The organism is Litorimonas sp. (assembly GCA_029936425.1).
Classification (GTDB): domain Bacteria; phylum Pseudomonadota; class Alphaproteobacteria; order Caulobacterales; family Maricaulaceae; genus Litorimonas.
Window position 1 is genome coordinate 115,344 of record JAPYSU010000002.1, and the last position, 193,123, is coordinate 308,466.

Genomic DNA, 193,123 nt, shown 5'->3' on the forward strand with positions numbered 1-193,123 from the left:
TGATAACCCTCATATGAGCGAGTACTCGCCGCGTATGGGTAATGCTGTCTCGCGCTGGATAGGAAGTATGGGGCTCAAACTTGCCGGGTGGAAGCTGGTCGGGCAAATGCCCGATGTCCCGAAATTTGTCATTGTCGGCGTGCCTCATACCTCAAATTGGGATGCAATTGTGGCATCACTTGCTATGCTCGCTTCGGGTTTCAAATATACTTTCCTGATCAAGAAAGAGTGGTTTTTCTGGCCTATGGGGCCGCTTTTCCGAGCCCTGGGAGGTTATCCGGTAGATCGGGGGAAAGGCAATAACGTGGTTGATCAGGTCGTTGCTCTCTTCGAAAGCGAGGAAAAGGTGTGTATCGGGTTTCCTCCGGAAGGCACGCGCTCAAAAGTTGAAAAATATAAATCAGGCTATCTCCGCGCGGCTTACGCCGCCGATGTGCCTGTTTTCATTTGTGCTTTTGACGGGCCCGGGAAACGCGTTGTCCTAGACCGTCTCTTCCCACTGACAGGCAATCTGAAAAAAGACAATATGGCGCTTAAAGCCTATGTCGATGCCAATTGGGTGGGAATTAACCCTGAGCGGCAATAACGGCAAAAGATGAATTCTCCGACCCATTCCCTTCTCGCTCTCGCCTTGCTTTCTAAAAAAGGGCAGACAAAACGAAATTGGGCGGTATTTATCGGTTCGGTTGTTCCGGATTTGGCCATTTACCTCTGGGCGCCCTATCAACGATTTGTAAATGGAGTCTCCGGCGCGGAAATGTGGCGCGAGCTTTATTTCCAGCCGCCAATGCAAAACTTGATCGCATTTTTCAATTCCATTCCAATTTATCTCGCTCTCGCTTTGATCGGCTGGTTATCAAGGGCAAAAACCTTCGGGAAAGTTCTTCTGTTTTTTGCTCTGGCGGCGCTTATTCATATGGCAACGGACATGCCCGTCCATTCGGAAGACGCTTATCGTCATTTCTGGCCGCTTACAGATTGGAGATTTTATTCACCTTTATCCTATTGGGATTTGTCTCATCATGCGGGCTGGGTCAGTGTCTTCGAAGCTATAATTGCGCTTGTCAGTATAATTATTTTGTGGAAGCGTTTTCCAAAGCTCTGGGTAAAACTTCTGCTCAGCATATTGGCTCTGTTCTATATCGCATTTCAAGTCATGATGATTGTAGCGCACCTCCAGATTTCAGGCTAAGCGCCCGCTATGGCATTTATCACTCTAGAAGATTTAGCCGATACCCAAGGCGCATTGCTCGGCGTTGACCCCGGCACGAAAACATTCGGTCTTTCGATCAGTGACCGGACCCGATTAATCTCCACGCCTCTGCTGACAATTCAGCGAACCAAATTTTCCGTAGACGGCGTGTCCCTTTTGAAGATTTTTCACGAGAATGAGTGTGCGGCGCTTGTTGTTGGCTTGCCTATAAATATGGACGGCAGTCGAGGTCCGCGGGCCCAATCCGTTCAGGACTTCTGTATCAACCTCATGAAAGTTGACGATATTCCCATTTTTCTTTGGGATGAACGCCTCTCAACCATGGCAGTCACCCGCACCATGCTCTCCGATGACATGTCCCGCGCCAAACGGGCTAAAAATGTCGATAAAATGGCCTCTGCCTATATTTTACAAGGTGTGCTGGATCGCCTGCGTCGATGAGTTAGACTTTGACTCTTTTTTGAGCGCGCCGTAAGACCACAAAAATCGTGAGAAGGGCTCTATGTCTTTGGCCGCAGACGACACAATTTTGGGACAGGCAACCCGCGACTATCCGTTTACCAAACGGCATTGTCTTTCCGTTTCCGACTTTCACCGCGTTGATATTGAAAACCTGTTGCGCCTGGGCGAGCATTATCTGAATTTGGACGTTCAGAAATCCCCTGACCGATCCGTATTATCTGGCAAAACGCTTATCAATCTGTTTTTTGAAAACTCCACGCGGACGGAAAAAAGTTTTGAATTAGCCGGGAAGCGGCTTGGAGCCGATGTTATCTCCATGCAGGTCGCCAGTTCGTCCATCAAAAAAGGCGAAACGCTTCTCGATACAGCCGCGACCCTTAATGCGATGAATCCTGACCTGCTTGTTATCCGGCACAGCGCTTCCGGCGCCCCGTCTCTCCTCGCGCAAAAAGTGGGCTGCTCTGTCATCAATGCTGGAGATGGAATGCACGCCCATCCTACACAGGCGCTGCTAGATGCCCTCACCCTTCGACAAGCTTTTCCGGAAGGGCTCGACGGTCTGCGTATCGCTATTTGCGGCGACATTCTTCACTCCCGCGTTGCCCGTTCTGATGTGGCCCTGTTCAATATGTTGGGTGCGGAAGTCCGTCTCGTCGGACCGCCAACCCTTGTCCCTCTGGATGCGGATATGTGGGGCGCGGAAGTCTTTCACGATATGGAAACCGGGCTTCAGGGATGCGATGTGGTGATGATGCTTCGATTGCAACTTGAGCGCATGAGCGGGGCCTTCGTCCCGTCCAAACGAGAATATTTTCATTATTACGGACTAGACCGCAAAAAACTGGACTTTGCCAAAGCCAATGCTTTCGTGATGCATCCCGGCCCAATGAACCGCGGCGTCGAAATTAGCTCGGAGATGGCGGATGACCCTGAAGTCAGTTTGATCACACGGCAAGTCGAATCCGGCGTCGCGATGCGAATGGCTATTCTGCACGCCTTGGCAGAAGCCCAGCCGGTGAATAACGGGGCCGTATCATGAGCGCCCTGTCAATTATAAATGCCCGCCTTATAGATCCGGGCTCTGGCCGCGACGAAGAAGGCGGTCTTATCTGTGAAGACGGCAAGATTATAGAATTGGGCGACATCATTCCACGCGGCGACATAGTTGATGCTCGTGGCCACATCTTGGCGCCGGGTTTGATTGATATGAGAGTGCGAACGGGTGAGCCAGGCCTGGAAAATCGGGAAACACTCTTAACTGCGTCCAAGGCGGCCGTCGCGGGCGGCGTGACCTCGATTGTTCTCATGCCTGAAACCGATCCAGTGATAGATGACATTTCCCTAGTGGATTATCTTATCCGCAAAGGGATGGACCTGCCCGTTGATATTCATATTGCCGGGGCCTTAACAAAGAAGCTGGACGGCAAAAGCCTTACTGAAATTGGACTTATGCGAGAAGCAGGCGCCGTACTGTTTTCCAATGGCTCAGAGCCTATCCGAGACGCCCAAACAATGCGCCGCCTCATGTCTTACGCGGCCAATTTTAACGCCCTGATTGCCAATCGGGCTGTCGAGCCCAGCTTGTCAGAGGGAACCGTTGCGCATGAAAGCAATTTGTCTTCTCGTCTCGGATTAAACGCTGCACCAGCCATATCGGAGCGCATCATGGCGGAACGAGACATTGCCTTGGCTGAACTGACGGGCGGGAGGCTTTTAATTGACCTCATTTCCTCCAAAGATGCGCTTGAAGCCGTCAAAACCGCCAAAGCCAAGGATCTGGATGTTTATTCTTCCGTTTCCATCAATCACCTTTGTTTGAACGAAGTGGATATTGGAGATTACCGCAGTTTCGCCAAGCTTGACCCGCCTCTTCGCGAAGAAAGCGACCGTTTAGCGCTTATAGAAGGCGTCAATCGAGGCGAGATCGATGTCATTGTCTCGGATCACGACCCACGGCCAGCTGGCGAAAAACGCCTCCCCTATTCCGAGGCCGCTCCCGGCGCGGTTGGACTGGAACTGTTACTTGCCGCGGGGCTTTCGCAAGTAGCTGAAGGTCATCTGGATTTAATAGCGTTTCTGGCCGCAGTAACATGTCATCCAGCAGAACTGCTGGGACTCGAGACGGGACGGCTCCAACAAGGCGCGCCGGCAAACCTCGTTCTTATCGACGCCAATAAACCCTGGGTCTGTGAAAGTAGCCAATTAAAGAGCCGATCAAAGAATACACCCTTTGACGGAAGGCGTTTGACAGGTCGGGCCGTTAAAACGTTTTATCAGGGACGTGAAGTTTTCAGCCTCTAATCTTTCAAGTTACGAAGAGGTGGCACCGGGCTTCGTAACGCCAGCCTTTTCAAGTTCTTTCGGCATTTGGCCGGTTAGAAAACAGAAAAACATCTTAAAATCACTGATAAATGACCAGAATGGATAGGTGAAAGTCGCAGGCCGGTTCTTCTCGACGGTCGCATGGCTCATCCAGGCAAAGAAATACCCAGCGACAAGCATAAGGGGTAACATCCACCAACGGGCGGTAAATATCGCAAAAACCAAAATTCCAAGTCCGATCGCGGTCCCGACATAATGCCAGCCCCGGGTTGCGGGTTTGGAGTGTTCACGCAAATAAAAGGGCCAAAACTCTGAATATGTCTTAATAGCTTTCATGGGCTTCACTCCTAAAATCAGTTTTTAAGAATAGCACGACTTACGTCACTTGGCTATTCACAGGAAACGAGGTGAATCAAAACTAAACTTTCTGACTTATTTTAAGAAATTCTTTACCTTGGTCATTAATAAAGAAGTTGTCTCCCACGAGACAACCCAATTTTCACCTAATACCTTCGGGAGCCTCTGCGCTCCCTTTTTTTTCGACTACAACACAACAGAGAAGAAATATCAGCTAATGTGATATTTCTCGCATTTTTATCGAAAATCAGACTTGTCTGTTGACCCAATATACTGTTACAGAGCGCGCCTACCGAGACTGGTGATCCGCAATAGCTCAGTTGGTAGAGCAGCTGACTGTTAATCAGCTTGTCGCAGGTTCGAGTCCTGCTTGCGGAGCCATCCTTTCCCCCTCATTCCAAAAATTAACCTTGCGACCAGCAGCGGACGTTTCTGTCATTTCGGGGCGCGGAGCGAACCCGGAAGGCCGAGGGGTTGTGAGCCCTCCCTGCAACTTCGTCATTGCAAGACCCCGTTCTTGCAATCCATCTGCTACCGTTCACAGCGAATAAGAAGGTGGCAATTTTGGTGATATTTGAGGACATGGTGACCCCCTGGACACGTTCAATGAATGGTAAGCTTAGGGAGATGGATTACAAGAACAAGTCTTGTAATGACGGTATTGATTAGAGCATCACCCAAGCGCTCTGTCCCACTGCCCATCTTGGGGTCAGCCTTTGCGTTCGTCCTTGAATAAAATGGACTGCCCGCGTGGTGATCTCCGCGATGGAGACCAAGGGGAATATGTTTTACGCGGCTCTCACCACGCGGCGGCGGTTTATATCGCAGCGGCCTTGTAGCGATCCTCCTGTGTCGGAGGTCGTCCGCAGTCTAAGGTCTCGGTCTCTCTCCGATCGTCTGGAGAAGAGGTTAGAGCCTCGAGCGTCAGGCACGCGCCTTGATAGACCCGGATCCGTCCCCCGCCGTCGCAAGGGCCTCTCAGTCCCACCGTCCGTAACACCAACACGCCACGCTAGCACGCCTGTCCGTGTGTCCGGAACAATTTTGTTTGACCGAAACAGAAATCGATAAAATCGATTTCCGGTTCAATCAAAATTGTCAGAGCCGGGGCAACGCCCCGTCAAAAACAACATCTAAAACATAGCTTGCTTTGGACGGGTGGGGACGCATCTCTGAAAGAAAATTATAAGTCGCTGCAATAATTGGATAATTTAGTGGGCCGAACACCACTTAACTGCGGATTAAGTTTCACGAGGCGAAAAAAGAGTTTCGCCGTGAGCGGCATCCGCCGCGAGGAAGTTCTTTTGGGGATATCTTGTCCCACGCCTAATTTGACACTTTTTCTTCAACTTTCTCATTTTCTTAATCAAAACTAATCGCCCCAACCGATAAAATAGTTCCTTCAAGATTTATTGTTATATTTATCGCCAAGCCATCAAAATTAATGTCCATTTGGACATCGCCATCCTGGTAGATAATTTGATCATCACAAGTAAATTTTGCTTTCTCCAATCCAAACCGATTCACGATTTCTACAATAGCTAAGGCAAGGTGTTTTCCTATAATGTTAGTTTCAACAACGAAGGTCTGACGGCATCTAACTGAGTCAATAATGCCATGTGTAACGCAGAGAGAGAATGCTTCATCTCTACTAGTGAAGGAATGAGTAATTTCTTCACCAGATCTCATACTTAGGTCATTTTCAACGTAGTGCTTTTCAAAAAAATTCGGAAAGTCATCAACCTTCGAATTTAATAAATATGGTCCCACTTTTTTGCCCGGTTTCCACCATGTCATCGTTTTCTAGTCCTAGAGTATTCAACAACTTTTTTAGCTTTATCAGCATTTTTCTTTATATTTTGAACCTTTGCGTTTATTTTTCTTTTTGAAGTCTATCGCACTTTTTACTTGTCAATTTAAGTTACCTATTTTCTTTTCCGCAGCAGTCCGGTTACGGTCGTCGCGCCCCCGTTCAGAGAGCCGGAGACCCCCGTGGGCTGATCACGGTCATGATAAAGTCCATTATTTCAAAACTATGGCACTCTGAAAATGCGCTTATTTTAGCAAAGCCAACCCATATTGCGCCCGGGGATGGAAAACGGGGCTGATTTTGTTGGCTTTTTCAAATAGAAGTTTGGCGAGATCGATTTCATTTTGACTCAACGCTATAAATGCGCCGTCCGTTAGGAAGTCTGCTGCGCGGTCAGACTCGATATTGTCCAGGGCTTTGATATAATCACCCTCAAGCAGCAGAGCCAATCGGTAATTGTTGTTAAATCGAGGCTCTTCAGGGGCAGCGTTTTGCGCACGGAAGAGGAGCGATGCGGCACGTTTCGTATTCCCCTGTTTTAACTCCAGCATTCCAAGATTATTCAAAAAAACGCCAGGGTTTTGACCGAGGGTTTCAGCTTTTCGATAAGCCAGTCTGGCTGCCGAATAGTTACCGTTTTCCACCAGGGTTTTGGCATAGAGATTAAACAATCTGGGATCAGGCGTATTTTCAACCGCCGTTTTCAGAAACGGTTCTCTGGCTTTGGTTTTCATGTTCAAAGCCTCAGCCAGTATCTCAATACGTTTTAAAGCTTTGGACTGAACGGGAGACGCCTCCAAAAGTTCAAGCGCGGCTTCGGGGCGAGACAAGGCAATATAAGTCTCTGCTAGTCCCGTAACGGCGGATTCCAGCGTGGGGTCGTATTTCACAATAAGAGAAAACAAACGAACGGCTTTTTGATAATCCTGAAGTTCATAAAGTTTTTTCGCTTCAATGAGTGTTTGCAAGAGCCCTAACTCATCGGTGGAATTGCTTTCATAGGCTCTGATTTCAGGCGCAGGGTTTCCGATCTCTGATGCGTGAGAGACGGGAAAGGGCGCCATAAGGGCGGCGATTAAGATGAAAATAAACCTCATCATATCAGCCCAAGGATTCCATGAGACGAATGGCAGCCGGTACAAGCAATAGCACCATGATTGTGGGGAAAATAAAGAGTATCAAAGGCACTGTTAATTTTGCGGATAAAGCCATCGCTTTTTCTTCCGCTTTGAGCATTCTTTTCGCCCGCATATCTTCTGAAAAGGTTCGCAGCGCCGCGCCGATAGAGCTGCCCATATCTTCAGCCTGTTTCAGCATAATGGCCAGAGCTTTTGCTTCATCCAAATCAATTCTTTCGGCAAAGTTTACCATTGCTTCATGGCGCAACCGCCCCGCCCTCAACTCGAGGTTCATAATTTCCACGTTTACTTTCAGGGCCGGGTAGCGTTCGCCAATTTCATGACTGACTCTTATCAAGGCCGCATCGAGTCCCAATCCGGCTTCGATACATGCGACGAGTAGGTCCATCATATCCGGAAACCCTTTTCGGCATTGATCCGTGCGTTTTCCTTTCTTCCAGCGTAGAAAATAAACGGGTCCCATCAGACCTGCCAAAGCCACGATTGACGCAATGACAAACACCCCCTGCACTCCAAGTTTTGCAGAAAGAAAGCCCCAGCTTCCCAAAATCAAAAATTGAGGGACAAAAAGGCATATGGCTCGAATTGCTATAAATTTTTTGACGACATTAGGGTCGTAATAGCCCGCTTGGGAAAGTTGAAAGCGTAGTCGCGTAATGTTTTCAGCTTTTGGAAGTGTTAAGTGCCCTCCCAATTGGGTCAAAAGACTATGTTTGGCTTGTCTGACTTGTGGGCCAGATATGTCACTCGACCCTCCGGCGGTTAAGCGGCGCTCAATGCGCTTATTGTGAGATAATGCACTCCGGACAGCAAAAGCAATAAGCGAGAGTGAAATGATAAGAAATCCACTGGCAACTACTATCGTAAAAACATTGAAAGATGTTGAGAAACTCATGACATACACACGTTAAATTTTGAAATTTATCATTTTGCGCATGACCAAATTCCCAATAACCATCCAGATAAAAACGCCCCAGAGAGAATAAGTTAGAATCGGATTGCCTTCGACATCACCGTAAAATTCCGGTGCAAATTGACGGACCCCCAAGAACATCAATAAGGGGGCCGCATTCAGGATAAGCGCCGACATTCGCCCCTCGGCAGACGCCGCTTTAATCTTGAGGCGCATCCGCTGGCGGTCTCGGATTGTCTTGGCGTTAGAAGCCAGCAGTTCCGCAAGGTTACCCCCCGTTTTTTCCTGCAACCGGATCATCGCGGAAAATAATTCAAAATCTTCATGACCCACCCGTTCTGATAAGCGTTGGACGGCGGCCGATATCGTTGAACCAAAAGAAATTTCATCACTTGCTATTCCAAATTCGGATCCGATTGGATCTGGCATCTCCCGGGCGACGAGTGACATCGCAACCGGGACGGGGTGGCCCGCCCCTAAAGAGCGAATAATGACGTCTAGGGCTTCCGGTAACTGAGTGACGGCTTTGTTTCGCCGACGCTTAACAAGGAACTTCAAAATAAAGATTGGAGCAAGAAACCCAAGAAGCAATCCACCCACGGCCCAAATCATTGTTCCTTTTAACACCCAGAATACAGCAAATCCCGCCAGGGCAAGTCCGCCCATAACAATGTAAATGCCAAATCTTCCAAGCGGCAGACCTGACTGAAGAACCAATCGCCCTATCCAGAGCATGAAAACTTTCATTTGATCATCTTCATTCAACCCACGGGAGCGTTTCATTTTAGCCATGACATTAAACTGTGAGTCTTGGCTATTCATTCGCCGTAGTCGTTCATTTGCATGCTTGACTTTGACCGTGGCCTGACGACCGACTCCAATAAAAACCTGGAGCGCTAGAAAACCTGCAAAAAATACAAGACCATAGATCAAGAGTGTGGGTGAAAATGACATCAACCAACACGCTCTTTAATTGTTTTCTCTGTAACAGACCCGGACGGCAGGACACGGGGTTCGAACAATCCGCTTGGCAGGGGAATGTTTCGACACACAATCTCATCCAGACATTGCGGGCGAATACCGGTTGAACGAAATTCTCCAATTACTTCATGTTTTGGGCCCGTGCCGGTACGAGTATAATTAAAGATTTCCTGCATCTGAATAATAGCGCCTTCCATTCCGGTAACTTCGGCAATGGAGGTTATTTTACGTTGTCCATCCGACAATCTCTGCGCTTGCACTATCAACCCTACGGCAGACGCAATCTGGCCGGCGACGGCTTCCGGCGTGATTTTCATATCACCCATCGCCACCATTTGCTCCAGGCGCGTAATCGCATCTCTGGGCGTATTGGCGTGAAGGGTCGCCATAGACCCTTCGTGTCCTGTATTCATGGCTTGGAGCATATCAAAAGCTTCTTCACCTCTGACCTCGCCCAAAATAACTCTGTCGGGGCGCATCCGCAGGGCATTTTTCACCAGACCGCGCTGGCGGATTTCTCCCTTTCCTTCAATATTGGGCGGGCGGGTTTCCATACGGGCCACATGGGGTTGCTGCAGTTGAAGTTCTGCTGCGTCTTCAATCGTAATAAGTCGTTCCTTATGAGAAATTGACTGGCTGAGTGCATTAAGCAATGTGGTCTTCCCAGATCCGGTTCCGCCGGAGATTAATATCGTGACACGCGCTTTACAGGCCGCCCAAAGAAACTGAGCCACCTCATCCGGAATGGCTCCAAATTCCACCAACTTGTCCAGCGTGAGTGGACTTTTTGAGAATTTTCGGATCGAGACAAGAGGGCCGTCAACCGCAATAGGCGCGATGGCGACATTCACCCGGCTACCGTCCAAAAGGCGGGCATCACAAAGGGGCTGACTCTCATCGACACGCCGTCCGACCTGCGCCACAATCCGGTTAATTATCCTGAGAAGGTGAGGCTCCGAAGCAAATTGAACCTCCGACATTTCAAGCTCTCCGCCAACTTCGATATAAACTTGTTGATGGCCATTTATCAAAATATCTGAGATGGATTCATCGGACAAAAGGGGCTCCAATGGCCCTAATCCGGTCATTTCGTCAAAGATGCCATTGGCGAGAACGCTCAATTCTTCCTTGTTAAGTTTAAGCTTTTCTTCCGCTGCCAGAGTTTTGACAATCTCGACAACTTTACTCTTATTCGGCGTTCCGTCTGAATCATCCAGAGAGGCTAAATCAAATTCATCAATTAAACGGCTATGAAGTTTCAGCTTAATGTCAATTAAGGGATCACGAGACTTCTTTTCCGGTTTTGGCTCGACCGTCTTAACCCGTTCCTTGTCTACAGCGTCAGAAACGCCTTCAATCAGGGATTCAGGTCCCAAATCTGATACCGGAGCCTGAAAACTTTTAGGCTGTTCTTGTTTCAAAAATGTTGAAAAACGTCCCATAGTGACCCGATACCTCAAACGAAAAATTCGTGATATCCGTCATAGAACAGAGACTTAAAATTGGCGTTAGCCGATAAGGTTAAGTGCAGTTTAACTAGGCCGTATTTTTCAACTCTTTCACTTCTGCATCTTGGTATATATCAGAGCGGACAAAAATGTCTTCGATCAGTTTCCGGCAGTCCTTTGAATATCGGCTTCCCTTACGTATATGACCCACCGGTTCTCCGCAATTGACCGCCGCGTTCACATTTTGAGGGTCATTACATACAGTCCCGAATACATCACATTGCAGTGCCTTTCTAGCGTCAGGCAAACGTAAATTGCTCCCAAGAGCCCGCCTTTCATATTGGCTCAAAATTATATCACAGGATTTCTTATTTTGTAGCATTTCGCCAATTTGAGTGCGTTTATTTCGAGCAGAATACAGACAGGGAATTGTTGGTTCTGTCAAAAGTCCAACAAAGTCCGACCCTCCCAACGCGGCCAAACTCCATCCCTGCCATTGAACAGGCAGATCAAGAATAATATGAGGGAACATTTCACAAGCTGCTTCCAACAATTTGACAACGGCATAAGGGTTTATTTGAGAGTTCGCGCCAATCATATTGGGGGTCGCCAGGACAGAAATACCGCTTTTGTGAGAAGACATCAGAGAACGGGTCAAGTCGGCATCTATCCTTGTTGTATCCTGAGATAAATCCTCGAGACGCAGGCCTGGCTCAATATCCAGATGATGAATTACGCTTCCGGTTTCAAAGTCTAAATCGATCAGACAGACATGCTCCGAGCCGGTCCGTTCAGATTGGCCGCGCGGCGCAGAGTGATTTTTTGCCAGATGATAAGCCGTTTCTACAGCCAAGCTTGTGGTTCCGCACCCACCCCTTGCTCCCATAAACGTCCAGCATTGAGGCTTTATACTTTCAGATCTCTTTTTAGATAGAACTTTTTCAGCTTTCATACCGCCATCTGAATGCTCTTCAGTATTTAAATCGGTTTGGACATCACAATTCTGAACTTTCTCCTTCTGCCATAAATCACAGGGAGGAATTATCAGCGAGTCTTTTGCCTCTTTGGAATTCTCCTCCTCCCAAACTTCGCGTGGGTCATCTTTTCTTCTAGCAAATATCTTCATAACATCCTCATTCATGTCTCGCTGCGCAAATCTTCACTCATTGCACTTACGCTCACCGGTGGAATCTTTGTAAATCGGCCCGGCAAAAAAGCGTCCAAAAAAACGAAGTTGAAATCTAAATCTTTAATTGTGACGGTAATCAAAGGCGCTGGATGGCCTGGGTCACCTGCATATCCCAGTCCAGATGATATGTATGAAATATCCATATTTTCACGACCTACATTTGGGATAATATCACAGATACCGCGCCTCTCCAGAGTCGTTGGAGCACAGACACCGTCGCCGTCAGGACCAAATATAATATAATCCAAGGCGGCTTGATTAAATTGGCCCCCACTACAACTCGCCGTCTTACCCGAGCAATGCCTCTCATAATAAGGAATCGGATCACCAACCTCCACACCGTTTTCAAGACCAGTCATAGCTCTCAAATCTTCTGCCACAGGATATGATGTAGCCGCTAGCCGAACTCCGAAACGAGCTGACTGCTGTGCAGAATTCCACTGCCAGAAAGCCAGACTACATTCTACGACACCAGCCGTCACAAGTATCAATATTGTGATAATCAAGGACGTCTCTACAGTCACACTGCCTTGTTCTGATTTTTGAAATCGTTTGAAGAGACTCATAGAGCCGCTCCAATCAACCGAGTTTCATATTGACCTGCGACAGACAGATTCCCGCCTGTGATAATTTTAAGAATGCCAATACCCTTATATTCTGTCGCTCCGGATAGATTGACAATCCTGACAGTATCTCCCCCGCGGTAATCCCGCAGGCCATCTGTTTCTGGATTGGGAACGTTCCGATACGTGATGAGAATGTCCGCAGGAGTCATATCTTTGATATAAGGCGAGGCATTGGGGTCAAATTTGCCGCTGATGGCTATTTGTTTTGCGCGGTTCTCTAAAACTTCAGGATTTACCGTTCGGGAAAGGTAATTTCCGGCTGTACCCAAACCTGTTCTCAACTGATGCGTTTGCATCATCAAGATGGATGTATCGACAACGCCGAATCCGATTACAGTCAACATTGGAAATAATAACGCCCCTTCTATCGCGGCAATCCCGTCTTCCTTTTGATAAAATTTAAGCCACAATCTCATTAGCGCGCCAAAGCAATTTGCTCATCAGATTCAGAGTCTTTGCCTTGCCCAACAGGACCAATAATTTCTCCCCAGAGGACATTATCTTTTCCTGACCCCATAGGCTGCGTCAGAAATACTTTTATAAAAGTCTCTACTGGCAGAGGGTCACCCCGGCCGTTCATAGAAAGACCACTCGCCACAGCTGCGCCGCAATTTATCAGTGCCGCTTTAATGACTCTGCGGTCCTCAACCGTCTGGGAAGGCCCAGATTTGTGACATGTCGGCGTTCCCTCCTCTGCCGTACGCGAAAGTGACCCATAGGTTTTGGCGCCAGGGATTTGATCATTGTCAATTTCCCACCGATAAACACTATATCGTGACGGCGGGGTCGAAGGCGTCATGACGTTGCGATCATAATCAATAGAATATCTGACGCCCTCGAGAGTTATGCTCTTCTTGAAATCATGATTGATTTTCATATAGGTAATGAAATCCCAATCTCCATTTCCCATACGCCCATCCGCTTCTGTGCAAGTGCCAGACTCGAAACACTCATCAATCGGCATACCAAAAGCTTCTGAGCTAGGAGACGTAGAACACTCTTTTTTGCCAGCATAGCCTTTTACGACATTCTCCGCGGGGGCGTAGCGGGGATCATTAGCTTTCTTCTTGAAGTTTCCTTCATAAATATCGAAGCGTGTATTAAAGCCTTTACTCGCGGAAGCGATATTTCCGGGACGCAACCGAACGCCCTCGGATTTAGAAAAGCAGGCATTCGTCTTATCTATAGCAAGCGCATCTGTAATTTTACTCGCGCCGCTATTCCCTCCAAAGGGATCCAGATATCCAAAATTTCCCGGCCCATATTGATTGTTACCGCCCCCGTGGCCTTTGAACTTAATGAGACGTCGTTGAAAACTTCGATCATTCATCAATGTGTAGATGGACTCTGACTTTCCTTCCGCAGGATTGCAGAAGAAAATCGGAGCCGTCTTACAAATTCTTTGATCAAAGCCTGCAACTGCTTCTGCCGCCATTTCTACTTTAGTTATTCCGGAAATTAAACTGGGAGGAAATAAAGTTCTGACTGTTTCAGGCTTTATAACAACTTCTACATAACGCGCATCAGACGGATTATTTGTCACATTAGCGCTGGTGATTGATTGATAGTCTTGGGGCGGAAGACTTTTAAGATATCGAATTGTGTCAATCTCAACTAATCCTCTTCCATTTTCAGAAAACCTTTGTTCATTCTTTACAAGATTCTGAATAGCGCGTGTGGCGCGGGACATGCTGTCAGGACGCTGATCTAGTTCTGCCGCGCCTACTCTGGCAAACGTATCTGCGGCAGATTGCAGATCATTATCCATATTTTGTACTCTCGCAATATCAACAGAAAGCGCTCCGGCCCCGATAAGAACGGGAGTCGTGAATGCAGCCCAGACAGTAACCGCGCCTGAAGTCGCTGCGCCGAATGATCCAATAATGTTTTTCAATTTAGCTTTCATATTGACATTCGTTTCTGTGCCAAAAAGTACAAATTGAGATTTTCTCAATAGGGTTACTCTCAGTCTGATTGGAGTTGAACGGGTTTTAATTCTTTAACTTCGCCTTTCTGATAAGCTTCTCTAGCTGCCCGCACTCGCTCACGATCTGCCGGAATATAAGTATCTGATTTAAGTTTTGGGTCGGGCGTAACAGAATGCGCTAGAATGTTTGTGCGATTAGAGCTTCCGAAGTTATCAGTTTGGCCCTCAAGCGCAGAGCGCGGAGTCGAACAAGCCGACAGGATAGAAATCATTACGACAACCGAAAATAAATGTATAAAAAGTTTCATTTTTTGGACCTACTCTAAAACTGTTCCGTAATTTCCCGAGAGTTTCGACAAATCACTGGCCGTTTTATTCCCTTCGATCTGACTTCCCACAAAAGCTCCGAAATCACTTGGCACTGTCATATCGTCTAAAGGCGTTGCCAATTCGCTTATGTCCTTAACCGGTTGGGCCAGATGCGGAGTGACAATGATGACCAGTTCGGTTTCGTCCTGTTGAAACCGGGTGGAACTAAACAGAGCGCCCAGGATAGGTATATCGCCAAGCCAGGGGACTTGTGACCGACTGTTAGAGCTCTCTGATTGCAAAAGACCGGCAATGGCAAAACTCTGACCATTTCGAAGTTCTATAGTCGTATTTGCTCTACGCACCTTGATACCCGGAACTGTCACTTCTGCGATGCGAACAGCCGTCGTTTGATCCAGTTGGCTGACTTCAGGAGCAACTTTCAAATTTATGATCTCATCATCCAGTACAGTGGGAGAGAAAGACAGACTTACACCAAATTTCCGATATTCAATCGCGATTTGTCCCAAATCCCCAGGGATGGGAATCGGAATTTCACCCCCTGCGAGGAAGCTTGCCGTTTCGCCGGACATCGCGACGAGGTTGGGCTCTGCCAAGGTTCGAATAATGCCTTTATCTTCCAAGGCCTCAATACGGGCATCCAAAACGGCGCCCCCAATTCCGCCTCTGAGTATTCCGGATAAAACTGGATTATTAGTTGTCACACTTGTCGCGGCTGCGAAGTCGCCAGGGTCAGGATTAAGTCCGCCCTGCCGACTGGTTAAAAGCCCAACACCCAATTCTTTGATCGCATTTCGACTGGCTTCAACAAACCGAACTTCTAACATCACCTGATGTGAGTCCTTAATGGCCAAACCATTGGTAACACTGTCTGGAGCAAAAGCCTGCGCGATTTTTTCCGCTCTTTTGGAAACGGCGTCCGTAGTTACTTCTCCGGACAAATAAATGCCATTTGCGAGTGGTCTGACTTCAATCCTTTCTCGCGGAAATGATTGGAAGAGAGTCTTTTTCAATCCGGCCAAATCGTGACCCACAGTTACATCTACAATATCAATCAATTGCCGCTCATTGTCATACAGCATAACATTCGTTTTGCCGCCGGACTTGCCCATCACCTGGAAAGATCGATCCGTCAGAACGACGACATCTGCAATGGCCGTATTCGCCACGCGGACTTCTTTGAATGAAGTCTCCGTACGCATCACGATCATGTCGTTCTTCACGACTGATGTAGAGATACGATCTTCATTGACGCTATGGTCCACCCACGATTTTGCAGAGGAAAGAGTCGGCTGAACAAACAGCGCAATAAGGCATGTCGCTAAAAGTGTACGTTTCATCAGCCTAACCCCCTGCCAGATCTGAATATAATTTTGGCTCTTCTTCAGATGCTGACATCAACTTTGGAGCTTCTTTCTTGACACTTAGTTGTTCAATAGTTTCTTCAACATCAGGGCCGTCTCTAAAGATTGTAATTTCCGCGACATCTCTTTTTTTCGGAACAGTGTTTTTTCTGGCAGAGCTCTGGGTACGTGGCAGAGACGCTGATTTGGCCGACATTGGCCCTAAGTCACTAAGTCTTACCCGCTGTGATTTCTCCGGCTGGATTTCGCCGACACCTCTTAGAGAGAGGGAAAGGGTTCCATATTCCATAGCAAGATTGAGAGCCTGACCATCTTCATTCTTGACCTCAAGTGTCACGGTTCTCGCGACATTGGCTTCTGCCGTTTTATTTGATTGATTTTGATCCACACCCAGCACTGAAATGTTTTGCAAGATGATATCGGACACATAATTGGAAGCGGAGGAATTTGACCTTTTATTTGCTGCACTCTCCGGCTCTCTCGTATAAATAACATCTACAATATCCCCAGGCACGACAAATCCAGCCACGCCCGAGACATCGTCAACCCGCACGGCAACAGCTCGGTAACCCGGACGAATGCGGGCCGAGAGACTGGCTTTTCCATTTGGACCAGAGATTTTATGTCCCAAGATAGGCTCATTCAAAGTCAGGGTGGATAACACGACGCGTTCTCCTTGCTCCCCTAAAAGTGTGTCCAAATTTGTAAAAGCGCCATCCGGAACCGAGTCTTTAGGGTATTCGACGAGACGGACAGAATCCGGTGTCAAAACATCACCAAAAGCCAATTCGATATCGGCCACCAAGATTGGCGTTGTCGGGATAGTTTTTACCTGCTGGACAGTTTCAGAACTGGTTTGGCCAAGTTCCTTTTTGACCGCACTGTTAATCCACCCCCGCGCCAGAAAGACGGCTAGAAGCCCGAAGGCGGCAGACGCGCCCAATGTGATAATTGTATTCAGCCTCATATATCTTCCACCCATTCGAGCGCTCGTTACAAACTTCAAGCGAGACTCGAGTGGAGACTAAGGGCGGGAGGGTAAGGTTTCGTCAAGAATCGGGCTTACCAAGTCTTGAAAATACAGGGTTAGTGAAAGCTTAAACTCTTACCTTGCTATGTCTTTGAATTTGTCTGGTTCAAATAACAGAGCGGAATTGATCTGCAACGCCACTGCGAACACTCCGATTTAACTAACACTCTCCGATGAGTTTCGAGGAGAGAATTAGAAACTTATGCTAGTTTAATGCGTTCACTTTCTGAGAGCTGATTACATTCTCTAAGATTCAGTCCCGACAGGAGCTTATAGTGGGCACATTTCGCCAAAATACGATCACAAAACCTATTTTCAATTGGGCGCAAAAGGCCATGCCCCGTTTATCAGAAACGGAGCGGGATGCTTTGAACGCCGGGGATACTTGGTGGGATGCAGAAATTTTTACCGGCAACCCTGATTGGTCAAAACTCCAAGCCACGCCAATTCCTAAACTCACAGATGAAGAACAGGCTTTCATTGACGGGCCGGTCAATGAGCTTTGCGGTCTGATTGATGATTGGAAAATCGTCTGGGAAACAGGCGATATGGAACAAAAAGTCTGGGATTTTCTGCGAGACAATCGCCTGTTCGGCATGATTATTCCCAAGAAATACGGAGGTCTTGAGTTTTCAGCCTTCGCCCATTCGGAAATCGTCAAAAAGATTACCACCCGTTCCACCGTTGCGGCCGTGACAACTATGGTGCCGAACTCACTCGGCCCCGGCGAGCTTTTGATGCAGTTCGGGACGGATGAACAAAAGAACTATTGGCTGCCGCGTCTGGCGGATGGTCGGGAAATCCCCTGTTTTGGGCTCACAAGCCGAGAAGCCGGATCAGATGCAGGTGCCATGGTGGATACAGGTGTCATCTGCAAAGGTGAATACAACGGCAAAGAAGTTCTTGGGATCAGATTAAACTGGCACAAACGCTACATTACACTTGGACCTGTGGCGACAGTTCTCGGACTTGCTTTCAAATGTTATGATCCGGATCATTTGATCGGCGATGAAGAAGACCTTGGAATTTCTGTCGCTCTAGTTCCAACAGATTTACCGGGCGTCGAAATTGGACGTCGTCATCTCCCGGCATTCCAAATGTTTCAAAATGGCCCTAATTGGGGAAAAGATGTTTTCATTCCCTTCGAAAACATTTTGGGGGGTCAGGAAAGACTGGGTCAGGGTTGGGCGATGTTGATGAGCGCTCTTGCCGCCGGACGCGGTATTTCGCTTCCCGCCCTCTCGGCGGCCGGAACAACCCTGACCGCACGAACGTCAGGTGCGTATGCACGAATCCGTGAGCAATTTGGCGTGCCCATCAGTAAATTTGAAGGCATTCAGGAGCCTCTCGCCGCTTTGGCCGCGCGAGCTTATAAGCTAGACGCGGCTCGGCACTTAACCTGCGCCGCGCTTGACGAAGGCCATAAACCATCCGTCATTGCCGCGATTATGAAATATCATATGACTACGGCCCTGCGGGACTCTGTGACCGACGCCATGGACATTCATGGCGGCAAGGCTGTGATTGACGGGCCTCTGAATTATCTCGGCAATCTCTATAGAGCTGTGCCAGTCGCCATTACGGTGGAAGGTGCCAATATCATGACCCGTAGCCTGATGATTTTCGGCCAGGGCGCGATACGCTGCCACCCTCACCTCCTGGATGAAATTCTGGCATTGGAGAATGAAGATAAGGATCAGGCGCTCAAAGATTTCGATAAATCATTCTGGAAACATGTCGGTCATTCTACCAAAACTGTCTTCAGGTCTATTGGCAGAAGCTGGTTTAGCACCGGAACCTCTCCGGATAATGCCGAATTAAAACCCTATTATAAAGCCATGAGCCGATATGCGTCCGCTTTGGCGATTGCCTCTGACATGTCCCTTCTCATTTTAGGCGGAAAACTGAAATTCAAGGAAATGCTGTCAGCCCGATTAGGCGACGTCCTTTCCGAACTTTATATGCTGTCCGCTATATTAAAACGCTGGGAAGATGAAGGACGTCAGCCCGAAGATCTCCCATTAGTTGAATATAATATGCAAACCGGTTTTGTTGTTATCGAGAAGGCTTTGGACGAAGTCTATCAAAACTTCCCGAATAAATTAGTGGCTGGTTTCTTACGGGCGATTACCCTGCCTTTCGGTCGATCCCAAACCGCGCCTTCGGACGACCTAAAACAGACTTGCGCCAAACTCGTGACCACCAAAAACCCGACCCGCGAGAGACTTTCCGAAGGTATGTATCTGTGCGAACATCACAGCAGCGAAGGCATAAACAGATTGGAAAAGGCTTTTGACCTTACGATTGAAGCGGCACCTGCAGAAGCCAAACTCCGCGAAGCCGATATATCCGATCCGAAACAGGCATTAGAAAAATCTATCATATCAAAGTCCGAATTTGATCTTTTAATGCGCACGCGTGAGGCGACTGAAAAAGTGATTGAAGTCGATGATTTTGCAGCGGGCGACTTTGTGCGTTACGGCTGTCCTCCGGAAGAGGGAGAGCCGGAAGAAGCGGTTCGGGATTATCTGAAGCGTACATCTCCCGGGATTGCGAGCGCCGCAGAATGATAGGTAGAGACGTTTATATAGTTGATGGGGCCAGAACACCGTTTTTGAAAGCCCGAGGGGGTCCCGGACCCTTTACGCCTGTTGACTTGGCCGTCCAATGTGGACGCCCTCTCCTTCTCAGGCAATCATTTGCGCCGACTGATTTTGATCAGGTCATACTGGGCTGCGTGAATGTCGTGGCGGACGAGATGAATCCTGCTCGCGTCGCTGCGCTTCGGCTGGGCATGGGTTCTGAAATGGTCGCCTTCACAGTTCAGATAAATTGCGGCTCAGGCATGCAGTCCATTGATACCGCCTATCGATATATTCGCGATGGCGGATCGGATATGATACTGGCGGGCGGAGCCGAAGCTCTTAGCCATGCTCCATTGGTATATCGGCGTGAGGCGGTCGAATGGTTTGGGGCGTTGGCCGGGGCAAAATCCTTAGGCGAACGGCTCAAGCTTTTTACTAAATTGAGACCCTCAATGTTCAAACCAGTGATAGGATTAGAACGCGGCTTAACGGACCCGATCACCTCACTGAACATGGGACAAACCGCTGAAGTGCTGGCGCATTTGTTTGATATTTCCCGCGAGCAGGCAGATGAATACGCCGTTCAAAGCCAGCTTCGTCTCGCAAAGGCTCAGGACGAAGGTTATCTCGACGAGGAGGTGCTTCCCGCTTTTTCACCCAATGGCGATGTATTTGAAACCGATGACGGGGTCAGACCTGATTCCAGCACGGAGAAACTGGCGAAGCTCAAACCTGTCTTTGAGAAACCTTATGGTAAAGTTACTCCCGGTAACAGTTCACAAATCACGGACGGCGCAAGCTGGGTTATTCTTGCCTCCGAAGACGCCGTCAAAAAACATAATTTAAAACCCAGAGCCAAACTAACGGATTCAAACTGGGCTGGGCTTGATCCCAAGATCATGGGACTTGGCCCTGTCATGAGTTCAACTCCGCTCCTCCAAAAACACAAGCTGGGCCTGAAAGATATCGACTTGTGGGAAATCAACGAGGCCTTTGCGGCCCAGGTTCTGGCCTGCCTCGCCGCTTGGCAGGACGAAGACTTCTGCAAAGACGTTCTTGGTCTTAAAAGACCTCTCGGCAAAATTAATAGAGATCAGCTCAATATTGACGGCGGGGCGATAAGCCTCGGCCACCCGGTCGGGACCAGCGGAAACCGCATCGTTCTTCATTTGGTCAACGCGCTTCACCGGACGGGCGGACAGCGCGGCATTGCTACTGAATGTATTGGCGGCGGCCTCGGCGGCGCCATGTTGATAGAGAGGGTTTAGATAATGACGATGCATACTCCTGTGCTCTCCGCACTCCAGTCTCGCGAGATGGAAAAAGGCGGTCTCAATAATTACAAAGACTTCCGTCACTTTCGGATGGGTCAAGATGAAAACAATGTCGCTTGGCTTTTATTCAGCCGTCGGGGTGAATCCGTAAACACTCTGAACCGCGACGTGCTCGAAGATTTATCTTCTGTTCTAGATGAATTACAGAATTCACCTCCTTCGGGTTTGATTATCAGATCAGAAAAACAGAGCGGGTTTTGCGCCGGCGCGGACATTCGGGATTTCCGCGAGGTTGAGTCGCCCGACATAATGATAGACGAGCTGTCTCAAGGTAAAGCTATTCTGGACCGATTGGAGGCCCTCTCCTACCCCACCATAGCTGTCGTGCACGGCCATTGTCTGGGCGGCGGATTTGAGCTGGCCCTCACTTGTGATCACCGCATTGCGGTCGACGGAGCCAAATTCGGCTTTCCGGAAGTCCAACTGGGGCTTCATCCGGGGTTGGACGGCTCTGTGAGACTTACTCGGCTGATTAACCCTATCGAAGCTATGACCTATATGCTCACGGGCAAAACCGCTTATACCCGTAAAGCAAAATCACTCGGCATCGTCCATAAAGTTGTCGAGGAACGCCATGTCAAAGCCTGCGCGCAAGACATCATAAAAAACACGCCGAAATCCGGGACAAATTCGCCTATTGAAGGGTTGATAAAAACTGGTCTTGGACGCTCATTGACCGCTAAAAAAATGCGTTCCCAGACAGAGAAGCAAGCGCCGAAATCACATTATCCTGCCCCTTACGCTCTCATTGATCTCTGGGAAAAACATGGCGATGATAGAGATAAAATGTCAAAAGCCGAAACGCAGTCTTTTGCCAATCTGATGTTTTCCGAGACAGCGCAAAATCTAATCCGTGTATACTTCCTCCGTGAAGCCCTGAAGTCTTCTGGCGAGAGCAAATTAGAGTTTGATCATCTCCACATGATTGGCGCCGGGGCCATGGGCGGAGACATCGCGGCTTGGTCCGCGATACAAGGGCTGAATGTCTCTTTGGCGGATATTGAAAACGCCGCGATTGGCGAGGCCATGAAACGGGCCAAAGCCATGACGCAGAAACGTCATTTGAATTCCATGCAATCGCGAGACGCTTTGGACAGGTTAATACCAGACCCGCAACAAAACGGCGTTCAAAAGGCAGACATCCTTATAGAGGCTGGCCCGGAGATCGAAAAAATTAAAAAACAGATTTACGCTTCTGTCGAACCAGATCTGAAAACTACGGCCGTTCTGGCCACTAATACGTCCAGCCTTCCCCTGGCCGATATTGGACGCTCTCTTAAGAAAAAAGGACGTTTTGCCGGTATCCATTTCTTTAATCCGGTCGCCAGTCTGGATTTAGTCGAAGTCGTGAATTGGAAGGGCGCAAACAAAATCACAATGGATCGCGCCCGCGGCTTTATCGGACAGATTGGCAAACTCCCAGTCGACGTTAAAAGCGCGCCGGGATTTTTGGTCAATCGAGCACTTATGCCTTACATTCTTGAAGCCATCCTAATGCTCAAAGACGGAATTAAAGCCGAAACAATAGACAGGGCCGCCGAAGAGTTTGGTATGCCGGTTGGCCCAATTGAACTGGCTGATCAAGTTGGTCTGGATATTTGCGAACATGTCGGTGATGTTCTTCGCGCGCAGTTGGAAACCCCCGTTGCCGACATTCCTGAGTTTGTTCGGCAGAAGGTGAAAGACGGACATTTGGGTAAAAAAACCGGACAAGGGTTTTACAAATGGAAAAACGGCAAAGCTCAAAAAGAGGAGCCTGGAACCCCGCCTTCTAATGCGCAGGACCGCCTCGTCTTGCCTATGCTCAACGCCTGCGCAACATGCCTTCGCAAAGATATCGTCTCGGATACGGACGCGCTGGATGGCGCTATGATATTTGCAACAGGCTTTGCGCCCTTCCGGGGCGGACCCATGCATTACGCGCAGTCGCGGGGATATGAGGAAATTCACGGGGGTTTGCTCAAACTGGAAAAAACCTATGGCGAACGCTTCAAACCTGACCCCTATTGGCAGGCGTGAGCTCGCGGCAAATGGCTGATAAAACAGCAAAGTTCACAGATGCAGATTTATTAGCCGATAAAATCATAGAGCGTCTCGGCGGTAAAATTGTCATGGCGACCCCTTTGGGTTTGGGCAAAGCCAACCATGTCATCAATGCCATTTACAATAAGGTCCGCAAAAACCCGTCACATTCTCTCAAGATATACACCGCTCTCACCCTGAATACCCCGCAGGCATCATCAGATATGGAGCGCCGTTTCTTGGAGCCCCTTAAGCGGCGACTTTACGACGGATATTGTGAACTTGATTTCGCGCAAGACCTTCACGATGAGAATTTGCCAAGTAATGTTGAGGTCTGTGAATTTTTTCTGGCCGCCGGGCAATGGCTTGGTAATTCGTCCGTGCAGCAAAACTATATAAGCGCAAACTATTCAGACGCCGGGACTTATATTCTTGAAGACGGCATTAATCTGGTTGTCCAATTACTGGCTTCGGAAGAAAACAATTCGAATTATAGCTTGTCCTGTAACCCCGACATTACTCTTGACCTTCTAAAAGCGCGCGAATCAGGAAAATCAGACTTTATCGTCGTCGGTGAGTTGAATGAGAATTTGCCATTTATGCCCGGCGATGCAGAAATATCAGCGCGTGAAATCGACTATCTTCTAAAGGGCGACTGCGAAAGCTCAACGCTTTTCAATATCCCGAAAAGGCCCGTCAATCTTCCTGAATATGCCGCAGGGTTTTACGCCTCAGGCCTCATACCCGATAACGGTACATTGCAGATCGGAATCGGCTCTATTGGAGACGCTGTCGCTTACGCTCTTCTCTTGAGGCAGAATAACAACAAAGATTATCGAAAAATCATGAACGCCTTGCATCGTGACGAGGAATTAGAGCGGCTTCACCTCGACCCGTTTGAAACCGGACTGCACGGGATGAGCGAAATGTTTGTCGATAGCTTTCTGGATCTCATAGAGGGCGGCGTCATAAAACGTGAAGTTGACGGTATTCTCGTGCATGGCGGTTTTTTCGTGGGGCCTTCTTCGCTTTATAATCGGCTTAACAAAATGCCGAGCACTTTGCGTCAAAAAATCAATATGACCCGGGTTCGGTTCATTAATGATGCCCATGAAGGGTTTGAAGAAAAAAAGTCAAATCGTGAAAATGCCCGTTTCATCAATAATGGTATGAAAGCCACTCTACTGGGGGCGGTTGTCTCTGACGGCCTTGAAAATGGCCAGGTTATCAGCGGCGTTGGGGGACAATATGATTTCGTCCGCCAGTCATTTGCTCTGGACGGCGCTCGCTCCCTGATCATGCTGAACGCTCTGCGCGACGGGACGTCCCAGGCAGAGAGCAATATCGTCTGGAGCTATGGTCACATTACCATACCCCGCCATTTGAGAGATATTGTGATAACAGAATACGGTGTGGCAGATTTAAAAGGGGCCAATGATGACGATGTGATCAAGAGAATGATTTCCGTAGCGGACGCGCAGTTCCACGATGACCTTATAAAAACGGCTCAAGAAAACGGAAAATTATCAAAGGGCTTCAACAAACCTGATTTTTGGTCGGAGAATACAAGCCGCCATATTGAGCAAAACCTTGCTCCCTTCCGCGAAAAAGGATTGCTGCCTGAATATCCATTTGGAACCGATTTCACAGCCACAGAGCAAAGGCTCATAAAAGCTTTGGATAAACTCAAACCTATATCGAAATCCAAATCAAAATTGATCAAAACGGCTTGGAGAGGATTCAGAAAAAAGCCCAATAAGGACCAACTCGCGGCAATCAAGAGAATGGGATTGGATAAGCCTCAAAACCTTGACGAACAAATTAAGGCCTATCTGTTACGAGCCGTCCTGTAATGGCCGCGTGAAAAACTATAAATTGCCTTGCAAGATGTCTTTTTCGGCGGCGAGGGCATTTTTGAATACAAAAAATGACAAAACAGCCAGTGGCAATAACATTATCACCTCTCCGCTCATCAAAACAGTTCGCGGCGCATGAAGGGCATCCATTACCATCCACGTCACACCTTCAAGCAATACGCCCGCTTCCAATGTAAGGAAAAGCGTTCCCACCAGAGCATTTAAGTAAATCATTTTGTTATCCATGTTAAAGGAACACGCGTTTTACAGTGTCCAGTAAAAATGTGTGTTGCGTTGGTCTACTTGCAAGTCGCTAGGATAATAAATTTTTTCCTTTTAAGATAAATCTCCAATTTTGAGGCAGCTCTTAAGAGTTTCAAGTCCAACATTTCACTGAAAAAACACCTAATCGTCAGACAAAATTTAAGAACCTCTACAATTCCCATACATAAACGCATGACAGATGCGTCTAAAAGACCGTTCAAACCCGTTGAAACCTCTTCTCAAGAAGCTTACCTAGTCGCGAGATTACTACCGTTTTCAAATTAGGTTCAAATTTGGGCCTGACAGAAAGTCGTTATGGCAATGCTCAAATACCTCAGAATTTCAATTTGTTTGATCCCGCTCATTCTTGGCGCATGCCAAGCCGGCGAAGAGGAAAATGCGGCTGCTCAGTCAAAAACGGCACCCGCGGCAAGCCAAGCTATGACTGTTGAGGCTGTTACAGTTCGCGAACACAACGTCCCCAACATTATTGAACTTCCCGGACGGGTAGAACCCGTTAGGCAAGCAGAAGTGCGGGCGCGAGTAACTGGTATTGTTCAAAAACGTCTCTATGAAGAAGGGACTGACGTTACTGAAGGCCAAGCGCTTTTCAATATTGACCCCAGAGAAGTAAAAGCCAATCTGGCACAAGTCAAAGCCAGTTTGCAACGCGCTGAAGCCACTGCCGCAAATGCGCAAGCCGTCGTGGATCGATTTGAAAACCTTGTGGAATTACAGGCCATCAGCCAACAGGAATATGATTCAGCTGTTGCAGCCTCCCGCGAAGCCGAAGCCAGCGTCATACAAATCAAGGCGCAAATAGATGCAGCGAATTTACAAGTGGGATATACGACGGTACGCGCCCCGATAGCAGGCCGCGCGCGACGCGCCAACGTGACTGAGGGCGCCCTAGTCAGTGCCAGCGAAGCCACACTGATGACTCAAATAGAACAGCTAGACCCAGTCTACGTCACTGTTGCTCAAGCTTCATCTAAAGTTCTCGAAATTCGGCGGGCTATCGCTGACGGCACTATTCAACTTGATGAAAATGGACAGACAAAAGTCGAGCTGTTTTTCGGAGACGGCACCCCCTACTCCGAACCCGGATATGTGGACTTCTTGGATTTCTCTGTAAACGAAACCACCGGAACAGTTAATCTCAGAGCGGAGTTTCCCAATCCAGACAATATTCTGCTCCCGGGGGAATTCGTTCACGCCCGTTTTTATGTAGGCTCGAGAAGAAATGGCCTTTCTGTGCCGCAAAGTGCCGTAAGTATTGCGGAGTCAGGCGCAAGCGTTTTTGTCGTCAACACAGAAGGAAAAGTTGAATCGAAGCCTGTCGATCTCGGCCCTATGGATGGTCAGGACTGGGTGATAGAAAGCGGCCTTTCAGCTGGCGATCAAGTGATAACAAGTAATATTCAGCAACTTCAACCCGGTACGCCCGTTAAAGTAAGTTCCGGATCCAGATCAATGCCTTCATCGCAAGAAACTCCCTCTCAAGCGCCAAATTCCGCTGAAGACGGCAATCCGTGATAATGGGCTTTATAGAAAAGTTGGATTAAGCTGTGCCGCGTTTTTTTATTGACCGACCTATTTTTGCTTGGGTGATTTCGCTCTGTATATTGCTCTCTGGCTTTATTGCTTTGCGCGCACTTCCCGTCGAGCAATACCCTGAAATCGCCCCTCCATCGCTCTCTATTTCAGTGGTTTACCCGGGGGCTGATGCGGAAACCCTTGAACAAAATGTCATCCAGATCATTGAACAGCAGCTCAATGGCGTTGAAGGCTTTCTTTATATGGACTCCTCAAGCCAATCTAACGGGACAGGCTCTATAACACTGACCTTTGAATCCGGTACCGATATTGATATCGCGCAAACCGAAGTTCAAAACCGCCTGGGCACGGTTGAAGCCCGCCTCCCGGAAGATGTTCGCCGTCAGGGCATTCAAGTCCGCCAAGCTAATTCTTCCTTCCTGCAAATCATCGCATTGACGTCTAAGAGCGGTGATTTGAACACGACGGACTTGGGTAATGTTGCCTCCATTCAGGTTATTGATGAATTACGGCGCGTACCCGGCGTGGGCGATGTCACCTTATTTGGCTCGGAATATGCGATGCGCGTCTGGCTCGACCCAGAAAAATTGGCGTCTTACGAACTAACACCGTCAGAGGTTCTCTTCGCGATCAGGGAACAAAACAGCCAGACAGCGGGGGGCTCACTTGGCGCTCTGCCAAATCTGGATCAAACACAAATTACGGCGACGATTATAACGCAGAATAGATTCTCGACCGTCGAACAATTTCAGAAAATTATCCTCAGGGCCGAAACGGGCGGGGCCACGGTTCGATTGGAAGATGTCGCGCGCGTTGAAATAGGCGCTCAAAGCTACGCCACGAGCACCACACTCAATGGTCAACCTATGGCCGGAATGGCCATTCAGCTTGCTACGGGAGCAAATGCCCTCGCAGCAGCCGAGGGCGTGGAAAATCGTATGAAGGAATTGGAAGCCAGTCTTCCTTCGGACGTCGAATGGAAAATCCCTTACGATACAACGCCATTCGTTCGTGTTTCCGTGAAAGAAGTGGTCAAAACTCTTCTTGAGGCCATGGCCTTGGTCTTCCTTGTCATGTTTCTTTTCCTCCAGAGTTGGAGAGCAACTCTTATTCCTACTTTGGTTGTCCCCATCGCGCTTGCCGGGGCTTGTCTGGGATTATGGCTTTTCGGATTTTCCATAAATGTTTTGACGCTGTTCGGTATGGTTTTGGCAATTGGTATCCTCGTCGATGACGCGATCATTGTAATTGAAAATGTCGAAAGGATCATGCGCGAGGAAGGCTTGCCGCCCAAAGAAGCGACTCGGAAAGCTATGGATCAAATTACGGGAGCTATTATCGGGATTACGCTTGTTCTCGTCGCTGTCTTTTTACCCATGGCATTTTTCCCCGGCTCAACTGGAGGAATTTACAAACAATTTTCCGTAACCCTGGCCATTTCAATTCTGTTTTCTGCGCTTATGGCATTAACGCTCACGCCCGCCCTTTGCGCCACATTTTTAAAGCCAATCCCCCAAGAAGACGAATCTGGGGGCGAGCCCAATAAAAATGTTTCAAAATGGAATATCGGGGCCAGATTCTTTGGCGGGTTTAATCGTTGGTTCAAGCGCATGACGGACAGATATGGCCGGGCAACAGACGGGATACTGTCCCGACCTCTTCGCGGTTTTGCCGTATTTTGCGTCCTTGTTGGTTTAGCAGGGTTTCTATTCACCCGGCTGCCAACCGCTTTCCTCCCCGTAGAAGATCAAGGCTACTTAATTACAGCGGTTCAAGCGCCTCCCGGCGCAACGCGTGAAAGAACAGAAGCGACGATTGAGCCCGTTTCTGATTTCTGGCTGAACCAACCCGAAGTTGAGAACTTGGTCGTTGTTCGCGGATTTAGCTTTTTCGGACAAGGTCAAAACAATGCTCTCATGTTTAGTCCGCTCTATGACTGGAAAAAGCGAAAGGATGAAGAAAGCAAAGCTTCGGCATTATTGGGCAGAGCTATGGGCGAATTTTCTCAACTGGATAATGCAATGGTATTTGTTATCCAACCTCCAGCCATTCGATCTTTGGGGAATGCCAGTGGGTTCAGCCTCAAGCTTCAAGATAGAGGCGGACAAGGTAGAGAAGCTCTCACAAATGCGCGAAACCAGTTGTTAGGGCTAATGAGCCAGAGCGACATTATCACAAATGTCCGGCCTGAAGACCAAGCCGCCTCTCCGCAATTACGTGTTAACATAGACCGGGTGCTTGCCCGATCACTTGGCTTGTCTATCTCGGACGTTAACAGCACATTGGCAATTAATTTTGGCTCGGCTTTTGCAAATGAGTTTATCCGGGGCGGACGGTCACTCCAGGTTTATGTCCAGGCTGATGCGCCTCATCGTATGACCGCAGAAGATATTCTCTCCCTACGAGTCCCAAATCAAACTGGAGAACTTGTTCCTTTCAGCACTTTCGCAACAGCAGAATGGACAGCCGGGCCGCCGAGTCTCGCGCGTTATAACGGGTATCCTGCCATGACGATTTCTGGAGAAGCCGCTCCCGGCAAGTCGTCAGGAGCCGCTTTGGACGCCGTTGAGGAAATGGTCGCACAACTTCCCCAAGGTATTGGTTCGGAGTGGACCGGCCTCAGTTTTGAAGAAAAACGTTCAGCCGGTCAGATTGGTGCATTACTCGGCTTATCCGTATTGGTAGTCTTCCTTCTTCTCTCAGCCCTTTATGAGAGCTGGGCCATGCCTATCGCCGTTCTCTTGATTGTTCCCATAGGTGTGTTGGGCGCCGTCATATTCTCAATGCTGAGGGGCTTGTCGGCGGATATTTATTTCAATGTTGGACTGATCACAATTATTGGCCTCGCTGCGAAGAATGCAATCCTCATTGTCGAATTCGCTATCGAAGAAGAGGAAACAGGAAAGTCACCTCTGGAAGCTGTGAGAAGCGCCGCCCGGTTACGACTGCGACCCATTATCATGACTTCCATGGCATTTATTCTCGCTATGGTGCCTTTGGTGATTTCAAGCGGTGCAGGTGCGAATAGCCGTATTGCTGTGGGCACAGGCGTCATGGGCGGCATGATAACAGCAACGGCAATCGGTATTTTCATTATTCCGTTACTTTATCTTTTGATCCGTAAGCATCTGAGCCGAAAAGATCCAACAGCCTCCGGACAAATGGAGACGCATGATAAAAAAGGGAGCGCGTCATGACGCGTTTACTCAGCTCAGTCTCTTTTGCCGTAATTTTGTTATCTGCCTGTTCGCATATACAGCCGGAATACGTTTCTCCTGAGCTCGCGACAGAAGCTTCATATGAAACAAGTCTTCAGCCAGAGGGATCACTGACAGCGAGCCAGATTAATTGGCAGAACTATTTTATTGATGAGCGCCTTCAGCTCTTAATCCGGACAGCTCTCAACAATAACCGTAATCTACAGGCCGCAACGGCGAGGATTGAGCAGGCGCGGGCACGTTTTCGTATACAGGACAGTCGGCGCTTGCCCACTGTTTCTGCAACGGGAAGTGCAACCCGAAGCCGGATTCCGACCGACACAGGCGGGTTTGGCGGCGTTGCAGGCGGAGGACAAAACACCAACACCCCCAGCTCTGTAACGTTTAATAACTTTGATATCGGCGTTGGTGTCGCTTCTTATGAAATTGATTTTTGGGGGCGCCTGAGTAATTTAAGCGAAGCGGCCCGCGCCGAATATCTGGCAACGGAAGCCGCGCAGCGCGCATTCTATATCTCTTTGATTGGGGATGTTGCTTCCTCCTATTTCGACCTAATCGAATCCAGAGCTCAAATTGCTTTGGCCGTAGAGACTATGAGGTCGAGAGAAGAGGGTTTGGAGCTGGCAGAGATCCGTTTGGAATCAGGCATCACGTCTGCTCTGGATTTTCATCAGTCCCAAGCGCTTTTAACGCAAGCGGAACAGGCTTTAAGTAATCAAAAACTTCTAGAGGCGCAAAACCGCAATCAGCTCACAGTCTTAATTGGCGGGAAGCTTCCCCGGGAACTCCCTTCTGGACTTTCACTTGGAGAGCAAACGTCCAACCTCAGAATAGATGCGGGTTTGCCTTCCGACCTTTTGCTATCGCGTCCGGACATAATCTCTGCGGAACAAAGACTTCGGAGTGCAAGCGCAAACATAGCCGTCGCCCGAACCGCCTTTTTCCCGACCATATCTTTGACCGGGTCAGGCGGATTTACATCCAGTGAGCTGGGCGATCTTTTTGATACGGATAGCCTGACTTGGCGCTTTGGCCCTTCTATCAGTCTTCCAATATTCGACGCAGGCGCGCGCAAAGCGGATCTCGCCCTTGCGCGGGCCGTCGAAGAAGAAGCCGTCGCGAATTATGATTTGACGATACAAAACGCATTTCGGGATGTTTCCAACTCCCTTGCCGGCCGACGTTGGCTCGCAGAACTCGTGGATGCGCGCCTGCGCAATGTCGAAGCGCAGGAGCAAATCGCCCGTCTCGCGCAATTACGATATGACGAAGGCGTGGCTAATTATCTTGAAGTGCTCGACGCCGAACGTAACCTCTTTACCGCGCGACAAAGCCTATTACAGGCCCGCCGGATGGAAGATCAAAATTCAGTCTCGCTCTTTATTGCACTTGGCGGCGGATTATCGAATACCCCCTCACCGAACTAAGTCGAAGCCTGTTTCAGGCGAAAACTTCTGAGTTATTTCGGGGCGTCTGACTGTGCTTCTGGCAAAGCGGCTTGGAAAGCCTCTAATGCCTGACAAGTTTTCTCAACGCGAACGAGGTTAGGAAATCGATCCATGTCCACGCCAAAGCGTCGTGCATTATAGATTTGCGGCACAAGGCAGCATTCAAAAAACATCGGCGTGTCAGTATAGAAAAATTTCGTATCGGGGCTCGCCATTTTCTCAAGGCTTTCAAACCCTTTGGCGATCCAGTGAGCGGACCATTTTTTAACGCCCGCATCTTCCTGCCCATGTTCCGCCCGGATATATTTCAAGACCGATAGATTTTGTATGGGTGATATATCTGAAGCAATCACCAAGGACGCTGCTAATATACGAGAGCGTAAAATTGCGTCCTCGGGCATCAGCGGATGATTTGAATGCGTCGCGTCCAGATAGTCCAGAATGGCCAGAGATTGAGTGAGGCGTGTTCCGTCCTCTAATTCCAGAACCGGCAGATAACCTTGAGGGTTACGTTCGGAATGTTCGGATAGGAGCTGTTCGCCTTCCCGGAGATTGACCGGGACATGGCGAACTTCAATTCCTTTTAGGCCCAAAGCAATGCGAACTCGATAGCTCGCAGAGCTGCGCCAATATCCGTAGAGCGTCATCATAGATTAAAGTTCTTTAGTTTAAGCATCCGGGCCTTCATATTTTTCAACGACATTCTCAATGCGTCCAAAAATAGATTTTCCTTCCGCGTCGTTCATCTCAATGCCGACTGTGTCGCCAAAGCGCATGAACGGGGTGATAAATTCGCCTGTCTGGATTTTTTCGATCATCCGGATTTCAGCGATGCAGCTGTAACCGACGCCGCCATCTTCGATTTTCTTGCCTTCGCCGCCTTCAAATTTATTTGAAACCGTACCGGACCCGATAATGGCGCCAGCGCTCAGGTCTCGGGTCTTGGCGGCATGGGCGACAAGTTCTGACATGTTAAAGGTCATATCCTGTTTGACGTTTGCCTTGCCGAACGGCTTGCCGTTGTAATCAACGAGGAGCGGAAGATCGATAGTTCCTTCGCCCCAAGAATCGCCCAATTCATCAGGGGTGACGGCTACCGGTGAGAAAGCACTTGAGGCCTTGCCCTGTACAAAGCCAAAGCCTTTACGAAGCTCATTCGGGATGAGTCCGCGTAAGCTGACATCATTAACGAGCATGATCAGTTTAATGTGCTTTTCAGCGTCTTTAACGGACACGCCCATCGGAACGTCATCTGTGATAACGGTAATTTCCGCTTCCATGTCAATGCCATAAGCCTCATCAGCCGCGACGATAGGATCGCGCGGGCCGATAAAGCTGTCGGAGCCGCCCTGATACATAAGCGGGTCTGAATAAAAGCTTTCCGGCACTTCAGCATCCCGAGCTTTGCGGACAAGCTCGACGTGATTGAGATAGGCTGAGCCATCCATCCAGGTATAGGCGCGCGGCAAAGGTGAGTGACATGCCGTTTGATCGAAATCAAAACTGTCCACCTTTCCGGCATTCAGCATTTCATACCTTGCGGCCAGCTGAGGCGCGTAAAGATCCCAGTCATCAAGCGCGGCCTGAAGGGTCGGGACAATATCACTCGCATCTGCCGCCTTGGACAGATCGCGGGAAACAATAATTAACTGGCCGTCGCGGCCATCTTTAAGGGAAGCGAGTTTCATATCAATCTAGCTTTCGTTTTGAATTTTTTCATGAAGCCACGCCGCGTGACGCGGGGCTTTTTTCGTCTCTGACCATTCGGCCAGCATCTCTGGGGCTACAGTGCGTAGCTTCGTCATTTGTTCCGGCGTGTGAATATTTGCGGCCAGTTCAAGTCGGTGGCCGTTCGGATCAAAGAAATATATCGACTTGAAAATACCGTGATGGGTCGGCCCAAGGACCTCGATGCCTGCGGACTCGAGGCTTTCTTTCGCCTCCAATAAGTCTTCGAGCGTATCGACCCTCAAGGCAATATGCTGCACCCATTCCGGCGTGTTACGGTCTCGATCCATATCGGGCTGTTCCGGGAGTTCGAAAAAAGCCAGAACATTATTGTTTCCCGCATCCATGAAGATGTGCATGTAAGGATCATACGCCCCGGTCGAAGGCACGTGATCTTCGGCTATCGCCAGTTGGAAATCCATATTTAAATGGTTTTGATAAAACTCGACCGTTTCCTTGGCGTCCTTACACCGATAAGCAACGTGATGAAATCCATCTGTCTTGATCGTCATTACGCCCTCGCTTTGGGTTTGGGAGTTGTCTCCAAAACACCTCGTTCGATTTGATCGCGTTCGATTGACTGGAAGAGGGCTTTGAAATTGCCCTCGCCAAATCCTTCATCGCCTTTGCGCTGAATAAATTCAAAGAATACCGGCCCAATTTGAGGCTGAGCAAAGATCTGCAATAACAGGCGCGGATCATTGTCGTCAGTGCTACCGTCGAGAAGCAGCCCCCGGACTTTCAATTCCTCGGCGTTTTCCCCGTGATTAGGCAGGCGCTCATCCAGCATATCGTAATATGTATCCGGCGGAGCTTTCATCAGGTTCACACCCGCATCCCGCAATTTATCGACACAGGCATAAAGATCATCGCAAGACAGAGCGATATGCTGAATGCCTTCGCCGCGATGCTCCAGCAGATATTCTTCGATCTGGCCTTTACCGTCTTCGCCCTCTTCATTGAGCGGGATACGAATTTTGCCATCCGGCGCGGTGAGAGCGCGGGATTTCAGACCCGTATATTCACCTTTAATATCAAAATAGCGGATTTCACGGAAATTGAATAGGCGTTCGTAATATTCCGCCCAGTAATCCATGCGGCCCCGATAAACATTGTGGGTCAGGTGATCGACAACGTTAAAGCCAAAGCCTTTTGGATGTTTATCAACACCCTCTAAATATTCGAAATCAATATCATAAATGGAGAGATCATCTCCGTAACGGTCAATAAAGTATATCAGACCGCCGCCAATACCGCGTATTGCCGGAATGGAAAGTTCCATTGGCCCGACATGTGTGTCCACCGTTTCCGCGCCAAGCTCTATCGCTCGCTCATAGGCCTGTTTCGCGTTTTCAACACGAAAGCCCATACCGCAAGCGGAGGGACCGTGTTCGCGGCAGAAATGCCCGGCGGGAGATTTGTTTTCGTAATTTGTAATCAGGTTAATGTCGCCTTGACGCCATAACTCGACATCTTTGGACCGGTGACGGGCGATTTTGGTAAAGCCCATAGTGGTAAAAATTTTTTCCAAATGGCCTTTTTCGGGCGCAGAAAATTCGATGAATTCAAAACCGTCCAGCCCCATTGGGTTTTCAAAAAGATCAGCCATAACGCTCTCCAATTCTCTTAACATTATTAGTTGCGATAACAACTAACAGTAATTGGTTGCAATTGCAACATCTTTTTTGCATAAAGGGTTTATGTCTGTTGATAAAGATACGCATATCGACCTGGAAAGTTTCTGGCCCTATCAAGTGATTGTTCTGGCGGATCAAATCAGTCGCTACACACTCGAAATTGTGCGATCCGAAGCGAATATCAATCAAAGCCAGTGGCGGGTTTTGGCCGCCATTGCAGATCAGCCCGGGCGAACAGCCGCAGACGTCACGGCCGTCACCCCCATGGATAAAACGATTGTCAGCCGGGCTGTCAGCTCATTGATCGAGCAAGGGCTCGTGAAGAAAACACCAAGCCAAGGCGACAAGAGGCGTTCCACATTAGAGACGACGGCCGCAGGCCTGGAAACCTATTCGACTATCGCAAAAAAATTGGCTGCCACACTTATTCCTTCCGGTGAGGACGCCTCAAAGACCGCCGGGTTTGTAAAGACCTTGAAAGAGTTCAGTTCAAAGATGGATAAAATCAATCAGGCACAATCTTTGCCAAAAGAATGATTTCCACTTTTGCTGTCTGATCGTTTCTCAACAGCTTCGGACAGATTTACCATTGCCCCGGAATTGCGACTCTCCATATACCCTTTCGGAACTTTCGATTCCGAGCAACTGGCATGGCAAAACTCTATTTCAATTTTTCCGCAATGAATGCCGGGAAATCGACGATTTTATTGCAGTCTTCCTATAACTATTTCGAACGCGGCATGCACACCTTGCTGCTGAAACCCATCATCGACAATCGTGAGGACAGCGGAGCCCTGATTACTTCCCGGATTGGCCTAGAAGCAAAGGCTGATACGTTTTGCGAAGAAATTGATCTCGAGAAACACATCCTAAAATCTCATAAGAAAAAGCGGATTGATTGCGTTCTTCTGGACGAAGCCCAGTTTCTAACCCGCGATCAAGTCTGGCAATTGGCCCGCGTGAGCGACGACCACGGCATCCCTATCATGTGCTATGGATTACGGACGGATTTTCAAGGCCGGCTTTTTCCAGGCAGCGCAGCGCTTTTGGCAATTGCGGATGATATCCGGGAAATTCGAACGCTTTGCTGGTGCGGCCGTAAGGCGACCATGAATATGCGGGTGGATGCAAGCGGCGGCGCAGTCACAGAAGGCGAACAGGTCGAAGTGGGCGGTAATGAACGCTATATCACATTATGCCGCCGTCATTGGCGAGAAAAACTCATCAACGCCCCCGCCGCCGCGGCCGAATAATCTCTAGCCATAGGTTGAAAGCTGCTTGACCAGCAGATCAAAAAAGCCGGGCGTGTCCACGTCATAAGCCCAGCGTGCATTTCGCGGAAGATCTGTCGCATACCAGAAATCCACGGCTGTGTGGCCGCGTGTAAGATCTGATTCCGTTTCAACGCGGATATTGCAGGATTTCAGCGTGAATATCTCTGGCTTCAATATATAGGCCATAGTGCAAGGGTCATGGAGCGGCGCGCCGTTTGTTCCGTATTTCTCTGCATCAAACCGCCCATAGTGGGTAAGCAGGCTATACGCTGCATCTGCGACCGGATTACCGATATTCTTGATGCGCTCTAGGACGGCGTCAGAAGACAAAACTTGATGCGTAACATCAAGACCAAACACCACAAGCGGAACGCCGCTCTCAAAAACGATATTGGCCGCATGAGGGTCAACATAAATATTGAATTCGGCGGAAGGGGTGATGTTACCTCCTTCTTTCAAAGCCCCGCCCATCAGAACAATCTCTTTCATTTTTGCGGCAATTTCGGGCTTTTTCTGCAAGGCCTTTGCAACATTTGTGAGCGGTCCTGTCGGGACAAGCGTGACGCTTTTATCCTCTGCGGCCATCAGCGTGTCGATAATAAAATCGACGGCGTTTTGGGACTGAAGCGCCATTTCCGGTTCGGTAATTTCAATGCCTTCCAAACCCTCGCTGCCATGAACTTCTTCAGCGGTCGCGAGTGGGTATTTGAGCGGAGCGTCGCACCCCGCATAAATCGGAATATCCGTTCGCCCCGCCAACTCACAAAGAAGACGCGCATTGCGCTGCGTTTTCTCGAGGCTCGTATTTCCGGCCACAACTGTAATACCAAGTATCTCGTACTCGTCAGTTTTGGGCAGTGCCAAAAATAGATTTATGGCGTCATCCTGTCCCGGGTCACAGTCAATAATAAGGCGTCGCGTCATAAATTTTTCCTTTAGTTTCGTTTGGCCAAAAACGAAATGAACGCCTTGCATAACGATCTTGAATGCAAAAGAGAATAGCCGATAGGCGCTAGGCTCTTGATAGAGGCGCTTTCTTGGCTTAGGCGAACTCAAATTATCTGAATTTGAGTAGTCCCATGGAAAAATTATTTGTCAGCGCGGAAGAGCTATTGAAAGATTCCTTCGAACTAGCCTTGCAAATTTTTGAGAGCGGTTATCGCCCGTCCTTCATCGTCGGAGTTTGGCGCGGCGGCACACCTGTCGGAATTGCCATTCAGGAAGTGCTTGAACTGCTCGGTTGTGACACCGATCATTTTTCCATCCGAACCTCTTCTTACGAAGCGATGGATAAACAATCCAAGACGGTCAAAGTTTACGGTCTTCAGCACCTGGTCGATACAATCAATGTAGACGATCAGCTTTTGATTATTGATGATATCTTCGACAGCGGGCGCAGCGTCGATGCCATCATCAGCAAACTGGAAGAAAAATGCCGCCGCAATACACCGAGCGATATCCGCGTGGCCACCGTGTATTACAAACCGACACGCAATAAAACAGAGCGAACCCCGGATTTCTATTTGCATGAAACGGATGCCTGGACAGTCTTTCCGCATGAGCTTGAAGGCTGCTCCGCGGAAGAGTTGAAAAAAACCAAACCTCTTCCAGACCGTATTTTCGATCTCTTGCCTAAGTCCTAGAGAGTTTCAGAAGCGCTTCGACCTCAGCCCTTGTCGGAGCGGCACTCTGCGCGCCTAACTTGGTTGTTGCCAGAGCGCCAACTGTGCAGGCAAAATTCAACGCATCCATCTTTGTCTGACCTTCAGCTAGAGCGACCGTAAGCGCTGCAGCGAAAGCATCCCCCGCCCCTGTTGTATCGATTACGTCTACCTTCGGCGGTTTGGCCGTTGCGATCAATTCGCCCTGTTTGAATAACTTTGCCCCCTCTCCTCCCAATGTTAGGGCGAGTAGTCCTGGATATCCCTCAAGCTCCGACTGATAAGCAGCATATTCACCTTCATTTACAATGATAAGGTCTGCCCTCTCAAATACCTTTGTGACATCTGGAGTGAACGGAGAAGCGTTCACAGACACAAACCCCTTATAACCCTTCAACCCCGCAAGCAGGGTCGGAACCGGAATTTCAAATTGGCTTAAAACCGCATCTTCAGTGACGGGACTCAAATGATCTGCCGAAAAGGCAGCGTTCGCCCCTGACGCAACGGCAATCTGGTTTTCGCCGTCTTCCGCCACATTGATAAAGGCAACTCCTGTGGCTTCATTGTCTATCGTCGCCACAGATTTCAGGTTTACACCTGCCTTCCTTAAACTCGACAAGGCTTCCTTGGCATAAGGGTCGTCCCCCACAGCCGCTTGCAGGCGGACATTTGCTCCGAGACGCTGTGCGGCGAGTGCGGTATTCGCGCCCTTTCCGCCCGGCGTGGAATGAAACTTCCCCTGAGTGACAGTCTCTCCGGCGCGCGGCAGATGAGCGGTCTGGATCACCATGTCCAGATTAATGGAACCAAGAACGCAAAGTGTAGGGGCAGTCGTCATACCTGTCTTTAGGATATGCAAGCCAACTTCAAAAGCTATTTTAATTTGGGTCGCGCTCGTGCTAGTTCCGATTCCCGCTAAATGACAGGCGGAGAATATAAGTGATCCGTTATGATAAAAATTGAGCCCATCAGCTTTAATCTCTGGAAAAAAGACAAAGAGGCTTTCGCCAAGAAATTTGGGGACTCTTTTCGCGAAACCGGTTTCGCCGTTATTTCGGACCACACCATTCCCGAAGCCGTCATTGATAAAGCGGATGACGCGGCGAGAGACTTTTTCGCCCTGCCTGAGGACGTAAAACGTCAATACGCCGATCCGGAAGACGGGCATCAACGCGGGCATTCCCCTTTCATGACGGAAAATGCCAAAGGTAAATCCCAGGCGGATTTGAAAGAGTTCTGGCATACCGGACGGGCCCTACCCGAAGGATCACCTTACCGGAAAACGATGAAGGACACGCCCTCCGTCAAAGAGCTCGACACTTTCGACGAGGATACTCGCGCGCTTTACGAAGAATTGGATAAATTCGGGGCCGACCTTTTACGGGCCGTTGCGCTCTATCTTGATCTGAAAGAAGACTGGTTTGAAGACAAGATAAATGTTGGAAATTCCATCCTGCGTCTTCTTCATTACCCGCCGCAAACAAAGCCGCAGCCCGAAGGCAGCGTTCGCGCAGGCGCACATGAAGACATCAATCTGATTACGCTTTTACTCGGCGCCGAAGAAGCCGGCCTTCAGGCAAAGCACCGATCCGGAGAGTGGATGGATATAAACGCACCGGAGGGCGCCGTTGTCGTCAATGTCGGTGATATGCTGCAACGTATGACGGCAGGTCTGCTGCCTTCAACGACCCACCGCGTTCTAAACCCCTCCCCCGAACGCGCGAAATTCCCGCGTTATTCCAAACCGTTTTTCCTGCATTTGAATAATGACGCCATGATAACGCCGATTGAGAGCTGTGTTGAGAAAGGCGGAACGGCAGAACCGCCCATTACCGCAGGGGATTACCTGACAGAACGTTTGATAGAGATTGGGCTTATTAAGGCCTAAACCGCCACCAATATTCCCGCTAAGGCCGCACTCATCAAATTGGCGAGCGAGGCCGCAAAGACGGCTTTCACCCCCATTTTCGCTATTTCCGGCATACGGTCGGGAATAAGCGCCCCCAAACCACCCAATAAGATAGCGATCGAACTCAAATTGGCGAATCCACAAAGGGCGAAGGTCAGAATGATGACCGTGCGATCAGAGAGTTGGTCCTGAACATTTACCAAGCTGATATAGGCGATAAACTCATTCAACACGACTTTCTCGCCAAAAATGGCGCCGGCCTGCTGAGCCTCGGCCCAAGGCACATTCAGAGCGTACATAACGGGCGCAAAGATGAGGCCTAAAATACTCTGGACACTCAGGTTTTCTAGTCCAAAGAAACCACCCGCCCATCCTAATAATCCATTGCAAAGCGCAATGAGAGAAACAAAAGCCAGCAACATCGCGCCGATACTTACCGCGAGGGCGACACCATTTTGAGCGCCCACCGCCGCCGCCATAATAACGTTGGAATGTTTAGTTGATCTGCCGAGAGAGAAAATATCTTCTTCTTTTTTGGCTCCCAGTTCGGGCGCTGGGTCAGGCATAATAATTTTCGCCATTAGCAACCCACCAGGCGCAGACATGAAACTCGCCGCGATCAAATATTCGGCGCTAATACCAAGCTGGATATATCCCGCCAGCACCGTACCAGCGATAGAGGCCAGTCCGGACACCATAATCGTGAAAAGCTCAAACCGGTTAATACTGGGAAGATAAGGTTTAAGCGTCAGAGGCGCTTCGGTTTGCCCCACGAAAATATTGGCCACAACATTGAGCGATTCAATCGGTTTGGTTCCGGTCAGAAAATGAATCGCCTTGCCGCCATATTTCACGACCAGCTGCATGAACTTCATATGGTACAATACCTCCATTAACGAGGCGAAGAAAATAACGACCGGAAGAACTCTCACAAGAAAGCTAAAGCCCAGGCTTTCATCCGCCAAGCCGCCGAAAACCATTTCTATTCCGGCCGTTGCATAGCTGAGGAGCGTTGTGACTTTCTCGGACATGGCCTGCAAAACCACTTTCCCGAACGGCACATAAAGCACCAGAACCGCAATCATCACCTGAAGGGCGAAACAGGAGAGTACGATACGTGGGCTGATGGCGCGTTTGTTATTGGACGCTATAAACGCGACAATAAGAATGAGAGCTATACCGAAGAGGCCGAAGGCAGGATGATGCATGAGGTTCGCTTTCTAATCAGCCTAAAGCGCAAGGCTCATCTGAGGGAGAGGATTTGCTTCACTCTCGGGTAGAATATTTACTAAACGGTCAATGAGGCCTGAAAGATCGTTTATGTATTCATCCTGAGTGACAATCTTATTGGCATATTGAGCAGAAGGCGCAACGTAAGTTTGATGAGCGGGCTCAACATCTTGGTGAAACTGCTTATGCACAAACTCCTTTGTTCGCCCCCGCTCTGCGACGTCACGCGCCAGACGGCGCTCAAACCGCGTCTCATAGCTACATTTCATATAGACACTATGATCGATCAAGGGCCGGATCTCTTCTGCATCCAGAAGCAATAGGCCTTCCACGATTATAAAAGGCCGCGGCTTTAACGGCTCTGTCGGATGCCGCCTTTGATGAGTCGTAAAATCGTAATTGGGGAGTTTTACAGCCTTACCCGCTTTCAAAGCCGCGATATCAGACGCCAGCTGTTTGAAGTCCAATGCCTCGGGAACATCGAAATTCGGCAGGTCCTGCTCACTATCGCGTTCTCTTATATCAAAATAATAGTCATCTTGGCGAATGGCGAGGCAGCTTTCGCCGCCCAAGCGATGCTGGAGATGACGGGCCAGAGTCGTTTTACCGGAACAACTTCCACCAGCGATAGCGATTACGAATGACATAAACAGCGATTCTTTATGTTTTAATGACAGCCTCGACGGCGTTAAGGCCCTAAAACGAATCTTAAAAGGATGCGAGTCCTAATTCAGTGACCTTTTAAAAGGAATATATGCCTCTTAATTGTGACTTTTAGGACACACTTTGGAGTCTTTTTAGGCTACTCACAGTAAATCACCCCTCATCACCTGCCATACATGACGAGTCTGTCATAAAAGTGACAACAGCCGCCACTAAGAGCCGCCTCACTTTCAAATGCAATCTCACAAGGTAAAGATTATATCATGAAAAACACTCTTTCATCACTCGGCTTTAATGCCGTTATGAGCGCATCCGCGTTTGCCCTAACGATGGGCTTGGCGGCAACAGCCTCAGCTCAGGTTACGACCTCACAAGTTCAGGGTTATGTGACAACTGAAAACGCATCGCCGATTTCCAACGCAAGTGTAACTCTCTCAAATGCTGCTACAGGTATTGTTCGTACAGTTACTACAGATTCAAGCGGTTCGTTCTCTTTTCGTAACCTCCCTGTCGGTGGTCTCTATAATGTCGCTATCACAGCAGACGGCTTTCAAGGGGAACGAGTAGAAGATGTCGCACTGACACTAGGCGACACAACAGCTCTGAACTTCACTCTTCAAGGCGGCTCCGTAACAGATGAAATCATTGTTGTCGCTCAACGCCAGGTTCTGGCAGATGTTGCGGTTGGTCCATCAGCAAGTTTCGGCCAGGCCACACTCGAAAATGCTCCTGTCATTAATCGTAATTTTACAGATGTTATCCGTATCGATCCCCGAATTTATATTGATGAATCTCGCGGCGACATAAATGCAATTCAGTGTGGTGGTCAAAACCCGCGCTTTAACTCCATCACACTTGATGGAGTTGCCTTGAATGATTCATTTGGCTTGAACTCCAACGGCTTTCCGACAGAGCGTATTCCGTTTTCTTTTGACGCTATCGAGCAAGTTTCCGTAGAGCTCGCACCTTTCGACGTTGAATATGGCGGCTTTACAGCTTGTGCGATTAACTCTGTAACAAAATCCGGTACAAACGAATTCCATGGCGGTGCTTTCATCGATTATACAGATGACGGATTGCGTGCCAGCAAACTTGAAGGTGAGGATATCGACTTTGGAGAATTTGACGAAATCCGTTACGGTGTAAATGTTGGCGGCCCAATCATTAAAGACCGGCTCTTTTTCTTCGGGGCTTATGAAAAACTTGAAGGTGCGAATATCTTCACGAACAACAACATTGGCACTGGCTCATTCCAAGTTTCTCAAGCTCAGCTAGATAGAATTTCACAAATCTCAAACGATATTTATCAGTACGATCCTGGCACAATTATAAATAGCGCCCCCAACGAAGATGAAAAATTTTTGGGGAAATTGAGCTTAAACATCAATAATAAGCACCGTGCAGAAGCTATTTATGCTTATAATAACGGTTTCAACATTGTTCGATCCGACGGAGATAGCGATGAGCTGGAGTTCTCTAATCACCTGTATTCCCGCGGATCAGAACTCAACTCCATCACCGGTGCGGTTTATTCTGACTGGACTCAAAACCTCTCGACAGAACTTCGCGTGGGCTATCTTGAACTAGAAAATGATGTGCGTTCATTAGGTGGGAATGATTTTGGCGAAATTCGCATCGATACAGGCGATGTCAATGTTTATATTGGTGGGGACGATTCCCGTCAGGCAAATAAGCTTACATATGACGTTTGGAACTTCGTTTTCAAAGGTAATTACGCCATGGGCAACCATAATATTAGTTTTGGTGCGGAACGTTCAGATTTAGACGTCTTCAATCTCTTTATTCAGCAAGCTGAAACAGAAATCCGTTTTAACAGCATTGATGATTTCGAGAATGGCTTTGCGGCACAAATCGAATATAATAATGCTCCGTCTCATAACCCAGAAGACGCAGCCGCTGTCTGGGGTTATGCAACGAATACCGTTTATGCCCAAGATGAATATGACTTCGGGAATGGTCTGACCTTAATCGGTGGCTTGCGTTATGATTTTTATACAACGGACGACGCGCCGGAAGAAAATGCTGATTTTGTTGCTGATTATGGTTTCTCAAACTCCACCAACCTCGACGGCGAAGGTCTTGTCCAACCTCGCTTTGGTTTAACTTGGGAAGCAAGTAATAACCTGACAGTCCGTGGCGGTGTTGGCCTCTATTCGGGCGGCAATCCGAATGTCTGGCTGTCAAATAACTTCTCTGCCAATAACGTTCTGCAGTTTGGCGCTAGAGAACGTAATTTCGATCTTTTCTCTTCAACTTATGAAGATGCGGAAGAAGGTGTACCAAATTCAGCTGGTTATGCCATTCCGACAAGTTTGTTTAATGATGTTTCATCGGGAACAGGTCGCAATTTCGAGATCAATTATCTTGATCCCGATTTTAAAATTCCATCCGAATGGAAGTATGCTTTGGGCTTCACTTACAACCCAGATTTCAACACAGGTGAAAACTTGTTTGGTGGCGAATGGCTCTTTAATGCGGACATTCAGTTCTCCAAAAGCCAGAATACTGCCATTGTTCAGCGTGCTGATCTGGTTCAAACGGGGACCGAGACACGGACTTTCACTCTCTCAGACGGCCGCACGGTAACTGGAGAATTCCCAACATTTGATAGCCCGTTAGAAGACGCATTTGTTTTAACGAACAGCGATGTTGGAAACGAAAGCCTGAATATTTCCTTCAGCGCGGCAAAAGATTGGAATAATGGCCATCGAGCGACATTCGGTTATTCCTATTCTGACGCTAAAGATGTTCAACCCATGACAAGCTCTGTAGCTTTCTCGAACTATAACAACCGGGCCTTTACGAACCCGCAAGAACAAGTTCTTTCTACATCTAATTATAATATTAGACATCGTTTCACGGCGACTTATGCTTATGAGAAGGCCTTCTTTGGAGATTACCTCTCCAAGCTGTTCCTATATTCACAGTTCAATGAGGGTCGTCCGTTTAGCCGCGTCTTGGACAACGGAGGTGGTTTTTTTGGATTTACTCCATTTATTGCCGATGCCAACGTTCTCATTCCGGGCACAGAGCGAAACGAATTTACCAGCCCTTGGTGGTTCAAAGCCGACTTGAAACTGGAGCAAGAAATTCCTGGTATCAAAGATGGCCATAATGCATCTGTATTCATGACAATTGATAACCTGACGAACCTCATTGATAGTGATTGGGGAATTCTGGAAGAAGGCAGTTTCCCTCGTACTCTCGTCACCGGACAAGGTGTAAATCGGGTAAATGATGCATCTGCCTACGAAATCCGCTTTGGTGCGTCTTACGATTTCTAGGTTTGTTATCGCTTAGATAAAACGATATGAACGGAGGGCCTCGGTCCTCCGTTTTTTTATTCAGGCCCCTACCTTGTTTCAGGAATAGACATGATTAACACCCGCCGCCAAATTCTATCCGGCCTCAGCGCTCTAAGCCTTTCCGCCTGCGCCACAGCCTCTTCCCCTGCTAAAATGTCTCTTGGGGCGAGCCCGGAAAAAGGACTGAATTATTTGTTCCCTCTTGGCGTGGCTTCCGGCGATCCGGTTTCAGATGGCTTTGTTTTATGGACACGTCTTGCGCCAATGCCCATGGCTGAGGATGGCGGTCTTTCAGTTCCTGTGAATGTGACGTGGCAGGTAGCAGAGGACGAAAACTTCGCTCGCGTCATCAAAGCTGGTCAATCGGTCGCAAATAAACAATGGGCGCATAGCGTCCATGTCGAGGTTCAAGGCCTTCAGCCTTTGAGACAATATTATTACCGTTTCATCGCCAATGGACAAAACAGCCCGACAGGGCGGGCAAAGACTGCGCCTATGTTTGGAGCGCCCGTTGACAAACTCCGTTTTGGCATTGCGTCCTGCCAGCATTATGAACAAGGGTTTTTCAACGCTTATAATGACATGGTCGCCCAAGACCCTGACCTTATTATCCACCTCGGCGATTACATATACGAATCTTCTTGGGGACCACAGGTTAGGCGGCAAGCCACAACAGAAGCGATAAGCCTGACCGATTACCGTCGTCTCCATGCGCAATATAAAACGGATCCCGCTCTTCAGGCGGCCCATGCCCACGCGCCCTGGATATTCATCTGGGACGATCATGAAGTTGTGAATGATTATGCTGACCTGAATGATGAAAACTATATGCCGCTTGAGCAGATGCGGGCCCGCCGGGCGGCCGCCTATAAAGCCTATTATGAGCATATGCCCGTGCGTCTGCGGAGCCGGCCTCACGGCGAGCATATGCGTCTTCACGATTACTTTTACTACGGCAATTTAATGACAATGGCTTTAACCGATGGACGCCAATATCGTGATGACCAAGCCTGCCAAACGCCTGAGGATGGCGGCGCGCAAATGGTGAGCTGCCCAGAGCTAAATGATCCCTCCCGTTCGATGTTTGGCAAAGCCCAGGAACGTTGGCTCATGCCGTCTTTTCTTCGATCTGGAGCAACCTGGGAAGTTTTGGCCCAGCCCACATTATTTTCACGCCTTTATCAAAAAGACCGCGACGGCAATCCGGCGTCTTGGAGTGACGGCTGGGACGGATACAAACCTACTCGTGACATGATAATTCATACCGCAGAACAACGTCGTCCGAAAAACTTTATCTCTATTGGCGGTGATATGCATAGTTGGTGGCAAGCCGACTTAAAGACGGATTACAGCAATCCCGATTCCCAAACAGTTGGCACAGAATTTGTGACCACTTCCGTCACCGCTCACAGCTACGCTTATAACCGATTTACTCAAATGCTGCCGGATAACCCGCATATTCATTTCTTTGACGATCGAAAGCGCGGATACTCGCTTGTCAATGTGACCCCGGAAAACTGGACATTTGAAATGAAAGAAATGACGTCTGTTTATGATCCAAAGGCCGGGGCACAGACGCGCAAGAAATATGTGGTTGAAAGCGGAAATCAAGGCGCAATCGAGGCTTGAATATAGTTTCGAAACAGCCTTTTCATTGACAGAACCATTTACACTCTTTAGGACGCGGAAATTTTATTTGTTACTCAAACTCAGAACTGAGAACAATTCAAACCGCTGAATTAAAGGAAAAATATTTTGAACCAAGTTGGAAGCCCCCCCGAATTTTTTAATGACTTGATGCAGGTAGAGGATATATCCGCTGTCGTAAGCGGGCTGAAAACTCTTTATGACGACGCCATTGCCCAGATAAATAAATCTTTTGGGGAATATGCCAAAACGGGCAAAAGGGAAGCCTCGGCAACGCCGTGTTATCCCTATCTTTTGGTCGAAATTAAAACCCGAAAAAAAGACGGCGTCTCGCCTTATGCCTTTGTTAGCATCCGCGGGGCGGGCTGGTATGGAACGTCCATTACAAACCCCAAAATCTTCGCCGACTATCTGATAGATCAACTCTCCAGCATCGAAGCCGCCTACGAAGTTGATTACTATGTCGGCTATTGCAATCACGCTATCCCGGTCGCCTTTGCGATCGATCCCTCTGCTTTTGAGATGGATAAAGAATATAGCTCCCGTATAGGTGAGTATTTCCCGCTCCCTAATCTCAAGCATATCCATGACGATCTGGCGGATGGGGCTGTTGAACATCCGAGTGATCGCCCCCTTCCTCTAAGCCTCTTCCCGGCTCTTAGAACTGATTACTCACTGCAAAGACTGAGACATTATTCCGGCACGAATCCCGAGCATTTTCAAAAATTTGTTATATTCACCAACTATCAGCGCTATGTGGATGAATTTATCGAACATGCGAAAAAAGTTGTCGGCAAAGGCAATTACACAGGGTTTGCCAGTCCCGGCCAGGGCGTGATCGAAAAGGCGGAAGACTATCGGTCTGACCCAGCCTTTAAGGGCCCGCAAATGCCGGCCTATCACTTGATTGCCGAGAATAATGAAGGCATTACCCTTATCAATATCGGTGTTGGCCCCTCAAATGCGAAGACCATCACAGACCATGTCGCTGTATTACGCTCTCATTGCTGGTTAATGTTGGGTCATTGCGGCGGCCTTCGCCGCACGCAGATTTTGGGCGATTTCGTTTTGGCCCATGCCTATCTGCGGGACGATCAAATCCTGGATGATGTTTTACCTCCCGCTATTCCCCTACCGACCATTGCCGAAGTCCAGATTGCGCTGACCGAAGCGATTTCCAGCGTCATGTCTCTGACGGGACAGATGATGAAGCGCCACGTTCGCACAGGGACAGTGGTGACGACAGATGACCGAAACTGGGAAATGCGCTACGAGAAATTACGCACGCGTCTTAATCAATCCCGTGCGATTGCAATTGATATGGAGAGCGCGACTATCGCCGCCAATGGCTATCGTTACCGCGTCCCTTATGGAACACTTCTCTGCGTCTCCGACAGACCGTTACATGGCGAGATCAAGCTGCCCGGAACAGCCGAGGCCTTTTACCGCAGCCGCGTCGCGCAACATCTGAATATTGGTTTAGAGGCCATGTCTATTCTGAAAGGCGAAGCGCAAAGCGGAACCCTTCATTCGCGTAAACTCAGAAGTTTGGACGATCCTGTCTTTAGATAAATCGGAGCTATTGAATAATGTCATTTCACCGCCTCGGCGCATGCGCCTTACTGCTACTCTCTGCTTGCACAACTATGCCGCAGTCCACGGCGCCTATGCAGTCCTCGGAGCCTATTACAGTACCGGAAACTCAATTTTCAGGAGAACAAGGTAGTTTTGAAATGGGCCGCTTGGCAGTTGAAAACCGGCTTGCTCAACCCAAAGCGCCAAAACGCGCCAAAAACGTTATTTTGTTCGTCGGAGACGGTATGGGCGTCTCCACCGTCACCGCTATTCGCATTCATGCCGGACAGAAACTAGGACAATCTGGGGAAGAACATATTCTCGCTATGGATAGCCTCCCGCATGCAGCTCTGGCAAAAACTTATAACACGAACCAGCAAGTATCTGACTCGGCAGGGACAGCGACCGCTTTTATGACGGGCCAAAAAACCAAAGCGGGAGTCATTAATGTTGCGCCTGAAATATCCAGAAATGATTGCGCGGGCTCACTCGCGGCGCCGCTAGATAATTTTTTATTGCAGGCCGCTGACCAAGGCTACGCGACAGGAGTCGTCTCCACAGCCCGTCTCACTCATGCCACACCTGCGGCGACTTATTCCAATTCCCCCAATCGGGATTGGGAAAGTGTAGAAGACTTGCCTGAAACCGCCAGAGTAGAAGGATGTCTTCCTATTGCGACGCAACTTGAGACAGCCCTCATATCTGGACGCCTCGATATTGCTCTGGGCGGCGGAAAAGGGAAATTCGAATCCGGGATTGAGGAAAGAGTTGGCGGAACTTACGTCGAGAACAAAAACTCGCTCAGCCAGATAAATTCGCAGACGCAACTTCCTTTGCTGGGACTATTCTCAAATAGTCACATGGAGTTCGTCCGGGCCAAGGATGAAACCAATCAAGAGCCTTCACTTGCAGATATGACGGCCAAGGCCATTGATCGGCTTGAAGCTGAAGACAATGGTTATTTCCTGATGGTAGAAAGCGGCCGTATCGACCACGGTCACCATGCTGGCAGAGCTGAATTGGCACTCGATGAAGGTGTTGCATTCGATCAAGCTATTGCCGACACTTTGTCCCGGGTCAATTTATCCGAAACACTCATCATCGTGACAGCGGACCACAGTCATGTGTTCACAATTGCCGGGTACCCGACACGGGGCAATCCAATACTGGATGTTGTAAAAGGTAATAATGAACAGGGCCTGCCAAACGGCGAAAACATACTCGGGACAGACGGACTTCCCTACACAACATTGGGATATCAAAACGGCCCCGGCGCGGTTGAAGGCGTTCGCGATCCCAGCACTCAACCCGGAGAGGTTATCATTCAGAAAGCTGCTATTCCGACAGGCTATGTCAGTAATGGCCAACAACGTCACAGCGAGACACACGCCGGAGAAGATGTGCCTGTTTACGCCATTGGCCCCTCATCGGATCTGGTGTCCGGTGTAATGGAGCAGAATGTGATTTATCACATCATGCGTGAAGCCATGGGTTTCTAAGATATTATATTCAATAAATTTAATGAGATTTCGATGAAGAGAGGCTCAGGCCTCTCTTTTTTAATTTATATATTGAGATCTAGTACCCGGGGCTCAAGCAAACCTATTTTGATTTAACCATCCTTCGAGATTGCGTTCATCTGTCAGTTCATCTCTCTCATCGGCCTTTCGCACCTGGCTTTTTTTCAGCTGCGCCGTGAGCATATCCTGTCGAACCGTTTGAGTTTTCAATTCCAACACTAACTCGGATTTGGAGGCTTCCGCCTGTTGCAACTCTGCGCTGATATCGGACAGACGCTTCAGCTGGGCCCGCTTCCATTGTTCAAAAACCTTTACGTCACTTTGAACGTGGGCTCCCTCCTGAGAGTTATAGAGGGCGATATTTTGCTGTTGTATTTTATGGTGAATTTCTGAAGTTTTATTTGATAAGTCTTTTATATGACGCATCGCCTCGGCAAGGTTTTTCTCGGCCTGCTGTTTCATAATTTTATTTAGCTTTAGAAGTACCTCTATCTTGTCTGTCATCAGTTTTATCCTTTACGCTTCAGACTATCCGCAAAGTGAATAGAGGCGGCCACAGCGGCGTAATGCTCTGGCTTGATAACGTCCCCAACTTCGACGCCGGCATAGATGGAACGCGCGCAGGGCGGATCTGAATAGATTGGAATATCGCATTCCTTGGCTTTTTTTCGGATCCGGAAAGCCAGCTCATCCACGCCTTTGGCCAAGAGGACAGGCACTGTTTTCTGCTCACGTTGCCATTTAAGCGCAACCGCATAATGGGTTGGGTTCACAATAATGACATCGGCCTTGGCAACATCATTTATCATGGTTGCCTGCGAAAGCGCTAAGGCGCGGCGGCGGCGCTCCCCTTTCAAATGCGGATCACCCTCGCTTTCCTTATTCTCGTCCTTTACCTCTTTGAAGGTCATGCGAAGCTTCTTCATATGAGCAAACCATGCATAGGGAAGATCGACCAGTGTTATGAGCCCCATTGCGATAATCATAAAGACAATAAGCTGTAAGGCGGTCTTGTTCATTTCAGGGACAATTAGGGCATGCGGCATGGCGCTCATCCCCGGCAATTCTTTCAGCAAATTATAAAAGAAGAACATCGCGACAGAGGAGATGAAGAGCAGTTTGAAAAACCGTTTCCCAAACTCAACCATGCCCGTCATTCCGTATTTTTGCTTGGCATTTGAAACAGGCGAAATCCGTGACAGTTTTGGTTTAAGCTTAGACGGCGCGACAACAACAGCGCGCTGCAGAACCAAGGAAATAATAATCGCCAGAATAAGCAGCATGAAAATCGGACCCAGAGCCAGAATGGGTTTCCAAAGAAATTCAGAAGCGCCGTTCTGGCCAAAGCGCGCCGTTTTTGAATTCAGAAGAGCGTTTCCCATATCCGCAGGATGTTCGAGCATACTGGACAAGGAAATAAGTGCATTGGACGCAATCGTTTTGCCAAAAATGACAATGGCAATGGCAAGGCCCATATAGAGCATCAACGTATTCGCTTCAGTCGATTGCGGCGTATCGCCTTTCTCTCGGGATTTACGGATTTTGGTTTCCGAAGCATCAAAACTCTTCTCTTCGGCGCCGGACTGTTCGTTTTCACTCATAAGTCCTCCCTAACCCGCAAAGTTGAATGTGACACCATCTGTCTGGAATATACCCAGCCAGAGAGTTAAAATCGTTGTGACGGATACGGCCAAGAGGAGCAGGCCGATTCCGATAATCGCCGGCATACCGACAAAAGAGACGAGCAGTTGCGGCATAGCCCTATTCACGAAACCCAGAAGCAGGTTGTAGATAAAGTTCAAAAGAATAAAGGGAAACGCCAAAGAAAGGCTCCAGCGAAACAGGTTCACAGCTTTGTCTGTTAAGTCATACGCAAAATTATTAAAATCCGGGACGGCACCCAAGGGAAAAACATCATAGGATTTTATGAGTATGGAAAAAGCTTCGATATGAAAATTCAATGTGATGAGGAGCGTTACACCCGCCAGCATAAGAAAGTTACTCAAAGTCGTATTCGGCTCCGTGGCAATACCCTCCCCCAAAGGCTGAGAAATCGACATCGCTTGAGAAATTATATTACCTGTGACCTGAAGCCCAATCGTCATAAGGCGAAGCGCAAACCCAAAGAAAAAACCAAAAACAGCTTCTTTGGAGATCAAAGCCGCAGCGTCTGAAAGCTGAGTTATAGGAACCGGCTGCGTCAGCACGACCGGCAGCATGAGCCATGTCAGTAAAATAGCGACCCCTATCCGAATACGCGGAGAAATTGTTCGTTCTCCGATTGTGGGGACAAGAAACATAAAGACTGACATCCGCGTAAAGATGGCCATGATCGCAAAAAGCGAATCCATGAAAGGCGTTATGACAGCCGTGAAGCCATCCAGAAACTCCATCAGGCTACGCCCATAATGGCAGGACGTTCTGTCGTGCCGATCTCCTCATAGGCGACGACTGGGTTACGTACGCCCTTGGCATTCAAAACCGAGCGGATGAAACGACGGCGTTTGGACGTCGTTGCAATCGCGGCGTAAACGCCCTGTCTGGCAGACTTATCGAGTTCCTTGCGGACGCTACCGGCAAGTCGGTTAAATTCATCCGGCGGCAAGGCCACGTCGCGGCGTCCGCTCTCATCCGTCGTCTCGCTGGCCGTAAACTGGTTTTCCCAATCCGGCCCAATCTGGATCAAAGGCAAGCGACCTTGTGCGTCGCGGAGTTTGGAAACAAATTGATAGCTCATCCGATGACGCACAAAATCCGCTAACTGCTCCGTATTATTCAGAACCGTTTTGCCTTCCGCAATCGTCTCGACGATCAACGGAATATTGCGGATGGAAATACGTTCTTCCAAAAGCAAGCGGCAGACCCCTTGTAACAAATCCAGAGGCACTTTCTCCGGAATGAATTCGTCCAGAATTTTCTTATTAGACTCGGAACGGCCCGGGTCACTGACGTTTTTAAACGTATCAAGTGTTTTCCGAAGCGTGCGGCGTGTCAGGAGCTTGGTAAAGTTATCCTGTATGACTTCCAAGAGATGTGTCGCCAATACTTCAATCGGCGCAATGACGGTCACGCCGAGCATCATCAGCTCGTCTTCATGTTCTTTATCTATCCAGCGCGCCGGGGCCTGGAAGACAGGTTCCTTCGTATTTTCACCAGGAATATGCGGATGTTCTTCCGGATCGATCAATGCCAGCAACTGTTTTGATTTCAAACTTTGCGAGGCGATTTCAGTACCCTGAATTTTTATCTTGTAAACATTTTCGCCCAAGAGCGCGTTATCGGTCAAGCGGATTGACGGCAGAACAAAACCGAATTCCTTGGCCACAAATTTACGAATTTTTTGAACGCGTTGGTCAAATCCGAATTCTTCGTTCATTACATTCGGTACGATATTCGGGGCAAGCTCGACGCTGATTTCGTCGATATCCAAAGCGTCGCCAAGTTTCTGTTCCTCTGGAATTTCAGTAGTGACATCCTCGGAAGTCTCGGGCTTTTCAGCTGCGGCCTTTTCACGAAGATAGGAGAAATATGCGACAACGCCGAGAATTGCAGCGCCGCCCATAAACGGTAAAAAAGGCAATCCTGGGAAGAACGCGAAAATAACCATAATACCTGCGACTGCGCTCAAGGCCGCCGGATATTGGCCGAATTGCTTGAATAGAGCGAAGTCCACAGTGCCTTCCCCGCGCCCTTTGGATAAGAGGAGGCCCGCAGCCACCGAAATGATTACAGCCGGAATTTGGGAAACAAGGCCGTCGCCAACCGTCAAAATGGAATAGTTTTTAATCGCTTCCGAAAAAGAAATATTATGCACGCCGATTCCAATAGCAATACCCGCTATCAAGTTCAGAAGCGTAATCAGGATGCCGGCAATGGCATCCCCTTTCATGAATTTGGAGACACCATCCAGAGAGCCGAGAAAAGCTGTTTCTTCCTGTTCTGTAATTCGTCTTTCTGCCGCTTCGGCGTGAGAAATCGCACCGGCCGAAAGGTCAGCATCAATTGCCATCTGTTTGCCGGGCATAGCGTCGAGGGCAAAACGGGCGCCTACTTCAGCCATGCGGCCCGCACCCTTAGCAATCACCATAAAATTAACAATGACCAGAACGGAAAAGACAATCAGTCCGATAAAGATGTTCCCGCTCATGACGAACATCGCGAAACCTTCAATTACGCCGCCTGCCGCGTCAGGGCCCGTATGACCCTCTCCAATTATGAGTTTTGTTGATGATATGTTGAGGGAGAGCCGCAGAAGCAAAGCCGCCAAAAGTACTGAGGGAAATGAGCTGAAATCCAAAGGCCGCTCAATAAATAGGGTAATTGTAAAAATGAGGATCGCAAATGCAAATGAGGCCGATAACCCGATATCCAATACCCATGACGGCATAGGCAATACCATCATCACAATGATGAACATCAGGCCGATGGATAAAAATACCGTCGGATTTTTTGCTAATTCCCCCAGAGATTTTGGCATATTTAACCGGCGATCACTGGAATGACGAGAGAGTCAAAAAGATGGATACACATTCGGGCCATAAAGCCGGCCGTTGCGATAAAAACGAGGAGCATGGCCCCGAGTTTGGGTACGAAAGTCAGGGTCATTTCCTGAATTGAGGTCAGCGCCTGTAGCAAACCTACCGCCAAACCCACGAGCAAGGCTGTCCCCAAGAGCGGAAGAGACATAAGCGCGGCCGCCCAGAAGAACTCACGCATTATGGATAGTATTTCCGCCTCGCCCATTAGACAGGCATTCTCAATAGCTCTTGATAAGCTTCAACAACGCGGTTTCGGATTGTCACAGCCGTTTCCAAAGCGACCTCAGCATTAGCCATGGCCTGAACCACGGAATGAGCATCTGCTTGTCCGGCTGCCATCGCCTCGGTTGTCTTTTCAACATTCTGGAATACTTCCGCAAAGGCTTTGGCGCTTTCAGCCACACCTTCGCTGGCAGAGCCTTTAGCCTCGGTTCCCATTTCGGCCGGTTTTGCATTCGGCGAAAGGGCTTGTTTGGCAATTTGGTATTGGCGCATCGCGCCGAGAGAGGTCGGTTCCATAATACGCTCCTATTAGTTTCTAAGCAGATCGATTAGGCTGCGATACATTTGAGTGGCCTGGCGAAATGTGGAGAGGTTGGCTTCATAGCTCCGGCCTGCCTCGCGCGCGTCGGCCAGTTCAATCATCATATCTACGTTTGACGACATGACCATGCCCTCGGCATTTGCCATGGGATGACCCGGGTCATAAATTTGCTCCCCCTCGCTTTGATCGAGGGTCACATCTCCAATTTTCACACGTTCCGTCTGATTAACGCGGTCCATCTCGGTCGTGAAGTTGACCAGTTTCCGGTTATAGCCGTTTGTATCTGCGTTGGAGAGGTTTTCACTGGCGATGCGCAAGCGAAACGACTGAACATTCATCCCGCTAGAAGCGGCTGACATTGACTTTGAAATTGAGTTGTCCATCCTGGAGCGTCCTCATTTATACTAAATTTACAGGTTCTTACCGACCGCCATTTTCATCATTGAAAGGGATTTTCGGTAAAGCATCAAAGCAAGGGCGTGATCATTCTGTGTCTCTGCAGATTTCATCATCTGCTCTTCCAGCGAAACAGAGTTCCCATTCGGAGAATAAGCATCCGCTGACGTTGTTTCGGTAACACTAAAGTTTCCGGGGTTAATGGGCTTCGCGCTCATTTGTGCCGCGTGAAAGACCTCGCTGAAAGGCTGTAGGTCTTTGGCTTTATATCCGGGAGTGTCAGAATTCGCGATATTCTCGGCAACAACGGCGTGGCGCTGCGCAGCATGAGACGCCATCGCGGAAACGAGGTTCTGTAGGTTTGTACTCTTCATCATGGCCCGACAATCCTTGTCTATGGTTTACCATGTGTTAATGGCTACACCAGAGAGTTGAACGAGAAGTTAACGAAGACGAACCTTATATTAACTTTATTCACCATAACTGCGAATTATGACTGATCTCGAAGACAGCTTTGACAAAGCGGATATCCCTGCGCCTATGCGCTATTTTGGTCGTGTTGAGAAAATCACAGACCAAAGCGTACATATTAGCGGCCTGAATCACCGCCTCGGACAAGGCGCTCTGATTGAAATTGTAAAGTCAGGCGGCTCGAAAGTCCGCGGAGAGATCATTGCCTTGGAAGGCTCAAGAGCCATGGCATCCTTATACAGCTCTGTGACCGACGTTAAAATCGGTCACAGAGTGGAACATATACAGGCCACCCAACACTACCCTTCCACAGACTGGATTGGGAAGATACTTGATTATGAAGGGCGGTGCATTGACGGAACGTCGCCAATTAGCGGCTCCAGACATGCAAAACTTGATGCTTTGCCGCCCTCTGCCATTCTCAGAAAGGTTTTGGGGCCCAGGCTGAATACGGGCGTCGCGGCACTCGATACATTTTTGCCTCTCTGCCAAGGACAGCGAACCGGGCTATTTGCGGGCTCCGGCGTCGGTAAATCAACGCTTCTTGGAACTATTGCACGGGCCAATAATGCAGATGTCACGATTATCGCCCTTATTGGGGAACGCGGACGCGAAGTCCGTCATTTTGTCGAAAAGGTGATGGGGCCGGAAGGGATGAAAAAGTCTATCGTTTTCGTTGCTACATCAGATATGTCGGCCGCCATAAAGCTCCGAACAGCGCAGCTCGCAATTTCAACTGCAGAATATTTTCGAGACGAAGGAAAACAGGTTCTTTTTCTCTTTGACTCGCTCACCCGTTATGCAGAAGCTCACCGCACCATTGCCCTCAACGCTGGTGAAGTCCCTGCCCTGAAAGCATACCCTCCCTCCACCTTCAGGGCCCTGGCGGCGCTCTGTGAACGATCCGGCCCTGGACTGGATAACAGCGGTGACATCACCGCCGTATTTAGTGTTTTGGTTGCCGGGTCCAACATGGAAGAACCTGTCGCCGATATGGTGCGAGGCATATTGGATGGTCACGTCGTACTGTCACGGGAGATTGCCGAAAGAGGTAGATATCCCGCCTTTGATATCCGCAGAAGTGTTTCACGATCTCTGCCGGACGCCGCCACTCCGGAGGAAAATAAGCTCCTTCAGTCTGGACGGGAATATATTATGCGGTATGAGGAAGCTGAACCCATCCTTCAGGCCGGTCTCTATGTTCATGGGACTGACGAAAAACTGGATAAGGCGATTGCCGCCTATCCTGCCTTGGACAGCTTTATCGGAACAGATGAGACTGTGTCTATTGACGCCGCTTTTGCAAAGCTTGGAAACGCACTCAATCTTGAACCGAAGACTGAAAGCGACACAGCCTCATCTTAACTATTAGCTGGCTTACCCATTAGAGAGAAGTAAGTTAAACAATCCGGAGCTTCCAACGCCCGAATTGGATTGCCCTAAGATAGACAGAGCCGCGAAACCGGGCGTGGATGTAGACGGCCCCGCCTCAATTTGTTTACGCAGAAGAAAATCATTGATTACACGGTCAACAACGTCAGGGTCAGTGAAAACATCTATCGATTTTCCACCAAATTTGCTTTGGGCCTTGTCGGAGAGGATTTCTTTTTGTTTGTCGATGTCAAGCGCTGCAAATTCAGTTGGTAAATTGAACGCGCCTTCAATCACTGTCCTCATCGGCACAGAACCCAGCAAACGAAACCAACCGGCATTTTCGCTTAAGCCCGCTCCCGCGAGGTCCTGTATTTCTCTTTGAAAATTCAATGCGAGCCGCATGGAATCGTCAACATTGCCAACTTCTATTTCGAAATTTTGCCGTTCATATTGCGCGGCAATTCTATTTATATCTGTTTCCGACAAAGATAGTTGACCACCCTCAAAATTGAAGGTTTTGGCCATTTCAATATAATCCGGATTATTCAGACGCCTGGCAAAACTTCTCTGCTCCGTCACGCCTTCATCAAGGATTTTTCGAACAAATGCGCCTTTTGAAATTTCTTCGCCCAGGCCAAATGCGCCCAAAGCCACTTTCAGAATTTTCCGATCCTGCATCAAGTCGTCAAGAGTTTCGACGTTTTGAATATTATTTTTGAAATACTCGATATCCCGTTTGATGTCGGGCGATTTGGAAAATATGTCTTCCTGCCGGTCTAAGGTCCGTTGCAGGAATGACCAACCCGCCAAGCCGCCATTTGGGATGACAGGTGTAAAGGCCACGTGTTAGCCCGCGTGGGCCATTCGAGGTGAAGACTGTTCAACTTCGTCAAATTCTTCTGTAATTTGCGCTGGGTCAGATACAGATCTAAGCATTGCATCCTCAATCGCGAAAAGGGATTTCAAATTGTTCAGTACAGAATAGAAATGCCCTTTGAGGAAAGCAATTTTAGCCTTTTCCAGAGTCTCGCTCAAAGCCGTGCCTTCGAAAACGGCCTCCAGTGCTATAAGGCCGGAGCGCACATCCTCTTCAATTTTCAACGCGTCATTATCGCCTGAAAGAATTAATTGAACGGCGTAATAAACGCGGCGAACGGGAGAATTTACTTCATTTGGGTGAAGGGCATCGCTCACGCGCAGAACATAAACATCATCGTCCGGCAAGCAGATCTGGGATCTTTTTGATCCGTTCATCAATAGAGCACCGTTGACCAGGAATTTTTCGTTTGGTTTAAGGCTGATAACGAGTCCGGACATATCAAGCGACCTCTCTGACAGTTTCGGACTCTTTCTCAGGTCCCTGGATAGCCGTTTTCAAACCTTCGATAATGGCCGTATTTATTTCAATAAGAATTGCCAGACTGGCTTCGCCGCGTAAAATTCGTTGCGTATGGCTCTGCGTAAATTCAGCAAGTGAAATAAGGTTGGTTTTAAGGTCAAGCGCCAACTTATTTTCAGGCGCGACAAGGTCACAAAACAGAATGTTCCAGAGTTTGGCGTTTTCGACGAGCGTCTCGGCCAATTCACTTGTTAATTTTGTGGGATTTTTGTTGGCCTCGGCGCGAAGGCGGGCCGTGATGGAAGAAAAGAGTTGCAGCTCTATATGTTTATCTGACGCAGTCTGTCGCTTTGTTTGACCGTAACCGCGGAGCGCATTTTGTTTCTGATCCATACTCTTAACTTCTCAAATACTTTGGGAATATCAGTGAGCCAAAGCGGAATATCCGCTTTGGCTGGAATTATAGATTGGCTAACCTTACTGGAAGAGGGCCAATAGAGACTGAGGCTGCTGGTTCGCAATTGACAGAGCCTGAACACCAAGCTGCTGCTGAACCTGCAGAGACTGGAGGCGAGCAGACGCTTCTTCAAGGTTGGCGTCTGTCAGGGCGCCGATACCGGACTTCAAGCTGTCAGAAAGTGTCGTAACAAACTCATTTTGGTTATCGATACGACTTTGCTTTGAACCAAAGAAAGCTGTCGCGTCGATGGCTGTCTGAAGTAGACCGTCAATCGCATTAAGAGCCGATGAGGCGCCAGCTGCATCAGAAATATTCAGAGTTGCAAGTGAGGCAAGTCCACCTGCCGCTACGCTAGAGCTGGTAGTAGTAATTGCACCAATGGTGACATCATTTGCATTGGCAGCAGCCGCAGCACTGTTAGTGAAAGTCAGAACTCCACCGGAAACGCCGGTTGTTAAAGTCGAAGACAATCCTGCAGCAGCGATGGCCGTATCAACAGCCGTCTTCAAACCTGCCGCAATAGCGTCTTGGTCGAGACCGGCGGCCGCTTCATAAGCTACATCTTCACCGGCAACGGTGAATTCATAAGTTGTCGCACTTGCCGTTGTTCCATCAGCAATTGTGATTGTCTGTGTTCCGCCGTCTTCTGCAACCGTACCATTTGATAATGTTGCACCTGTGGCATCAGACGCAGCGACTGTTCCGCCGGTAATTGCCGCAGTTGTTGTGAGATCTTGACGGGCAACATCAACAGTACCTGTCGAAACAGTACCGTCATTTGCGCGGTTGAGCGAAGATAAAACAGAAACTACGTCGCCAGCTTTCAAAAGGTTTTGACCGTTGAAGGATGCTGCATCAACAATAGATCCAATTGTCGCAGTGATTTCTGTTAGATCAGTCTGGTATTTGGCTCGATCATTATCTGTAACTGACGCGTCGTTTGCCGCCACAATTGCGCTTTTTGCGCTTTTCAGCAAATCCGTTACCTCGTTGGCCGCATCGCGCGCAACGCCAACTGTCGCTGACCCCAAATTCAAACTATCAGAAAGTTGTGAAAAGCTTTCAACATCTGCCTGCATGACGGTCGCGATAGACCAGATAGCAGCGTTATCTGTTGAAGAATTGATTTTCTTGCCTGTTGAGATTTCGCTCTGAACAGAAGCAAGACTTTTGTTGATACCCCGAAGTGTATCAAGCGCAACCATCGCGCTGTTATTTGTTAAAATACTGGACATAGGTTTTTCCTTTTTTCACCCATTCGGGCTTTACCGTTGGGCATCAGCCCCAATAATTAAGTCCCTCACGGGACACCTAAGTCATCCTTGACAATCTTTCGAACCTATTGGTTTCTAAAAGATAAACTCTCCTGAGTTGCTATTCTGGGATACATGCCAAACCATAATTAAATGTAAATCAGACCAATTTTATTTTTAGGCCCTCAGAGTCTGGTAGATTCACGGTTTTTCCAAATCGGTCATAGGCTCCGACTTTGGCCTCACGATTACGAATGGCATTGATTTGATTGTAAGCGGACTTCACGCTGTTGATCGCAGATTTCATCAGATATTCATTTTCTTTCAAAAGGGATTGCACCCTTTTGAGACTCTGCGCTGTTTTAGAGGCCTGTTGGATAGGCGCGCCATTAGAGAAGACGTTATTAAGTTGCGTCAGACAATCTTGCTTTATGGTGGCTGTTTCTTCTAAAGGCCGAAACTGACCTTTTTTAAGATGAGAATTTTCAAATTCGACTACGCTTCTGAGTTCATGAATAATTTCATCAAGATTTGACATCTAGGTTTCCAGTCTTGTTCATCATTGCATTTTGCATTTTCAATTTTTGGTAAAACTTATCCTGAAGTCCCAAGCCGCCATTATCAGAAAGCTCTTCGGCAAATTTCTCTATATAAAAGTCTGTAAAGGCCGCGACATCTTCTCCGCCGCCTTTCACCAGAGCATCACCTAGTCCTGAAAATTTCAGCATTTGCCCAATAAAGGCGGCTTCAAAGTCCTTGGCAGCTTCTCTAAGTTCCGCCTCTTTCGTACTCTCAGCACTAGCGCTATTTGCCGAAAAACTCGACGGTTCCAGCGTCTGGGTGCGACCTGTTAAAGATAGAGCGGCGAGATCGTTCATAATTTCCTCTAATTTCGGCTTTAATCCATGCTCGTAAATTGTTGGTTAATTATATTTGTTTAGATATGGCTGCATGCAGGCTTTGACACTCAGTCTGTCCCCGGCAGGACGCGGGGATGAAAAATCGGCTTTATCAACTGCTTCGGCAGGGGAGGAAGAGTCGCCTGCCCGGCTTTCTGAAGCCAAGAATTTTGAAAATAGCTTCAAAACAGCTTCTTCTGATAAAGAGGCCTCACCTAAAGGCGCTTCATCGAGAGACGGCACAGAATTAGATCCAAGTCCTGAAACAACTAGAGGCGTGAATTCTGAACAAGGAAAACCTGTAAATGAGGACGTCCCTGAACAGAGTGAAAAGGATACTCTGCTCCCTGTAGCTGTTACTTTGGAATTATCTCGAAATGATAAAGGGACAACCAGCCTATCAAAGGAATTATCTGGAACCGATAAGACGACAACCAGCCCTTCAAAGAGCGGCGAAGTTCCTGGCAAATTGGCTGGGGACCCGGTTCAAATTTTAGACATTACTAAAAGTGACATGTTTTCTGAATCTAAATCAGAAACAACTACGCCTAACATGAATATTTCAGGTGATGAAAAAGGCGTTCCAACGGAAAAATACGTTTCTAAAGAGGTTGCAAATCGTAAATCCGATCAACTCGCTCCGAATACTTTGGAGCTAAAGACATCTAGCGAAGAATTATCGAAAATTGAGAAAACAACCTTAACCGCCGAGGCACGAAGTGGGGAAATTACAAATTCCAAAATGAACGCCCCGCAACAGCTTACTCCCCTTTCTCAGGAAGCAAAAACAACTCTTGAAATTTCTTCCCTTCAGGGAGCGGAAAAAGAAATTTCACCATTTGAATCAGGCGTAAAGGGACAGGGCGCCTCAAGTGAACTTGAAGCCAAGAAAACTTCTACCGAAGTTCAAATTAGAACCGACACTGGAAAACACGCTTCAACCGAAGTTGAAGTAAAAATAGATGGCACAAACAATGCCAAAATAAGCACGATCATTACTCCTGAAGCAGAACAGAAAGAGATCGATGCTTCCGTCCGGAAAGATGTAAGTGAAAAAATAGCTCGGCCAGTAAACGATGTAACGCCTCAAATAAAAGACACTGCCAATTTAGTTGAGGCCGACACAGTGGACGAGCTTATTAAAAAGCAAGTGGACCAAAAGACACTCGGGAAAACGGACTTTCTTAATGTCGCCTTAGACAATCGACCCCCGTCAATGGGGCTTCAAATGTCAACCGGGATGGAAGGCAGCTTCGCTTTGACCTCTCTGACCTCAACTACTCTTTCCTCGACTTTCTCGCCAAGTGTCCAGATGATCTCGGCGACAGCGTCAGCGGCAGCCACGAATTTTAATGCCGTCTCGCAAGCTATTCTTGTTGCGAACGAAACCGCCAAAGGCGTGACGGTACAACTAGATCCTCCGGAAATGGGTCGGGTCTTTATTGATTTTGCTTTTGATACGGATGACAAAGTGAGTGTCGTCGTAAAATCAGATCTCCCCGAGAGCCATTTTATGCTACGCGAACGGAGCGAGCAGTTTCTCAGCATTCTCAAGGAAAACGGGCTGGAAGACGTTAATCTCAGCTTTGAACAGAATGCTCAAAACGGGCAATCAGATTCCAACGAGAAACCAGCCGAAAAGCCGATTTACATTTCGGCTGGCTCTGATGAAGCACGGCCGAACAATTTACCTCTGCAAAATCTCTCCAATGACACCGAGACTTATGAAGGCCTAGACCTTAGATTATAGGATTTAATCATGAATATACCTGACCTTTTTTCTCTAACCACACAAACCAAGCCCTCCTCTATGCTTCGCAAGGGTGGCCCGACAGAACCCCAGATGAACCTGACGCGAAAAATTGAAGGAAACTCGGCACAAAATATCCAGAACAACGGCTCTGAAGTCTCTGATCCGGCTACAACAAATTCGTCATCCGAAGGTGATCTGACGACAGGCTCACAGCAAGCCATTGGAGAAGAATTTGATACCTTTCTGACCTTATTGACGGCACAAATTAAAAACCAAGACCCTCTAGCTCCGCTAGACTCGACACAATTTGTTGAGCAACTTGCCACATTTTCGAATTTGGAATTACAGGCAAAGGGCAATCAGGTTCTGGAAGATATTGCGCAAATGCTCGCGCAGAATTTATACAGCCAATCCCAGACTGAAACGCCCGCTGAAAGCTAGAGAAAAGAAACTTTAGTTTTCACTATCCCTACGGGCAATATCGAGAATAAGAACATTCTCGACTCCGTTTTTAATAATTTTCCGAGATGATCCTAATAGAGTTTCGCGGACAATCTCGAACGTTTTTGGAGATGTCAATTCTTCCGAGAACAAGCCCTGATTTGAAAGTTCCAGTAAGTCTCGCATAAAGGCATCGCGCAATTTAGGTTCCAGATTGAAAACGTCTGCTGAGGCTTCGTTATTCAATTCCAGATTAAAATTCATGATGACCAGGCTTTCAATTCGTTTTTGGTCGACGACCGGAACAACAAATTGTCTTTTGAATTTCAGATAGCTGATTTCACCTGCATAGTCTGAAGTGCCGTGCCCGTCAGAAGATTTCTTGTCCTTATCTTCTTTCTTGTGAGACTTCCCGTCTTCATGCGCGCCCTTGCCATCGTCCTTGGAGCTTTTTTCTGCGGCTTTAGGCGCGTCTCCTCCGGCATTCGCTAAGCCTGCATCCTTTACAACACTTGCCCCTACCGCGCCGCCAATAACGGCAATTATAAGAACAAGCGTTTTTAAAGCAGATTTCAGCATAGTAATCTCTTGAGGAAAAGGGGCTGATAATTCCTAAAAAGGAATTATCTTTTGTAGAAGTTTATTGCCGGCCCGGGGCTTTACAGTGTCGGTTACGTTTCCGCGCCCTCCATAATAAATCCTGGCATCAGCAATTTTGTCATAAGTAATGACGTTCTGACGAGAAATATCCTCAGTCCGAATAAGACCACTCACTTGTAGCTGACGCACCTCACTATTGACCATGATTTGTTGTTGACCCGCGAGTTGTAGATAGCCGTTAGGCTTTACATCGACGACCTGAACCGCGAGGCGTAAAGTGATAGTTTCTTCGCGCTTTATCATGCCGTCACCATTTGTATTACGATCACGTGTAATGTCGACGGCCGGCGTAAGGCTTGCCCCGTCGGGCAGGTTTCTGTTTATTATTTCAGGGAGACCAAAAAACGCACCGACCCCGAAATTGTCGGAGGTCTGTCGGCTATTCGTCTCAGAATTTTTAATCTCAGCTTCGTCTTCAATTTCCACCAAAACGGTCAGAAGGTCTCCGACCTGACTCGCCCGTCTATCGCCAAATAATGATTTGGGACTACTGCTCCAAAGAGAGGTTTCCTGCGGATTTCCTGTACTGATAGCAGGGCGCAATTGCGACTGCGTATTCGGGTCATACTCCGCATAATAAGGCGCTGCAGGTGTCGGTGAAAAGGCAGTATCTATTGGCGGCTCACCGTTGGACGCGCAGCCAGACATAACAAAGGACGCAGCGCCGACAGTTAATGTCAATATTTTAGCGATATATTTCATTTAGCCATCTCCACGACACCGAGGGCAGTAACTCGTCCCTCAACTGCTTGGCGGGAATCCATATTCATGACGCGAACAATTTCGCCCATGGCGCCTTCAGACAAAGCGCGTCCATTTGTTGATATTTCTAAGCGACCAACTCGATAAATCATTGTCACGGGACTGTTTCTTTTGACAAGGACGGGTTCCTGAACATCGCGTTCCCGAATTTCCGTTCCGGTATAAATTGTGCGGATTAATTCCTTTCCGACATATTGATCCAGAACATCTTGAGATGCTTCTGCACCGTCAACATCCACAGAAATGTCCCCGCTGGAAATCATCGTTCCCCGAGAAAGCGTGGAATTTGCGGTGACAGTCGCTGCAAATGCTGGAGAGACCACAATAGGCAAAAGACCGAAAATAGCTCCTAAAACCAACTGTTTCATTTTATCGAATCCTTGTTGTCGCAGAGTACATTTCATCAGCGGCCGTAATGACCTTTGAATTGAGTTCATATCCGCGCTGGGCTTCGATGAGTTCGGAAATTTCCTCAACCACATCCACACCTGAATCTTCAAGATAACCTTGACGCATTGTCCCTACGCCTTCCGTCCCGGGCTCAGCAATAATCGGAGCTCCGGATCCGGCTGTTTCGCGGTAGAGATTACCGCCCATGGCTTCCAAGCCTTTGGCATTTGCAAAGACGGACATGGAAATCCGGCCAATAGACTGTCCTTCGACTGAATTATCAAAAAAGGCGGTAACTTCGCCGTCCAGACTGATTGAAATCTGACGGGCATCGCTTGGAATTGTGATATTATCAGCCAGTTGGTAACCGTCGGAGTTCACGATCAAGCCTTCTGCGTCGCGGTAAAACTTGCCATCGCGTGTATATGCGGACTCGCCGCTTGGCATCGTGATTTCAAAAAATCCGCGTCCCTCAATCGCAAGATCGAGATCGCCGCCCGTTTGGCCTAAAGCCCCCTGGACGATCTCCATTGAAACTGTTGAAGGCCGAACCCCCATACCCATCTGAATACCCGCCGGGACAATCGTGCCCGTCTGCGAACTGACTGAACCTGGCGTGAGATGTTGTTGATAGATTAGGTCTGCAAATTCCGCGACCCTCGGCTGATACGCCGTAGTGCTCATATTGGCGATGTTATTAGAGATAACATCTACGCGGGTTTGTTGCGCCGCCATTCCTGTTGCGGCTATTTTTAGAGCGTTCATCCTGAACCTCCCTTTGTTGCGGCCTGAGATCAGACCTTATGAAACTTGCCTAATCGTTGTTATGGTTTGCTTGACGCGTTCGTCTTCCATTTCCAGAAGCTTTTGCCCCGCATCATAATGACGTTGAACTTCGATCATGCGGGCAATTTCGCTGACCGGCTCAACATTACTATCTTCTAGATATCCCTGAAGGACCCGTCCCGTTTCCATGGGTTCGAACCCGCCTTCTGAAATCCAATTATTTCCGCCCGCTCTGGAGAGTTGGGTTTGATCCGCCGTCACTATTCCAAGCCGGCCAAGTTCTATCCCGCCCGCGCTAATACTACCGTCCGGAGCGATAATAATTTCATCGGCTTCCAAAGGAATTTGAATTTGACCTTCCCCGGCGTCCAATACGGGATTACCGTCCGGATTTATGAGCGTGCCAGCAGCATCCGTCATAAAATGGCCCGCGCGCGTGAGGCGTGTCTGACCATCAACATCAACAAGGAAAAACCCCTCCCCCTGTATGGCTAAATCCAAGCTGCCGCCGGTTGAGCGCATTTCACCATCTGTGAAATTGCTGGCATGTCCTGCCAATCTGCCCATGGAGAGCGAATGCCGCGCCGCATCGGCTGAACCCGCAGATCCTATTGCCGCGACATATTCGGAAAAGACGGCACCTTCTTGCTTATAACCAATTGTGTTGGCATTCGCGATATTATTCGCAATTGCGTTTAACTCTTTCATCAGGCCTGACTGCCTGGAAATATTTACGTAGCTGGCATTATCCATGACTTAAAAACGCCTTTGAAATTTTAATTTGCTCTTCCATATCCGAAAGGTCTTCCGCGAGAGATTTTCTCCACTTTGATCCTTGCAGGTCATTCGCGTCCAAGGTCGGTTTCGCCAATACGTTCAAGATGGAAGATGAGTTATCAGAATTGGACGGCTGAGCTTTCTGATCGGAAGCGCCCGCTTCAGCAATTATATTTTTCTCACGCTCTGACAGCATTAGGGCTTGGGACCAATCTTGTTCAAGCCAAGCCAAATTCAATTCATGAGAGGATTTTTTGCTCTCTAGCGTCATGTCTTTTAAAGCCAGTTTAGCCAGGTCCAAATCAGATGTGACGAGAGCATATTCCATTATTGAATTTTCAAGATCCCGGAGAACCACAGGAGAAGAGCTTTTATATTTTGACGCATCAAAACGTCCTGACTTCATGTCCAGGAGGATACGAGCTTTTTCGAGACTTCCTCTTTGCGCATTATTGAAACGCTCGTCGCTCTGTTGAATCGCCGTAACGAGTTCAGGCATACCAAGCGACAAAGATGCTTCGAGGGCGGTAGACTTCAAGTTCTCCCAGTCGGCCGTTTTTTTAAGAAAATCCGCCTGCCTTAAAAATGTATCCAAAGCCGATGATTGAAGTGCTTTGTTTTCGCTATGTAAATGCGCATCCAATAAAGCTGAAATCTCGCCTTGGGCTTTCTCATACTCTAATGTGCCTTCTTCCAGGAAAGTCTGCGCAGAATAAATAGAGTCATTAAGACGGTTTTGAGCCAACTGCCCGGAAATCAATTGATAGGCCGCTTGTTGCTTTCCTGAAGACTCTTTCAATCGGGCGCTGACATCTTCGAGGTCCGCTTCCAAAGTAGCTCCGAACGCCTTGCCTTGAAGGGACTTCATTTCAGCCAGATAATTTATAGAATTTGCCCGGTAAATACTGTCGCGCTCTGACAGGAAATTGAACTTTCCAACCGCTTTGTCGGGCATTGTATCTTTTTGCATAAGCGCAGAGAGATAGATATAGTCAAAGTCGGATTTGTCATCTTTAGGTAAGATGGTGCCGTCTTCCCGCGCTTTGTTTTCCAGTCTTTCCCATATATATTGCGCAACGTTTCGATGGTTCGACTCAGCCGCAACAATGGCGGAGGTAATCAGAACCCTTTCCTTTAAATTAGGAGGAAAGCCATCAAGCGCATAATATATATTTCTAATATCCGTCATTTTTAGCGGATCAGAAAACTGTGTTGGCGCCTCCAGAAAAGCCCAAAGGGACGCAACTGCACTACAGTCTTTATATTCCGAAAGAACCGGCTCATCAGGGCGAACCTCTGGAAAGGTTATGATTTTTGCCACCTGTTTCAAACGCTGGCCAGCAGCGGAATTCTCGGAATGAAGGATGTCCAAAGCTTCGTCGCCTAGACCAAGCGCTAAATATGCTCTTGCCAAACTTAAGGTACCGCTTGAACCTGTTTCTGGATCAAAATTGGCTTTCGCGTCGGATAAAGCTTCATAAGTTCTGAAATCTTCCAGATCGGAAAAATCCAATAATTCTGCCGTGTCGCAGCTGAACGGCTCTGCTTTCACTTCAGATATTTCCATTACGTCATTTGAAGCAGGTTGCTTTTCTGGTTCAGGCTGAGCTCCAGTCATTCCTGGCTTTCTCCTGACGATCCCTTTCTCTTGCGCGTCTTTCAAAATCGCTGCCAGAGTGTCAGAAGCTGACTCTATGGAATAGTCGGCCTTTCCTTCAGATGGTTCAGCGCCATCCGCCAATACTATCGCACCGCTTAAAACAGAAAAGGAGGCGACCGCGAGCGCGGCCCCTCTGAAAGTTTTACGGGATAGGATATGAGGAGGAGACTCTCTCACTAGGCTGCCACTTTTCTCAACTCTTTCAGCGCCTCTTCCATAGAGGTGAAGCTCGGCCGCTGATGTTTTGGCGCGCTACGCCGCGCCACTTCAATTGCAATTTGCGTTTCGTTTTTGTGAAGGCTTGAAACCAGCACTTCTCTAATGAGCGCATAGAAATAGTGTTCTTGCTCACGAATGGATTTCACCTTTGTCGCGAATGGTCCAACGAGTGAGTAGGCCAGGAAAACGCCCAGAAAAGTTCCTACCAAAGCTCCGCCAATCATACCGCCCAAAACTTCCGGCGGCTTATCAATGGAGGCCATGGTTTTAATCACGCCCAATACAGCGGCAACAATTCCGAGAGCCGGTAAAGCATCGGCCGTATTTTGTAGAGCGTGAGCGCCATGAAGCGCTTCTTCCTTCATGCCTTCCAATTGTTTGTCTAAGAGCTCTTCCACTTGATAAACATCATCAAAATTCATCAACATTGAGCGGATCGTATCGCAGATCAGTTCGACAAATTGAGTGGAAGCCAGAATACGTGGATATTGTTGGAAAAGCGCAGATTCTTGCGGATTTTCGATGTGTTCCTCAACTTTGACCGGGCTCTCTTTAGAGATACGAACCAGTTCGTGCATCAAACAGAGAAGATCTTGATAATCTGATTTTTTCCATTTCGGCCCTTTAAAGACCGCCAGAATGTCTTTTCCGGTTGATTTAATGGTGTGCATGTCATTTCCGCACGCGAAGGCACCAATGGCCGCGCCGCCAATAATCATCATTTCATATGGAAGGGAGTGGAGAATAATTTCAAGCTTACCCCCGGCAAGCATATATCCGCCAAACACACAAATGACAGTTAGTATTATACCGAAGATGGAGCTCATGAATCGGGCTTAACCATGATGTATTACCTATTCTTTAATAATATGGGGATTACGCATTTGACAGAGCTTTGAATTCAGCTGAGCCTAACAAATCACATCGCCCCGAAATTCTGGTGAAATATCTTCGCTGAGTTTGACAGCGCGTCGGGTCTTGTGAATTCCCAGCAATCCGTTCGCTACAGCAAGGCGCTGATCGCGCATCTCAACCTCAAGACTTATATTTTCCAATGATACACCCGGCAGTGGTAAAACCTGTCCTATTTCCAGCCGCGTGCAATCCGCGACAGACATCCGCAAACTATCGAGCACAGCCCTGACGGATGTCACACTTGTATCAATATGCCGTCCTAAATATTTTGCGTTCTCAGGGAGAACGAAATCGTCTGTCGACTTCTGACCAGATTCTAAAGATTTGAGAGTGGTTTTCAGATAAGTGAGCGGCAAAATAACCTGAAACGAAACAATTTGCGTTTCATCATTTTCTTCCAGCCGAGCTTTGAACTCCAATGAAATTCTGGTCCAGGCTTTGTGCTCCTCTGAAAAGGAGAAAGCTGAAAGTTCAATTTCTTCTTTTTGAAACTCCCCAAGGCTCGTGACGTCTAATTGTGGATTCTGAACTTCTGCTTCTGAGCCCTGATGACTCATCATATCAATAAGCTTATTTTTTACAAAGCCGATAAAGGGCTCCATCATGAACAGATCGAGCTCGGACGCCTCGTAATCGTCAACGCCGGAGAAATTGGAAATCTTTCCATCTATTCCGCTTTTATTCAGCAAAGCGGCTAAAGGGGTACTTGCCAGACAGAGACAGCAAATCTCCTTCTCCTCCGGACCAAATCCGGCATATAATCCGCTCTTGGCTAGATTTTCCGTAAACTCGCTCCGCATAAGGGGCTCTACAGAAAAACTTTCTTCCGTCCAGCTCAGCCCGCCTGTCATATCTTCAAGGATACCCAGACAGCCCTTTGTCATCTCTTTCCAGACAAGTGCGATATCCGCCTCGTTCAAGTCAGAGGCAGGTGGCTGCGCTGTCATTTTCTTGCGTAATACGCTCATTTTTCTCTCGGCGCTTAAGTGTTACGCTCCCAAATAAAGGGATAACCCTTGCCATTCCCTTAATTTTTTTAAGTGAATTTTAACCCTGTTTCTTACCCCTAAACTTAGACTTTTTTGTCACATTCCGCTTCAACCTAGGACGGAATCATTCAAATGGACGATGCGGCTCGCCCGATAATCATCAAAAAGAAAAAGGTTTATGCTGCCGAAGGGCATCATGGCGGCGCGTGGAAGGTTGCCTATGCAGATTTTGTAACCGCGATGATGGCCTTCTTCCTGTTGATGTGGCTCCTCAACGCCACAACGGAAGAACAACGCAAAGGCATAGCCGATTATTTTAATCCAAGTATTCCGATTGCCGCTGTTTCAGGTGGCGGATCTGATGCTTTGCAAGGGGATACGATCTTTGCGGACTCATCACTTGCCAAAAACGGAACTGGCTCTGACACTAAAAAACCTGACCCGGAAGCAGATGCCGAAACATCTACTATGGATCAACAGATGGAAGCCCTGAACAAAGCTCTGGCAGCCGAAGAGAATAGTCTGGCAGCGCATATGCAGATGAAGATGAGTCCCGAAGGTCTGGTGATAGAGCTGACCGATCAACGTGAAGACCCTCTTTTCAAATCCGGAAGCGCTAGTCCATCTCCCGTCTTGTCAAAACTGACTAAAATTGTAGCCGATTCCTTCAAAACTGTTGCAAATGAAGTGAAAATAGTGGGCCACACGGACAATTATAGTTTTAGCGGCAGCACGGGATATTCAAATTGGGAGCTCTCTACAGACCGCGCAAATACGGCACGCAGATTGCTTTCCGGGCACGGGTTTCCGCTAGAGCAGATTTCTGAAGTCTCAGGTAAATCCTCTACAGACCCTCTCTCTGATGACCCCTATTCGCCGCAAAATCGGCGAATTTCCATCACTATTCTTAATTAGCTAACGGCAAAGAAGTCAATGTTTATTGGGGCTCTGGCGCCCTACACCTTTTATTAACCGCGTCCGTCTAGCTTTGAAGCACATACATTTACTTCAAGGATTGAACGAATGACTATATCTTCTTCCCTCAATGCAGGGGTCATGGGTCTAAACGTCAATGCGACACGCTTGGCAACGATCTCCGACAATATCGCTAACTCAGCCACATACGGTTACAAAAGAAGCGATGTTGATTTCTCAAGTCTAGTCATCGATCAAGGTCAATCTCGATATTCAGCCGGCGGCGTCCGCGCGACAAACTATAAAGACGTTACCAGCACAGGCTCCCTGATTTCGACTGGACGATCCACCGACATTGCAGTCGACGGAAACGGTATGATCCCCGTCACAAATTTCGCAGGCGTCACACAAAATGGCGGAGAACGCGACTTTATGATGGTCCCGACAGGTGGTTTTTCTCCAGATGAGAATGGCTTTCTGCGCACAACAAGCGGCCTTTTCCTTTTAGGTTGGCCAACGGATGCAAACGGAGCCCCTCAAGGCGCCACTCGGGGTAGCCCAGCTGGCCTTCAGCCCGTCAATACAGCTATCGGACAGTTCAGCGCCGAACCCACACGGAACATCAATTTAGGTGTGAACCTTCCGGCAGACTCCGGCGGAGCTTTAGATCCTTTTGTTCTTCCTATTGATTACTTTGACTCACTCGGCTTAAATCAAGCGCTTGAGCTCTCTTTCGAACCGGATACATCTGCTGGCGCGGCGCCAAATAGCTGGAACGTCTCGGTCACAGACAGCGCTGGTGACCCGGCGACACCGGTCGCAACTTTCGGCGTCACGTTTAATAGTGATACAAATGGCGGCTCAATTGCATCTGTTACGCCTGGGGCGGGCGCAACCTATGACGATGCGACCGGACAGCTTTCCTTTAATGTCGAAGGCGGCCCCATGAATGCGTTTATCGGAACGCCAAACGGCACATCAGGCCTCACACAATTGGGAACAAGCTTCTCACCATATAACGTCACAAAAGACGGCTCTCCAGTTGGCGACCTTCAAAGTGTAGAAGTGACGCCAGGCGGATTTGTTGAAGCTGTATATAATACAGGCTTTCGCCGGACTATATATCAAATTCCTGTCGCTGAAGTGCCAAATCCAAACGGTATGGAAGCCCTTGGCGGTCAAGCTTACACAACCTCTGCAGACAGCGGCGATGTATATTTCTGGGATGCCGGTGACGGTCCTACGGGAACTTATGAAGGCTACGCGCTGATGGAATCCAATACGGATGTTGCTTCAGAACTGACTAGCTTGATTGAGACTCAGCGGGCCTATTCTTCAAATGCTAAGATCATTCAGACGGTTGATGAAATGTTGCAGGAAACAACCAATCTCAAGCGTTAATATTGGCCGTTAGCCAGATCATAAGTCTTCTGGCCGAAAAACTTAACAGGGACGCTTAAATGTCTTTATCGCAAGCTTTATCAAGCGCCAATTCAGGCCTTGCGAGCACGAGCCGGCGCGCGGACGTGTCGGCCTCCAATATCGCCAATGCGTCAACGCCGGGCTATGTCCGGCGTTCTGTTATTACGTCTGAAAATGTCGCCGGAGGCCAAAGCGGCGGCGTATCAATCACGGCCATTGAGCGGTCACAGGATCTAGCTGTCAGCCGGCTTCGGCGCGACGCGGATTCAGCGGCCGGACGGTCTTCCGTCATCGCGCAGGCTTATCAGACATTAAACACTGAACTAGGAAGTCCCAGTGACGGCTACGGTCTCTTCGCAACACTTGAAAATCTTGAGAGCGCTCTGAAAAACCTTGAAGCGACCCCTGAATCTGCAGCCCTGCAAAACGCCGTTTTCTCGGCTGCCAACGAAACAACTCATCACTTTAATGCTTTATCCCATCTTGCGACATCCCTGCGGGAAACAGCAGATAGCAATATAGATAAATCCGTTAGAAAAGTGAACGAATCCCTCTACCGGTTACAGGATATAAATGCCAAATTTGGCTCAATTAATGAGCAAAGTAGTGAAGGCGCGGCCTTAGAGGATGAACGCCAGAGACTGATAGACGGCATCGCCGAAATTCTCCCCATTAAAGATGTTGTCCGAGACAATGGGCAAGTCGACATCCTCACCAGTTCCGGTGTTTATCTGCTGTCCGGTAATGTCAGAGAACTTTCTTTTGAACGCGCGGGTACAATAACAGAAGGAGATCGGCTTGGTGAAGCTGGAAGCCGCCTTTCAGGTTTATTTGTAGGAGAACAAAACCTGACGCCCGGTACAGATGGGCGCCATTCTTTACAATCCGGCAGTCTGGCAGGACAGTTTAACATTCGGGATTCTGTCGCAACAGATTTTTCTGATTCACTAGACGGACTGGCAGCGGATCTGATTTCGCGGTTTTCAAATGACGCTCTCGATCCCACAAAAGCCGCAGGCGCTCCCGGAATCTTCACAGATGGCGGCTTGGCCCATGATCCGGTGAACTTATCCGGAACCGCGGCGCGTCTGAAACTTAACAATGCTATCAACCCGAATGCGGGCGGGGACGTTTCCCGCCTTCGGGATGGTCTAGGCGCAACGAGCCCGGGGAACTCTGGAAACACTGCAATAATTTCCGGTCTGGTTAGCGCGATGACAGATCGTCAAAACGCGCCCGCCGGAACAAATTTGCAGGGTCAGTTCAGCGTTATCGATTCTATAGCAGGCCTAACGTCTCAAATCGGCGAACAAACTCTTCGCCATGACTCTATTAATGCAAGCACCATCGCGCGCCGTGACGTTTTGAGCGATACCGAGCTAAGCAGATCCGCGGTCGATACAGATGCAGAGCTGCAAAACCTATTGATTATTGAGCAAGCCTATGCGGCAAACGCACGTGTTATTCAAACCATCAGCGATATGATTGATCGCTTGATGCAGATTTAGGGCTAGATATGCAGATTAATAGCTATCCAGATCTACTCTCGTTTACCCGCCGCAATCGCACGACTGCGCAAATACGCGAACGCATCCAAACCGCCTCTCAAGAGGCCGTCACAGGCCTCAAATCCGACCTGACCAAAGCAACAGACGGAGATTTGGGACGGGCGCATTTGTTAAAGAAAGCTCAAAGCGACATAGAGCAATCGCAAAACATCAATACGCTTTCCAAGTCACGTCTTTCTCTGATGTCCGGCGCTTTGACGAGCACTCTTGACGTTATTGATAATATCGACAGTCGGGCCATTGTCGCCCTGAATACGGATAATGTGTTCGGCACAGACGCGCTCATCAGTGAAGCCCGCGCAAGTGTTGAAAATATTATGAGTTCTCTCAGTGTGAAACATGGCGAGCGCAATCTGTTTTCGGGCGACAGAACCGATACGGCCACTTTTGGTGACGCAGATGTCTTTCTGTCCGATATTGAAAACCTGATTGCGACAGCGCCAGATACTGGCGCGGCGATAACGGCAATAGATGATTACTTCAGTGACGGCGGCGATTTTGAAACCCGCATCTATCAAGGCGGCGACGGAAAACCCCCTGCCCTTCCCCTTGGCAATGGACGTACAATCGAAGTGCCGGTTTCAGGAAAATCTGAAAGCATAAAAGATGTGCTGAAGGGCCTGGCTATTTTAGCAACGTCTAAAAGCGCTCTTCCTGAAGGTGATAAAGCCTCTTTTGACACGCTCGTGACCAATGGAGCAGCGTCCATTACAAAAGCAACGTCGGGAATCGTGAGACTAAACGGCGAACTCGGAATTTTTGCTCAAAGTCTTGAATCAGCTGCAGAACAGCATGAAAGCGAAGCTCTGGATCTGGCCACCTCTTTCCAAAATCTCTTTGGTAGGGATCAATTTGAAGCGGCGGGCGAGCTCAAACAGCTCCAGGTTCAGCTTGAAGCCTCCTATACCATAACGGCCCGACTTTCTAACCTCACCCTAACAAATTTCTTGTGATATCTATGCGCTCTTTATTTTTATCATGCCTCGGCCTTCTGTTCACTCTGTCGGCTCTAATACCTTTCGAAGCATCAGCATCCGTCAAGATTAAAGACATTGTCGATGTCGAAGGTGTGCGGAGTAATGACCTTGTTGGATATGGGCTTGTCATCGGCCTTGACGGGACAGGTGATACGATCCGGAACTCCCCTTACACCGAAGAAGCGCTCTCCAACCTCTTGGAACGGTTGGGGGTCAATATTCAGGGCAGTGATTTCCGCCCTAATAATGTGGCGGCGGTCTTGGTCACATCCTCCTTGCCGCCCTTCGCCCGGCTCGGCTCTAAAATAGACATTAATGTGTCTTCTATTGGGGATGCGAAAAGCCTGGCCGGCGGAACGCTCGTCATGACGCCTCTCAACGCCGCAGACGGCGAAGTCTACGCGCTCGCTCAAGGCAGCGTCCTCATCAGCGGTTTTCAAGCTGAGGGCGAGAGCGCGTCTATCACGGAAGGCGTCCCAACCTCCGGCACTATCCCCAACGGCGCGCGTATCGAGCGGGAAGTCAATTTTGAATTTGGTAAGATGGAGCGTATCCGCCTTGCCCTTCGCTCACCTGACTTCACAACAGCAGAACGTCTGGAGTCTAAGATCAATACGAGCTTAGGCGGAAAATACGCTCTCCTTCTGGACTCAGGTACAGTCGAACTAGACCTTTCTCAGAGCACGATTTCTCCGGCTCGATTTATGGGCCGAATTGAAAACCTGACCTTGCAACCCGCTCAGAAAGCACGTGTCGTTGTGGATAAACGATCCGGCACAATCGTGTTGGGTCAAGACGTTAAAGTCTCGTCCGTTGCTATTGCGCAGGGTAACTTATCGATTACAATTTCAGAGACGCCGGTTGCCTCACAACCAAATCCCTTCGGGTTCGGTGAGTCCATCGTACTCCCGCGCACGGATATTTCTGTGAGGGACGGAGAGCCTGGAAACATTGCGATTCTGGAAGACAATGTATCTCTCCCAGACCTCGTGGCTGGATTGAACGCTCTGGGCGTTTCCCCCAGAGAAATGATCGATATACTCAAGACGATTAAGACCGCCGGCGCGCTCCACGCTGAGCTTGTCCTTCAATAGCTTGTGAGACGGAAGCTGAGTGCTTCCGCTTCCTGTTTTCTACCTATCAGGAAAATTGAACCCAGAAGAATTATGTTGGGTGTTTAAGCCGCGTCTTCTTCGGCAGGAGCTTTCACCAATACAATTTTTTCAGACCTGTGCAGGCTCGTGACAAAGCTCATGAAGTTATTAATGGCCTTGTCGGACTCTGCAGGCGTCTGCTCTGGAAGAGCTTCTATTTCTTCCTTCATTCTCTCTGCCATACGTTGAGAGATATTTGCCATTAAAAATTCAACGCTTTCAGCTGACTCTGTCCTCCCGGCCTGCAATGCCAAGAGAAGATCGTCTTTCGGAAAGTCTTTAAATATAATCTGAATCGCAGAAGTCGGAAGTCTGACAGGCAGATCTTCAAAGGTCAGCATGCCCTTACGAATAGCTTTCGCTCTTTCTTTGTCGCTGTTTTCCAAGTCTTGAAGTAGTTTATCACGTTTGTCTTTTGACACCATGGAGAGTAGTTCTGCCGTATAATCAATTGCTGCGTCGTTCGTAGGAATCTCAGCCACTTCCAAACAGTTTTTGCGAACCAGTTTCTCTATGGCCCGCTGCGCAAAAGGCGCAACTTCGCGGTTCTCGGACAGGATTTTCACATAGGCAACGGATGTTTCGTCCGGAACAGATGAGAGTATTTCTCCGGCAAGACCAGTTGGAAGCTTAGAGATAATAAACGCCGAAATCTCTGTTTTCTGCTTGAGAAGAAACTCTATTATTTGTTCAACGGGTTTTTCCGCTAAGGCGCCCCAGACGTCACTCTGCGGACCAAGTGATGTTTTCGGCATTGTCGATGCCGACAGCCGTTTCAGCCTGTCTGAATCCAATACCTTCTCGGCCATTTCCAAAGCTCTTTCAGGACCGGCCATCATCGTGTTTTTTCGTCCGTTTATCTTGACCACAAAATCCGCCACGACGGCGAGCATAGCCTCTCTGGGGACTTCGTGCAGCTGTTTAAGAGCCTCAACAAATTTTCGCAGATGCGCGTCAGACAGTTTCTCTGCAATCGGGGCTGCATAATCAGGTCCCATTGACACCAGAATAATGGCGGCTCTTTGCGGCAGGCTCAGATGATCGATTTGGGGCGGCCGTCCATTTCCTTGTCCGCCCGCTCTGGCAGAGTTTGAGGTAGAACTAAAATCTCGCGGCATCACTTCACCTTTTAACATCAGGCGACTCCATATCCTCGTAAAAGGGCTTCAGTCACTTTAAGCCATCCATCGGCCATAACGAAAAATGCCAACTTGAAGGGCAGAGACACCACGGCGGGCGGAACCATCATCATACCCATAGCCATCAGAATGGAGGCAACCAAGAGGTCTATGATAAGAAATGGCATAAAAATAACGAACCCGATTTGAAAGGCCTGTTTGATCTCGGACAGCATGAAAGACGTCACAAGAAGTGGAAGTGGCGCCTCTCCGGAAAGGTCATAATTTCTTTCCGGCATGGTGGCGGCCAGGCGCTCGATTGTGTCCGCCTCTACGCGGGCTTCCATAAAACTCCGAAAGGGTGTCAAAGTTCGATCGATGGCCTGCTGCTCCGTAATCATGCCGTCCATATAGGGCGACAGGCCTTCATCCCAGGACGTCGTAAATACCGGCTCCATCACAAAAAAGGTCAAGAACATCGCCAGACCCATAATCATCATATTGGGCGGAGATTGCTGCAATCCGAGCGCCTGCCGCAGGAAAGAAAAAACGATCACCATAAAGGGAAGACAGGTGATCATCATCGCCAGGCCGGGGGCCAGGCTCAGCACTGTGACAATCAGGAAAAGCTGAATGACGCGCGCATCCAGACCAACCGAGCCATCCTCATTAGGGCTGTTGAGAAGCTCGCCCAAGGCCTCTCCCGCATCCGGCGGGGTTTGAGGCGCGACTTGGCCAACGGCGATAGCAGGAAGCAAGACGAGCACAGCTAGCACCGCCAATAAAACCAGAATTCGTTTTGGCGTTAAATAGCGACGTGCAATCGCAAGTGTCATGAAAGCATGTCTTCGGAAATATCGACGATTTCTGTAATCTTCAACCCAATCTCACCCGTCGCCACATCTGTTTCTATCAATTCCCCGCGCGCGATAACGCGGTTATCAATACAAACATCAACCGGATCGTTTATGGATTTGTCCATTTCCAAAACCGAATCTTTTTTGAGTTTCAAGAGTTCGGCAATCGTCGGCCGCGCTGTGCCAATAACGATTTGAACGGTCACTGGGAGTGCATATATCGATCTTTTATACGTTGCTCCGGCCTGTCCATCCCGGCGTTCCGCCATAGGAATATCTCCGGCGTTTGCAGATTTTGTCTTTTCAAACTCGGCCTGATCTTTTGCTGATTGATTTTTATCGGTCATGAAGCCTCCTGCATGTCTTCATTTTCGCCCAAATCATTGCCTGCAGGGGCTTCTGTTCTGCCAGATGAGCGTTCTACAGTTTTCTTCGGCGCGCACTCTATTCCCAAAAGACCGAGGCAAGTTTGAGCGGTCTTTACCGGGTCAATTTTCGTGACGGAATCACCTCTGAAAAAGTGAACCGCACTTTTGTCCATCTCATTACTTTCAACGAGGGTCAATTCCGGTCCGAATGACTTTTGCAGAAAGGATTTTGCAATCTCGTTGCCCGGATTAAGATTTACAGAGAGACGAAGATCCGTCTGCGACGTCGCTGCTTCGGATATAACGCAATGAATTTCATGACGCAGTATCTCTTGAGACAATTCGGGTAGAAGAGCTTGGAGGCATTGCTTCACGACTTCGCCGTGACTTGTTTCTACATCCCGTGTCATTGCCTTCATTGAAGACTTCAACCCTTCCAAGGCCGTTTCCATGACGCGGATTGTCTGCTCATACATTTCGGATGCTTCGGCTTTTCCGGCTTCAAACCCGTTAGTATAATCAATCTGCCGGGCGGCTCTACTCTGCCCTGAAATAGCGCCCCCGCCGCCCGGGTGGAACTTCGCCATATCCGGATAGATAACAGCCGAATCTTCTTGCGGCGTTATTAAGTCTTCTTGCTTTTTAACAATGGACTGAGCTGAGAAATGGGCCGCCATTAACTGGCCTCCGAGGCGTCAGCGCTTAACCAATTGGCCAACAGGCTGGCCGCATCATCAATTTGTTCGCTGGCTCGGTTATTGAGCATATCAATCGGATCAGAGGAGGACGGCCCCTCAATCCCCAAGGGAGGAGAGTTTGCCGCGATTAAGGCCTGATTCTGGCGGCCATTTTCCAGTCCCGGCGTCTCGCTGTTTAAAGACATAGGTAAAAGGCCCGGCGCCGCCTCTCCGGATGCGCTTTGATCCCGCGTCAGAAGCGGTTTGACCACAAAGAGGCCAAGCACCAAGGCAACAATTCCAAGAATTAAAGATTGTACCGTGCTCCACAAATACTGCTCTTTAAACTGCGCCCAAACACTTGGCTTCGTAATCAGGTCTGTTTCGATGGGACGATCAAAAGGAAGAGACTTCAGCGTCAGCACGTCCCCTCTTTCTTCATTTAGGCCGGAGGCTGCGGCCACAAGATCCGTAAGCGTCGCCATTTCTTCTTCTGACCTAGGCTCCTGCGTGATCGTTCCGTCTTCGGCCACGACTTGCGCATCACTCACTAGGACCGCCACGGTCATACGCTTAACGGCGCCAGGCGTAATTTCCCGGTTTCTGAGGATTTCAGAAACTTCATAGGTAACAGTTTCACTGGTTTCGCTTCGCTCTGACTGGTTGTTGCCGCCGCCAGCAGCGCCTTCAGGCAAATTACTGGCAACTGTAACAGAGCCGCTCGTCCCTTGGCTGGTATCGGCAATTTCTGACGTCGTTTGAGATTTAAGAACGCGGCCTTCAGGATCAAAGCTTCTCTCTGTCAGGCTTTCCCGCGTATGATCGATGTCCAGAGAGACATTAACGCGCGCATTTCCGGCCCCGACGCGGGCTTCCAACATGGATAACAAATTGGCTTTTAGCTTGGCCGCTCTTTCTATCTCCCCATTGCCCGCCATATCAGACTGATCATTGAGCCCCGGCCCGGCAATTAGGCCGCGCATTGTATCCACGACAGCCACGTCTTCGGGGTTGAGGCCGACAATCGCCAGAGCGGTCACATATTGAATAGCTTTTGCTTGTTCGCCATTCAGACCGCTTGAGGTTGACACCGTGACTGACGCTGTGGTCGCTTTTGGGCCTTTACGGAATCCAGTTGCTTTTTGCGTGCCTAAATGAACCCGCGCCGCGCGTATATTTTGCATGGTCAGAATGGTCCTGGCGAGCTCACCCTCTTTGGCCCGCCAGTAAGTCGCGTCAAACATCTCCGTTGACATGGCAAAGCTGTTCATCGTGTCGAAGAGTTCATAGCCGACGACTGATTGTTTGGGCAGACCTTCTCTTGCGAGCTCCAGCCTTAGTGAATCCCTTCGGGTGCTTTCCGTGTAAATGGCATTGCCTCTGACATCATATTTTACGTTAAGATTATCGAGCTTGGCAATCACGTCTCCGGCGTCCGCTGAGTCCAGCCCGGAATAAAGAAGGTCCATTTTTGGCTTGAGGGCAGTCGACATCAACAGGAAAACGAGAGCCAGTGTCGCGAACACGCTCCCTATTGATATTATTTGCTTTTGTAACGGAAGCCCCCGCCACACATTTACGATGTTCATCCTGTTGCCTTGGGAAAAATCCTGTTTACCAAATCGGCGCATCACATGCTTTTTTCAGATATTAACGAATATAATTAACAGACAGTTTACTTCTGTGTGTTTTTTATCAATTTCCAAGACGGTGCATGTAGGAAACGAGCGCGTGGCTGAAAAAAAGACTAAGCAGGAAACGGCAGAAAGTGTCGAAGCGGCAGATGCCGATTCTGCACCGGAGGCTGCTCCCAAGAAAAAGGGTAAACTTCTTGGAGCAATCGTCACGCCCCTTATCTTGGCGGCGACCTCATTTGGCACAGTTTACCTTTTACCGACCAGTGAAAGCACCATTGCCACCGGAGCCCATACTGCAGCCGCGTCAGATATAGCGACTCCGCATGACATGATGCCGACCAATCTTGAAATTGTGGAAATGAATGAATTTGTTGTCTCTATCCGGGATAACAGGAACGTCCTCCGCATGAGGGTTGCCCTGGAAGTTCCAAAGGACATCCGCAGCGAAGTGGAGGCCAATGATTTGCGCCTCAGAGACGCTTATATGGGATATTTAAGAGCCGTCGAGGTTTCAGAACTACAGGATCCGGCGTTTCTCCCGCAATTACGGGCTCAGCTCCTGCGCCGATCCAAGCTGGTTCTAGGGCCGGATAAAGTAGCCGGCGTTTTAATAACTGACTTTTTGATAAGATAGTGGAATTTATGTCTCAGATACCTCTCAATATGGATATGATCCAGGATATTATTCTACTGTTTATTTCGGGTTTGGCCTGTATTTACTGCATCAAACTCAACAGAAAGCTAAAAGGTCTCAGCAATCTTAAAAGCGGTGTGGGCGCCTCTATCGTTTCTTTGACCGAAGCCATTCACAAGACGCATCACGCCGCGCAGAAGGCTCAGGCTTCCACAGAAGATTCCGTCAAGATGTTGAAACAACTTATCGAGAAAGCCGAAACGCTCTCCACACAACTTGAAGCAACAACAATTGATGCAGAGCGGCGCCTTAAATCTGCCCGGTCGCTCGATGCTACTTTGGAAGAAAAAATCACCGTCACTCTGCCCAATAGCGTCATGAAGGCACAAAATACGGCGTCTAGCTTATTAAAAGTTGTCTCTGATATTGAGAGTTACCGAAACGGACTGACAGCTAAGCCCGCGCCAAAAGTCGTGTCTATTGAGGCTCCTCATATGGCACTGGAACAAGACAATGAAACGCCCGCAGCAGAAACAAAACCTTCCAAGTCAGACCCCGTATCCTCTGATTCAGACGTAAATGATCTGACGCCTGAAATGGCGAAATCGTCCATGGAAGAGCTTTTCGATGAAATGGAAGTTTTGGCGGAAAAGGCGGGTTTGAAAAAGACCGGACTTTTATCTCGCCTTAAGCAAGCCCGCTCATGACAAAAAAGATTCTCCCGATAATCTCTGTCAGCTTCGGCGTTATATTTCTAATCCAAGCTGGCAATCTGTCCTTCGCTGCAGCGGATGTAAAAACGGATATTGCCAATGCGAAAACATCTATTTCTGAAAGCACAGCCAGCAGTAAAATCTCCGACGACCTTGAAGACCTCAACAACAGCGAAAAGGTGTGTCTCACCGGCGCTGTCGCCGAAACTTTAATAAAAGAACGCAGCCTGCTCAATGAGCGTCAGGTTGAAATGGCAAAACGCGAAACGGCTCTTAAAGCCCTTGAAACGAAAGTCGAAAAGGATGTTGCCAGCCTGGACGTTACCCAGAAGACAATTCAAGCACAAATAGATAAAATGGAAAAAGTCGCTCAGGACGACATTACGCATTTAGTCGAAATGTATAAAACAATGAAGCCGAAAAAGGCGGCCGAAATCTTTAATAGTATGGACGCAGGGTTCGCGGCGGGATTTCTGCGCGAAATGGACAGCACTCAAGCCGGACTTATTATGTCGGAAATGGGCGCGAGAAAATCTTACGAAATAAGCCTGATAATCGCAAACCGCGGATCGAACTGGCGTTAAATCAGCCTAAACAAATGGCTCCGCTGACACAGTATCAAGCAGCTGAAGCGATATTGTTTCCATTGGCTATCTTTTGCTTGAAACTGGCATATCTATCCTGAAAATTGACCATCTCTATCAAAGCTTCCGTGTCTAGAAACTCAATGCGTTGACGTTTATATTGAATATACCCCGCCTTTTCCAATTCACTCATAACTTTACTAACGGTCACATTGGTTAGACCAAGTGAATCAGCAATATCATATTGAGTTAAAGGCAAAAAAAGACTTTGGCTGTCTTCTTCATCTTTGACAGCAACTTTGCTTTTCAAAAGCAAAAGAAAATAAACAATTTTATGTTTTGCATCCATACGGCTCATGGAGCAGATACGTTCCTGCAGAATGACGTCCTGAAGCCCCATCAGCAAGATAAAATACTCCATCAACTCTGGTGATTTTCGCATAATTTCAAGAAATTCAGTTCGCTCAATCGAGATGAGGCGCGTCGGGCATAATGCTTTTAAGGAACTCGGGGCTTTTCTACCGGAGAGACATTCCAGCCCTATTATATCCGAGGGTGTATAGAAGTTTAAAAGCTGCCGCCCCCCATTCGCCAGTACATTCAGGGAGGCCAACCATCCCTGCTCGACGATATAAACCCGTGTAAACGGATCGCCCGCCTCATAAACAAATTCACCGTCGCCAAAGGAATGACGGTGAATATCTTGAGTGCCTTTATAGTCATTAGGTGCATCAGACAGAACACTATCTATTCGCAGAATATGTTTAGTGAATGCATTGAGCACAAAATTCTCCTTGTTATATAGCTACTTAACCCTTTTTAAGAGAACTTCGTTCCAACCTGACTGCGAAAGTTTACAAGTTTATCTCCGGCTTTCGGTGGAACGCCCAATCGAATGACTTAAAGATATCAGCTGATAATTTCTACATTCGGGAATAATTCGGGTCTGACTGAATCATCCTCCACCTCTAAATATTTGCAAAAGTTCTGAGGCCCGCATATGTGCTAAGTAGCCTCGCGGATGAGAAGGAAAATTATAATGACTGAGGTAGACACGAAAGCGTTTGAGGGACAAAAGCCCGGCACGTCGGGGTTAAGAAAAAAAGTAATTGTTTTTCAGCAGCCCGGTTATCTTGAAAACTTTGTTCAAGCTATTTTTGACTCGGTTCCTGAGCTTAAGGGCGGGACACTGATTCTCGGCGGGGATGGTCGGTTCTATAACGATGTAGCCATACAGGTTATCCTTAGAATCGCGGCGGCCAATGGCGTCTCTCAGACGATAGTGGGGCAAAATGGGCTTTTCTCCACACCGGCTGTTTCTAATTTAATACGTCTTCATAAAGCCGCCGGAGGGATTATTCTTTCCGCCAGCCACAATCCGGGCGGGCCGAAAGGCGATTTTGGCATCAAATTTAACGGCGATAATGGCGGGCCTGCGCCCGAAGCTGTTACAAACGCTATATTTGAGCGAACTCAACACATTGATCGATACAAAATCGCCAATGGGAATGACATTAACCTATCAGATGTGGGGGAAACGCATCTGGAAGAGATGACCGTTAAAATCATAGATCCTGTCGCAGACTATCTGACGATGATGGAGGAATTGTTTGATTTTGACGCCATTAAAAACCTCTTGAATGAAAAGAGAATTTGCTTTGATGCCATGCATGCCGTCACAGGACCTTATGCCAAAGCCATATTTTGCGAGCGACTGGGGTTGCCGGAAGACAGCGTCATAAACGGCGCGCCAAAACCAGATTTCGGGGGCGGTCACCCGGACCCCAACCCGGTCTATGCCAGAGAGCTTTTTGACACGATGTTTTCAGAGAACGCGCCCTTTTTCGGGGCTGCCTCTGACGGGGACGGGGACCGAAATATTGTGCTTGGACCCAATATTTACATCTCCCCCTCGGACAGTCTGGCCGTTCTGGCCGCGAATGCGACAGATGTGCCGGGTTATGAAAACGGCATACCCGGCGTGGCACGTTCCATGCCGACCAGCCGCGCCGTCGATGTCGTCGCCAAGGATTTAGGGATTGAACATTTCGAGACTCCCACAGGATGGAAGTTTTTCGGAAATCTGCTGCAGGCCGGGCGAATTGCGCTTTGCGGAGAAGAAAGCGCCGGGGCCAGCTCTGATCATATCCGCGAAAAGGATGGCCTCTGGGCGATACTTATGTGGCTCAACATTCTGGCATCCCGTCATCAATCCGTCGAAAATGTAATCTCGGATCACTGGCTCACCTATGGCCGTCATTACTACTCTCGCCATGATTATGAGGGGGTCGATAAAGCGCAAGCAGACGCCGTCATATCAGGCCTATCCGAAAAGCTGGAAAGCCTCGTAGGAATGACGTTTCAAGATGAAACTGTCTCAAAAGCGGATAATTTTTCTTATCATGATCCGGTAGATGGCTCGATCTCGCACAATCAAGGCCTTCGGGTCGAATTTGAAAGCGGCAGCCGCTTTGTCATTCGGCTATCCGGCACAGGCACTGTTGGGGCTACGCTCAGGCTCTATCTTGAAAAGTATGAGCCTAAAGATGGCGACCTAAAACAGGACGTGCAAACCGCGCTACAGCCCATCGCCGAGATTGCTGAGGAGATTGCGAAAATCAAATCAACAGTGAAAAGAGAGAAGCCGTCACTTATCACCTGAGTATTCTTTCGAAATCGACTTTGCGTCAGATTATGGCCGTTTTTAAACCTGTGCTTTGATTTGCAATCGCTTTTTTATCTAAGGTCTTGCCTTTTCCCAGAACCATTCGACCCAACATAAATTCCCGAGGCGAATTCACCGCATCGACGGCAAGCAGCTTATCGCCCTTAAAGTAAAAGGCGGCAAATTCGCGAGAGGTGTTAATATCTCCGCGAAGGATGAGATCGTCATAGCCCTCTGACAGTCCGGCAATTTGCAATTTCAAATCAAACTGATCCGACCAAAACCAAGGCAAGCTGTTATAGGGTTTAGGATTGCCGTTTATGTGGTTTGCGACTGTCTTCGCCTGCTCTGTCGCGTTAGGAACAGACTCGAGCCGGACATACCGATCATAAACCGGATTATGATGCCAGGTCACATCTCCGGCGGCATAAATATCAGTATCGGATGTCTGACAAAAAGAATTTACTTCAATGCCATTTCCGACGACTAAGCCTGACATTTCTGCCAGCTCTATATTGGGAATGACACCTATACCGATAATCACCATATCGGCATCGAAATTTTGCTGACAGGACGTGGAAACACTTAACCTGTCATTTGACGACGAAATCTCAGAGGCCACGACGCCGTCGAGAATTTCCACGCCCTCTTCCCGGTGAACTCTTTTATAGAAATGGGAGAGTTCCGGCGCCGTTACGCGTTGCAATACGCGCGGCATAGCTTCCAATAGAGTAACCTCCATCCCCTGTTTCCGAAGTGAAGCTGCCGTTTCGAGGCCAATATAGCCTCCGCCAATTATGACGGCGCGTTTGCCGGGCGCGATTTTGGATTTGATTGCCAGAACATCTTTCGTATCTCGAAGATAATAAACGGCTTTGGAGTCCGCCCCCGGTATCCGCAAATGCCTGACACGCGCCCCCGTCGCCAGCACCAGCTTATCATAGGAAAAAATATCGCCATCATCCGTCAAGACGGATTTATTATCGCGGTTTATAGCGCCGACCCTGACGCCGAGTTTCAACTCAATGTCAGCAGTTTCATACGCCTCACCGGGCCGGATAAGAATGTCTATCAGGTTTTTTTCTCCGGCGAGAAAATCTTTTGATAAAGGCGGACGGTGGTAGGGTAAGGCCTCCTCATCCCCTATCACGGTGATAGCCCCTTCCCAGCCACCTTGACGCAAGGAAACGCAAAGCTGAGCCGCCGCATGGCTCGCCCCGACGATGACGCATGTCTCAGTCATTCATCAGGCTTTATTCATTCGGTTTGCAATGAGGTCATCGACCACGTCCGGATCAGCAAGAGTCGAGGTATCACCTAAACTATCAAATTTATCTTCCGCGATCTTGCGTAAAATCCTCCGCATGATTTTGCCGGAGCGCGTTTTAGGAAGGCCCGGCGCAAACTGGATAAGGTCGGGCGATGCAATCGGGCCGATTTCAGAGCGGACATGTTTGACGAGGTCTTTACGCAGAGCTTCGTTCGTCTCGACACCGGAGACGCAGGTGACATAGGCATAAATCCCCTGCCCTTTAATCTCATGAGGGTAGCCGACCACTGCCGCTTCGGCCACGGCGTCGTGAGAGACGAGCGCGCTTTCCACCTCAGCGGTGCCCATTCGATGGCCGGAGACATTGATGACGTCATCCACCCGGCCTGTAATCCAGTAAAATCCGCCTGCATCTCGTTTACAACCATCACCTGTGAAATAGGTCCCGGGATAGGCCGAAAAATAGGTGTCGATAAAGCGCTGGTGATCGCCGTAAACCGTGCGCATCTGGCCTGGCCAGCTTTCTTTGATAATCAAATTGCCTTCGGCTTCGCCTTCAAGCTCCTTACCTTCCGCATCCACAAGAGCAGGTTCAATCCCAAAAAACGGTAAGGTCGCAGACCCCGGTTTCATCGGCGTGGTTCCCGGCAGCGGCACAATCATGGCACCGCCCGTTTCTGTTTGCCACCACGTATCGACAATTGGGCAGCGCCCCTCGCCAACGGTGTGAAAATACCATTCCCAGGCTTCGGGATTAATTGGCTCGCCCACCGTGCCCAGAACCCTGAGAGAGCTTCGGTCTGTGGCTTTCACCGGACCGTCCCCTTCCCGCATCAAGGCGCGAATAGCCGTCGGCGCCGTATAGAAAAGCGACACTTTATGCTTTTCGCAAACTTGCCAGAAACGCGACGCATCAGGATAGGTCGGAACCCCTTCAAACATCACCGTCGTCGCGCCATTGGCAAGCGGCCCATAGATAATATATGTATGACCTGTCACCCATCCGACATCGGCCGTGCACCAATAGACATCGTCTTCTTTCAAATCAAACACGTGCTCATGGGTCAGAGCCGCCCAAACGAGATAGCCGCCCGTTGTATGGAGCACACCTTTCGGTTTTCCGGTCGATCCCGACGTGTAGAGAATAAAGAGCGGATCTTCGGCATTCATCGGCTCCGGCGCGCAGTCATCGGAAACATTTTTCACCGCCTCATGCAGCCAGACATCGCGGCCCTTGTCCCAGTTCACGTCACCGCCCGTCCGTCGGACACATAAAACCTTAGAGACAGGTTTGCCGGCTTTGGCCGCAATATCGCAAGCGGCGTCGCAATTGGCTTTCAGCGGAATGGATTTAGAGCCTCTCACCCCTTCGTCAGCGGTGATGACAACCGTACTGTCACAATCGGTTATGCGTCCGGCCAAAGCCTCAGGAGAGAAGCCGCCAAAAACCACAGAATGTACCGCCCCGATACGGGCGCAAGCGAGCATGGCAAATCCGGCTTCGGGGATCATCGGCATATAAAGCGTCACCCGGTCGCCCTTTTTCACACCTAAGTCTTTCAGAACATTGGCGAGGCGGCACACCTCCAGATGAGCCTCGCGGTAGGTGAAAGTTTTGCTATCAGACGGCTCATCGCCTTCCCAGATAATGGCTGGCTTATCCCCGCGTGTGGCCAAGTGTCGGTCAAGACAGTTGGCGGTGACATTCAGCACGCCGTCCTCATACCATTTCACGGATAGATCGGCTTTGTCCCAGTTTACGTTTTTGACCTTTGTATAAGGCTCTATCCAGTCCAGACGCTGCCCCATCTCGCCCCAAAAGCTTTCCGGATCTTCAATCGACGCCGCATACATAGACCCGTATTGCTCTGGCCCTATATTGGCTTTTCGACTAAAATCAGTTGGAACGGGATAGGTCTTAACGTCGTCACTCATAAACTTTGTCCTTAACTGTACCGGGGATACGGATGTCATCTACGAGGATCTGGATAGCAAGCGGCGGCGGTGCTGTCACGAGAGACACAATCATGCCGACAGCCAGAGACACCCACATAAAGGCAAAGCCAATACCTTCCGGCGAAATACCGAACCACCATCCGGCCTCCGTCCCGCCCATGAATTTGAAATAACTAATATAAGACACAGTTGAAATCAGACCCGTCAACATCGCTGCAATCGCGCCTTCACGATTCATGCGTTTCCAGAAAATCCCCAAAAAGATGATTGGAAAGAGCGAGGCTGCGGCAATCCCAAAGGCAAAGGCGACCACCTGCGCCACGAAAGGCAGGCTCGACGCAAAGGCCCCGATCAATCCCGCCGCTACAACTGCGGCTGCGGCCGCGATTCTAGCTGCGAGCATTTCCTGTTTCTCGGTCATATCGGGCGTGAGGGTCCGCTTCAAAAGATCATGCGAGACGGCAGAGCTGATGACCATAAGCAAGCCCGCTGCTGTCGAAAGCGCCGCGGCTAAACCGCCGGCCACAACCAGTCCAATAACCCATCCCGGCAGCTCCGCGATTTGCGGATTTGCCAGAACAAAAATATCCCGGTTGGGGTCAACTTCATTCTCTAGGCCGTCCGGTGCATTCGGCCCGCGATACTGCATAATGCCGTCCTGATTTTTATCTTCGAAAGATAAGAGCCCTGTTTTCTCCCAGTCCTTATACCACGCCGGAACCGGCTTCCCGCCTTCGGATATTATTTCTGCCGCGCGCGCTTCGTAATCTTCTCCGTCCTGGATATAGGTCGCTTCATTCACCGTTTCGACAAAATTCATCCGGGCAAAGGCGCCGACAGCCGGCGCGGTGGTATAGAGCAGCGCAATAAAGACAAGCGCCCATCCGGCGGACTTTCGCGCCGCCCGAGCGGATTTGACTGTGAAAAACCTAATTATCACATGTGGTAGCCCGGCTGTGCCGAACATGAGAGCCGCCGTGATACAAAAGATGTCTATTTTGGATTTGGTCGTCGAGGTATATTCTGGAAAGCCGAGATCGGTTAAAACAGTATTGAGTTTTTCGAGCATCGACACATCTGTCCCGACGGCATTGCCGACAAATCCTAATTGCGGCACAGCGTTTCCGGTAATGATCAGCGAAATAAATATCGCCGGAACTGTATAGGCAAATATCATCACGACATATTGTGCGACTTGCGTATAGGTGATGCCTTTCATGCCGCCCCATACGGCATAGACGAACACAATCGCGGATCCGATAAAAATACCAAGATTGAAATCGACGCCGAGGAAGCCGGAGAACGCCACACCGACGCCTTTCATCTGTCCGGCAATATAAGTGAAGCTCACCATAAGAGCACAAATGACGGCAATGACGCGCGCCAGTTTTGAATAATATCTATCTCCGACAAAATCCGGCACGGTAAACTTTCCAAACTCCCGCAAATAGGGCGCGAGCAAAAGCGCCAAGAGGACATAGCCGCCTGTCCATCCCATCAAATAGACAGAGCCGCCATAGCCGAGAAAGGCAATTAATCCGGCCATAGACAAGAAGCTCGCCGCGCTCATCCAGTCCGCGCCCGTGGCCATGCCGTTCAAGGTCGGATGGACATCATGTCCGGCGACATAGAACTCATTGGTCGAGCCGGCCCGCGCCCAAATAGCTATGCCGATATAAATCCCGAAAGTCAGGATAACGAAAAAATAGGTCCAAAGGGTCTGATCCATGATCCTAGCCCTTGATTCCGTATTTCCGCTCCAGCCGTGTCATCTGAATACAGTAAATAATAATCAAGAGAACGAAGATATAAATCGATCCGTTCTGCGCCATCCAAAACCCCAATGGCGCGCCCCCAACGGAAAAATTATCAAGCGCCTCACGGAACAAAATCCCAGCTCCGAATGATACCAGGAACCAGACCAATAAGAGCGTCACAGTGAGCTGTTTTGTGGCGCGCCAATAATGCGCGCGGTTTCTAATCTGTTCGTCACTCATAAAGTTTCCCCTCTGTTTTGGGGAGTTTAGCAAGCGTGAACGAGATGGCTATGAGGAAATTATGTCTTAAGACTATTTATAATCCCGAAGCGAAGATTAGAAGACTTATCTAGTCATGCAGAAGCACGTCATTATGATACGGTACTTTTCCTAATCCGATACTATTCAGAACAGGTTTTTAAGTTGGGTTGATCTCTGGAAATGCGTTGTTCTGAAATCCAGTTACGTGTCTCCGTAACCTGTTGGGCTGAAAGACCGATATATGTTGTAGGGTCTAATAAGTCATCAAGCTGACCTGAGAGCTTAGGGCCAATGAGGTTATCTTCCAGAAGTGCGGCTTTAAACGTTTTATCACTTTCAAGGCTGAGATTTGCGGCATGCCTTACACGTTCTTCGGCCTGATGTCGGGGTATGTCTTCAGCCAGAAAAAATACCAGCCTTTGGGCCATGATCATACCACCCGTTCGTTCCATATTTTCTCTCATCCGTTCGGGGCGGATTTCAAGACGTTGAATGAGTTTATTTACATCCTCCATCATTTCCATTCCGGTTTGCGCCAGACTTTCCAGCGACCGAATAGGACGTGAAGTGTTATCCCTCTCAAAATGGTTCACCATATCTTCAAGTAGGATGTCCGATTGGCCAGAAATTACACGCCCATGATGTATCAACTGTTCTGATAGGCTCGGATTACGTTTATGCGGCATGGTACTACTACCTACAGCTGTTGTTCTGCGCTGTTCATAGACTTCTCCAATATCTGTCATCTGAAGGTGAAATATTTCATTTCCGATATTGGCATAAGACCGAGAGAGAACAGCCAGAATGGCAGCATATTCACCGAATTTGTCACGAGCGGCTCTATCATCGGCAGGAGCCGGTAAGCCCAATCCCAATAGTTCTGAAGTTCGCTTCTCAATTTCGTAACCATCTGGCCCCAGACCCAGATGTGTTCCAACGGCGCCTTTCAGTGTTCCGTGTCCTTTTAGTCTGTCTCGAAGGTCATATAGGCGGTCCATGTTCCTGCGATTGACCCCGGCCCAGCCCGTAACTTTCTTACCAAAAGTTATAGGCAAAGCGTGTTGGCCCAAAGTCCGCCCCATCATAGGCGTGTTTTTATGAGATTCTGCCAGACAGACAAGACTGTCCTCCATTATCAGCATATGGCCAAGGAGAATGTCAATCGTATCTAATAGCTGCAGCGTCAGAACCGTGTCATAAATATCGACTGTGGTGACCCCATTATGAAGCGCATTGGCCGCTTCCGGACTAAGGCTTTTCCGCCAAACATTTAAAAGTGCCACCATACGATGACGGACGAGTTCATATTCATTGGCAATTTCTTCGATAGGCGCATATTTGACATCCGCCTTTCTGGCAATCTCTGCTGCAGCAGAAGCCGAGATGATACCATATTCCGATTGAGCTTGAGCAATAGCGGCCTCAATTTCCATCACAAGGTTATTGCGATTCACATCACCAAAGATATCACCTGCAGGTCGTGTCGGCGGCGTTTTCTCAGTCGTTAAGTCTTGCAACGTCAAAAGAAGTCCTCGGGCCATTGCCGCGCTCAAATCCTTTAACTCTGCACGGTTTATCTCGTCGGCGAATTCTACTGTGATGGCCGGTGCTTTATAAGTCTCAGAAAACCAAGTTTTCGCTGTCGGTAAATCCGGATTATGACTTGCGGATCGCGCGGGAACAGGTTTGTCCCATACGGCGTCTATATTGTTATGCCATCTTCGGGCAAAATTTTCAGGTTTTAAACCTGCATGATCCGGTTGTGTATAAATAACATTCCGGCGCGTCGCGTGAAAATCCAATAAGAGATAGGGCGTTATACCTGCCTTTACCCTTTGTTGGATTTGCCCCCTTACAGCTTGTGTTTCAGGTTGAGAGAACGGACCCCAATCTCGATTTAGATCCAGTCCATTGGCATTGTGTCGCCAATTTCCGTCTTTCACGCCGTCCGGGTTCATTTCCGGGACAATCAAAAATTCGAAATTGTCTAATTCGGTTTTATTCGACGAATTTTCGAACAATGCTGCGAGAAAAGATTTCAATCCTAATCGACCCGGGACTTCCGGTGGATGCTGTCCCCCGGTAATAACAATCAGAGGCGCGTTGGACTTACTGGAGCTTCGGGTCATTGAGACTATCGGTTGGCCGCGTTCCGAACGACCAATTATCTCAAAATCCAAACCATTATCCGTTGCATAGTCGGTCCAGTAAGATGTTTTTTGAGGGATTGGTATGACCTCTTGGGCTGCAATTCGGGTTTGGCCCTTTGGCACGGTAACCGTCAGCACAGCTTTCTGGCCCTCTTCATGTATATTTAGTGATGACTCCGGCAGAGGGTACCAAAGTCCATCAGGGTTCTGCATTTTGGGTTTATATCTATGCTCAGCATTTTCGTAATTCAGAGTAATAGATATTGTTTGTGGAACCTCTGTTTCTAAATCAAAAGCATACCAAGGACTGGGGTTTATAGGTGTGTTTTCTGGCAAGATCTGGATTTCAAAATTATCTTTTTCTAACCTGACACATTGACCCGCACGCGCTCCGTCAAAATCGGTCGTTAGTTTTGGAAAACCATCCTGACAGGATATAATCGGCTGAGCATATAATTGTTCAGCAGGAAAAATGCCTGTCAATAAAATCCCGACGGACAAACATATTTTTTGACGAAGAGGCCTCATGAACCAAAAACAGCTGGGGCTAAATAGAGCGAAACAACGGTCAGGACGGCCACGCCGATTAGGTTTAAGACGATACCCGCTCGCATCATTCGAGGAATAGATACAGAACCTGAGCTGAAAACAATCGCATTTGGCGGGGTTGCGACAGGCAACATAAAGGCGCAACTCGCAGCCAAAGTCACAGGGATAACGAAGACCAACGGATCTTGACCTGTTTCTACGGCAATAGCCGCCATGACCGGCAGGAAGGTCGCCGTCGTCGCCAGGTTGCTGGTTAGTTCTGTTAGGAATATGACCATGGCTGTTATAGCAATAATCAAGATAATAATATTCACGTCACCAAGCGGAACCAAAAGCTCACCAATCCACTGCGTTAATCCTGAACTTGTCATTGCAGTGGCTAAAGCAAGGCCTCCGCCAAAAAGTATCAAAACTCCCCAAGGCAGGCGTTTTGCATCTTCCCACGTCATCAAATTCTCACCATCTTTCCCGCTCGGTATCAAAAATGCGGCAATCGCAGCCGCCATAGCTACTCCACTATCAGTCAGTTCCGACATACCTGTTAGACTAGCTAATGGCTTGCGGAATATCCAGCCGAGAACAAGCGCTGTAAAGATGAGAGCAATCCGGATTTCGGGTTGCGTGATTTTAGACATGTTTCCACTCATAATACCAATTTGCGCTTTGGCCTCTTTAGTAGCTCGGAAATTCACCTTGAAGATAAATCGCGTGAGAGCAAGCCAGGTAAGAGGAAGCATGATCATTGATACAGGGACACCAATGAGCATCCATTTTCGAAAATCAATTTCAATATTATAAGTACTTTGCATGAAGCCGGCCATGAGGGCATTGGGCGGTGTCCCGACAAGAGTCGATATTCCTCCAAGTGTCGCGCCATAGGCAAGGCCAAGTAAAAGGGCCGTCTCAAAATCGGATCTTTCTCTCTCAGCCAGGTTTGGAATAGTGTCACGGATGACGACAATCACTGACATGGCGATAGGCAAAAGCATGAGTGTCGTGGAGGTGTTCGATATCCACATTGAAATGAATGCGCCTGCGGCCATGAAACCTGCAATCAGAGACTTTCCGTTCATTCCAAACATTTTAAATGTCTTAAGTGCTACCCGGCGGTGCAAACCGGATCTTTCGATTGCAATTGCGATAACAAATCCCCCGAAAAATAAATAAATAATCGGGTGCGCGTAACTCGGTGCAGTTTCAGCAATAGGTAAAACTCCCAGTGACGGAAACAAGACAAGAGGCAATAAAGCCGTCACGGCGACTGGGGCGGCTTCTGTTGCCCACCAAATCGCCATGAGAGCAGCCACTGCAGCAGTCATCGTTCCAGCTTCGGGGAGCCCAGCAGGCCTAAGAAAGATATAGATTAATATAGCCGCAACAATTCCGGCAAAGAGCCCAAGGGTTCGGTGACCGGGCAGTAACTTAGTTGAATGTCTCATCGCACCATTTCAATTCTGAGTGAATTGGCTGCTGGTAAATACAAGCAGCCATAAGACTGATTTCAATTTCCTCAGTCTGACTCTTTGTGAAAATCTAACTCTAGAATCTTAGACGCAGTCCAGCCCGATAAGACCGTCCGTTGAAAGAAACAAAATTGGGTAAGTTTCCTTGCCGGTCATTTGTCTCGAACGTTGTCGGTTTCGTACCGTCATCCAGAATATCGTTGGCAGAAAAGAATACAGTTGCCCGGCTGACTTTTCCAATATCCCGGAATGTATATTCCAGATCAAAATCCAAAAATCCTCGGTCCTGAACATATTGAGCAAAACCAAAACTACTGATTTCTTCCAACTGTATGCCCGCATATCGATAGGCTAATGTGGCCTCCCAATTATCATCTTCATAAAAAACTGCCGCATTTCCGGTGACGTCAGGTGAATTGAAGAACTTGAATTCCCGCGTGAGAGTATCCCCTGCATTTGCAAGACCCAACACAACTAAAGCATCCTCCTCGTCCAGAATACCCAGGTCAATATCCGTCTCAGTTCTCTGAACCGTTACATTGCCGGCAAATCCCAAATTGGAAAGGAGGCCCGGTAAATAATCAAATGTATGAAACAGACTAAACTCGGCGCCATATACTTTTGCACGATCGCCATTCGCAGGCTGTCTTAAAATGATATCAGCATCATTACCTGCCAAAAGAGAATCTAGACCCCCCAATTGCTCTATAAAAGCGAGACCTTCCGGAGAAAGCGGGGCGGTTTGCAATGCTTCAACCGGGTCGAAACCCTGACCAACGGCTCCGAGATCTCCTTCCAAAGCAAATGTATTAAAGATGAAGTCATCTATCTCTTTATAAAAGACGGCAAATGCAATCGCGTTAGTATCATCTTTGTACCATTCTGCAGATAAATCGAAGTTTTTCGAATAGGCGTTCTTTAGATCAGGATTACCGATATTATAGCTCAAGCTCACGCCTTCAACATCCGACGCCGTAGCAACATCAGGCGTAACACCATCCAATAATTCTATATTGAAATTCCCGTCTACTTCAGCTGCAAGTAAATCGAAAGTCGGACGGGCAATAGATGTCGTAAATGACGCTCTTAACTTTAACTCATCCGTCATATCATAATTAAATGCGATACGCGGAAGAAATTCAAAATTTTCAGTCTGAGTTATTGCCTGTTCCAAATCTGCATTTGGGGCAAGATCGATAACATCGCCACTTCCCATTTGCGAGAAAATCAGCCCGCTATCAAAAGTAACCGGCGCTGAAAATTGTCCCTCATATTGCTCAACACGAAAGCCACCGATTATATCTAACCGATCAAATGTCCACTTGCTCTGAAGATAAGCTGTATAGAAATCCTCTTCAGCCTCCAATCTGGTAACGTCCCGAAAATCTGATCCGGACTCAAAAAACCCCTGACGAAAAGTTCTTCGGATTTCACGCAACCGGGCAGGATCAAAGATTGGCACTCCGTTCAGACCGATAGCAGCATACGGATTTCCTAGCCTATCATATGTCGCTAAATCCCCGGTAACGACACCTAGATCACCGATCACAGAATTATTGTCGCCTAGACTTCCTCCGGGTTGTCCAGAACGATCAATACCCAGAAATTCACCATTAGGACCAAGAGAATCGTCTACATCAGAGATATCAAGTTCAAGTTGAGTGTATTCTGATTTCTCAAAAACAACTCCGAATTTGATATTTTGCCACGGCTTTTCATTTTGAAAATCATATTGTGCATCAAATCGCCCAGTATAACGCTTGTTTTCTCGCGAATCTTCTATGCTCTCGTCGAAATCATTAATTTCGCCGCATCGGCCGCTGGACTCGTCCGGATTCGTACAAAAGGGATCTATTGCCAATCTGAATACATCCAGATCTTGCGGATTTGGCGCAGGGAAATGAGGCCGGCTGAAATCCAGGGGAACAAAAGTTACCGCATTATCATTTGTTCCACCAGGGACATCGTCAAAGTCATTGGTAAAATCAATGGATAGGACGGGTTCATCCTTGAATGCACGAGAATATCCACCTGTATATTCAAAACTCCATTTGTCGAGTTGAGTCACGCCGCGAAGAAAATAACGCTCTTGAATTTCCCTTGAATCCTCTATCTGACCCTCAAAGGTAACTTCAGGATCAGGGAATGTAGAGGGGGCTATACTTGTACATCTTGTACGATCAAACGGATTTGCGTTTTCGAACGCGGCGTTACTTGCAAATTCGCCGCTCTCGCAACGAATATCACCATTATCAGCATCAAATTCTATATTGGATGTTGTCTGAGTTGTGTCATCTTGAGTATAGCGACCGCCGAGAGTCAGCGATGTATGCGGCGCAACTTGCCACTCCACAGCCCCAGCCAAATTTAGATTTTCTCTTTTTATATCATTATCTTCGAAATTTATTTGCTCATTGGTGAACAGATCCGTTGAAAGGAATCCTTCCGGAACCAAGTCAATCTCACTTTCGTCGATAAATGTTGCAATTCGCCCATCCGGCGCAGTAATTTGGGCTGCATTAACCTGTTCAAGGGTAAATGATGCCGGGTTCGCATAAAGTGTATTTAAATAAGTTTCCCGAAAAGACCCACTCAGATTAACGGCAAAATCATCCGTTAGTTTTTTTGTGAATCCGCCATTTACCCGATAACCCGTATCGTCATTAAAAGTATTATCTCTCACGTCGAAAGAGAGATAAGCCGTTGACCGACGATCCAATGGACCACGGGTACGAATATCAACAACGCCGCCAATTCCTTCTGAGCTATCCTCAGGAAGGGGCGCTTTGGTTACTCTGACAGTTGAAATATTATTGGCTGTGACAATATCCAGGGCCGTACGGCGAAACTCGTCCGCTGTCCCGGTTCTTAATCCATCATACAGTACCGTATTATAACTTGCGTCCAATCCGCGAATAGAAATGAATTGTCCCTGCCCCGTATCATTCTCTCTTTGAAACGAGATACCAGGCGTGCGCGCCAGAGCTTCAGCAATATTCGGATCCGGGAAGCGACCAATATCGTCCGCAGAAAGAACATCTACAATTGACTCAGCGGAGCGTTTTTCGTTCAGTGAGTTGATAATCGAGCTTCTCTGACCTGTGACAATGACCTCATCATCCGAACCTATCTGAGTAGTAGGTGGATTTTGAGATGGCGTTTGAGTTGGCTGCGTATCCTGGGCTAGCGCAGTCACTGCACTAGACAGAGTGATCGTTGAGACCGTTATGGCCAGTAGAAATTTCTTCTGAGTCCGAGTTTGCATATTTCCCTCTCCCTTATAATTTTTTATACTTTATGACCTTATTAAACAGAGTCAATAAAATTATACAAGTGGTTCAGTAATTGTGATATAGTCGTTCCTGAGAAACTTTGTTGATATGAAAGACCATGCCTCTATTACCATTTCGGTAAATGAGCGGATTTAAAGAATGGATACGAAACAAACAAAATCTTTGCAGGCCGCGGAACGGGGAAATAAACGCTCGTTAGTGCTATCTGAAGCCGTGCGTCAATTTAATGACTTAGGGTATTTTGACACCCGCCTGAAAGATGTCGCAGATCACCTCGGCACCACAAAAACCAATATAAGCTACCACTTCAAATCGAAAGAATCGTTACTGTTTGAAGCTTATTCTCTCAGCTGCGACTTTGCAGAGGATAGATTGCGTGCGGCCGCACACGAAACAACGGGTCTGGGTCGAATTCTCACGCTCATGCAGAGCCTCGCTTTAAAATATGCGGCTACTTTAAATGGTCAACATCCTCCACTGGCGGTCCTGAATGATTTACAGGCTCTAAAGGAAAGTGAAGATGTCGAAATTTCCTCCCGCCTCAGGGATTATTGTCGAGGTTTAAGAACTTTTATAAAAGATGGCCAAACGGATGGATCCGTCCAAATTAGTTCAATAAAAAGCACTGTATTCCTTTTGTTAAGCCTTCAGAAATGGATTGATGGCTGGTTGAAATCCATATTACCGGGCCATCATGACATTGCCATTGCGACATTGATGGACTTGCTAAAATATGGTCTGGCTTCTGAGCCAAAAAGGTCACTCCGGACCGCTGACCCTGTTGCCCCTTTTATTGCGCAAAGTGAAAACTTCGCCTTTGATCGCAACGCACGAAATAAAATGAAACTCGAAGCGTTTCTTCGGGTCGGCACACGCCATCTCAATCGTTATGGCTATCGCCAATTATCCATAAATGATATTTGCAGTGAATTAGGGGTCAGTCGAGGTGTTTTCTATTACCACTTTGAAGACAAACAGTCGCTTCTGAAAGATTGCGCCGCGCGATCATTCGGCGTAATTGAAAACAGTCTAAAGGCCCAATCCTCGGGAGCATCCGACTCTCTCGAACATTTACACATGGCTCTCAGCGCCCTCTATACTGGCCATTACTCAGACCTTAACCCCCTCCTGCGCCAATCCGCTCTCGTGTTCCTCGAGGACAAAGACAAAGCCGTTATGAAGGCCAAAACGCGACGGATTACAGCTCTGTTTGCAGAACTGATCGCAAGTGGTGTTGCGGAAGGGAGCATCAGGCACATAGATCTAGATGCGATAGAGACATTGCTCTTTGGAACTATATTTTCCGCGACGGAGCAATCTGCAAAATTGTACGGTTTGGGGAAATCAGAGATCGATGACGAGGGGGCAGAGAGCTTGAGTGCAAGTCAATTTCTCTACCCCCTGTTTTTTGGATTGGCCAAAACTTAAAACAATGAAATCAGCTTTTCAGTGATCTTTAATCTAAAGCTTAAAAAGGTTCAGAGCACCCGAAGTGAAGATCACTACAGGCAGGATATTTAAAACCCTTCAAAACAAGGCTCATGAGTGCAAGACGCGAAAGAACTTCGATCTAACTCTCCCGGTCTCCTGCTAAAAGCAGAAAACCCATAAAGTTTACTTTTCGAGACCAGTGCTATCTCTCAATCTGCCCTGAATTTACAGATAATTAGGCGCATTGAGAATTTGATTCACACTGTTATGTGTTCTCTCGTTGCCCCTGTAGAGATTAAAACTTGGCGCGAACCCCTACCGAATAACGCCTATCGCTCTCAAGAACACGCCAGAGCGTCGTGGTCGTGCCGGTATCGAAAATTTGCTCGCCCGTAAGGTTCACGGCATCAGCAAGTAAGGTGAAAGTCTCATTGATGTCATAGGAAAGCGACGCATCCAATTGCTTGATAGGCTCTCGAAAAGAGTTGCCTTCGGTCGGATCATCTCCGGCCCCGTCCAGAAGGAGGTCGCCGAGCTGACGAACACGGCCGTTCAAGATATCATCAAGGAAGCGGTCACGATAAGTATAGGCCAAACGCAAGCCCAATCCGTCTCTTTCGTAATAACCGGTCACATTGAAAGTATGTTTGGAAATATCTTCCAGGGGGCGGCCATTTGGGTCTTCACTGTCAGAATAGGTGTAGTTCGTGCTAATACCCAACCCGCTGAAAGCGCCGGGAAGGAAAGTAAAGGCTTGCTGATAGCCGAGCTCAAATCCTTTGATCGATCCACTATCTCCATTAATCTGGGTCTGTGTCGGAATCCCGATCTGAGAGTCCGGCGTTACCGCAGGGTCCCGACTTGGATTACCGCCGCGTCCGTCCAGAAAGCAAAGCTCATCCCGACGGTTAGCATTTGAAACAGCCACTAAAGAGGGTGAATTGAGACAGATTTCGGTCTCGTCAAAAAAGGAGGCGACATCTTTGTAGAAAAGAGCCGCTGACAGAAGATTCCCGTCTCCCCAATATTTTTCGACAGAAACATCATATTGAGTTGCGCGGAAAGGCTCTAACTGTGGATTGCCTCGGGTTGCAAACGTACTGTCCTGATTTGCCAATATCGCCGGGCTGAGCTGACCAAAATCCGGACGGCGCATAACTTTTGCAAAGGCCCCGCGAACCAGAAGGTCGGGTTGAACCTCAAATGTCACGTTCAGGCTGGGTAGCCAGTCGTCATAACTGTTGTCCTCTTCGACAGGGGCAAACATGCCCTGGGTCTGGCTAAAGCCTTCCGCCGTCAAATCCGTTTTGACATATCGGACGCCGCCAACGGCCTGCATGGGAACCGCGCCAAACTGCGTTTCGACATTGAATTGAAGGTAAGCCGCTGTCGTTTTTTCGTCAATGACTTGAGTCCGGTCCAGCTGCGGCGCCAATCTGGAATTGGCAAGAGCTTCGAAATTCGTCCCGGCAAGTAAGTCACTGACGATACCCCGCGTCCGGGCGCGATCCTGCACAATGGAAGGGTCGAACATCGTGAAAGTCTCTAGATCAAATGCCGTGTCATTTCCCCGGAACGCATTGAAATCAAAATCCCGAATAGTGCCATCCGGAAATTCGTTCATATAGATAATTCGATCAGCTCCGGTGGCCGCATCCTGAAGACTTGTATGGATATTGGCAACAAACAGCCGATCACGCGTAGATTCAAATTCCCGATTGGCAAAGCGAATGCCGGTTTTAATCGAATCAAGGAAAGAAAATCTGTCAAAAGGTTGTTCAAGCGTTCCGTCCAAACGGAAAGCCGTTTCGCGGTTTTCGATATTGTCTTCACGGTCTTCCAAACGCCGAAGGGCAAAAATATCCCGCCGCAACCAGGTGTTCGGATCTGTCACACGAACAGTCGGCAGGGAGTCATTATCGGTATCGTAAAAAACCTCTCCTTCGAAAAAATTGTTTGCAGACGGATTGGCTGCTTCGGCGACCGGATCAACCGCATAAAACCGCAAGTCGATATAAGGGTTGAACGTATCCGAATTTGCCAGCGTCGCTTCGCTGGAGAGTTTAAATTTATCGGTGAACTGCCACTCAAAACCGAAAGCCCCGCTGAAAGACTCGGTATTGCGAAACCCGGATTCGGTCCGGTTTATGAAACGCACGTCCTGATCCGTAAAGCCGACAATCTGCTGGGTATCGTCAATTCGAAACCCGTCTGCCAATTCTTCCTGCGTATTGATCGGACTGTTATTAATGAGATTGGGGGAAAAAGTTTCATCCGACCCGTCACGCTTTGTATAGGTGCCTTCCAGATAGAAAAACCCTTTATCGGAGGTCGGAGCCCATTGCAGGGATAGATTGCCTGCGATCCGCTCGCGCTGTTCCGTTCCGATAAAAGTCGAGAAATTTCGCGGCACGATCAGATTACTGGCTTCCATCGGGCCCGCCCCGTCTTGGTCCACGGGATTGACCTCGAGGCTGGACCTGTATTCATCCTCGCGCAATTCCCGATCCTGATAGGATAAACTTGCGATAACGCCCAATGTACCGCTGGCTCCAGCATCGAACTTGTCGCCATAGGTCGCGTTCAGAATAGGTCCGATATTTTCGGTTTTATCCGTATATTCAGCTTTGGCCGACAGGGAGAGGACTTGCTCTCTCAAGTTCAGAGGTCTTCGGGTTTTCAGGTTGATCGTGCCCCCTAAAGCGCCTTCAACCATTTCAGGCGTGGGCGATTTAATGACTTCAATCCCCGAGAGAATCTCTGCTGGCACGTCCTGAAAGCTGACACCGTTTCGGCCATCTCCCAAGGTTGATCGACCATTGATCTCCACCCTGTTTTGAGGCAGGCCTCGAATGGAAACACTGTCCCCGACACCAAAATCCCGATTGATTGAAACGCCCGTGACGCGCTGAAGGGCTTCGGCAATATTATTATCGGGTAATTTACCGATATCTTCGGCGACAATCAGATCAACAATGCGCGAATCATTTCGTTTCAAATCGGCCGCCTCTTCCAAACTCTGACGGATACCGGTGGCGACCACTTCATCAACTTCATTGGTTTGCCCCTGGGCCGGCATGGCCAGCGCCATAAGCGAAACCGATAGAAGGGCTTTGGACAGGATATATTTATTAGTCATTGAGAACTCCCCAAGCGGCCGCTTTTTTACAAAGTCATTTCCGCGTTTGATAATGTTTGTCGATATGACAGAAATATGTATATATGTTTGACCAATTAATGCAATATATCTGACCGGATTCTTTTTGGGAAAATTGCAAGATTGTTCTAAATACGTATGAATATGGTGGTTTCTTAGCAAAAATTCCCTATATTTTGGATAAATTGAATATAAATTGCAATAATTTCAGTATTTGTTATACCAAAGACAGTTATTGGTTTGTCCAAATAATGTTTTATTAACAATCAAAATAAAAACTGAAACACTTTAAAAATAACGTAAAATACAGGGGAGACTATATGGCCCGTTCAAGACATTTTTTCTCGGTTCCAGCTTTCATACTGATTTCAGCTCTTTCGGCATGTGAAGATGTGGAGGGAACTGACGCCGTAAATCAAAGTCAGGAAGTCGCCCGTGTCATGTCTGAGACCTCACCGGAAGCTCTGTCCGAATGCGGCGCAGCGACAATCACGTCCGATGACAGAGCGAGAGTTCTCCAGAAGGCGAAGGCCTATCTTGAGGCCCAACCGGAGACGGTGACGGCGAACCGCGCCGAGAGAAGCACGGGCGGCCCAAATGATTTCTATTCCGAGGGGGATTACTGGTGGCCGGTTCCCGGTCAACCGGACGCGCCTTATGAGCAGAGAGACGGTCAGACAAATCCGGATAATTTTGTGGCGCACCGCCTCTCCATGATACGCTTGTCCGATATTTTGGGAAGTCTGGCCTCGGCCTATAAATTGACGGGGGAACAGAAATATGCGGACGCCGCCGCCGAACATCTAAGAGCCTGGTTTGTTACCCCAGAGACCCGGATGAACCCGAATCTTCTTTATGCTCAGGCCATCAAGGGCCGTCATACCGGACGCAGTATCGGTATTATTGATACGCTTCATTTGATTGAGACCGCCCGCAGCGCCAAAGTGCTTGGGGAGGCTGGAGCCCTACCGGAAGACGACTACGCCGCAGTTATAGATTGGTTTGACGCGTATTCGAATTGGATGAACACGCACCCTCACGGTATTGAAGAACGGGAATGGCCAAATAATCACTCTATCGCCTGGTCCCTGCAAATCGCCGCCTTTTCGGATCTGACCGGAAATCAGGCACTGATGGATCATGTCAGAGGCAAATTCAAAAATTGGTATCTGCCGGATATGATGAATAATGAAGGCGGATTTCCGAAAGAACTCGCCCGAACCAAGCCTTATGGATATTCGCTTTTCGTGATCGATTTGATGGGCGGTATTGCTCAAATCGCCTCAACAGAAACAGACAATCTGTGGACCTATACCACGGCGAATGATCATAATATGGAACTAGGTCTCGATTTCATTACGCCCTATATCAAAGACAAATCGGCCTGGCCCTATGCGGAGGACGTGTCTCACTGGGAGGACTGGCCAGTGCGTCATGCGGCTCTTTTATTTGGCGCAAAGGCATTGAAAGATTGTAGCTATTACAAGACTGTCAAAGACTTACCGGCTGATAGCGAAATTTATGAAGTCACGAGAAACTTTCCAATCAGACATCCTATCATTTGGCTCTAGGTAAGAGTGTAAATTTTCATTTCCTTTCCGTACCCTTTCTTTGTTTCAACTGAAACTCGTAGAGCGAAGGTATTGGAGGGATCATATTTAATTGCTCGATGTAAACATCGGGAGCATATTCAATTTCTAGCTCCCGGTTCCCATGCACGCCCAGAAGTCGAGCTTGGACGCCGTCTTGCGGCCCTGTCAGAGTAAACGTCCCCTCACCTCCCCCTTTAACTTCAACGTCAATGTTATAAAATGTGCTAAAACGACCATGAGAGGGCTTCCAATATCCCGCTCCGCCTCCGGACATCAAATTATACTGCTTTGCGTTTTCCGGCACCTCGAATGAGGCACGAATATTGTCGAAGAGATTTTGGTGATTGGCTCCGGAATGTTGATCCAGAATAGCGGCCTTAAGAACATTACTGTCTTTATAGACACTTTTTACAGAGTATGTATTGAAGGATAGCGGATGTTCCGCTTCGTTTTCGATCCGAAGGTTTTCCGCCAAAAGGTTGTAAACACTGCCCATATGAACCGTATAATGAGCATAATGGTCGCCAGATGTGGTCACATTACTAATCGTGACATTACCATTATCATCCGTCAGGATACCGCTATCCGCATTTACAATTTCGACATTTCGTACAAAACTATCGAACAAATTTGTCAGGTAAATGGCATTATACCCTTCTTCGACATGATGGGCGATATTCACTCCATTCGGAAATTCGATCCGTAAGTCTGAAACCGATACATTTTCCAAATGCTCCCAAGGCACAAGTGCGGGTTCCCAGTCAGGATTAGCCTCTAACAGAAGCGGGTCGGATAGCGTGACCTTATTTCCGTCCTTGGACACAATTCGGGTCATCTGTGTCACAAGCGCCCGTCGTGGAAAGTTCCAATGATGGCCGCCCAGTTTTTCAAACCGGCTTGGGTCCCCATACATTTCAGTCAATATCGACCCGTCTTCTCCTTGTCGGTTATACCATTCGACTTTCAACACATCCCCGACATTTACGGCGGCCCCATCAGCCACAGATATAGTGCGCTGTCCGCGCTCACCGCCTGTTACAAGGGTTAGAGGCTCTGGAAAATCGTCATATTTCTCGAGATAAGCTTTGCCGCGCGCGTCAGGTGTTTGCGTCCAGATATATCCCCCTGTCCAGGCATAAAGTGAAAATGGAAGATCAATATTGTTTTCGGGTTCACGTTGGCGTTTATCAAATTCCAACAGATATTCCTGTAATTCCGACATTGCGTCCGGTGTTGGCAGATATTTCATCGGACGGGGGTAAAAAAGCGTTGTTTGATCTCCTTCGCCCTGAAGCGCAAAATTACTCCGCTCGATATATATTATTTCGGAAAGAATGAAGCGACCTGCCGGAAATTTCAAAATTACGTCGCCTTCATGACTATTCGCATCCTCAAGAGCCTTTAAAACAGAGGCGGAATCATCCAGACCATCATCCGGAATTGCGCCATAGTCGGTCACATCAAAAATTTTTCCTGTGACTTCAGGCAGAGGCACATTGCCGTTCTTATAACCTGCATAGGAAAAGTCCGGCAAATAGGCCTCATTCCCCATAACGATTTGCGGTAGAGTTTCGGCCTTTGGAGGTACAAACGCCTCGGACTCGGACGTATCTGTCTGACTTTGCATCTGATCAGCGACAGCAGCGGATGAAACCCCGGCAAACAAAAAGGCTGAAATTCCCAGAAAAATTACGTGTTTCATATAACCTCCTATTTCGGCGGAACAGTGATGTAATACCCCCGGTAATCCTGACTCTGAATGCCAAGTCTGGCCTCTGTTTCACCGGGAACGAAAGTGATGGAAGCCGTTCCGCTCGCCAATTCGCGCGTCTGACTGCCAGTCGGGGTTCCCATATTTTCAATCAGATAGCCGCCGCCATCATGGGTGAAATAGATCCGTTCATTACAGCTTAGGCAACGATTGCCATCTTTATCCTGAGCTTCGGCAAAAATGGTCATGGTGCCATCACCATTCTCAGACGTTGTCAAAACGATGTCCGTCATTTTTCCGGCGGTCTCGGTTTTGTAAATCAACGAATAGGCATGTTTGGCTACGACTTCTCCGTCGGTATCATATCCTTCAACCGCAAGCCGGTTTTGACCTTCCTTAAACTGAACATCCCATGTCAGACCGGAGGCTGGGAATTTATTGATGTCTCTCGTCTTAGAACCGAGAGCCTGGCCGTTCAGCGACAATTCTGCGCTGTCCGTATTACAGAAGACAGAAATTGTTTTCTTTTCGCCTTTTTCCCCGACCCGGTAAGTCCAGCCCGGACTTTCAATCCAGCATGTTGGATCCTTTGCCCAATAGCTGGCAAAGACGTGATAGACATCCTTTTTCTCTCCGCTGCGCGTGACAAGCCCTTTTTGATTAACAAAAGGAAGCGGATTTTCAGGACGGATTGGAGTGCCAAAGTCCTTAAAAGCCCATTGGGCATTTCCGGCAAAATCCGGATCCGTCTCGGAATAGCGTAAATGCCAATCGAACAAATCCACCATATAGGTTTCATCCCAAACTTTCGATTTTGCAACAGACGTTATCCCCGTTTGATTGACCGCTTCCTCAACGCTGCCCTGACTTTCCGGATTCGACGTGCCATACCCACTAAATGGCGCTTCAAGATGGCGCCCTACATGGGACGACCCGCCATATTCCATATGTAGAAAAGCTTCGTTTTCCTTGCGATATTTTTCCACGGCGTCGGCATATTGATTGTACCCGCCGCCATACCATCCTGCCCAAATGGAGGGAGAGTAAACATCTATAACATTCGCGCCTTCTGGAAATTTACGAATGGCTGTCAATCGGTCTGGATCCATCTCTTTTGCAATATCTTCCAGAGCCTGAAGCTCGGCTTTGACTTTAGCCTTATCGCCGCCGCCCTCAACATCGGGAAGCCAATACATTTCATTGCCCAAAGACCAGAAGAAAATAGAGGGTCGGTTATAGTTCTGCTCAATCATGCGGCGGGTCAAATATTGAGTGTTCTTGCGCCATTCTGCGCCGCCGACACCGCCGCGGTTCCACGGCACTTCGTCCCACACGATCAAGCCGAGTTCATCCGCCATGTCATAGACAACTGGATCTTGTGGGTAATGACCGAGACGTACGAAATTCGCGCCCATCTCTTTTATCATCCGCATGTCTTCCATGCGCTGTTCATCTGTCATGGCGGCGCCATAACCCGCATGTCCCTCATGCAAATGCGTCCCGCGCAATAAAAGCCGCTCGCCATTCAGTTTGAAATAACTATTGGGCTCGAATTCAAAAAATCTCAATCCGAACTGGTCTTCATAGCTATCGATAACTGTGCCATCTGCATCGACCATATCAGTTTGGAAACTATAGAGGTTTGGATCCTCCGGTGACCAGAGCGCCGGATCTTCAATCGTAAACTCCAAACCTTCCCCAGAGGCAATTTCCGTCCCATCGGGCGCCATGATTTTTGTATAAAATCCGGCAGGAGAAAAATCTGGCTCTGCATCTGTGAACGTCGAAAGCCTGACCGTCGCGCTCCCCTGCGAAACCTCGGGTGTCTGTACTCTGACCTGCTTCAGAATATTTTCCGGACGGGTTTCTACCCAGACATCCCGTGTCAAACCCCCATATTGGAAAAAGTCTGCTTTTTGAGACGGGACAAGGTTTTTGTCGACGCTGTTGTCCACGCGAACCAGAATTTCATTCTGGCCGGACTTGATTTGATCCGTGACTTCTATATCGAAACTGACATATCCGCCTGTATGGTCTCCGGCCTTGTCCCCATTCACATAGATATCCGCTTTCATCTGTGCAGCCTCGAAGTGAAGGAAATAGCGCTTTCCCTCTTGTGGCGTCATTTCGAGGGTCTTACGATACCAGGATCCATCCCGGCGATATCCGGTCACAACATCCGTTGTGTCAAAGGCATTCCAAGTATGAGGAAGATCGACAGCTTCCCAATCCGTTTTGGACAGAGCCACTTGCGGATCGAGAGCCGCATTTTCGAGATATTGCCAATTTTTGGAGATTTTCTGACGATCAGACGTCACTGCCTCGCTTTCGGAGGCATAGACACCTTGCTGGACTCCTTCGGCGTTCGCGCTGTGGGACTGGCATGCCGAGAGAGAAACACCCAATCCAAGTAAAGATGCGCCTAATAATAATTTAATCTGAGTCATGAAAATATCCTGAAATTAAAGTCTTACCAATTGAACATGGAACCATCTTCCAGACGGTTCACCGGTAAATAAGCCCGTTGGTAGGGGTATTTTGCCGCGAGCTCTTCATTGATGTCCACGCCATGACCGGGTGTGTCACCCGGATAGAGATAGCCATCTTTAAAGCTATAGGCATGCGGGAAAACCTCATCCGTTTTCTCTGTATGACGCATATATTCTTGAATGCCGAAATTATAAATTGCCGTGTCAAGATGCAGGGCGGCCCCCATACAGACGGGTGATAAATCCGTTGCCCCGTGAGATCCCGAGCGAACGTGATGCAAAGCTGCAAATTCAAATATTTTCTTAAGATGCGAAATTCCGCCCGCGTGAACGACGGTCGAGCGAATATAATCTATCAAGCCTTCTTCGATCAGCGTCTTGCAATCCCAAATCGAATTAAAGACTTCACCGACGGCCAGAGGCGTGGTCGTATGTTGACGGATCATCCGAAACGCTTCCTGATTTTCAGCCGCAACCGTATCTTCCAGCCAAAACAGGTTGTAAGGCTCGAGGGATTTCCCGACCTTGGCCGCTTCTTGCGGAGTCAGGCGGTGATGGGCGTCATGGAGCAGATGAATATCGAATCCGAATTTATCCCGTAAAGTTTCAAACAGTTTTGGGACATGATTGATATATTTTGATGTGGACCAGACATTCTCAGTGGGGAGGTTTCCATCCGCTGGTTCGTAATACATCTTGTCTTTGGAGACGCCGTAAGTGGAGGAAAGTCCGGGTATTCCGGTTTGCGCCCGAATGGCTTTATATCCCATCTCCTTATACTTTGCGACTTCGTCAACGGTTTCTTCGATATCGGCTCCATTGGCATGACCATATACCATAACTCCGTTCCGGGACTTTCCTCCAAGGAGTTCATAAAGTGGCATATTAGCGGCCTTGGCCTTAATATCCCACAGGGCTGTATCAATGGCGGCGATGGCCGTCATCGTGACCGCCCCCCGACGCCAGTAACACCCCCGATAGAGATATTGCCAAATGTCCTCGATACGGCCAGCCTCTTTGCCGATAAGCGTCGGGGCAATATGGTCCTCCACATAAGAGGCAACCGCTAACTCGCGGCCATTCAGCGTGGCATCGCCAATGCCGTAAAGACCGGCATCTGTTTCGATTTTGACCGTAACAAAATTCCGATCCGGGCAGGTCACAATGACTTTGATATTAGTAATTTTCATATCGCAGATTGTCCATGATAGTTGGTTTTAAAGTCTGACAAAGGCGGAATGGCCCCCCGCACAGTCACAATATAGGAGGCCAGCCTATTGGCATTGGCCAAGGCATCTTCAGGCGTCCCGCCCTGAAGATAAACAGAAAGAAAACCGGCGTTAAAAGCATCTCCTGCCCCGGTTGTATCGACAACGGTGACAACATCTATGGTTGGCACAGTGTGATTTTCTCCGCCGCAATAGGCGTGAACACGATTAATTCCATCGGTAACAACAATATCGCGCTCGCCATGTTTTTTTAGAATATTGGCGATGATCTCCTCGGACGTCCGGGATTCGAATAAACGCTCATCTTCCGTCCCTGTGAAAATGATATCACTAATTTTATAGGCCGCCCGCGTCCACTTTCGGGCGATTTCTCGATCTTCCCATAAACGGGCGCGATAATTTGGATCGAATGCAATCTTCGCGCCGTTTGCTTTTGCTTTATTGAGGAGGTTGAAAAAACCCTCTCTCTCGCTATCGGACTGAATAGCCAGAGTAATACCCGAAAAATAAATCAAATCAGAATTGGCAATAAGGTCGCTCAACTTCAAATCTGGATGAGACATGAAATGCCGGGCTGCAGATTGTCCCCGCCAATAGGTAAAGCTACGCTCTCCTGCTTCATCGAGCGTGATTGCGTATAGACCCATTGTACCGGTTTTATCTCGAATAAGATAATCGGTTGAAACACCTTCCTCATTTAAAAGATTTTCAAAATCATCGGAAAATGTATCTGAGCCAATCGCCGTGCAAAGAGACGCATTCACTTTCTCGCCCATCAGGCGGTTTAAGTGAATAAGCGTATTATAGACGTCCCCTCCAAAGCCCTGGCTAAGCAACCCTCCATTGGCTGACCGCAGCTCTACCATAGGCTCGCCAAAGCAAACGATATGAAGCAAGTCGTTCATCCTGCAAGGCTTTCCATAGCTTTCTGCACGCCGCTTTCGTCTATGGCCTCACACGACTCAATAATCGCGTCTGTCACGGCGCTATTTTCAAGAATGAATGCCGGAAAAAGACCGTCTATCGAGAGGAAACTTTCAGCATAACGACTAGCTGATAAATAGGGATCGGGAAGTTGGGACGAAATTTGTGTCAGATAACCGTCCGTCGGTAAGTCGTCAGCCTGACGCCTTTTGCGGTTAAATTCAATCCAACCCGCCACAACGAAACACGCCGCTTTCGCAACCTGGTTCTGTTCCGCATAATATTTGATAACCGGGAAAATTCGGGCCGGAATTTTTTGCGATCCATCATGAGAAATTTGTTCGAGCAAATGCCGAATATGCGGGTTTTCAAACCGGGCTTTTGTAGCTTTCCAGTAGTTTTGTAGATCAAGTCCCTTGGGCGGTTCAATTGTCGCTATCGTCTCCGTTTCAATGAGCTTGGAAACGAAATTTGATAAGACCGGATTGCTGATGGCGTCCTCAACGGTTTCTTCCCCCGCCAGCAACCCTAGATAGGTCAAGGTCGAATGAGCGCCATTCAAAATGCGCAGCTTTGTTTTCTCGAAAGCCTGGACATCAGCTGTGATAATCACCCCTGCAGCTTCCCAATCCGGTCGATCCTTTGGAAGATTATCTTCTATTACCCATTGCGCAAATGACTCTCTCTGAACGGGACCTTTATCCAAGAGTCCTATGGCGTCTTCTACAACGGAAATCACTCCCTCATCTGTCGCCGGAGTAATACTATCGACCATCGTATTTGGAAATTTGACAAATTCCGCAATGAAATCGTTTAAAATCGGGTCAATCTCAGAGGCATATTCAATACAGGCTGTCCTGAGTTTATCTCCGTTTTCAGGCAGGTTATCACAGCTTATGATCGTTAAAGGAAGCGAACCTTTTGCATGACGCAGGCGGCACGCTTCAACCAGATACCCTATAGCGGAGCCTGGAGCGTCCGGCGTGCTTAAATCCGCTTTGATGCCAGCGTTTGATTTATCCAGATGACCATCCGGCCCCAAAGCATATCCCTTTTCGGTGATTGTCAGGGTTACAATCTTTGTTTTCTCCGAGGTCAGACGACGAAGCACGGCGGAGGGATCATCTTTGGCGCAAAGCACTTCCCTGACACTCCCGATAATACGGTAGCTGGGAGATTTGTCCTTAATGGCTAATGTATAAAGCCCGTCCTGGGGAGTTAAGCTTTCTGTTGCGCCGCGGCTATTAAGTGATACGCCGCAAATCCCCCAATCGCCCCCGCTTTTAGCGATAGCTTCATCGGTGAAAAAGGCTTGATGCGCGCGGTGGAAAGCCCCCGGACCGATATGAACAATCCCGACACCGACCTTGGATCGATCATAGTCGGGTATAGCGGCATTTGCCTGCTCCAGCGTTTTGTTGGACAAACGCGCCATAATCAGGTGATGTCCTTCATGGGAAGTTTGTAGGCCCGTCGCGCCAGATTATATGTCAAATCGACAATCACCTTTTCAGCGTCGGCCATGGAAATTTTGTGTTCGGCCACTAATCCGCTCAGGAAAACGCAATCCATCCGTCGCGCTACATCATGACGGGCGGGAATAGATAAAAAAGCCCGCGTATCGTCGTTAAAGCCGGCCGTATTGTAAAAACCGGCCGTCTCCGTCACCTGATCGCGAAAACGCATCATCCCTTGCGGGCTGTCATGAAACCACCAGGGCGGCCCAAGTTTGAGGCAGGGGTAGTGGCCCGCCAGCGTTGCCAATTCCCGGGCATAATTGCTCTCATCAAGCGTAAACAAAATAATGCTTAAATCTTTTTCATTGCCGTATTTCGCCAAGAGCGGCTGGAGCGATTGTGTAAAGTCCACACGAAGAGGAATATCAGCCCCTTTATCGGCGCCGAAACGTTCGAACAGTTCGGGATTATGATTACGAAAGCTCCCGGGATGAATTTGCATCGTCATGCCGTCTTCGACGCTCATGCCTGCCATCTCGGTTAGCATTTGCGCCCGAAATAAATCCGCATCCTCCGCTGACGCTTTCCCGGACAGACATTTTGTCAGCAGAGCCTGACAATCCTCCTTGGGCAGATCAGCCGTCCTAGCCGTTGGATGTCCATGATCCGTGGCTGTTGCGCGCCCGACGTCCCGGAAATATTTCCGACGAATTCGCAAGGCCTTCAAATATCCGTCCCAACCGGTCGTGTCGCAGGATGTAAGCTCTGCAAGTTTTTCTAGATTACTGGAAAATTCAGGCTTGGCCGCATCTATCACATCATCCGGACGAAAAGTTGTAATCACCCTGTCTTCATAGCCGCTCCCGACCATTGATTTGTGGTGGCGAAGATCGTCCAGCGCCCCTTCGGTCGTGGCAATGAGATCAATCTTGAACCGATCCAGTAATGCCCGTGGTTTATAGGCATCTGTCTTCAAGGCCTCATCTATGACATCATATATTTGTTGAGCCGTTTCAGAATTAAGGGCTTGATCTATCCCGAAAATTTCATGGATGACGTGGTCAAACCAAATACGTGATGGCGTACCTGTAAACAGGTAGTAATAATCAGCAAATGTTTGCCAGACTTTTCTTGGATCGGTTTCATAATCACCGCTATCTGCCGGCTTCAACCCAAGGGCCTCCATCGAAACCCCTTGGGAGTAAATCATTCTCAGAACATAGTGATCTGGAATAATGAGCAGCTGCGCAGGATTTGGAAAGTTTTCATTCTCTGCAAACCACTTGGGATCCGTATGGCCATGCGGACTCAGAATGGGGAAGTCTTTAACACGCTCATAGAGAGCGCGACAAATCTCCCGCCGCTCCGAATTTACCGGAAACAATCTATCCTTATGCAATCCTGAACTTGCTGACATAACCCCATCATTCTTTAAATTCTTTCTCAGACTATGGCTTACCAAAATAAATTGGACAAGCCAATAATCATAATTTTACTGAAATTGGTCATATTTATTTTTGAAAATTTACCACAAAACCTATCTAGCCTTTTGACATTGGCGTATAAACAGGCCAATTTAAAGGTTCTCTGGAGGAATTTTAATTTGAAAGCCAAGCGCCTATATAAATCTGTGGCAGATGACTTATTGAAAGTCATTGATTCGGGCCGCTATGAACCCGGGGATCGCCTCCCCGCAGAACGTGATCTTGCGGTTGAATATAACGTGAGCCGGCCCACTATGCGCGAAGCCGTCATTGCTCTCGAAATAGCGGGCCGAGTCGAAGTCCGTAAAGGTTCCGGCGTTTACGTTACGGAAAAACCGGAAGCGGATACAAAGTCTCTCGATATGGATGTCGGTCCTTTTGAATTGACCGAAGCTCGTATGCTCATTGAAGGTGAAGCCGCCGGACTTGCCGCGACAATGATAACCAAAGACGAACTGGAAGAGCTGTCCAATATTCTTGAGATGATGAAAAGAGAGAATGAGGCAGAGGTCAATGGAGAGCTCGCAGATAAAGAATTTCATATGCTCATCGCTCGAGCGACCCGGAACTCTGCAATTGAAACAATTATAGAGGATTTGTGGAATCTTCGTGAAAAATCAGAGCTGACCAAAACCATGTATAAAACAGTGCGTCTGGAAGGGGTGAAACCTCGCATTGACGAACATCTCGCAATCTTTGACGCCCTTGAAGCGAATGATCCGGCTCTCGCTCGAGCGGCCATGCGAAGTCATCTATCGCGCGTCATCGATACAATGTTTAAGGCGACAGAAATTGAAGCCGTAGAAGAAGTAAAACGTCGCATGTCCAAAGATCGCCAGCGCTATTCCAAACTTATGAATACGGGCTAGACTGCTCTCGATTTTTTCCGGGTTGCAGGACTATCGAGCCATCCATCCGCCATCGACAGTTAAAATATGTCCGTTGACATAGCTGGACGCAGATGACGCCAGAAAGAGTGCGGCCCCAGCGATATCCTCGGGATCGCCCCATCGCCCGGTAGGAATTCTTGCCAAAATCGCGCTATTTCGTTCTTCATCCGCCCGAAGAGCTGCTGTATTATCAGTCGCAATATAGCCCGGAGCGATGGCATTAACCTGAACATTTTTGGGTGCCCACTCATTTGCCAGAGCTTTTGTTAGCTGCGAAACCCCTCCCTTACTTGCCGCGTAAGCCGGAACAGTAATGCCCCCCTGAAAGCTAAGCAACGAAGCGATGTTGATAATCTTTCCGTGACCCTGATCTATCATTCGGCCGCCTATCCCCCGACAAAACTGAAAAACACCTGTCAGATTGGTATCCAAAACGGCGGACCAGTCTTCATCGGAATATTCACGAGCCGGACTTCGCCGAATTGTCCCGGCATTATTGACCAGAATATCAACCTGGCTCACAAGACTGAATATGTCTTTTATAGCGGTCGCAACCGCCTCTGATGACGATTGATCACATCCCACAACAAAAGCTTTGCGGCCTCGCTCTTCAATTTGCTCTTTTGTATCAAGGGCATTTTGCGCGGTTGAAGCGATGCAGATTATATCAGCTCCTGCCTCCGCCAGGCCAACCGCAATGGCCTGCCCTATACCGCGGCTGGCTCCGGTGACAACGGCTGTTTTACCTGTCAGGTCAAATGAGATTTTAGAGGTCATAATGAACAATACTTATTGGATAAGGCCGAAAGCGCGAGGCAAACCTTCACTCAAAAACGGCACGTAAGTTACCAGAAGAAGCGCGACGATGAGCGCGGCATAAAGCATAACAAGCGGCTTGATCAGCCGCTGAATTGTGGTTCCGGCGACGGCGCATCCTACAAAAAGAACGCTCCCGACCGGAGGCGTACAAAGCCCGATAGAGAGATTTAGGACCAGCATTATGCCAAAGTGAAGTGGAGACATGCCTAGCTCTACCGCAACAGGCAGAAAGATTGGCGTAAAGATAAGAATGGCTGGTGTGATATCCAGAAAAGCCCCCACAACAAGCAAGATTATATTGATGAGTAGCAGAATGATTATCGGGTTATCACTTATCATCAGCAAAGCATCGCTAATCGCCTGCGGAATATTTTCATACGCCAGAACCCACGCCATACCCGTTGACACCCCGATCAATAACAGAACCATAGCGGTGGTCTCGATTGACTTCAGAAAGATATCCGGAAGGTCCTTGAGCTTTATTTCGCGATAGAAGAGCGAAAGCGCGAGCGAATAAATCACGGCGATAGCACTGGCTTCGGTCGCCGTAAAAATACCGGCAATAATTCCCCCGACCACAATCAGGATCATTAAAATACTCGGACCCGCTTCAAAAAGCTTTTTGGCGGCAACTCGCATTGGAAGACGAGCTGCCCGCGGATAATTCTCGCGTTTGGCATATCCCGCCGCAACCACCATAAGCGCCAGCCCAGCAAGAATTCCGGGGAGATATCCCGCCATGAACAACGCCGCGATAGACACGCTCCCGGCGGCAACCGCATAGACAATGAGCACATTACTCGGCGGGATGAGCAATCCGAGAATAGATCCCGTGACCGTGACCGCGGTACTGAAGTTCTTGTCATATCCTTCTTTTTCCATAGTCGGGATCATGAAAGTCCCAATTGCAGATGTCGCCGCGACAGCGGATCCGGAGATTGACCCAAACAGCATACAGGAAAGCGTATTCACCAAGGCCAGTCCGCCTGGCAAAGTGCCGACAATGGCTTTGGCGGCTTCAATCAATCGTTTGGCAATACCGCCCCGCCCCATCAAATATCCGGAAATCACGAAAAATGGAATCGCCAGCAAGGTGAAACTATCCAGCCCCCCTGCAAGACGTTGCGCCATTGTTGTCACTGCCGGATCGAACGGCATGGTCAGCATCAAGGTAGAAACCGAGGCCAATGCGATACTGACGGCAATTGGAACGCCGAGCATGACCAAAAGGAAGAAAAGCCCCAAAAGAACGAGTATGGAAAGCAACATGACTATTTCCCCTCATTTGCAGCAGAAGGGAGCCCGGACGGAATAACTTCACTGGGCTTGTGAATTTCGCCCTTGAAAATAACGTCGCCAATATAGCTGATGGCGTAGATCGACATCAGAACGCCGCTTATGGGAAGGATAGAATAGACATAAGACATTTTTATGCCCAGAGCGGCCGAGGTTTGATTTAATTCATATGTCAAAGACACCAGGCGACCGCCGCCATAAATTAGAATTAAAATTGCAAAAACCAGACAGGATATGAGTGCGAAAAGCTCTGCCGCCAGACGCCTCTTTCCTTCCAGAGGCGTTATCAGAATATCAATTCCAACATGCATCCGATTGCGGAATGTATAAACCGCACCCAACAAACCAAGCCAGATGAGCTGAAAACGGGCAATCTCTTCTGTCAACGAGCTCGGAGCGCGCAAGACATACCGCGAGACAACCTGCCAGGTAACCGTGACAATCATGAAGATGGCAAGTGCAACCAAAAACCAGCGCAAGCCAATATCCAGAATTCTAATAAACCGACTCATGGATTTGCCCTCAGAGCATCTACTTTCTCAATAAGGGGGCCAAGCTCGGTCTTGGCAAAATCGGCTTTGATACCTTTTACCGCCTCGCGAAAAGGGGCTTTGTCAGGATAGATTACCTCGACACCCGCCTCCTTTACTTTTTGCAAAGCTTCTTCGGATGCTTCCGCCCACAATTTCCTCTCGTAAATGACAGATTCGTCCATGGCTTGGCGCAGCCAGCTACGCTCTTGTTCGGACAAGTTATCAAAAACCCGACGAGACATTATCACCAGATCCGGGACCGAAGTATGTTCATCCAAAGTCAGATATTTTGCCGTCTCGTAATGTTTTGAAAGGTAATAGGACGGCAGATTGTTTTCCGCTCCATCGACAATACCTTGTTGAAGAGCGGAATAAAGCTCTCCCCAGGAAATCGGTGTGGCCGCCCCTCCCATCGCTTCTATCATTTGAATCGAAGTCCGGCTGGACATCACCCGAATTTTTTTCGAATCTATACTGGCAGGTGACTCAACCGGAAATTTTGTCGTATAAAAACTCCGGCTCCCCGCATCATAATAGGCAAGCCCCTGAAGTTTTACGTCCCGCAAACTGTTTAAAAGAGTCTCTCCGACATCACCGTTCAGAACGCGCCAAAAATGTTCGCTGTCTTCGAACAGATAGGGAATTGAAAACAATTTCATGGCGGGCGAAAATCCTTCCATGGAAATGGTAGAGACTTTCGTCATGGAGACAGCTCCGATTTGAAGTAGCTCAATTAACTGCCTCTCACTTCCCAGCTGTCCATTTGGATAAATATCCAAGCCCATTTTCCCTGAGGATAACTCGCTGAGCCGCTCTCCCATAAATTCCATGGCAATATGAACGGGATGCGTTTGGTTCAGAGAATGCGCCAATTTGAGACGTTCACCCTCACCGGAAATATTTTTACATCCGGTAAGCCCCAGACCACTTAAGCCCAGTGAAGCCATCAATCCGGCCGTGCAATTCCGTCTGGTTAAAGAAGTCATTGCAACAGTCCCATTTCAGAAAGCGTGAGCATCCCTTCTCCGGCCAGGAGCATAGCCCCCGCACCATAGAACTGTGTTTCGTCGGCAGAGACCTTATCTGGGGCATATCCGACCTGTTGGACCCAGCCAATCATTCCGTCTTCAGTAACGGCACCCTCTAGAGCCATCCAGCCTTTACGGATGGAGGGTAAATATATTTCGTCTTCCAAGACTCCATTTGCCACGCCCCAAGCTAATCCCGCCACAAAGAAGGCGGTCCCGCTGCTTTCTGGAACAGGATAGCTTGAACCTGCCTCAAGGGAAACGGGCCAAAATCCGTCATCGGCCTGAACGGTGATAAGTTTCTCCGCCATATCCCTGTAAAGGTCGAGATATCGGGAGCGGGAAGGATGATCTGCGGGCAGATCATCAAGAATATCCGTAAGGCCGGCGAAAACCCAGCCATTGCCTCGACTCCAGAATATTTTCTCACCCGTCTCTTCGCGGCGCTCAAAAAATCGGCTGTCTCGCAAAAATAAATCGGCTTCTTCGTCAAAAAGATAATCTGTCGTCGCCCAGAACTCTTTATCGGAAAACTCCAGATATTTTGGATCGCCCGTAACTTTACTCAATTTCGTAAAGACTGGCGGTGACATGAAAAGCGCATCTGCCCAGCACCATCTTTTGAGACATTCCTTATAATACCCCTCTTCCGTACCATCAGGCTCGAATTCAAGGGAGACAGTTGATGGGTTTGCGATGATCCGATCCAGAACGTCCTGAGTGGGCTTATACATTTCCGGGTTATCGTAATAATCATAAAGCCGGAGATAATATTGTCCAACCACATGGTCATCCGCGTGGTAATCGCGATCACCGAGTTGATAATTCTGCGCCGCGCCATAATTTTTCAGAAATTCAAGATAAACTTCATTATCGGTTTCCACCGCCCAGTCCGCCAATCCTTTGAGGAAGGCTCCTTGAATCCATCCGCGCTTTTCCAAGCTACGTTCCTGAAAACTCGGAACAAAAGGCTCAAAGCCCGTCATATGTTCTATTTGCCAGTCCGCAACAGCATTGGATGTTTCAATAATAGAGTCTGTTGAGAAAATTTCCGACGTTTGAGGCTCACTGGACGAATCAAAAGGCTCAAGCTCTCTGTTGTTTTCTGGGCTTGCTGTCGAACAGGCGGAAAGCGTAAAGGCCGCAGCTGTGCATAGTAAAAAAGTAGTTGTGACTCCCCGCCAGAACATAAGCTTCCCCAAAATTGTTTTTTAATTGGTCATATATCACTGACACGACAAACTGTATTGGTCAAACAGATTTCATTGCAACATGCAGAAATCTCGGTTAGGTCTGTCACTGGAATATATTCTAACTCGGGAAGACTGGCTCATGATAGCTTTGAAACGACCTTTATTAATGATGTCACTTACAGTTCTTGCCGCTTGCGCGCAAACGCCTGACCCTGAAGAGAAAATTCTTCAAACTGACCGCGTAGCGGCGGATATTGGTGATTTGACCCAAGACGGACAGAGCGTCGCAAAATTGCAAACCCCTCCCGGTTTCAAGCAAGGCGACAAACTGGTGACCTATGAAGGACCTGGCTGGGAGTCAGACAAGGTTGGATTTCGTCTCTATCTGGACAATCGTAACGCTCTGGATATTTTCGGAAAAAAAACAGACGGCCTTATATTAAAAAGTGTCGGACGCGGAGAGGATTACCATGAAATGTCTGATTGGGGGATGGATATTCTCAAGGTCAATAACTCTCTCGGAGCGGGAGGGTTAGGCGTTTATGAAAACGAGACCGTTCGCCAAATCGGTAAAGCCGAGAGCTATTCTGCAGAAATCATTAAAGATTCTCTCACCCAAGCCAGTATTCGCGTAACACACACCCAGTCAGAAGCTTGCGAAAATGATGTCTCGGCCACTTATTCCATTCAGGCAGGTCAACGCCTGTCTCGTATCAATGTCCAAAATAGCTGCGTCTTGCCTTACGCAGCCGGGCTTATAATCCACCCGAACACAAGTTCTATTATCTCAGAAGACACGGGGGCGTGGCGATATAAAGCTCGCTACGGCGTCCAAAGTCTCGTCCCCGATTCTCTCGGTCTTGCGCTATTCTATCGCGCAGAAGATATCACTTTAGCCGGAGCAGATGAGGATGATGACTATATTGTCTTCAAACCCTCTGTCGCGCCGGACTATTTCACAGCCGCCGCCTGGGAACAGGAAAAAGGCGGATTGAAAACAAAACAGGCTTTTACGGAGTGGCTCGAAGAAACTCAGGCAAGACTTAATAAAACTTACCCCTAACTCAAAACGCCGTCTATTTACTGATGGAAATGGAGACCAAAATGGAAATTCGTTATTCAGCTGACATTGTGCGCTATAAAACAATGACCAATAAAGAGCTTCGGGACACATTTGTTGTCAGCACGCTCTGGACTCCGGATGAAGTCCCCTTGGTATATTCCGACATTGATAGGGGCGTGATAGGGTCTGCCGTCCCTGTTTCGAAAACCCTGGAAATCCCGACCCATAAAGATTTAGCGAGCGACTACTTTGCTCAGCGCCGTGAGGTCGGAGTCATTAATATTGGTGGCCACGGCGCCATTGAGGTGGACGGCAAATCCTATGATATGGAGAATCTCGACAGTCTCTACATCGGTCGGGAATCCAAAGGAATAAAGTTTTCAAGTGTGGATGGCAAAAAACCGGCGAAGTTCTATTTTGTCAGTTATCCGGCCCATCTTCGTTATGAGACCCAGCACATCAAAAAGTCTCAAGCCAACCAGATAAAAATGGGCTCTCAGGAAACCAGTAACAAACGGATCATTTTCCAGCCCATTCACCCTTCCATCGTAACAACCTGTCAGATTGTCATGGGCTTTACTATTCTTGAGAGCGGAAACGTGTGGAATACCTTCCCGCCTCATACTCATAAAAGACGCTCAGAATTTTATATGTATTTTGACTTACCAGAAGATCAACGCATTTTCCATTTTATGGGAGAAGCTGACAATATGCGCCCGATGATCATGAAAGCTGGCGAGGTTGCCCTTTCCCCGATCTGGTCCATGCATTGCGGAGCCGGGACCTCGTCCTATACATTTATTTGGTCTATGGGGGGCGAGAATCAGGTTTTTGATGATATGGATCACATCGACCAGACAAAAATTGGATAGTTTGGCCTGACCAATAAGGCGAGGAATCATAATTTTTTCGCCTTATTAAGGACTAATCTGTTGCAAATAAGCGACAGAATTAGAAAATAAGCCTAATTTATGCAAATAATTCACAATTGGTAAGATATATATATTGACATATCTAATTAACTTGGTGACCTTCCACTGAAAAGGTCAGACCAATATACTGCCCTATATAACCAAAATGCTTAACAAGGGGATAAATATGTCAACATTCACTACGCTCAGAAGCTCTTTACTCATAAGTTCAATACTCTCGATTGGCCTCAGCACTCAAGCTTTTGCTCAGGATGAGCCGATTGAGACAGAGCCAGATGAAATCGTTGCCACCGGTGAAATTCAGAGAACCTTTGAACAATCGTTAGAAGTTAAGAAAAACACGACTGCTATTTCCGATGCTCTTATCGGAGGCGAGATTGGTGACCTACCGGATCTATCCATTGCTGAATCTCTGGAACGTATTACAGGCGTGACCTCTGATCGCTTCAAAGGCGGGGCTTCGGAACTCTCAATTCGGGGTCTCGGCGCCTTTCTCGGCTCATCCACAATGAACGGTCGCGAGATCACCACTGGATCTGATGGACGAGACGTGAATTTCGGTCAGTTCCCGTCTGAGCTTGTTAGTGGGGCTCAGGTTTTCAAATCCCAACAAGCCAATTTCATTGAAGGCGGTATCTCCGGCATCATCGAATTGCAGACCCTTCGTCCTTTGGATTACAACAAGAAACGCCTGCAATTGCGTGGACAGTTGGGCTATAGCGAGTATGAGGATCGCGTGGATGACGGTGAGCCCTTCGCCAAACGGCTGACGGGGTCCTATGTTGACCAGTTTGAAACCGGCGCAGGCGATATTGGTATCGCAATTGGCGGGCAAATACGCCGCGATACGGCCGCCGAAGATATCTATACCTCCAGCTCAACTTATAATCCCTGTACAACAATTGAGGGAGAAGAACGGACTGACGGCAACACAAATACCAATAATTGCCGTTACAGAAACGGCAACACGACTGGCGAAATAGCCGGTCCCTCTCCGCTTTATTTCGCGTCCAACCAATATATTTTGCGCGCCATGCAAACCCAGGCGGATCGGGATTCCATCATGGCCAATGTCCAATGGCAACCAAATCCGGCCTGGGATATTAATCTGGACGCGCAATGGTCCAATCGTGACGACCTCGAACTTCGCCACAATCTGGTAATCGCCGATGGTCGTCGGGATATCGTGCCTCTTTCAATATCACCAACAGGTGCTTTGGAGGCCTGGACCGGCGAAACCCGGATCGAGAATCAGTCTGTCTGGCGCAATCGTGTTGAAGAGTATCTCGGATTGGGCGCAAATGTTGAATGGTCCGGCGATCGCCTGACCGTGGCGGCAGATGTCGGTTATTCCAAAACAACCCGGGATCAGGACGAACTGGATATGCGTATCCGCACAAGTGACCGTGTGACATTCATGGCAGATGCCCGGAACGCGACCATACCAAGCTTTACGCTCGATGATGTCTCCGATGTTGAAGAGGATACGGGCCTAACCTTTGATCTGAACAATCACGATATATATGACAATGGGGCTCGCGCCCGCCGCCGGTTGGAAACCAATGATGAGGACGTTCTCGCCTTCCGTCTGGACGCAGATTACGAATTGAGCAGCGGCTTTTTCACCAATCTGAAAACCGGAGTCCGTTTTGCAGACCGGAAACGTATAAATGACGACGGTATAGACACGACTATTTCAGATCTGAACGGCTATGACAGCGCGGAAGTTATTGCAGCCCGCCGCGATAGTTTCCCGGTCGAGGACTTGTTTGAGGGCGCGGAAGCTGGCGCCGGACTGGGAGATAACACCTGGGCAACTTGGAGACCTGAAGAACTCTTTGTCGCATTAACAGGTAGTCGGGATGCAGGCCTGCCTGATGGCTCAACCCTGGATACAAATGACTCTGACGTAGATGAAGTCACCTACGCAATTTACGCGATGGCTGATTTTGCAGGCGAAGCTGTAGGTCTGCCTATCTATGGTAACTTAGGTATTCGAGCGGTTCAGACCGAAATTGATTCACTGGGTGTCAGAAACTCTTTCAATACAGTTATCGACCCTATGACGATGGAAACCATGTTCGTCGCCAATGATGATGCGACGGGCGGCGTAGAATCAAACAGTTTCACCAACATCCTTCCGAGTGCAAATCTGATTTTTGAAGTTCAGGAAGACATGTTGCTAAGATTTGCCGCCTATCGAGCTATTGCTCGTCCGGATGTACGGGATATGTCAGCCGCTCTTGATGTAAATGATGGTGACGAATTCACCGAGTTTGAAGATGCTGTTAGTGCCTCGGGCAATCCCTTCCTGGAGCCACTGGAGTCGACCAACTTCGATATTTCCTATGAGTGGTATAAATCTGATGATACTGCCTTCTCTGCGGCGGTCTATTACAAGACGCTTCAGACCGGACGCGAAAATCAGTTACAGACTATTTCACTTGTCCTTGATGGAACGCCAACGGACGTCTTGATCAGCCGGCCAGTCAATTCAGACGAAGACAGTTCTCTTTTTGGTCTGGAGTTGAGTGTGAATCACAAATTCAACAGCTTGCCAGGCTTCCTGAGCGGTTTTGGCTTCCAAGCTGGGTATAACTACGCCGCTTCAGATTTCAATTTCCCTGATCCGGCTCTGGCACGCGGTATTCCGGTTGCTCCACTTACCGAACCTGCGAATATTCCAGGATATTCAGAGCATACAGGTAATATTACGGGATATTGGGAAAACGACGACATTACCATTCGTGTGGCCTATAAGGGTCGGACACCTTATTTCAAACCTTTCCGGACGAGCCAGAACCGCTTTACGAATTCTCAGGAATTCATTGACTTTTCTGCCTCTTACGATGTGACGGATAATCTCCAGGTTCGGTTTTCTGCCCTGAACCTGACAGATGAGCCAAATCTCTTCTTCCGCCCTACTCGCGACAGCTTGGCTCAAGCTGATTATTCCGGCCGTCGTTTCTTCGCCGGATTACGCGCACGCTTCTAGTCTCTCCCCTAGGGACTAGCCATCGGGCCGGGAGCGACGCGAGTCAAACCCGGCCTTTTTTATGGAGAATTTATGAAACCGCTTATTTTATCTCTCTTTCTAAGTGCTCTGGCAAGCTCGGCTATGGCACAATCTGAAACAACTAAGACAGATCCTGACATTTCGAAGACCTGCTCATCGACATCCTCCGAGACACCGGTTCTTTTCATTTGGGATGCACGTGATTTAGCTTTCACCCGCGAAAAAATCGCCAATGGGAATAAAACTTTGAAGCCCGCTTTTGACGCCCTGATGAAAGAGGCGGACGCGGCTCTCGAAAAGGGTCCTTATTCCGTCATGCACAAAACCAAAACGCCCCCCTCGGGGAACAAGCATGATTATTACAGTATTGGGCCGTATTGGTGGCCCGACCCTAAAAAAAAGGACGGATTGCCGTATAAACGCAAAGACGGCGAAACCAATCCCGAGCGCTATGACGACTCATTTGATAAGGTCCAAATCAGTAATTTCATGGATGATGTAGAAACTCTGTCGCTCGCAGCTTATTTCACCGGCAATAAAGCTTATGCCGAACATGCGGCAAAACTTGTTAAAGCCTGGTTTCTGAATCCCTCCACCCGTATGAATCCCAATTTGAATTTCGCGCAGGCCATTCCTGGAAAAACAGATGGACGCGGAATTGGAATAATCGACAGTTACGGCTTTGTGAAAGTTATCGACTCTATCGGCCTGTTAAATCATGCCGGGACCCTCACCTCGCAGGAAATTGACGCCCTGAAAGAATGGTTTTCAGAATATGCCCTCTGGATGCTTACTAGCGATAATGGAAAAGAAGAACGCGCGGCCACAAATAATCACGGCGTCTATTACGATGCCCAGCTCATGGCCTTTTCGGCCTTTGCCGGTGATATGAAGGCCGTGAAATTCTTTGCCGATGGCATAAAATCATCCCGCATTCCCGGTCAGATAAACAAGAAAGGCCAATTGCCTCTGGAACTCAAGCGAACGCGCCCTTTTCATTATACCGCTTATACATTGAATGCTTTTTTTGACGCTGCAGATGTCGCAGAATGTGTCGGAATAAATATTTGGGATTATGAAACGCCAAAAAGCCAGAGTCTGAAAGACGCGATACTTTATCAGGCTCAATATGCCTATAATTTGCAGGCTTGGCCTTTCAAGGAAATTCGGGATTTAAATCCTCGGGGTCTCTATCATAATCTGTTGCGCGCCGACTATGTCTATGACGAAAACATCATCGACAGCGGCATCGCCTCTCTAGACGGGAAATATGAGTCTGATCCTGCTAATTTGACCTACCCCACTGGTTCAAGACTTCTTCACCCGAACGAATAGAGAAAGTTTGCTAAGAGACCATCAAGGGGAGTTTTGGTGAAATGATTATTGAAAATAAAGTCACCAAACCTCGATTTAGATACTCTTGCATTTTGAAAATCCCCGAAAAATTGGGGATGAATATACTTTCATTGGGTATCTCGGTTTGGACAAATCAATTTATTTGATTTGAAACCACTTGTGACTTTTACGTTCCGACTAATCTCGCAAGGCTTTCAAGTCTGTCGGCTTCTGCTGCGGGTTTGTCCCAGCGAATTCTGTTGATCCGGGGAAAACGCAGGGCGTATCCAGATTTATGGCGCTTGCTTTCTTGCACGGCGTCAAAGGCGACTTCGAACACCAATTCTTTTTCAACCTCCTGAACGGGCCCAAACCGCGCCAGTTTGTGGCTGCGTATCCAATTGTCTATGAGTTTAAGCTCTTCATCCGTGAAGCCAAAATAGGCTTTCCCAACAGGAAGAATCGCGCCGTCATCGTTCCATAACCCAAATGTGTAATCAGAATAAAAGGAAGACCGTTTCCCTGTTCCTCGCCGCGCATACATAAGCACTGCATCAAGCAGAAAGGGATCGCGTTTCCATTTATACCAAGCATGTTTGGGGCGTCCCGAAACATAAGTCGATGAAAGGCTCTTGATCATCAATCCTTCAATTAGGCCGCCCGTGCGAGCCGCTTTCTCCCGAAGGGCGCGCAGGTCCTCTGTGCTGGAAAAGTCCAAGGTTTTCGAAACTTCAAAACGACCTTCTGAGTGCAGTTCGAGCGCACGGATCAGTTTTTTACGGCGTTGCGACAGGGGCAAAGCGCGCAGGGTTTCACCCTCCCATTCAATAATATCATAAGCGATAACATGAGCGGGTAATCTCGACATAAGGTTTTTGGCGGGTTTCTTTTTATTCAGCCGTTTTTGGAGGTCATTAAAGGACCCCACTTCGCCGTCTGGTTTCACGATGAGTTCGCCGTCGATCACCCCTTCGAAATCAACCGCCTCGGCGAGATCAGGAAAGGATCGAGATATATCTTCGCCTTTGCGGGAAAATATTTTTGTCTCTTTCCCATTGCTGGAGATTTGAACGCGAATTCCATCCCATTTCCACTCGGCAATATGGGACTCCGGCTTGATCGCCGCGAGGTCCTTCTCTTCATCAATGGGGTGGGCCAGCATCACCGGCGAAAACGTCACCACATCGCTCATATCGGGAAGCTCGGCTTTACCTTCCAGCCACGCGAAGAGCTCCGTATAAGGAGGCGTTAGTCCGTGCCAGATCGATTCAATAACATCAATGTCGACGCCTTTCATTTTGGCCAAGGTCAATTTTACGGACCGCGCTGACATGCCGATGCGCAAGCCCCGCGTCCCCAATTTTAAAAGCGCCCAGCGCTGCGCCGGCGCCATATTATCCAATAGAGTAATTAGATATTCCCGTATGCCCGCTTTGTCGCGTGATTTGAACTCTTCTATCACCTCATGCAAATCCGGCAGGCGGTTCAGGCGAACAGGCTCGGGCGATTGCGGCCAAGCCAGAGCAACTGTCTCGCTCATTTCGCCGACATAATCACGTGACATATCAAACAAGTACGGATCCATCCGCTCCATCATCAATGTTTTGATAAGATTGCGTTTGAAAAGATCGAAGGACAGGGTTCCGGCGATTGCGGCCAGAGCCCATCCGCGATCCGGGTCAGGCGTCTTGCGCAGATAGTTTGTTAAAATTATCTCTTTCGCCAAATTGGAATTGGTAAAATAGAGATCATCCAATAATTCCGAAAAACGCTCCATTATTCCACGCTCTCATCCCGGCCAATAAGATTCAGGGCCTTGGCGCGAATGCCGCGTTTTTTTAGCTCATACTCCAAGGCCTCAACCCGGCCATGGGTAATCCAGACATCCGGTGCTTTGGTTTCTTCGCAGGTGCGGATGAGATCCCCCCAATCGGCATGGTCGGACACGACGAGCGCCATTTCAGCGCGCTTCTGACGGGCGCGTGCGCGGATTTGCATCCATCCGCTCGCGACCGTCGGAAGCGGATCCGCAAAACGGCGCGACCATCGATCATTGATTTGAGCCGGAGGGCACAGAACAATTTTTCCTTGAAACACATGTTTATCTGCGCGCGGAATATCGCTGACCAAAATCCATTCGCCAAAGTCCTGACCGTAGCTTTCATATAGCTCCGTCAGTCTTTTAAGCGCGCCGTGCAGATAGAACGGCTCTTCATAACCGGCCTGACGCAAGGCTTTCATAACACGCTGGCATTTGCCGAGCGCATAAACGCCAACGATATGGGTGCGATGTGGAAGCGCCCGCATAGAGCGCATCAGTTTTTCAACTTCGACCTCAAGCGGGGGGTGCTGAAATACGGGAAGGGCAAAGGTAGCTTCTGTAATAAAGACATCGCAAGGCACAACCTCAAACGGCGCGCAGGTGGGATCAGGGTGACGTTTATAGTCCCCGGCGGCGACGACCCGCGTGCCATTATATTCAAGCACGGCCTGCGCAGAACCGAGAATATGTCCGGCGCTGGCAAACCATAAGGTGACCCCATTTCCGAGATCGTGTTTCTGGCCGTAGGTGAGCGCTGTCTCCTGCGTCTCCCCTTCAATATAATAACGGGTGTGCATGATTGCGGTTGTCTCGACTGTCGCAAAAATCTCCCCGTGACCTGAGCGCGCATGATCGGCATGACCATGCGTAATAATCGCCCGCTCGACAGCGTCATGCGGGTCAATATAGGCATTTGCGGGGGCGCAATATAGGCCCGCCTCGCGAACCTGCATCCATTGTTCGGCTGAGGCGTTTCCCATATGTAATCTATCTGCTTCCCTGATCTGAATTTATATAGCGCCTAATCTGAATTTATATAGCGAATGAGTATGCAAGACGTTCCCGTAAAATTTGAAAAATGGTTTACAGAACAAAATTGGCATATTCGCGATTATCAACGCGACATGATTGACGCATTTTCCCGGCGCGAAGATACATTATTGATTGCGCCCACGGGCGGCGGGAAAACTCTGGCCGGTTTCCTCCCTAGCCTTATTAACTTGGCCGTCAAAGAAGTTGAGGCAAAACCCAGGCTTCATACACTTTATATTTCCCCGCTAAGGGCGCTTACCAACGACATTCAGCGCAATCTAAACCGACCTGTCGCGGAAATGAATCTGCCAATTAAAATCGGCGTCCGAACCGGTGACACAAAACAATATCAACGGGCGAAACAGCGGAAGTCGCCGCCGGATATATTGCTGACAACGCCGGAAAGCCTCATGCTGCTTTTATCCTATCCGGATGCGGCGGAATATTTTTCAGAATTGAAAACTGTAATTATTGACGAGCTCCATAGCTTCGCCACGAATAAACGCGGTGACTTTACTGCTTTGGCTTTGGCGCGTTTAAAAAGCCTCGCGCCCGACCATATTCGCTTTGGTCTTTCCGCCACGATTGCAGATGCGGACTCAGCGGGAAAATGGTTGGGGCCAACCGGGTCCCCGGCGAAAATCATTGAAGTCACCGGCAGCGCGCCGTCCGTTTTGGAAATCATGACGCCAGAGACGCGCTATCCTCTTGGCGGGCATAATCCGCGCTTTGCCGTCAAAGATATTTACGCGGCCATCCAGACAGCGAAGAGCGCGATAATTTTCGTCAATACCCGCGCGCAAACGGAGCTTTTGTTTCAGGAATTATGGAAAGTAAATACCGGCAATTTGCCGATAGGGTTATATCACGGGTCGCTTTCGCGCGAACGGCGACAGATGACGGAAGCGTCGATTGCTTCCGGACATATCCGCGCCGTGGTGTCGACCTCTGCTTTGGAGATGGGGATTGATTGGGGCGATGTCGATTTAATTTTGCAGGTCGGCGCGCCCAAAGGCGTCAGCCGGCTCTTGCAGCGTATCGGACGGTCAAACCACCGAATGGATGAGCCTTCCAATGCCGTTCTCGTGCCGTGCAATCCGCTCGAAGCTGTCGAATGCGCCGTTGCGATTAACGCGATCCGACTGGGACAACGCGACGGTGAAGACTTTACCGAAGGCGCTATGGACGTCGCGGTGCAATATATTGTGAACCGCGCCTGCGCCGGGAAATTTAAAAAACGGCAAACCCTGAACGAAATCAGGAGCGCCTGGCCCTATCGTAATTTATCCAAATCCGACTTCGATCTTCTTGTGGGTTTTGCTGAGGATGGCGGCTACGCGCTACAGGCATACGACCGTTTTGCGCGTCTGACATCTACATCCCGCGGCTATCAGATTTCGAGCGTTCAACAAGCCCGTCGCCATAGAATGAATATCGGCACAATTGTCGAATACGCAAAATTAAAAGTTCGCCGCTTTCCCAATGTCAAATCCAAAAGAGGGCGCAATATCGGCGAGATCGAAGAGCGCTTTGTCATGGGGCTCACCCCGGGCGACAGATTTATTTTTGCGGGCGAGGTTTTGCGCTATCACGGCGTGCGCGATATGGCGCTCGAAGCCAGTCCGGCCCCTAAACGCCTGCCGCCCAAAGTTCCAGCTTATGCGGGCGGCATGATGCCTCTTTCGACATTTCTTGCCAAGGGCGTTCGCCGCACCTTGTCTGATCCGAAACTGTGGCAGGACCTTCCCGACCAGATCCAAAGCTGGCTGCGCCTACAGTCTGAATTTTCGCAATTGCCGAAATCCAAGGGCGTATTGGTCGAAGGTTTTTTTGACCGCGGCGTCCATGTCATTGTCATTCACAGTTTCGAAGGCCGTAAGGTCAATATGGCATTGGGTTTGCTGATGACCCGCCGTATGGAAACGCGCGGACTGAAACCGCTGACCTATTCCATAACGGATTACGCGCTCACGATCACTTCCATGGAACCAGTTAATGAGGTCGAGAGTCTTATGATCCAAGATATTCTGGATGAAGAATATCAGGCTTGGGTGATAGAAGCGCCCATGGTGAAACGGAGCTTTCGCAAGATCGCGACCATTGCCGGATTAACAGAACAACGTTTGCCCGGCGCCAAACGCACGATGAAACAGGTTACCTTCAGCACCGACCTCATTTACGATGTTCTGCTCAAATATAACCCCGACCATATCTTGCTTCGTATCGCCCGCGAAGAGGCGGAACGCGATTTGCTTGACCTGCACAGACTGCGCGATTGGCTTGCAGACGTCCAAGGCGATGTTAATTACAAGATATTACCCCACGCCTCTCCGCTGGCTATCCCCTCCATGATGCAACTTGGCAAGGAGACAGTTATCGGCGATGCGAAACTCGCCATATTAGAGCAGGCCAGCCATGATAGCCTTGCGAATTCACGTTTAGAGACCGTCAAAAATTATCTAGATGACAAGCAAACAAACCCTTAGAACCCGCGCCGGAGATATTGTCATCGACGCCCGCAAAGTGGCGTTCCTGCCTGAAAGTAAAACCTTGCTCGTGGCGGATATGCATTTCGAGAAAGGGAGCTATCTTCGGCGTTTTGGGCGCTCCATGCTTCCGGCCTTTGACACACATGATACAATTGAAAGATTGTGGGCCGTAGCGCAGGAATATAAGCCGCGCGAAATTATCGCTCTGGGAGATAGTTTTCACGACATTGACGCCTCTGCGCGGCTCTCCCCCAAATCGGCTGAGCGTCTAAACGCATTTAAAGAAGAGATGTGTGAAATCACCTGGATATTGGGCAATCACGACCCTGATATTCCTGACGCCGTCTCGGGCTCGCGCGAGGACCATGTTCAACAAAATAAATTTCTGCTGACCCATCACCCCTATGAGGAACCGAGACAATTTAATATTTGCGGGCATTACCATCCCAAGGCGAAGATTTCCTCCCGCGCCGGTTCCGTCACCGCGCCCTGTTTCGCGATTAGCGAAAGCCGTCTGATTATGCCCTCTTTCGGAACTTACACAGGTGGACTATTTGTCAGTGACCCTGCGTTCGCTAAAGCTATGCCAGATTTAACGAAGGTCGCAATGGTTTATGAAACTCAGCTTTTTTTTGTGGCTGCCGGAGGTTTATAGGAGGTGAGTTTCTTTGATAACTTAAAGCACACACCTTTCTAGTGAAACTTAGATATGTATCCCCTTTTTGAATATTAAATCATGGCTTTCACAATCATCCAAATTCCCATTCCCATCATTGCAAGGTTTTCGGACAGGGAGATGAAACCAAGCGGGACGTTGGCTCCTCCTCCGACGCAAGCACATTTGAGATCACGCTTATCTATATAAACGGCTTTAATGACCGAGACGGCACCAATCGTTCCGATAAAAAGAGCTACTGGCGCAGCAATCAGGCCAAACACGCCGCCCGCCACCATTAAAATAGCGGCAAACGCTTCACCAAAAGGATAAATATAAGCATAACGCACGGCCCGGCGGGCTAGAATATCATAACCCAAAAACATATTGGCAAAGGACTCCAGATCTCGCAATTTCAACATAGCGAGCATGCCCATGGAAAAGGCAATAAACCATTCTAAAGATCGAAGTGTGAAGATATTGCCGAGCGTGGCCCAACTGGCGGCGATAGCGAGAAATGCAGCGACCGCAAACACGACCAAAACTGGTGTGTAAGACTTCTCATCCGGATCTTTTTTCTCATAGCCAAAATAATCGCGCAGGTCATCAAACCCTCCAATGCGCTCCCCGCCAATAAAGGTTTGCGGAGTTGTTTTCACATCGTGCTTTTCCTTGAATTCGTCGGTTTGTTCGCGCGTTTCAAGCCAGTGGTCTTCCACCTCAAACCCTTTGCGCTTGAGCAAATCGACCGTCTTGAGACCGAAGGGGCAAATATGCTTTTCCATCACCATTCGGTAAACGACGGCCTTGCGACCCTCGTGACTTTCTTCAACGACTATTTCTTCAGGAATACTCATTTGTCTCTCCTTTTAAAACGCCCTTATATCTTAAATCTCACCTTCAAACTCAGGTACAGGACGGGCAGTTGCTTCGGTTTGATTCGATGCTTTCCCGTTCTCTTTGATGTCATCGATTAGCCATTCCATTTCTTTAATTTCTCGGCGCTGAGCTTTGATGATGCTGTTGGCCAGTTCACGCACTCGCACATCATCAATTTCAGCCCTTTCGCTCGTCAGGATCGCAATGGAATGATGAGGGATCATGGCTTTCATCCAAGCTTGATCTTGCACCGTCGTTTGACTGCGAACTAGAAATAGAGATGCAGCAAATATCAATGCAGAGCTTCCGAAAATTACCAGATTTACCTTTTTATTCCTATACATGCCCAGCATAAACCCGAGCATAATGATCGCCATCGAGGCTCCCATATAAATCGCCATATAACTACGCGTTTCAGAAAATCGAACATGGCTGAACTCGTAACTATTGAGATACATCAATCCGAACATGACAATCGTAGATGTACCAATCATGGCAAAAAACGTCCCGTAATTGCTTTTGTTTGACTGATTCATGATTACGCCTCTTATAGCTGATTACACAAATTATACCTTACTAGGGTATAATGAGGTTCTCGAAAATAAGTTCCAATTAATGATGGTGACCACCAGGACCTGTTAGAGTGGTTGCGAGTAATATAATAAGAATAACAGCGAGAAATAATATCGCCTCTATTGTCAATGTGCGCCGCAAAGCCGCGCGGCCCTTTTCTGGGACTATTTTCAAAAGTCGCGTCACATGTAGTTTATTTAGAGCGCCCAATCCGAGTAACCCGAGAGCTATTGAAAACTTCGCAAAAAGTAATTGACCGTAAAACGTCGTCCAAATGTCTGAAATCTGCGGGTTAAGACGCCAAAGAAGGTATATTCCAGTGACAAACAGGATCGGAATCATCCAAACGGCTAATCGGCTAAACCGCTCTGTTTTTACCATCACATCAACGTTGGGCAAGGAAGCATGTGGCCAAAGAGAAATAGGGGCAAAAACCCAAAAGCCCGCGATTAAAATATGGGGTATAATCCAGAACGGCAATAAAGGCGCGTCCTCAACAGATTGCGTGTGTCCAGAAAGAGCAAATCCCGCCGAGAGACATAAAACCGATATGGCAATGCCTATATAGCGACTCAATTTATGTTTTATCCAGGCCGAGAAGAGACCTGACAAAGCCCCTATCAGGAAAGCTAAAAATTGCGCGCCATTTGACTGCCAAACCCAATTAAAAGTGTCTGATTTGAAAAAGGCCGACAGCTCGCCTCCAAGCTGTGCATTTGCAAGACCCAGTTTCAGGCTTGCACCAACTATAACGGCTGAAAGAGCAAAATATAGAATTCGCTTTTTGTAATAAATATCCAAGGCAGAATGAATTTGTCCGCCTATAGAAAAAAGGGCTCCGAGATAGAGACTAAATTTGGCGAGAAGCGTAAGAGCTGTAAGCACGGATTAAGGCGACACTCTGAAGTTGACTTTCCCTTTTAAAACATGGCCATCTTTAGAAATAGCTCGCCAAGATAAACTATAGGCCCCTTTCGTCAATCGCGGTAAAGGGACTTTGAAACTCCCCTGCATTGAGGAAGGCTTCTTATACTCAAGTGAAACTTCGTCTCCCTGTTCATTTTTCAACTCCAAAGCAGCCAAGCCAACATCTTGGGCAAATACGAGATCAAATGTTTCCGGAACAGTTTGATAAACTCCACCGTCTTCCAAGCTTGCCGATTCAACCTTCGTATGAGCAAGACTTGATGAGGCCGTCACAAGGCAAATCATGGCAGAAAACATAAATAGGGTTGGTTTAAATTTCATCATGTGGTTCCTAGCGTTTTAATTTATCAAAAAGGTCGACCAATTCCGCCACTTTCTCACGTTGCGCTTCCGGGTTACCGGATTGAATAGCCATATTAACACACCCCTCGGCATGGTCCTTGAGAATCTCACTTTCGGCCCGCGCCATAGCGGATTTAATCGCCTGCATCTGAGTCAGAACATCAATACAATAGCGTTCTTCCTCTAGCATTTTGATAATGCCGCGCACTTGACCTTCTATTCGTTTCAATCGGTTAATCGTTTTTGCAGAGTGGGTTGTCATTTGTTCTTTCAAAAAAAGGGGTTACACAGAATTGTGACTGACAATGCCCTGTAGGGGTATTTGCTTTATTAACCTATCTGCGCTAAGTTACAAGTATGAGAGTCATTTCGACAGTCATATGCATCTTCACGGCGTTCATTTTGATGGCGACGCCTGTTTTGGCATGCTGCTTTACGGGCCATGCCAAAGCTAGCTCTATTAACATCAGCGCTCCTGCTGCAGAAATGCCAGCTTGTCATGATTCTGTGGCTACGCATTCTATGACAAAGACTGGCACAGACCTGTCGCAACAAGAAGTACCGGAAAAGTTTTGCACTTCCTGCGACGATTGCACTATGTCTCCTGTTGAAATGGAGGATATTACTCCAGCCGTTTCAACCAATACAAATATTGATATTTTTGTATTGGCGGTCACAACCCGCTTGCCATTCGGGGCAGATGTAGATTTGCCGGCAAGTACCGGACCTCCATTAGATCCACAATCACTTCCGGTTGATAAACCTCTCTACAAAACTGATATTCTTCACATCTGATCTCCTGACAGACCTGACGTCTCAAGCCTGCGCTTGGGATAATTATATCTGTTTTTATTGGAGACTTCTGGATGTCTATCCGCCCTCAAAACATTACCCCCCGAAGCCATTCGCCTGCCCTTGGCTGTTTAACACGCGTTGTTCGTCAAAATCGATCTCTTTCAAGAGCCTCAGTCGCTCTTGCCGTGACAGCTCTAGGCCTTGTTATGGCGACATCCTATCCGGCGGCCGCACAGGAAATAAATGATAAGGTAGACCTTATCTCTTCAGTGTCTGACCCTATTATTTCCGCAGCAACTTCTTCGAAAATTTCGGCCGAATCCGTGCCCATGAGTTTTGCAGAAGTTGAAAATATACTTTGGCAACACCCTCTTTTGGACTCGTTCTCACTTGGGGCCACGGCTGAACGCTCTCGCGCCGAAGGCGCTCTCGGACTTCCGGATCCAGTTGTTTCGCTACAGATCAATAATGTGCCTTTATTCGACCCTTCTTTTTCAGAATATTTGCCGTCCAATAAAGCTGTGGGCATTCGACAAGCTCTTCCAAGCCGGGATGAACGCAAAGCCAATTCCCTAAAATCACTTCGGAGCGCCGCTGTTATGGAAGGAGAGCGCGAGCAGCAATATGCGAAAATGCGCGGACAGGTTCTCACCTTGCTCATAGCCAAAACGGCAATAGAGGAACGCAGAAATCTCGTAATGATGCGTTCCGCTAAATATGACGAACTTGCTGAGATTATAGATATTGAAATCAATGCGGGTCGGCCCCTGCTTTTTCGACTGGCACAAGTTGATGTCGAAAGGTCGGAAGTCTCGACGAATCTCTCCGATCTCGCAACAGAAGAAGCCGAAATCAATGCAGAATTGGTAAATCTATTAGGTGTCATTCCCCATACGCCTTTACCCGAATTGAATAAAATTCCGCTGACTGGCAATGCTTTACAGTTTCATGGAGTTCGTCTGGCGGATCTCGCCGTCAATGTTTCAGACGCGGAAATTCAAAAAGCTGAAGCTGATTTCAAACCTGATTGGGGCGTAAACCTTACCTATCAACAGCGTGAGTCTGGCCAAGGACCGCGATCTAACTTTGATGGAGAGGATTGGATCTCGGGAGGTGTCACTTTTTCAATTCCTCTTTGGGCTGGGCAACGCCAAGAACCTAATTTGCGCGCCGCAAAAACCGATAAAAACGCGGCCATGGCGCGTCGAACATCTATTGCCAGAAAGCTTCAGTCTGACTGGCTGCGATATGATGCCCGTCAAAAATCCTCACAAGAAAATATTAAAATCTTTGAGGCGAAAATAAAGGCTATTGAGGAAAAGCAGGCGGCACAACTCATAAGTTATGAGTCAGGGGCGGGTGATTATTCCTCCATATTGGATGCTGAAATCGCTGTGCTCATGTTGAGATCCGAAATCGTCAAAGCACAAACCGAGCGCGATCAACTTATCGCAACTATGAACAGTTTATTGGTGACCCCGTCATGACCCTAAAACATAAATTGCTTGTCAGCCTCACTCTCATACTAACAGCCTGCCAAGGCGGCCAGGATGAAAAGGCCCATGATCACGCGGCCATGCAAGCCGGGAAAACCGATATGTCTTCGGCTGAAATGTCTACTGCAGAAACAGGCCAATATACTTGCCCTATGCATCCGCACTATATTTCTTCAGATCCTGACGGTTCCTGCCCAATTTGCGGAATGGATCTCGTCCCTGTTTCCGGCGGAGCTTCTGATAGTGGAGGCATCGCCGTTTCCCCAGAAATGATTCAAACGATGGGTATCCGCACCGTAAAAGTCGGAACATTTGACTTATCAAGTTCTCTTCGGGCTTTTGGCACAGTAGAGCCTAATACACGCCTTGAAACGATGGCCGCCTCTCGTTTGGAAGGTTGGATCGACAACTTAACAGTCAGAGCTGAAGGCGATATTGTTCGAAGGGGGGAGCGCCTCTATTACATTTACGCACCCGATTTGATAGCGGCGCAAAAAGACTTTCTAGCGTCACTTCAAATCGGCAATGAACGCCGCATAGAGTCCGTTCGTCAACGACTAAAGTCCAAAGGCATGCAGCAAAGCCTCATCCGGAGAGTCGAAACTGAAAAAGCAGTCATAGAAAGAATTCCAATCTATTCCGAAAGCGCCGGAGTTGTAACAGAGCTCATGGTCAGGGACGGAGATTACATTAAACCGGGCGACCCTATCATGCGGCTTCAGTCTTACGAGAAAATTTGGGTGGTCGCGTCTGTCCCGGAGTCACAACTCTCCCAAATTTCTGTCGGCCAAGAGGCAGATTTACAATTTGAAAGCGCGCCAGAGGCAAATCAGTCAGCTCTGGTTGACTATATTTACCCAACAATTGACAGCAAAACTCGCACTGCGGATGTGCGCCTGAGTGTCGACAATTCAGAAGGAGTTCTGCGGCCGGGAGCATATGCCAATATTGTTTTCGATAGCGCTGAGTCCGCAATGAAGAGCGAAAAAATGGCCGTTCCGACACAGGCTATTTTATACGACTCTCGCGGCGCACATGTCATCATCGCCTTGGGCGACGGGCGATTTGAATCTCGTGAGATCCGCGTTGGACGGACAACCAACGGCCGCACTGAAATTCTCTCAGGCCTAAAGAGCGGAGAAACTGTCGTGGCAAGTGGTCAGTTTATGCTTGATTCAGAAGCTAATCTTCGAGACGGTTTCTCTAAAGTTTCGGGAACATCCCTCGATTATGATCCGAATACGCCCCTTTCAGACTTACCTATCAATGAGTCCGTATTAAGTCAGATTGATCATATTGTTGACACGGCTTTGTACTTTCACGAAGCCATTATTGACGGATATGAAATTGATCCATATTTTCTTGATCCAACTCTAAAACTTATAAATGATCTTGAAATCCGCTTTCAGGAGTCTCGACTTTCTCCAATCTTGAAGAACGCGGAACAGGCAATTTCCGCGGCGCAAGAGGCAAAATCAGGTCAGGCTCTAGTCAACCAGCTCGCCAGCCTAATGACCGCTCTCGATCCTTGGCTTACGCTCGGCGTGCCGTCTCATTACAACTCCAAGGGACTTGTGTTCTATAGCGACATGAAGACTGGCAGACTTTGGCTTCAGGAGAAAGGGCTCCCAGCCAATCCTTATTCAAATGATATAGCCAATGAAATTGCCTGGCCTGATCCTATGGAAGGCAAAACTCCATGAGCTCCTTTGAACCCGATGATCTGGCTGGCAAAGATCCGTCCAAATCCGCTATTGCCCGTCTGATTGGATGGTCCGTCTCCAATCAATTGATAATTTTAGTCCTTGCTATCACATTAGCCATCGGCGGTTGGTTGTCGCTTAAAAATACGCCGCTGGATGCAGTGCCGGATCTGACGGACACACAGGTCATAATTAAAACCGAGTTTCCCGGACAATCGCCTCAAATCGTCGAGGATTTAGTCACTTATCCTTTGTCGACCAACTTGCTCGGCTTGCCTAAGACCAAGGACGTTCGAGGCTCATCCATGTTCGGAACCAGTTTCGTCTATGTCATTTTTGAAGATAGCGTCGATCCGTATTGGGCCCGGTCCCGCGTTGTCGAAGCCTTGTCCCGACTGGGATCTGAATTACCCGAAAATGCTGTGCCTCAAATAGGTCCAGACGCGACGGGGGTGGGATGGGTTTATCAATACGCCCTTGTCGATAAGAGCGGGAATACTGATCTGGCAGACCTCCGAAGTCTGCAGGACTGGTTCATCAAATTAGAGCTTTCCGGCGTAGAAGGCGTCGCGGAAATTGCGTCCGTCGGCGGGTTTGAGCGAGAGTATCAAGTCCTAATAGATCCGAATAAACTGCGGTCTTATGACATATCCATTGCTGAGCTTGCGCGCCTCATTCGCGCAGCCAGTAGCGAGGTCGGGGGCCGCGTCCTCGAACAAGGCGAAACGGAATACGTCATCCGTTCATCCGGGTATGTGAAAAAAGCGAGCGATCTAGAAAATGTGGTGGTGCTCGCAGAGGGCGGCGCTCCCGTCTTATTGTCCGATGTCGCCCGTATTGTTGAAGGCCCGGCCTTGCGCCGCGGAGTGGTCGAATTAAATGGCGAAGGCGAGACCGTCGCAGGGATTGTGGTCATGCGGGACGGAGAAAACGCCCTGGAAGTAATTGATCGCGTTAAAGAAAAATTGACAGAGCTAGAGCGCGGACTGCCGGAAGGTGTTGAAGTGGTCACCGTCTACGATCGCGCGCCTCTCATTGAAGGCGCCGTCTCCTATCTGGAAGATAAACTAATAGAGGAAGGGATTGTCGTCGCTCTGGTCATTCTCATTTTCTTACTTCATTTTCGCGCCGCTTTTGTTGCCGTCATTACACTCCCTCTCGGCGTATTGGGGGCTTTCGTGATAATGTCGGCTCAAGGCGTTACCGCAAATATCATGTCGCTTGGCGGCATAGCTATTGCGGTCGGAGCCATGGTGGATGCCTCTATTGTTATGGTTGAAAATGGAGTCCGGAAACTTTCGGATATAGAAGGGAAACCAGATGATAAGACCCGCCGCCGTGTTTTGGTGGAAGCAGCCCAAGAAGTCGGCCCTGGCCTGTTCTTCTCACTGCTTATTATTGTCGTCTCTTTCCTCCCGGTTTTTGCGCTGACGGGCGAGAGTTACCGATTATTCTCGCCTTTGGCTTTCACTAAAACCTATGCCATGGCATTCGGGGCCTTGCTTTCTGTAACTCTTATTCCAGTTCTAATGATTTGGCTATTGCGTGGGAAAATGCGCGCCGAATCGACTAATCCGGTCAACCGTTTTTTTGTGTGGATATACAAACCTGTTCTATGGGTAGCCCTTAAATTCAAATGGGTAACAATAGGTGTCACCTTACTCATTTCCTTCAGTGTCATCCTTCCAGCACAGAAGCTGGGAACAGAGTTTATGCCGGCTTTATATGAAGGGGAGCTGCTTTATATGCCCACCACTTTACCGGGGGTCTCAGCGACGAAAATGCGAGAAATCCTGGGCCAAACCAACCGTGTGATTTCAACAGTTCCAGAAGTCGAGTCTGTTTTTGGTAAAGCTGGCCGGGCCGATACGGCGACGGACCCTGCCCCACTCACCATGATTGAAAGCTGGATCAGACTGAAGCCAAAATCTAAATGGCGCGCCAATATGACATCAGATGATATTGTTGATGATCTCAATAGCCGCCTTCAAATGCCGGGGCTTGTTAATAGTTGGGGTTACCCCATCAAAATCCGTATGGATATGGTTTCAACCGGCGTGCGGACTCCCATTGGTATTAAAGTGACAGGAGACGATCTGAAAGAAATTGAAAAAATTGCGCGCGAAATTGAAACTGTTGTAACGGACATTCCTGGCACGCGTTCAGCTTTTGCAGATCGTGTATTAGGGGGGAAATATTTAGAGATATTGCCAGATCGTTCCGAGCTGGCGCGCCGCAATATTGATATGGGCACGTTTCAATCTGTTATTCAAACCGCCCTCGGCGGTCTGGCTCTTGCAGAATCCGTGCAAGGGCGAGAACGCTATAATATTATGTTGCGTTATGAACGGGCTTTCCGGGAAACCGGGGAAGACCTTGAGAACATTCTTATTCCTACACCGACGGGCGCACATATACCGCTGGATGAAGTCGCAGATATATCTTACGCTGAAGGGCCGCCCATGATCCGATCAGAAAATGCGCGACTGACAGGCTGGGTATTTGTCGATATTTCAGGTCGGGATCTTGGAGGCTATGTCTCTGAAGCCAGAGATATTGTTTCTCAAGCCATTACTTTGCCTCCAGGTTATGCAGTAGAATGGTCAGGACAATATGAACAATTACAAAGAGCCAAGGATCGATTGAATATCGCAATTCCCGCTGCAATCGGTCTTATTTTCCTTCTACTCATGCTTCATTTTGGACGCATTGACCGGACACTTATTATTATGCTCTCATTACCCTTTGGACTTATCGGTGGTTTATGGGCTGTTTACCTCGCGGGATATAATTTATCCGTTGCAGTCGCCGTCGGTTTTATCGCTTTGGGGGGCATTGCTGTCGAGACAGCTGTCGTGATGTTGCTCTATATCGATCAGCAGGTTCGAACCGATAAGCCGAAAACAAAATCCGACCTTTTTGACGCTGTCAGTCAGGGTGCCGCCTTGAGGGTTCGGCCAAAACTCATGACGGTTACCACCATCATGGCGGGACTGGCTCCGATATTTATAACCGAAGGGCTCGGATCTGATGTTATGAGGCGCATTGCCCTGCCAATGCTGGGCGGCATGGTATCCACCACAGTTCTGACGCTTATTGTCATTCCTGTGATTTATTTTATCTGGGTTGGACGACACCTCCCAAAACAAAATCTTCTCTCTCATGCAAGCTTAGAAGGAGACAAAGCATGAAACATATTTCCAAACTGGCTATAACCGCTCTCGCCATTCTGCCCCTCGCGTCATGTGGAGGAGAAAATACAGAGAAAACAGAGAAAATGGATCACTCAAACATGACCCATTCAGATTCCGCCAAAATGAACGTGACGAATGAGACAGGCCATACAAAGGGAATCATTATGTCAATCAGTCCAGATGGCAACGTGGCGACCATCAATCATCAAGCAATAGAAAGTGTCGGCATGAACGCGATGACAATGGGTTTCGGCGTTACGTCAGAAGTGGATTTGTCGGAATTCTCCAAAGGCGACAACGTCAGCTTCATGATCAAAAAGGGACGCGATAATAGCTACCGGATTATTGCTATTTGCAATACCGACCTAGAAGGAAATGAGTGTTTGAATTCCATTATGGATCATAACGACCACTAATCATGACGCGCCTTTGGCCAAGGCCAAAGGCTATTGGTATTTTGGGAGGGATATATGAAGACAGCTATATTAAACCGAAACTTGCGGAAACTTCACCTATGGTTTGGGATCGGAATAGGACTGCAACTTGGACTTTGGCTCATATCAGGCCTCTTCATGACAATTTTCCCGATTGATGAAGTGCGGGGCACTCATTTAAGAACAGCCGATGTTCAGCAAAATATTTCATGGAAAGAGGATCTCCTCCCTATCTCCACACTACTTGCGGCCCAAAATAATCAGCCTCACACAATATCTCTGAAAATGATTGCGGGCGACCCGATTTATATTTTGGAGTCGACAGGTCTGAAACAAGTCATTGATGCCAGAACTGGCGCGCCCCGTTTGCCCATTGATGAAACACTCGCAAAACAAATTGCTTCTCGAAATTATGCTGGCGGCGGCGCGGTCAGTGAAACAGCCTTTTTTAAAGACAACGCTCCACGCGAATATGGTGGTCACGGGCCGGTCTGGCGGATTGATTTCAGCAAACCTGATATGGCCAGCTTTTATGTTGAGGCCATGACAGGTGATGTCAAAGCCGTACGCACGGGCCTCTGGCGTGTATTTGATTTCATGTGGGGCCTTCACATTATGGATTGGACCACTCGGGAAAACTTTAATTCCTGGTGGATCAAATCTGTGGCAGGCCTTGCTGTCTTTTTCTTTTTCACCGGCCTAGGACTAGCCATTCTCAGATTAAAGACCTCTCACACGCGACGCCGTAATTCCAAGCGAAGAGCTTAATCGCGATCGCTACATTACCTTGCGCCAAATATCGCTTTCTTTGGACTCAAGGCCCAGGATGCGGCCTCGCGATTGGATATTAATAATCGCATGGGCGCAACACGAGGGAGTTACATGACATGGCCCATATTTTCCGTCATAACAGATATATGAAAGCACATTCCTTCCAGACGGTTTCCGATATTCGAATTGAAAATGGAGGCGCGGCGAAGCTTGATCAATATGTGGACGGGCTTTGCAAAAATAAACGTGTGGCGGTCATCACGGATAAAGGCGTCGCTTCGCTCGGCCTCATGGAGGCTGGTCTCGCCGCGCTCCGAGACGCCGGATATAAGGTCATGGTGTTTGACGACGTTGTGGCAGACCCGCCTGAAGCGGTTGTCCTTAAAGGCGTTGAAGCTGTGAAAGACTTTCAAGCGGGGCTCATTATCGGCTTTGGCGGCGGCAGCCCGATGGATACAGCCAAGGTCATTGCCTATATGGCCGCGCATGACCGTCCTATCAAAGAGGTTTACGGCGTCGGTAAGGCGACGGGGAAACGTCTTCCACTCATGCTTATCCCGACGACCTCCGGCACGGGATCGGAAGTGACCAATGTCGCCATCATCACCACGGGCGAAACGGAGAAAAGCGGTATTGTGGCGGACGCGCTTTATGCTGACCGCGTCTTGCTGGACAGCGCGCTGACGGTGGGCCTTCCGAAATCTATCACGGCGGCGACAGGCATCGACGCGATGGTCCACGCCATTGAAGCTTATACGTCGGTCAAACAAAAGAACCCGATTTCGGACGCGTTAGCGCTCACCGCGCTTGGAAAGCTTCGCAACTCTATCGTTCAGGCCTGTAACCACCCCGATGACCTTGAGGCACGTGAAACCATGCTTATCGGCGCCATGCTCGCCGGGCAGGCCTTTTCCAACGCCCCGGTCGGCGCGGTTCACGCCCTCGCCTATCCGCTCGGCGGTTTCTTCCATGTGCCGCACGGCCTCTCCAATGCGCTCGTTCTGACCGAAGTTCTGAAATATAATCAGTCCAAAGCCGATGAATGGTATGGCGAGATTGCAGGGAGCCTGGGTCTTGGAGCAAAGAGCGGCGCGCTGATTGATGACCTTATTCGGATTAAAAATGAAACGGCCGTGCCTCTCACTCTGACCGAAGTCAACATTCCGGCAGATGCCATCCCGATTATGGCTGAAGACGCAATGACCAAAGACCGCGTTCTTCAGAATAACCCGCGCGCCATGACCTATGACGCCACGGTCAAAATCTACGAGACAATTTTATAATGCGCGCGCATCCGAATAGTCTCTCCGACTACACCCATTTTTTGACTATTCCGACGCGCTGGTCGGATAATGATGTTTACGGCCACATCAATAATGCGGTCTATTATTTATATTTCGACACGGTCGTGAACGACTACCTCATTCAAAAAGGCCTGCTCGATATAGAAACGTCAGATATTATAGGGTTAGTCGTGAAAACAAATTGCGATTATTTTGCGCCCGCCAGTTTTCCGGATGTCATCAAAGCCGGGCTACGGGTTTCGCATATCGGAAATTCCAGCGTGACCTATGAAATCGGCTTGTTTCGAAATGAAGAGGAAGAAGCCTGCGCACAAGGGCAATTCACCCATGTCTATGTCGACAAACGGTTCCGCCGTCCGGTCGAGATTTCGGAGGACATGCGCAACGCTTTGAAAAAAATTAAACTCTAAAGCCGTTACAGTTTTTTGGCGAATTTGGCGCTATGAGGATATTTTCCCGAGAGGAGGAAAAACAGGCCGACAGAGACTATGGCGGTAAGGCCTCCCAGCCCAGTGTGAAGCATTCCGATCGGCACGTTGAAATATCCAAGCCTTACAAAGGTGAAGGCAATTTGCCAAACACCCGCAGAAGCGAGACCAAAATAAGCCCAGACCATACAATGTTGATGAATAACCAGGAAACGTCTACCGCCGGTTTGTTTATATTTACGGATAGCCCAGACACCCGGGATCAGCGTTGCTAAACTTAGAACAGCGAAGGCATGGAATAAGTTTGGTCCGCTGCTCATGTCGTACATGATCAGAGCGCTCCCCGAGACAAATAATAGGCATGTCGCCCAAAGCCGTCCTAACCAGCGATGGGGGCGGTCGCCTTTTCTCCGAATGAGAATAAAGGGTCCTAAAACAAGAGCAAACAAGGCCGCGGCCAAATGCAGACTTCCCCGTATTGTTTCTGTCCAAAATGCCCATTCCCACCAATTATCCATAGTCTGATGTATATAAAATATACTTTGTAAAGCAAACTAATTTTTATATAGGACTGAAATTATGAGAAAACTCATTAATTCATAAAAAAAGCGGCCCAAAGGCCGCTCTTTCATTCTAAAATATCAGATCAATCACCCCGTAAATTGCATGCCCATCCACTGGGCGATCAAAGCCGGTTTTTCGCCGCCTTCGATTTCCACAGTCACGTCATAGGTAATGAGCACCTGACCGGGACGCTTTTCTTCGACTGCCGCGACAACAAAACGGCCGCGGACTTTGGATCCAGAAGGAACAGGAGCAAGGAAACGGACTTTATCAAAGCCGTAATTCACGCCCATTTTGACGCCTTCGAGAGTAATAGAAGCTGTCTCTCCCATTTTGACGAGCATGGACAAGGTCAGGAACCCATGGGCAACCGTCCCGCCAAAAGGCGTCATTTTCGCCATATCCGGATTGATGTGAATGAACTGGTGGTCTTCGGTTACATCTGCGAACTGATTGATGCGGTCCTGCTCAATCTTAAGCCAGTCCGAAACGCCGGATTCTTGGCCGATCATGGCTTTGGCTTCTTCAAGTGAGACTGTTTTCATCGTATTCCCCGTTTCGGTTTTAATTATTTATGACTTAAGAGCCGCCGCGCGTTTCAGGAGCTTCTCGCCCTGCATCCCGCCTTGGGTCATTTCCACCATGTTATCTTCTGAAATGATCTTTGACCAGTTGGCGGCCACGTTTTCTGCCGTTTGTTCGCCTGGCGCAAAGCTCACGCCGTCCGTTTCGAAAACTTTCGTCGCCGCATACCCCCCGGCCCCGGCGACCAGAATAGTGCGGTTGGGCGCGTCGTCACAAACCAGATAGACCAGTCCCTGGCTGACGCTTTCCACATCCAGCATCGCCAGAATTTCCGGCGGCATCAGATCTTCCGTCATACGCGTCGCCGCCACCGGAGACAGCGCATTGACTTTGATATTATATTTCGCGCCCTCAAGGCAAAGCGTCCGCATAAAGCCCGACAGACCCGCTTTGGCCGCGCCGTAATTGGACTGCCCGAAATTACCATACATGCCGGAGCTGCTGGTCGTCATGGCAATACGGCCATATTCGCGCTCCCGCATATGCGCCCAGAGAGCTTTCGTGCAAATGGCAGACCCCATGACATGGACATCCAGAACCGTCCGGAAATCCTCCATCGCCATTTTGGCAAAAGACTTATCCCGTAATATCCCGGCATTATTCACAAGGATATCCACATGGCCGAAATGATCGATCGCTTCGCCGACCATGGCTTCCACTTCGTCCGCTTTGGTCACATTTGCCCCGTTCGCAATAGCGTCGCCGCCGGCGTCTTTGATTTCCTTGGCCACATTTTCAGCCATGGTCGCAGAAGATCCGGAACCATCCACAGCCCCGCCCAAATCATTGACCACAATTTTAACGCCGCGTTTGGCCAGCGCCAGAGCATGGCTTTTGCCCAAACCGCCGCCGGCGCCGGTCACGATCGCAACGCGGTCTTTAAACTCTACTTCGCTCATTATTCATCTCACTACTCTTAATCCAATTTACTTCACATCCCAGCGGAGGGGCTTTCGTTGTGGAGTTTTCTTTCAGCACAAACACTTCTATTGATGGACAATACCCTTGGTCGATCTGTTTCGGATGTTCCCATTGCTTAAACTTTCGCTCGCAAATCATTTTCACGCTATTTTTCGCTGATTCCTTGTCATCGGCTTCGACTGTCATTGAATTCTTAAATCCAAATTCTTCAAGGCGGCCTTTATTATCCAAAAGAAAGTTCCGACCAATTATTTCACAGAGAAACCAAGGCAAAGCGACCAAAGCTCCTTTTAAACAACTTCAAACAATCCAGCCGCGCCCATACCGCCGCCAATACACATGGTGGAGACCACATATTTTGCGCCGCGGCGTTTACCTTCGATGAGGGCGTGGGCAACCATACGCGCGCCGCTCATGCCGTAAGGATGGCCGATAGAAATCGCGCCGCCATTGACGTTCATTTTCTCCGTCGGAATGCCGAGCTTCTTCTGGCAATAAAGAACCTGAACTGCGAAAGCTTCGTTCAACTCCCAAAGATCAATATCCTCCATCTTCAGGCCAGTTTGCTGAAGCAGTTTCGGCACGGCATAAATCGGCCCTATCCCCATTTCATCCGGCTCCAGACCTGCCACCGCCATACCGCGATAAATGCCCAGCGGGGACAAGCCGCGGCGTTCAGCCTCTTTACGCTCCATAAGAACAGAAACAGACGCGCCGTCAGAGAGCTGTGACGCGTTTCCGGCGGTGATTGTTTTGTCAGGGCCACGAACAGGCTTCAAACTTTGCAAGCCTTCCAGCGTCGTTGAAGGCCGGTTACCCTCATCCTTTTCAAGCTTTGTTTCGGATTTGGAGATTTCGCCCGTTTCCTTGTTTTTGACCATCATGGTCGAAGCGAGAGGCACAACCTCATCGTCAAACTTTCCGGCTTCCTGCGCGGCGTGTGTACGCTGCTGAGACAGGAGCGCATATTCATCCATTTCGTCGCGCGTGACGCCGTAGCGCTCTGCCACGATTTCGGCCGTATCAATCATCTGGATATAGGCTTGGGGATGCTTTTCCAAAACAGTGGGGTCGGGCGCAATGCGCATTTCGGGTGTCTGTACCATGGAAATGCTCTCCACACCGCCGCCAATTGTAATGGTCTGATTATCCGCCATAATCTGTTTCGCGGCGACGCCAATCGCCATCATGCCGGAGGAACACTGTCGATCTAGGCTCATGCCCGGAACGGTGACCGGCAAATTGGAAGCGAGAACCGCATTTCGGCCGATTGTGACCTGAACGCCCTGCTGCATAGCGCAGCCCATGATCACGTCTTCCACTTCTGCGCCGTCAACTCCGGCGCGTTTAACGGCTTCGTCGATACAATGCCCTGCAAGAGTTGGAGATGGAGTCGCGTTGAAGGCGCCGCGATAGGCGCGTCCAATTGGGGTTCTGGCGGTAGAAATGAGGACGGCTTCACGCATAATTTTTCCAATCACTGTTTGCAATGTCTTATGGGCGCTTCCCCACGCCCTCTCAACCTCTTTGTAACGTTAGGGATTGAGATGTCTACGTCCCCAAAAATGAACGGGCCTCAACCATTTGTGAAGGTGCAAAAAGGGCCGGATGACCCTTTATTTTTGCACGTAAATACGGTCTAAGGAGGCAAATTCAAACAAGAATGAATAGAAGAAAGGTTCTCTCATGACTGAGGCTTATATTTATGACGCGGTCCGAACGCCGCGCGGCAAAGGGAAATCCGACGGCAGCCTGCACGAAATTACGGCGCTTAATCTGTCTGTTCAGGTTCTCCAGGCCCTGCGCGACCGGAACAATATTGATACCGCTGAAGTCGAAGATGTCGCCTTGGGCTGCGTCTCTCCTGTCGGTGAACAAGGCGCCGTAATCACGCGGACAGCCGTGATGAATGCAGGCTATGCCCAGACAACGGGCGGCATTCAGGTCAACCGTTTCTGCGCCTCAGGTCTGGAAGCTTCAAATATCGCAGCCGCCAAAGTCATGTCCGGCGAATGCGATCTCACCATTGGCGGCGGCGTCGAAAGCATGTCCCGCGTCCCTATGGGATCTGACGGCGGCGCTTGGCCGACTGATCCGGCGTCTGCCTTTCACAATTATTTTGTGCCGCAAGGCGTTTCCGCTGATTTGATTGCGACAAAATACGGGTTCTCCCGTGACGATGTCGATGCCTATGCCGTCGAGAGCCACAAGCGCGCGAAAAAAGCGTGGGATGAAGGCCGGTTCAAGAAATCTATTATGCCGGTTAAAGACGTCATGGGCGTCAATGTTCTTGACCATGATGAGACCATCCGCCCTGAAACAGATATGCAAAGCCTGGGCGCGCTGAACCCGTCCTTCAAAATGATGGGCGAGAATTTCGGCTTTAATGGCGTCGCGATCCAAAAATACCCCGAGGTTGAAAAAATCAACCATGTCCATCACGCTGGCAACTCATCCGGTATCGTCGATGGCGCCGCTGGCCTGTTGATCGGCAATAAAGAAGTCGGTGAGCGCCTGGGGCTTAAACCCCGCGCCCGCATTCGCTCTATGGCCTCTATCGGGTCAGAGCCGACCATCATGCTGACAGGACCGGAATTCGCGGCCAAGAAAGCGCTCAAACGCGCCGGAATGAACGTCAATGACATTGATATTTATGAGCTGAACGAGGCCTTCGCGGCGGTTGTCCTGCGTTTCATGCAGGCCCTCGACATTGATCACAACGATATCAACGTCAATGGCGGCGCGATTGCCATGGGTCACCCCCTTGGCGCCACTGGCGCGATGATCCTCGGCACGATGGTGGACGAGCTTGAGCGGGCCGACAAGGAAACCTCGCTCGTCACGCTCTGCATCGGCGGCGGTATGGGAACAGCCACAATTATCGAGCGCGTTTAATCGCAGCTGACGACAGGAGAATATTATGAGTGAGTATAAGACAATTTCCATGGATCTCGATTCTGACGGAATCCTGACACTGACAATTGATGTGCCGAACCAGGGCATGAATGTCTGGGACGAGCATTTGATGTCCGAATTCCCAGACTTTGTAGAGCGCTTATTGACCGATGATGAGGTCAAAGGCGCGGTCATCTGTTCAGGCCGCGAAAATGCTTTCATGGCCGGCGCAGACCTTCGCATGCTGGAACAGAATTCTGGAAAATTAAACAAAGACTCTTTTGAGCAAGGCATGACGCTCAACCGTCTCTTCCGCCGAATGGAAACAGGCGGCCATACCGTCCGCCAGATGCAGCGAGAAGGCAAAAAGGCCAAACCTGTGGCTGTCGCTGTCGAGGGCCTTGCGCTTGGCGGCGGACTGGAACTGGTTCTGGCCTGTCACCACCGCGTCGTCGCGGACAATCCAAAAATCAAGCTTGGCCTTCCGGAAGTGCTTGTCGGTCTTTTACCGGGCGGCGGCGGAACGCAGCGTACCCCTCGCCTCGTCGGCCTGCAAAATGCAGCGATGATGTGCACACAGGGAAAGAATCTCGACCCGAAAAAAGCTCTCGCTCAAGGCCTCATCAACGAGGTTGTCGAGCCCGGCAAAACGGTTGAGGCCGCGAAAGCCTGGGTCAAAGAAAATGCGAAAGGCGTGCTCCAACCTTGGGACGTTAAAGGCTTTAAAGTCCCGGGCGGCGCAGGTTCTATGAACCCCAAAGCCGTTCAGTTCTTCGTCGCAGCCAATGCCATGGCGCTTAAAGAAAGCAAGAATAACTATCCTGCCATCAAGGCCATCATGTCCTGCCTCTATGAAGGCACAATGGTTCCAATGGATACCGCCATCGCGATTGAGGTGAAATATTTCTGCAAACTTCTGGCTGACCCCGTTGCCAAAAACATGATCCGCACTTTGTTTGTGAACAAGCAAGCGGCTGAAAAAGGCGCGCAGCGACCAGAAGGTATTGAAAAAATCGACATCAAAAAAGTTGGCGTCCTGGGCGCAGGCTTGATGGGGTCGGGCATCGCGCATGTGACCGCCAAGGCCGGCATGGAAGTGATTTCACTTGATCGTTCCATGGAGGAAGCTGAGAAATCCGTCGCCTACACCAAAAAGATTTTGGACAAGAGCGTTTCTCGCGGCCGTATGACCCAGGAAAAGGCTGACGCCTTCCTCGCCCGGATAACGCCAACAGATAATTATGACGATCTGAAAGACGTGGATCTGATTATCGAAGCGGTCTTTGAACGTCCGGACGTCAAAGCCGATGTTATCAAAAAGACGGAAGCCGTAATCGGGAAAGACGTTGTATTCGCGTCAAATACCTCCACCCTCCCCATTGGCGGGTTGGCGGAGAACTCTTCCCGCCCGGATCAGTTTATCGGCATGCATTTCTTCTCCCCCGTCGAGAAAATGCCGCTCCTGGAGATCATCCCGCATGAAGGCACAGGCGATCTCGCTCTGGCCGCCGCGTTTGATTATAATAAGAAAATCCGAAAGACGCCTATCGTCGTGAAAGACGTCCGTGGATTCTTTACCAACCGCGTTTTTCCGCCCTATGCCAATGAGGCCAGCCTGATGGTCACAGAAGGTATCAGCATGGCGCTTATTGAAAATTGCGCCGCGAAGCTAGGCTTGCCAATTGGCCCGCTCGCCGTGACAGATGAAACGACGCTCAAGCTCGGCTATGACATTATGACCTCGACTAAAGAGGAAATGGGCGATGAATATGAGCCGACCGGATCCGAAGAGTTTTACGAAAATATGGTCACAAAATGGGATCGCGCCGGACGCCGCTTCGGAGCAGGGTTCTATGACTATGACGAAGACGGAAAACGTCTGGGCCTCTGGAAGGGCATGAGCGAGCATTACCCTCTGAAGGAAGAGCAACCGTCCGCCGATGAGGTCATGGAGCGTTTGCTGTACGCGCAGCTCATACCGACGGCGGAATGTTACGCTGAAGGCGTCGTGCCGGATCCGCAAAGTGCCGACTTAGGCGCTATCTTCGGATGGGGCTTCCCACCTTATACAGGCGGCCCTCTTTCCTATATCGACACAATCGGTCTGGAGGCCTTTGTCACCACGGCGGATAATCTGGCGCAGCGTCACGGCGCGCGTTTTACGCCGCCGCAAATGTTCCGCGATAAGGCAAAAGCTGGCGAAACGATATATGAGACAAAATCGAAAGCTGGCAAAAAAGCCGCCTAATTTATGTCTTAAATCAAATGACTTAAACGCCTCTTAGGAGGCGTTTTTTTTTATTTAGTGTCTATATCAATTCATGAGTAAAAATCAGCTTTGCTTTATAGCCTCGGCGTCAGCTTTTCGCCCGAAGAATAAAATCACAAATCCCACGATCCAGGACACCCACTTCTCTATAATTTCGGCGATGGGTCCCTCTATATTTGAAAATATGACGGCCGTGAAAAACGCAATAAGGACGGCAAAGAACACAGCGCTACCTTTCACTTTCCAGCCAAGGCATTTAGTTAAAATAGTGGGACCAAAGGCTGCCCCTAAAGCGACCCAACTAAACAAAACGCGTTTAAAAATAGTTTGATCGGCAAAGAGTGTCAGCAGAACGGCAAACACAGCGACCGCCACCATGGCTAATCGGCCAAAAAACAGCGCTCTTTTCGGGTGAGAGTATTTAATTCCAATATCATGAGAGACAGCAGAGGCGGCGGCCAGAAGCAGGCTATCCACCGTCGACATGACAGCCGACAATACGGCTGCCGTAATAATGCCCGCCAATACGGCCGGAAGAAATTCTTTCGCTGCGGCGAAAAACAAAGCTTCTGTACCCGTTTCTATCCCGGTCGCGCGACCAGCAAAGGCAAGGCAGACCAGTCCCGAATAGATTACTACGCCCCACAAAATCGTTATGAGCGCGCCTTGAACGCGTTCTCTATCCGTCCGAACCGACATGATGCGGTTCAATAGTTGTGGCTGCCCAAGCGCGCCTAATCCTGTTCCAAACAATCCCATCGCCAGACCAATGCCGGCCATCCCCACGGCCCCGCCCGTAAAGCTGAAATAACCTTCAGGCTGTGTGGTTTGTAGCGCGTCCATCAAAGAGCCAAGGCCGCCCGCAGCGCTCACAGCGGCAATCGGAACGAGGACGCAAGCCAGCATCATCACGACCGCTTGCAAGGCGTCCGTAATACTGGCGGCTAGGAACCCGCCTAAAAAGCAATAAATCACGATGATGGCCGCCCCCAGCAGAACAGCTTCGGTGACATTCATTCCAAAGACTTCAGTCAGGGCATTTCCTGCGGCCTGAAATTGCGAGGAGATATAAAAAATGAAACAAAATAGGATCATGGCGGCGCAAATAATGCCAATTCTCTTTTTCCAAACCGCCGTCACGTCTGACGTCATGAAATCAACGATTGTTAAATGCCCCTTGGAAGCCGTCTCGGCATTTAATTTTGGCCCCATTACCAGCCAAGTCAGCAAATAACCGCCAAAAATGCCCGGGATAAGCCAGAGCCCGACAATGCCTTGCGTATAGACCACTCCGGTAAACCCAAGGAGAACCCAAGCAGACGATGTTGAGGCTGCGTAAGAAAGCCCCGCCGTCCACGGCCCTAATCCGCCGCCCGCCCCTTTACCTGCGAGGAAGAAATCATCTTCGGAATTTACACGCTTTGACGCCCAAAAACCGACGCCTAACAGGATTACTTTATAAGCAATTAGCGTGATAAGTACGATTGTGGTCGATGACATAATATCCCCTTTCCTCTTTACTAGGCTAATTGGTTTTCGGGTGTCCAGCAAAACGACTTTGCCTTCAGCCCGAAATAGAAGCGGGTAATAAAAAAGACCCGACAGAGCGGGCCTCTTCTGAATTAATTCGATTTTTTCTGGCGGTTTATTTTCGCGCAGCGGCAACAGACTTTTCTATGTCCGGCAATGTAGCGTTGATCAGCGTCTTGTTCATTTCCAGCAAGATTTTGTCATTGACCTCTTTATGCAGAAGCGGTCGAATTTCGCCCAGAGTTTCCGGATCTGCGGCCAGAATAAGATTTTCAAATTTTCCTTTGTGAACATATTCATAAAGTCGCTCCGCGACTTGTTTGGAAAATGTGGCTTCCATCGACTCTTTATCCGAGCGTTCTGCCGGTGACTTTCCGGAGGGACCTTCATCAGCAAGGTTCTGAGGTGTCCAATGATCTTCCATATTCAAATGCGCGCCGTTTTGACGATATAATTTTGCTTCTTCGCCTGTTGCCGTCAAAATTAAAGTGTCCTGCGGTAGATGTAATTCAGTCATTTTGTCTCCTTTTTAATTATGTTAAACTAACGTAAGGGCGTTTCTTTTGTTGCAATAATTCGAAGGAAAGACTCAGGAAAAAACCCTGAACCAAAGTTTTCCCGCCAACTCCTTGCAACATTTTTGATATTTCTCTGATTTTTGGGGATTAATCTGAGGTTATTATGGACGCTGACGTCAAATTTTCGATGAGGACGGGCCAAGTTGGTCGGATTCTCTTAGCACAACCCGCTAAACGAAATGCGCTGAGTGCTGTTATGTGGAAACAGCTTTTGGGCTGCCTGGAAGAAGCGGCTGACACCCCGGCTTTGAAAGTTCTTGTTATTACGGGCGACGGCGAACATTTCGCTGCCGGAGCGGATATCTCAGAGTTCGAAACACTTTATGCAACACCGGAAAGCTCGAAAGCGATTTCTTTTACCATCGCTCAAGCTCTGGAAGCGGTGGCTATTTTCCCTAAGCCGACGATAGCTAAGATCCGCGGGGCTTGCGTTGGCGGAGGCTGCGGTCTCGCAATGGCTTGCGATATCCGTATAGCCGACGGCACGTCACAATTTGCTATTACCCCAGGTAACCTTGGTTTGGTTTATCCTTTTTCTGACATGAAGCGTTTAATTCAAGCGATAGGCATAAGCCGCGCAAAGGATATGCTGTTCTCCGCCCGGACAGTCTTGGCAGAGGAAGCTCTGGAAATGGGTTTGATTAATCGCCTCACCGATCAATATGAGCTGGATCAAGTTGTGCGGGATTATGCGATGTCTATTTCAGACACGTCCGGCGAGTCTCTTTCCATGACCAATAAAATGTTTATGGCATATGAAGCCGGACAAAGAGTGGAATCTCAAAAGACGAAAGATTGGTTTCAGGCCGGCTTTTCGAGTAAGGATTTCAAGGAAGGGTATCAGGCCTTTCTGGAGAAGCGGAAACCTGACTTTTAAAGAGTTCTGCTTGAAATGATTTCGATCTGGCCGGCAGCTTTATTTGTAATCTTTTGCCATGGAAGGCGAAAGGCTCTGAATAAATGAATCGGCCTGTTGCATAAGCTCTTTACGGGTATCTTTGTCCATTTTTTCCAGATTTCGATAGGGCATCGCCAAGCGATTATTATCTTGTAGCTTCTCTTTATTTCGGTCCAGGAAGTGCCAGTAGAGTGAATTATATGGACACGCATTCTCTCCGGTCCGCTCTTTCACATTGTAAGCGCAGCTTTTGCAGTAATCACTCATCCGGTTAATATAGGATCCGCTGCTCGCATAAGGTTTTGATCCCAGTAATCCGCCATCGCCATATTGACTCATGCCCAAAGTATTCGGCAGCTCCACCCATTCAAACGCGTCCAGATAAACTGACAAATACCATTCGTGCACATCATAGGGATCGACCCCAATGAGCAAGGCAAAATTACCTGTAATCATCAATCGCTGAATATGATGGGCGTAAGCATAGTCCAAGGTTTGGGTGATCGTTTGGGAGAGACAATTCATATCCGTCTGTCCCGTCCAGTAGAAATCCGGGAGTTTCAGTTCTGCTTCCAGAAAGTTCTTCGTTTCATATCCCGGCATTTCAAGCCAATAAATGCCGCGCACATATTCGCGCCATCCAATGATTTGGCGGATATAACCTTCGACCGCGTTGATGGGAGCCTTGCCCTCCTTGTAAGCCGCTTCCACACGCTCACAGACTTCCATAGGACTTAATAAACCCGCATTGATATAAGGCGAGACCAGAGAGTGGAACATGAACGGTTGATCCATGACCATGGCGTCCTGATAATCGCCGAATTGAGATAATTGGTTTTTGAGGAAGTAATCCAAGCTCTCAAGCGCCTGGTTCCGTGTCACGGCGTAAAAGAATTCATCCGTATTCCCCATTCGGGAATCAAACACCTCATTCACCATTTGAATGACGTCACGGGTCGTTTCATCCGGTTTGAATCTTATCGGCTCTGGGAAAGCCATTTTATCTTTCGGGGGCTTGCGGTTTTCCTTGTCAAAGTTCCATTTTCCCTCGACAGGTTTATCGCCGTCCATAAGCAGCTCCGTTTTACGGCGCATCTCACGGTAAAAGTGTTCCATGCGAAACGATTTTCGGTCTTTGGCCCAGTCGGAGAACTCGTCCTTTGTGGCAATGAAACGATCATCATGAGTGATTGAAACGGGCACGCCCAAAGCTGACTCCCAGCCCTGAACGTCTTTCAGAACCCGGTAGACAGAGGGTTCGCAGACCCGGATCTGGTCAATATCATGACGAGACAGGGCGCGCTTGACCTCCTTACGAAACGTGCCCTCATTTTCTTTATCCGTCAGTTTAACGTAATCGACGTCCCATCCTTGTTCTCTTAACTCATCAGAAAAATGCCGCATGGCGGAAAACAGAAAGACGAGTTTTGTGCGGTGATGCGGCACGGTTGTCGCCTCATTCATGACTTCCATTATCAAAACCACGCTTTCTTCAGGGTCACTCACGGCAAGAGAAGAAAGGGTATGGGAAAGTTGGTCAGCAAAAACGGGTATCAAAACTTTAGACATATTCTTGCTACGCACGTTTAAAGCCGAAGTGTCAAAATTATCTCGTCATAGGCCCATTTGGTCTTTAAGACACCCACATGAGATCTCTGCCGCCCCTCCCTCAAACTGTTATTGAACCAATTGTTCGTCTGGCCCTATCGGAAGATTTTGGGGTGTCAGGGGATCTGACGGCCAACTTACTGATACCCGAAACAGCCAATGGTCAACTGCTTATGAGAGCGCGGGAGAACGGCGTTATCGCCGGGCTTCAGGCCGCTGCGCTCACCTATGCCCTTGTTGATCCCGAAATGACCTTTACGCCGAAAATTCAGGACGGCGCTTCGGTCAAGGCGGGAGACATCATCGCCAAAATTAAAGGACCCAGCCGAAGTCTTCTTTCCGCCGAACGGGTTGCCTTGAACTTCCTTGGCCGCCTGTCGGGGGTTGCCTCATTAACCCGTCAATATGTTGATCAGGTCAAAGGCACGAATGTCCGCATCGCCGCGACGCGGAAAACCACGCCGGGATTGCGCGCCCTGGAAAAGCAAGCCGTTCTGGCCGGAGGAGGGTTTGCGCACCGCGAGAGCTTGGCCGCCGCTATTATGGTCAAGGATAATCACATTGCATTGGCCGGGGGCGTCGATGCGGCGCTCTCCACGCTCAAAGCCAGAGCCGATCACATGACCCGTATCAGCGTCGAGGTGGATACGCTGGAACAGCTTAGAGCCGTTTTGCCCTATGAGCCGGACGTTATTCTACTGGATAATATGGGCTCTGAGAAATTGCGTGAGGCGGTCAGTCTCGTCTCCTCGTCAAAGCACCGACGCCCAATTCTAGAAGCGTCGGGGGGCGTGAATTTAGAGACTGTGCGGGGGCTGGCAGAAACAGGTATAGACGTTATCTCTGTGGGCGCATTGACCCATTCCGCGCCAAACTTTGACATCGGCATGGATGCCGCTTGATCTCACCCTATTAACGCTGGGCAAAAGAAAAGCGTCTCCAAGGGAAACGCTTTTAAAATCCGTGTGTTTAGAATTCAGACCTAAGTCGGAGGCGCGACGCTCATAGTCGTGCTCTTCTGAACAGGCCTTTCCTGCCATTTGAAGCGATAAAATTTATGAACGCCGATTTGCCCGTTAAAGCGAAGCGAATCTGCCCAATGCGGGTTCACCCAAACCGTATGATAATGTGTCGCCTTATTGGTCAGCTCAGGCGCAGCGCCGGTTATGCTCAGTTTGGCAATCGCTTTTGCGCGGTCCCAAGCTTTTCCTTTCGGAAGGCGCTCATTGGAGCCGTCGCAGGCAAAGCTGAACTGGCAGCCTGTTCTGCGCTCTGCGCCCTGATAAACAACGCCGCAGATCGAATTCGGATAATGTTTGGACGCGACGCGGTTTTGAATAACTTCTGCCACGCCTATTTGTCCGGACCGGGTCTCAGAACGGGCCTCATAATAGACAGCCTCTGAAAGACAGTTAAACTCTTTCATATCATATTTCGCCAATTGACGAATAATAGGCTGTGTTTTTGTAAGAGCTTTAATCGTCGCATTGTCGCGCTGAGCGCCAGTTTGAAGATTTACATTCGTTGTCAGCTCCGTCATTTCAGAGGCAAATGTCTCATTGGCATAGAAGTCAGACGACTCGGCAGATTGCACAACGTCTGTAAAGACATCAGCTTTAATCGCCCATTCCGCAGCAAGACGCTGTGACTCCGCTTTTTGAGCGATAGCCGGAAAAGCCACACTTGCCGCCCCGACCGCAATAACGCCCAAAGACCAGCCCGCAAAGATATATCGTTTCTTAGCCATTGGCGCGCTCAATAAAGGTCTGCGAGAAAAGCCACAACAGTCGGTTCCATGCCCAATGCAGTTTTTTGCGAATATCGACGAAACTGTTGCAATCCGGTCACTCAAAACTACTATATATTGTGTCATATTTCCCCAAATAGCATATCTAGATATAATTTTAAGGTATAATAAGACTTATTTTACCTCTTTTTTCCCGAAATCGACCTAATTTTTTCCACCTAAAGTTCTTTTATACTCTTTTTCAGGTGAGATTCGGTTTTCTTTTTTGCCTGGAAACCGGCTTTAAATTGAAGTCTAAACATGAATTTTCACGGCAGTCTGATTGAGAAATTGTATTCTCTCAGGATATCTCCATAAGTCGGCCCCATGAAAATTGCACTCCTCATTCTGGTCTCGGCCCTTTTTACCGCCGCCATTTCCGGCGTCTTCGGAATGGGCGGCGGTTTAATCTTCATGGGCATCATCGCCACCTTTCTGACGGTTGCCGAAGCCATGGTCGTTCACGGCGCCGTGCAGAGCGTCAGCAATAGCTTCCGCGCCTACCTTCTAAGGGATGGGATATGCTGGAATATTCTCGGATGGCAGCTTCTTGGCGCATTACCTGCTATTCTGCTTTTGGCTATCGCCTCTGTCACGCTCAACAAGGGGCAGCTTTTTCTCGCCCTCGGCCTGCTTCCGCTTCTCCTCTGGCTGCCCAAAGGGTGGCTGCAAGGCGACGCCAAGAAACCGTCAAATGCTGTTCTTTGCGGAGCGATGGTCATGGGTCTGAACCTGACAGCAGGCGTAGCTGGTCCGGCTCTCGATTTCTTTTACGTCAAAACCACCCTGACCCGTCATCAGATCGTGTCGACCAAAGCTGTGACTATGTTTGCGTCCCACATGGTCAAAATTCTCTATTTTGGTCTTCCGCTGGCCGCCAGCGCCGGACTGGGCGGATTGCCGCCTTGGTGGGTCTTCCTCCTCGCTATCCCCGCGGTTATGGCCGGAACCTATATAGGAACGCGCCTGTTAAAACATTTCTCAGATGTCGGCTTTCGATCCATTAGCCGCTATCTCGTCACCTTTATCGGTTTCGTCTATTTGCTGAGAGGTTTATCTCTTTTGGGCTTTCTTTGATTAAGCCACATATAAAGGCTTATCCCGGATAGGGTGACAACCGTCCCTATGCCGTCCCATAAAGAAAAAGGCTCGCCCAATATCACGATCGCGGCGACAATCGTGGCCAAAGGCCCGATCATTCCCATTACGGCGACGGTCTGCGCGCCGATCCGCCCCATGGCGACGTTAATCAAAAAACTCGGCAATATAGTGGAGAAAAACGCAATCGCAGCGCCGAGAAAATAAATTCTCGGCGGCAAGTTCAGAGCCTCGACAATTCCCTCTTGGCTTAGGCTATAGATAACAAAATGAGTCAGGATAGCCGCTCCGGCGCCAATCATGGCAAGACAGGTAAATATCTTGGACCCGACCTTATCAATCAGCCGCTTGGCCAGGAGTTGAAACAATCCAAATAGAACGGCGGCGCATAATAGCAGAGCGCTACCCAAAGGCACATTCAATCCAGTAGCGATATCACCGCCCAGAAAAACAATCCCCAACCCGCTATAGGCGAGGATGATGGCGAGAATTCCGCCTTTGGTTATTCGCCCCCCGAAAAAGAGCGCGCCGAGAATGACCACAAATACGGGATAGGTGAACAGCAGAAGCCGTTCCAATTGCGCCGTAATGTATTTCAGACCTGAAAAATCCAGAAAGGTACAAACATAATATCCCATCACCCCCAAAAGCGCTGCCTGTAGGATGTGTTTGAACGGAATGGCCGCGCCGTCTTTCCGCAGGGAAAAAATCAAAATCCCTATATAAATCGGCAAGGCAAATCCCATTCGCAAAGCCATCAATGTAATTGCGTCCAGATCATTGGCATTTAATCCCCCGGTCGGAAGATAAGCTACCTTGACCAGGATTGCCTTCATGGAAAAGAGCATCGCCCCAAGCGCCGCAAAAACATACCCTGCCTTGGCTTTGTGCAAAGGCTCAGGAGAAGAGCCTCCTATAAGGGGTTGAACCGCTGTTTCCCGCCAAGTGGTTCTCATGTCGAGCGGTCCTTTTTGCGGCGGGACTTGAAAAATGCTTTCAACAGATCTGCCGACTCTTCACCCAATATCCCTGCCTGAGTTTCAGGACGGTGATGACATGTTGGCTGTTCGAAAAAGCGGACGCCGCTTTCAACAGCGCCGCCTTTGATGTCGACTGCGCCGTAAACCACTCGCCCAAGTCGCGCTTGCGATATCGCCCCCGCGCACATCGTACAGGGCTCCAAAGTAACATACAGCGTCAATCCGATGAGGCGGTAATTTCCGGATATTTGAGCCGCCTTTCGTAATGCCAGGATTTCTGCATGGGCTGTAGGGTCGCTTTCTGAAATCGGCGCATTGCCTGATTTCGCAACTATTTCCTGTGTGACAGGGTTGACCAGAACCGCGCCGACAGGCACTTCGCCCCGTAGAGATGAGGCTTGCGCTTCCTCCAGCGCTAGGCGCATATAGTCTTCATCCGTCATAGACGCTTCATCTGCGTCCAAACCCAAATGGTCAAGTCATGCCCGATATGCAAAAAAGAGACCCGTCCAAACCCAAAGTGCAAAGCAAGCCGAAACTTGCCGACAAACCCGGCGACCGGATTGCGAAGTTTCTCGCTAGGGTCGGCGTGGGCTCGCGCCGCGACGTCGAAAGAATGATCGAAGACGGCCGCGTCAAAGTTAACGGCAAAGTCCTGAACACCCCGGCTTTCAAGGTAACAGGCAAAGAAAAAATCCTCGTCGATAACGCCCCTGTCGAGGAACCGGACATTCCGCGTATGTGGAGATATCACAAACCCGACGGCCTGGTGACCTCTCACAAAGACGAACAAGGCCGGCGGACCATGTTTGAGGCCCTGCCCACCGATATGCCGCGCGTTATTTCCGTGGGACGCCTCGATTTGACCTCAGAGGGACTAATCCTGCTCACCAATGACGGCGAGCTTGCCCGCGCGCTGGAGCTCCCCAGCACAGGTTGGTCCCGCCGCTATCGCGCCCGCGCCTATGGTAAGGTGACACAAGAACAATTGGACACCCTCAAAAAAGGCGTTGTCATTGACGGCATTCCCACCGGCGAAATCATTGCCGCGCTGGATCGGCAGCAAGGCGATAATGCGTGGATTAATGTGACGCTTCATGACGGAAAGAACCGCGAGGTTCGCCGCGCACTCGAAACGCTCGACCTGAAAGTGAACCGCCTCATCCGGGTGTCTTTCGGCCCCTATATGCTCGGCGATCTTGGCAAAGGGGCGTGCGAGGAAATCAAAACGCGCGTTTTGCGCGATCAGGTCGGACATCTTATCGACATTCCCGAAGAAAAAACGACAACGCGCAAACCCAAACGCGGAAGTCATGCCAGCGCCAAACGGTTTCAAGAGAAACCGAAAGACGAAAACGCCCCTAAAGGCCGAGGTAAATTCGCCAAAGGCGGCGCAAAACCCGCGTCAAAACCGAAATCCAAACGCCCGGCCAAAAAGGTTGTCGGCAATGCGTATGGTAAGCCCGGCGGGAAAACCTCCGGCAAATATGCGCCCAGGTCTCATGGAAAAAGCGGGCAAGGAAAAGGGAAGACATAATGCGAATAGTCTCGGGATCATTACGGGGGCGAAACATCATAACCCCTGACGGGCGAAAAACTCGCCCGACAAGCGATCAGACCCGGGAATCTATCTTTAATATTCTCACCCACGCCGACTGGGCCCCGCCCTTGGAGGGCGCCATCGTCGCTGATATCTTCGCCGGATCAGGGGCTTTAGGCTTTGAAGCCATCTCTAGAGGCGCCGAATTCTGCCTCTTCGTCGAAACAGAACCCAAAGCCCGCGGCGCGATTCGGGATAATATCGACCAGATGAACCTCTTCGGCTGCACCCGCATCCACCGCCACAATGCTGTGAAACTCAAAATCGCACCAGGAAACCTCCGCGGCCCGTTCACGCACATCTTTATGGATCCGCCTTATAATAAGGGCCTTTGGCGCCCCGTCCTTTCCCGGCTCAAAGAATACGACCTCATCGCCGATAATGGGGTCATCATATTGGAAGACAGCGTCGAGGCCGAAATCGATATCAAAGGCTATGAAGTGCTCGCCGATAAAAGCTGGGGCGCAGCGCGGGTTTTGTTTTTAAAAGAGAGCTGAAGTCAACTCCTCAGCTTCTCTGAAATTTTGGTGAAGCAAAAATTATCAAAACGGTGGAATTATTGACAAATCACATTTCGTGTGTATATAAATACACAATATAAAAGTTCCGTAGGCATTTCGCCCGCTCTTTTTAAAATTGAAAGAGGTGCCAATGGAAAGAAATAGTCGTAAGCTTAAAAAACTTCTTGAAGCAGATGGATGGTATGAAGTTGGCGTTAGAGGCTCTCACGTTCAATTTAAACATTCAACAAAATCTGGACGAGTAACACTCCCTCATCCGAAGAAAGACTTAAAAGCAGGCACAGTCCGGTCAATCTATAAACAAGCAGGATGGCTCTAAGCAAAACCATGTTCTACATCGCTTTAATTCATAAAGACGGAGACTCCGATTACGGCGTTTCTTTTCCTGATTTTCCGGGCTGCATCACAGCAGGAGATACATTTGATCAAGCTATGGCTATGGCTAAAGAAGCTCTAGGCTTTCATGCCGAAGGTATGATTGAAGATGGTGAATCCCTTCCGGCGCCCAGCAGTTATGAAAAAATTAAAGCAGACAAAGCCGGTTTTTGGGCTGAAGACTTAGCCGATGCAGAAATCGCCCGCGTGCCACTTTTAATAAATATTGCCGCACCAAAACGGATCAATATTTCCTTAGATAAAAACTTATTATCCGCCATTGACCAAGCGGCAAAAGAGCAAGGCATGACCCGTAGTGCGTTTCTGGCAAGCGCCGCCTTACAACATCTGGGCTAACTACCCATCCACACCCTTGGCCCAAGTGGTCTGATACAAATCAAACCGCCGATCCCGCAGGTTTCGCACCGTGCCTTCCGCCCTCGCCCAATCCAGATCCGTTAGGTCGAGATTGGCCATAGCGACGGTTTCCACATTTTCCGTGCAGAGCGCGGCCACGCCGTCCCGAGCAAAAGGAAAATCGCAGGGCGTTATGATACAGCTTTCGGCGTAATTTATGTCCATATTCTCAACGCCCGGCAGATTGCCGACATTGCCGGACATGACCACATAGCACTGGTTCTCGATTGCCCGTGCCTGAGCGCAATAACGCACCCGCATATAGCCCTGACGGTTATCCGTACAAAACGGCACAAAAAGAATCCGGGCGCCCTCATCCGCCATACGGCGGGCCAGTTCAGGAAATTCGCTATCGTAACAAATCAACACGCCAATCGGGCCGCAATCCGTGTCAATTGTGCTGACCTCGTCCCCGCCTTTAATGTTCCAATGACGCCGCTCATTCGGTGTCGGGTGGATTTTTTCCTGCGCGTGGACAGACCCGTCCCGCAGGAATACATAAGCGATGTTCTGAATATCGCCGTCATCGGTTTGTGTCGGATGCGACCCGCCAATGATATTGATATTATATCCGACGGCGAGCTTGCGCATTTCTTCGATAAATATCGGCGTGTATTCCGTCAGCTTTTCAATCGACTCTCTGGCCGATAATCGGTGGTCTGCGAGCGCCAGTAAGGGCAGAGTGAACAGTTCAGGAAAGACCACAAAGTCCGTTTTATAAGCCGAGACACTGTCGACGAAAAACTCGACGCTGCCCATAAAATCTTCGAAGCTTTCAACCCGGCGCATTTGCAGCTGCACGGTCGCGACGCGTACCACAGATTTTTGCGCAGTTTCGGAATGCACCGTCTCCCGCGTTTCCGGCATATAGGGGTTGTACCACCGCATGAGAACGGCGTTGCCGCCTGAGGCCGGGTCTTCTGGTAAATAATTTGGAATAATTTGAACAGGCTCGAACCCTTGGCGGAGCTGAAAGTTCACCACGGAATCAATCACCTTCTTGTCTCTAACGGCCGCGATATATTCCATCTGATCCGGAAATTTTTTCTTGCGCTTGCCCCATCCCGGCATGCGTCCGCCAAACATGATGCCTTTTAATTCATAGCTTTCACAGAGAGCTTTACGAGCGTCATAAAGGCGCTCGCCGATGCGAAGACGCCGCCGCGTCGGATCTACGCAAACATCTGTGCCGTAAAGCCAATCGCCATTAGGATTATGCTGGGAGCCATAACCCCCGCCCGTAATTTCCATCCAGCTATGCGGGGTAAGCGCGCGCTTTTCACTGATGATAAAGCTCGCCGCATAACCGACAATTTCGCCCTCGGACTCAACCACGAATTGCCCTTCGGGAAAGTTGGAAATCTGGCCCCGCACTTCGCTGGTCTTATAGGTTTCCATGGTCGGATAGGCTTTCTCGACCAGTTTGATAATGCCTTTGATGTCTTTGAGCGACGCCGTCCGGATGGTCAGCTGCGCGCCTGCTTTGGATTTGGCCAAGGGAGAGTCCTTAAAAATTGGCGATAGATATATCGTCAGTTAAACTAAGTATCGTGTGTACAAAACTTAGCGACGCCCAAACAGTCTTTCAATATCGGCCAGCTTTAATTCCACATAGGTCGGGCGACCATGATTGCATTGGCCGGAGTGCGGAGTTGCCTCCATCTGTCGCAGCAGCGAGTTCATTTCAGATCCATTCAGACGACGACCCGCGCGAACGGAGCCATGGCAGGCCATGGTTCCGCAGACATGTTCGAATTTTTCCTTGAGGCTCAACGCTTCATCATATTCAGAAATATCGTCAGCCAGATCCCGCAACAGGCCCTGAACATCCATTTCGCCGAGTAAGGCCGGGGTTTCCCGTACGGCCACAGCGCCAGTGCCAAAGGGTTCAATATTCAGGCCCATTTCCGCCAGCTCATCCGCGCGTTCCAAAATCCGCGCGGCATCGGTTTCGCCGAGCTCCACAATATCGGGAATGAGCAGGGCTTGCCGCTCCACGCCTTTGCCGCGCATGGCGTCTTTCATCCGTTCATAAACGAGGCGCTCATGAGCGGCGTGTTGATCGACAATGACAATACCATCCAAAGTCTGCGCGACGACATAGGTTTCATGGAGCTGCGCGCGCGCCGCGCCGAGCGGTTTCGCCGTGAGGTCTTCCCCCTGCCCCTGCACGGGATAACCTTGCGGATTATAGGCTTGGGACGGACCATCAAAGGCCTCTCCACTTTCTTCGACCTTGGCGGAAAATCCGTCGACGAGAGGCTGCAAGGCCGGGTCATTCCGATAAGGCGGCTGATAATTGGGCGCGTAACCGCCGCGCTGCGGACTGTAATTACCTTGAAGCGGCATATGGCTCTGCCCGGTCTGAATACGGCCCAAAGCATAGTCGCTCACCGTTGTGCTGGCGCGGTGGCCGGCTTCCTGCAAAGCGTGGCGCAAGGATTTGACGATGAGGCCGCGCACGAGGCCGGGGTTACGGAAGCGCACCTCTGACTTTGCCGGATGAACGTTCACATCAACATGGTCTTGCGGCAGGTCAACATAGAGCGCGACCACAGCATGACGATCCCGCGCAAGGTAATCCTGATACGCGCCGCGCACGGCCCCGTGCAAGAGTTTGTCGCGCACTGGTCGTCCATTGACGAACAGATATTGATGTTGCGAATTTCCGCGAGAAAAGGTGGGAAGACCCGCAAATCCCGTCAGCGCAATATCTTCTCTGATTTGATTAATGGGAACGGCGTTGGCGCTGAAATCCTCGCCCAATATTCCGGCCAGACGCGCCAAACGGCCGTCCATATCGTCACTTTGGCCTGCCAGTTTCAGCGACACTCTTGAGGTCGACCCCAGCGTCATCCCAACATGTGGATTGGCCATGGCCAGACGTTTCACCGTATCCGAAATGGCCATCGCTTCGCTACGTTCGGATTTCAGGAATTTTAGGCGCGCCGGGGTGGCGTAGAACAGATCGCGCACTTCAACCCGTGTGCCGTGCAGGCCGAACCGGGCGGCAGGTTTAGGCGGCATGACCTTGCCGCCTTCGACGCGCAGGTCCCATGCGCTGTCTGAGTCGACCGTCTGGCTCAAAAGGGAGAGCCGCGCGACCGACCCGATGGAAGGTAAAGCCTCGCCGCGAAATCCCATGGTCGAAATATTCAATAGATCCCAATCCCCTTGCGAATTCGGGGAAAGCTTTGAGGTCGCATGACGTTCAACCGCAATAGGAAGTTCTTCGGAACTCATGCCTCGCCCGTCATCAGTAATCGAAATCAATGTCCGGCCACCGTCTTCATAGCGGATATCGACCTGTGTCGCGCTGGCATCAATTGCGTTTTCTACGAGTTCCTTAATCACGCTGGCCGGGCGTTCAATGACCTCGCCCGCCGCAATCCGGTTGACGGTTTCATTAGGTAGGCGGCGAATCGTTATCGGCAGAGCGCTCATTAAAAAAGCCTAGCGACTGCGAGGTCACTAGGCCATGATAAGCAGCAGGTTAAGCTGTGGACACTAAAGCCCAGGCAGTTTTGGTCCGCCGGGGCGTTTGGAAATCTCAACCTGACCACCACCGGTCGCCGCATTCACAGATTCTAGACGCTGGGCCTCACGTTCCGAGTCGAGCGGAACAATTTCGCCTTTATCATTGACCAGTTGGCCGTCTTGCCAAAATAGAATTCGATTTGCGAACCCTTGTGATTTGCGCTCGACAGAATTCTGACCGTCAATTTTTATGCGAATTTCAGGGTCGGCCCGTCCAACATTGGCCTGGCGCATCAAAATCGCTTCACCTTCACTCGGCTCAGCCGCATCAATATCGCCAATAAGCGCTTCGCGGGCAGCGCGCTGAGAATAATTATCCTCGGCTGAGCTTTCCCCGACACGCGGCGGACGCAGATTATATTCCGGCGGTATCACCAATGGGGCTTTGGTCAGAATGTTGAACTCGTTCGGGGCATTCTTACGAAGACCAAGGGCTTTCGATGTCGACGTGCATCCAATCAGGAAAGCCGAAGCGGTCGTTGCGAGAATAATCGGGGCAAAAATGCGGCGCATACTGTCCGTCCTTCATCAATTTTTTTAACGCCATAGCGTCTATCAAGGCATGCGCCAAGTGACCAAAGGTTTATTTCGCAGTTTTTGTCTCATCCCGGGTTAGAAAAGCCCCCGCAAAAAGCATGACCACGCCCACCGTAATGGCGCTGTCGGCAATGTTGAATGCATAATTAAAGCCGATATCACTGAAATCGATAAAATCTGTCACGGCCCCAAAGAAAAATCGATCAATGGCATTTCCCAGAGCGCCGCCAATAACCAGACCCAATCCCCATTGAGATAATCTGTCCCGCGTTTGACCGAGAACCCAGAATAAAAGCCCGCTCATTCCAAAAGCAAAAACCGTCAGAAGCCATCGTTTGAGCGGCGAATCACCCTGCAAAAGTCCCCAGCTTATGCCCTGATTGCAGACCAGAGAAAAATCCATGATGGGGCTGAGATCGAATTTAACCGCCGGCGTTGGATCTATTTCGCATATATTTAGCGGTTTCTCAAAAAAGCGGATGATTAAAAATTTTGTTATTTGGTCAATCAAAATCACGAAAAACGGCAGGAAAACTCCAAACCGCAGCCATATTTGCCCGCGATTATGCGGCAAAGCCTCTTGAGGATCCGATTGGGTCGTAGTTTCTGTCATGAGCGGGCGATTGCCACGAAACCGCAGATTTGGCAATCTCTGACAGGAATTAGAGTAAAAACACGCTGCCAACGCCTGTAATTGTAACCAATCTTTCATTGGCGTAGGGCGATGAACTCGTTAGACAGTTTCTAAAGATTAGACCGCAAAGCTGCTTTAAAAGGCCTCTTTCGGGAAGAACGGGACTTTATTCATGCCAAAACTTCAACCTTCCTCAGTGAAGACAGTTTCACGCTATCTCGGCAGCGTTTGTAGCGCCGCGATGATTTTGGGATGGGGGTCTCTGGCTTTTGCACAGCTCACGATTGAAGATGACCGCACCGAAGCTGTGGATACGGCAACTGCGGGTGAGGATGGCGGCCCGAGTGATGTGACAATTACATCAGATGGTAGCGTTATAGTTGACGATGCCGGCCCGGCTGTCACGCTAAATTCGAATAATGATCTCGTTAATGAAGGCGAAATCCGGATTTCCGATGTCGACGATGCAACCGCTGTTTCTCTTGAAGGCGGCGCGGATAGAAATTTCACGAATAGCGGCACCATTACGGTTGATGAAGATTTCACTGCAGAAGATACGAACGGTGACAATGTGGCCGACAGCCCCCGCGCACAAGGCTCTGGGCGAACGGGCATTCTAATTTCAGGGGCGTCTCCTTTTGAAGGCGATGTTACACTAGACGCCAATTCTAATGTAAATGTCGAAGGCAATGACAGCTACGGCGTAAATATTACAGACAATATGATGACCGCCTCATTAGACGGGAATTTCAGTAATCAAGGCCGAATATCTTTGACAGGCAACAATGGTGCCGGTGTCAATGTCGCAGGCGATGTCACGGGAAATATCACCAATAGTGGCTCTGTGTCAGCGCTCGGCGAAGGGTCCAACGCTTACAATATCAGCGGTGACGTACAGGGCGGATTTGTCAATTCCGGCACGCTGGGGTCCAATGGCTTCCGCCTGACAAGTCGTCCCGGTTTTCAAGGGGCCGGTACAGGCCGCGAAGACCTGACAGCTGAAAATCTTGAAGATGCCGGCTCATCCGTTTCTATTTCCGGAAATATTACAGGCGGAGTTCACTTTGATCTGGTCCGGGAACCTGTTCTGGATGCAGATGGCAATGAAACCGGAGACTTCCAGACAGTTCGGACATCAAACGTCACTCAGTTCGGGAGCGCCCCGGCCGTAGTTATCGACGGAAACGGCGTTCCGATTTCTATTGGCCGCGTCAGCGCCATTACCGACCCGTCAGACGAAAATTTTGATGAATCCCTTCAATTCGCTTTTGTCAATGAAGGCAGCATTACATCTCAGGGGCTGTTTGATGATTTCGACGCCACAGTTCTTTCTATTCGGGATGCTGAACTTGAGGGCGGGCTGAACAATAGTGGCAGCCTGACCGTCTCTGCCTTCAGCGGCACCGGCGCATTTGCAGTCCCCGGCGTTTCCGCAGGTGATGGATATGCGCGCGTTATCGTTCTTGGCGACGGCGCAATTGTCGAACATATCAATAATACTGGCGTTGTGTCGGCAACGGCTTCTGAACCTGCTGACGAAATCTTCGCCGATCAAGCCAATCCAGTTACAACCACCGTTAATCTTCGCGCAACTGCAATTGATATTTCAAACGCAGCCACGACGGGCTCTCTATATAACAGAGGCTCGATTTCTGCTGTCCTCGTTGGACGGTCCGGAGAGGCTTTCGCCATACGCGACGCATCCGGCTCGCTTTCTGATGTCACAAATGAAGGATTGATTTCGGCTGTAGGGCGGACTTCAGACCCGACAGAGGCCACTCCGCTGGACTTCACCCTTGTAGCGATTGATGCGTCTGCCAACACCACTGGTTTTACTTATACACAGCAACTTCGCGAAGATTCCGATCCTGACGATGATATCGATCCCATTGCGCCTAGAACAACCGGAGACATTCGCCTGGGCTCAGGAGATGATCTGATTGTAGCGTCGGCCGGCACAATCGACGGCGATATTGATTTTGGCGGAGGACAAGACACACTTACTCTTTCCGGCGGCTCTGCTTACACAGGTCTTATTGAGACAACCGGAGAAGTCACTTTGAACGTCTCTGACGGAAGCGTTCTCACCTTGACGGAAGGACAGCCACTCTCCGTCGCCGATGCGAGCTTTGATAGCACGTCCTCCTTTATTCCGACCCTCAATGGCGGAACAGGTTTGGCCTCCACTCTTAATGCCAGCGGAACAGTCAGTTTTGCTGAAGGCGCGTCAATTTCGCCGCGCTTTAACAATATTTCGGACAATATCAGTCAGGAATTCACTCTCGCAAATGCAGCCTTGCTGAATATCACCGAAAATACGCTCGCCTCGCTCAATGGCAACACGACTGACTCACAACCCTTCCTTTTTGACTTTGTCTACAGCCTGGACGGCGATAACGCTCTGGTTGTGACGGTTGATCTGCGAGATCCTAACTTGTCCATTGAACAGGGCGGCCTTGGACTGGACTCTGCGCAGGCGGCTGCTTTTGGTCCGGCTCTTGAAGCGTTCGTTGCCAATAGCGAACTCGGGACAGCGATTGCCAACATCACAAATGGCGCTGAATTCAATCAGGCCTATAATCAACTACTTCCTGAATTTTCTGCGGCAGCTCGAGAATTTGTTCTGGCCAATGTAGACGGAGCCACTGGCGCCGTTGGTACTCACCTCGACTCGGCCAGGCGCTCCCCTGACAAACCGGGCGGGGCCTGGATACAGGAATTTGCATATTTTGCGGATCGGGACCTGGCTGGATTATCCGAACAATATCGCGGCGAAGGCTTCGGCTTTACGGGCGGACTGGATACGGCTTTTGGACCTTTCCACGCAGTGGGTATTAATTTCGGGTTTGCCAGCACAGAAATCGAAGATGTCGTCGGGCAGGATGAACCTCTGGACGTCATTACCCTGCAAACCGGACTCTATGCAGGCTATGCTCAGGCCATTGGTCAAGGTGAATTGGGTATCGAACTCTATGCCGGCGGCGGATATAATAAATTCGAACAAGAACGCCGCGTCCTGATCAACAACTTCTTCGGACGAGCCTCTGCCGATTATAGCGGTTACCATTTGAACGGCTCCGCGCGGTTTGGATATGACCTTCCAATCTCTGAAAAATACTGGATACGTCCGGCTGTCTCATTTGATTATCTACGTCTCGACGAAGATGGTTATACCGAGGAAGGGACAGAAGGCGTCGCCCTTGACGTTAGCGGACGTACAACGGACCGCGCCTCCGCCACAGCGATGATGAACTTTGGCGCCCGTTTCCAGGGCAAGAGAACCTGGATCAGGCCCGCCCTTCGCGTGGGTTATCGCTACGCCTTTATCAACGACCCTGCTCTAACAGAATTTGGTTTTGCCGGCTTGAATGGTCAGAGAGCAAGTTTGGATTCTTTCGGATTCCCCGATAGCGGCTTCCTCGTCGGCCTCTCTGTGGCGGCCGGATCGGAATATTCTTCCATCGGCTTTGATCTGGACAGTGATATCCGTGACGGCTTTATCCGTCATACGGGCCGTGTGGTTATTCGTCTGTTATTCTAAACGCGTCTTTCATGGAGCCTCTACGCCATAGCCCCTATCTTTCGGGGCTATGGGAACGCTTAGGCGCCCCAACCGACTCCCTCGAAAACCTTACAAAACAAGCCAACCACGCCGCCTCGGCCGAGGCGTTACAAACTCTCAAAGACAAATTCGCACTGCGCTGGGCGCTGAGCAGTTTTGAAGACGAGACCGGCTTTGATGCTTTGGGAAAATTTCAAAGCCGCTTTGCAGACGCCACAGTAAACGCGGCCCTTCGTCTGGCTTGGGCCGAAACCGCCAAAAGATTCAAATTGAAGTCTCCGGACCCCAGAGGCCTGTTTCTCCTTGGCCTCGGTAAGTTAGGCGGAGATGATCTCAATTTCTCTTCAGATATTGACCTGATAGCCTTTTACGATTCAGGCGTCCTTCCTGTGCCGGAAAGCCTGGGTCAGAATTATGTTGTCAATCACTGCCTGAAAAGCCTGACCCAAATCCTGTTTCCGCGAAACGCGCCGCATCATATCTGGCGAGTGGATTGGCGGCTGCGTCCTGAAAGTTCAGGCTCCGGCCTCGCTCTGTCAACGTCGAAAGCAGAGAAGTTCTATTTCTTCCGGGCTCTGCCTTGGCACCGATTAGCCCTCATGAAAGCCCGCGTCATTGCCGGAGACAAAGAGGTTGGGGACACCTTTTTGGAAAGTCTTGCCCCTTTTATCTGGCGGCAAAACCTTGATTTTCGCGCTCTGGATGATCTCGCCGAGCTCAAATCCCGTATAAATACGGAGCATCCGGGACTAGCGCAGGAACGGCGCTCGCCAGCCCCAATAACGGATGATGCGAGAGGGTTTAACTTAAAGCTCGGCGCGGGCGGCATTCGCGAAATAGAATTTCTGGCAAATGCAAGACAACTCGTCTGGGGCGGCAAACAGGCCGAGCTGCAAACCACGAATACGCGCGCCGCTCTGCAAGAGCTGGCCGAGCTGAACCATCTTAGCCAGGAAGAAGCCGATACGCTGCGGGCGCATTACGCGACATTGCGACAAATCGAAAACACGGTTCAAATACTCCGTAACGAACAAGCTCATAAAATTCCAGAAGCAGAGGAGGATCTAGAGGCTGTTCTCGCGCTGCTGGAATATTCGCATATGTCCGATCTCGACATGGAAATTCTGGCCATTCGAACCTATGTGAACGAGCGCTTCAAAAAATTGTTTCAGGCCGAGACAAGCTCTCCGCGAACGCCTCTTGCGGACTACAAAATAGAATTGAGCCCTGTTGCAAAAGTCATTGCGGAAAGTTGGCTGGACGGCTTTGATGATCACGGCCTGCCGCAATCACTCAAAGGTCGATATCGAAATCTGGGCAAACGTCTCCTGAACCGGATTATACTGAGTATTGCCGATACAAATTTGGCCCTGAGTCGTGTCGATGAATTTCTGCGGTCGATTTCCCGCTCGGCGCAATATTTTGACCTGCTGGAACGACATGAAGGCCTGCTCGACACATTGATAACGCCGCTCCTTCATTCTCCGCATATGACGTCTATCCTGGATCAGTCCCCTCACATCATCGATATTTTTCTGACCCCGCAACAATCACTAGAGGAAAATGCCCAGACCGTCTTGGCAGAACCGGATTATGGCCTGCGCCTGGATCGTTTGCGGCGCTTCGTCAACGAACATATTTTTTCCTACTATCACGGCTTTATGGAGAAGTCGGACAGTCTGGAAACGCTGCAGCAAAACCTGACATTTCTCGCGCAAATTACGTTGGAAACCTCCATCCTGATTGTGAAGGACGAATTGGAACTTGGCGAACTGGATATGATGGTTCTGGGACTTGGCAAGATGGGGACTTCCACCATGGCGCCAAAATCTGATCTGGATCTGGTTTTCATTTTCAGCGACGAGACAGATAGCGAGCTTGCCTCGCAAATCGTGCGCCGCCTCCGGACAACACTGACCACGCCGTTAAAAGAAGGCATCGCTTATGAGCTGGATATGCGTCTGCGTCCGTCAGGTCGAAGCGGCCCGCCCGGCGTAAAATTCTCCAGCTTCAAATCCCATCATTTAGAGCGGGCGCATAGCTGGGAGCATATCGCTCTGGCCCATGCCCGCCCTGTCGCCGGGAGCAAGGCTCTGGGAGAGAAGGTATCCGCCCTATGCAGAGAGATTCTCACAAAAGCCCGGGATGAAACGCAATTTCTGCAGGACGCCCGGATCATGTGGCGGCGCATTGATGAACAGCGGATTATTGAAACCCCGCACGATCAATTTAATTCCAAACTCCGTCCTGGAGGGCTCATGCAAGCGCAATATATTCAGGCCTGCCGGAAGGTTCTTGGACAATCGAGCAATTTCGAATTAGAGAGTGCGATAAAATTCTGGCAGTATCAGCAGGTGTGGGAACGCCTTCTTGGCCTTAAACTGCAACCCTTCGAGAAAGTGGCAGAGCGATTTAAAGGCGGCGTCTTCAAAGAAAATGGCGAGAGCCTGAGCATTTCCGATTATGTGAAGCGTAGCGCCGTGCACGCCCAATTTGTGGAGGAGAATATGAGAGAAATATTCAATAAAATTCCCGCCCCGGAGACTGAAGACGGCCGGCCTGTCCTCTGGTCCTGAACTTAATACACAAACCATCTGTGAAAGCGCTTGCCAGACGGCGCTGAGCCTTCATATTAAATCTGATTCACCGAATGTTCTGACTGAAACTTATGAGCAAATCCAAAGACGATTCCCTATTTGACGGCAAACAAGACGCCGCCAGTAAAAATTATTCCGCCAAGGATATCCAGGTCCTGGAGGGGCTCGAGCCTGTGCGCCTGCGACCGGGGATGTATATTGGCGGCACGGATGATCGGGCGCTGCATCATCTCTTTGCCGAGGTCATTGACAATTCCATGGACGAAGCGGTGGCCGGTCATGCCACAAGAATAGAAGTTGAACTGGAGGCGGATGGGTATCTTTCCATCTCGGATAATGGACGCGGCATTCCCGTGGATCCGCATCCGAAATATCCCAAGAGGTCTGCTCTCGAAGTCATTATGACCGAGCTTCACTCCGGCGGGAAATTCTCCTCCAAAGCCTATGAAACGTCCGGCGGCCTGCACGGGGTCGGCGTCTCTGTCGTCAACGCCTTGTCCGACCATCTGGAAGTTGAAGTGGCGAGAGACAAGCAGCTTTACCGCATGACGTTCCGGCGCGGCAAACCGGACGGGAAAATTGAAAAACTGGGACCCATCAATAACCGCCGAGGCACAAAAGTTCGCTTCCATCCTGATCCGGAGATTTTCGGGGCCAAAGCGCAATTCAAAGCCCCCCGCCTGTTCCGCATGGCCCGCGCAAAAGCTTACCTCGAACCCGGCGTCGAAATTCGCTGGAAATGCGCTGAAGAACTGGTCAAGCAAACCGACGATATTGAGGCCGAAGCGGTTTTTCATTTCCCCGGCGGCTTGGCGGATTTTCTGTCAGAGACCATTGGAAAAAAGGCCACAATTACGTCCGAGCTTTTTGCCGGGCGCGCCAAGAAAAAAGATGGTCATGGACGCGTCGAATGGGCCGTCACCTGGAGCCCTGAAGGCTTTGGCGAGGCTGACAGCTTTATTCGCTCCTATTGTAATACGGTTCCGACTCCCGAAGGCGGCACCCATGTGGCCGGCCTTCGCGCCGCCATTACCAAAGGCCTTCGCGCCTATGCCGATATTGCGGGCATGGGGAAAAAATTCAGCCATGTGCAACCGGATGACGTCATGTTCGGCGCCGGCGCGCTCGTCTCCGTCTTCATTTCCGACCCTGATTTTGTCGGCCAGACCAAAGATCGCCTGTCCAGCTCAGAGGCAACGAAACTTGTCGAAAATGCGATGCGCGATCAGTTTGATCACTATCTTGCCAGTTCCCCCAAAGATGCCAATTTGCTTTTGGAGTGGGCGATTGAACGCGCGGATGAACGCGTCAAACGCCGCAAGGCCCGCGACGTCAAACGCAAATCCGCCACGAAAAAGCTCCGCCTGCCCGGCAAACTCGCAGACTGCTCCCGTAAAGGATCAGATGACACCGAAATCTTTATTGTCGAAGGGGACTCCGCGGGCGGTTCGGCCAAACAGGCACGCTCGCGCGACACGCAGGCTATTCTGCCTCTAAAAGGGAAAATCCTGAACGTTGAATCCGCGACCATGGACAAGATTCAGCGCAATGCCGAAATCACCGATCTCTGTGTCGCTTTAGGAGTCGGTCTCGGCAAAAAGTTTGAAATGGATGACCTCCGTTATGAACGCATCGTCATCATGACTGACGCCGATGTGGACGGCGCGCATATTGCGGCGCTGCTCATCACCTTTTTCTATCGCTATACACCGGGCCTGATCGAGGAAGGCCGCCTGTTTATGGCGATGCCGCCGCTTTATAAAATGAGCGCCGGCGGGACGACCGCCTATGCGATTGACGACGCCCACCGCGAAGAGCTGATGAACACGGTTTTCAAGGGCAAAAGCAAAGTTGATATCGGACGCTTTAAAGGCCTCGGCGAAATGAACCCGAACCAGCTTAAATCCACGACAATGGATCCGAAAACCCGCACACTCGCTCGCATCACGATCGACCCCAGCGCCCTGCCCACAACAGAAGCCCTTGTCGAAACCCTGATGGGCAAACGCGCCGATTTGCGCTTTCAATATATTCAGGATCACGCGCAGTTTATTGAAGAGGTGGATGTCTAAAGCTTACCTCTCCAAGATTGGCCTTGCTAAGAATAGTACTGTCTTTAAAATTATCGTCGATAAGGCAGCTTCAAGGCCCAGTGATGACGTTTTTCAGAATCTTTCTCGCCGTCATATTTATAAGCTTACTTGCTTATACGCTGGTCACTATCAGTCAGCATGGATGGAATCTTCTCCCTATATTTTTCGGCGATATGAAAGCGATGACTTGGCCAGGTCAGTTTAATTTCGACTTTTTCGGCTTTTTGCTTTTATCCGGCCTTTGGGTCAGTTGGCGCAATCACTTCTCCGGCTTAGGACTTGCCCTTGGAGTATTGGCCGTCTTTGGCGGGATGCTATTTCTGTCAGCTTATCTATTTTATCTCAGCTTTAAGGCAGACGATTTAAAGATTTTATTGACTGGGTCCTAACGCCGCAAAGCGTCTTCCATCGCGCTCTCAGGCACCTGACATTCAATCACCCACACATCATAGACGCGGTGATCCAGCGCGCTGATGGCGGGGTCGGAGCCGAACATCCAGCCGGAGAAAATCGTTTTCTGCGCTTCTTCTTCTTCGTCCGAAGCTTCGACAATTTTGCCCTGCCCGTTTAGCTGCGTTTCTTTAATCTGAAGAAAGGCATAGGTTTCAGGAATTTCCGTAGGGGGCTTCTTCTCGCAATGACGAACCGCAATCGTCAGATTGCCATAGTCCAGCGTGTCACCGATTTTTACAGTGTAATCCTTCGTGGTGGCAGTCACTTTATCCAAAGTCCGCAAAACTACGGCGGTGCCAATCAAATTTTCAACTTCGTTCTTATCCGTATCATCTGTGTCTTGCGACAAGGCTGATCCCGCCATGATAAGGGAGAGGCAAAGCGTTAGAGACAGGGAGGCCTTTCTCAACAGGCTCTTTGATAGTCGACTGGACTCAGGCATCCGGCGACCAGGCCTCGTAATCCGCCGCAACCTTCTGGCGGTCTCCGCCGCGGTCCAAACTTCCTTTAGGCTTATAGGCGTGAAGCGTTCCGGTCATATTCGGGATATGCTCTTTTTCCCAGGCGTGAATCTTATATCCGTCTTCTGTCGGCGGGAGTTCGCTGGTATGGGTGAGCCAACCCTGCCAAGCGGCCGGCACGCGGGACGCATCGGCATAGCCGGTATAAGTGACCCAACGGCGTTTACGCCCGTCATAGGTCTCTTTTTTCTCTTCATAATAGATGTTGCCGAAATCATCTTCGCCGATTTTTTCTCCTCGGCGGCCAATCATGAGGTTGGTCCCGAAGGTCGAGCCGTTCCACCACGTAAACAGGCGTTTCAGAAAAGACATTTGCTGTGCTCACTTTATAGCTTGCGTCCAAGACGCGGTCTTTTGCGTCCAGGACGCTTAGGAGGCGTTATGCCCCTGCAGAGCGCCAAGGTAAAGCCGAGATGTGACTGAATTAGGGCCATCCTGCTGTGAAATTATGGTTTGACTGTGATGCGAATATCACAGGAGGCGAGAAACTACAGCACCTTACGACTTATTTAGTCTACCCTAGCCTTTCAGGGCTTTATACGGGCGGGTGATGAAACATTATACCTATATCCTGACCGGTTTGGTCTTTCTTTTCACCACGCCCGCTTTGTCTGCACAGGCGCAGATTCGGGTAGACGCGCGGATGCACGCCTCTTCGGGGTCCTGTTCCCAATGTGATCTATCAAATAAGCGCATGAACGGCGTGAAATTGAAAAACGCCGACTTTACCGGATCTATTTTTAACAATTCCAACCTGTCGGGCGGGCAGATAGACGGCTCGAACCTCACCGGAGCTCATTTCAAGAAAGCGCTTCTATACCGCATCGAAGGTCAGAAGGTGATGATGGATGAGGCGGTTTTCGAAGACGCCACCCTAACAGAGGCAAACGTCACGCAATCCGTTCTGCGTCAGGCAAACCTGCGACGGGCAGACCTGTCCCGCGGTCAGTTCCAGCAAAACGATTTTAGCGGCGCAGATCTGGAAAGCGTCAAAGCCCCTGACGTGAATTTCAAAGGGTCTATCTTTGAAGGGGCCCATCTGGATCATATGAATCTGGACAAAGCCATTCTGGATGAGTCCAAAATGAAAGGCGCAAGTTTTGGCTATGCCCTGATGTCCGAAGTTTCGCTGAAAGGAACCGATCTGTCCGATGCCAAACTCGCAAATGTTCAAGGCTTGAAACAGGAACAACTGGATCCGGCCTGCGGAAATATGAATACGGAGTTACCCAGCGGTCTTTCCATCTCATATTGCGAGGGGTCGCTCGACAAAGTTGCCGAGCACAATCATGACAATGTCGATCCAAAGTTCGTACAGGCGGCCATTCGGCTGGATCGCGCCATTAAAGATGTTGAATTTATTCTGGATGCAACCCCAAAGGAAAATGGCGCCATGCGTAAAAAGCTGGAAAGCATCCATTCCGATTTGGTCAGTTCCAAACGCGTGATCGAAAAATAATTATATAATAGCTTTTGTCATTCCGCGCGAAGTCGCGGAAGTTCGAAAGTAGGGTCTTCATTGGCCGAACTCCTGCGCAAGTATTGCGCAGGATGACAAATCGGCTTGGTTATTTCTGCTCGACCACAGGCACGAGCTTAAGATTCAGCTCTTTCAACTGAGCCGGATCAGCTTCGCCAGGGGCGTTCATCATCAAATCTTGCGCCTGACCGTTCATCGGGAAAAGGATCACGTCGCGAATGGTGTTCACACCCGCGAGCAGCATGACAATACGGTCAACGCCGGGAGCGATCCCGCCATGCGGCGGCGCGCCATATTTAAACGCATTGATCATGCCGGCGAATTTATCTTCGACCACTTCCGGCCCATATCCGGCCATTTCAAAGGCCTTATACATGATTTCCGGTTTATGGTTCCGGATCGCGCCGGAGGATAGCTCCACACCGTTACAGACGATATCATATTGATAGGCCAGAATATCGAGCTGCTTTTCAACCGTATCGGCGGCCTTGAGCACTTCCATTCCGCCTTGCGGCATGGAAAACGGGTTATGCGAGAAATCGACCTTTTTATTATCTTCGTCCCATTCGAACATCGGGAAATCGACAATCCAGCAGAATTTAAATCCGGCCTTTTCATCAATCAGATCAAGGTCAGCGGCAACCTTATTCCGCGCCGCGCCGGCGAGCTTATAAGCGTCGCCTTTCTTGCCGGCAGAGAAGAAAATACCGTCGCCTGCGCCGAGGCCCATTTTTTCGAGGAGCGATTTCAAATGCTCCGGCTCGAAGTTTTTAAGAACAGGATCTTGGGAATCAACGCCGCCGCCCTCTGCCTCTTTCAAGCGGGCATAGCCGAGGCCCGGCGCCTGCATTTCTTTCTTCGCCCATTTATCCAGATTATCAAAGAATTTGCGGGACTGGTTTGCCGCCGCCTGCGGAGCCGGAATCGCGATAACCTTCCCGCCGCCTTTTGTAATCTTGGCAAAAATACCAAAGCCGGTTTTAGACTCGTCCGTGAAGAATTCGGACACATCGGTCAGCTCAAACGGAATACGCAAATCCGGCTTGTCAGAGCCGTATTTCTCCATGGATTCCTTATAGGGAATACGCGGGAACGGGGTCTGAACTTCGCGGCCATCGGCGAATTCTTCGAACACGCCCGCCATGACAGGCTCAATAGCGTTAAACACATCTTCTTGCGTGACAAAGCTCATTTCCACATCAAGCTGATAGAACTCACCCGGTGAGCGGTCCGCGCGCGCGTCTTCGTCGCGGAAACACGGCGCGATCTGGAAATAACGGTCAAAGCCCGCCACCATCAAAAGCTGTTTAAACTGCTGCGGCGCTTGCGGCAGCGCGTAAAATTTGCCCGGGTTCAAACGGGACGGCACGAGAAAATCGCGCGCGCCTTCGGGCGAACTGGCCGTCAGGATCGGCGTCTGGAATTCGGTAAAGCCTTGGTCAATCATGCGGCGACGCAGCGAATTAATCACCTGACCGCGCAGGATAATATTCTTATGCAATGTCTCGCGGCGCAGATCCAGATAGCGGTGCTTCAGACGGATATCTTCGGGATATTCCTGCTCGCCAAACACTGGCAGAGGCAAGGACTCAGCCTGGCTTTCGATATGGAAGGTTGCGGCGCGAAGTTCGACCTCGCCCGTCGGGATTTCAGCGTTTACCGCCTCCTTATCACGCGCCAGAACTTCGCCTGTGATAGTAATAACGGATTCGGACGGGCAACGCTTGGCCGCCTCGTAAAACTCGACATCCGGATAGATAACGACTTGCGTCAGTCCGTAATGGTCGCGCAGGTCAATGAACAAGGCATTGGCATGTTCACGTTTACGGTGAACCCACCCGGAAAGTTTGGCGGTCTCGCCGACATGGGACTGGCGTAATTCACCGCAAGTATGGCTACGGAAAGCGTGCATTTCTGACTCCTCAGCCCGTCTTCAGGGCTCTTGAGGCGCAAGACGGAGAAACGGTCCGCCGCGCCGGGTTAATGTGTGCGGGGACATCGGGAAAATCGGGCGAAAAGTCAAGTAGGCTTGGCGGTTGAGAAAGCTTACTCTTTGCTTTCAATTCTCCTGCATAGAGGAATATATCAATTCTGAATCCGAAAAAATTTTGGCGAGGACATAGCTATCTGTTTGCTCTAGGCTATCTATGACTTGTCTTAAGTTTATTCTTTTTTGTTCAAATTGGTTTTCATTCAAACCGAATCTAGCGGCGAGAATTTTAACATCAATGCGATCCCAGTCATGATACAACAAAATAACTAATTGAGATATATCATCCGAAACATGAAAGCTATCAACGGGACCTGGTGAGACTCCATAAGGGATAATTTGAATTCCAGCCGCTTCAAATGCGTCTTCTAAAATTTCGACTCTTTGTTTGGGACTGTGGTTTGTAATATCCAAGATATACGTATCGCTCGCCACCGTTTTATATTTAAGGGCTGTTTTGTAGCCTAAGCCGTAATAATAAAAGGCTGCAATAACACAAAAAATTATACCTATAATAAGACTAAAAACGAGAGTAAGGCGCCAATTCGTCATGTTATATTTTAAAACCTTACAATTGCCCCCTCGAGTTAGAACAATGCTAAATAAAATTTTACCTTATAGCAGTTTTGATATTTTTTGAAAAACACCCCGGCGCCGAGCTCAAATCAGAACAAGGCGCCGGTAAAGGTTTCTTAATTCAGTCTCTCTGCAATGGCCTTTAATGAATTGCCAAGAGCTGTTTTTTTCTCATTTTCTGCGGCATTTGGACCATCTTTTTCAAGGCTCGCCGCCAGTGATTCAAGCGCTTCCGACAATTCGGCATCACTCTCACCCGAATTCAGTTTAACCCTTGCCTTGTCCAGAGCCGAGGTCATTTCCGTCATCATGTCCGACGACATCATCTCTTCGCGTTCCAGCTGATCGATATAGGCCAGCGCCACTACGGGGTCAGCGGGCCAGGTGACAGAGAATTGCTGTTGCGGGTTAAAGACGCCGCCCTGATTGGCCAGGCTCGCCGCCGCAATCTCGTTTTCGCTCAGATATTCACTGGGCAGGAGAGAGAGGACGTCCAGTCCGCGGGCAATTTCTGTCCCGTATATTTTCCCGTCATACCAATAGGTTGACCAATAGCCGCCCAGCACAAGTTTGTCTTCATGGATAGGCCCGCGGTCAAAATAGGCAATTTCGACCGGGTTGGCTGAGTCCGTGAAATCAATGACGGACAAACCGCCCTGATACCAGGCCTGCGCGAAAATATCGCGGCCCGGAACCGGAATAATGGAGCCGTTATGGGCCACACAGTTTTCTGAGTCCGTTTGCGGAGCGGGCATTTTGTAATAGCCCTTAAACTCCAATTCCCGGTTATTGATGTCGTAAATGGCATCTGCGCCCCAGTCTTTCGGGTCATAGGCCCGGCAACGGGCCCGGCTGCCGCCGCCCCACTCATCGGTGAACAGAACCTTGCTGCCGTCATTATTGAACGTCGCGGAATGCCAATAGGCAAATCCCTTATCCACGACCTCATCTATCCGTGTTGGCTTGAGAGGGTCGGAAATATCAAAGATAATTCCATTCCCTGAGCAAGCCCCGGCCGCGAGATTGGCTTCCGGAAAGACGGTAATGTCGTGGCACTGATTGGTTTGGCGCGTTTCCTGCGTATCCTCCCCGTGATCGCCGCCCTGCCATAGACCGGCCAATCGGCCCGTTTCCGGGTCGGCAAAGACGGCGGGGCTGTCTACGATGCGCGCTTTTGACGGATCCGCCACGGGAATTTCGATAACATCAATTCGGAACAGGGCCGTGCGGTCATCGCCCGGAATATTGCCAATACAACCGGCGAGTTCTTCTTCGTCGCGGACCGAAGACGTCCCGGAATTATAGACGATGATTTTATCTTCATCACTCGTCACGACAGAATGGGTGTGAGAACCGCGACAGGTCTGAACCTGTCCGACCTGAACGGGCGCGGTCCAGTCACTGACATCGAAAATGCGCAGTCCGCGAAAGCGTTCGTCGCTCACATCCTGGTTAATGCCCTGCAGACCGCAATCCACACGGCCCCGGGTTTGCTCGACGGACATGATCAAAAGATCGCCGACAATCGAGACATCCCCCTGCCCGCCCGGACAGACAACGGAACTCAGTAATTTCGGAACGCCGTCGTCCTGAAGTCTATAGGCGTTAAAGCCGTGATAGCTGCCTGCCACCATCACATCGCCTGAAAACGCCATATCGGTATTGGAGAAGCTCAGCAAAGGCGACCGCTCGCCCCATTGTGTATCTTCATTGCTCTGGCCGTTATCCCGGCCTTGTGTCTCATCAGACATATTGGCTTCACCGGACATGTCAGCCTCATCGGACTTTTCCGCCATGTCCACGGAGTCAGACGCCTCTTCAGCCTCTTTTTCTTTTTTGGGCTTTATCGGCGGCAATCCGGACGGGTTTTTCGGATCAAAAAATCCAGCCGGTTTGGGTAAGGAGGCGACGAGTTTCAGATTCATCGACGCCTGTCCCGCATCTTCAAACCCCGGAGATAAGGTCGCGCGCGGATCGGTTGAGAGACTGCCGAGCACGGCGTTCATCCGTTCGATTTCGGCGATCTGATCTGTCCTCACATCGGAAATGAACTCATACAGAACCGGATCATAGGCAGACCCCGGCTGATCGGTGAGGTCATCCACCATGGTGACCGCGCCTTCGTGATGCTCAATCATCAATTCCAGAAAGAGGCGATCAAATTCGGTCGACTCTGCATCCGCCAAAGCTTTCAACTGTTCGGGCGTCGCCATGCCCTCCATCATGCCATGGTCATGCATTGACCCCATCGTGCCATGATCCATTTTGGGCGGCGTGAGTCCCTCGCCCCGGTCACTCAGCCAGCCTTGCATGAACTCGATCTCATCCGCCTGAGAGGCATCAATCCGCCCCGCCACATCGCGCAATTCCTCTTTATTCGTCCGGCCTTCGACCAGCGCCGCCATCTCAACCGCCTGAGCGTGATGAATAATCATATTCTGCATGAACAGAACATCGTCCAGAGAATAGCTCGTATCGGCAATATCAGTGGCTTCCTCGGCGCTGAGCGTGCGGGCGGACTGGCCCGGCGCGCCGGGTTGAACAATAGGGGCGTCCTGCGCCGCGGCAACACTCGCCAGGCTGGTCATCATGACAGTGAGAGACCCAAAAGCGAGGGTCCTGGCGAAAGTGTGAGAAAATGTGGTCAATGAATTGGCTCCTTGAAAATTATTATACGGCGGCCGCCGGTCTTTATTAGAAAAACAGGTTATCAGATAACATTGCACAAGGGAAAGGGGTAACGTGCGAATTTCCTAAGGCGCGGGGGTAGGCCGGTTTACGGGATTAGCGGACATTAAATTCATAGAAAATGTCTAGCTACATTATGTTGAGTAGTTCCAATTTTAACAATCGTAGTTTTGAACACTAAAGCGTATCATTAACCAACGCTTCGATTATTGGACAGTCTGGTGTGTCGCCTTTTCCGCATTCATTCGATATTCTGGTCAATGTATCTTCAAGCAATTGAAGGTCTGAAATCTTTTTTGACACAGAGTTGAGGTGAGTAGTTGTCAAGGCGTGAATGTCGCCACAGGTGTAGTCATTAGCATCGACCATTGACAATAGATTGCGAATTTCTTCTATCGAAAACCCCAATTCACGGGTCCGTAGAATAAATCTCAATCGAGACTGATCGTCTTTTGAATAAACTCTATGTCCGGCCGGAGTTCTGTCCGGCGCATGTAATATCCCGATATTTTCATAGTACCGAATAGTCTCAATATTACATCCTGATAACTTCGCTAACTCACCTCGTTTCATCGCATCTCTCTTTTTTGTGAACGCATAACTGATTTAATCGCTTGAACCTGTAGTTAGTACAGGGCGTACAAAGCTCAAAGCAGAATATTGAAGTGCACTACGCTAGATTTAAAGGTTGCCGATGAACCGTACCAAGCAATTTCGCTCAGAACCGCAACGGTCTATCCGGAGACGCCGGCTGTTTGCTACAGGCGGCGTCGTGGGCGCACTACTCGCCTCGTCCTGCTGTATCGTGCCGCTCATTCTTATCAGCATGGGGGTTTCAGGGGCGTGGATTGGTAACTTCACCGCGCTGGAACCGTACAAACCTATCTTTGTTGGAATCGCGGTTTTGTTTATTGGAGCGGGGTTTTGGCACGTCTATTTCAAGAAAACCGATACCTGCGAAGACGGAAGTTATTGCGCGAAACCCCAATCCTCCCGCCTCACCAAACTTGTATTATGGCTGGCGACCTTCGCAGTAATATTAGCTCTGACCATCGATTATTGGGCCCCCTTATTTTACTAGAAAGGTAATATAATGATTAAAACTCTTTTGATTTTAACGAGCATCGCCGCCTTGGTAGCAGGAGCGGTTGCAGTTAGTAGCGATACACTCATGACCGCGAACGCTCAAACTCAAGTGGTGGCGACAGAGGCCAGTTCATCTTTTGCAATTGATAAAATGACCTGTGCCACATGTCCAATCTCGGTCAAGAAAGCCATGAAACGCGTTGACGGTGTTAAATCAGTGGAAGTCGATTATAAAACCAAAATCGCAACCGTTGTTTATGACCCGTCAAAAACGACGCCCACGGAAATAGCGGCAGCCTCCACTGACGTTGGGTATCCGGCAAATGAAGTGACGAGCTAGAGCATGAAAACTCGCTCATTGCTGGGTGTCGGCCTTATCGGGACGATTGTCGCCGCTCTGTGCTGTTTTACACCCGTCCTTGTCGTGCTCTTCGGCATTGTCGGCTTATCAGCGCTAACTGGCTATATAGATTACGTCCTTTTACCGGCCCTTGCCCTCTTCGTCCTTTTGACGATTTACGCCCTATGGCGACGTCAAAAGAACTCGAATTAATTATATTCTAAAAAGGAAATTACATGTCAGATTGCAGCGCCGTGGGCGAAGAAAATTCGTTTGACCTTATCATTGTCGGGGCCGGTTCCGCAGGGTTCTCTGCTGCCATTACCGCCGCCGAACTGGGGAAAACTGTGGCTGTTATTGGCGGAGGCACGATTGGCGGCACATGCGTTAATGTCGGGTGCGTCCCGTCAAAAACCATGATCCGCGCAGCCGATGTCATGCATGCCAGTTCTGCGGCAAAACGTTTTAACGGGGTCAGCGCAGACGCAAAACTTGATAGCTGGGGGGATGTTATGGCCCATAAAAATAAACTCGTCTTGGAGTTACGTCAGGCCAAATACGCCGATTTATTACCGCAATATGAGACCCTCAAATATATTGAAGGTATGGGAAAACTTGTGAGCGGCGGTGTGGCCGTTGATGGAAAGCTTTATATATCTAACAAAATCATCATCACTACAGGATCACATTCGCATCTTCCGCTTATTCAAGGCATTCAAAACGTCCCGCATTTGGATAGCACGAGCGCACTTGACCTGCCTGAACTACCGAAATCCATGATTGTCATTGGCGCTGGCGTAATTGGTTGTGAGTTAGGACAGATGTTTGCTCGCATGGGAACAAAAGTAACGCTACTCTGTCGGTCAAGGGTTCTCCCGGGTGCAGAACCAGAAATTAGCGAGGCGCTTACCGGATACCTAAGAGATGAAGGCATTCAAGTGCACTGCGGCTCTGTCTATGAATCCATAAAATCCGACGGTGAAATCTGCCTGAGTTATCAATACAAGGGTGAAGTCCGGCAGTTACGTGCGGAGCAAGTTTTACTGGCAACCGGGCGTAAAGCCAATACGGCTGGTCTCGGACTTAAAGAAATAGGCGTTAAATTGGCCAAAAACGGCGGTATCATTGTCGATGATTCCATGCAGAGCAATATCCCTGGAATATATGCAGCGGGCGACGTCACAGGACGAGACGAATATGTCTATATGGCAGCTTATGGAGCCAAGCTCGCAGCGCAAAACGCCATAAATGGGAATACCAAAACATATAATAATAATACGATGTCTGCGGTCGTTTTTACCGATCCAAATTATGCAACTGTCGGCCTTACGGAAGCACAAGCGCGGGCAAAGGGAATAGAAGTTAAAACCTCAACGCTTGATCTCAAACATGTCCCACGGGCTTTGGCCGCGCGTGATACGCGCGGCTTAATCAAACTCATCGCCGACGCGCTTGATGGCAAGTTGCTTGGCGCGCATGTTCTGGCACCTGAAGGCGCTGATACGATACAAACCGCTGCGCTTGCAATAAAAACAGGTATGACTTTCAATGCACTCGGAGAGATGATTTTCCCCTACCTGACCACCGTAGAGGGGTTGAAGCTAGCGGCGCAGACTTTCGATAAGGATGTCACCAAGCTTTCATGCTGTGCGGGTTAATTCAATCTCGGACGAATAAAGGACGATCGTTTGTCATGGGCCAAGGACTTAATGCTATAGAAAAGAGGACGTAAAATGCAAATTCAAAAGTTTGACCTTATTGTTTTGGGCGTTGGTATGGCGGCTGTTAACGCGGCAAATAAATGCGCGTCAGCTGGCTGGAAAGTGGCCGTCATAGATGAGCTGCCTTATGGCGGGACATGTGCATTAAGGGGATGCGATCCCAAAAAAATGTTGAGGCGTGGCGCCGAAATAATTGATGCCGCAACTTTGATGAAAGGCAAAGGGATTGAGGCCGGCAATCTCGCGATTAATTGGTCGGGCCTGCTTGCATTCAAGCGCACTTTCACTGAAAAAATGCCCCCAAAAATAGAATCTGGTCTTGATAAAAAAGGGGTTACCACACTGCACGGAAATGCAAAATTTGTCGCTGAGAACGTCATTGAAATTGACGGCGAAACCCGTTTGGAAGGAAAAAATATACTCATTGCAACAGGTGCGAAGCCTCGGGAAATGAGCATGCCGGGCGCAGAATATCTTACTGAAAGCACTGAGTTCTTAGAATTGGAAATTCTTCCTAAAAAAATCATTTTTGTTGGCGGCGGGTTTATCTCATTTGAGTTCGCCCATATCGCAGCTCGGGCTGGCAGTGATGTTTATATTATCGACCGCGGTGAGCGGCCCCTCAAAGGTTTTGAGGTTGCCCACGTAAATAAATTGCTGAAGCGAAGCGCAGAGGCCAGGATTAATTTTACTCCGCTAGCCAATCTCGTGTCTATAACCCCACAAGGTGACGGGTATTCAGTAGTATTGGATACTGACGGCAAGCAGCGAAGCCATACAGCTGACCTGATCGTGCATGGTGCGGGACGAACTCCCGCTATTGATAACCTTGATTTGGATAAGGCTGGTATAGAGTTCGGCACTCACGGTGTCGCGGTTAATGATTATCTCCAAAGCAAATCCAACCCTGCAGTTTATGCGGCAGGAGATGCCGCCGATACAAAAGGCTTACCCCTTACGCCTGTTGCTGTATTTGAGGGTAAGGTCGCTGCCTCAAATATGATGAGGGGTAATCACATTAAACCCGATTATAATGGTGTGCCAACAGTCGTATTTACAATTCCCGAATTGGCACGCGTTGGGATGACGGAAGAAGAAGCAAAAGCGGCTGGCTATAAGCTTCGGATTGCCACGAACGACACAAGCAACTGGTATTCTAATCTTAGAATAGGAGAAACTTGCGCAGCAACTAAGGTCATTATCGATGATGAAACCGATAAAATATTAGGCGCGCACCTTCTAGGGCCCGAATATGCTGAAATTATCAATTTTTTTAGTCTCGCTATTCGGCTTCAGTTAACGGCGAGTGATTTGAAAAAGATGGTGAGTGCTTATCCGAGCGTCGGCTCTGATTTAGGATCGATGTTGTAATCAGAATGAATATAACGGTATAATTTTTCCAAACTTTAGTTGCTCAAAAATATCGGTTTTAAAATTACTGCAACTAAATGTCCACTTCGGGGATTAAACCGCAAAATTTCTCCCATTGAGAAATGATTTAACCTATTAAAAAGCCCGCCGAGAGGCGGGCTTTTTGTTGTGAATTATCCGAGGCGGTGTCGCCTCGGCGCTTTGCTCACATCAATCCGGTGGATTGATGTCGGGCGTTAAGCGTCTTCTTTCGGATTATCCTCCGGAGACGGGAGGCCCTTGGATTTATCCGGGCCGGACAGGCCCTGCTTGGCGGGCGGGACGATTTTGAAGGTCAGTTTTTCCTTCTTCTTGTCCACGCCGACTTTGACCAGGCCGCCATTTTTCAGCTTGCCGAACAGGATCTCATCCGCGAGCGGCTTTTTGATATGTTCCTGTATGGTGCGGGCCAGAGGGCGGGCGCCGTAGCGCTTGTCATAGCCTTCATTGGCGAGCCAGAGATTGGCCGCTTTGGACAGGTCAAATTCGATCTTGCGGTCGGCGAGTTGCGCCTCGAGCTGAATAACGAATTTGTCCACGACCTTGGCGATATCTTCAGGCGTCAGCGCCGCAAAGGAGACCACAGCGTCAAGGCGGTTACGGAATTCCGGCGTGAAGCGGCGTTTGATCGCCTCTTCCTGCTCGTCTTCCTTCAGACCGCGTCCGAAGCCAATTCCGGCCTTCGCCGCATCCGCTGCGCCGGCATTGGTCGTCATGATGACGATGACATTGCGGAAATCGACCTTGCGGCCATTGGCGTCTGTCAGGAAGCCGTTATCCATCACCTGCAACAGGATATTGTAAATATCCGGATGGGCTTTCTCAATCTCGTCGAGCAGCAAAATGCTGTGCGGGTTCTGGTTTACGGCATCGGTCAGAAGTCCGCCCTGGTCATATCCGACATAGCCGGGAGGCGCCCCGATAAGGCGCGACACGGTATGCCGTTCCATATATTCGGACATGTCAAAACGCAGCAGTTCCAGACCCTGCGTCATGGCAAGCTGTTTGGCGACTTCGGTTTTCCCGACGCCTGTGGGTCCGGCGAACAGATAAGTGCCAATCGGCTTATCGGGTTCGCGCAGTCCGGCGCGGGCGAGTTTGACCGCAGAGGTGACCTGCTCGATCGCCTTATCCTGACCAAAGACCATACGTTTCAGATCCATAGAGAGGGATTTGAGCGCCTTTTCATCATCCCGCGAAATGGATTTCGGCGGAATGCGGGCAATCTTGGCAATGACAGATTCGATTTCCTTGATATCGATCTTTTTCTTGCGCTTGGCCTCTTCAACCAGACGCGTCCGCGCGCCTGCTTCGTCGATAATATCAATTGCCTTATCCGGTAATTTCCGGTCCGTTATATGACGCACAGACAGGTCAACCGCGCCCTGAAGAGCGGCAGCGGTATATTTCACATTGTGAAATTCCTCGAAATAGGACTTCAGCCCCTGAAGGATTTTCACAGCGTCTTCCGGCGTCGGCTCGGACACGTCGATTTTCAGGAAACGGCGGGACAGCGCCCGGTCTTTCTCGAAATGCTGACGATATTCCTTATAGGTCGTGGAGCCCATGCAGCGCAGTTTCCCGCTTTGCAGAGCCGGCTTGAGCAGGTTGGAGGCGTCCATCGCTCCGCCGCTCGTAGCGCCGGCGCCGATGATGGTGTGAATTTCGTCGATGAACAAAACCGCGCCGGGTGTGTCCTGCAATTTGTTCACAACCGCTTTCAGGCGTTCCTCGAAGTCACCGCGATAACGCGTGCCCGCCAGGAGCGCGCCCATATCGAGCGAGTAAATTGTCGCGTCCAGGAGGACATCCGGCACTTCTTCATTGACAATGCGGCGTGCAATACCCTCAGCGATGGCCGTTTTACCTACGCCGGGATCGCCCACGAGAAGCGGGTTGTTCTTGCGGCGGCGGGACAAAACCATGATGCAGCGCTCCACCTCTTCATCGCGGCCGATAAGCGGGTCAATATTGCCCTCTTTCGCCTTTTTATTGAGGTTGACCGTATATTCCTGCAACGGGTCTTTCTGCTTGGCGTCCTCGCCGTCCATCTCTTGCCCAGCGCCCAAAATCGGCTTGGACACATTCGCGTCGCCGTTTTTGGAAATGCCGTGGCTGATATAGTTCACAGCGTCATAGCGCGTCATATCCCGCTCCTGCAGGAAATAGACCGCGTGGGATTCGCGCTCGGCAAACAGAGCCACCAGCGCATTGGCGCCCGTGACTTCTTCGCGGCCCGAAGACTGCACATGTATGACGGCGCGCTGAATCACCCGGTGGAATCCGGCCGTCGGGCGCGCTTCCTCGAAATCGTCCACGACAAGCGAGGCAAGATCTTCATCAAGATATTTCGCAACATCGGTGCGAAGAGGTTCAATATCCACGTCGCACGCCTTGATGACGGCGGCGGCGTCTTTGTCATCCAACAACGCAAGCAGCAAATGCTCCAGCGTGGCCAATTCGTGTTTACGATCCGTGGCCAGCGTCAAGGCGCGGTGAATGGTGTCTTCCAAGACTGGAGAAAATGAAGCCATTTAATTTTCCTTCCTTCTGATAACCAGATTTGGGGAGGGTCAATCCGAAATCAAGGCATATATATGTCGAAGCTGCTTTACGTTTTTGTGAGCCATTTATGCCTCGTGGCTCATTTTAAAGGTCAAACTTTCTCAAGCGTGCACTGCAAAGGGTGCTGATTGCGTTTTGCCGCATCCATGACTTGCGTCACTTTTGTTTCAGCCACTTCGAAAGTATATACGCCGCAGGTTCCCATGCCGGATTGATGGACTTGCAACATAACCTGCGTGGCCTCTTCCTGCGTTTTTTTAAAAATCCCCATCAGGATGGAGACCACAAATTCCATCGGCGTGTAGTCATCATTCATCAAAAGCACGCGATACATGGACGGTTTTTTTGTCTTTGGCCGGACTTTCGTCGCAACGCCGCGTTCTGGCGCGTCGCTGTCGTCGTCATTGCCTGCGCCGTCTTCGGGCCCGGCAAGCCAATAGGGAATCATCTCTGTCATTCCATATAATGTAAGGCGTCTCTGTGAATTTGCAAAGGGCCGGAGTGCGCAAGAGATGGGGATGTTATGGTCTGGCGCGGGCTTCAATCGCCGTCAGTTCGGCCTCTATTTCCTGACGGGAAAGCCATGTGCCTCTGACCATGACGCCAGCGGGTGACTTCAAATTATCAAGATCGTCCAGAGGACTGCTTTCCAGTAAAATCAGATCGGCGCGCATATTCGGGGCTATGGTTCCAAACTGGTCAACGTCTTTGAAATACGCCCCGATGGCAGATGTGCCGCTTCTTAAAATATCCATGTTCTTCAGACCGGCCGCCTCCATAGCGTCAATTTCATGGTGAATGGAAAACCCCGGAACGCTGAAAAGCTGCGGCGCATCTGTTCCAAACAGAATTTCAACGCCCTCCTCTTGAAGAATCTTCAGCAGTTTAAGGCGGTTCTGCTCATGGATTTGCGGATCTCCTTCGGTGAGAAACCCGATCCGGTCGCGCCAGCTCTGGACGACATCAGGTCGAATATATTTTAATTCATCATATTGATTTAGATCGTCCAGACTCCCGGCCCCGATCAGAGTTTTCCAAAGCGCAGAGGTTGGCACCACTCCGACATTTGCATTTTTTGTTTTGCGGGCAATTTCGCGGAAGTCTTCATCGGAAATCAGTTTCGAAAACCCGTCGAGATACGCCATATAACCATCCAGATGGTCCAGCGTTCGTTGCCCGGCGACCAGAGAATGGATCAGTCCAACGTCCTCTGGCACATGGCCTCCAAAATCGATTTCGAGTGCTTTGGCCCGCAAAGCCATGGCGTCATATTCCTCGCGGGTCAGACCGGGATGGACTTTCAGCAAATCCCACCCCTCGGTGACCTGAGATGTGACGGACTTCTCTGCCTCCTCTGGTGATGAAATGCTGTTTCCGTTAAAGCTGGGACCGGCCAGATAAAGCGTCGGAGAGAGGCGCGCGCCGGACTTGGCGTCTTCGCGTAATTGCAACTGCCCCGGCGACCCCAACATGCCCCGAACAGTTGTGACGCCATTGGAAAGATACAGAAAAAGCGTATCATTGACCTGTTGCTCGCCTTGCGACAACGGCGGAATATGGCCGTGCATTTCCCCGAAACCGGGCATAAGGAAACGCCCTTCGCCGTCAATCAGGATTGCGCCGTCGGGAATATCTGTCGTCTCCGCATCTGAAACGCTCAGAATTCTGTCGCCTGAAATTATAACGGTCTGATTGTCCAAAACATTCAGACCGTTGGAGGTCTGGCCATCCATCGGCAGAACGGACACATTCACAAAAGCCGTCACAGCGCCGTCCTGCGCCAGGGCAGAAGGGCCAGACAAAAACAACACCGTCAAAACGCCAAGGCTGATAATATTGAGTAATGACAGGATTGTGCGGCGTAACATTCTGACCCCCGAGTTATAAATTATAATCCAAACTTACCCATTCTGCACCTGAAAACCAGTGACATTTTCTTTAGAGAGTTCGTCAGATTGAGAAAGATCCCCACCTTTCCCTTCAAAAACCCAAGCCCTTTCAACCTCTTATAAAAAAACCAAGAGATAGATCCTCACTTTCCCTTTTGCCCTTATATTCAGAATTGTTCTTTTGCTCATGGACAGGAAGACGTCACCTTCTGGAGTA

The 193,123-nt window shown here is 49.2% G+C and carries 169 protein-coding genes and 1 tRNA gene (1 of these 170 running past the window's edge); 70 read left to right on the forward strand and 100 right to left on the reverse strand.

What is annotated here, in order from left to right; genetic code table 11:
• The 5 genes from ACN0IC_RS02390 to pyrC all read left to right on the forward strand — a co-directional run.
• Positions 1 to 586, forward strand: the 3' portion of a protein-coding gene (locus tag ACN0IC_RS02390; RefSeq protein WP_416877159.1) for a 1-acyl-sn-glycerol-3-phosphate acyltransferase. Its footprint begins 8 nt before the window's first position; only the last 586 of its 594 coding nucleotides appear in the window; the start codon falls outside the window, past its left edge; it ends in the stop codon at positions 584 to 586.
• A 9-nt stretch (positions 587 to 595) separates the two neighbouring features.
• Positions 596 to 1,192, forward strand: coding sequence for a hypothetical protein (locus ACN0IC_RS02395; RefSeq protein WP_416877160.1), 597 nt, complete (start codon positions 596 to 598; stop codon positions 1,190 to 1,192).
• A gap of 9 nt (positions 1,193 to 1,201) precedes the next feature.
• A complete protein-coding gene (gene ruvX / locus ACN0IC_RS02400; protein WP_416877161.1) occupies positions 1,202 to 1,654 on the forward strand; it encodes a Holliday junction resolvase RuvX in 453 nt (150 codons plus the stop codon).
• A 61-nt stretch (positions 1,655 to 1,715) separates the two neighbouring features.
• Entirely contained in the window at positions 1,716 to 2,714 is a 999-nt protein-coding gene (locus ACN0IC_RS02405) for an aspartate carbamoyltransferase catalytic subunit (RefSeq protein ID WP_416877162.1), read from the forward strand.
• Positions 2,711 to 3,976: a dihydroorotase gene (gene pyrC, locus ACN0IC_RS02410; protein ID WP_416877163.1), complete on the forward strand. Its 1,266-nt coding sequence runs from the start codon at positions 2,711 to 2,713 to the stop codon at positions 3,974 to 3,976. Before ACN0IC_RS02405 ends, pyrC begins: the two co-directional genes overlap by 4 nt.
• A 9-nt stretch (positions 3,977 to 3,985) precedes the next feature.
• Here pyrC and ACN0IC_RS02415 read toward each other — a convergent pair whose 3' ends face one another.
• Positions 3,986 to 4,333 (reverse strand): Mpo1-like protein, encoded by a 348-nt coding sequence (locus ACN0IC_RS02415; protein WP_416877164.1) that lies wholly within the window; start codon positions 4,331 to 4,333, stop codon positions 3,986 to 3,988.
• A gap of 326 nt (positions 4,334 to 4,659) precedes the next feature.
• Here ACN0IC_RS02415 and ACN0IC_RS02420 point away from each other — a divergent pair.
• Together ACN0IC_RS02420 and ACN0IC_RS02425 are read left to right on the forward strand one after the other, a co-directional pair.
• Positions 4,660 to 4,735, forward strand: a tRNA-Asn gene (locus ACN0IC_RS02420).
• A 335-nt stretch (positions 4,736 to 5,070) separates the two neighbouring features.
• On the forward strand, positions 5,071 to 5,193 hold the full coding sequence (locus ACN0IC_RS02425; RefSeq protein WP_416877165.1) for a hypothetical protein: 123 nt from the start codon (positions 5,071 to 5,073) through the stop codon (positions 5,191 to 5,193).
• A gap of 523 nt (positions 5,194 to 5,716) precedes the next feature.
• Here ACN0IC_RS02425 and ACN0IC_RS02430 read toward each other — a convergent pair.
• The 12 genes from ACN0IC_RS02430 to cpaB all read right to left on the reverse strand — a co-directional run bounded on the left by ACN0IC_RS02430 (position 5,717) and on the right by cpaB (position 17,048).
• Positions 5,717 to 6,151, reverse strand: coding sequence for a hypothetical protein (locus ACN0IC_RS02430; RefSeq protein ID WP_416877166.1), 435 nt, complete (start codon positions 6,149 to 6,151; stop codon positions 5,717 to 5,719).
• Between the two features lie 258 nt (positions 6,152 to 6,409).
• Positions 6,410 to 7,264 carry a tetratricopeptide repeat protein gene (locus ACN0IC_RS02435; protein ID WP_416877167.1) on the reverse strand — a complete coding sequence of 285 codons (855 nt, stop codon included), beginning with the start codon at positions 7,262 to 7,264 and terminating at the stop codon, positions 6,410 to 6,412.
• Position 7,265: 1 nt separating this feature from the next.
• Positions 7,266 to 8,198, reverse strand: coding sequence for a type II secretion system F family protein (locus tag ACN0IC_RS02440; RefSeq protein WP_416877168.1), 933 nt, complete (start codon positions 8,196 to 8,198; stop codon positions 7,266 to 7,268).
• Between the two features lie 12 nt (positions 8,199 to 8,210).
• Positions 8,211 to 9,170: a type II secretion system F family protein gene (locus tag ACN0IC_RS02445; RefSeq protein ID WP_416877169.1), complete on the reverse strand. Its 960-nt coding sequence runs from the start codon at positions 9,168 to 9,170 to the stop codon at positions 8,211 to 8,213.
• Positions 9,170 to 10,639, reverse strand: coding sequence for a CpaF family protein (locus ACN0IC_RS02450; protein ID WP_416877170.1), 1,470 nt, complete (start codon positions 10,637 to 10,639; stop codon positions 9,170 to 9,172). Before ACN0IC_RS02450 ends, ACN0IC_RS02445 begins: the two co-directional genes overlap by 1 nt.
• A gap of 94 nt (positions 10,640 to 10,733) precedes the next feature.
• Positions 10,734 to 11,771, reverse strand: coding sequence for an AAA family ATPase (locus ACN0IC_RS02455; protein WP_416877171.1), 1,038 nt, complete (start codon positions 11,769 to 11,771; stop codon positions 10,734 to 10,736).
• An 11-nt stretch (positions 11,772 to 11,782) separates the two neighbouring features.
• Complete coding sequence (locus tag ACN0IC_RS02460; protein ID WP_416877172.1) at positions 11,783 to 12,400, reverse strand: TadE/TadG family type IV pilus assembly protein; 618 nt, start codon at positions 12,398 to 12,400, stop codon at positions 11,783 to 11,785.
• Positions 12,397 to 12,876 (reverse strand): TadE/TadG family type IV pilus assembly protein, encoded by a 480-nt coding sequence (locus tag ACN0IC_RS02465; protein WP_416877173.1) that lies wholly within the window; start codon positions 12,874 to 12,876, stop codon positions 12,397 to 12,399. The genes ACN0IC_RS02460 and ACN0IC_RS02465 overlap by 4 nt, the downstream gene beginning before the upstream one ends.
• Positions 12,876 to 14,366, reverse strand: a complete 1,491-nt coding sequence (locus tag ACN0IC_RS02470) for a pilus assembly protein TadG-related protein (protein WP_416877174.1) — start codon at positions 14,364 to 14,366, stop codon at positions 12,876 to 12,878. Before ACN0IC_RS02470 ends, ACN0IC_RS02465 begins: the two co-directional genes overlap by 1 nt.
• 59 nt (positions 14,367 to 14,425) lie before the next feature.
• Positions 14,426 to 14,695, reverse strand: a complete 270-nt coding sequence (locus ACN0IC_RS02475; protein WP_416877175.1) for a hypothetical protein — start codon at positions 14,693 to 14,695, stop codon at positions 14,426 to 14,428.
• A gap of 9 nt (positions 14,696 to 14,704) precedes the next feature.
• A complete protein-coding gene (locus ACN0IC_RS02480; protein WP_416877176.1) occupies positions 14,705 to 16,057 on the reverse strand; it encodes a type II and III secretion system protein family protein in 1,353 nt (450 codons plus the stop codon).
• 4 nt (positions 16,058 to 16,061) lie between these two features.
• A complete protein-coding gene (gene cpaB / locus ACN0IC_RS02485; RefSeq protein ID WP_416877177.1) occupies positions 16,062 to 17,048 on the reverse strand; it encodes a Flp pilus assembly protein CpaB in 987 nt (328 codons plus the stop codon).
• Between the two features lie 335 nt (positions 17,049 to 17,383).
• Here cpaB and ACN0IC_RS02490 point away from each other — a divergent pair, with 335 nt between their 5' ends.
• From ACN0IC_RS02490 to ACN0IC_RS02505, 4 genes are read left to right on the forward strand one after another with little or no spacing between them, the layout of a single operon-like run.
• Entirely contained in the window at positions 17,384 to 19,681 is a 2,298-nt protein-coding gene (locus tag ACN0IC_RS02490; RefSeq protein WP_416877323.1) for an acyl-CoA dehydrogenase, read from the forward strand.
• Positions 19,681 to 20,964: an acetyl-CoA C-acetyltransferase gene (locus ACN0IC_RS02495; RefSeq protein ID WP_416877324.1), complete on the forward strand. Its 1,284-nt coding sequence runs from the start codon at positions 19,681 to 19,683 to the stop codon at positions 20,962 to 20,964. Before ACN0IC_RS02490 ends, ACN0IC_RS02495 begins: the two co-directional genes overlap by 1 nt.
• 3 nt (positions 20,965 to 20,967) lie before the next feature.
• Positions 20,968 to 23,049, forward strand: a complete 2,082-nt coding sequence (locus ACN0IC_RS02500; RefSeq protein ID WP_416877178.1) for a 3-hydroxyacyl-CoA dehydrogenase NAD-binding domain-containing protein — start codon at positions 20,968 to 20,970, stop codon at positions 23,047 to 23,049.
• 11 nt (positions 23,050 to 23,060) lie between these two features.
• Positions 23,061 to 24,905, forward strand: coding sequence for an acetyl-CoA hydrolase/transferase C-terminal domain-containing protein (locus ACN0IC_RS02505; protein WP_416877179.1), 1,845 nt, complete (start codon positions 23,061 to 23,063; stop codon positions 24,903 to 24,905).
• A 15-nt stretch (positions 24,906 to 24,920) separates the two neighbouring features.
• Here ACN0IC_RS02505 and ACN0IC_RS02510 read toward each other — a convergent pair whose 3' ends face one another.
• Positions 24,921 to 25,142 (reverse strand): hypothetical protein, encoded by a 222-nt coding sequence (locus ACN0IC_RS02510; protein WP_416877180.1) that lies wholly within the window; start codon positions 25,140 to 25,142, stop codon positions 24,921 to 24,923.
• Between the two features lie 345 nt (positions 25,143 to 25,487).
• On the opposite strand from ACN0IC_RS02510, the gene ACN0IC_RS02515 reads away from it, so the two are divergent.
• From ACN0IC_RS02515 to ACN0IC_RS02525, 3 genes are read left to right on the forward strand one after another with little or no spacing between them, the layout of a single operon-like run.
• Positions 25,488 to 26,708: an efflux RND transporter periplasmic adaptor subunit gene (locus tag ACN0IC_RS02515; protein WP_416877181.1), complete on the forward strand. Its 1,221-nt coding sequence runs from the start codon at positions 25,488 to 25,490 to the stop codon at positions 26,706 to 26,708.
• A 32-nt stretch (positions 26,709 to 26,740) separates the two neighbouring features.
• The gene (locus tag ACN0IC_RS02520) at positions 26,741 to 29,926 is read left to right on the forward strand and encodes a multidrug efflux RND transporter permease subunit (RefSeq protein WP_416877182.1); all 3,186 of its coding nucleotides are present in this window, start codon (positions 26,741 to 26,743) and stop codon (positions 29,924 to 29,926) included.
• Positions 29,923 to 31,374 carry an efflux transporter outer membrane subunit gene (locus tag ACN0IC_RS02525; protein WP_416877183.1) on the forward strand — a complete coding sequence of 484 codons (1,452 nt, stop codon included), beginning with the start codon at positions 29,923 to 29,925 and terminating at the stop codon, positions 31,372 to 31,374. The genes ACN0IC_RS02520 and ACN0IC_RS02525 overlap by 4 nt, the downstream gene beginning before the upstream one ends.
• A 32-nt stretch (positions 31,375 to 31,406) precedes the next feature.
• Here ACN0IC_RS02525 and maiA read toward each other — a convergent pair whose 3' ends face one another.
• The 4 genes from maiA to hppD are packed head-to-tail and all read right to left on the reverse strand — an operon-like array spanning position 31,407 to position 34,732.
• Complete coding sequence (maiA, locus tag ACN0IC_RS02530) at positions 31,407 to 32,045, reverse strand: maleylacetoacetate isomerase (RefSeq protein WP_416877184.1); 639 nt, start codon at positions 32,043 to 32,045, stop codon at positions 31,407 to 31,409.
• Between the two features lie 18 nt (positions 32,046 to 32,063).
• Positions 32,064 to 33,083, reverse strand: coding sequence for a fumarylacetoacetate hydrolase family protein (locus tag ACN0IC_RS02535; RefSeq protein ID WP_416877185.1), 1,020 nt, complete (start codon positions 33,081 to 33,083; stop codon positions 32,064 to 32,066).
• Positions 33,084 to 33,089: 6 nt separating this feature from the next.
• A complete protein-coding gene (locus tag ACN0IC_RS02540) occupies positions 33,090 to 33,635 on the reverse strand; it encodes a VOC family protein (RefSeq protein ID WP_416877186.1) in 546 nt (181 codons plus the stop codon).
• Positions 33,635 to 34,732, reverse strand: coding sequence for a 4-hydroxyphenylpyruvate dioxygenase (hppD, locus tag ACN0IC_RS02545; protein ID WP_416877187.1), 1,098 nt, complete (start codon positions 34,730 to 34,732; stop codon positions 33,635 to 33,637). Before hppD ends, ACN0IC_RS02540 begins: the two co-directional genes overlap by 1 nt.
• 91 nt (positions 34,733 to 34,823) lie before the next feature.
• Between hppD and ACN0IC_RS02550 the strand changes: the two genes are divergently transcribed.
• Both ACN0IC_RS02550 and ACN0IC_RS02555 read left to right on the forward strand, forming a co-directional pair.
• Positions 34,824 to 35,297, forward strand: coding sequence for a MarR family winged helix-turn-helix transcriptional regulator (locus tag ACN0IC_RS02550; protein ID WP_416877188.1), 474 nt, complete (start codon positions 34,824 to 34,826; stop codon positions 35,295 to 35,297).
• A gap of 113 nt (positions 35,298 to 35,410) precedes the next feature.
• Positions 35,411 to 36,013: a thymidine kinase gene (locus tag ACN0IC_RS02555; RefSeq protein ID WP_416877189.1), complete on the forward strand. Its 603-nt coding sequence runs from the start codon at positions 35,411 to 35,413 to the stop codon at positions 36,011 to 36,013.
• A 3-nt stretch (positions 36,014 to 36,016) separates the two neighbouring features.
• Here ACN0IC_RS02555 and ACN0IC_RS02560 read toward each other — a convergent pair whose 3' ends face one another.
• The gene (locus tag ACN0IC_RS02560) at positions 36,017 to 36,958 is read right to left on the reverse strand and encodes a nucleoside hydrolase (RefSeq protein WP_416877190.1); all 942 of its coding nucleotides are present in this window, start codon (positions 36,956 to 36,958) and stop codon (positions 36,017 to 36,019) included.
• Between the two features lie 155 nt (positions 36,959 to 37,113).
• Here ACN0IC_RS02560 and ACN0IC_RS02565 point away from each other — a divergent pair, with 155 nt between their 5' ends.
• Entirely contained in the window at positions 37,114 to 37,677 is a 564-nt protein-coding gene (locus ACN0IC_RS02565; RefSeq protein WP_416877191.1) for a phosphoribosyltransferase, read from the forward strand.
• Here the strand turns inward: ACN0IC_RS02565 and ACN0IC_RS02570 are convergent.
• Complete coding sequence (locus ACN0IC_RS02570) at positions 37,667 to 38,533, reverse strand: ribokinase (RefSeq protein WP_416877192.1); 867 nt, start codon at positions 38,531 to 38,533, stop codon at positions 37,667 to 37,669. The two genes, ACN0IC_RS02565 and ACN0IC_RS02570, sit on opposite strands and share 11 nt — an antisense overlap.
• 111 nt (positions 38,534 to 38,644) lie before the next feature.
• Between ACN0IC_RS02570 and ACN0IC_RS02575 the strand changes: the two genes are divergently transcribed.
• Positions 38,645 to 39,583 carry an isopenicillin N synthase family dioxygenase gene (locus ACN0IC_RS02575; protein ID WP_416877193.1) on the forward strand — a complete coding sequence of 313 codons (939 nt, stop codon included), beginning with the start codon at positions 38,645 to 38,647 and terminating at the stop codon, positions 39,581 to 39,583.
• On the opposite strand, the gene ACN0IC_RS02580 is transcribed toward ACN0IC_RS02575, so the two are convergent.
• Together ACN0IC_RS02580 and udk are read right to left on the reverse strand one after the other, a co-directional pair.
• Complete coding sequence (locus ACN0IC_RS02580) at positions 39,580 to 40,812, reverse strand: NupC/NupG family nucleoside CNT transporter (RefSeq protein WP_416877194.1); 1,233 nt, start codon at positions 40,810 to 40,812, stop codon at positions 39,580 to 39,582. The two genes, ACN0IC_RS02575 and ACN0IC_RS02580, sit on opposite strands and share 4 nt — an antisense overlap.
• A 21-nt stretch (positions 40,813 to 40,833) precedes the next feature.
• Positions 40,834 to 41,481 carry a uridine kinase gene (gene udk / locus ACN0IC_RS02585; RefSeq protein WP_416877195.1) on the reverse strand — a complete coding sequence of 216 codons (648 nt, stop codon included), beginning with the start codon at positions 41,479 to 41,481 and terminating at the stop codon, positions 40,834 to 40,836.
• A 279-nt stretch (positions 41,482 to 41,760) separates the two neighbouring features.
• Here udk and ACN0IC_RS02590 point away from each other — a divergent pair, with 279 nt between their 5' ends.
• The 4 genes from ACN0IC_RS02590 (at position 41,761) to ACN0IC_RS02605 (ending at position 49,544) form a co-directional block, all read left to right on the forward strand.
• Complete coding sequence (locus tag ACN0IC_RS02590) at positions 41,761 to 44,802, forward strand: TonB-dependent receptor (RefSeq protein WP_416877196.1); 3,042 nt, start codon at positions 41,761 to 41,763, stop codon at positions 44,800 to 44,802.
• Between the two features lie 90 nt (positions 44,803 to 44,892).
• Positions 44,893 to 46,452 carry an alkaline phosphatase D family protein gene (locus ACN0IC_RS02595; RefSeq protein ID WP_416877197.1) on the forward strand — a complete coding sequence of 520 codons (1,560 nt, stop codon included), beginning with the start codon at positions 44,893 to 44,895 and terminating at the stop codon, positions 46,450 to 46,452.
• Positions 46,453 to 46,620: 168 nt separating this feature from the next.
• A complete protein-coding gene (locus tag ACN0IC_RS02600; RefSeq protein ID WP_416877325.1) occupies positions 46,621 to 48,042 on the forward strand; it encodes an AMP nucleosidase in 1,422 nt (473 codons plus the stop codon).
• Positions 48,043 to 48,059: 17 nt separating this feature from the next.
• The gene (locus ACN0IC_RS02605; protein ID WP_416877198.1) at positions 48,060 to 49,544 is read left to right on the forward strand and encodes an alkaline phosphatase; all 1,485 of its coding nucleotides are present in this window, start codon (positions 48,060 to 48,062) and stop codon (positions 49,542 to 49,544) included.
• A 93-nt stretch (positions 49,545 to 49,637) separates the two neighbouring features.
• Here the strand turns inward: ACN0IC_RS02605 and ACN0IC_RS02610 are convergent, their stop codons facing one another.
• Genes ACN0IC_RS02610 through ACN0IC_RS02645 form a run of 8 tightly spaced genes read right to left on the reverse strand, consistent with a single transcriptional unit; the run spans position 49,638 to position 55,420 of the window.
• Positions 49,638 to 50,069 carry a hypothetical protein gene (locus ACN0IC_RS02610; RefSeq protein ID WP_416877199.1) on the reverse strand — a complete coding sequence of 144 codons (432 nt, stop codon included), beginning with the start codon at positions 50,067 to 50,069 and terminating at the stop codon, positions 49,638 to 49,640.
• A 5-nt stretch (positions 50,070 to 50,074) separates the two neighbouring features.
• Complete coding sequence (locus ACN0IC_RS02615; RefSeq protein ID WP_416877200.1) at positions 50,075 to 51,166, reverse strand: EscU/YscU/HrcU family type III secretion system export apparatus switch protein; 1,092 nt, start codon at positions 51,164 to 51,166, stop codon at positions 50,075 to 50,077.
• 9 nt (positions 51,167 to 51,175) lie between these two features.
• A complete protein-coding gene (locus ACN0IC_RS02620; protein WP_416877201.1) occupies positions 51,176 to 51,958 on the reverse strand; it encodes a flagellar biosynthetic protein FliR in 783 nt (260 codons plus the stop codon).
• Positions 51,958 to 54,042, reverse strand: coding sequence for a flagellar biosynthesis protein FlhA (locus ACN0IC_RS02625; RefSeq protein ID WP_416877202.1), 2,085 nt, complete (start codon positions 54,040 to 54,042; stop codon positions 51,958 to 51,960). The genes ACN0IC_RS02620 and ACN0IC_RS02625 overlap by 1 nt, the downstream gene beginning before the upstream one ends.
• A 2-nt stretch (positions 54,043 to 54,044) precedes the next feature.
• Positions 54,045 to 54,308, reverse strand: coding sequence for a flagellar biosynthetic protein FliQ (locus ACN0IC_RS02630; protein ID WP_416877203.1), 264 nt, complete (start codon positions 54,306 to 54,308; stop codon positions 54,045 to 54,047).
• Positions 54,308 to 54,622 (reverse strand): flagellar hook-basal body complex protein FliE, encoded by a 315-nt coding sequence (locus ACN0IC_RS02635; protein WP_416877204.1) that lies wholly within the window; start codon positions 54,620 to 54,622, stop codon positions 54,308 to 54,310. Before ACN0IC_RS02635 ends, ACN0IC_RS02630 begins: the two co-directional genes overlap by 1 nt.
• Positions 54,623 to 54,634: 12 nt before the next feature.
• Entirely contained in the window at positions 54,635 to 55,006 is a 372-nt protein-coding gene (locus tag ACN0IC_RS02640; protein WP_416877205.1) for a flagellar basal body rod C-terminal domain-containing protein, read from the reverse strand.
• Positions 55,007 to 55,057: 51 nt separating this feature from the next.
• Positions 55,058 to 55,420 carry a flagellar basal body protein gene (locus ACN0IC_RS02645; RefSeq protein ID WP_416877206.1) on the reverse strand — a complete coding sequence of 121 codons (363 nt, stop codon included), beginning with the start codon at positions 55,418 to 55,420 and terminating at the stop codon, positions 55,058 to 55,060.
• 115 nt (positions 55,421 to 55,535) lie between these two features.
• On the opposite strand from ACN0IC_RS02645, the gene ACN0IC_RS02650 reads away from it, so the two are divergent.
• Positions 55,536 to 56,879 carry a FliI/YscN family ATPase gene (locus ACN0IC_RS02650; RefSeq protein WP_416877207.1) on the forward strand — a complete coding sequence of 448 codons (1,344 nt, stop codon included), beginning with the start codon at positions 55,536 to 55,538 and terminating at the stop codon, positions 56,877 to 56,879.
• A gap of 12 nt (positions 56,880 to 56,891) precedes the next feature.
• Here the strand turns inward: ACN0IC_RS02650 and ACN0IC_RS02655 are convergent, their stop codons facing one another.
• The 6 genes from ACN0IC_RS02655 to ACN0IC_RS02680 form a co-directional block, all read right to left on the reverse strand.
• Positions 56,892 to 57,731, reverse strand: coding sequence for a DUF1217 domain-containing protein (locus tag ACN0IC_RS02655; RefSeq protein ID WP_416877208.1), 840 nt, complete (start codon positions 57,729 to 57,731; stop codon positions 56,892 to 56,894).
• Positions 57,732 to 57,734: 3 nt separating this feature from the next.
• Entirely contained in the window at positions 57,735 to 58,205 is a 471-nt protein-coding gene (locus tag ACN0IC_RS02660; RefSeq protein ID WP_416877209.1) for a flagellar biosynthesis repressor FlbT, read from the reverse strand.
• A gap of 1 nt (position 58,206) precedes the next feature.
• Positions 58,207 to 58,620, reverse strand: a complete 414-nt coding sequence (gene flaF / locus ACN0IC_RS02665) for a flagellar biosynthesis regulator FlaF (RefSeq protein ID WP_416877210.1) — start codon at positions 58,618 to 58,620, stop codon at positions 58,207 to 58,209.
• 84 nt (positions 58,621 to 58,704) lie between these two features.
• On the reverse strand, positions 58,705 to 59,922 hold the full coding sequence (locus ACN0IC_RS02670) for a flagellin (protein WP_416877211.1): 1,218 nt from the start codon (positions 59,920 to 59,922) through the stop codon (positions 58,705 to 58,707).
• 178 nt (positions 59,923 to 60,100) lie between these two features.
• Positions 60,101 to 60,478 (reverse strand): hypothetical protein, encoded by a 378-nt coding sequence (locus ACN0IC_RS02675; protein WP_416877212.1) that lies wholly within the window; start codon positions 60,476 to 60,478, stop codon positions 60,101 to 60,103.
• On the reverse strand, positions 60,465 to 60,818 hold the full coding sequence (locus ACN0IC_RS02680) for a rod-binding protein (protein ID WP_416877213.1): 354 nt from the start codon (positions 60,816 to 60,818) through the stop codon (positions 60,465 to 60,467). Before ACN0IC_RS02680 ends, ACN0IC_RS02675 begins: the two co-directional genes overlap by 14 nt.
• A 73-nt stretch (positions 60,819 to 60,891) precedes the next feature.
• Between ACN0IC_RS02680 and ACN0IC_RS02685 the strand changes: the two genes are divergently transcribed.
• On the forward strand, positions 60,892 to 62,589 hold the full coding sequence (locus tag ACN0IC_RS02685; protein WP_416877214.1) for a flagellar hook-length control protein FliK: 1,698 nt from the start codon (positions 60,892 to 60,894) through the stop codon (positions 62,587 to 62,589).
• Between the two features lie 9 nt (positions 62,590 to 62,598).
• Positions 62,599 to 63,033: a flagellar hook capping FlgD N-terminal domain-containing protein gene (locus ACN0IC_RS02690; RefSeq protein ID WP_416877215.1), complete on the forward strand. Its 435-nt coding sequence runs from the start codon at positions 62,599 to 62,601 to the stop codon at positions 63,031 to 63,033.
• 12 nt (positions 63,034 to 63,045) lie between these two features.
• On the opposite strand, the gene ACN0IC_RS02695 is transcribed toward ACN0IC_RS02690, so the two are convergent.
• From ACN0IC_RS02695 to ACN0IC_RS02730, 8 genes are all read right to left on the reverse strand, one after another.
• A complete protein-coding gene (locus tag ACN0IC_RS02695) occupies positions 63,046 to 63,612 on the reverse strand; it encodes a hypothetical protein (protein WP_416877216.1) in 567 nt (188 codons plus the stop codon).
• Positions 63,613 to 63,645: 33 nt separating this feature from the next.
• Positions 63,646 to 64,395 (reverse strand): flagellar basal body L-ring protein FlgH, encoded by a 750-nt coding sequence (locus tag ACN0IC_RS02700; protein WP_416877217.1) that lies wholly within the window; start codon positions 64,393 to 64,395, stop codon positions 63,646 to 63,648.
• Positions 64,392 to 64,823, reverse strand: a complete 432-nt coding sequence (gene flgA, locus ACN0IC_RS02705) for a flagellar basal body P-ring formation chaperone FlgA (protein ID WP_416877218.1) — start codon at positions 64,821 to 64,823, stop codon at positions 64,392 to 64,394. The genes ACN0IC_RS02700 and flgA overlap by 4 nt, the downstream gene beginning before the upstream one ends.
• Position 64,824: 1 nt before the next feature.
• Positions 64,825 to 65,610, reverse strand: a complete 786-nt coding sequence (gene flgG / locus ACN0IC_RS02710) for a flagellar basal-body rod protein FlgG (protein ID WP_416877219.1) — start codon at positions 65,608 to 65,610, stop codon at positions 64,825 to 64,827.
• 36 nt (positions 65,611 to 65,646) lie between these two features.
• Complete coding sequence (locus ACN0IC_RS02715) at positions 65,647 to 66,384, reverse strand: flagellar hook-basal body complex protein (RefSeq protein ID WP_416877220.1); 738 nt, start codon at positions 66,382 to 66,384, stop codon at positions 65,647 to 65,649.
• Positions 66,377 to 68,245: a hypothetical protein gene (locus ACN0IC_RS02720; protein ID WP_416877221.1), complete on the reverse strand. Its 1,869-nt coding sequence runs from the start codon at positions 68,243 to 68,245 to the stop codon at positions 66,377 to 66,379. Before ACN0IC_RS02720 ends, ACN0IC_RS02715 begins: the two co-directional genes overlap by 8 nt.
• Entirely contained in the window at positions 68,245 to 69,114 is an 870-nt protein-coding gene (gene motA, locus ACN0IC_RS02725; RefSeq protein WP_416877222.1) for a flagellar motor stator protein MotA, read from the reverse strand. Before motA ends, ACN0IC_RS02720 begins: the two co-directional genes overlap by 1 nt.
• 84 nt (positions 69,115 to 69,198) lie before the next feature.
• Positions 69,199 to 70,170 (reverse strand): FliM/FliN family flagellar motor switch protein, encoded by a 972-nt coding sequence (locus ACN0IC_RS02730; RefSeq protein ID WP_416877223.1) that lies wholly within the window; start codon positions 70,168 to 70,170, stop codon positions 69,199 to 69,201.
• Positions 70,171 to 70,323: 153 nt separating this feature from the next.
• Between ACN0IC_RS02730 and ACN0IC_RS02735 the strand changes: the two genes are divergently transcribed.
• The 5 genes from ACN0IC_RS02735 (at position 70,324) to ACN0IC_RS02755 (ending at position 76,167) form a co-directional block, all read left to right on the forward strand.
• Positions 70,324 to 71,106 (forward strand): flagellar motor protein MotB, encoded by a 783-nt coding sequence (locus tag ACN0IC_RS02735; protein WP_416877224.1) that lies wholly within the window; start codon positions 70,324 to 70,326, stop codon positions 71,104 to 71,106.
• A gap of 108 nt (positions 71,107 to 71,214) precedes the next feature.
• Positions 71,215 to 72,507, forward strand: coding sequence for a flagellar hook protein FlgE (locus ACN0IC_RS02740; protein ID WP_416877225.1), 1,293 nt, complete (start codon positions 71,215 to 71,217; stop codon positions 72,505 to 72,507).
• Positions 72,508 to 72,566: 59 nt separating this feature from the next.
• Positions 72,567 to 74,036, forward strand: coding sequence for a flagellar hook-associated protein FlgK (flgK, locus tag ACN0IC_RS02745; protein ID WP_416877226.1), 1,470 nt, complete (start codon positions 72,567 to 72,569; stop codon positions 74,034 to 74,036).
• Between the two features lie 8 nt (positions 74,037 to 74,044).
• Positions 74,045 to 75,049 carry a hypothetical protein gene (locus ACN0IC_RS02750; protein WP_416877227.1) on the forward strand — a complete coding sequence of 335 codons (1,005 nt, stop codon included), beginning with the start codon at positions 74,045 to 74,047 and terminating at the stop codon, positions 75,047 to 75,049.
• 5 nt (positions 75,050 to 75,054) lie between these two features.
• Positions 75,055 to 76,167 carry a flagellar basal body P-ring protein FlgI gene (locus ACN0IC_RS02755; protein ID WP_416877228.1) on the forward strand — a complete coding sequence of 371 codons (1,113 nt, stop codon included), beginning with the start codon at positions 75,055 to 75,057 and terminating at the stop codon, positions 76,165 to 76,167.
• 83 nt (positions 76,168 to 76,250) lie between these two features.
• On the opposite strand, the gene ACN0IC_RS02760 is transcribed toward ACN0IC_RS02755, so the two are convergent.
• The 5 genes from ACN0IC_RS02760 to fliF are packed head-to-tail and all read right to left on the reverse strand — an operon-like array spanning position 76,251 to position 80,878.
• A complete protein-coding gene (locus ACN0IC_RS02760; RefSeq protein ID WP_416877229.1) occupies positions 76,251 to 77,363 on the reverse strand; it encodes a FliG C-terminal domain-containing protein in 1,113 nt (370 codons plus the stop codon).
• The gene (fliP, locus tag ACN0IC_RS02765) at positions 77,363 to 78,181 is read right to left on the reverse strand and encodes a flagellar type III secretion system pore protein FliP (RefSeq protein WP_416877230.1); all 819 of its coding nucleotides are present in this window, start codon (positions 78,179 to 78,181) and stop codon (positions 77,363 to 77,365) included. The genes ACN0IC_RS02760 and fliP overlap by 1 nt, the downstream gene beginning before the upstream one ends.
• Entirely contained in the window at positions 78,178 to 78,549 is a 372-nt protein-coding gene (locus tag ACN0IC_RS02770; RefSeq protein WP_416877231.1) for a FliM/FliN family flagellar motor switch protein, read from the reverse strand. The genes fliP and ACN0IC_RS02770 overlap by 4 nt, the downstream gene beginning before the upstream one ends.
• Entirely contained in the window at positions 78,546 to 79,247 is a 702-nt protein-coding gene (locus tag ACN0IC_RS02775; RefSeq protein WP_416877232.1) for a hypothetical protein, read from the reverse strand. The genes ACN0IC_RS02770 and ACN0IC_RS02775 overlap by 4 nt, the downstream gene beginning before the upstream one ends.
• On the reverse strand, positions 79,247 to 80,878 hold the full coding sequence (gene fliF, locus ACN0IC_RS02780; RefSeq protein ID WP_416877233.1) for a flagellar basal-body MS-ring/collar protein FliF: 1,632 nt from the start codon (positions 80,876 to 80,878) through the stop codon (positions 79,247 to 79,249). The genes ACN0IC_RS02775 and fliF overlap by 1 nt, the downstream gene beginning before the upstream one ends.
• Before the next feature lie 100 nt (positions 80,879 to 80,978).
• Here fliF and ACN0IC_RS02785 point away from each other — a divergent pair, with 100 nt between their 5' ends.
• Genes ACN0IC_RS02785 through ACN0IC_RS02795 form a run of 3 tightly spaced genes read left to right on the forward strand, consistent with a single transcriptional unit; the run spans position 80,979 to position 82,815 of the window.
• Positions 80,979 to 81,518, forward strand: a complete 540-nt coding sequence (locus ACN0IC_RS02785) for a flagellar basal body-associated FliL family protein (RefSeq protein WP_416877234.1) — start codon at positions 80,979 to 80,981, stop codon at positions 81,516 to 81,518.
• An 8-nt stretch (positions 81,519 to 81,526) separates the two neighbouring features.
• A complete protein-coding gene (locus ACN0IC_RS02790) occupies positions 81,527 to 82,225 on the forward strand; it encodes a hypothetical protein (protein ID WP_416877235.1) in 699 nt (232 codons plus the stop codon).
• Positions 82,222 to 82,815, forward strand: a complete 594-nt coding sequence (locus ACN0IC_RS02795; protein WP_416877236.1) for a MotE family protein — start codon at positions 82,222 to 82,224, stop codon at positions 82,813 to 82,815. The genes ACN0IC_RS02790 and ACN0IC_RS02795 overlap by 4 nt, the downstream gene beginning before the upstream one ends.
• 34 nt (positions 82,816 to 82,849) lie before the next feature.
• Here the strand turns inward: ACN0IC_RS02795 and ACN0IC_RS02800 are convergent, their stop codons facing one another.
• Positions 82,850 to 83,599, reverse strand: coding sequence for a Crp/Fnr family transcriptional regulator (locus tag ACN0IC_RS02800; RefSeq protein WP_416877237.1), 750 nt, complete (start codon positions 83,597 to 83,599; stop codon positions 82,850 to 82,852).
• A gap of 249 nt (positions 83,600 to 83,848) precedes the next feature.
• On the opposite strand from ACN0IC_RS02800, the gene ACN0IC_RS02805 reads away from it, so the two are divergent.
• Positions 83,849 to 85,477, forward strand: coding sequence for an alpha-D-glucose phosphate-specific phosphoglucomutase (locus tag ACN0IC_RS02805; protein WP_416877326.1), 1,629 nt, complete (start codon positions 83,849 to 83,851; stop codon positions 85,475 to 85,477).
• Between the two features lie 25 nt (positions 85,478 to 85,502).
• Here the strand turns inward: ACN0IC_RS02805 and ACN0IC_RS02810 are convergent, their stop codons facing one another.
• From ACN0IC_RS02810 to ACN0IC_RS02840, 7 genes are all read right to left on the reverse strand, one after another.
• The gene (locus ACN0IC_RS02810) at positions 85,503 to 86,723 is read right to left on the reverse strand and encodes an NAD(P)/FAD-dependent oxidoreductase (protein ID WP_416877238.1); all 1,221 of its coding nucleotides are present in this window, start codon (positions 86,721 to 86,723) and stop codon (positions 85,503 to 85,505) included.
• 3 nt (positions 86,724 to 86,726) lie between these two features.
• Complete coding sequence (acs, locus tag ACN0IC_RS02815; protein WP_416877239.1) at positions 86,727 to 88,685, reverse strand: acetate--CoA ligase; 1,959 nt, start codon at positions 88,683 to 88,685, stop codon at positions 86,727 to 86,729.
• Positions 88,678 to 90,435, reverse strand: coding sequence for a sodium:solute symporter family protein (locus tag ACN0IC_RS02820; RefSeq protein WP_416877240.1), 1,758 nt, complete (start codon positions 90,433 to 90,435; stop codon positions 88,678 to 88,680). Before ACN0IC_RS02820 ends, acs begins: the two co-directional genes overlap by 8 nt.
• 4 nt (positions 90,436 to 90,439) lie before the next feature.
• Positions 90,440 to 90,703, reverse strand: a complete 264-nt coding sequence (locus tag ACN0IC_RS02825; RefSeq protein WP_416877241.1) for a DUF4212 domain-containing protein — start codon at positions 90,701 to 90,703, stop codon at positions 90,440 to 90,442.
• Between the two features lie 161 nt (positions 90,704 to 90,864).
• Positions 90,865 to 93,357, reverse strand: coding sequence for a lyase family protein (locus ACN0IC_RS02830; protein WP_416877242.1), 2,493 nt, complete (start codon positions 93,355 to 93,357; stop codon positions 90,865 to 90,867).
• 41 nt (positions 93,358 to 93,398) lie between these two features.
• Entirely contained in the window at positions 93,399 to 94,862 is a 1,464-nt protein-coding gene (locus ACN0IC_RS02835) for an SLC13 family permease (protein WP_416877243.1), read from the reverse strand.
• Positions 94,863 to 94,962: 100 nt separating this feature from the next.
• Entirely contained in the window at positions 94,963 to 98,151 is a 3,189-nt protein-coding gene (locus ACN0IC_RS02840; protein ID WP_416877244.1) for a TonB-dependent receptor, read from the reverse strand.
• 166 nt (positions 98,152 to 98,317) lie between these two features.
• Between ACN0IC_RS02840 and ACN0IC_RS02845 the strand changes: the two genes are divergently transcribed.
• Entirely contained in the window at positions 98,318 to 99,607 is a 1,290-nt protein-coding gene (locus ACN0IC_RS02845; RefSeq protein ID WP_416877245.1) for a TetR/AcrR family transcriptional regulator, read from the forward strand.
• A 298-nt stretch (positions 99,608 to 99,905) separates the two neighbouring features.
• Here ACN0IC_RS02845 and ACN0IC_RS02850 read toward each other — a convergent pair whose 3' ends face one another.
• Positions 99,906 to 102,749, reverse strand: coding sequence for a TonB-dependent receptor (locus ACN0IC_RS02850; protein ID WP_416877246.1), 2,844 nt, complete (start codon positions 102,747 to 102,749; stop codon positions 99,906 to 99,908).
• A 338-nt stretch (positions 102,750 to 103,087) separates the two neighbouring features.
• Between ACN0IC_RS02850 and ACN0IC_RS02855 the strand changes: the two genes are divergently transcribed.
• A complete protein-coding gene (locus ACN0IC_RS02855) occupies positions 103,088 to 104,338 on the forward strand; it encodes an alginate lyase family protein (RefSeq protein ID WP_416877247.1) in 1,251 nt (416 codons plus the stop codon).
• Between the two features lie 16 nt (positions 104,339 to 104,354).
• On the opposite strand, the gene ACN0IC_RS02860 is transcribed toward ACN0IC_RS02855, so the two are convergent.
• Genes ACN0IC_RS02860 through uxaC form a run of 6 tightly spaced genes read right to left on the reverse strand, consistent with a single transcriptional unit; the run spans position 104,355 to position 113,586 of the window.
• The gene (locus ACN0IC_RS02860) at positions 104,355 to 106,061 is read right to left on the reverse strand and encodes a hypothetical protein (RefSeq protein WP_416877248.1); all 1,707 of its coding nucleotides are present in this window, start codon (positions 106,059 to 106,061) and stop codon (positions 104,355 to 104,357) included.
• A gap of 8 nt (positions 106,062 to 106,069) precedes the next feature.
• Positions 106,070 to 108,517 (reverse strand): glycoside hydrolase family 2 protein, encoded by a 2,448-nt coding sequence (locus ACN0IC_RS02865; protein WP_416877249.1) that lies wholly within the window; start codon positions 108,515 to 108,517, stop codon positions 106,070 to 106,072.
• A gap of 23 nt (positions 108,518 to 108,540) precedes the next feature.
• Entirely contained in the window at positions 108,541 to 109,749 is a 1,209-nt protein-coding gene (gene manD / locus ACN0IC_RS02870; RefSeq protein WP_416877250.1) for a D-mannonate dehydratase ManD, read from the reverse strand.
• Positions 109,746 to 110,693 carry a sugar kinase gene (locus ACN0IC_RS02875; RefSeq protein WP_416877251.1) on the reverse strand — a complete coding sequence of 316 codons (948 nt, stop codon included), beginning with the start codon at positions 110,691 to 110,693 and terminating at the stop codon, positions 109,746 to 109,748. The genes manD and ACN0IC_RS02875 overlap by 4 nt, the downstream gene beginning before the upstream one ends.
• A complete protein-coding gene (locus ACN0IC_RS02880; RefSeq protein ID WP_416877252.1) occupies positions 110,690 to 112,147 on the reverse strand; it encodes a mannitol dehydrogenase family protein in 1,458 nt (485 codons plus the stop codon). The genes ACN0IC_RS02875 and ACN0IC_RS02880 overlap by 4 nt, the downstream gene beginning before the upstream one ends.
• A gap of 2 nt (positions 112,148 to 112,149) precedes the next feature.
• The gene (uxaC, locus tag ACN0IC_RS02885) at positions 112,150 to 113,586 is read right to left on the reverse strand and encodes a glucuronate isomerase (RefSeq protein ID WP_416877253.1); all 1,437 of its coding nucleotides are present in this window, start codon (positions 113,584 to 113,586) and stop codon (positions 112,150 to 112,152) included.
• A 186-nt stretch (positions 113,587 to 113,772) separates the two neighbouring features.
• Between uxaC and ACN0IC_RS02890 the strand changes: the two genes are divergently transcribed.
• The gene (locus ACN0IC_RS02890) at positions 113,773 to 114,522 is read left to right on the forward strand and encodes a FadR/GntR family transcriptional regulator (protein ID WP_416877254.1); all 750 of its coding nucleotides are present in this window, start codon (positions 113,773 to 113,775) and stop codon (positions 114,520 to 114,522) included.
• Between the two features lie 30 nt (positions 114,523 to 114,552).
• On the opposite strand, the gene kduD is transcribed toward ACN0IC_RS02890, so the two are convergent.
• Genes kduD through ACN0IC_RS02915 form a run of 5 tightly spaced genes read right to left on the reverse strand, consistent with a single transcriptional unit; the run spans position 114,553 to position 119,409 of the window.
• The gene (gene kduD / locus ACN0IC_RS02895; protein ID WP_416877255.1) at positions 114,553 to 115,320 is read right to left on the reverse strand and encodes a 2-dehydro-3-deoxy-D-gluconate 5-dehydrogenase KduD; all 768 of its coding nucleotides are present in this window, start codon (positions 115,318 to 115,320) and stop codon (positions 114,553 to 114,555) included.
• Positions 115,321 to 115,332: 12 nt separating this feature from the next.
• Positions 115,333 to 116,631, reverse strand: a complete 1,299-nt coding sequence (locus tag ACN0IC_RS02900; protein WP_416877256.1) for a TRAP transporter large permease — start codon at positions 116,629 to 116,631, stop codon at positions 115,333 to 115,335.
• 2 nt (positions 116,632 to 116,633) lie between these two features.
• A complete protein-coding gene (locus tag ACN0IC_RS02905) occupies positions 116,634 to 117,170 on the reverse strand; it encodes a TRAP transporter small permease (RefSeq protein WP_416877257.1) in 537 nt (178 codons plus the stop codon).
• Positions 117,167 to 118,177 carry a TRAP transporter substrate-binding protein gene (locus ACN0IC_RS02910; protein ID WP_416877258.1) on the reverse strand — a complete coding sequence of 337 codons (1,011 nt, stop codon included), beginning with the start codon at positions 118,175 to 118,177 and terminating at the stop codon, positions 117,167 to 117,169. Before ACN0IC_RS02910 ends, ACN0IC_RS02905 begins: the two co-directional genes overlap by 4 nt.
• A complete protein-coding gene (locus ACN0IC_RS02915) occupies positions 118,174 to 119,409 on the reverse strand; it encodes a glycoside hydrolase family 88/105 protein (RefSeq protein ID WP_416877259.1) in 1,236 nt (411 codons plus the stop codon). The genes ACN0IC_RS02910 and ACN0IC_RS02915 overlap by 4 nt, the downstream gene beginning before the upstream one ends.
• A gap of 142 nt (positions 119,410 to 119,551) precedes the next feature.
• On the opposite strand from ACN0IC_RS02915, the gene ACN0IC_RS02920 reads away from it, so the two are divergent.
• The 4 genes from ACN0IC_RS02920 (at position 119,552) to ACN0IC_RS02935 (ending at position 125,758) form a co-directional block, all read left to right on the forward strand.
• Positions 119,552 to 120,475: a DUF4861 family protein gene (locus tag ACN0IC_RS02920; protein ID WP_416877260.1), complete on the forward strand. Its 924-nt coding sequence runs from the start codon at positions 119,552 to 119,554 to the stop codon at positions 120,473 to 120,475.
• Positions 120,476 to 120,516: 41 nt separating this feature from the next.
• Complete coding sequence (kduI, locus tag ACN0IC_RS02925; protein WP_416877261.1) at positions 120,517 to 121,347, forward strand: 5-dehydro-4-deoxy-D-glucuronate isomerase; 831 nt, start codon at positions 120,517 to 120,519, stop codon at positions 121,345 to 121,347.
• Positions 121,348 to 121,573: 226 nt separating this feature from the next.
• Complete coding sequence (locus ACN0IC_RS02930) at positions 121,574 to 124,402, forward strand: TonB-dependent receptor (RefSeq protein WP_416877262.1); 2,829 nt, start codon at positions 121,574 to 121,576, stop codon at positions 124,400 to 124,402.
• A 72-nt stretch (positions 124,403 to 124,474) separates the two neighbouring features.
• On the forward strand, positions 124,475 to 125,758 hold the full coding sequence (locus ACN0IC_RS02935) for an alginate lyase family protein (protein ID WP_416877263.1): 1,284 nt from the start codon (positions 124,475 to 124,477) through the stop codon (positions 125,756 to 125,758).
• A gap of 187 nt (positions 125,759 to 125,945) precedes the next feature.
• Here the strand turns inward: ACN0IC_RS02935 and ACN0IC_RS02940 are convergent, their stop codons facing one another.
• Positions 125,946 to 127,535, reverse strand: a complete 1,590-nt coding sequence (locus ACN0IC_RS02940) for a cisplatin damage response ATP-dependent DNA ligase (RefSeq protein ID WP_416877264.1) — start codon at positions 127,533 to 127,535, stop codon at positions 125,946 to 125,948.
• Positions 127,535 to 128,560, reverse strand: a complete 1,026-nt coding sequence (locus ACN0IC_RS02945) for a ligase-associated DNA damage response exonuclease (protein ID WP_416877265.1) — start codon at positions 128,558 to 128,560, stop codon at positions 127,535 to 127,537. The genes ACN0IC_RS02940 and ACN0IC_RS02945 overlap by 1 nt, the downstream gene beginning before the upstream one ends.
• Positions 128,561 to 128,629: 69 nt before the next feature.
• On the opposite strand from ACN0IC_RS02945, the gene ACN0IC_RS02950 reads away from it, so the two are divergent.
• Both ACN0IC_RS02950 and pdeM read left to right on the forward strand, forming a co-directional pair.
• Positions 128,630 to 131,098, forward strand: coding sequence for a ligase-associated DNA damage response DEXH box helicase (locus tag ACN0IC_RS02950; RefSeq protein WP_416877266.1), 2,469 nt, complete (start codon positions 128,630 to 128,632; stop codon positions 131,096 to 131,098).
• The gene (pdeM, locus tag ACN0IC_RS02955; RefSeq protein ID WP_416877267.1) at positions 131,076 to 131,756 is read left to right on the forward strand and encodes a ligase-associated DNA damage response endonuclease PdeM; all 681 of its coding nucleotides are present in this window, start codon (positions 131,076 to 131,078) and stop codon (positions 131,754 to 131,756) included. Before ACN0IC_RS02950 ends, pdeM begins: the two co-directional genes overlap by 23 nt.
• Positions 131,757 to 131,830: 74 nt before the next feature.
• Here pdeM and ACN0IC_RS02960 read toward each other — a convergent pair whose 3' ends face one another.
• The 5 genes from ACN0IC_RS02960 to ACN0IC_RS02980 all read right to left on the reverse strand — a co-directional run bounded on the left by ACN0IC_RS02960 (position 131,831) and on the right by ACN0IC_RS02980 (position 134,739).
• Positions 131,831 to 132,613: a glutaredoxin family protein gene (locus ACN0IC_RS02960; RefSeq protein WP_416877268.1), complete on the reverse strand. Its 783-nt coding sequence runs from the start codon at positions 132,611 to 132,613 to the stop codon at positions 131,831 to 131,833.
• A 30-nt stretch (positions 132,614 to 132,643) separates the two neighbouring features.
• Entirely contained in the window at positions 132,644 to 133,171 is a 528-nt protein-coding gene (locus tag ACN0IC_RS02965; RefSeq protein ID WP_416877269.1) for a DUF305 domain-containing protein, read from the reverse strand.
• Positions 133,172 to 133,247: 76 nt separating this feature from the next.
• A complete protein-coding gene (locus ACN0IC_RS02970; protein ID WP_416877270.1) occupies positions 133,248 to 134,093 on the reverse strand; it encodes a copper resistance D family protein in 846 nt (281 codons plus the stop codon).
• Between the two features lie 3 nt (positions 134,094 to 134,096).
• The gene (locus ACN0IC_RS02975) at positions 134,097 to 134,459 is read right to left on the reverse strand and encodes a copper resistance CopC family protein (protein WP_416877271.1); all 363 of its coding nucleotides are present in this window, start codon (positions 134,457 to 134,459) and stop codon (positions 134,097 to 134,099) included.
• A 7-nt stretch (positions 134,460 to 134,466) separates the two neighbouring features.
• Entirely contained in the window at positions 134,467 to 134,739 is a 273-nt protein-coding gene (locus ACN0IC_RS02980; protein WP_416877272.1) for a metal-sensitive transcriptional regulator, read from the reverse strand.
• 140 nt (positions 134,740 to 134,879) lie between these two features.
• Between ACN0IC_RS02980 and ACN0IC_RS02985 the strand changes: the two genes are divergently transcribed.
• The 8 genes from ACN0IC_RS02985 to ACN0IC_RS03020 all read left to right on the forward strand — a co-directional run bounded on the left by ACN0IC_RS02985 (position 134,880) and on the right by ACN0IC_RS03020 (position 144,584).
• A complete protein-coding gene (locus ACN0IC_RS02985; protein ID WP_416877273.1) occupies positions 134,880 to 135,272 on the forward strand; it encodes a hypothetical protein in 393 nt (130 codons plus the stop codon).
• 206 nt (positions 135,273 to 135,478) lie between these two features.
• On the forward strand, positions 135,479 to 136,759 hold the full coding sequence (locus ACN0IC_RS02990; protein ID WP_416877274.1) for a TolC family protein: 1,281 nt from the start codon (positions 135,479 to 135,481) through the stop codon (positions 136,757 to 136,759).
• Positions 136,756 to 138,471: an efflux RND transporter periplasmic adaptor subunit gene (locus ACN0IC_RS02995; RefSeq protein ID WP_416877275.1), complete on the forward strand. Its 1,716-nt coding sequence runs from the start codon at positions 136,756 to 136,758 to the stop codon at positions 138,469 to 138,471. Before ACN0IC_RS02990 ends, ACN0IC_RS02995 begins: the two co-directional genes overlap by 4 nt.
• Positions 138,468 to 141,662 carry an efflux RND transporter permease subunit gene (locus tag ACN0IC_RS03000; RefSeq protein ID WP_416877276.1) on the forward strand — a complete coding sequence of 1,065 codons (3,195 nt, stop codon included), beginning with the start codon at positions 138,468 to 138,470 and terminating at the stop codon, positions 141,660 to 141,662. Before ACN0IC_RS02995 ends, ACN0IC_RS03000 begins: the two co-directional genes overlap by 4 nt.
• Positions 141,659 to 142,081, forward strand: a complete 423-nt coding sequence (locus tag ACN0IC_RS03005) for a copper-binding protein (RefSeq protein WP_416877277.1) — start codon at positions 141,659 to 141,661, stop codon at positions 142,079 to 142,081. Before ACN0IC_RS03000 ends, ACN0IC_RS03005 begins: the two co-directional genes overlap by 4 nt.
• A 54-nt stretch (positions 142,082 to 142,135) precedes the next feature.
• Entirely contained in the window at positions 142,136 to 142,867 is a 732-nt protein-coding gene (locus tag ACN0IC_RS03010; RefSeq protein WP_416877278.1) for a PepSY domain-containing protein, read from the forward strand.
• Positions 142,868 to 143,016: 149 nt separating this feature from the next.
• Entirely contained in the window at positions 143,017 to 144,153 is a 1,137-nt protein-coding gene (locus ACN0IC_RS03015) for an iron-containing alcohol dehydrogenase (RefSeq protein WP_416877327.1), read from the forward strand.
• Positions 144,153 to 144,584 (forward strand): acyl-CoA thioesterase, encoded by a 432-nt coding sequence (locus tag ACN0IC_RS03020; protein WP_416877279.1) that lies wholly within the window; start codon positions 144,153 to 144,155, stop codon positions 144,582 to 144,584. The genes ACN0IC_RS03015 and ACN0IC_RS03020 overlap by 1 nt, the downstream gene beginning before the upstream one ends.
• A gap of 5 nt (positions 144,585 to 144,589) precedes the next feature.
• Here the strand turns inward: ACN0IC_RS03020 and ACN0IC_RS03025 are convergent, their stop codons facing one another.
• From ACN0IC_RS03025 to ACN0IC_RS03045, 5 genes are all read right to left on the reverse strand, one after another.
• The gene (locus tag ACN0IC_RS03025) at positions 144,590 to 145,120 is read right to left on the reverse strand and encodes a DUF2306 domain-containing protein (RefSeq protein ID WP_416877280.1); all 531 of its coding nucleotides are present in this window, start codon (positions 145,118 to 145,120) and stop codon (positions 144,590 to 144,592) included.
• Positions 145,121 to 145,252: 132 nt separating this feature from the next.
• Positions 145,253 to 145,711 (reverse strand): MaoC family dehydratase, encoded by a 459-nt coding sequence (locus ACN0IC_RS03030; protein ID WP_416877281.1) that lies wholly within the window; start codon positions 145,709 to 145,711, stop codon positions 145,253 to 145,255.
• A gap of 27 nt (positions 145,712 to 145,738) precedes the next feature.
• A complete protein-coding gene (locus ACN0IC_RS03035) occupies positions 145,739 to 146,650 on the reverse strand; it encodes an SDR family NAD(P)-dependent oxidoreductase (protein ID WP_416877282.1) in 912 nt (303 codons plus the stop codon).
• Positions 146,631 to 146,945 carry a hypothetical protein gene (locus ACN0IC_RS03040; protein ID WP_416877283.1) on the reverse strand — a complete coding sequence of 105 codons (315 nt, stop codon included), beginning with the start codon at positions 146,943 to 146,945 and terminating at the stop codon, positions 146,631 to 146,633. Before ACN0IC_RS03040 ends, ACN0IC_RS03035 begins: the two co-directional genes overlap by 20 nt.
• A 17-nt stretch (positions 146,946 to 146,962) precedes the next feature.
• Complete coding sequence (locus tag ACN0IC_RS03045; RefSeq protein ID WP_416877284.1) at positions 146,963 to 148,138, reverse strand: acetyl-CoA C-acyltransferase; 1,176 nt, start codon at positions 148,136 to 148,138, stop codon at positions 146,963 to 146,965.
• Between the two features lie 220 nt (positions 148,139 to 148,358).
• On the opposite strand from ACN0IC_RS03045, the gene ACN0IC_RS03050 reads away from it, so the two are divergent.
• Both ACN0IC_RS03050 and ACN0IC_RS03055 read left to right on the forward strand, forming a co-directional pair.
• Positions 148,359 to 149,567, forward strand: coding sequence for an acetyl-CoA C-acetyltransferase (locus ACN0IC_RS03050; protein WP_416877285.1), 1,209 nt, complete (start codon positions 148,359 to 148,361; stop codon positions 149,565 to 149,567).
• Positions 149,568 to 149,592: 25 nt separating this feature from the next.
• Entirely contained in the window at positions 149,593 to 151,815 is a 2,223-nt protein-coding gene (locus tag ACN0IC_RS03055) for a 3-hydroxyacyl-CoA dehydrogenase NAD-binding domain-containing protein (RefSeq protein WP_416877286.1), read from the forward strand.
• Between the two features lie 84 nt (positions 151,816 to 151,899).
• Here ACN0IC_RS03055 and ACN0IC_RS03060 read toward each other — a convergent pair whose 3' ends face one another.
• Together ACN0IC_RS03060 and ACN0IC_RS03065 are read right to left on the reverse strand one after the other, a co-directional pair.
• Entirely contained in the window at positions 151,900 to 153,336 is a 1,437-nt protein-coding gene (locus ACN0IC_RS03060; RefSeq protein ID WP_416877287.1) for a sodium/proline symporter, read from the reverse strand.
• Positions 153,337 to 153,481: 145 nt separating this feature from the next.
• Entirely contained in the window at positions 153,482 to 153,883 is a 402-nt protein-coding gene (locus ACN0IC_RS03065; RefSeq protein WP_416877288.1) for a host attachment family protein, read from the reverse strand.
• A gap of 188 nt (positions 153,884 to 154,071) precedes the next feature.
• Here ACN0IC_RS03065 and ACN0IC_RS03070 point away from each other — a divergent pair, with 188 nt between their 5' ends.
• Positions 154,072 to 154,821 (forward strand): enoyl-CoA hydratase/isomerase family protein, encoded by a 750-nt coding sequence (locus ACN0IC_RS03070; RefSeq protein WP_416877328.1) that lies wholly within the window; start codon positions 154,072 to 154,074, stop codon positions 154,819 to 154,821.
• A gap of 39 nt (positions 154,822 to 154,860) precedes the next feature.
• Here the strand turns inward: ACN0IC_RS03070 and ACN0IC_RS03075 are convergent, their stop codons facing one another.
• On the reverse strand, positions 154,861 to 156,411 hold the full coding sequence (locus ACN0IC_RS03075) for a cryptochrome/photolyase family protein (RefSeq protein WP_416877289.1): 1,551 nt from the start codon (positions 156,409 to 156,411) through the stop codon (positions 154,861 to 154,863).
• A 77-nt stretch (positions 156,412 to 156,488) separates the two neighbouring features.
• Between ACN0IC_RS03075 and nadC the strand changes: the two genes are divergently transcribed.
• Positions 156,489 to 157,352, forward strand: coding sequence for a carboxylating nicotinate-nucleotide diphosphorylase (nadC, locus tag ACN0IC_RS03080; protein WP_416877290.1), 864 nt, complete (start codon positions 156,489 to 156,491; stop codon positions 157,350 to 157,352).
• Between the two features lie 80 nt (positions 157,353 to 157,432).
• Here nadC and ACN0IC_RS03085 read toward each other — a convergent pair whose 3' ends face one another.
• Positions 157,433 to 158,197, reverse strand: coding sequence for a cell wall hydrolase (locus ACN0IC_RS03085; protein WP_416877291.1), 765 nt, complete (start codon positions 158,195 to 158,197; stop codon positions 157,433 to 157,435).
• 366 nt (positions 158,198 to 158,563) lie between these two features.
• Here ACN0IC_RS03085 and ACN0IC_RS03090 point away from each other — a divergent pair, with 366 nt between their 5' ends.
• Entirely contained in the window at positions 158,564 to 159,313 is a 750-nt protein-coding gene (locus ACN0IC_RS03090; RefSeq protein WP_416877292.1) for a TSUP family transporter, read from the forward strand.
• On the opposite strand, the gene ACN0IC_RS03095 is transcribed toward ACN0IC_RS03090, so the two are convergent.
• Together ACN0IC_RS03095 and tadA are read right to left on the reverse strand one after the other, a co-directional pair.
• A complete protein-coding gene (locus ACN0IC_RS03095) occupies positions 159,274 to 160,290 on the reverse strand; it encodes a DMT family transporter (protein WP_416877293.1) in 1,017 nt (338 codons plus the stop codon). The genes ACN0IC_RS03090 and ACN0IC_RS03095 overlap by 40 nt on opposite strands.
• Positions 160,287 to 160,757 carry a tRNA adenosine(34) deaminase TadA gene (gene tadA / locus ACN0IC_RS03100; protein WP_416877294.1) on the reverse strand — a complete coding sequence of 157 codons (471 nt, stop codon included), beginning with the start codon at positions 160,755 to 160,757 and terminating at the stop codon, positions 160,287 to 160,289. The genes ACN0IC_RS03095 and tadA overlap by 4 nt, the downstream gene beginning before the upstream one ends.
• Positions 160,758 to 160,795: 38 nt before the next feature.
• Between tadA and ACN0IC_RS03105 the strand changes: the two genes are divergently transcribed.
• The 4 genes from ACN0IC_RS03105 (at position 160,796) to ACN0IC_RS03120 (ending at position 163,167) form a co-directional block, all read left to right on the forward strand.
• Positions 160,796 to 161,851, forward strand: a complete 1,056-nt coding sequence (locus ACN0IC_RS03105) for a pseudouridine synthase (protein ID WP_416877295.1) — start codon at positions 160,796 to 160,798, stop codon at positions 161,849 to 161,851.
• The gene (gene rsmD, locus ACN0IC_RS03110; protein WP_416877296.1) at positions 161,851 to 162,411 is read left to right on the forward strand and encodes a 16S rRNA (guanine(966)-N(2))-methyltransferase RsmD; all 561 of its coding nucleotides are present in this window, start codon (positions 161,851 to 161,853) and stop codon (positions 162,409 to 162,411) included. The genes ACN0IC_RS03105 and rsmD overlap by 1 nt, the downstream gene beginning before the upstream one ends.
• A 154-nt stretch (positions 162,412 to 162,565) precedes the next feature.
• Positions 162,566 to 162,754, forward strand: a complete 189-nt coding sequence (locus ACN0IC_RS03115) for a type II toxin-antitoxin system HicA family toxin (protein ID WP_416877297.1) — start codon at positions 162,566 to 162,568, stop codon at positions 162,752 to 162,754.
• An 8-nt stretch (positions 162,755 to 162,762) separates the two neighbouring features.
• On the forward strand, positions 162,763 to 163,167 hold the full coding sequence (locus ACN0IC_RS03120; protein WP_416877298.1) for a type II toxin-antitoxin system HicB family antitoxin: 405 nt from the start codon (positions 162,763 to 162,765) through the stop codon (positions 163,165 to 163,167).
• Here the strand turns inward: ACN0IC_RS03120 and ACN0IC_RS03125 are convergent, their stop codons facing one another.
• The 4 genes from ACN0IC_RS03125 to lspA all read right to left on the reverse strand — a co-directional run bounded on the left by ACN0IC_RS03125 (position 163,168) and on the right by lspA (position 167,914).
• Complete coding sequence (locus tag ACN0IC_RS03125; protein WP_416877299.1) at positions 163,168 to 164,724, reverse strand: GNAT family N-acetyltransferase; 1,557 nt, start codon at positions 164,722 to 164,724, stop codon at positions 163,168 to 163,170. It lies immediately after the preceding gene.
• Positions 164,725 to 164,790: 66 nt separating this feature from the next.
• Positions 164,791 to 166,671: a DNA mismatch repair endonuclease MutL gene (gene mutL, locus ACN0IC_RS03130; protein WP_416877300.1), complete on the reverse strand. Its 1,881-nt coding sequence runs from the start codon at positions 166,669 to 166,671 to the stop codon at positions 164,791 to 164,793.
• A 63-nt stretch (positions 166,672 to 166,734) separates the two neighbouring features.
• Positions 166,735 to 167,277, reverse strand: a complete 543-nt coding sequence (locus ACN0IC_RS03135) for a DUF3035 domain-containing protein (RefSeq protein ID WP_416877301.1) — start codon at positions 167,275 to 167,277, stop codon at positions 166,735 to 166,737.
• A gap of 70 nt (positions 167,278 to 167,347) precedes the next feature.
• The gene (gene lspA, locus ACN0IC_RS03140) at positions 167,348 to 167,914 is read right to left on the reverse strand and encodes a signal peptidase II (RefSeq protein ID WP_416877302.1); all 567 of its coding nucleotides are present in this window, start codon (positions 167,912 to 167,914) and stop codon (positions 167,348 to 167,350) included.
• A 193-nt stretch (positions 167,915 to 168,107) separates the two neighbouring features.
• On the opposite strand from lspA, the gene ACN0IC_RS03145 reads away from it, so the two are divergent.
• The 4 genes from ACN0IC_RS03145 (at position 168,108) to ACN0IC_RS03160 (ending at position 176,576) form a co-directional block, all read left to right on the forward strand.
• Positions 168,108 to 171,476 carry an autotransporter domain-containing protein gene (locus ACN0IC_RS03145; RefSeq protein WP_416877303.1) on the forward strand — a complete coding sequence of 1,123 codons (3,369 nt, stop codon included), beginning with the start codon at positions 168,108 to 168,110 and terminating at the stop codon, positions 171,474 to 171,476.
• 11 nt (positions 171,477 to 171,487) lie between these two features.
• The gene (locus ACN0IC_RS03150; RefSeq protein WP_416877304.1) at positions 171,488 to 174,073 is read left to right on the forward strand and encodes a hypothetical protein; all 2,586 of its coding nucleotides are present in this window, start codon (positions 171,488 to 171,490) and stop codon (positions 174,071 to 174,073) included.
• A 92-nt stretch (positions 174,074 to 174,165) separates the two neighbouring features.
• The gene (gene parE / locus ACN0IC_RS03155) at positions 174,166 to 176,166 is read left to right on the forward strand and encodes a DNA topoisomerase IV subunit B (protein WP_416877305.1); all 2,001 of its coding nucleotides are present in this window, start codon (positions 174,166 to 174,168) and stop codon (positions 176,164 to 176,166) included.
• An 83-nt stretch (positions 176,167 to 176,249) separates the two neighbouring features.
• Positions 176,250 to 176,576: a hypothetical protein gene (locus tag ACN0IC_RS03160; RefSeq protein ID WP_416877306.1), complete on the forward strand. Its 327-nt coding sequence runs from the start codon at positions 176,250 to 176,252 to the stop codon at positions 176,574 to 176,576.
• On the opposite strand, the gene ACN0IC_RS03165 is transcribed toward ACN0IC_RS03160, so the two are convergent.
• Together ACN0IC_RS03165 and ACN0IC_RS03170 are read right to left on the reverse strand one after the other, a co-directional pair.
• On the reverse strand, positions 176,573 to 177,082 hold the full coding sequence (locus ACN0IC_RS03165; RefSeq protein WP_416877307.1) for a DUF2155 domain-containing protein: 510 nt from the start codon (positions 177,080 to 177,082) through the stop codon (positions 176,573 to 176,575). The genes ACN0IC_RS03160 and ACN0IC_RS03165 overlap by 4 nt on opposite strands.
• A complete protein-coding gene (locus ACN0IC_RS03170; protein WP_416877308.1) occupies positions 177,075 to 177,473 on the reverse strand; it encodes an NADH:ubiquinone oxidoreductase subunit NDUFA12 in 399 nt (132 codons plus the stop codon). The genes ACN0IC_RS03165 and ACN0IC_RS03170 overlap by 8 nt, the downstream gene beginning before the upstream one ends.
• Before the next feature lie 238 nt (positions 177,474 to 177,711).
• Here ACN0IC_RS03170 and ACN0IC_RS03175 point away from each other — a divergent pair, with 238 nt between their 5' ends.
• Positions 177,712 to 178,620 carry a pentapeptide repeat-containing protein gene (locus ACN0IC_RS03175; protein WP_416877309.1) on the forward strand — a complete coding sequence of 303 codons (909 nt, stop codon included), beginning with the start codon at positions 177,712 to 177,714 and terminating at the stop codon, positions 178,618 to 178,620.
• Between the two features lie 109 nt (positions 178,621 to 178,729).
• Here ACN0IC_RS03175 and aspS read toward each other — a convergent pair whose 3' ends face one another.
• From aspS to ACN0IC_RS03195, 4 genes are all read right to left on the reverse strand, one after another.
• Entirely contained in the window at positions 178,730 to 180,553 is a 1,824-nt protein-coding gene (aspS, locus tag ACN0IC_RS03180) for an aspartate--tRNA ligase (protein WP_416877310.1), read from the reverse strand.
• A gap of 147 nt (positions 180,554 to 180,700) precedes the next feature.
• Positions 180,701 to 181,183 carry a hypothetical protein gene (locus ACN0IC_RS03185; RefSeq protein WP_416877311.1) on the reverse strand — a complete coding sequence of 161 codons (483 nt, stop codon included), beginning with the start codon at positions 181,181 to 181,183 and terminating at the stop codon, positions 180,701 to 180,703.
• 140 nt (positions 181,184 to 181,323) lie between these two features.
• The gene (locus ACN0IC_RS03190) at positions 181,324 to 183,798 is read right to left on the reverse strand and encodes a DUF305 domain-containing protein (RefSeq protein ID WP_416877329.1); all 2,475 of its coding nucleotides are present in this window, start codon (positions 183,796 to 183,798) and stop codon (positions 181,324 to 181,326) included.
• 274 nt (positions 183,799 to 184,072) lie between these two features.
• Positions 184,073 to 184,468 (reverse strand): MerR family transcriptional regulator, encoded by a 396-nt coding sequence (locus ACN0IC_RS03195; protein ID WP_416877312.1) that lies wholly within the window; start codon positions 184,466 to 184,468, stop codon positions 184,073 to 184,075.
• A 121-nt stretch (positions 184,469 to 184,589) separates the two neighbouring features.
• Here ACN0IC_RS03195 and ACN0IC_RS03200 point away from each other — a divergent pair, with 121 nt between their 5' ends.
• The 5 genes from ACN0IC_RS03200 to ACN0IC_RS03220 all read left to right on the forward strand — a co-directional run bounded on the left by ACN0IC_RS03200 (position 184,590) and on the right by ACN0IC_RS03220 (position 188,413).
• A complete protein-coding gene (locus tag ACN0IC_RS03200; RefSeq protein WP_416877313.1) occupies positions 184,590 to 184,976 on the forward strand; it encodes a mercuric transporter MerT family protein in 387 nt (128 codons plus the stop codon).
• 12 nt (positions 184,977 to 184,988) lie between these two features.
• Positions 184,989 to 185,321 carry a heavy-metal-associated domain-containing protein gene (locus ACN0IC_RS03205; protein WP_416877314.1) on the forward strand — a complete coding sequence of 111 codons (333 nt, stop codon included), beginning with the start codon at positions 184,989 to 184,991 and terminating at the stop codon, positions 185,319 to 185,321.
• 3 nt (positions 185,322 to 185,324) lie between these two features.
• A complete protein-coding gene (merF, locus tag ACN0IC_RS03210; protein ID WP_416877315.1) occupies positions 185,325 to 185,534 on the forward strand; it encodes a mercury resistance system transport protein MerF in 210 nt (69 codons plus the stop codon).
• A 23-nt stretch (positions 185,535 to 185,557) separates the two neighbouring features.
• Positions 185,558 to 186,979 (forward strand): mercury(II) reductase, encoded by a 1,422-nt coding sequence (merA, locus tag ACN0IC_RS03215; RefSeq protein WP_416877316.1) that lies wholly within the window; start codon positions 185,558 to 185,560, stop codon positions 186,977 to 186,979.
• A gap of 75 nt (positions 186,980 to 187,054) precedes the next feature.
• Positions 187,055 to 188,413: a dihydrolipoyl dehydrogenase family protein gene (locus ACN0IC_RS03220; protein WP_416877317.1), complete on the forward strand. Its 1,359-nt coding sequence runs from the start codon at positions 187,055 to 187,057 to the stop codon at positions 188,411 to 188,413.
• A 236-nt stretch (positions 188,414 to 188,649) separates the two neighbouring features.
• On the opposite strand, the gene clpA is transcribed toward ACN0IC_RS03220, so the two are convergent.
• The 3 genes from clpA to ACN0IC_RS03235 form a co-directional block, all read right to left on the reverse strand.
• On the reverse strand, positions 188,650 to 190,986 hold the full coding sequence (gene clpA / locus ACN0IC_RS03225; protein ID WP_416877318.1) for an ATP-dependent Clp protease ATP-binding subunit ClpA: 2,337 nt from the start codon (positions 190,984 to 190,986) through the stop codon (positions 188,650 to 188,652).
• A gap of 122 nt (positions 190,987 to 191,108) precedes the next feature.
• Entirely contained in the window at positions 191,109 to 191,465 is a 357-nt protein-coding gene (gene clpS, locus ACN0IC_RS03230) for an ATP-dependent Clp protease adapter ClpS (protein WP_416877330.1), read from the reverse strand.
• Between the two features lie 73 nt (positions 191,466 to 191,538).
• Positions 191,539 to 192,885 (reverse strand): amidohydrolase family protein, encoded by a 1,347-nt coding sequence (locus tag ACN0IC_RS03235; protein ID WP_416877319.1) that lies wholly within the window; start codon positions 192,883 to 192,885, stop codon positions 191,539 to 191,541.
• Positions 192,886 to 193,123: the final 238 nt, after the last annotated feature.

Excerpts from the sequence above, each read along its gene's own strand:
- clpS (WP_416877330.1), bottom strand. The coding sequence starts at position 191,465 with ATGATTCCCTATTGGCTTGCCGGGCCCGAAGACGGCGCAGGCAATGAC.
- ACN0IC_RS02900 (WP_416877256.1), bottom strand. The coding sequence starts at position 116,631 with ATGTTGCTTTCCATACTCGTTCTTTTGGGGCTTTTCTTCCTTTTGGTC.
- ACN0IC_RS02535 (WP_416877185.1), bottom strand. The coding sequence starts at position 33,083 with ATGAAACTCGCTTCCCTTAAAGATGGCCGCGACGGCCAGTTAATTATT.
- ACN0IC_RS02575 (WP_416877193.1), top strand. The coding sequence starts at position 38,645 with ATGATAAAAATTGAGCCCATCAGCTTTAATCTCTGGAAAAAAGACAAA.
- ACN0IC_RS02560 (WP_416877190.1), bottom strand. The coding sequence starts at position 36,958 with ATGACGCGACGCCTTATTATTGACTGTGACCCGGGACAGGATGACGCC.
- ACN0IC_RS02935 (WP_416877263.1), top strand. The coding sequence starts at position 124,475 with ATGAAACCGCTTATTTTATCTCTCTTTCTAAGTGCTCTGGCAAGCTCG.
- ACN0IC_RS02590 (WP_416877196.1), top strand. The coding sequence starts at position 41,761 with ATGAAAAACACTCTTTCATCACTCGGCTTTAATGCCGTTATGAGCGCA.
- ACN0IC_RS02550 (WP_416877188.1), top strand. The coding sequence starts at position 34,824 with ATGTCTGTTGATAAAGATACGCATATCGACCTGGAAAGTTTCTGGCCC.
- nadC (WP_416877290.1), top strand. The coding sequence starts at position 156,489 with ATGAGATCTCTGCCGCCCCTCCCTCAAACTGTTATTGAACCAATTGTT.
- ACN0IC_RS02980 (WP_416877272.1), bottom strand. The coding sequence starts at position 134,739 with ATGACAACCCACTCTGCAAAAACGATTAACCGATTGAAACGAATAGAA.
- ACN0IC_RS03085 (WP_416877291.1), bottom strand. The coding sequence starts at position 158,197 with ATGGCTAAGAAACGATATATCTTTGCGGGCTGGTCTTTGGGCGTTATT.
- ACN0IC_RS03190 (WP_416877329.1), bottom strand. The coding sequence starts at position 183,798 with ATGATGACCAGCCTGGCGAGTGTTGCCGCGGCGCAGGACGCCCCTATT.
- ACN0IC_RS02650 (WP_416877207.1), top strand. The coding sequence starts at position 55,536 with ATGACTGATCTCGAAGACAGCTTTGACAAAGCGGATATCCCTGCGCCT.
- ACN0IC_RS02930 (WP_416877262.1), top strand. The coding sequence starts at position 121,574 with ATGTCAACATTCACTACGCTCAGAAGCTCTTTACTCATAAGTTCAATA.
- ACN0IC_RS02440 (WP_416877168.1), bottom strand. The coding sequence starts at position 8,198 with ATGAGTTTCTCAACATCTTTCAATGTTTTTACGATAGTAGTTGCCAGT.
- ACN0IC_RS02880 (WP_416877252.1), bottom strand. The coding sequence starts at position 112,147 with ATGGCGCGTTTGTCCAACAAAACGCTGGAGCAGGCAAATGCCGCTATA.
- ACN0IC_RS02555 (WP_416877189.1), top strand. The coding sequence starts at position 35,411 with ATGGCAAAACTCTATTTCAATTTTTCCGCAATGAATGCCGGGAAATCG.
- ACN0IC_RS03105 (WP_416877295.1), top strand. The coding sequence starts at position 160,796 with ATGCCCGATATGCAAAAAAGAGACCCGTCCAAACCCAAAGTGCAAAGC.
- ACN0IC_RS02645 (WP_416877206.1), bottom strand. The coding sequence starts at position 55,420 with ATGATGAAGAGTACAAACCTACAGAACCTCGTTTCCGCGATGGCGTCT.
- cpaB (WP_416877177.1), bottom strand. The coding sequence starts at position 17,048 with ATGAGGCTGAATACAATTATCACATTGGGCGCGTCTGCCGCCTTCGGG.
- ACN0IC_RS02795 (WP_416877236.1), top strand. The coding sequence starts at position 82,222 with ATGACAAAAAAGATTCTCCCGATAATCTCTGTCAGCTTCGGCGTTATA.
- flgA (WP_416877218.1), bottom strand. The coding sequence starts at position 64,823 with ATGAAACAGTTGGTTTTAGGAGCTATTTTCGGTCTTTTGCCTATTGTG.
- motA (WP_416877222.1), bottom strand. The coding sequence starts at position 69,114 with ATGAGCTCCATCTTCGGTATAATACTAACTGTCATTTGTGTGTTTGGC.
- ACN0IC_RS03135 (WP_416877301.1), bottom strand. The coding sequence starts at position 167,277 with ATGCGCCGCATTTTTGCCCCGATTATTCTCGCAACGACCGCTTCGGCT.
- ACN0IC_RS03175 (WP_416877309.1), top strand. The coding sequence starts at position 177,712 with ATGAAACATTATACCTATATCCTGACCGGTTTGGTCTTTCTTTTCACC.
- ACN0IC_RS02640 (WP_416877205.1), bottom strand. The coding sequence starts at position 55,006 with ATGTCAGCCGCTTCTAGCGGGATGAATGTTCAGTCGTTTCGCTTGCGC.
- ACN0IC_RS02835 (WP_416877243.1), bottom strand. The coding sequence starts at position 94,862 with ATGAGACATTCAACTAAGTTACTGCCCGGTCACCGAACCCTTGGGCTC.
- uxaC (WP_416877253.1), bottom strand. The coding sequence starts at position 113,586 with ATGTCAGCAAGTTCAGGATTGCATAAGGATAGATTGTTTCCGGTAAAT.
- ACN0IC_RS03090 (WP_416877292.1), top strand. The coding sequence starts at position 158,564 with ATGAAAATTGCACTCCTCATTCTGGTCTCGGCCCTTTTTACCGCCGCC.
- ACN0IC_RS02580 (WP_416877194.1), bottom strand. The coding sequence starts at position 40,812 with ATGCATCATCCTGCCTTCGGCCTCTTCGGTATAGCTCTCATTCTTATT.
- ACN0IC_RS02755 (WP_416877228.1), top strand. The coding sequence starts at position 75,055 with ATGCGCTCTTTATTTTTATCATGCCTCGGCCTTCTGTTCACTCTGTCG.
- ACN0IC_RS02675 (WP_416877212.1), bottom strand. The coding sequence starts at position 60,478 with ATGTCAAATCTTGATGAAATTATTCATGAACTCAGAAGCGTAGTCGAA.
- ACN0IC_RS02810 (WP_416877238.1), bottom strand. The coding sequence starts at position 86,723 with ATGACTGAGACATGCGTCATCGTCGGGGCGAGCCATGCGGCGGCTCAG.
- ACN0IC_RS03165 (WP_416877307.1), bottom strand. The coding sequence starts at position 177,082 with ATGCCTGAGTCCAGTCGACTATCAAAGAGCCTGTTGAGAAAGGCCTCC.
- ACN0IC_RS02565 (WP_416877191.1), top strand. The coding sequence starts at position 37,114 with ATGGAAAAATTATTTGTCAGCGCGGAAGAGCTATTGAAAGATTCCTTC.
- ACN0IC_RS02470 (WP_416877174.1), bottom strand. The coding sequence starts at position 14,366 with ATGAAAGCTAAATTGAAAAACATTATTGGATCATTCGGCGCAGCGACT.
- fliF (WP_416877233.1), bottom strand. The coding sequence starts at position 80,878 with ATGCGCCGATTTGGTAAACAGGATTTTTCCCAAGGCAACAGGATGAAC.
- ACN0IC_RS02405 (WP_416877162.1), top strand. The coding sequence starts at position 1,716 with ATGTCTTTGGCCGCAGACGACACAATTTTGGGACAGGCAACCCGCGAC.
- hppD (WP_416877187.1), bottom strand. The coding sequence starts at position 34,732 with ATGGCTGATCTTTTTGAAAACCCAATGGGGCTGGACGGTTTTGAATTC.
- ACN0IC_RS02395 (WP_416877160.1), top strand. The coding sequence starts at position 596 with ATGAATTCTCCGACCCATTCCCTTCTCGCTCTCGCCTTGCTTTCTAAA.
- ACN0IC_RS02605 (WP_416877198.1), top strand. The coding sequence starts at position 48,060 with ATGTCATTTCACCGCCTCGGCGCATGCGCCTTACTGCTACTCTCTGCT.
- ACN0IC_RS02995 (WP_416877275.1), top strand. The coding sequence starts at position 136,756 with ATGACCCTAAAACATAAATTGCTTGTCAGCCTCACTCTCATACTAACA.
- ACN0IC_RS03000 (WP_416877276.1), top strand. The coding sequence starts at position 138,468 with ATGAGCTCCTTTGAACCCGATGATCTGGCTGGCAAAGATCCGTCCAAA.
- ACN0IC_RS03075 (WP_416877289.1), bottom strand. The coding sequence starts at position 156,411 with ATGTCTAAAGTTTTGATACCCGTTTTTGCTGACCAACTTTCCCATACC.
- ACN0IC_RS02920 (WP_416877260.1), top strand. The coding sequence starts at position 119,552 with ATGATAGCTTTGAAACGACCTTTATTAATGATGTCACTTACAGTTCTT.
- ACN0IC_RS02525 (WP_416877183.1), top strand. The coding sequence starts at position 29,923 with ATGACGCGTTTACTCAGCTCAGTCTCTTTTGCCGTAATTTTGTTATCT.
- ACN0IC_RS02740 (WP_416877225.1), top strand. The coding sequence starts at position 71,215 with ATGACTATATCTTCTTCCCTCAATGCAGGGGTCATGGGTCTAAACGTC.
- ACN0IC_RS03145 (WP_416877303.1), top strand. The coding sequence starts at position 168,108 with ATGCCAAAACTTCAACCTTCCTCAGTGAAGACAGTTTCACGCTATCTC.
- ACN0IC_RS02595 (WP_416877197.1), top strand. The coding sequence starts at position 44,893 with ATGATTAACACCCGCCGCCAAATTCTATCCGGCCTCAGCGCTCTAAGC.
- ACN0IC_RS02685 (WP_416877214.1), top strand. The coding sequence starts at position 60,892 with ATGCAGGCTTTGACACTCAGTCTGTCCCCGGCAGGACGCGGGGATGAA.
- ACN0IC_RS03050 (WP_416877285.1), top strand. The coding sequence starts at position 148,359 with ATGACTGAGGCTTATATTTATGACGCGGTCCGAACGCCGCGCGGCAAA.
- ACN0IC_RS02695 (WP_416877216.1), bottom strand. The coding sequence starts at position 63,612 with ATGCTGAAATCTGCTTTAAAAACGCTTGTTCTTATAATTGCCGTTATT.
- ACN0IC_RS02735 (WP_416877224.1), top strand. The coding sequence starts at position 70,324 with ATGGACGATGCGGCTCGCCCGATAATCATCAAAAAGAAAAAGGTTTAT.
- ACN0IC_RS02690 (WP_416877215.1), top strand. The coding sequence starts at position 62,599 with ATGAATATACCTGACCTTTTTTCTCTAACCACACAAACCAAGCCCTCC.
- ACN0IC_RS02415 (WP_416877164.1), bottom strand. The coding sequence starts at position 4,333 with ATGAAAGCTATTAAGACATATTCAGAGTTTTGGCCCTTTTATTTGCGT.
- ACN0IC_RS02975 (WP_416877271.1), bottom strand. The coding sequence starts at position 134,459 with ATGATGAAATTTAAACCAACCCTATTTATGTTTTCTGCCATGATTTGC.
- flgK (WP_416877226.1), top strand. The coding sequence starts at position 72,567 with ATGTCTTTATCGCAAGCTTTATCAAGCGCCAATTCAGGCCTTGCGAGC.
- ACN0IC_RS02825 (WP_416877241.1), bottom strand. The coding sequence starts at position 90,703 with ATGAGTGACGAACAGATTAGAAACCGCGCGCATTATTGGCGCGCCACA.
- ACN0IC_RS02480 (WP_416877176.1), bottom strand. The coding sequence starts at position 16,057 with ATGAAACGTACACTTTTAGCGACATGCCTTATTGCGCTGTTTGTTCAG.
- aspS (WP_416877310.1), bottom strand. The coding sequence starts at position 180,553 with ATGCACGCTTTCCGTAGCCATACTTGCGGTGAATTACGCCAGTCCCAT.
- rsmD (WP_416877296.1), top strand. The coding sequence starts at position 161,851 with ATGCGAATAGTCTCGGGATCATTACGGGGGCGAAACATCATAACCCCT.
- ACN0IC_RS02875 (WP_416877251.1), bottom strand. The coding sequence starts at position 110,693 with ATGAACGACTTGCTTCATATCGTTTGCTTTGGCGAGCCTATGGTAGAG.
- ACN0IC_RS02515 (WP_416877181.1), top strand. The coding sequence starts at position 25,488 with ATGGCAATGCTCAAATACCTCAGAATTTCAATTTGTTTGATCCCGCTC.
- ruvX (WP_416877161.1), top strand. The coding sequence starts at position 1,202 with ATGGCATTTATCACTCTAGAAGATTTAGCCGATACCCAAGGCGCATTG.
- ACN0IC_RS02990 (WP_416877274.1), top strand. The coding sequence starts at position 135,479 with ATGGCGACATCCTATCCGGCGGCCGCACAGGAAATAAATGATAAGGTA.
- ACN0IC_RS02445 (WP_416877169.1), bottom strand. The coding sequence starts at position 9,170 with ATGTCATTTTCACCCACACTCTTGATCTATGGTCTTGTATTTTTTGCA.
- ACN0IC_RS02960 (WP_416877268.1), bottom strand. The coding sequence starts at position 132,613 with ATGAGTATTCCTGAAGAAATAGTCGTTGAAGAAAGTCACGAGGGTCGC.
- kduD (WP_416877255.1), bottom strand. The coding sequence starts at position 115,320 with ATGACCTCTAAAATCTCATTTGACCTGACAGGTAAAACAGCCGTTGTC.
- ACN0IC_RS02510 (WP_416877180.1), bottom strand. The coding sequence starts at position 25,142 with ATGATTTACTTAAATGCTCTGGTGGGAACGCTTTTCCTTACATTGGAA.
- ACN0IC_RS02625 (WP_416877202.1), bottom strand. The coding sequence starts at position 54,042 with ATGCCAAAATCTCTGGGGGAATTAGCAAAAAATCCGACGGTATTTTTA.
- ACN0IC_RS03030 (WP_416877281.1), bottom strand. The coding sequence starts at position 145,711 with ATGAAAACAGTCTCACTTGAAGAAGCCAAAGCCATGATCGGCCAAGAA.
- ACN0IC_RS02700 (WP_416877217.1), bottom strand. The coding sequence starts at position 64,395 with ATGAAATATATCGCTAAAATATTGACATTAACTGTCGGCGCTGCGTCC.
- pdeM (WP_416877267.1), top strand. The coding sequence starts at position 131,076 with ATGACAAGCAAACAAACCCTTAGAACCCGCGCCGGAGATATTGTCATC.
- ACN0IC_RS03115 (WP_416877297.1), top strand. The coding sequence starts at position 162,566 with ATGGAAAGAAATAGTCGTAAGCTTAAAAAACTTCTTGAAGCAGATGGA.
- kduI (WP_416877261.1), top strand. The coding sequence starts at position 120,517 with ATGGAAATTCGTTATTCAGCTGACATTGTGCGCTATAAAACAATGACC.
- ACN0IC_RS02620 (WP_416877201.1), bottom strand. The coding sequence starts at position 51,958 with ATGGAGTTTCTGGATGGCTTCACGGCTGTCATAACGCCTTTCATGGAT.
- ACN0IC_RS02435 (WP_416877167.1), bottom strand. The coding sequence starts at position 7,264 with ATGATGAGGTTTATTTTCATCTTAATCGCCGCCCTTATGGCGCCCTTT.
- ACN0IC_RS02600 (WP_416877325.1), top strand. The coding sequence starts at position 46,621 with ATGCAGGTAGAGGATATATCCGCTGTCGTAAGCGGGCTGAAAACTCTT.
- ACN0IC_RS02630 (WP_416877203.1), bottom strand. The coding sequence starts at position 54,308 with ATGGGCGAGGCGGAAATACTATCCATAATGCGTGAGTTCTTCTGGGCG.
- ACN0IC_RS03005 (WP_416877277.1), top strand. The coding sequence starts at position 141,659 with ATGAAACATATTTCCAAACTGGCTATAACCGCTCTCGCCATTCTGCCC.
- ACN0IC_RS03220 (WP_416877317.1), top strand. The coding sequence starts at position 187,055 with ATGCAAATTCAAAAGTTTGACCTTATTGTTTTGGGCGTTGGTATGGCG.
- tadA (WP_416877294.1), bottom strand. The coding sequence starts at position 160,757 with ATGACGGATGAAGACTATATGCGCCTAGCGCTGGAGGAAGCGCAAGCC.
- ACN0IC_RS03205 (WP_416877314.1), top strand. The coding sequence starts at position 184,989 with ATGATTAAAACTCTTTTGATTTTAACGAGCATCGCCGCCTTGGTAGCA.
- ACN0IC_RS03060 (WP_416877287.1), bottom strand. The coding sequence starts at position 153,336 with ATGTCATCGACCACAATCGTACTTATCACGCTAATTGCTTATAAAGTA.
- ACN0IC_RS03065 (WP_416877288.1), bottom strand. The coding sequence starts at position 153,883 with ATGACTGAATTACATCTACCGCAGGACACTTTAATTTTGACGGCAACA.
- mutL (WP_416877300.1), bottom strand. The coding sequence starts at position 166,671 with ATGAGCGCTCTGCCGATAACGATTCGCCGCCTACCTAATGAAACCGTC.
- ACN0IC_RS02855 (WP_416877247.1), top strand. The coding sequence starts at position 103,088 with ATGGCCCGTTCAAGACATTTTTTCTCGGTTCCAGCTTTCATACTGATT.
- parE (WP_416877305.1), top strand. The coding sequence starts at position 174,166 with ATGAGCAAATCCAAAGACGATTCCCTATTTGACGGCAAACAAGACGCC.
- clpA (WP_416877318.1), bottom strand. The coding sequence starts at position 190,986 with ATGGCTTCATTTTCTCCAGTCTTGGAAGACACCATTCACCGCGCCTTG.
- ACN0IC_RS02905 (WP_416877257.1), bottom strand. The coding sequence starts at position 117,170 with ATGAGTCGGTTTATTAGAATTCTGGATATTGGCTTGCGCTGGTTTTTG.
- ACN0IC_RS03070 (WP_416877328.1), top strand. The coding sequence starts at position 154,072 with ATGAGGACGGGCCAAGTTGGTCGGATTCTCTTAGCACAACCCGCTAAA.
- ACN0IC_RS02660 (WP_416877209.1), bottom strand. The coding sequence starts at position 58,205 with ATGTCCGGACTCGTTATCAGCCTTAAACCAAACGAAAAATTCCTGGTC.
- ACN0IC_RS03010 (WP_416877278.1), top strand. The coding sequence starts at position 142,136 with ATGAAGACAGCTATATTAAACCGAAACTTGCGGAAACTTCACCTATGG.
- pyrC (WP_416877163.1), top strand. The coding sequence starts at position 2,711 with ATGAGCGCCCTGTCAATTATAAATGCCCGCCTTATAGATCCGGGCTCT.
- ACN0IC_RS02965 (WP_416877269.1), bottom strand. The coding sequence starts at position 133,171 with ATGAATCAGTCAAACAAAAGCAATTACGGGACGTTTTTTGCCATGATT.
- ACN0IC_RS02760 (WP_416877229.1), bottom strand. The coding sequence starts at position 77,363 with ATGTTAAAAGGTGAAGTGATGCCGCGAGATTTTAGTTCTACCTCAAAC.
- ACN0IC_RS02500 (WP_416877178.1), top strand. The coding sequence starts at position 20,968 with ATGACGATGCATACTCCTGTGCTCTCCGCACTCCAGTCTCGCGAGATG.
- ACN0IC_RS02715 (WP_416877220.1), bottom strand. The coding sequence starts at position 66,384 with ATGGATAATGCCAGCTACGTAAATATTTCCAGGCAGTCAGGCCTGATG.
- ACN0IC_RS02945 (WP_416877265.1), bottom strand. The coding sequence starts at position 128,560 with ATGGGAAACGCCTCAGCCGAACAATGGATGCAGGTTCGCGAGGCGGGC.
- ACN0IC_RS03020 (WP_416877279.1), top strand. The coding sequence starts at position 144,153 with ATGCGCGCGCATCCGAATAGTCTCTCCGACTACACCCATTTTTTGACT.
- ACN0IC_RS03200 (WP_416877313.1), top strand. The coding sequence starts at position 184,590 with ATGAACCGTACCAAGCAATTTCGCTCAGAACCGCAACGGTCTATCCGG.
- ACN0IC_RS02915 (WP_416877259.1), bottom strand. The coding sequence starts at position 119,409 with ATGTTCTGGCGGGGAGTCACAACTACTTTTTTACTATGCACAGCTGCG.
- ACN0IC_RS03035 (WP_416877282.1), bottom strand. The coding sequence starts at position 146,650 with ATGAGCGAAGTAGAGTTTAAAGACCGCGTTGCGATCGTGACCGGCGCC.
- ACN0IC_RS02460 (WP_416877172.1), bottom strand. The coding sequence starts at position 12,400 with ATGAGTCTCTTCAAACGATTTCAAAAATCAGAACAAGGCAGTGTGACT.
- lspA (WP_416877302.1), bottom strand. The coding sequence starts at position 167,914 with ATGACAGAAACTACGACCCAATCGGATCCTCAAGAGGCTTTGCCGCAT.
- ACN0IC_RS02465 (WP_416877173.1), bottom strand. The coding sequence starts at position 12,876 with ATGAGATTGTGGCTTAAATTTTATCAAAAGGAAGACGGGATTGCCGCG.
- ACN0IC_RS03015 (WP_416877327.1), top strand. The coding sequence starts at position 143,017 with ATGAAAGCACATTCCTTCCAGACGGTTTCCGATATTCGAATTGAAAAT.
- ACN0IC_RS02845 (WP_416877245.1), top strand. The coding sequence starts at position 98,318 with ATGGATACGAAACAAACAAAATCTTTGCAGGCCGCGGAACGGGGAAAT.
- ACN0IC_RS02450 (WP_416877170.1), bottom strand. The coding sequence starts at position 10,639 with ATGGGACGTTTTTCAACATTTTTGAAACAAGAACAGCCTAAAAGTTTT.
- ACN0IC_RS02475 (WP_416877175.1), bottom strand. The coding sequence starts at position 14,695 with ATGAAACTTTTTATACATTTATTTTCGGTTGTCGTAATGATTTCTATC.
- ACN0IC_RS03025 (WP_416877280.1), bottom strand. The coding sequence starts at position 145,120 with ATGGATAATTGGTGGGAATGGGCATTTTGGACAGAAACAATACGGGGA.
- ACN0IC_RS02860 (WP_416877248.1), bottom strand. The coding sequence starts at position 106,061 with ATGAAACACGTAATTTTTCTGGGAATTTCAGCCTTTTTGTTTGCCGGG.
- ACN0IC_RS03055 (WP_416877286.1), top strand. The coding sequence starts at position 149,593 with ATGAGTGAGTATAAGACAATTTCCATGGATCTCGATTCTGACGGAATC.
- ACN0IC_RS02570 (WP_416877192.1), bottom strand. The coding sequence starts at position 38,533 with ATGACGACTGCCCCTACACTTTGCGTTCTTGGTTCCATTAATCTGGAC.
- flaF (WP_416877210.1), bottom strand. The coding sequence starts at position 58,620 with ATGGATCAGAAACAAAATGCGCTCCGCGGTTACGGTCAAACAAAGCGA.
- ACN0IC_RS03095 (WP_416877293.1), bottom strand. The coding sequence starts at position 160,290 with ATGAGAACCACTTGGCGGGAAACAGCGGTTCAACCCCTTATAGGAGGC.
- ACN0IC_RS03185 (WP_416877311.1), bottom strand. The coding sequence starts at position 181,183 with ATGACGAATTGGCGCCTTACTCTCGTTTTTAGTCTTATTATAGGTATA.
- ACN0IC_RS02865 (WP_416877249.1), bottom strand. The coding sequence starts at position 108,517 with ATGACTCAGATTAAATTATTATTAGGCGCATCTTTACTTGGATTGGGT.
- ACN0IC_RS02635 (WP_416877204.1), bottom strand. The coding sequence starts at position 54,622 with ATGGAACCGACCTCTCTCGGCGCGATGCGCCAATACCAAATTGCCAAA.
- flgG (WP_416877219.1), bottom strand. The coding sequence starts at position 65,610 with ATGAACGCTCTAAAAATAGCCGCAACAGGAATGGCGGCGCAACAAACC.
- ACN0IC_RS02750 (WP_416877227.1), top strand. The coding sequence starts at position 74,045 with ATGCAGATTAATAGCTATCCAGATCTACTCTCGTTTACCCGCCGCAAT.
- ACN0IC_RS02730 (WP_416877223.1), bottom strand. The coding sequence starts at position 70,170 with ATGAGCGTATTACGCAAGAAAATGACAGCGCAGCCACCTGCCTCTGAC.
- ACN0IC_RS02820 (WP_416877240.1), bottom strand. The coding sequence starts at position 90,435 with ATGGATCAGACCCTTTGGACCTATTTTTTCGTTATCCTGACTTTCGGG.
- ACN0IC_RS02670 (WP_416877211.1), bottom strand. The coding sequence starts at position 59,922 with ATGTCCAGTATTTTAACAAATAACAGCGCGATGGTTGCGCTTGATACA.
- ACN0IC_RS02610 (WP_416877199.1), bottom strand. The coding sequence starts at position 50,069 with ATGACAGACAAGATAGAGGTACTTCTAAAGCTAAATAAAATTATGAAA.
- ACN0IC_RS03045 (WP_416877284.1), bottom strand. The coding sequence starts at position 148,138 with ATGCGTGAAGCCGTCCTCATTTCTACCGCCAGAACCCCAATTGGACGC.
- ACN0IC_RS02950 (WP_416877266.1), top strand. The coding sequence starts at position 128,630 with ATGCAAGACGTTCCCGTAAAATTTGAAAAATGGTTTACAGAACAAAAT.
- udk (WP_416877195.1), bottom strand. The coding sequence starts at position 41,481 with ATGTCATTCGTAATCGCTATCGCTGGTGGAAGTTGTTCCGGTAAAACG.
- ACN0IC_RS02540 (WP_416877186.1), bottom strand. The coding sequence starts at position 33,635 with ATGACGATCAAGACAGATGGATTTCATCACGTTGCTTATCGGTGTAAG.
- ACN0IC_RS02910 (WP_416877258.1), bottom strand. The coding sequence starts at position 118,177 with ATGACTTCTTTAACCAGACGGAATTGCACGGCCGGATTGATGGCTTCA.
- ACN0IC_RS02615 (WP_416877200.1), bottom strand. The coding sequence starts at position 51,166 with ATGAGTGAAAACGAACAGTCCGGCGCCGAAGAGAAGAGTTTTGATGCT.
- ACN0IC_RS03120 (WP_416877298.1), top strand. The coding sequence starts at position 162,763 with ATGTTCTACATCGCTTTAATTCATAAAGACGGAGACTCCGATTACGGC.
- merF (WP_416877315.1), top strand. The coding sequence starts at position 185,325 with ATGAAAACTCGCTCATTGCTGGGTGTCGGCCTTATCGGGACGATTGTC.
- maiA (WP_416877184.1), bottom strand. The coding sequence starts at position 32,045 with ATGATGACGCTCTACGGATATTGGCGCAGCTCTGCGAGCTATCGAGTT.
- ACN0IC_RS02680 (WP_416877213.1), bottom strand. The coding sequence starts at position 60,818 with ATGAACGATCTCGCCGCTCTATCTTTAACAGGTCGCACCCAGACGCTG.
- ACN0IC_RS02505 (WP_416877179.1), top strand. The coding sequence starts at position 23,061 with ATGGCTGATAAAACAGCAAAGTTCACAGATGCAGATTTATTAGCCGAT.
- acs (WP_416877239.1), bottom strand. The coding sequence starts at position 88,685 with ATGAGTGACGACGTTAAGACCTATCCCGTTCCAACTGATTTTAGTCGA.
- ACN0IC_RS03195 (WP_416877312.1), bottom strand. The coding sequence starts at position 184,468 with ATGAAACGAGGTGAGTTAGCGAAGTTATCAGGATGTAATATTGAGACT.
- ACN0IC_RS03170 (WP_416877308.1), bottom strand. The coding sequence starts at position 177,473 with ATGTCTTTTCTGAAACGCCTGTTTACGTGGTGGAACGGCTCGACCTTC.
- merA (WP_416877316.1), top strand. The coding sequence starts at position 185,558 with ATGTCAGATTGCAGCGCCGTGGGCGAAGAAAATTCGTTTGACCTTATC.
- ACN0IC_RS02850 (WP_416877246.1), bottom strand. The coding sequence starts at position 102,749 with ATGACTAATAAATATATCCTGTCCAAAGCCCTTCTATCGGTTTCGCTT.
- ACN0IC_RS02790 (WP_416877235.1), top strand. The coding sequence starts at position 81,527 with ATGTCTCAGATACCTCTCAATATGGATATGATCCAGGATATTATTCTA.
- fliP (WP_416877230.1), bottom strand. The coding sequence starts at position 78,181 with ATGACACTTGCGATTGCACGTCGCTATTTAACGCCAAAACGAATTCTG.
- ACN0IC_RS02455 (WP_416877171.1), bottom strand. The coding sequence starts at position 11,771 with ATGAAGATATTTGCTAGAAGAAAAGATGACCCACGCGAAGTTTGGGAG.
- manD (WP_416877250.1), bottom strand. The coding sequence starts at position 109,749 with ATGAAAATTACTAATATCAAAGTCATTGTGACCTGCCCGGATCGGAAT.
- ACN0IC_RS03150 (WP_416877304.1), top strand. The coding sequence starts at position 171,488 with ATGGAGCCTCTACGCCATAGCCCCTATCTTTCGGGGCTATGGGAACGC.
- ACN0IC_RS02840 (WP_416877244.1), bottom strand. The coding sequence starts at position 98,151 with ATGCAAACTCGGACTCAGAAGAAATTTCTACTGGCCATAACGGTCTCA.
- ACN0IC_RS03160 (WP_416877306.1), top strand. The coding sequence starts at position 176,250 with ATGACGTTTTTCAGAATCTTTCTCGCCGTCATATTTATAAGCTTACTT.
- ACN0IC_RS02940 (WP_416877264.1), bottom strand. The coding sequence starts at position 127,535 with ATGGAGCGTTTTTCGGAATTATTGGATGATCTCTATTTTACCAATTCC.
- ACN0IC_RS03235 (WP_416877319.1), bottom strand. The coding sequence starts at position 192,885 with ATGTTACGCCGCACAATCCTGTCATTACTCAATATTATCAGCCTTGGC.
- ACN0IC_RS02770 (WP_416877231.1), bottom strand. The coding sequence starts at position 78,549 with ATGACCGATAAAAATCAATCAGCAAAAGATCAGGCCGAGTTTGAAAAG.
- ACN0IC_RS02430 (WP_416877166.1), bottom strand. The coding sequence starts at position 6,151 with ATGACATGGTGGAAACCGGGCAAAAAAGTGGGACCATATTTATTAAAT.
- ACN0IC_RS02775 (WP_416877232.1), bottom strand. The coding sequence starts at position 79,247 with ATGGCGGCCCATTTCTCAGCTCAGTCCATTGTTAAAAAGCAAGAAGAC.